This window comes from Christiangramia gaetbulicola, from assembly GCF_003054225.1.
GTDB lineage: Bacteria > Bacteroidota > Bacteroidia > Flavobacteriales > Flavobacteriaceae > Christiangramia > Christiangramia gaetbulicola.
The window spans coordinates 173,015-403,700 of the sequence record NZ_QBKQ01000001.1; the positions used below are offsets into that span (position 1 = coordinate 173,015).

Sequence of the window (230,686 nt, forward strand, 5' to 3'; positions counted from 1 at the left end):
TGTAACTGGCGAATCCTCTGGGCTTTGATAAATATCTGGTCGGTGAGTGACGGCAACCTTAAAATTCTCCAGGCACAGCCATAATCTTTCATTTTATTTAGAAACAAACTGCGGCAACTCGCGATCACCGCGTCGTATTGTTTTGAGGTATCCTGCATGAAGTAGATGTAATTTGCGTAAATTTCGGGCAAATATTTCAGATAGTCAAAGTTAATTTCCCGGCTATCAAAAAACCTAAATTACAATATGTTTATCAACTGCAAAGGAAATCTTATTGATCTCGCTCAGCCAAAAGTCATGGGCATTATTAATATCACCCCAGATTCCTTTTACAGCGGAAGCCGTTCTAATACCGAAAAGGAGATCCTTACCAATGCTGAAAAATTGCTTCAGGAAGGAGCCACTTTTCTCGATCTTGGAGCCTATAGTTCCAGACCGGGAGCAGATGATATTTCGATTGAAGAGGAGCTCGGAAGAATGATGCCCGCCATCGAGATGATCCTGAAGGAATTTCCGGAAGCTGTTCTTTCGATCGATACTTTCAGATCTGAAGTTGCCGAAAAAAGCATTCAGGCTGGCGCTGCAATTATCAATGATATTTCCGCAGGGAAACTGGATGAAAAAATGATGCCGGTAATTGCCAGATACCAGGTTCCTTATATTATGATGCACATGAAGGGAACTCCGCAGACCATGAAAGAACTTAATCAATATGATGATCTTACCGCTGATGTTCTTTTTTATTTTTCAGAAAGAATCAGGGCGGCAAGGAAGCTTGGCATCAATGACCTTATTGTGGATCCGGGTTTCGGTTTTGCGAAAAACATAGCTCAGAATTTTGATCTGTTATCTAAACTGGAACTCTTTAAAAACCTTGAACTTCCTTTACTGGTTGGAGTTTCCAGGAAAAGCATGATCTGGAAATCACTAGACATTACTGCCAGTGAAGCCCTGAATGGCACCACTGTTCTTAACACTGCTGCCCTGCTGAAAGGTGCAGACATATTGCGAGTTCATGATGTTAAGGAAGCCATGGAATGCATCAAATTAACCCGTGAATTGATAAACTAATTTTAGTTTTTCTATTTTTACATAAAACCCCCGCAATTTGGACATCATAGATCTTCGAATTCTCGATATCCTGGATATTGTTTTTGTAGCCCTGCTACTTTACTATGTTTATAAACTTGTTCGCGGTACCGCGGCAGTGAATATTTTCATCGGTATTGTGGTCATCTACCTCGCCTGGCTGCTTACCCAGTTATTGCAAATGGAATTACTAAGCAGTGTGCTTGGTGAGTTTATCGGGGTTGGAGTTTTCGCGCTCATCGTAGTTTTCCAACAGGAGATCAGGAAATTCCTATTGATGATAGGATCTACTAATTTCACTCAAAAGGGAAGATTTTTCAGAAGTTTTAAATTCAGCAGGGATGATTTTGAAACCAAGATAGATATAGATGCGATCATCAATGCTTGCGAAGCTATGGGCAAGACCTATACGGGAGCCTTAATGGTTATACAAAAGAACAATAAACTGGATTTTGTAAAGAATACCGGGGATAAAATGAAAATTGAGCTAAACCAGCCCATAATAGAGTCTATCTTCTTTAAGAACAGTCCGCTTCACGATGGGGCGATGATCATTGAAGAAAATAAGATCACCGCAACTAGGGTAATTTTACCGGTTTCCAATGATCGCTCCATCCCTTTAAGATTCGGATTAAGACATAGAGCAGCAGTAGGTATTACTGAAAAAACTGATGCCCTGGCACTAATCGTAAGTGAGGAGACCGGGCAGACATCTTATGTTAGGGATGGCCAGTTCGTAATGTTCGAAACTCTTGACGAGTTAAAAGAAAAATTAAAAGAAGATCTTAGCTAAGTTCCTTTATAAAGCCTCTTCAGCCTTAAACTGCACTTCATATAGCTTTCTGTAATAACCATCGGTCTTTTTGAGGAGTTCCTTATGGTTACCAATCTCAACGATCTGCCCCTGATCCATCACAATAATCTTATCGGCCTTTTTGATGGTAGCAAGTCTGTGCGCGATCACAATAGAAGTACGCCCCTCGGTGATCTTATCTGTAGCATCCTGTATCAACTGCTCGCTGTACGAGTCTACCGAAGAAGTAGCCTCATCCAGAACAAGAATACTCGGGTTGCTTACAAAAGCTCTCAGGAATGAGATCAATTGTCGCTGGCCAGAGGATAACATCGCGCCCCTTTCTTTCACATTATAATAATAACCATTAGGCAATGTACTTATGAATTCATGTATCCCGATACGTTTTGCTGCCGCGATCACGTCTTCATCGGTAATATCTGGATTATCCAGTGTAATATTATTCATGATGGTATCGGCAAAAAGAAAGACATTCTGCAACACCACCGCTATCTGAGCCCGTAGAGATCTAAGTTTTATATCCTTAATATCGGTTCCATCAACCAGAATAGAGCCGATGTCTATCTCATAAAACCTACTTAGAAGATTGATGATCGTGGATTTACCGGCACCGGTAGCCCCAACGATCGCGACGGTTTCCCCTTCCTGAACTTTAAAGGAAATTCCTTTTAAAACCTCTTCATCATCTACGTAACTAAAGCGAACGTCTTTAAATTCGATCTCACCTTTTAGATTGTCGATTTCAATGGTTCCTTTATCTTCTATACTGGCTTCGGTATCAAGAATTCCAAATACCCTGTTTGCAGCAACCATACCCATTTGCAGAGTGTTGAATTTATCTGCGATCTGCCTCAATGGCCTGAAAAGCATTTGAGAAAGCTCAATAAAAGCTACAATAATACCAAGAGACATCTCGTCACCGGCAACCACTCTAAGACCACCAAACCAAACGATAAGACCAATAGTTATGGAAGTAGACATTTCAGCGATCGGGAAAAATATAGAGTTATACCAAACCGTTTTCACCCATGCTTTACGGTGCTTATCGTTAATATCCTTAAAATTGGCATATTCGGTCTTCTCCCTGGTAAAAAGCTGAACGATCTTCATCCCGGTAATTCTCTCCTGCACGAAAGTGTTCAGATTTGCCACCTGTGTTCTCACCTCTTCAAAGGCAAGCTTCATTTTCTTCTGAAAAACACGCGTAGCATAGAGAATGAATGGAAGTACGGTTAAGACCAGCAGGGTCAATTCCCAGCTTTTATAGAACATTACCCCTAATACCACCAGCATCTTAAGCAGGTCGCTAATGATCATGAACAAGCCCTGACTAAAAATACTTGATATAGTTTCGATATCACTTACCGCCCGGGTTACCAATCTTCCCACAGCAGACTTGTCATAATACTTCATTTTGAAGCCAAGCATATGCTCGAACAGTTTTACCCGTATATCGCGCACAACGCCTAAACCAAGCCAGTTTGCATAATAAATAAAGCAGAACTGAAAAACCACTTCTAGAACGAGCACCCCAAGCATGAGGCTTACGTAATAAATAAGGCTTTCAAAATCTGAATTCATTAGAGCCTTGTCTATGGTTTCCTGCAACAGGATAGGCCTAAGTACAGCAAACAGTGAGACAAGTATAGCCGCAATACCAACGAAATAAAAGATTCGCTTATAAGGATTGGTATATTTAAGCAATCGCTTAAACAGATCCATATCGAACGCATTTCCCGTCTTTGTTGCCATTTAATCTATTCTGATGTTATCAGGATATTCTATCCTGGTTAAATATAATCCGTGAGCCGGCACCGAAGTTCCCGCCATTCCCCTATCCTTACTTTCTATAACTTCATGAATATGGGATACAGGATATTTATTCTGTCCTATTTCTACAAGTGTTCCAACTACCGCCCGAACCATATTCCTTAGAAATCTGTCGGCAGTAATATGAAAAACCAACTTATTATCTTCTACTTTCCAAACGGCATGATCTATTCTACAATTGTATGTTTTCACATCTGTCCTGCTCTTGGAGAAACTTTTAAAGTTGGTATATTTTTTTAAAATAGCGGCCGCTTCGTTCATTTTTTCAACATCCAGTTCATACTTTAGAAACCAGGCAAAATCCCTGCTAAAGGCATCTTTCTCCTGAACTATATGATATTCATAACTCCTGGAGGTCGCATCAAACCTGGCATGCGAATCTTCCCTAACTAGAAATATCTCTGAGATCGCCACATCTTTTGGAAGCATAGAATTAAGTTTATACTTCAATAATGCCGTATCCACTTCTGAATTATCAAAATGCGCGAACATTTGTTTGGCATGCACCCCGGCATCTGTTCGCCCGGCACCAACGATATCGATCTTAGAACGAAGAACCTTACTAAGGTTTTCTTCCAGAACCTCCTGTACACTTATAGAATCAGGTTGATTTTGCCAACCATGATAAGCTTTTCCAAAATATGAGAGTTCTATAAAATACCTCAAGCTCCGCTTTATTTTTATATTAGCGAAATGCAAAGATAAGGCAATTATAACAAGGAGAAAGGCTTTGCGAAGCCATCCTTTGTTAAACGAATTTTAAATCTGAATCCAATTTTGAAAAAGATACTTCTCCTTAGTGACACTCATGGACATATGGATGACCGCATCCTGCATTATGCAAAAGAAGCAGATGAATTATGGCATGCCGGGGACATTGGCAGCCTTGAGGTTACCGATAAACTTGAAGCTGTAAAACCTTTGAAGGCAGTTTATGGAAATATAGATAATGCTGAAATAAGAAAAGAATTTCCGCTGAACAATAGATTTATGTGCGAAGAAATCGATGTCTGGATCACTCATATTGGTGGATACCCGGGAAGATATTCTCCGGCAGTAAAGGAAGAAATAAGGAAGAATCCACCAAAAATTTTCATCTCTGGGCATTCCCATATTCTAAAGGTGATGAACGATAAAAACCTGAACCTTTTGCACATGAATCCGGGCGCTGCCGGCAAACAGGGTTTTCATAAGAAAAGGACCATGCTAAGATTCAAAATAGATGGCAAGAACATAAGTGATCTTGAGGTAATTGAACTGGAATAGTTCTTTTGATTAAGCTTAACCGATAGTTTTTATAATTTAAAGCTAATCTTCAACATTTGCTTTATTTGAAGAATTAAAAAACCCGAAGCTTTCACTTCGGGTTTTTCACGCACTAATACTACTAAGATGATAGGCTTATCGTAATCGGTCAACAGATTTTACGAGATCTTCGTCCTTTTTGATGGCTTTATTCGCCAAAACAATAAAAACGATAGAAATAATAGGAAGAAACATCCCAATACCCTTCTCTGAAATATCCATCTCTCCAGGTAAAGTTAGAGACCAATAAACAAACACTCCTAGTAAAAAAAGGTTCAATATTATATTTAGACGCCCCAGTACGAACTGGAGTTTTCTATTTTTAAACATAAAGATACTCACCAGTGAAATTGCCGCCGATGCTATGTACATTCCAAAAGCGATCAATACATCAATAGCATATACAGACTCACCGGCATTATTTTCCCAAAGTGGAAATACAAATATAAGGCCTGCAGCGATAATCGCAGCTATAAGTAGGTAAACAGTTTGTATTCTTTGAAGCATATTTCTTACTGTTGCGGCACAAAAATAAAAGATTCTTTTTAGAATTACAGTCTAAAAGTTTAAAATAAAGTTGTATTATTGCAATAACATTTCGTAACCCATTCAACGTTGGTTACTTAAGTCTCCAAACTTTTTGTTCTTCCTCGAGAAGTTTTTTAAATCAATCCAAACAAAAATTATTTTAACGCATACATGTTTGAAATTTCAGAATTAAAAGCTAAAAAGCTTCCTGAACTTAAGGAAATCGCTGAAACGCTGAATGTTCCTAAGTACAAGACTTTAAAAAAACTAGATTTGGTGTATCAGATTCTGGACTACCAGGCATCGAATCCTAACAAAGTGAAAGAAGTTCTCACAGAGGACAACAACCAGGAACAGGCGAAACCAAAGCCAGCCAAAAAAGTAGGTAGCGAAAAAAGACCTCCAAGATCTTCTGCTTCCGAAAAAACCCCTCAATCTAAGCCTTCAGGAAAAGACTCCAGTCATTCTTCAAAAAAAGATGACTCCAGGAAATCTCCTGCACCTAAAGGAAATAGCAAGGATAGAAACCAGGGCAACAAAAAAGATACTCGCAGTCGCAACGATAACAGAAATGATAATCGTAACGACAATAGAAATGATAATCGCAACGACAACAGGAACGACAATCGCAACGATAACAGAAATGATAATCGTAACGATAACCGTAATGACAATCGTAACGACAACAAAAAGAATAATGGAAACCGCGATAACAGGAATCGTTACCGCGAGCCAGATTACGAATTCGACGCGATCATAGAAAGTGAAGGAGTTCTTGACATCATGCAGGATAACTATGGTTTCCTGAGATCATCAGACTACAACTACCTTACTTCTCCAGATGATATTTATGTATCCCAGTCACAAATAAGACTTTTTGGACTTAAGACCGGAGATACTGTACAGGGACAAATTAGACCTCCTAAAGAAGGAGAGAAATATTTCCCACTTATTAAGATCAATAAGATCAATGGTCTGGACCCACAAGTGGTAAGAGACCGTGTTTCTTTTGAACACCTAACTCCATTGTTCCCTAAAGATAAATTCACTCTAGCCGAAAAGCAGAGCTCTATCTCTACAAGGGTAATGGATCTATTCGCACCTATTGGTAAAGGACAACGTGGAATGATCGTTTCCCAGCCAAAGACAGGTAAGACCATGCTGCTTAAGGATATCGCCAATGCAATTGCGGCGAACCATCCTGAGGTTTATCAGATCGTGCTACTTATCGATGAAAGACCTGAAGAGGTTACCGATATGCAGCGTAATGTAAAAGGTGAAGTTGTTGCTTCAACCTTCGACAAAGAAGCACACGAGCACGTAAGAGTTGCGAATATAGTATTAGAAAAAGCTAAACGTTTGGTAGAATGCGGTCACGATGTAGTAATACTTCTTGACTCTATCACCAGGCTTGCGAGAGCCTACAACACTGTTCAACCTGCCAGCGGTAAGGTATTGAGTGGTGGTGTGGATGCTAACGCTTTACATAAACCAAAAAGATTCTTTGGTGCTGCCCGTAATATCGAAAACGGAGGTTCGTTATCTATTATAGCGACTGCGCTTACTGAAACCGGTTCTAAAATGGATGAAGTGATCTTCGAAGAATTTAAAGGTACCGGTAACATGGAGCTTCAATTAGACAGAAGAATCTCTAATAGAAGAATATTCCCTGCGATAGACCTTGTTTCTTCAAGCACACGTAGAGATGACCTTCTTTTAGATGATACAACGATACAGCGTATGTGGGTACTAAGAAAGTATCTTGCAGACATGAATCCTGTAGAAGCTATGGAATTCATTAACGAAAAAATCAAAAGCACCAGGAATAACGAAGAGTTTTTAATCTCTATGAACGGTTAAAATATTTAGATCCCTACTTATAAAAAGCCGGTTGCAATTTGCTACGGGCTTTTTTATTGAATCATTTTAAATTCCTCAAAATTAAAAACCTAAAAAAAGCTCCATCATTCGATGAAGCTTTTAGAGCGGGAGACCGGGCACCCTTCGACTTCGCTCAGGACAGGCTTCTCACCCTCTATTCTTCTCCACTAAACTTCAGACATAAAAAAAAGCTCCATCTTTCGATGAAGCTTTTAGAGCGGGAGACCGGGTTCCCTTCGACTTCGCTCAGGACAGGCTTCTCACCCTCTATTCTTCTCAACACTAAACTTCAGACATAAAAAAAAGCTCCATCTTTCGATGAAGCTTTTAGAGCGGGAGACCGGGTTCGAACCGGCGACATTCAGCTTGGAAGGCTGACGCTCTACCAACTGAGCTACTCCCGCCTTTCGCTGCAAATATAATCTGAAACGATTTCAAAATCCAAAAAAAATCACAGCTTTTTTAAAAAATGATATCCTCGAATTACGTATCCCAGGTTCATATAAAATTTATGAGAAGCGAAATTTTCAACATAAGAATTCAATTCCATTGTCTCACAGTCTTTTGACCTCGCATATTCATGTATGAACTCCATTAATGACTTTCCAATTCCCTTCCCCTGGAATTCATCTTCAATATAAATATGATCGGCTTCACAAGACCTGCCTGCATAATGACGGGTCATAAACCAGAGACCAAAAACTCCAATGAGCTTATTTTGATGATAAATACCGAAACATTCGTAATTCTGATCGAACATTTCCAGCAGGCGCTGCCTCAATAATTCCTCTGATGGTGGCTGCTTATGTAGTTTCTTGAGATAGGGTAAAACTTTGGCAGAATCTTCTTTTAAAATCTTGTTAAATGCCACTTCCATCGTTCTGTTTTCTGCTAAAATAGTCATATTTTTAGCTTCGACTTACAAACCGAAAATACTCTTAAACATATTTCATGAAAAATAAAACCGGAAAGATCCAGGACTTAATAGATATAAAATTATTAGAAGAAAGAAAGATCTACATGTGGGGAGAAGTGAGTGACAAATCTGCCAAATATGTGATCGACAGGCTGGAATACCTTGACCTTGAAGGTGAAGGTGAAATTCAGTTATTCATCAATAGCCCAGGTGGATATGTAACCGATGGATTTGCGATTTATGATACTATAATGAGCTTAACTTCACCAGTTTCTACTATCTGTACTGGTCTGGCGGCTTCTATGGGATCTATTTTACTATCAGCAGGTAAAAAAGGAAGAAGATTTATTCAACCTCATGCAAAAGTAATGATCCACCAGCCTAGTGGTGGTGCCAGAGGTCAGGCTTCGAATATCGAGATCGCAGCCAACGAGATCCTAAAAACAAAACATCTTAGTGCCGAGATCCTTGCTGAGAACTGCGGCCAGACCGTGGAAAAAGTTCTTAAGGACTTTAACCGCGATTACTGGATGGACGCAAAAGAATCTATGGATTATGGTATCGTAGACGGTATCTATAAGAGATAAGCATGGAAATCAAACATAAGGAGAATAACAGCCGCGGAATGTTCTATATCGAAAACGAAAAAGGACTTATCGGTGAGCTGACCTATCATAAAAGCGGAGATAACATTCTCACTATAGACCATACCGAGGTTAAACGTGAGATGGAAAACCAAGGTATAGGCTCTAAACTTATTGCCAAAAGTGTGGAATACGCGAGGGAAAACAATTTAAAGATCGATCCCCTCTGCCCTTTCGCCGAAGTGAAATTCGACCAGAATGAGTCTTACTCAGATGTGAGAGTTTCTTAGTATTACTTCACCACAAGAACTAAATTTAAACATGCGCTGCCCCTCTTTATTATTTACACTATGTTTTCTGCTATTGTTTAGCAGTTGTAAGAATGATAAAGAGGAGCCGGGCATTGAAGAGCGCAATGAGGTTGAAGAAATTGCGCAACTTACCGATGCAGATGAAATTGAAGATTTCTTTGACGACATCCAGGAAGAACCTGCAGTCATTTATCATCCCAAAGAGATCCTGGAATTCTACCAGGAAAATGATTTTGAACCCGTTTGGACCAACCGTGAATTAAGAGAAGACCTTTTCAGAAATATTGAAAGTATTGAAGATGAAGGCCTGTTCTTTGAAGATTATCATGGAGAAAAGATCCAAGAGCTACTTTCTTCCCTTAATAGCAATTCTGAAGAAGAAAACAACCTACTAGAAATTCTGCTTACCGATGCTTTTTTCCAGTTGTCTAATCACCTTGCTACCGGTAAACTTAACCCCAAGGAGATCTATGAGATCTGGGGCACTCCTTTAAATGAAATAAATCTAAAAGAGTCTTTAAGATCTGCCATTGCTAATGAAGATATAAGTGAAGCTCTGGAAGCTTTAAAGCCTAAGCATATTGTTTATCAGGGTTTAAAAAATGCCTTGAGAGAGTTTAAAAAAACAGACTGGAGAAATGCTCCGGCAACCAGAATAAGCACCGGGAAGTTGATAAAACCAGGAGAATCTGATGACCGCATGTTCTCCATCACAAAAAGACTGTCTGAACTTGGCCACTATCAAGGCCAAATTGATTCCACGAACACGAAGTACAATGAGAGTATTCAGAATGCCTTAAAGGAATTCCAGAAGGAACATGACTTGCAGATCGATGGATTACTTGGAAATACAACTATCAAAAACTTAAATTATACCAAGGAAGACAGGTTACACCAGATCCTTATAAATCTTGAAAGATGGCGCTGGTATCCAAGAGATCTTGGAGAACATTATATCATTGTAAATATTCCAAATTACGAACTTACCGTAGTTAAGGATGGAGATACCATCAGAACCCACAAGACCATGGTGGGAACTGAAGTTAGAAAAACACCAGTATTTTCTGATGAAATAGGCTACATCATTTACAATCCAACCTGGACCATTCCACCAACCATTAAAAAGAATGATGTGATCCCGGGAGCATCCAGGGATATTAATTATTTAAAAAAGAAAAACATCAAGATCTATGATGGTTCGGGAAAAGTTGTAGATCCTTCAGAGGTAGACTGGAATTCATCCAAGGTAAAATCTTATACCTATCGTCAGCCGGCAGGTCCAACAAATCCGCTAGGGGTTGTTAAGATCATCTATCCTAACGAATATATGATCTATTTACATGATACTCCTTCAAAAAAATTATTTGAAAATAATGCGAGGGCTCAAAGTTCGGGATGTGTGAGGGTTGAAGATGCTCTTGGCCTGGCCGGGTATTTATTGAGCGATCAGGACAAGTATGATCAAGATAAGATCGATGAAATATTAAAGTCTGGTAAAACCACAGAAATCAAGGTCACCCAGAACGTGAAAGTTCATCATTTTTACTGGACCGCATTCCAAAAAAAAGATACCATCAAATATATTGATGATATCTATGATCTTGATCAAAAGCTCTGGAATCTTCTAAAACCGGAAGCTTAATTTATACGCTTAAATAATCTGAATTCTCAAGGTAGTTCTTGTCATTCTTGTGAATGTAGACTACAGACTTTCCTTTAATCTTATGAATAAGTTCCTTGGCGATCTTATTTGGAACCGCAGGACAACCATAACTTCTTCCAAGCCTACCTACTCTTTTAATAAAATCTGGTTCAGCATAATCTGCTCCATGAATCACTACATAGCGCTCTCGGGCATTGGAATTGAAACCTTTTTCCATACCATCTATAAAAAGTGACAACCCATTTTTCCCGTAATAAGTTTCACCGGTAACATAAAAACCTAAAGAACTTTTATGGGAATTCTGTTTATTAGAAAAATTTTCAGCAAACTCTCCACCGGTATTCTGACCATGTGCCACATAGGTATTAAAGATCACTTCCTGGGTTTCCATATTCAGGATCCACATTCTTTTTTTGGTTGAGGAAAGATTAAAATCGATTACTGTTAGCAGGGGATTTGAAATTCTTCCGGCATCATCGAGCTTCATATAACCACTAATGGCCTTTTCAAAAACAGGCAATTGGGGCATTGTGGAATTTTTCAGGGAAAATGTTTCATATAATTCTACAACTTTCGCCTCAAAGGATTTCTCAACTTCAAGTTCAGAAGAAAGCTCTTCATTTATTCCGGAACCTTTAGAGTTGTTGATCTCAGCGGTGCTACTAAAAGCAAATGAGAAAATTAAAACTCCAACAACAGTAAGGATTCTATACTTCATATAAATTATGTTTTTTAAGTTCTGTTAATAAAAACCAAAAGCCCTGCCAACATACAAAATTTCAAAACTAATCTGCAAAAAAGCCAAAATTTAACATTCATGAGCCTTATTATACTCAAAATGAGCTCTATAATAAAGTTTTCAGGCGTGATATGTAAACGCAGAAAAGCAGATATTATTCTTTGATTTTAAAATTTATATGTTAAAAATTTAAGTCATCAGTGATTTCGATTACAGAATGTAATGTTAAAACCCCTGAAAGAGTGAAGAGTAGTGTATTTCAACGCTATACAAAAAATCTGGATCTGGAAGTAGACCAGCATCGATTTCGTAAAATACTTTCACAATAATCAAACATTATAAGTGTGTATTAAATGGATCGCATTCAAGAAAAATCATTCTAGAGAGAATGATTGTTATAGATCAATATGAATAGATTTAATAAAACATTATACCGTGTTGCTCTGGCATTACATTCAATTGTTTTTATCTTTAACACCAAATTATTTTAACAGATGAACAAGAAAGTCCTTTTAATGATATTGGATGGTTGGGGAATCACTCAAAATGAAGAAGTTTCGGCAATTGCAAAGGCCAAAACACCCTTTATGGACTCCCTGCCAAAGAAGTTTCCTCATGCTACTTTGAGAACCGACGGTATGAATGTTGGTCTTCCTGAAGGGCAGATGGGAAATTCTGAAGTTGGACATATGAATCTTGGCGCTGGCCGTATAGTTTATCAGGACCTGGTGAAGATCAATATGGCGGTGGAAAAAGACACCCTTATTGACGAGCCGGTGCTGGAAGAAGCATTCAGCTATGCTGTAAAAAATAATAAGCCAGTCCATTTCATGGGACTATTAAGTGATGGTGGCGTTCATTCCCATATTAAACATTTGAAAGGCTTGCTTTCTGCAGCCGAAAAATTAGGCGTAAAACAAAAATATGTACACGCCTTTACCGATGGTCGTGATGTAGATCCACATTCTGGAAAGGGATTTATTGAAGACCTTTTACCGCATCTTGAGAAAACAAATTCTAAACTTGCTTCGGTAATTGGAAGGTATTATGCCATGGACCGTGACAAACGCTGGGAAAGAGTAAAACTGGCCTATGACCTTATCGTAAAAGGTAAGGGAAAAGAAACTACAGATGCCCTGGCTTCTATCCAGGAGAGCTATGATAAAAATGTAAGTGACGAATTCATCAAACCAATTGTATTAACCGGTGATGATGGTAAACCTGTGGCTACATTGAATGAAAAAGATGTGGTCATTTATTTCAATTTCAGAACAGACAGAGGGAGACAACTTACCCAGGCTTTATCCCAGGATGATTTCCCTGAGTATGACATGAAGAAATTAGCGCTGTACTATGTAACAATGACCAAGTATGACGACAGGTTCGAAAATATAAATGTGATATTCAAAAAATCTAATATCAAAGCCACCCTTGGCGAGGTATTGGAATATGAAGGAAAAAAACAAATCAGGATCGCTGAGACCGAAAAGTATCCTCATGTTACCTTTTTCTTTTCAGGAGGCCGTGAAGAACCTTTTGATGGAGAGAAAAGGATCATGTGCAATTCCCCTAAAGTTGCCACTTATGACCTTCAGCCCGAAATGAGTGCTTTTGAAATAAAGGATAAGATCGTTCATGAAATCGATAAGGAATCTGCAGATTTCATCTGTTTGAATTTCGCAAATCCAGACATGGTTGGTCATACCGGAGATTTTGATGCGGCGGTTAAGGCATGCGAGACCGTAGACACCTGCGCCAAAGCAGTAGCTGAAAAAGCTTATGACCATGGATACTCCGTCATAATTATTGCCGACCATGGTAATAGTGAAGTCATGAAAAATCCTGATGGCAGCCCGAATACAGCACATACAACCAATCCGGTACCATTGATCCTTATGGATAAGGATGTAAAAAGTATTAAAGATGGTAAGTTAGGAAACATTGCTCCGACAGTTTTAAAACTTATGGGTATTACCCAACCAGATTTAATGACCGAAGACCCATTAATCTAAATGCTATGAATAAATTTTTGATCGTACTGGCAGCTTTAACCATAAGCTGCGGAAATACTGTAAGAAAAACGAACATCGAAAAATCTTCAACAGACCAGATTGAAGAAGCAGATCTTCAAAAAGATATACTCTTAGGGAATTTTGAAAAGAAAGATCTACAGCAGAAACCATTTTCACAATGGTTTGAACCGAGATATGACAAATTTTCTCCACAAACTGCAGAGATGGAAACCATCAAAGAGAACATTGGGGATTATGAAATAAAAGTTCTTATGGGTACCTGGTGTGGAGATAGCAAAAGAGAAGTACCAAAATTGATCAAAATACTGGACCAGGCAGATTATAATTACAACAATGTAGAGATGGTTGCGGTAGACTATGATAAAAAGACTCCTTCTAAGATCGAAGAAGAATTGAATGTCCACAGGGTGCCAACCATTATTTTCTATAAAGATGGTAAGGAAGTGAACAGATTTGTAGAGTATTCTCAAGGGGAGAGTATAGAAGAGGATATCGCTAAAATAGTTAGTGGGAAAAAGTACAAAGATTCCTACACAGACTAACTTATAGCCGAGCTTAATACATAAATTAGAAAATATTAACTAATTTCGCATATGCCCAATTCTCTAACCTTAGCAGTTGATTTTGACGGGACTATAGTAGAGAACAGATTTCCTGAAATAGGAAAACCTATACTTTTTGCTTTTGAGTCCCTTAAAAAATTACAGGATGAAGGTCACCGAATTATTTTATGGACCTATCGTCATGGTGAACGACTTGAAGAAGCTATAAAATTCTGTGAAAAGAACGGATTACATTTTTACGCTGTAAATAAAAGCTACCCAGAAGAAGAGTTCGATGGGACAATTAGTAGAAAGATTCTCGCAGATATTTTTATTGATGACCGTAATCTTGGAGGAATGAAAGGCTGGGGAGAAATTTTCCAGAGCCTGAGCAACGAGAGACCAGGCAGAGAAAAAAAGAAAAAAAGATCCGGTTTATTCGGAAGATTGAAATAAAATATGATAATACCTAAATCCAGAGAAGAGATAGAATTAATGCGTGAAAGCGCACTGATAGTTTCAAAAACTTTAGGCATGCTTGCTCCTGAGATCAAACCGGGAGTAACCACTTTGCAACTGGATAAATTAGCCGAAGAGTTTATTAGAGATCACGACGCTGTACCAGGATTCCTGGGACTGTATGATTTCCCTAATTCTCTTTGTATGAGCCCAAATGCCCAGGTAGTTCATGGAATACCTAATGACACCCCTTTAAAGGAAGGTGATATTATTTCTATAGACTGCGGGGCCATAAAAAATGGTTTCTATGGTGACCACGCGTACACCTTTGAGGTTGGAGAGGTCGCGCCAGAAGTTAAAAAGCTTCTGGATGTTACTAAAGAATCACTTTATGTGGGTATCAGAGAATTTAAGGCAGGTAACCGTGTGGGTGATGTTGGCTATGCCATACAGAAATACACCGAAGATCATGGTTATGGTGTGGTAAGAGAGCTTGTAGGCCATGGCCTTGGCAGAACCATGCATGAAGATCCTGAAATGCCTAATTATGGTAAAAGAGGTCGGGGAAAGAAATTTGTTGAAGGGATGGTCGTTGCTATAGAACCCATGATCAATATGGGAACTAAAAGAATCAAGCAATTACCTGACGGATGGACAATACTTACTGCCGATAATAAGCCAAGTGCACATTTTGAACATAATGTAGCCCTTGTTGACGGCAAACCCGAATTACTATCTACGTTTAAATACATTTATGAATCCTTAAATATTAAATCCAAAGAAGAAGACGAATTTAGAGCAAAAGTTTATGATTAAAAGTTACAGACAGGAAACATGGAAAACCCTACACTATGATTCCTGGGAAGACCGCTTTGTCTACAAGGTCTCAAATTTCGGAAGAATGATCAGTTATCTGAAAAATCCCGAAGGAGACTTAATGAAAGGCGGAAAAGTAGGTGGATATTTAAACTTCGCGGTAAAATTGAAGAATGGAAAACATAAGACGTATTACATTCATCGCATTATTGCTGAAATGTTTTTAGAGAAAAAAGAAGGCGATCAGTACGTGATCCACAAAAACTTTGTGAAGAACGACAACCGCGTTTCTAATTTGGCATGGGCCACCAAAGACGAATGGGTCCAACATCAATACGACAGTCCTAAGGTAAAGGAGAACAAAAAGAAGAGGAAGCTTAGAAAAGTCACTTCTTACTCCAAGTTAACTTACGCACAGGCTGTTATTCTTAAGAAAAAACTTTTAGATCCTGAAAGAAAAACCCGTATCAGGGTACTTGCAAAGCAGTTCGGAGTTTCCGAAATGCAATTGTACCGTATCAAATCGGGTGAGAACTGGGGAGATATCGAAGTATAGAGAATGAGTAATCTTTTTAAACTGGCCTTAAATTCAATTCCCAGGCCTGTTCTTATTAGAATGAGTTACCTGGTAAGGCCGTTTTTAAAGATTTATCTTAAAGGCTCAAGATATACCGATCCTATTGATGGGAGCGGTTTCAGGAAGTTTTTACCTTATGGTTACGAAAATCAGCGGGAAAATGTTCTTTCCCCCTCTACCCTTTCGTTAGAAAGGCATAGACTTCTATGGCTTTATCTGAAAAATGAAACCGAATTCTTCAATAAGAAATTAAAGGTTCTACACTTTGCCCCGGAACAGGCTTTCTATAAGCGTTTCAGGAAACTTTCAAATCTTGATTATACAACTACAGATCTCAATTCTCCCTTAGCAGATGTTAAGGCTGATATTTGTGATCTGCCCTTTGAAAGTGAAAGTTTCGATTTTATTTTATGCAATCACGTGCTGGAACATATTCCTGATGACAAAAAGGCCATGCAGGAATTATACAGGATCTTAAAGCCGGGTGGGACGGCTATCCTGCAAATACCACAGGAATTAGACAGAGCCGAGACTTTCCAGGACGATTCTATTACAGATCCTAAAGAGCGGGCTAAGATTTTTGGGCAGTATGATCACGTGCGGGTTTACGGAAGGGACTACTTCGATAAATTACGCACTATAGGGTTTGAAGTTGAAGAAGTAGATTACACTTCAAATTTACCCCAGACCGAAATTGATAAATACAGGCTCGCTAAGGGAGAGATCATCCCGGTTTGCCATAAGTAGTTATTCGAGGATATTCTTTTTAAAACCTGTTGACTGGAAAACTTCCATTTCACCATCTTCAGAAGAATACATGATATAAACCTCTACGCCCTTAAGTTCGTTAAGAACCTCCTGAGTTCTTTCCAGACCTAAGGCCATAAATGCAGTGGCATAACCATCAGCCAGCATACAATTCTCTGCTATAACCGAGGCGCTTAACAAATTACTTCTTTCAGCCTTTCCTGTTTTAGGGTTAATGGTATGAACGTATTTCTGTCCCGTAATGGAATCTACCCGGAATTTCCTATAATTCCCAGAAGTGGCCATCGCGGCATTGGACAATTTCACCTTAGCCTGAAGTTTCCTATTTCCCTCCTGCTGGTTTGGATCGTCGATACCTACCACCCATTCAGCATCATTTTCCAGATTTTTACCCCTGGCTCTTAATTCACCACCAAGTTCTATGAGGTAATTTTCAATATTATTGGATTCCAGATATTCACCAATTACGTCTATAGTATAACCCTTGGCAATGGCATTAAAATCAAGATAAACTGCAGGATCTTCTTTCCTTATCTTATTATCATCGGTTAATCTTACTTTATCGAAACCCACCAGGTTTCTTAAAGAATCAAGTGTTTCCGGCTCAAGCTTATTAAGCGGTTTTCCAGGACCAAATCCATAAGCATTCACAAGAACACCCACGGTAGGATCGAAAAAGCCATCGGTCTCCTTATAGATCTTGTTAGAGGCATTGAACACCGCCTCAAAGTTCTCATCAACCTTTACCGTAGTATCCCCGCGGTTTATTCGTGAAATATCAGACTTGGTGATATAAGTACTCATGGAAGAATTGATCTCATCCATGATGCTATCCAATGATTTTTCAAACTGGAGTTCGTTATTAGAAAAGTAACGAACCATGTATGTTGTACCTAAGGCTTCCCCGGTATATTCATGACTGCTCACCTCTGTAGATTGGGTGCATGAAATTAAAGTAAGGGTAAATAAAAGTAATAGGGAGATCTTTTTCATTATCTAAAATTCTTTCCAACCAGAGTAATTCACAATATAATCTTCATCACTCGTGATAGGTTTTTCATAATCGCTTGAATTGGCAAGGCCAACCCCGGCATAAAAGGTTCTGGCGTTGAACTTTTGAGCATGCTCTTTTATTTCCTTCATAAAGGCCGGATCAAAGGCAGCGGGATCATCTGGATACTCAATTGCCCGCACGATCACGAAATGAAGCTTAGACTCCTTTAAAGCGACGAATTGTGGGTTTCTTTTGAGTTTACTATTAACTCCTAGAAACTCATAACCATTATCCTCAAGGTCCTTCCCCACGATATTCATGGCGAGATTATGCAATTCCTGTTTATTTAATTTCGGCATGAGATAAAGATAAAAATAAGATGTCTAAAATAGATTATCGTTAGGCTGAATCTGTTTCAGCCATTCAAATTAAAACGATTGAGATCCTGAAATACTCCCGAATCCTCGGGCCAGGATGCCTTATTTTATATTTTAAGATTAAAGCAAAAAAAATCCCGCCGAAGCGGGATTGTTATTATTATCCTCCAAAGTCATCAAATCTGATATTCTCTGGCGGAATTCCGAAGTCCTCGCCCATTTTCTGAACGGCTTTGTTCATCAATGGAGGTCCACAGAAGTATAATTCAATTTCTTCCGGTTCTTCGTGATGTGATAAATAGTTATCTATTACCACCTGGTGAATGAATCCTACGAATCCATCCCCTTCATCATCAAGACTGGATTTCACTTTCCAGTTATCTTCTTCCATCGGCTCAGAAAGTGCCAGATAGAATTTGAAGTTAGGGAAATCTCTTTCTAATGCTCTAAAGTGTTCTGTATAGAAAAGCTCACGCTTAGATCTACCACCATACCAGTAAGTTACTTTTCTACCGGTTTTTAATGTTCTGAACAGATGATATAGGTGAGATCTCATTGGTGCCATTCCGGCTCCACCTCCAACGTAAAGCATTTCTGCATCACTTTCGTTGATAAAGAATTCACCATAAGGTCCTGAAATCACTACTTTATCTCCTTTTTTCAGACTGAAGATGTAAGAAGAAGCAACCCCTGGGTTTACGTCCATCCATCCGTCTTTAGCTCTATCCCATGGCGGAGTAGCGATACGTACGTTCAGCATGATCTCTCGCCCTTCTGCAGGGTAAGAAGCCATAGAGTAAGCTCTTTCTACAGTCTCCGGGTTTTTCATAACCAAAGGCCATAATTTGAACTTATCCCACTCTGCCTGGAACTTATCTGGAGTTTCATGTTCTTCCGGGTGAGCAGTGATATCCATATCTTCGAATTTCACCTCACACTTAGGAACTTCAATCTGAATATAACCTCCAGCTTTATAGTCCATATCTTCAGGAATCTCAACTACGAATTCCTTAATAAAAGAAGCTACGTTGTAATTTCTAACAACCGTGGCATCCCATTTTTTAATTCCGAAGACTTCTTCAGGAATGGTGATCTTCATATCCTGCTTAACCTTCACCTGGCAACCAAGTCTCCATCCGTCTGCGATCTCTTTTCTGGTAAAGTGAGGCTCTTCTGTTGGAAGAATCGCTCCACCACCTTCCTGGACGATACACTTACACTGGATACAGGTTCCACCTCCACCACAGGCAGAAGGAAGGAAAAGTTTATTGTCTCCTAGAGTTGAAAGTAAAGTTCCACCAGAACCTACTTCGATATCTTTTTCATTATTAACATTAATAGTCACTGGTCCTGATGGGGACAATTTCGCCTTGGCTCCTAAAAGGATAGAAACCAATAACAAAATAAGAACTAAGAATACTACTACACTCGCTATTATAACTGTCATAATCTTTTTTTTCGATTATAATTTAATTCCCATGAAACTCATAAATCCTAGTGCCATTAAGCCGGTAATGATAAAGGTAATACCAAGACCTTTTAATGGAGCCGGAACGTTTGAGTATGCAATTTTTTCTCTAATGGCCGCAATTGCAAGAATTGCAAGGAACCATCCTACTCCACTTCCTAAACCGTAGGTAATAGCTTCAGTTATTCCACCAAAATCCTTTTGCTGCATAAACAGTGAACCACCAAGGATGGCACAGTTTACCGCGATAAGAGGAAGGAAGATACCCAAAGCACCATAAAGTGCAGGAGCGAATTTCTCAACGATCATTTCAACAAGCTGAACCATAGAAGCAATAACAGCGATGAACATGATAAAACTTAGGAAACTAAGGTCTATCTCTGCATACTCTGCTCCTAACCAACTAAGAGCTCCCGGTTTCAACAGGTAATTATCAAGTAAAAAGTTAATTGGTACAGTGATCGCCAATACAAAGATCACGGCAGCACCTAAACCAACAGCTGTTTTTACAGTTTTTGATACCGCCAGGTAGGAACACATTCCCAAAAAGTAGGCGAATATCATATTTTCAATGAAAATACTTCTTACAAATAGATTAACTAATTCCATTTTTTATACTTTTTTGCTGTTCAGCTATTAGTTTTCTTCGATTAGTTTACGATTTCTTGCGCGTTGTACCCAGATAATAACTCCTACCACGATAAGAGCCATAGGGGATAACAACATAAGACCGTTGTTTTCATAACCAAACGCATATAGTCCGGTTGATTCTGCAAGCGTAGCACCTTTATGACCAAGAACTTCAAATCCGAATAATTTACCCGAACCTAAAAGCTCTCTAAAGAAAGCAACGATGATAAGGATCAAACCATATCCTGCCGCGTTCCCGATACCATCAAGGAAAGATTTGTAAACTCCGTTACCTAAGGCAAAAGCTTCCAGACGTCCCATCACGATACAGTTGGTAATAATAAGACCAACGAATACCGATAATTGTTTACTAACATCAAAAGCATAAGCTTTTAGAACCTCACTTACCAGAATTACAAGTGAAGCTACTACCACTAACTGCACGATAATACGAATACGGCTAGGGATAAGGTTACGCAACATAGAAATGATCATGTTACTAAAAGCCATTACCACCATTACCGCGATCGCCATTACGATTGCCGGTTCTAGCTGAACTGTAATCGCCAATGCAGAACAGATACCTAGTACCTGTACCGTAATCGGGTTGTTATCATCTAAAGGATCTGATAATAATTTTCTATTCCCTTTGGAAAGAAAATGCTCTTTTTCTTCAGAATCTGAAAGAAAAAGGATCATTTCCTGTTTCTTCTCTTCCTCTTTTGCAGAGTTGAATTTTTTCTCTTTAGCCATAATTATTTTATTGCTACTTTAAAATCTTTTTGCTGCTCGAAATAAGGCAGGTAACGCTTCAGTCTTTCTGAGATCATATCTGAAACACCGTCACCGGTGATCGTCGCTCCCGAAATCGCATCCACTTTATTATCATCCTTATCTGACACGTCTATGTTTCCTTTTACAACTGAAACACCTACAAGGTTCCCGTTCTCATCGAAGATCTTTTCATCTTCAAACTTCTTTCTGAACCATTCTTTAGTGATCTCTGCTCCAAGACCAGGAGTTTCACCAAGGTGGTCAAAAGTTGCACCTTTAATAGTATTCACGTCGTCTTTAAGGGAAATATATCCGAAGATCGCATTCCAAAGTCCGTTACCTCTTAAAGGAACGATATAATATTTAGAACCTTCAACTTCTGCAACGTAAAGTGGAAATACCTGCTCTTCTACAGGCTTCTTTAACTCTTTAGCAAGGTCTACCTTAAATGCATCTACAGATTCATCTATAGTACCATCTTCTCTAATAGCAACCTCTTCAACGATATATTGATCGTAAAGCTCTTTTGCGCCATCTCTATCGGTAGTAATACCAACCGTAGAAAGGATATTTTGCATTTTCTCCTTACGGATGTTCTCTTGCTGAGTTGGTTGAAGCGAAGTAGCAGCAAATGCCAGCACCGCAGCAACTACAACTACCATGATCACGGCAAACATAAATGTATAACCGTTGCTATTTGTTTTATTTACTGATTTCTCTTCCATATCTATGCTGTTTCTACCTGAGGATTAGCATTCTTAAGTCTTTTCTTTCTTCTATTGATGTTAGATTGAACCACATAATGATCAATAGTTGGAGCAAAAACGTTCATCAATAGAATTCCTAGCATCACACCTTCTGGATATGCCGGGTTGAATACACGGATCATTACTGACAGGAATCCAACAAGGAATCCATAGATCCACTTACCTTTCATGGTTTGAGCCGCAGATACCGGATCTGTTGCCATAAACACAATACCAAAGGCAAGTCCACCAACGATCAAGTGTAAGTACCATGGGAAGTTCGTTAGATCATTCCCTTCCAGCCCCATTGAAGGAAGCGCGTTAAAGATCATTCCCATAACGGCGGCACCAATAAATGCACTCAGGATAATTCTCCAGCTACCTACTTTGGTTAGTACTAGTATCAAGGCTCCGGCAAGGATACAGATCGCAGAAGTTTCTGCAATAGATCCCGGGATCATCCCGCTAAACATATTCATTGCTGAATAGCCTACTTCATTTCCTGAAGCCAGGGTTCCAAGAATTGTTTCTCCTGAAACTGCATCCACTTCAGCTGCGTTACTTACCCATACTGTATTACCAGACATGTAAGTAGGATACGCGAAGAAAGCAAATGCACGAGCCGTTAGTGCAGGATTCAGAATATTCATTCCTGTACCACCAAAAGCTTCTTTCCCGATAAGAACCGCAAATACTACAGATAATGCCACCATCCATAAAGGAATATCTATTGGCATGATCATAGGAATAAGCAATCCTGTAACCAGGTAACCTTCGTTCACTTCGTGACCTCTAAAGATCGCGAAAGCAAATTCGATCCCAAGACCTACTGCATAAGATACAGCGATCATTGGCACTATCTTAAGAGCACCATGAATAAAGGCATCCAGAAACGGCACACCGTTCGCATATTCGGGCAACTGGTGAAGATACTGGTACCCACCATTCCACATTCCAAAGATAAGCGCTGGTACAAGTGCAAGAACCACGGTGATCATGGTTCTTTTAAGGTCCACCGCATCACGAATGTGAGCTCCTTTTTGAGTTGTATGATTAGGAGTAAAAAGGAAAGTATCCAAGGCATTGATCGCCGGAGCATACTTTTCTAATTTTTGACCCTTATTAAAAGGCTCCCTTATTTTATCTAATCTTTGTCTAATCCATTCCATAGTTCTTCAGCTTTTTAACCTACTTCAGTGATCATTAAATCCAGACCTAATCTAATTACTTCCTGAATCTCTATTTTAGAAGTATTCACGTATTCTACCAGGGCAAAATCTTCAGGTGCTACTTCATAGATCCCAAGATTTTCCATTTTTTCGATATCACCGGCCATACATGCTTTTATAAGCTGCATAGGGTAAATATCCATTGGCAGAACCTCTTCCATTTCTCCGGTAACAACTAAAGCACGCTCTTCACCATTTAAATTGGTAGTTGGCTTATACTTTCTATTAGGGAATAACCAGGATAAAGAAGTATGTGAATTTGAATGAATGTTATTGTAGGTAAAAGGCAACCAACCAAACATTCTGTAATTATTACCTTCAGGAATAAGGGTCACTTCATTTTCGAAGAAACCTACATATTGATTATTAGAAAGTTTAGTACCAGTAAGAACGTCACCAGAGATAATTCTAACGTCATCTGAAGCCAGACCAATTAAGTCCGCCACATTTAAACCAATAGTTCCCTGATAGTACTTTCTATCTTTAGCTTCACTACCAGCTACTGCGATGGTGCGATCTGCATGATACTCTCCGGTTAAGAACACATTCCCAATAATGGCAACATCTTCCACTCCAACGGTCCAAACTTTCTCTCCTCTGTTAATAGGATCGATCTTATGAATTTGAACTCCAACATTACCTGCCGGGTGAGCTCCATTTACGTGATGCAATTCAACTCCTTTAATATTCTTTAAATATTGAGCTGAACTATCATCTACAGAAAGGTGAACTTTTCCAGGAGTTAATTTCTTAAGGGCGTTGATCCCTTCCTGAAACGCTTCAACCTTATCCTTTATAATGAAACCTTTATCGGCTGCAAGAGGCGCAGTAGTAACCGCTGAAATAAAGATAGCTTTTGGAGTGTCTTTAGGATCTGCAACAATATCATAAGGTCGCTGATAAATAAAAGCACCACAACCGCTTTCAAGAATTCTTTCCTTCACATCTTTAGCGTCTGCTTTAGATGCATCCATTTTACCGAATTCACGGTAAGCATCTTGAGAGTCTGCCTCAATGATCACTTCAAGGATTCTTCTTTTATCCCCTCTTTTAATTTCTTTAAGAACACCGCTTACAGGTGTAGTAAAGCGAATTTCGTCTGTATATTTTGAATAGAAAATCTCATCACCGGCAAGAAGCTTCGCTCCTTCTTTTACAACCATTTTAGGTACAACAGTGTGAAAATCTGGCGGTTTGATCGCGTAAGTCTTGGATCTCGGAGCCTTTACAAGCTCTTTTTCCGCCTCCCCTTCTAATCGCAGAGATAATCCTCTTTTAATTCGAATGTCTTTTGACATAGGATGGAGTGTATGTTAAAATTTTTAGTTTAAAGTCGTGCAAATTTATGAATTTTCAGTCCATTTATCCCAACAATTATTAGAATTTTACTTTGGTCAACTGTTAAAATAAATTCCCGCAAAATGCTTATTTCTATTAACTTTGTCTATTATAATTTATATGAGAGCCTTTCTATTTTTTCTAATTCTTGGAGGAATTACTTTCTCAGCCTATTCTCAGCAACAGGAAGAAACCTCCCCACCATCGTTCATAAGAACCATTATTTTCCAGGGCGGAACTCAGGAAAATGAAGGCAATCCCGCCATAAGATTAGGCAGTAGTCTCAGGCTAAGTTTCGACGATATCATTGGAGATGAAGCAGATTATTACTATACCATAGAACATTTTAATTTCGACTGGACTCCAAGCCAGCTTAGCAAAAATGAATACCTGGAGGGCTTTGATAACGTGAGGATCATGAATTTCACTAATGCCCTGAACACCTTACAGCCATATACCCATTACGAGCTTAGTATTCCAAATAATAATGTAAAGCAATTAAAGGTTTCCGGTAATTATATTTTAAGCATTTATAATAGTAACCGTGAACTTGTATTTTCCAGAAAGTTCATGGTTTATGAACCACTAGCGCAGGTTAGCGCTGAGATCAAAAGATCCCGGGACCTTAATTTCATAGACGAGAAGCAGGTGGTCAATTTCAGTATCAATTCACCAGACCTGCTGCTTAAAAATCCGGAACAGAATGTAATGGTAACTGTTGTTCAAAACAACAATTTAAAACTGGCTATTAAAGATCTTAAACCCCAGTATACCATAGCCAACGAGCTAATTTACAGGTATGATTCTGAATCTTCTTTCTGGGGAGGTAACGAATTTCTTCAGTTCGATAATAAGGAATTAAGGGTAACCACTTCAGATATTTCTAGTGTTGAACTTGAGGATCTTTACCATCATTATTTATTCCTGGATTTCACCAGGAAGAATGAACCTTACACCTATAACCCCGATATCAATGGTGGTTTTGTGATAAGAAATATGCAGGCACAGAATTCTGATATCGAAGCCGAATATGTCTGGGTGCATTTTCGATTGAAGAATTATGATTTCGTAGAAAATTCTGAGATCCATCTGTATGGTGGATTCAATAATTTTGAACTGGACAAAAGTACTTTGCTCAACTATAATGAAGTTACGGGCTATTATGAAGGAGCCCGTTTATTTAAGCAGGGTTATTATAATTACAAATATGTTTTGCTCACAGATGACGGTGCTATCGACGACGGATTCATAAGTGGAAATTTTGATGAGACAGAGAATCTATATAGCATTTTTGTCTATTATCGTACGCCCGGAGCCAGGTATGATAGAATGATTGGTGTTGGATATGCAAATTCTCAAAATATTCGAAACTAATACCTTTTCCCAATGCTGGAAAAATACAACAAAAACGATGTCATTTATAAATATCGCGGTGAGCATTGCCTTAACTGTAACCTTCCTTTAGATAAGACCGATCGCTACTGCCCTAATTGTGGACAGCAAAATTCTACCCGGAAGTTAAATTTTAGCGACCTCATCACCGAGTTCTTCTCTGGAATGTTTTCTTACGATTCAAGGTTTCAAAGGACTTTAAGGGTAATGCTTTTTAAACCCGGAAAGATCTCTAAAGATTATATAAACGGAAAAAGAGTAAGGTATGCCAACCCTTTCCGATTTTATTTAAGCGCATCGATCATCTTCTTTCTTATTGCAGGAATTTCAGACCGGTTTGAAGGTGTTAACCTGGCTGAAAGAGATGAAGGTTTCCGGGAAGAAATGGCCGAGATCCAGAAAGATAGCCTGGTAAAGGCCGAATTAGAAGAGATCCCGATCCTAAAAGAAAGGAATATTGAAGTAGATTCTATAATTGGAAAAATATCGGGAGAGAAAAAAGCTGAAACATACAAAGACTTCTATGTCCCTGAAAAGGAAATGGACACGATGGACTTCTTTTCCAAGAACGCACGCAAGCTGGAAATCTTCTATAAATACTATAAAGAAAAAAAGGTCGCCAATTCAGAAGAAGCATTGCAGGAACTGGAATACGAAAATACAGGATGGAACACCTGGCTTTACCATAAGGCCATGAGGTTTGATCTTTTCTACAATAACCCCAAGTTATTTGCAGATTACTTTATTAATAAGCTGCCCTTTATCATCTTTTTCTACCTGCCGGTATTTGCCCTTTTCATCTGGCTTATCTACCTGAGGCGCCCGTTCAACTATATGGAGCATCTAATTTTTGCGTTTCATGTACAAACCACTTTGTTCGTGCTTTACATTATAGGCTATTCTATAGATTATATTATAAAGTCTGACTGGGGGTTCACTTTAGCGAATACCATCTTTGTTTTTTACCTGTATAAATCCATGCGTAATTTTTATGGTCAGGGCCGTGTTAAAACGATTTTAAAGTTTATCATACTGAACATAATATTTTTTATTTTAGCTGCAATCGCGACAATTATCGCTGTAATTGTTTCGTTCTCAATTTTTTAAAATGACCCAGCAGATAACAAAAGGCATCAAAATTTCTGTCGAAACCCATTTCGAAGGAATGTTTTATAAGAACTATAAGATGCATTATGCTTTTGGGTACCAGATAACCATAGAGAACCAAAGCAATGATTCTGTTCAGTTGAAATCACGATTCTGGGAGATCAAAGATGCGCTTAACGATACCGAAATAGTAAAAGGTAAAGGTGTAATTGGCCAGCAACCCGTTCTAAAACCTGGCGAAAGCCATACTTATCAAAGTGGCTGTCTTTTAACCGGTCCCTTTGGAGCCATGACAGGCTATTATAACATGATCAATTTTTCCAATTCCAGAAGCTTTAAGGTAAGAATACCATCGTTTAAACTTAGTGCTCCTTACGCGCTAAACTGAAAATACTCTTCGGTAAGATCCCTGGTTCTAAGATTTTCATAAGTAAACTTTAATTCATTCGAGTTATTGAAAACCTGGCTTATACTTTGAGTTCTCAAAAATCCACGATCAATGATCAAATCATATTCTTTGCTTCCTTCTCCTGCATTATGATGAAAATCTAAAAGTGCTTCAGATGAAAGTCCTTTGGTTTCTTTCAATTCATTGAACCATTTTTTCCTCATTCCCTTCATAGATTCAGTATACAAAGGAGAAGATGACCAGATATGCTCTTGCATCGGCAATTTTTTTATCCTTCGCTCTTCTCCATCCCATAACAATTCATAGAAAATGAGCCCGTTGTGCCAGTCGACTATGATCATAGTGAACGGCTCTATTCCATCCAGCTTATAATCTTTCAAAACCTTTTTCAGCTTTTTTCGGCTTAGGAAATCTTTTACGACCACTCCCCTGCTTTTTCTGTATTCCGGTTTTCTTACGTGCGGTTTATCGGCGCCATTCATCAGGCAGATACAGCGAAGATGTTCACTTACCCCCAGCCAAGTACCACCGGCCTCTTTATCTTTGGGAAAATAGAGCTTTGTCTCCTTATAAACTTCCGTCTGTGGAGCGAGTGTATCCCTGCTTACAGCTTCATCTCGGTTTGAGGTAAGAATAAAACCATTCATCGAATCTGGATGCGGAACTAAAGTGACGGTACACATAAGTGAATTTCAAAATTTTAAGGAAAATTACAAAAAAAGTTAAGCTTTCGTGAACGGTGCTTACTTGTTCTTCTAAACCGCTTTATTTTTTTACCTTTAGCCGAATTAAAATTACAATCGAAAAAAGCAAAATAATATTATGGGAAAAGGATTTTTTCACGTTCCTGTGGCTGTAAATGAGCCAGTTAAGAGCTACGCACCAGGAACTCCCGAAAGAGAGGAAGTTTTACTTACTTACAAGGATCTATGGAACGCTAATACCGAGGTTCCGCTTTATATAGGATCTGAAGAAATAAAAACAGGTGATACTAAAACCATAAACCCTCCACACGACCACAAACACGTAGTTGGAACCTATCATCTGGCTAAGAAAAAACATGTAGAAAAAGCGATCGCTGAATCTTTGGAAGCCAGAAAAAAATGGTCTAAACTAGAGTGGGAACAACGTGCTGCTATTTTCCTTAAAGCTGCAGATCTTATTTCTGGTCCTTACAGACAGAGAATAAATGCTGCTACAATGATAGGACAGTCAAAAAATATCTACCAGGCTGAAATAGATTCTGCCGCAGAGATCTGTGACTTCCTTAGATTTAATGTAGAGTTCATGGCTGAACTTTATAATGAGCAACCAATTTCTTCTGACGGAAACTGGAACCGTGTAGAGTACAGACCTCTTGAAGGATTTGTTTACGCGATCACTCCATTTAATTTTACGGCAATTGCAGGTAACCTTCCGTCAAGTGCAGCCCTTATGGGTAATGTTGCTGTATGGAAGCCAAGTGATAGCCAGATGCTATCTGCTCAGGTGCTTATGGAAGTATTCAAAGAAGCCGGAGTTCCAGATGGTGTGATCAATATGATCAACGGTGATCCAGAAATGATCACCGATACAGTACTTGCAAGTCCAGATTTTGCCGGAATCCACTTTACCGGAAGTACAGATGTATTTAAGGGAATCTGGGAGAAAATTGGTAAGAACATCCGTAAATACAAATCATACCCAAGAATCGTTGGGGAAACTGGAGGAAAAGATTTTATTCTTGCACATCCTACGGCAAAAGCAAAACAGGTTGCCACCGCAATCTCAAGAGGAGCTTTTGAATACCAGGGTCAGAAATGTAGTGCTGCTTCCAGAGTTTACCTTCCAAAAAGCCTTTGGCCAGAGATCAAGGATTTTGTTGTAGAAGATGTGAAATCTTTTAAAATGGGATCTCCGGAAGATATGACCAACTTTATCAATGCCGTAATTCACGAAGCTTCCTTCGATAAACTGGCAAGCTATATTGATAAAGCCAAGAAAGATAAAAATGCAGAGATCGTAGTTGGTGGTAATTATGATAAATCTAAAGGTTACTTTATTGAACCAACCGTTATCCTAACCACCGATCCTCATTATACTACTATGGAAACCGAATTATTTGGTCCGGTTGTTACCATTTACCTGTATGATGATAAAAACTTCAATGAGAAGAAATGGGCAGATATCTGCGAAGTTGTAGACAACACCAGTATTTATGCCTTAACAGGAGCTATTTTATCTGGAGACCGTTATGCGGCTGCTCAAGCGACAGATCTGCTACAGAATGCGGCTGGTAATTTCTATATCAATGACAAGCCAACAGGAGCTGTCGTAGGTCAGCAGCCATTTGGTGGTGCTAGATCCAGTGGTACTAACGACAAGGCAGGTTCCAAGATGAACCTGATGAGATGGATCTCGGTGAGATTGATCAAGGAAACATTTGTACCAGCTACAGATTACAGATATCCATTTATGGGAGAATAATTCCTGGGAACATATCAATTATATTTAAAGGCCGCTTCTTAGAGCGGCCTTTTTTATTTGTAATTGACTATCAGTTACTTATAATTTTATTCAGAAAAAATTACTAATTTCATCGACAATCAACGTTTTTTAGCGAAAATTTATGATTATTTAATAAATTTCGTTTACATTTATCTGCTATTTCACTTGCCCTCAACAAATTATGTGATGTAGCGAACTAATGCTGCCCCGCATTATTTTACCCCATTTTATTATACCCTACGTAACTGATTATTGTAATAAAACCTTGTACTTATGGGTAAAAAATTACACGGGAATTTCTTATTATTCTTACTTTTCCTCCCAATTCTAACCTGGGGGCAATGTCCTTCATCTGTAACTATTTCGGCAGATCCAAGCAATACTATTTGTGAGGGGACTACCGTGGAGTTTACGGCGAATCATTCTGACGGAGAAAATCTTCAGTACCAATGGCAGGTAAACGGAGTAAATGTTTCAGGAAAAACAGATAAAACCTCTCCATTAAGTAATTTAAAAAATGGCGACCAGATAAGAGTTGTTATTAAAAGCAGTTCCGATACTGATTGCACTTTCACCAGTGATTTCTATACTATCAATGTAAACGCCTTATCTACGGTAGATGCTGGAGGAGCAATCACAGCTATTTGCCAGGGTGCGACAACTGTTGCACTTGGCGGCAGTTTTGGCGGAGGTGCTACAGCAGCTGTTTGGTCAGATGGCGGTGCAGGTGGAACTTTTATAAATAATTCAGGAAGCAATCCAGGCAATACAACTTACACTGCTTCAGCTGCTGCAAATGGAAATATTACGCTAACACTCACAACTTCTGGTGGATCATGTGGAAGTGTTACCGCTTCGAAAACTTTGACCGTAAATCCAAATCCTACGGTTAATGCAGGTGGAGCCCTTACAGCCATTTGCCAGGGGGCGACAACCATAGCACTTGGAGGATCTTTTGGAGGAGGAGCAACAGGAGCTGTTTGGTCTGATGGCGGTGCAGGTGGTACCTTTACAAACAATTCAGGAAATAATCCTGGCAGTACAACTTATACAGCTGCCGCAAATGCACCCGCGACGGTAACTCTAACTCTTACGACCTCGGGAGGATCTTGTGGAACTTTAAGCGCTTCTAAAACTTTAACTGTAAATCCAAATCCAACTGTTAATGCAGGTGGTGCCGTACCAGCCATATGCCAGGGTGGAACAACCGCAGCCCTTGGTGGATCTTTTGGCGGAGGAGCAACCTCTGCAATTTGGACTGATGGTGGTGCCGGTGGTACATTTAGTAATCCCAATAACCCAAATTCAACATATACAGCAGCTGCTAACGCACCTTCAACTGTAACTTTAACACTTACAACTTCTGGTGGATCATGTGGAAGTGTTAGCGCTTCGAAAACTTTGACCGTAAATCCTAATCCTACGGTTAATGCAGGTGGAGCCCTTACAGCCATTTGCCAGGGGGGGACAACCGCCTCTCTTGGTGGATCTTTTGGAGGAGGAGCAACTTCAGCAATTTGGTCTGATGGTGGTGCAGGTGGAACATTTACTAATAATTCCGGAAACAACCCTGGAAATACAACCTATACGGCTGCGGCCAACGCACCCGCAACGGTTACCCTTACCCTTACCACTTCGGGAGGATCCTGTGGAAATGTAAGCGCTTCTAAAACTTTAACTGTAAATCAAAATCCAACTGTTAATGCAGGTGGTTCCGTACCAGCCATTTGCCAGGGTGGAACTACCATTGCACTTGGAGGAAGTTTTGGCGGAGGTGCTACTTCCGCAACCTGGTCTGATGGCAGTGCAGGTGGTACTTTTAGTAATCCCAATAACCCAAATTCAACATATACAGCAGCTGCTAACGCACCCGCAACGATTACCCTTACCCTTACCACTTCAGGAGGATTTTGTGGAACTTTAAGCGCTTCTAAAACTATAAATGTCACCCCTACAGTAATTCCTTCTGTATCCATAAGCGCATCTAACGATAATATCTGTTCCAGTAATGGCCAGCCGGTTACCTTTACTGCTACGCCTGTAAATGGAGGATCCAATCCAACCTATCAATGGTTTAGAAACAGTACACCTATATCCGGTGCTACGGGATCAACCTATACTGCTACTTCGGCTCAGACGGGCAATACTATTAGTGTAAGAATGACTTCGAATGCCCCTTGCGCAGCTCCGAATCCAGTTAATAGTAATGGAATTCAATTAAAAGTTTTTCCACAGGCCCCTGAGAACTGGACCGGGAATAATGGAAAAATTACTCTCCCAGCGTCTGTTTGTCCGCCAGCTAACGAAATAGATATTTCGATACCCGCTGTAGCCAATGCTGAATATTATCAATGGACCTTACCCCCGGGCTTTAGTATTGTTCCGGGCTATGAAGGTAAAAATGTTATTAAAGTTAAAGTTGATGCAACGGCTAACGTTGGAAAAAACCAGACGGTCACGGTACAGGCATTTAATCCTTGCGGGAGCAATGGAAGCAAATCTGCTAGTCTAAATATTGACAATTTCACAGGTGTTACGGTTCCTTCTCCTACTGCAACAGTATGTGCCGGTAACTCTATCACGGTGGTTGGAACCCTAAGAGGGAATGCAGCCTTCGGAACCTGGACTGCATCTACGGGAAATTTCACTAATGTGGTGACCTCCGGAACTAATCCTACAACCGTAACAGCTACATACACCCCATCAATCACCGAGGGAACTGTTGATCTTACTATCACCACGAATGCGCCTACCGGGAATGGCTGCTCTAATAGTCCAGGTACTGCAAAGATTACCTTAACGGTTAATGCACCACCAAGCATAACTACCCAACCAATAGCCTCACAAACTCTATGTTCAGGTAACACAGCTACTTTTAATGTTGCCGCCACCGGTACAGGGCTAACCTATCAATGGCAGAAAAATGGGACTAATATTTCAGGAGCAAACGGAGCCAGTTTTAACTTAAACAATATCACAACGGCAGATGCCGGAAACTATCAGGTGGTTATTACAGGAAAAAACCCTTGCACTTCAGTAACTTCGAATGTTTCTGAATTAATAGTCAATGAGGCCGTGGCTATAACAAATCAACCTGTTGAGCAAACTATCTGTTCTGGGAATACTGCAGAATTCAGTGTATCTGCCACAGGCACGGGATTAACCTATCAGTGGCAAAAGGATGGCATTGATATTACGAATGCAACGAATGCCACTTTCTCAATACCCAATGCAACCCCGGGTAACAACGGAAAATATAAGGTGATCGTTTCGGGTGCTAATCCTTGCCAAGCGGTTACTTCCAACGAGGTAGATTTGGTTGTCAATGAAATTGTCGCAATTACCACACAGCCCGTTCCATCTCAGACTTTATGCTCAGGAAGTACAGCGGAATTCAGTGTGGAAGCCACCGGAACCGGATTGGCCTATCAATGGCAATTAGATGGAGAGGATATTGAGAATGCTACAGGTGCTTCACTTTCAATTTCAGAAATAGCAGCAAATGATGCGGGCACCTATACTGTGATCATATCAGGAACTGACCCGTGCGAAACCCTTACATCAGAAGAATCAGTCCTAACAGTTAATGAAATTGTAGAAATTAATACTCAACCTGCCTCACAGGTTTTATGTTCAGGAAGTACAGCGGAATTCAGTGTGGAGGCTACCGGAACCGGATTGGCCTATCAATGGCAATTAGACGGGGAGGATATTGAGAATGCTACAGAGTCAACTCTTTCAATCGCTAATATCACTGATGCTAATGCAGGAGATTATACGGTGATCGTTTCAGGAACAGACCCCTGTGAAGCGGTTACTTCAGAAACGGCAAATCTTACTGTTAATGATATAGTTGTAATTGACACCCAACCAGTATCTCAGGAAATATGCTCTGGAAGCGATGTAATATTCGGCATGGAAGCTAGCGGAACCGGATTAACTTATCAATGGCAAAAGAACGGCAACGACATTAGTGGAGCTCAAGACGCTTCCCTTTCAATTACTGGCGCAACACCTGCTGATGCGGGTGAATACACCGTAGTGGTGACAGGCACAGATCCCTGTGAACCAGTAACCTCGGAAATAGCAAATCTCATTGTTAACGAGCCAGTTTTGATTACTTCTGAACCTGAACCCAGCCAGAGCGTATGTGCAGGTTTCCCGGTAAGTCTTAGCGTAGAAGCTACCGGCACGGGGTTAACTTATGAATGGTTGAAAGATGGAACTTCTACCGGTATTACAACTTCAACTCTCACCATCGATCAGGCATCCATTGAAGACAATGGGATTTATACAGTTAAAGTCTACGGAACTGATCCATGTTCTTCTCAGACCTCTACTTCGGCCGAAATCATAGTAAACCAGGATATCATTATTGACAGCCAGCCACAGCCAGAAGTGATCACTTGCGAAGGAGAAAGCTCTATTGTCCTAAGTGTTTCTGTAACAGGAGATATATCCAACTATTTGTGGAGAAAAGATGGAATTCCAATTTCAGATCCTGCAAAATATGCAGGTGAGGAAACCGCTCAATTAACAATCTCTAATATAAGTACCGAAGATGCGGGAAATTATGATGTGGTGATTAGCAGTCCGGATGGATCATGTTCGCAGATCATTTCAAATCCAGGTGTATTAATCGTAAGCGAACTACCTGAAATAGAAGCTATAGGAGCTTATTACGAGGCATGTTTCGACGGTTCTACTCCTATAAATATAACTACAGGAGCCCTAGTGGATGAAAGCAAGGCCATCATAGAATGGTCTGTTCCTTCAGGCACTGGAACAATCTCAAACCCTAATTCTCTTACCGGAGCCACCTTTACACCAGATGAAAACTTTGATGAATCTAACCCGGTAATTATTACTCTCAAAGCATTCGGCATCAATGGATGTTCTGCTGAAGAAGTTTCAGCAACCAAAGAGCTTACTTTTTCCAGACAACCAGTACTCAATAGCTTTAGTTATACAGCTTCAGAATTTTGTGCATCCATTAATAGTGGTCAGAACCCAAACCTTACTGGGGAGAATAATTTCCAGGGAGGAACTTTTTCGGCGGTATATAATGATGGAGGATCAGGAACATTAAATATTGACAGTAATACAGGAGTTATTACACCTGCAGGTAGTACGGTGGGATCGTACACGGTCACTTATACAACTCCTGATGACGGAATATGTAACCCCGTTTCATCAAGTTTTGATGTTACAATTGGTCCATTACCAATTGCTGACTTTTCCTATCCAGATTCCCCTTTTTGTAGTAACTCAGAAAATCCTTTACCAACTATGGCAACTGGAGCTGAAAAAGGTGTTTTCAGCTCTACAACAGGTTTAGCCTTTGTAGATACAAGCACAGGTGAAATCGATCTGGCATCCAGTGAACCGGGCACATACACCATAACTAATACCATTGCTCCAGCAGGTGGGTGTGAAGAAGTGACCGCTACCACAGATATAACGATCACCAAACTTCCTGTTGCCATTTTTTCCTACCAGGATACTCCTTATTGCTCGAATGATCCTAACCCAATAGTAACATTAGGCAGCGATGCCCAACATGGTGAATATACTTCCACCGAAGGTCTCGTTTTTGCTAATAGTAATACAGGGGAGATAGATATGGCTGCAAGCACGCCGGGCGCCTATACTGTAACCAATACTATCGTTGCAGCGAATGGCTGTGAAGAGGTGACTGCTACAGCAAACATTACGATAACCAAATTACCAGTAGCGGATTTCAGTTACGCCAATCTTAATGAGGAAAATGCAGTTTGTATTTCTGAAATGGTTTTAAGTATAGGTGAAGAGCCTGATCCAAATGGAACTTATTCAAGTACTACTCTGGATTCATTTTTAGATGTAAACACAGGAGAAATTAATTGGGGGGTAATTTCACAAATTCCTGTGGGAGAGCATACCATAACTTATACAATACCAGAGTCAGAGGGATGCCCCGAAGTAAGTCATTCTGAAACTATTAGGGTGGACGCTTTACCCGAGGGAGGCGCTCTGGCATGGGATAATGATGAGAGAATCTTCTTAACCTGTGAAGTTCAAACCAACACCTTAAATGAAGTTCTATCCCTTTCAGGCCAATCAGGACAGATTATGGAATGGCAGTACCGAACAGTATCTAGTGGGGTGTGGCAAACCTACGACTCTCAGAATCCAAGCATAAACAGAGATGATTTTGAATCCATTCTGGGAAATTCAGTTGAAAGTACAGTTTTTAGAGTCCGGATTGCTAATGGGGCTTGTGATGATCCTGATAATCCAGTTTATAGTCAAACAGCCATATTAAGCGTTATTCCAGATGACATAAAACCATCACCAGTAGAATCTGATCCGGATGTACTCTGCTATAATGAACTGGTTACACTTAGTTCTGAAACTGGGTACGGAAGCGAAGCCGGTAAGTTTGAAGGAGGTGCATTCGATCAGGCTGGTTTAGACAATAATGGTTCTGGTTGGAATTTCACGAATCCAGATGGCTCTCCTTTTAATTTTGAAGGTAGTGTAAATAACGGAAGATCGAGCACATGGGGAAGAATGAATCCACATGGAAGCGATCCGGCGAATGAAAAAGTTTATAATGCAAACATTCCAAACCCCGAGTTAGAGGGAACCATGGTAAATTATAGAACTTACAGTGGGAATGCAGGAAATAAAGGTTTTGCCCTGGTTACAGGAGATAATGATTCTCATATGGAAACGCCTGTATTTTCGCTCACCGGACTAGATGAAGCTATTTTAACCTGGGACCAAGCATATAATCTTACTGAAAATGCAGTCATAATGGTAGAAATTTCTAGAAACGGTGGTAATAGTTATCCTTTAGGATATCCGATTCCAGAACTAGAAGACATCAATTTCAGTCATCAGGATATTATTTATTTTAAGGTAGGAGATGGAACTATAAGCACCGGTAGCAGTGGAAATTTCGATCATTTTGGGGAGGGAGATCCTGGTATAAACCAGATGTCCATTGATCTTGGTGATTATTTAGGGGAAACAAATTTAAGAGTTAGATTTACTTTTATTGGAACTATAGATGGAGATGTTTGGGCGGTTGACAACATTAAAGTTCCAGATGGCCCTCAAAAAGTTCAGCTTATCTGGTATTATGACCATAGCCCTGAAACTGGTTCTTTTGATCCTAATGATCCAGACCTGGAACAAATAGGAGAGGTAAATCAAACCACTGTTAGTTATCCACAAAACGGCAATGACTGGCCTACTTTGGGTTGGAATGACTTTGAGGTAAGAACAGCCTTAATTCTTGACAGTAATGGTGATCCTTGTGAAAGCATCAACAATTTTGAAACCATTCAGGTTTTTGTATTTGACAAATATACTTCTACCGTAACTGCGGAAGCTGGAGAATGTGGAAATACTCGTGTACAACTTAGTGCAACGGTAACCGGAGATTTCCAGGGAGATGTTACATCAGAATTGATTCCTTTGTCTGAAAATGAAGATCCGCCAACTACCGTAGATGGATATAAAGGAGTTTGGGTAATAACAGGAGAAGGAGAATATACCTTGATAAATCCTGATGGGACTACCACTCCAGATCCTATCAATAATCCAAATGCAATTCTGGAAGCAGAGGGACTTGGGGACTTTTCTTTTTCCTATGAATTAATCCCAACTGCAGTTTATCCGGACAATTATAAGGATGAAACTTTGAGAGGCCAACTTGTAGAGAATTTAGGTTGTCCTCCAGAATCCAATATAGTAGAAGTTCAAATACCAGAATGTACCACGCTCGATTTTGACGGGGTAGATGATTACGTATCCATTGAAGACATATTTGCAGATGCCAGAACCTTCGAAATGTGGATATATCCTGAAGCTTCAACTGGTACCATCATCTCGGGTCCTGGTATAGAAATTCAAATGTCTGACCTGCCAGCTGCTGTAACTCCTAATTCACGCTGGTATCACATATCTTTAATTGGAAGCAAATTATATATAGACGGAATAGATTCTGGCGTAACAATTACTGGGGGAACGGGTACTGGTAACAAGACCTACATTGGAGCCAAATGGAATACTTCTGAAAAGAAAATGGATGAGTTTTTCTCTGGATGGATCGAAGAAGTACGTATCTGGAAAACTCTTTTGGATATAAAGGAAATCAGATTCATGATGAATCAAAGATTAGATCTATCTAGCAAAGGAGAAGGTGAAATTGTCCAAGGAGAAGTTGTTCCGAATCTTTCAATTAATGGAAGCTATTTAACTCAAAATATTAACGGTGAAAATCAAAACCTCCATTTTGATGGCTCAAAAACCGAACCGTTTTATAACGTGAATTGGGATGACTTAATTTCTTATTACAGATTGATATCGGCAGAGCCAGATCCAGATTTAGGTATTATACCAGATACCTATAAGCCTGTGGCTGGGTTCTCACCAAACCTTGCTTTAACCGGAGTAAATGCGAGGTTACATAATATGACCACCCACCAACAGAACACCTCGCCTACTCCTTATTTCTCATTTAGGGATAATCAAACTTGGGAAACAGATAACACCTGGGCGAGACCTAACGTCTGGGATACACCTAATAGCAATGGTATTAAAAACACTCCAATTGAATGGAATATCGCACGTATAAATCATAATATTTTCTCGGGAAATAAGAATATTACAATGCTGGGGCTACTTTCAGAAACTCCAGGAAAAGAATTGAGCGTAGAATCAATTCCAAATGATCATTTCATTAGAATCTCACACTACCTGTTACTTGACGGGAATATGGATTTGGAAGGTGAATCGCAATTATTACAGGATCACGGAAGTATTTTAGACAATAAAAGTTCCGGATGGCTAGAAGCTAATCAGGAAGGAAGAATGAGTTCATTTAACTATAACTACTGGACCAGCCCTGTTAGTAACCAGGGGACTGCTAATAATTCCGGTTTTTCTTTAGATACAGTTCTACTTAATGGGGATAAAGAAAATGATCCAGATGACATTAAATTTTTAGATGGTTATTTTTCTGCAGATGGTCCAAAATCAAATCCTATGATCATAAGTAATGAATGGATTTGGGATTTTAGAGGTGGAGATGCAGATGTCTATGGTAAATGGTTACATCTGGGATCTGATTATTTAGAAATTGTTGGAGCAGGCTACTCTATGAAAGGAACAACGGGATCGGCGGGCCTTAATGACAAACAAAAGTACACTTTTAGAGGTAAACCTAATAATGGTAATATTCCATATGATTCTTTAAAATTAGGAAATAATCAGAACTATCTAGTAGGAAATCCATATCCATCTGCTATCGATGCTCATGAGTTCCTAAAAGATAATCTTAATGATCTACCAGGAAACGATGGAACAAATGCAAAAAACGAAAACGTATTTAACGGAACACTTTATTACTGGGATCATTTTGATGGTTATACTCACATTTTAGAAGAGTATATTGGAGGATATGCTGTTTACAGCTTGGCTGGGAATATTGAAGCTGCTTCTTCAATTGATTCTAGAATAAATGATAACCAGCAAGATAGTCCTAATGGAAAACCTCAGAGGTATATTCCTGTAGCTCAAGGATTTTTTCTAAACAGTACTTCATTGACCGTATTTGGTCAAACGTATAATTTCTCAGGCAATATAATTTTCAAGAATACTCAAAGAGTTTTCGAAACTATTTCAGGAGGAAACACAACTTTCAAAAACCAAGAAGGTCAAAATATCAAAGGCCAGCGAAATAAAACTAATGAAGACAATAGAACGAAGATTAGAGTGAAATTTGAATCACCTAAAGGTTTTCATCGTCAAATTCTAGTAACCAAGGATGAAAAAACTTCAAATGGTTTTGATATTGGTTACGACGCGCCACTCATTGAAAATAATATCGAGGATATGTACTGGTGGTTGGGGGGACATGGTTTTGTAATACAAGGAGTTCCAGATTTTGAGAAAGAACAGATATTACCTTTGGCTATAAAAACCAAGGAAGGTGGTGAATTTAAAATAAAGATCGATGCTACCGAAAACTGGCCTGAAGGAAAAGAACTTTATTTGAAAGATAAAACGATAGATACTATCCATGACATCCTAAAAGAAGATTATATTGGAAAAATTGAAGATGCCGGAGAGATCACAGACCGTTTCGAACTTATTTTCTTTAAAGAGAAGGCCTTGGATCCAGACGATATTATAAATCCCGATCTTCCAATTTTAGACGGTATCGTGGGTATAAGTTATAGCCGTTTCGACAAACAGGTTAAGATTAGTAATTTCGATCTTCTAGAAGTAGATAAAGTCATGATATTTGATCTGGGTGGAAAATTGATCCAACAATTCGATGAATTGCCTACTGAAAAAGAGATCCGTTTAGGTATGAGGCCCGTTAGATCTGGAGTTTATATAGTGAAAGTATACTGTGAAAATGGTATTTGCAACAAAAAGATCATTATAGAATAAATAATCATTTAGTAAATAGTTCATAAGAAAGGATCTATTTAATTGATTCAAAGCGGCTTATTATAATATTTTTTTAACAAAAATATGCCGTTTATCCAATTTATATGTATTTTTACCGATGAAAATCTAGATCGGTAGCCTATGTATAAAACTACTTTTGGACCCCGAATCCAATATGTACTGACCTTTGCGCTCGTTTTTCTTACACTTTCCTCTTGGACAAGTGGGAATTTATTTGCGCAGGAAATTTCTATTACCGCAAATACAGTTTTTCCAAGTTGCTCTAATAATTCTGATGGCTCGATAGATATTAGCGTATCTGGAGGGACCACCCCATACTCCTATTCCTGGAGTGGACCGGGAGTAAATAGTTCAACAAGCCAGGACCTGAATAATTTAGGCGAAGGTGATTATACAGTAACTGTAACCGATGCTAATTCTAACTCCTCCAATAAAACCATTATCCTTAATTTTGTAGATAATATTGATCCACAGGTCGTAACAAAAAATATTACAGTTCAGTTAGATGCCACAGGTAATGCAACAATCGCTGAAGACGCTGTAAACAATGGATCATCAGACGCCTGCGGCGGACTTACCTACGATACAGACATCACAAGTTTTGATTGTTCTGACGTAGGAGCCAATTCCGTGCAATTAACCGTAACAGATGGGAATGGAAACTCAGCAACTGCAAGTGCCACGGTAACTGTAGAGGATAAGGTTGCTCCAGAAGTAATTACAAAAAATATAACGGTTCAGTTAGACGCCTCCGGAAATGCAACAATTGCTGAGGATGCTGTAAATAACGGCTCTTCAGATGCCTGTAATGGTTTAACCTACGATACAGACATCACAAGTTTTGATTGTTCTGACGTAGGAGCCAATTCCGTGCAATTAACCGTTACAGATGGGAATGGAAATTCAACAACTGCAAGTGCTACGGTTACTGTAGAGGATAAGGTTGCTCCAGAAGTAATTACAAAAAATATAACGGTTCAGTTAGATGCCACCGGAAATGTAACAATTGCTGAGGATGCTGTAAATAATGGCTCTTCAGATGCCTGTAACGGACTAACCTACGATACAGACAAGACAAGTTTTGACTGTTCCGATGTGGGAGCTAATACCGTACAGTTAACCGTAACAGATGGGAATGGAAATTCAGCAACTGTAAGTGCCACGGTTACAGTTGAAGATAAGTTTGCACCTGAAGTAATCACAAGAAATATAACGGTTCAGTTAGATGCAACCGGTAATGCAAGCATTGCTGAAGATGCTGTGAACGATGGTTCTTCAGATGCCTGCGACGGACTTACTTTCGATACAGACATCACAAGTTTTGACTGTTCCAATGTGGGAGCTAATACCGTGCAGTTGACCGTAACAGATGGGAATGGAAATTCAGCAACTGCAAGTGCTACGGTTACTGTAGAGGATAAGGTTGCTCCAGAAGTAATTACAAAAAATATAACGGTTCAGTTAGATGCCACCGGAAATGTAACAATTGCTGAGAATGCTGTAAATAATGGCTCTTCAGATGCCTGTAACGGACTAACCTACGATACAGACAAGACAAGTTTTGACTGTTCCGATGTGGGAGCTAATACCGTACAGTTAACCGTAACAGATGGGAATGGAAATTCAGCAACTGCAAGTGCTACGGTTACTGTGGAGGATAATTTAATTCCAGTTTTAACCGCAGGCGATAATATTAACACGACCAACGACACTGGAATTTGTGAGGCAGGTTTAAGTATAGCCCCGGCAACAGCAACAGATAATTGTAATGTAGGCTCTCCAATTGGAACAAGAGATGATGGTCTTGGCCTGGATGAACCATATCCGGTTGGTGTTACCACAATATCGTGGTCAGTTACAGATGCTAACGGTAACGCGGCAGATGAGGTTATTCAAACAGTAACTGTCCAAGATAATGAGGCTCCGGCACCTCCGGTTATTGAAGATATAACATGGGGTTGTGAATATACGGTTGAAGCCCCGGTTGCGATCGATAATTGCTCTGGTCAAATTACAGGAACTACTTCAGATCCAACTACCTACTCTACGGCAGGAACCTACTCCATAACCTGGACATTCACTGATGGTGCAGGGAACTCTTCTATAGCCTCTCAAGAAATTACCATTGATCCGGTAATTGTTAATACAACAAAAGTTGATGTTCTATGTAATGGTTTTGCTACAGGAGAAGTTGAAGCTACCGCTACCGGAGGTATCGCTCCACTTACTTATGACTGGGGGTCGCTGGGTACTGGCGCTAAAAAAACCGACCTGCCGGCTGGAACCTATACGGTTACCGTAACCGATTCCAATGGATGCGAATCTGATCCTGTTTCTGTTACCGTGGAAGAGCCGGATACCTTCATTGAAATTACAAATGTTCAAACTACTTCGGGTTGCTTTGGTGAGAATAATGGAACTGCCACTATAACTGCAGAGGGAGGAACTGGAGCATATACTTATCTTTGGGATAATGGTCAAACCACACAAACCGCTACCGGTCTTGCTCCCGGCAATCATTTGGTAATAATAACTGATGAAAACGGATGTTCTAAAGAAAGAACAGTAACCGTTTCTCAACCAACTGAATTAAAGATAACTGGTTTCTTAACAACAGAAACTACCTCCTTCGGCTCTGCAACCGGTACCGCTACCGCTCAGGTTTCCGGTGGAACTCCAAGTTATTCTTTTGCCTGGACAGGAGGCCCTACCAGCATTAACAAAACTGGTCAAACAGCCAGGGACCTTCCAGCAGGAACTTATACTGTTACAGTTACAGATTCCAATGGGTGTACCGCAACAGAACAGGTAGTAATTGTCGATGCACTTTCCGCGAATATTGTACCTATTTCTCTCTGCAAGGAAGGTGATTTAATAAGAACTTCAACTTTTTCAGTAGAAAATGGAACTGCTATTGGAGGTACCGCTCCATATACCTATTCATGGGATTTTGGGGAAAGGGCTAATCCAGCCACTGGTTCTGGTGTAGGACCAACAGATGTCACTTATGACAATATTGGAGATAAATTGATCATTTTAACCGTAACAGATTCTGAAGGAAGAGAATTTGAACAGCGAATTATCCAATATGTTGGCGGCTGTTTTGCCGATGATTGTGGTTCTAATGATTTAGGATTAGATAACTATTTCATTGGTGATAGCTCCAAAAATGAGATCACTTCAGCTAATTGTGATACGGTCGATGAAAAGTTTATATATATCAATTTTCCTACTGAAGCTACTAGATATTCGCTACAGATAGAGTTAATATATTCTGTAGAAGATATTGAAACTGGGGAAATCAATAATTATAAAGTGACTGATTGTTTCTTCAACAAACAGGACATACCTAAGGTAGCTCAAACTTTTTCTATAGATTATGACTGTGGCGATATCGTAAAAGTTGAAGGTATTTATTTAACTTTTCAGAATAATGATAATAGAGCTTGTGGTACAACACAAGGGAACGGAAATAACCCAAAATGTTTTTCTACGAACAATGAGGCGACAGTTAGCTCTCCTCTATTTGCTGTGGCATTTGCTAACGAACTACTTTGTAACGGAGCTTCCAACGGGACGGTGACTTATAGAGCATCAGGTGGTTCTGGAAATTATTCTTTTGACCTAATCGATTCTTCAGGAAATAGTGTAGAGGCAACTGCTTTAGATGGTGTTTTTACCGAAGTATCTGCAGGAAAATACAGGGTGAAAGTAACAGATTCAGATACTGGTGAAGTCTACACTACTAAAGAGGTGGAAATAACAGAACCAAGCAATCCCTTAGAAGTTTTGTCTTCTTCACAATCAGATGTGACTTGCTTTGGAGGTTCTGATGGTAGTGCAACTGTTGAAGCTACCGGTGGTACTCCAGACTATATCTATGTATGGGAGGACGGTCAAACTGGTCAAACTGCGACTAATTTAGCAGCTGGAACATACGAAGTCAGGATTATTGATGCTAATGGATGTGAAATAGCAACCAGCTTTACAATAGAACAGCCAGAAGAATTAATAGCCAATGCCGGTCCAGATCAAGTTCTCGGCTGTGGTTTTAGTTCAACCCCTTTAAATGCATCAGAAAACCTGGATGAAAACGGAGATGCAATATCTGGACAATGGGCCATAGTAAATGGACCTTCCGGTGGAAGTTTTGCCGATGACACCGATCCAAAAACTACATTCACTGGCGGTCAAGGTACATACACCCTAAGGTGGAGTGTGGATTGTGGAAAATCTGACGATGTTAAAGTAAGCTTTACCAGCTGTAGCACTCTTGATTTTGACGGAGTGGATGACCACGTGAATTTTGCAGACAATTATGGTTTCGATAGCGGTTCTTTTACTTTCGAAGCCTGGATAAAACCAAAATCTACTGATGGCATAAGAACCATTTTATCCAAAAGAGATTATTCAAATCCTGGTACTGGATATGAATTGATCCTTGAAAATGGAGTTCCTAAAATTAATGGTATTGGAGCAACTTCTTTCACAGACAAAAATGTGAGCACCAACAGATGGTATCATGTCGCTATTTCATTTGATGGCACCACAGCCAATCTTTATGTTGATGGAATCTTACTTGGAACAAAATCTGGTGCAAGCAGCCCTCAATTAACTACTGCTCCGTTTTTATTAGGTGCAGTTTACGATTCCAGTTCTCCAAATAATCCTAAAAATCTATTTCACGGCTGGATGGAAGAAGTCCGTTTATGGGGTAAATCCCTTGAAAAGGAACAAATAAGACTTCTAATGAATCAGAGGATTACTGAGAATGCTGGAAAAGTGCGAGGAGAAATTATTCCAATAGATGCTACAGGTATTACCTGGACAGATCTTAAGGGATATTACAGATTACAACCTGGAGAAATTACCGGAGGTTATACCGCAGACAGAGCGACAAACAAGGTAAATGGTAGAATGATAAATATTACCACTACCCAGGAAACTACGGCCCCGTTACCATACATATCAGCGAAGAATGGATTATGGTTTGATAAGACAAGTTGGAAAAGACCACAGGTTTGGGATGCTCCAAATTCAGTCGGAATTAATGATGAAAAAATAAACTGGAATATCGCAGTAACCTCTCACACCTTAAAATCAGATTATAAGGATATCACTCTCTTAGGTTTGCTTTCAGAGTCAAATTCAGCGAGTAAATTAGATATGCAGGGATCGGTGAACAATGAAACGGGAAATTCACTATTCATTAGTCATTACTTGAAATTGAATGGCGTAATCGACCTGAATGGGGAATCTCAGTTGGTACAACCTGAAAACAGCACTCTAGAGGAATCCAGTTCAGGATACCTAGATCGCGATCAACAAGGAACTGCCAATAGTTTTAATTATAATTACTGGACCTCTCCTGTATCTCTTAAGGGAACTTCAAATAATTCTGGTTTCAAAATTAAAGAAGTCCTATTGGACGGGACAGATCCAACGACCCCTAAAGAAATTATTTTTAATTACTTTTTTCGTTGGGCCGATGGTTTTTATTCCGGCGCTAAAAGAATTAGTACCTATTGGCTATATACCTTCGGTACACCTGAAGATGGTTTTAATGGTACTGCCGATGATTATTCTGAATGGCATCAATTTGGAGAAACTGATTTACTTCCACCGGGTATAGGATATTCCATGAAGGGAACGCAAGGCTATTTGCCATTATATTATCGCCAAAATTACACTTTTAGAGGCAAACCGAACAATGGAAACATTACAGTAAATGTGGGAGCTGGACAGAATCTGTTGATAGGTAATCCTTATCCTTCTGCAATAGACAGTCATCTGCTAATTCAGGATAACCTGAATGATTTCAATGGCAGTATATACTATTGGGATCATTTTGGTGAAGAAAACACTCATTTTCTTTCAGAATACATAGGAGGCTATGCGGTATACAATTTATCAGGAGGAGTTGCTTCAGCCTCTTCAGTAGATTCACGAATCAACTCCAATGGAGATAAAAGTGATCAATATCCACCTGGAAAATATATCCCTGTAGGACAGGCTTTCTTTATTAGTACTATTGGAGTTTCCAATCCGAGCTCTATAACTTTTAAAAACAAGCACAGAGCATTTGTTCTAGAGTCAACTTCAGATTCACATTTCCATGCGCAGGAAGATTTAAAATCGAAAAAAGAACAGGAGCAAAATACTTATAAAAAAGACAGCAGATATAAGATAAGACTCAAGTTTGAATCCCCTAAAGGTTATCACAGGCAAATACTGGCTACTGCAGATGCCAACACGACAGATGGATTTGATCTTGGATATGACGCTCCACTTATTGAGAATAATGTAGAAGATATGTACTGGATCGTTGATGAAACCGAATTTGTGATACAAGCAGTTCCAGATTTCAATCTCGATCAGGTTTTAAAATTAGGGATCAAAATAGCAGAGCCCGGAGAGTACACCATAAAAATAGATGAACTAGAAAACATCTATCCAGGTTTCAATATTTATCTGAAAGATCTTTCTACTGAAGAATACTACAATTTATCCAAAGAGGATTTTACTACAAATGCTGAAGAATCCGGATATTTTGATGATCTTTATGAAATAGTTTTCAGAAAACCCCACGCTGAAGAACCAGAAAAAGAAACACCTGGAATTGATCTGGAGGATTCTTTACTTGACTTGCAATACCTGAAAAAAACAGATGAAATTTCGCTACTTAACCCAGAACTGATGCAGGTAGATTTTGTAGAACTTTACAGCCTGTCAGGTCAAAAGATCAAAACCTATGGGGAAATACCTACCGAACAACTAGTTTTATTAAGCATAGACCAGAACCTAAGTTCTGCTGTATACATATTTAAAGTATATTCTGACGAGAGAATCTATTCAAAAAAGGTGATTATTACAAAATAGATCAACCTTTGTATTTCATTGGAAGGTAAACCACCTTCTTGGTATCGAAAAAATCTTCTTCAAAGAAATTAGAAAGCTCAAAGATTTCCGCAGTCCGGTAATCTTTGAGTTCTTCAGATAGGTCTCCTCCTTTTAAATACAGAATTCCATTCCTTCTGTCATGCTGGCTATCCTTCGCTATCTTACCCTTTACCCATCTTACGAATGTTGGCATTATCGCTACTGCTCTGCTAACAATAAAATCATAGTTCCCTGATAGTTCTTCGACTCTCTGATTAAAGGTTTTTATATTTTCCAATCCTAAACCTTCGCTTACTTCTTCAACCACCTTAATCTTTTTTCCAATAGAATCTACCAGATGAAAAGTAGTTTCAGGAAACAAAATAGCCAACGGAATACCAGGAAAACCTCCACCGGTACCAACATCCAAAATCTTCGAACCTGGTTTGAATTCCTGAACCTTAGCAATCCCCAGGGAATGAAGGACGTGTCTCAAATAAATCTCATCGATATCTTTTCTAGAGACTACATTAATTTTCAGGTTCCAATCTTTATAAAGTTCCTCCAGTTTCTCAAATTTCGAAATTTGATCATCAGATAAATCGGGAAAGTATTTTCTAATTAATTCCAAAGCCTAATATTTTGTGCAAAAGTAGTTATTTTTTATTGCTAATTTTCCACCAATTCTGAACAGCACAAATTATAAAATTTTAACTTTGAAGCTGTCTCCTTTGAAATTTAAGGACACGCGAAAAAAATCAGTAGCCTAAGACATTAAAAAAATCATATTATGCAGGAAAAATTATCGAATCGCATTAACTCAATGGCAACTTCTCAAACGCTCGCTATGGCAGCGAAGGCGCGTGAATTAAAGGCTGAAGGAAAAGACATTATTGGCCTTAGTTTGGGAGAGCCCGATTTTAATACTCCAGACTTCATTAAGGAAGCAGCGATTACGGCGATCAATGAAAATTATAATTCTTACACTCCTGTAGACGGCTACGTAGAATTGAAGGATGCTATCATCAACAAATTCAAAAGAGACAACAATCTTACCTATGATAGATCTCAGATAGTGGTTTCTACCGGTGCCAAGCAATCTTTGGCCAACGTTGCTATGGTTATACTTAATCCGGGAGATGAAGTACTTCTACCCTGCCCTTACTGGGTTAGTTATGCTGAAATTGTAAAGCTAGCTGAAGGTGTTCCTGTAGAAGTCCCTACCTCTGTAGAAACAGATTTCAAGATCACACCAGAACAACTGGAAGCTGCAATTACTCCTAAGACCAAAATGATCTGGTACAGCTCTCCGTGTAACCCTAGCGGAATGGTCTACAGCAAAAAGGAGCTTAGGGCACTAGCAGATGTTCTAAAAAAATATCCTGATATTATTATTGTAAGTGACGAGATATACGAACATATAAATTTTGTAGGTGATCATGCCTCCATGGCCGAATTTGAAGACATGTATGATCGTACCGTAACTGTAAATGGCGTCTCTAAAGCTTTTGCCATGACCGGTTGGAGAATTGGATATATTGGCGCTCCTACTTATATCGCCAGGGCCTGTAATAAAATGCAGGGACAAATTACCAGTGGTGCTAATTGTATAGCCCAGAGAGCGGTTATAACTGCCCTGGAAGCACCAGTTAGTAAGATCAGTCATATGATCGACACCTTCAAGAATAGAAGAAAGTTGATCATTGATCTTATGAATGAAATAGATGGTTTTGTGACTACAGAGCCTGAAGGTGCATTCTATGTGTTCCCTAATGTTTCTTCCTTCTTCGGAAAAACTATCAAAGGGCATAAAATACTGAATGCAACAGATTTTAGTTTATTCTTATTGGAAGAAGCAAATGTGGCTACCGTTACAGGAGATGCATTCGGAAACCCAGAATGTATAAGAATTTCTTACGCTGCTAGCGAAGACCAGATCACAGAAGCGATGAAGAGAATTAAGAAAGCTCTATCCTAAGTTATATTTTCAAAAAGATTGAAATAAAAAAACCGGCTCATCGCCGGTTTTTTTATTTATCTGTTTCTCCAGAAGAAAGGAGTTAATATTATTAATACCGTAAATAGTTCAAGTCTCCCTATTAGCATTAAGAATGTTGTCCACCATTTCCCGAAATCTGGAAGCATATCAAAGTTATTTACCGGGCTCAAGCCACCAAAAGCAGGACCTATATTCCCTAAAGATGAAGCAGCGCCACCAATGGCAGTTTCAAAATCAAGTCCAAGAGACGCTAATACCACGGCTCCAATTATAAAAGAAAGCATGTATAGTATGAAGAAGCCTAGAATATTAAAAACGATCTCTTTACTAATAGATTTTCCATTGAATCTAACCGGTAGGATCGCATTTGGATGAAGGGTTCTTTTAAATTCTATAATACCATTCTTGATCATAATAATATGACGCATTACCTTAACACCACCCGCAGTTGAGCCTGCAGAACCACCAAGGAAAAAGAGTCCAAAATACAAAATGGTTAGGAATGGAGTCCACATCGTATAGTCAGCAGAAACGAATCCTGTAGTCGTTATCACGGTTAGCACCTGGAATAAGGAATGCCTGAAAGCGCTCTCTCCTTCTCCCCAAACCATAGGATGGTCTATGGAAGAGATACTTACATCTGCCTGCAAATAAACTATTAGGGAGGAGATCGCCGTGAATCCAGCGATAAAAATGATATACCATTTGAATTCATCATCATGAAGAATCTTACTGATCTTACCTTTAAAGGCGAAATAACTTAATACGAAGTTACTTCCCGCCAATAACATAAAGATGATGACGATATATTGGATTATGGGATTATCATTCCAGTAGGCCAGACTGGCATTTTTAGTCGAAAATCCGCCAGTTGACAAGGTACTGAAAGCATGATTTATAGCATCAAAAAAAGTCATTCCGGCTACCCAAAGCAAAATTGTTTCGGCAAGAGTATATGATACATAAATAAGCCAAAGCCTCTTGGCTGTATCCCTGATTCTGGGCTTCAACTTGTCTGCACTCGGCCCTGGTGATTCCGCCGAAAACAACTGCATCCCCCCAATTCCCAATAATGGCAGAATGGCTATGGCAAGTACGATAATCCCCATTCCCCCTATCCAGTGGGTAAGGCTCCTCCAGAATAAAATCCCTTTTGGAATTGATTCAATATCATTTAAAATGGAAGCACCAGTCGTGGTATACCCAGACATGGTTTCAAAAAAAGCATTTGTAAAACCGGGAATAGACTCACTTATCACATAAGGCAGGGACCCACTCAAGGCCATAAATATCCATCCAAAAGTCACAATGATATAACCTTCCCGTACTTTTACTTCTTTACTATGTCCCCTAGTTGTGAACATGAAAAGGGTACCAATAAATAAGGTAATTAGTGCCGCAGTTGATATTTCTAGGGTTACACCATCCTGATAAAACCAGCTTACCAAGGTTGCAAGTAACATAAAGCCTCCGTTGCAAAGCAACAGCAAGCCCATTACATGTAGAATTATTTGATAATTCAGTTTGGGCATTACAAGAAAAGTTTTTCTACTTTATTGATAGATCGAGGCAAACAACAAACAACTATCCTGTCTCCCGGCTTAATGAGAAAATCCCCGAGAGCGATTAAACCTTTGCCATTTCTTATAATCCCACCAATGATCGCTGATCTTGGAAAATCGAGGTCTTTGATCTTTTTATTGCTTACCTGTGATTTGGGTTTTACAATAAATTCTAGTAATTCGGCATTCATATTATTCAGCTTGGTCATTGCTACAACCTCGCCTTTTCTCACATACCGGAAAATATTATTAGCGGCAAGTAATTTTTTGTTGATAAGTGTATCAATTCCTATGGAATGGCTTAACTGAAAATAATCCATATTTTCCACCAGGGAAATAGTCTTCTTTACGCTTTTAGATTTAGCAACCAGACAGGACATGATATTTGTTTCCGAGTTTCCTGTCACCGCAATGAAAGCATCCATATCGTGGATATTTTCTTCCTCGAGCAGTTCAACATTGCGTCCATCTCCATTTATGATAAGGGTTTCGGGCAATTCATCGGCTAACTCATAAGCCTTTTCACGATCTTTTTCGACTAGCTTTACATTAAAGTTATTTCTACAAAGGTCCTGCGCCGTTTTTCTTCCAATCTTACTTCCGCCCAGGATCATTACATTCTTGATATCCTGTTTGATCTTTCCGGTAAGCTTATATAGTTCCTCTACACCATTTTTCAAGGTCACAAAATAAACCTGGTCTCCATCTTTAAATTGAGTATCTCCTCTCGGAATCAAAGTATATTGGGTTCCAAAACGCTGAATTGCAATTGGAACAAAATTGAGCTCCGGGAATATTTTCGCCGCTTCCTTAACTGTTTTGCCAACAAAAGTCGCCGTTCTGGAAAGACTAACTCCTATCATTGTAAGAGCTCCTTCTTCGAATTCATAACTATCGTTGAACGCTGACTGATTTAGCAACAATTCGATCTCCCTGGACGCCAAAGCCTCAGGTGAGATCAGCTCATCTATACCGAAACGAGTAAAGCCAAGTTCTCCCTGATTCTCAAGAAATTCTGTATTGGAAATCCTGGCAATGGTCCTTTTGGCCCCCAATTGCTTAGCTAAAACACAAACGGTAATATTTGTAGCCTCGCTTGAGGTTACACTAATAACCATATCGGTATATTTTACCTGAGCTTCTTTAAGAATTTTTATAGAACTTGCATCACCCTTAATAGTTCTTATGTCCAAGTGAGTATCTGCATATGCAAGATTATCTCTATTGGGGTCAATTAGCGTGATATCCTGAGATTCGAAGGAAAGTAATTTAGCTAAATGAAATCCTACTTCACCTGCACCGGCGATAATTATTTTCATATATAAGCTTCAAATTGAGAGAGCAAAGTTAAGTTATTTTACAGAAACGAAAAATCACTGCCACAAAGATAAATATTTATTGAATGTCAATGATTTTTAAGCATATCGGTTATCTTTGACCCAAATTTTCACTATGAGTAAGAAGGTAAACCCTTATAAGGATTCCAAACTCACTAAAAAGGAACAAGTTGAGCAAATGTTTGATAATATTTCAGGCAATTACGACGGCTTGAACCGTGTGATCTCTTTGGGTACTGATGTAAAATGGAGAAAAAAAGTGGTTGCTGCAGTTGAGGCAACTAATCCGAAAAGTATTCTTGACATTGCTACCGGGACCGGCGATCTGGCGATCCAAATGGTAAATACAAGTGCAACCCGCATTGTTGGCCTTGATCTTTCAGAAGGAATGCTGAATGTTGGTAGAAAAAAAATCGCAAAGAAGAACCTAGATACTCGCATCGAAATGGTACAGGGAGACTCTGAAAATCTTCCTTTTGAAGCAAATTCATTTGATGCGATCACTGTCGCATTTGGAGTAAGAAATTTTGAAAATCTTGAAAAAGGTCTTGCAGAAATATATCGGGTTTTGAAACCCGGAGGTATTTTCGTAGTATTGGAAACTTCGGTACCTACAAAATTTCCCTACAAGCAAGGCTACCGTTTATACTCAAATTTAATTTTACCCGCAGTTGGAAAAATATTTTCAAAGGACAAGGATGCTTATTCTTATTTAAGTGAGAGCGCAGCTAATTTCCCTTATGGAAAAACCTTCAACAATATTTTAGACAAAATCGGGTTTATAGATGTAGTAGATTTACCACAAACATTTGGCGTATCAACGATATATACTGCCTCAAAGTAGTAATATGAAGAAACTTCTTGTATTTGCCCTTTTTTCTCTATGTATAAATACAGCCCAGGCTCAAATTTTTTCAGGAGAGAGGGTTTTAAATCAACAGAATTTTGATCAGCAGCGTTGGTCCTGGGGATATTTTCTCGGACTAAACAGTTATGATTTTAATTTCGACTATAAAAATTACAATCCAAGTCCCTTGACTGGGCAAGACTTCGCAGTGGAGACACGTACCGGTTTCAATGTTGGATTGGTAGGAAACTTAAGATTAAATAATAATTTCGACCTTCGCCTTGAACCAGGTGTAAACTTTAACACCAGAGGATTCCAGGCTCTAAGAGCTGACGCAAATACCTATAGAGAAATCAGTTCCACCTACGTCCATATTCCACTTCTGGTAAAATTTAATGCCAATAGACTAAATAACTTCAGACCATTTGTAGTCGGTGGAGTTTCTACATCTATAAATTTAAGTAGTAATGAGAATAATCCAGACGATAACAGTGCAGGCCAATTCAGAATGACCACGAATTCTTATTATTACGAAATTGGTTTTGGTCTTGATCTCTATCTATACTACTTCAAGCTTTCTCCATCGATAAGGGGAGTTTTCGCGATCAATGATGAATTAGTTAGAGATGCAGACCCAAATAGTCTTTACACTGGAAATGTAGAAAAAATGTCTTCCAGAGCTATTTTCATCAATTTCACTTTTCAGTAGTGGAATTTCTTCGGAATTCACTTAAAATAATAGCTGTTGCCGTGGCTACATTTAAGCTTTCAGTTTCCTGAACTTTTCCAAATTGCGGAATGGTAATTTTTCCATCCAGAAGTGAACCTATTTCTTCTGAAATCCCATTTGCCTCATTCCCCAGAACAACAATGGCTGGATTTGGTAAAATTGAGTTATAAACATTCTCACCCTCTAGCCTAGTTCCCAATACCGGAATCTCAGTTTGTCCTACCAGAAACTCCTTAAGATCTAAATATTTAATATTGACTCGAGTAAGGGATCCCATGCTCGCCTGGACTACTTTAGGATTATAACAGTCTGCGGTATCCTTTGAACAAATTAAAGTTTCTATCCCGAACCAGTCACATAACCTGATGATAGTACCCAGATTTCCGGGATCGCGTACACCGTCCAAAGCAACTATTATACCCCCAAGTTCTATTTCTTTACTCTCTGGAATTTTAAATACCGCAAGAGCTTTTTGAGGGGTTTTTAAAGAACTTATCTTTTTAAGTTCCCGTTCATCGATCAGGTTTAAAAGATCTTTCTGTACTTTGAATCTCTCACCGGTAGAATAAATTGAAAACAATTCAAAATCAGAATTTAAGAACTCCCTAACCCCTTTGATCCCTTCGACCACAAAGAGTCCGTGAGTATTTCTGAACTTTTTTTGAGAAAGACTTTTTATTAACTTGATCTGGCTTTTGCTAAGCATTAAAAAAATGTATTTTTGAGCCTATAAACGCTACTGTTTGAAACGGCTTTTCGCAAAAATATTATTATTTTTTTTAACCCTTGTCTTAATAATTAGCTGTAACGCCGTAAAAAGACTCGAACCAGATCAAAATCTATTGGTGAAAAATGAGATTTTCAGCAATGGAGAAAAAGTGAAGGATCCCAGGATTTATAGCCGCCTGTACCAGGAACCCAATACCAGGATCCTGGGTTTTCCATTGCGCCTGCATGTTTATAATCTCGCCCGCCCCAACATAGATAGCATTCTAAGCGTAAAATATCTGCAAGACGAAAAAAAGAAAAATAAGCTAATCGATATTCTTTCTAAAAAGCAGTTTGAAAAATATTTGAATTCAAGGGTAGAATTCAATCAATGGATTAAGCGAACTGGTGAAGCCCCTGTCTTGGTTAGTTCAGAGGAAACAAAAAAGTCTGAAAACAGATTACAGTCATGGTATTGGAATAATGGATGGTTTAATGTTGAAACCGACTATAAAATTATTCCGCTTGAAGATAAAGAAAAACGTGCGAAAGTTGAATACTACGTTACCCCACACGAACCATATATAGTAGATTCTATAAAAACAGAGATCTCATCCAAAGCTTTAGATTCTCTTTATGAATTGAATAAATCTGAAAGTGAAATAAAATCGGGCATACAGTATAACACGTTAGATTTTAATGAAGAAAGGGATAGGCTATCTCAGCTTTTCCGGAATAACGGAGTTTATAATTTCGATCAGGAATATATAAGTTTTGATGCTGATACAGTGAACACTAACCACAAGGTTAATACTACCTTGATCATTAAGAATCAAAGAAATAATGTAGGTGACAGTATTTCCAGAGTTCCTTTCAAAATTCATAAGATAAGCAAGGTTAATATTTTTACAGATTATGCATATTCGCAAAGAAATATGCCTATTGCGGACAGTGCTCAGCATGAAGGCTATACTTTATATAGCTTCGAAAAGAGCCGCTACAAGCCGGAAGCAATTAGTGATGCTATCTTTATAAAACCCGGAACAATTTACAAGGATACCGACAGAACCCGTACTTATAACCGGTTGAATTCACTAAGAGTTTTTAAATATCCAGATATTCAGTACACCCTGGATGCAGCTGACACTACCAGAACAGACCTGGTAACCAATATTTTTCTAACTCCTCTTCCCAAATATTCCTTAGGTTTTGATTTTGATGTTTCTCAAAGTAACATTCAGAAGTTTGGAATTGGATTTGGTGGATCTTTTCTTATAAGGAACATTTTTGGTGGGCTGGAAAACCTCGAGTTTTCCGGAAGGGGAAGTATCGCTTCTTCTACAGATGCCGCGGCGAGCCGAGATGAAAATCGCTTTTTTGACATAACCGAAGTTGGTGCAGACATGAAATTAAGTCTACCAAGAATTTTTCTGCCTATAAATACTGAAAAGATAATTCCGAAATACATGTCCCCCTTCACAAATATGAGTTTAGGGTTTAGCACTCAACGGAATATTGGCCTGGATAAACAAACTTTTTCAGGAATCTTAAATTACGCCTGGAAACCTTCCAAGAGACTCTCAAACAGTCTGGATTTTCTAAACATTCAATATGTTAGAAACTTAAATACCGAAAACTATTTTAATGTATATAGAAATTCATTTGAAGAACTTAACAACATAGCACAGGACAGTAATTTTGAGTTTGCAGATCCTACTGAGGATCCTCCTGTTCTGGGAATACCAGACGAGGCAGATCAATTCATAGATTATGTGATCTCAGATGAATTCCCGAATACCGGTCTCGATGAAGAGGATTTTTTTAATGTTCTTGATATATATGAAAGAAAACTGAGGTTAACGGAGAACAACCTCATATTTGCCACTAATTACACCTATCTCTGGAACACCCGGGAAAGCCTATACGATAAAGAATTCTCACGATTCAGGTTTAAAATTGAAACTGCTGGCAATGTTCTTTCTCTTTTATCCGGTGTCTTTAATTATGAGCAAAACGAACAGGGTAATGATAAGGTGATTGGCGTAGCTTATTCTCAATATGCTAAAACAGAGATCGACTTCATTAAACACTGGGATATTGGGCAAGATCAGATTATTGCAGCCAGAGCCTTTGGAGGGATCGCTATTCCCTATGGGAATTCTAATAGTATCCCAATCACCAAAACCTTTTTCGCTGGTGGACCAAACGACAACAGGGCTTGGCAGGCATATGATCTAGGTCCCGGGAGTAGCGGAAGTCTTTTAGAATTCAATGAAGCTAATTTAAAACTAGCTTTTAATGCTGAATACCGATTTGGCATTATTGATGAATTTAAAGGCGCGCTATTCGTTGATGTGGGGAACATCTGGAATGTTTTAGATTCGAATACCAATGAAGCCTTTGTTTTCGAAGGCCTTGAGGACCTCAAAGAATTGGCGGTAGGTAGCGGCTTCGGATTAAGATATGATTTTAACTTTTTCGTTCTGAGATTCGATATTGGCTTCAAAACCCATGATCCTGCCCAGCCTATAGGAAATCGTTGGTTCAGGGACTACAATTTCTCCAATGCCGTATTTAATGTAGGAATCAATTATCCTTTTTAAGCCAGTTTATTTTCTTATTTTTGTAAGCCTAATCAACAAAAGTTATGAGTCACAATATTAAACCAGGCGTTGCCACAGGAAAAGAAGTTCAGGAAATATTTAATTATGCCAAGGAAAAGGGATTTGCTCTTCCTGCAGTGAACGTGATAGGTTCAAGTAGCGTGAATGCTGTATTAGAAACAGCGGCAGAATTAAATTCCCCTGTTATCATTCAGTTTTCGAATGGTGGAGCGCAGTTTAATGCCGGAAAAGGACTTTCCAATGAAAATGAAAAGGCTGCTATCGCAGGTGGCGTTGCCGGTGCGAAGCACGTACATGAAATGGCTAAGTTATATGGAGTTCCGGTAATCATGCATACAGACCACTGTGCTAAGAAATTATTACCGTGGATCGACGGATTATTAGATGCAAGTGAAAAGCATTATGAGCAATTTGGAAAGCCATTATATAGTTCACACATGATCGATCTTTCAGAAGAACCACTGGAAGAGAACATGGAGATCTGCAAAAAATACCTTGAGCGTATGTCTAAAATGGGGATGACCCTGGAGATCGAACTTGGTATTACCGGAGGTGAAGAAGATGGAGTTGACAATACAGATGTTGATTCTTCAAAATTATATACTCAACCAGAAGAAGTAGCTTACGCCTATGAAGAACTTAGCAAAGTAAGCGACCAGTTTACAATTGCAGCTGCATTTGGTAACGTACACGGTGTTTATAAGCCTGGAAACGTAAAACTAACTCCAACGATCCTGAAAGATTCTCAGGAATATATTACCAAAAAATACAACGTAGAAAAAAATCATATTGATTTCGTATTTCACGGAGGAAGTGGTTCTACGGTTGAAGAAATTCGTGAAGCAATTGGATACGGAGTTATAAAAATGAATATTGACACAGACCTTCAATATGCATATATGGAAGGTGTTCGTGATTATATGGCCAAGAACAAAGATTTTCTGGCTACTCAAATTGGAAATCCTGAAGGGGATGATGTTCCAAATAAAAAATATTATGATCCTAGAAAATGGGTTCGCGAAGGAGAGTTAACCTTTAAAGCAAGGTTAAAAAAGGCATTTGAAGATTTAAATAACGTAAATACATTATAATAAAACGACAGTCTTTCTTCTGGAAAGGCTGTTTTTTATTGCCATAAAGTTGATCATCGAAAGATAAAAATTGGAAGTAAATGGCTTGGTTTAAAAGAACACAAAAAGGAATACAGACACCTACAGAAGAGAAAAAAGATGTTCCAAAGGGTTTATGGTATAAATCCCCTACCGGAAAAATAGTTGATGCCGAACAGCTGGAAAGCAATTTTTATGTGAGCCCGGAAGATGGTTATCATGTTAGAATAGGTAGTAACGAATATTTCAAGATTCTTTTTGATGATAACAAGTATAAGGAACTTGATAAAGGTATGACCTCTAAAGATCCTTTGAACTTTGAGGACACTAAGAAATATACCGATAGACTGAAAGCTGCACAGGACAAAACCGGATTAAAAGATGCGGTTCGTTGTGCGGTAGGCAAATCTAAAGGTAAAGACCTCGTGATCGCATGTATGGATTTTAAATTCATTGGTGGAAGTATGGGTTCTGTAGTTGGTGAAAAAATCTCCCGCGCTGCAGATTATGCTTTGCAGAATAGAATACCATTCATGATCATTTCTAAATCTGGAGGTGCCAGAATGCAGGAAGCTGCACTTTCTCTAATGCAGCTTGCCAAAACATCGGTTAGATTAGCACAGCTTGCAGATGCAAGAATACCTTACATTTCTTTGGCTACAGATCCAACCACCGGAGGAACTACTGCTTCTTTTGCTATGTTAGGAGATATCAATATCTCTGAGCCAGGAGCCTTGATAGGATTTGCGGGACCACGTGTGGTAAAAGACACGACCGGAAAGGATCTTCCAAAAGACTTTCAAACTTCAGAATTCTTAAAAGAAAAAGGCTTTTTAGATTTTATTACCAAGAGGTCTGAATTGAAGAATAAAGTAAACCTTTACCTGGATCTTATTCAGAATCAACCGGTAAGAGCTTAATAATCATAGAATAAAAAATACGGTTTAGATAGGTAATTTTTAAATTAATAGTATCTTTGCCGCCTGACAGAAAAACTGTCAATACATAAAAATCATTTAAATAATATTGGAATGTATTTAGCAAAAGAGAAAAAAGAAGAGATCTTCGAAAAGCACGGTAAAGGAAAGAATGATACCGGTTCAGCTGAAGGACAGATCGCATTGTTCACTTACAGAATTGCTCACCTTTCTGAGCACCTGAAGAAAAACCGTAAGGATTTTAACTCAGAGCGTTCACTAGTAAGACTGGTTGGTAAAAGAAGAAGTCTTCTAGACTACTTGATGAAGAAGGATATCATGAGGTATCGTGCCATCGTTAAGGAACTAGGATTAAGAAAATAATTTTCAGGGGCGCATTAGCGCCCCTTTTTTTATATATTAGATTGTCCTGGAACAATTTCCAGGTTTTCAAAAATTGTCGCCCAGAGGGGTAGTTTTTCATTGGTCAGCTTACAACTACACACAACACACAACCCGGCCGTCCGGATGGCGGAGACCTTTGTTTAACAAAATGATCTGGTTGAAGTTATTCAGATCAAGAATTCGAAATTATTATGATTCCAAAAACATTTAAGGAGGTTATCGATCTAGGAGATGGCAGAACCATTTCTCTCGAAACCGGTAAATTGGCAAAGCAGGCTCACGGGTCGGTTGTTGTTCAAATGGGTAATGCCATGTTACTTTGTACGGTAGTGTCATCTTACACTCCAACTACAATGGATTTCTTTCCATTAACATTGGATTACCGCGAAAAATTTGCTGCGGCAGGTCTTTTCCCTGGAGGTTACTTCAAGCGAGAAGCAAGACCAAGCAGTGAAGAAATTTTAGTAATGCGTTTAGTAGACCGTGTTTTGCGTCCACTATTCCCTAAAGATTACAAATTCGAAACTCAGGTAATGATCCAGTTAATGTCTCATGACGATGAAGTTATGCCAGACGCATTAGCAGGATTAGCAGCATCTGCAGCTATACAGTTATCTGATATTCCTTTTGAAACTCCTATTTCTGAAGCTCGTGTAGCCAGAATTAATGGAGAGTTCGTGCTTAACCCAAGCAGAGAAAAACTAGCTGAAGCAGACATGGATATCATGGTTGGTGCATCTGCAGATTCTGTAATGATGGTTGAAGGACAATTTGACGAATGTTCTGAAGAAGAAATGGCCGAGGCTATTAAATTCGCTCATGAAGCGATCAAAGTTCAGTGTGAAGCACAGGTAAGACTTGCTGAAGCATTCGGAAAAAAAGAACCTCGTGAGTATGAAGTAGCTGCAACAGATGAGGAGATCGAAAAGAAGATCCTTGATGCTACTTATCAGAAAGCATATGACATCGCGAAAAGCGGTACTAGCAAAAAAGAAAGAAGCCAGGCTTTTTCTGATCTAAAAGAAGAAGTAAAGGCCATGTTCTCTGAAGAGGAACTTGAAGAAAAAGGGAAAATGATCTCTGGATACTTCAATGATGCTCAAAAGAAAGCGGTTCGTGATCTAACCCTTAAGGAAGGAATTAGACTTGACGGTAGAAAGACAGACGAAATTCGTCCTATCTGGTGTGAAGTAGATTACTTACCGTCAACTCACGGTTCAGCAATCTTTACCAGAGGGGAAACTCAGGCACTGGCAACAGTTACTTTAGGTACTTCCAGAGAAGCAAACCAGGTAGACCTTCCAACCCAACAAGGAGAAGAAACCTTCTACCTGCATTATAACTTCCCTCCTTTCTCTACCGGAGAAGCTTACCCAATTAGAGGTACTTCCAGAAGAGAGATAGGACACGGAAACCTGGCACAACGCGCTTTAAAAGGTATGATCCCAGCTGATTGTCCTTATACAGTACGTGTAGTATCTGAAGTTTTAGAATCTAATGGTTCTTCTTCTATGGCTACTGTTTGTGCAGGAACCATGTCTTTAATGGATGCCGGAGTTCAGCTTAAAAAACCAGTTTCTGGTATCGCTATGGGATTAATTTCTGATGGAGAGAACTACGCTGTACTTTCTGATATTCTTGGAGACGAAGATCACCTTGGTGATATGGACTTTAAAGTTACAGGAACTGAAGATGGTATTACTGCCTGCCAGATGGATATCAAGATCAAAGGTCTTTCTTATGAGATCCTTGTGAATGCATTAAAACAAGCTAGAGCAGGAAGACTTCACATTCTTGAGAAGTTAACTGAAACCATTCCAGCTCCAAACCAGAATGTGAAAGCTCATTCTCCTAAGATCATTACCAGAAGAATTCCTAACGAATTCATTGGTGCATTGATTGGACCTGGAGGAAAAGTTATTCAGGAACTTCAGAAAGAAACTAAAACAGAGATCGTGATAAATGAAGATCCGGTAACTGAAGAAGGTATCGTTGAAATTCTTGGAACTCAACAGGAAGGAATTGACAAAGTATTAGCTAAGATAGATTCTATCACTTTCAAACCAGAAAAAGGTAGCGTTTACGAAGTTAAGGTGGTTAAGATCCTTGATTTTGGTGCAGTTGTAGAATATGTAGATGCTCCGGGTAACGAGGTATTACTTCATATTTCTGAACTTGCTTGGGAACGCACTAACGATGTGAACGATGTTCTTAAGTTAGGTGATGTGATCGATGTGAAATACTTTGGTCTTGATCCTAAAACAAGAAAAGATAAAGTTTCCAGGAAGGCATTACTTGAAAAACCTGAAGGTTACAAGGAAAGAGCTCCTAGAGACGACAAAAGAGACAATAGAGGCTCTAGAGATAATCGCGGTTCTCGTGACAACCGAGGTCGTGATGACAGAAAGCCAAGAGAAAAAAGAGATTAATTTTTTCTCCTTATTATCTAAAAGCCCGTGCTACAGCGCGGGCTTTTTTTATTTCATTTTTTTTTTAAGATCACCTGAAATTTTAGGAACTATCTACCGACTACCTGCATGCTGAACAAAAAATTTGATCTTTTTTTGGTGCGGAATTGCAGCGTTAGGGATTGCAGCGGAAAGCCCGCAGCGACTGCAAGGAGCGAGGACTTGGAGCGAAAAGCTCGGCACGAAGTGCAATGCCCTAAAAAAAATTAAATTCAAATTTTGTAACATTAAGAGTACTTCTTACGTATAAACATATACAAGAGCTATGCACAATTAAAATCCAAGTAGAAGATAGATGAGACAACTTAAAATTACGAAGCAGGTAACTAATCGTGAAACCGCTTCGTTAGACAAGTATTTGCAAGAAATTGGAAAAGTAGACCTGATCACCGCTGATGAAGAGGTAGAACTGGCACAAAGAATTAAAGCAGGTGATAACCGTGCCTTAGAGAAACTAACCAAAGCGAACCTTCGTTTTGTGGTTTCGGTAGCAAAACAGTACCAAAACCAGGGATTAACCCTTCCCGACCTTATTAATGAAGGAAATTTAGGGCTTATTAAAGCTGCGAAACGTTTCGATGAAACTCGTGGTTTTAAATTTATATCATATGCTGTATGGTGGATTAGACAGTCTATCCTGCAGGCATTAGCAGAACAATCGAGAATTGTTCGTTTACCATTGAACAAAATTGGTTCAATTAATAAAATAAACAAGACTTTTGCTTTCCTAGAGCAGTCACATGAGCGTCCGCCAAGTGCCGAGGAGATTGCGAAAGAGCTTGATATGACAATTAATGACGTTAAGGAATCTATGAAGAATTCCGGGCGTCACGTATCTATGGATGCTCCTTTAGTGGAAGGTGAAGATTCTAACCTTTATGACGTATTACGTTCTGGTGAATCTCCAAACCCAGATAAGGAACTATTGCATGAATCTCTAAGAACTGAGATAGAACGTGCTTTAGAGACTCTTACTCCTCGTGAGGCTGATGTGATCAGACTTTATTTTGGACTGGGAGATCAACATCCTATGACATTAGAAGAGATTGGCGAGACTTTTGATCTAACCAGAGAAAGAGTACGTCAAATTAAAGAAAAAGCTATTAGAAGACTTAAGCATACGTCTAGAAGTAAAATTTTAAAAACGTATCTTGGTTAAAATATTTAAAGTGACAACAGTTTAGTGACGGGAGTGATGACCCGTTATGAAAATAACTGTTCGTTTTTTGATTGATGAATGACCCCGGAGTGATGACCGGGGTTTTTTCTTGCCCTATTTTTAGCATCTCTATCAATACTAATAATAAAGGCATACTTCCCATTTATAGAGAAAGGAACAGGTAAACCTTTTTTTCTTCATATTTTTGCGATATAACAACAATACAACAATGAATAAAACACTTATTGCCCCTTCAGTGCTTGCATCAGATTTCGGAAACCTTCAACGTGATGTTGAAATGATAAACAACAGCGAAGCAGACTGGTTTCATATAGATATTATGGATGGTGTATTTGTACCGAATATTTCTTTTGGTATGCCCGTGCTAAAAGCTATCTCTGAGCATGCGAAAAAAACAATCGATGTTCATTTAATGATCATAGATCCCGACCGTTATATTAAAGAATTCGCAAAATTGGGCGCTAATATCCTTACCGTACATTACGAGGCCTGTACCCATTTACACAGAACCTTGCAGGCCATCAAAGCTGAAGGTATGAAAGCAGGTGTGGCTATAAATCCTCATACAAGCGTAGATCTTTTAAAAGATGTGATCAAAGATATCGACCTGGTTTGCATCATGAGCGTTAACCCAGGTTTTGGCGGACAGAGTTTTATTGAAAACACCTATCATAAAGTTCAGCGATTAAAAGAGATCATCTCTATGAACAATGCTGAAACTTTAATAGAGATTGACGGTGGGGTTACCGATAAAAATGCGGCAGAATTATCTAAAGCCGGTGCAGATGTGCTGGTAGCGGGAAGTTTTGTTTTTAAAGCTGACGACCAGCCTCAAACTATCAAAAACCTTAAGCAAATTGCAAACTCCTAATAATAAATATGAAGTCGTAATAATTGGCGGTGGACCTATTGGTATTGCCTGTGCTCTGGAAGCAGAGAAAAAGGGACTTTCTTATGTTATCCTGGAAAAAGGCTGCCTGGTAAATTCGCTTTACCACTACCCTACCAATATGACCTTCTTTTCTACTTCAGAAAAGCTGGAACTGGATAATATTCCTTTTATCAGCAATAATCCCAAGCCAGGGAAAAGAGAAGCGCTGGAATATTACCGCAGGATTGCCACTATCAATAAAGTGAATATTCATTTATTTGAAAAAGTTACTTCGGTTGAAACTAATCCAGACCAAACCCACAGTGTAAAAACAACTTCTGCGGAATATTTAGCAGAAAATGTGATCGTCGCTACCGGGTTCTACGATATCCCTAATTACCTGGGTATTCCTGGCGAAGATCTACCTAAAGTTTCTCACTATTATAACGACCCACATTATTATGCCACTCAGAAAACAGTGGTGGTAGGAGCTAGTAACTCGGCCGTAGATGCTGCTTTGGAGATTTACAGAAAAGGTGGTGAAGTAACCATGGTAGTAAGAAAACCTGAAATTGGCGAAAGAGTAAAATATTGGGTTAGACCAGATATCATTAATAGGATCGAAGAAGGAAGCATAAAGGTATATTTTGAATCTTCACTTAAAGAGATAAAAAATAAAGAAGTAATTATTGAAACACCCGAGGGAGAAGTAACTATAGAGAACGACTTCGCTCTTTTACTTACGGGATACAGACCTAACTTTGGATTTCTACAGAACATGGGAATTAAACTATCTGATGATGGTAAAAAGATCCCACAGTATAACGAGGAGACCATGGAAACCAATGTTCCTGGTATTTTCCTTGCTGGCGTAATTTGCGGCGGTGTGGAAACCCATAAATGGTTCATCGAAAATTCCAGGGTACATGCCAAGATGATCATGGAGCATATAGGTAGTAAGACCAGGGTTTAAAATTTTAGATATAATTAAAAGAAGCAGCTTCTGATTTTTAGAAGCTGCTTTTTTATTATAAGCTTTCCTGAGATTTCAATTTGACATATTAAAAATTTCGATCGAACTTCTATATTTAGAATTGTAGTATATTGATAATGAATTAATCATCAGTATTCTACTTATAAAATATATGGATATGAAGAGTATTTTAAGGCTTTTATTATTAGCCATTATTGCATTAGGCTTTCAAAATTGTTCCAGTGTAAAAGTTCTTAATTCATGGAAAGCAGATCAGGAAGCTTTAGATGATTTTAAAGACAATAAGATCCTTGTGATATCAAGAACTGCTGATAAATCTTCGCGTATTGCTTTCGAACAGGCCATTGCAGATAAATTACGAGAAAAAGGACTTAATGCGACAGAGAGTTTTTCAAGAGTCCCCGTAATGCATATGGAAAAAGAAATGACCGAAGAAAGAAGGAATTTGATTCGCTCTCTAATGGAAAGCGAAGGTTATAATGGAGTTATAATTACTGCTATAAAACAAAATGAAAAGCATACAAAAACGACTCATAGTGGAGTTTATGCTACTGGAGGATATTCAAATTATTATCCAGGATATTATGGTAATTTCTTTGATTATTATAATTATCCATATGCTGTAGGTCCTTACTATTCAGCATTTGGAGGTTATGTGCCAATGTCTACCTCCACAAGAAGCTACTCGAACTATATTTTAGAGACAGTAGCTTTCGATCTGGATTCTAAAGATGAAGATCAACTGATTTCGGTTGTTAAGACCCAAATAAATGATCCAAAAGATGCCTATAAAACTGCTGAAAAATTTATGGATGCTATTTCTAAAAGTCTGAACCTTTAAAATTTTTAAACAGCTTCCTATATTTCAGCTACAAAAACTTTGTTTTACCGGAGTAAGAATAACAATATTCCAAGTATCACCATAGAACATTATCTATTGCGATTATGGAAATGTGACTAATCCATTAGAATAACAGAGTTCGATCCAATTCCTTTTCTTCTCCCTATAAGTTTACCATAGAACTCAAGGTCCTCATGGTTATTTTTGAAGGAGTGATCTACTTTTTTCCCTATATCTTCCAGGGGAAATTTATAAACTTCGATTTCTGGATAGCCCTGAAATTTATCTGAAGAACTAATTCCAATTTCAATGCAATCTTCAGCCTTATTGTAGACTACAAAATCTGCAAGAAAATTGTGCTTTAAAAGATCCATACAATCCTGAGATAATACTTCGCATTCTTTACATTCAGTTATATACATTTTTGCTAATTCCTGTAAAGAGGATCTCAATTGGTTAGAGTTGAAATAAGCTGCCATAGGTGTAATATTTTATTCTTTAAAAAAACGAATTTACCCGATACCCATGCTATACAAAACTATTTATACAACATTTAACGCTGAGGCTTAAAAAATTCAAAAAAACACAATACTGAATTTCCGGTCTCAAAAATTTGATTCCAACAAAAATAAAATTGTACTATCTGTAGGGAAGATAGATCAAGTTAAATACTTGAAAACTATAAACACTGCTAGGACCACACTGAGTGCTAGAATAATATTCCGATAAATATTATTATAATCCTGAATCATTATAAGTTGATTTTATTGGTGAGATTAAATTAAAGAGGAAAGGAGCATCAAAACATAAGGGAATTCCCCTATTATGCCCCATATTCTTATTTTCGGCAAAACTAATATTATTTCCACGGCAGCCATAGAAATAACGATGAATTTCAAATTTTAGATCAAATCTGAAGATCGTAAAATCATGTGCCCCTCTACACTATTATGAACGAAATCAATGTCAGGGTTCCTAAAAATTATATCGGAGGATTACGGAATTCCGTAATTGGTATTGAATAAGATGCTTAGTTTTGATTAAAGAATAAGACATTGATTTAATGATCAATGATCTCAAAATAAATGTCAGGCCAATGAGGGAAAGTAAATTGAGTAGGGTCGGTTTGCTTTAACTGGTCTGGCATTTTATTTTTACCCAAGCGCATCCTGTAAAGCTCTGCTTTGAAAATAGTTATAAAAGAAAAAACACTCAAGCGAGCTTGGCGTTTTTCTTTCTTGTTCAGGATTCGCGCTGCGCATCCAATAAAGCTCCGCTTTGAAAATCAAAAAGTCACAAAATCAAAAAAGCAAGCTTTATGATTTCGATTGCTTTTTGATTTATTCGTGACCCAGACAGAACAAAAACAATTTAAATTATTCTCAGAGGAAAACCCCAAGCATAAAGAATTGATGAAAGTGGTAGATCAACTAAACTTTCGGGAAAATGGGAAGGTAAAATTCGGTGTTCAGGATCTAGGTCGTATCTGGAAGATAAAACAAGAAAGGTTATCTAAAAGGTATAGTACTAGATTAAATGAAATAATAACAGTAAAAACTTAAATCAAGACCGTACAATAAGCGTTGGGTAAAAAGGAAAATGATTAACTAGGCTAACAAACCAAAACTAAGCCGACAAATCCGCGTCCCTTACTCCGCCAACTGGCGATAACCGAGACCGTTGGCAGTCATTAAAAAAACTGGAATGCAACAATAAAAACTATGGTTTGATTTAACTCACCATAGTTTTCATAGAAAGGAAAATAAATTTTCTAAAAACCTAATAGATTATTGTACCCCATCCATCATTCGAAAAGGTTCCAGAGACGGGTTGTCCTGTCGTCTCATCCAATTCTTCAACTATAAGGGTCTCATTACTTCTAAAAGAACCAGTTGCATCAGAAAATCTTCCTGTACCACCTACAAAATCGAAAACTCCACCAGCAAATAGTCCGAATTCATCGAAGAAAACTTCAACAGATTCCCAATAAAGTTCATCTCCATTTGCTGCGATGTATTTGCCAGAAAGATAAAATTGTTCATTTGGTATGGTACATATTACACCTTCAACATCAATTATTCCCAAATGAATCGCCTTTCCATTTCCTTTTATAGAAAATTGTAGTAATCCATTACAGTTTGTGGATTCTGTGAAAAACCAATTCCCAGAAGCTTTAGATTTAAAGGGACGATTAACAACCTTAGCCTTTAATTCAACTTCGCTAGTTTTAATACCAGAGGAATCTTTCAAAAAATCCTCTTGCTCATCAATACTGCACCCAATAAAAAGGAGAGTACAAAATGCCAATTGAAAAATAAATTTTAGTTTCATATCATATAGTTTTTAATTTATATTCAATAACATGTAAGGAGTTAACTATAAATTTATAATGCTCTATCTAGCGAAACAATGATATATATCAAATTTATATATTATAATACCCGAATTATCCTTAACTAACTTAATTATGGTGATACTTATTTAAAACTATTTTAATTGAAATAACGACTGCCAACAAAGAACTAAGGTAAAATCCAAGTACTTCTAAGCTAATTTCGATATATAATTTTCCTGGTAAGAAGTTCCTGATTTAGCTATGGCAAATGCCTGTTTCAGGAGCTTATTGCACACAGCTATGAGTGCCAGTTTCTTACTCTTCCCCTTCTCAACTATTCGCTCATAAATTTCCCTGCAAGCTTTATTAGTTTTGCAATCAGTGAAACTACACATGAATAGTAAATTCCGAAGCTTTCGATTGCCTACTTTACTAATTCGACTGCGTCCTCTTACACTGGTTCCGGATTGCCTGATCGTTGGAGTGATCCCAGTAAAACAGCAAAGCTGCCTGGCATTCTCAAAACTGGTAAATCCGTCTGTAAGCACAATTAATAACATCGCTGTCTTCTTACCCATCCCTGGAATACTTGTTAATTGCTCCAGTTGATCTTCCTGGGTTTGCCTGACTAAGGATTCCAGCTTGGTTTCAATCTGATCTAATTCCTTCTCTAATTGCTTTAGCGTTCGAACGAGTGATCTACTAACAGTCTTTGAAGGTGTACCGAGAGCTTTCTCTCCGTGTATCTTATTCTTCACCGCAGTGCGTTGTTTCAAATAAAGATCCTGAAGACTTAGTAGCTGCAAACACTCTGCCTGCACGGCGTTTCTGGCTGTGTACAAAGGAACTTTTGTAGCCTGTGCATATTCACAGATCGCTTTGGCATCACTCTTATCGGTCTTGATCTTGGAGAGTTTCATCTGAATAAAACGCTTCACCGAAAGTGGATTCACAACCGATACCGTTATACCTTTCTCATATAAATACTGAGCTAATCTGTAATGATAATAACCAGTAGCTTCCATAACTACCAGGCTGTCATTCTTAATAAACTTCAGCAAGCCTTTAAAGCCTTTTACATCATTAGAGAACTGGTCATGCTTTCCATTTTGATCAACCACATCAAAGAATGATTTACTAATGTCTACTCCGTAAAAATGTTTAATTTTATCCATATAAGAATGATTGGAAAGAACAGCTACTTTGGTTTTCATCGACTTAAAAACGAGATCCAGGTCTCACAGAACTAAACGAAATTAAAGTAGAAAAGAGAGGGGATTATCATTGTTGACGGAATCTCTAGTTCCCACGGTTTATATAATCTTATTCCTCTCTTTGGTTCTTTCTGATTAACTATCAAAATTTAGAGAAATTAAACTTAAGACGGTTAATCGCCAATAGTCGGCACCGTTAGAAAGAAAATAATTAACTTGACCAACTAACCAATACTAAGCCGATCCCCGATGCATCGGGACCGTGTCCCCTACTTCGTCAACTTGCGTTATCCGAAAAATTCTACTACTAATTCATCGAAGTTATTTTCAACTTTAGCGTCAAATTAGATTAAGTGATAAAGATAAAATAGAAGCCAATCTCTATAAAGTGAATAAGAAATAATTAAAATACAAAAAACTACGGCCGCACATTGGGCGGTACAAACTAAAATAAAAAACCCGCAAAAAGCTTATTTTTAGCTATTTGCGGATCAACCCTGTGACCCCGGCAGGATTCAAACCTGCAACCCTCAGAGCCGAAATCTGATGCGCTATTCAGTTGCGCCACGGGGCCTTATTTCACACTTTGCCTTGGCATCAATGTGATACTGACTTTTTAAGCCAGTTTCTTTCTTACAATCATAGAAATAGTCTTCCCGTCTGCCTTTCCAGCCAATTCTCCGGTAGCCATTCCCATTACTTTCCCCATATCCTGCATACCAGAAGCTCCGGTTTTTGCAATGATCTCATCAACCTTTGCTTCGATCTCTGCTTCGCTCATTTGCTCAGGAAGGAATTGCTCAATAACTTCAGCCTGCGCCAGTTCTGGTTCGGCAAGATCTTCTCTCCCCTGTTCCTTATATATCTGGGCACTGTCCTTACGTTGCTTTACGAGTTTCTGCAAAAGCTTCATTTCTTCTTCCTCGGATAGTCCATCTTTAGAAGAAGATTCAGTATTTGCCAGTAAAATAGCTCCTTTTACAGCTCTTAAAGCCTCAAGTTTTAAACTGTCTTTAGCTCTCATTGCAGCCTTCATTTCGGCCATTACCTGTTCCTGTAAACTCATAATCTAAAATTATAGGTGCGAAGATAAAATTTTCTACCTGAAATTACCACTTATTTATCCCTTCAAAATTAAGTATATTCAAAGTTCTAAATTTTATTGAATCCATGAAACAGCTCATCTTTTTCATACTTATTCTTTTTTCTCTACAAGTCGTTGAAGCTCAGGAAAAATACCTGGACAGTCTTTATAAGGTAGAACCCGTTAATACTGAAGTTTATGCTGAAAAAGAAGGTGAAAAACTGGTGATTGACCTATACCGACCTGCCGGAGTTCAAGAAAAAACTCCTCTTATAGTATTTATGCACGGGGGTGGATTCTCTGGTGGAAGTCCCAAAAATCCTCAGGAAGTAAAATTTGCCAAAATTGCCGCCTCTAAAGGTTACACCGTCGGGCTAATATCTTATCGTCTGAAAAGGAAAGAAACCGGTTTTGGTTGTGATTATATTGCTTCTGGTAAGATCGAAACTTTCCAGATGGCCGCCGAAGATTTTATGGATGCTGTAAACTTTATGCATAAGAATGCTGAAAAATTCAAGATCGATAAAGACAAAATTATTGTTGGAGGAAGCAGTGCTGGTGCAGAAGCTGTCCTGAATGCGGTATATAATCCAGATCTAATGTTCGATAATTCCGAAAAATATTCAGATATCGAAATCTCCGCGGTATTCTCACTAGCGGGTGCTATCGTGGATGCCCGGTATCTAGGAAAGGAACAGGCCGTTCCCGGTATTTTCTTTCACGGGACAGATGACAACCTGGTTCCTTATGCTACCGCACCTCATCATTATTGTGAAAACTCCAAGCCCGGATACCTCATCCTCGACGGCTCGAAAACCATAGTTGAAAAGCTTAAGGAGCTGGATAGTTCTTTCCTGTTTTACAGTTTTAAAGACGCAAGGCACGAGATCTCAGGAATGCCATTTGAGGATTTACCTGAGGTTTTCAGTTTCATGAAAAGGGTGATTTTCGAAAAAAATAAAATCCAATCAGTAGTATACAAATGAGAAAGATTTTAATCATTGCAATATTGATGTTTTCCCTTTTCTGCGGAAGTACACTTTATGCTCAGGAAAGTAAATGGTATAAAGGAAACCTGCATACTCATTCCTACTGGAGTGATGGTGATGAGTTCCCGGAAATGATCATGCAGTGGTATAAGGACCGTGAATACCAGTTCGTGGCCTTATCAGACCATAATATTATCGCAGAGGGTATAAAAGCGATAAAAGTGCCTAACGAACCGCTTTACTTGAAAGCATTTGAAGAATACCTCGAAAAATATGGTGAAGACTGGATGAATTACCGCAGGCTCGAAGATGGCGTGCAGGTTCAGCTTAAAACCCTGGAGGAATTCAGGCCTCTCTTTGAAGAGCAAGAGAAGTTCATGATCTTCAAGGCTGAAGAAGTGACTTCTTATTTAGACAATAAGGCCATACATATGGGCGCGATCAATATCGATACCGTCATCAAACCCAGGAAAGGAAATACTGTTGTGGAACTAATCCAGAATAACCTTAATGCTATTAGGGAGCATGGAGAAGAAAACGGGAAAACCGTTCTGCAGCATCTTAACCATCCAAATTTCACCTACGCTATTACGGCCAATGATATAAAACAGATCGATGGTGAAAGGTTTTTTGAAGTATTTAATGGTCATCCTTATGTCAACAATTATGGCGACAGCATTCACGACAGTACCGAGCAGATGTGGGACCAGGTTAATATCGCCTACCACGCCATGAATAAACCATTACTGCTGGGTATTGCCACAGATGACAGCCATCACTATCATAAATTTGGATCTAAATGGAGCAATGCCGGCCGCGGCTGGGTGGAAGTCCGAGCTAAAGAACTTGAACCAGAAAGTATATTGAAAGCCATGTATGCCGGTGATTTCTATGCCAGTACCGGGGTGGAACTATCTGAACTGAATTTCAATGGAACCCAACTCAGCATTGCCGTGAAAGATTCGAAAAATGTGAATTACGAGATACAGTTCATAGGGGTTAAGAAAGGCGCTACCGAAAGTGAGGTCCTGAAATCTGTAAATGGATCCCAGGCCACATTCGAGATCCCTGAAGATGTACTCTTCGTCCGGGCTAAGATCATTTCAGATAAATTGAAGAAAAACCCTTATCAGGAAGGCGATGTTGAAGTTGCCTGGACCCAACCTGTTACCAGAAAATAAAATAACTTAAATGAAACCTATAAAATACCTCCTGATCCTGTTCTTAGCGATCGGTCCCTATTTGCATGCACAGAGACTGGTTAAAACCGTGAATTCTGCATGGGAATTCCAGCTAGGGAATTCGAACTCCAGGAAAACTGTAAATATTCCTCATACCTGGAATGCCGAAGATGCTTTTACCGATGGTCAGTACTTCAGAGGCAAAGGAATTTATCATAAAGAAATTTTTATCCCGGAAAGCTGGAGCGAGCAAGCGGTATTTTTAAAATTTGAAGCAGCAAATCAGCTAACCAAGGTATTCGTAAATGATAAACTGGTTGGTGAACATATTGGAGGGTATACCGCTTTTGTATTTGAAGTCACTGAAGCCCTGAATTTCGGCTCGGCAAATGAGATCAGGATCGAAGTGGATAATTCACATAGTGCAGATATTCCTCCCCTGGAAGCAGATTTCAATTTCTACGGCGGAATTTATCGTGATATCGAAATGATCGTTACCGGGAAAAGTCATTTTCAATTGGAAGGCGAAGCAGCCGGAAACCTGCTCATTAAAACACCCGAGGTTAACGAAAATATGGCCCGAGTTGTTTTTGAAGGAAAGGTTGTAAATCCCAATGAGAATTTAAAACTGCAGCTTAAGATTTGGGATCCATCAGGTAAAATAGTTTCTGAGCTTAACCAGCCAGTGAACACCGGAGATCTTTCCGTTGATCTCACAATCGATGATCCAAAATTATGGTCCCCGGAGAATCCTCAACTTTATTCTCTTCAGGCAGATCTTATTGATATAAGGACAGGAAAAACCATAGATTCTTTCTTTTCGAAATTCGGCTGTCGCTGGTTTAAAGCAGATCCTGAAAAAGGTTTTTTTCTAAACGGCAAACCTTTAAAGCTCATTGGAGCCAATCGCCATCAGGATTTTCAAAATATGGGTAACGCGGTTCCCAATTCCATTCACCGGAAAGATTATGAAATGATCAAGGATATGGGTGCCAATTTTATAAGAACCGCACATTATCCCCAGGATCCGGAGGTTTATAGAATTTGTGATGAACTTGGACTACTTGTCTGGACCGAAGTTCCCGTGATCAATGATGTGACTGACACTGAAGCTTATCACCAGAATGCCATAAACATGCAGCGTGAACAGATCCTTCAGCTTTATAATCATCCCTCTATTGTTTACTGGGGATATATGAACGAGATCTTCATCAGGCTCGTGTTTACCCGGGATATGCAAGAGGAAGCGAAAACCGCTAAGATCAAAACAAGTGTAGAACTGGCTAAAAAACTCGAGGCCGAAACCAAAAAACTGGACACCAGCAGGCTTAGTGTAATGGCACTTCATGGAAGTGATATTTACAATACTTCGGGCATAGCAGATATTCCAGATGTTATTGGCTGGAACCTGTATTTTGGCTGGTATAGCCCGGGTCTGGAAAACCTAGGAAAATTTCTTGATGAGCAACATAAAAAATACCCGGAAAGACCGATCTTAATTTCAGAATATGGTCCCGGTAGCGATTCCCGGATACAGACCAATGATCCAAAACCATGGGATTATAGCGAAGCTTACCAGTTAAAAAGTCATGTAAGTTATCTGAACCAGGTTATTGAAAGAGATTATATGCTGGGAATGGCCGCCTGGAACTTTGCCGATTTCGGTTCCTCTGGCCGGCAGGATAGCAGACCCTTCATTAACCAGAAAGGTCTGGTAAATTTTGATCGTGAACCCAAGGACGTTTATTATTACTACAAAGCAAGACTTACCAAGGAACCTTTTGTATATATCGCCGGCAAAAATCAAGAGACCAGATATATCTCTAAAGACAGCCTGGTAAAACTGAAAGTATTTTCTAATTCAGACCAGGTACAACTTGAAATAGATGGCAGCGAAAAGAAAGAAGCACAGGTAAAAGATAATATCGCAGAGTTCAGCTTAGAACTTTCAGAAGGTGAACATAGGGTAACTGCTATTTCAGGAAAAGCAAAATATCACAGAAACATCAAGGTCTTTTTCAAGGAAAATCTTCTGGAAAATATTGAGAATGGTCCCCTGCTCATCAATATTGGTAGCCACAGCGATTTTATTGACGAGGAAACCGGTGAGATCTGGATCAGTGACCAGGGATTTTCTGGTGATTTTGGTTATGTAGGTGGCGATACCTATCAAAAATCCAAAGACAAATTCCAGGGTATAGCCGCAAATATTAAGGGGACAGATAGAGAACCGCTATTTCAAACCATGAGAGAAGGAATCGATTCCTATAAATTTGAGGTACCAGAAGGAAAATATCGCGTTTCGTTATTGTTCACAGAACCCAATCGCGGAGCTTCAACGCAAAATATCTATAACCTTACCTCAGATGAAATACAATCTGAAAAGGGTTTAAGAGAATTTGATATTCTAATCAACGGGAATAAAGTTGAGAAAAACCTGAATCTCGCACGGGAGTATGGAATCCTTCAGGCAGTGGAGATCAGCTATGAAGTAATTACTGAAGACGGAATAAATATCGAATTCAAACCGGAGAAAGGCAAGACTATTATTTCGGGAATCAGGTTAGAGAAACTATAAAAAAAGCCCCGATGAAAATTTCTCACCGGGGCTCCACAAACTAAAACTAAAGGGATTTAATTTTTCAGAGTTATTTGATAGACCTCACAGGTTTTGAAAACCTGTGAGGTCTATGCGGAATATCCTAATCTAATGAGATGCTGAAACAAGTTCAGCATGACGCCATTCCCTTTGAACCAATCGTCACCCTGAATTTATTTCAGGGTCTCAGATTGTTTTAAAATTTTATAAGGTTCTGAAATAAGTTCAGAATGACATTCTTTATCATTTTAAGAAGTATAAACATTAAATTATTTCTTCAGATTGAATGAACCATTAAAGTCAGCATCTGAACTTCCCGCAATGAAAAATTCAAATTCGCCAGGTTCAAAAACATATTCAAGTTGAGAATTATAGAATTTTAAATCTTCCGCAGTAACTTTAAAATTCACCTTTTTAGATTCTCCTTTTTTCAATGCGATCTTTTGGAATCCTTTAAGTTCTTTTCCAGGAGGAGTTACGCTTCTCACCTTATCATGAATATAAAGTTGAACAACCTCTTCTCCATCATAATCACCGGTATTAGTAACAGTTGCGCTCAGCTCGATAGAACCGTTAGCATTAAGACTTCCCGAACTTGCCTTAACATCGGTATATTCAAAAGTGGTGTAACTCAGACCATATCCAAATGGCAATAATGGCGAATTCGGAGAATCCAGATAATTAGACTTGAACTTCTGGAACTCTCCAGATTCTGGTCCTGGTCTACCCGTGGTTTTCATTCTGTAATGAATTGGGATCTGCCCTACATTTCTTGGCCAGCTGTTGGTTAACTTCCCTGAAGGATTATAATCCCCGAAAAGAACATCGGCTACAGCATTTCCTGCTTCCACTCCTGGATGCCATACCTGAAGTATATTAACCGGAAGAGACATTTCTTCTGATATATCCAGGGGTCTACCGCTCATTAATACCAGAACAACGGGCTTTCCGGTTTTAGCTAGTTCATTGATCAATTTCTTCTGGCTATCTGGGATCGTGATGTCTGTACGGCTGGCTGCCTCACCACTCATTTCTGTAGCTTCACCAACTACGGCAACAATAACATCAGAATTCTTAGCCAGATCCAGAGCCTCCTTAAGTAGGGCTTCAGGAGACTCATCTGCGATCTGAACTCTTGGACCAAAAACATTCACTTTTTTAGCGAATGATGTATCATTAGAAATATTAGCTCCCTTAGCATATTGTATATTGGCCTTAGGTGCTACATTTTTAATTCCTTCTAAAATAGGAACCGATAATTCCGGATTCCCAGTTGGTGCCCAGGTACCCAACATATTATTTTTATTATTAGCTAAAGGTCCCACTAAAGCGATCTTTGCGCTTTTTGCTAAAGGCAGGGTATTATCATGTTTTTTAAGCAGAACGAAAGACCTGGTCGCTGCTTTTCTGGCTAGTTGACGGTTCTCTGCGGTCAATATATCCTTCTCTGGTCTGCTTTCATCTGAATACAAATACGGATCTTTAAGCAAGCCTAATTTATGCTTCGCCTCCAGGATTCTTCTGGTTGCCTTAGTGATCTGCTCTTCTGAAACCTTTCCTTCTTCTACAGATTTTTTCAATGTGGTTAGAAAACCTTCCCCAACCATGTCCATATCCAATCCTGCATTGATAGCCATTGCTGAAACAGCCTGAAGATCACCCATACCATGTGCGATCATTTCGTTCACAGAAGTATAGTCTGAAACTACAAATCCACCGAATCCCCATCTCTCACGCAGAAGGTCTGTAAGCAACCATTTATTACCTGAAGCTGGAATACCATCTATATCGTTAAAAGAGGTCATTACGCTCCCTACACCGGCATCTACGGCCGCTTTATATGGAGGTAAGTATTCGTTGAACATCTTGAGTCGGCTCATATCGACAGAATTATAATCTCTACCCGCTTCGGGAGCACCATATAAGGCCATATGTTTTACAGTTGCCATCATCGTTGCTGGCAGGGTAAGATCTTCACCCTGGTACCCTTCTACCATTGCCTTAGCAATCTGAGATCCTAAATACGGGTCTTCCCCTGCTCCTTCAGCAATTCGACCCCAACGAGGATCACGGGCAATATCCACCATGGGTGAAAAATTCCAGTTGATCCCATCTGCCGTGGCTTCTTTAGCTGCCATTTGAGCGCCTTGTTTGATCAATTCCATATCCCAGCTGGAAGAAAGTCCCAGAGGAATTGGATAAGTTGTCTTATACCCATGTATAATATCTGAACCTATTAATAATGGAATTCCTAATCTTGAGGATTTAACAGCGATCTCCTGCGCCTGTCTTACCTTTTCGGGGCTGGAAACACCAAATACTCCTCCAACATTTCCGGCTTTTATCTTCGCTTCAACGTCTTCACTCACCACAGATCCGGTAGCTACCCCACCACCTGGTGTTAGAAGATTAAGCTGACCTATCTTTTCCTCGAGGGTCATCTTTGAAAGCAGTTCTTCAACTTCGGGAATTCTCTCCTGAGCCTTCAGGACAGATACTCCCAAACATAATATGAGGGTGATTGAAACATAGATTTTTCTCATTTTCCTATTCTTTTTGTTTGCTATTTGGTTTTTTACTTACTCTACTTCTATTATCTCTGATCTCTCAGAAATACCATTTTCGCTGAATGCTTCTATACTGAAATAGTATTTAGTATCCCGATCAAGGCTGCGCATAAAATGGTCGTTTTTATCATAGACCAGCCAGGACTGATATAATTTATCCGGAGCAATTCCCCAGCGGATATTATAACCCTGGGCTCCTTTTACCGGCTTCCAGTCCAGAGAAATATTTCTTCTGTCTTCTTCCCTTGAAATCATGAAGCCTTTCACTTTTTCAGGTTTTTTACCCAATCCTTTTCCAAAAACCCTTATTTCAGATAATGCAAGATTCTTACCTGGGACCTCAACATTGTTATATCGAACGTATTTTGCTTTTACTGGTTTATTCAGCGATATATAGGCATTTGGAGCATCTTCGTAACTATTACTTCTATCTACTGCGGTTTTCCAGTTCTTTCCATCTTCTGAAACTTTCAGGGTAAACCGGTGCCTTAATCCTTCAGTTCGGGTATATATTCCTGATTCCTCATCATGAAAATTCAATTGAAAAGCATAGATATTTCCGGGAGCAAGCATTTCAATCTCGATCCATTGTTTATCATCATTAGCTTCAGCAACCCAGAATGATTTCGGGCTCTCGTCTGTTAACACCTTCGAAATAACTTCTCCATCGTCATTTTTTTCCAAGGGCATTTCGGTAATATCATAGTCACCATCTGTGGCTGTACTTTTTTTGATCTGCTTTTCTGAAGAAGAAACCGTAGCCTTTCCTTTATAAGAAAGCAACATCCAGCCACTATGCTGACCTGCTTTTGTTGGATGACCTGGGCCGAATAAGGGATAATCTCCATAACTGGTATCTGTATACATTAATCCCACCTCATCGAAATAGGTAGGAAACATGCACAAACGGCGTTCCCAGTGAGAATTTGAAGCCAGGGCCATCGTAGCAAAATGCCAGTACTGCCCGTTGGTTTGTTTTACCGTGATCCCATGACCGGCACCATTGGTAAAGCCACCCGGTTTAAAACTCATGGGGTTATTCTTCATATACTTAAAAGGGCCTAACGGTGTTTCTCCTACATAAGCGGCATCTGCATATACATTAAATTGCGTACCCGGCGCGGCATATTGCAAATAATATTTACCATCGTGCTTGGTCATAGAAGCGCCTTCCATATATCCTTCTTTTAGGGTCGGATGATAATTGTTCTCTCCAAAGCGCTCCCAACCGTGTTCTTCTTCCACCAGGTTGATCAATTCTTTCTGAACTCCGGTTTCCAGGAAACGATCATCTTTATCCAGCATTTTTACTTTAATAGGATGCACATTGGAAGATCCCCAGTAGAGATAGGTTTTGCCATCATCATCTATGAATAATTCTGAATCCTGAATATTATTGGAAATCGAAGCTGTAGGCGTCCACTTGCCACTTTTTGGATCATCGGTGTATAAAATACTTCCGTAACCTGCAGGATCACCAGCAAAATAGACCAGGGAATCTTTATAATTGAAGGCGGTGGGAGCATTGGAGCCTTCAAAATACCATTGTTCAGGTTTTATGAATTCCCAGTTAATTAGATCTGTGGAATGCCAGTAGCCGAATGATCGCGTAACGAACATATAATATTCCCCACGGTATTCGATTACTGCAGGATCTGCACCCGAACGATAGGAAATATTATTACTTGAATTATAGACCATATAAGTATAATCAATATCCAGCGGATTAATATATGTTTCCGGAACTACTTCCTGGGCATTGACCAGGATTGAGACCATTAAGGAGACAGACGTAAATATTTTATTTAAACTCTTCATTAATTAGAACTGAAACGATCTTTTAATTTTTATTCTTTAGTTCGTTCTTTTGAAAACAACCACGGCAATAAATATGGTTCTGAAAATGCAGAGTCCCAGCTGTTGTGATTATCATTTGGATACAGGGATAGTTTAGCGTTCCCACCTTTATGATTTATAACCCTGGCCATTTCCTTAGATAATCTTGGTGGTACCACGTCATCTTTTTCACCATGAAAGATCCAGATGTTGAAACCTTCAGAATAAGAATCAGCAATTTCAGGATTAGCGCCACCGCAAATTGCAAATGCCGCGGCAAACATTTCAGGCTTTTTGTATATGATCTCATAAGTACCCATTCCGCCCATGGAAAGACCACCTACATATACTTTTTGATCATTGACGAATTCCTGTTCCACTACCGAATCCATCAACCTCATTACCATATTCAGAGATTTAGTAGGTGCTTCAGTATTCTTAAAATCGAATTGGAAAGGCATGGTATCTCTCTTAACTTCAACTTTCGCCCAATAATCTTCTTTAGGAGCCTGTGGAAATATCACGATCGCCGGAAAGTTCTTCCTGGTTTCGGCTTTAAGAAAAAGATCACTCCCATGCACTAATTGAGCTTCATTATCGTCCCCTCTTTCCCCTGCACCGTGTAATACCAGAACTACCGGGTATTTCTCGTCTTCAGAAAAATTATCCGGAAAAAGCACCCTGTAATTAAGGGTATCATTTTCAGAAATGAATTTTTCTCTTTTAAAATCTTCTTTAGTCTGTGCGTTTATACCAAAAGGCATCAATAATAGAATCGCACTTAAAGCGATCAGCAAATATTTGAATTTATTTTTCATAAGTAAAACCTAGTTTTTTTAATCCGTTTTGTACTTCTGGAGCTCCCATAAAAAGATCCCAGATAAGGCCTGAACGGTAATTCTCTATCATCACTACCATTGGTCCCTGATCTATGGCCAGGTATTTATCTGCTACCCATGGCTCACCCTCAAGACTGTACGCATCATAAAATCCTGCCGGTCCCCAAAGTAGATCATTAAGATCTGTAAAGAAATATCGCATCGCCGCAAGAGACTTTTCAGGGGTATATGGAATTGAGCTGATAGCAGCCGTAGGAGAAACCACTCCTTTATCGCTATCTGGGGAGTGAGCAGCATATCCTAATCCACCATCTTTATTTTTGCTATAACTGGCAGTTAAACCCCATGAATTTGGTCCATAGGTCTTGAAATTGTTTGGGTTTTCCTGGGCATACTCATAATTGATCAGGCTATGGTTCACATTAAGATCCCAGTAATTGGCATATTTGTCTGAAAGTCCTTTAGGATTAAGACCCAGGTATGAGTAATGTGCCCAGAATAAAGGTCCGCCTTTGTCTCCGCGGGTATTATGCTTTAATATTAAAGGTAAACCATAAGCTTCCTTATCTGTAGTTATATTTCCACTTCTGGCCCAGCCATCATGATAGGCTTTGGCGTCTATGGCGTAATCTGGAGAAGAAGCTGCCATCACATAAGTGATAAGGCATTCATTATAACCTTCGATCATAAAATCCATTTCCCATTCATATACCGGAGACCAGTGCCAGTAAATTCCATCCTTGTTGTTGGTATACCAGTTCCATTCGATACCTCTCCAAAGCTCATCATATTTTTTAGCCACGGCTTTTTCCTTTTCTGAACCATTTTTAAGGTATTCCCTCACTACGATGAATCCCTGTGCTAAAAAAGAGGTTTCCACGATGTCCCCTCCATTGTCTTTTTCACCAAAAGCCTGAACCTTACCAGTCTCACCGTTAAGCCAGTGTGACCATGCTCCATGAAACCGTGGTGCTTGCGCAAGAAAATTTGCGATCTTATCAAGTCTTGCTATAGCAGAATCCTGCGGAATAAATCCTCGTTCCATTCCCGAGACTATTCCCATAAGTCCGAAACCTGAACCACCCGTAGTAACGACGTGAGAGTCATTCCTTGGGTAATCTCCATCTGGATGAAATCGTTCCCTGGCCATACCACTATTTGGCTCAGCGTAATCCCAGAAATATTTAAGGGTTTGTTTTTGAACAGTATCAAGAAGTGCTTCTTCAGAAAGTTCCGGCTGCTGTTCAGTGTTTTCCGCTTTCGCCAGATTACCTTCCTGGTTATTCCCATTTTTACAGGAAGTAAAAAGGAGTCCGCCAAAAATTGTTATCAGTAAATATCTTTTGAACATTTTAGTCGTAGGGTTTTTAATGATCCTTATTATTTTCCAAAGCCTGAATTTCATTCAAGGCTTGTTTTATTTCTTTATTTTTCATGAACAGATCCCATAATAATCCTGTTCGATAATTTTCTATCATAATGGTCATGGGTGCCTGATTAAGTCCCATATAGATATTGGCCACCCAATCTTCTGAAAGATTAAATGCATCCCTGAACCCATATTCTCCCCATAGAAATTGCCCCTTTTCCCTATAAAAATTTTTCAGGGCAGCCATAGATTTCACTGGGGTATAAGGAAACGAAGCGATAGCACCGGTAGGAGCGATGGTTCCATCGTCCTGAGAAGGTTTAGCTTCTCTGGCCTTATATCCTTCAGGGCCATCACTAGCGGTAAGTCCCCAGCTATTTTTTCCGTAGCCCTCATATCCTCCAGGATTTTCACAGCTGTATCTATAATTGATAAGTACGATATCCTTATTATTTTCAAAATAATTCACATATCGATCTTCCATTTTATGAGGATCTAAACCTAAAAATGAATAATGAGTAAAAAATAGAGGACCTCCAACTCCCACACCTACCTTTAAAGGAATTCCTAAATATGTCTCTTTGTTTTCATATTTTGAACCAGCCCTGGTTTCTCCCCAATTTGAACGGTATTCCTGTGCTTTTTCTTCCTGACTTGCCCAACCGCTGTAATACATTGCTGGATCTACGCCATGGGTTGGTGAAGCAATAGCCATGAAATAAGTTATCATGGTCTCATTCCAACCAATAAGTTGATGATCTATCACCCATTCCTGATCTGGAGACCAGTGCCAGGTTAAGTATTTACTGTCTTCCTCCTTTTTGAACCAATCCCACTCTACCTCTTCCCAGATTGTAGTGATCCTTTTTCGCAAATCATTTTCCTTGATATTTTCTTCAGAAAGATATTGCCTCACTGTAAGTAAACCCTGCATTAAAAAGGATGTTTCAACAAGGTCGGCTCCATTATCCCGATTTCCGAAGAAAGGAACAACATTGCCAGAAGGTCCGTCGTTGAAATGCGAGTAAGCACCATGAAATCTATCGGCTTTTTCAAGAAAATTGAGAATCTTCTCCATTCTCGAAACGAAATGATCCCTTTCAATGAAACCTCTTTCTGCTCCCACAACTAAAGCCATTAGACCGAAACCGGAAGCACCGGAAGCCACCATATTTTTACGCCCTGGAATATTTTCTAGCGCCAGACCACTAAATTCTTCAGCTCCATCCCAATAATACCTGAAAGACACTTCCTGAACCATTGTTAGTAATTCTTCATCGGTCATTTTCTTTGTGGAGACCTGGATGGGTTCAGACAATTTGGATTCAGAATAATCCTGGCCAACTGCACTTATTTTATAGCTATATTTCTGATTGGTCTTGCCTGTAAAATCTGTATATCTTGATAGGTACTGAGTATTTTGAATACCCACAGCCTGATAATTAGTACCATCCTGAGACCTGTAAATTTTCACATATTTTACCCTGGCAGGATCTACCTCTTTCCAGGTGAGATCCACATGCATTTCATATGCTTTTGCTGAATTTATTTCTATTCCCGATACAGGTAATTTGCTTATTTCAGAGTTTATTAATTCTAGCTGATCAATAAGAATTTCATGGTCACCGGAAGAATCATTTGCCTGAGAAAACTGAATAGCAGATATAGCGGAAACATCTAAAGTATCCAGTCCAAATTCCTTTAATGGAATTCTTACCTGTATCCAGGTGTCTTTTTGAAAATTCTGAATGTAATCTGCAATACTTTCAAAATCTGAAAGGGAATTCTCTGTTTTTATGGCGAGTTCCGGAAGGTCTTTTAGTTCTGTTTTCGATTTTACGTAGATCCAAATACTTAATTGATCTGCAGCTCTAAAAATATCCTTTCCTCTCCATTCAGGAAATAAAAGGTCTACATTCCATTTACCTTCAGATGAAGAGCGGTAATTTAAAGTAAGACTGTTAACTGGAGTAAATGATTCGTCCTGATTTACAGGTAATTTTTTCTCAATATTAAATACAAATGAGGGTGATTCATAATTCACTTCACTATAATACCAACTTTCTGTCATCAAACTATTTTCGAAAAACACCTTGTTATAGGGTGTTTCCTGAGAATAGAGAAACATTGGCAGAAGCAGGAAAAATATGTAAAGCTTAAGTACCTTCATCTGTTTAATAACTAAAACCTAGTTTATCTAATCCTGATTTTATCTCTTCATTTGCCATAAAAAGATTCCAGGGCAATTGCGTCCTGTAGTTCTCAATCATGGCAACTATAGGCCCCTGATCTATCGCCAGGTATCCATCGGCGTACCAGTTATATTCTTCAGAAAATGCATCATAAAATCCCATTTCACCCCAAAGCTTATCTCCCTGTTCTTCATAGAAATACCTGAGAGCAGCCATAGATTCATCGGGTGTATAAGGAAAAGAGGATAATGCGGCGGTAGGAGTTATTACTCCCACGTCATTGGTAGGGCTATGTGCCGCATATCCTTCTCTACTATCTGATGCGGTTAAACCCCATGAATTTTCACCATAACCCTCGAAATTCTTCGGGTTAGTAACACAGTAATTATAATTTATCAAGCTGTGCGCTTCATTCTGTTTCCAGTAATTGGCATACTGATCCTGCAAATTTCTTGGATCCAGGCCTATAAAGGAATAATGACTAAAGAACAATGGTCCGCCAAAACTTGGCCCCATTGGTAAATTAATATTGTAATGGTTCCTATTGGTTATTATTGCCCCATTAGAGGCCCATCCTTCGTTATAAACCTCTTCAGAAATTGAATAGGTAGGCGAAGAAGCTGCCAGAACATAAACAATCAATGACTCGTTCCAGCCTTTAATCTTAAGATCTATGGCGAACTGGTTGTAAGGTGACCAGTGCCAGTAAAGTACATTTTCTCCCTGAGTATACCAGGTCCATTCTACATTTTCCCAGATGCTGGTGATCCTTGAGTTGATCTCATTCTCTTTTTCTGAACCATTATTAAAATATTCCCGGCAGATCAATAATCCCTGGATCAGGAAGGCCGTTTCCACAAGATCACCGCCATCATCCAGGTCACTAAAAGGCCTGGTTTGACCTGTACTTCCCAAATACCAATGAGAAAATGCCCCATGATATTTAGGCGCTTCTTCCAGAAAATTTAAAATTTTCACCAACCTGTCTGTAGCTTCCTCACGACTAACCCAGCCACGTTCTACAGCTGTTGGGAAAGAAGCAAGGCCAAAACCTGTCCCTCCAGTGGTGACGATATCATCTCCCTGACCGCCGTAAGCCTCATCCTGAGATCTTTCTCTGGCCATGCCGCTATTTGATTCTGCGAAATCCCAGAAATATTTAAAGGTTTGTTCCTGCACGAGATCCAGCAGTTCGGTATCGGTTAGGCTTTCTTCTACCGGGCCGTCATCTGTAAGACCATCGTCTGAGGTATCTGGAATATAGGGTGGCTGATAACCAGGACCAGAATCATCTGAACAGGATATCAAAAATAAAAATCCCGCAAAAAACAATAGTTTAGAAAGGTCGATTTTGAACATAGTTAGCTGTTTCTCCACGCCATTATTTTAAAAAATAAGGGGGCAGAAATTAATATACTTTCGGAAAATCCAAGATTAAATAAAAGCTCCGGGCCACAAGCCCGGAGCTCTATTATTAGGTCTTATTGAGCCATAGCCATGTTGGCTTCAATTTCTTCTTTAGTAAGAACTTTATTATAAAAAGTAAGTTCATCCATATAGCTGGAATCTGAAAGGTGTCCCCATTGCGTAAAGCGTGGAGCTCCAGACATGATCGAAACCAGGTCTGTACCCGTCCAGTCTATTCCTGAAAATGCAGATTCTTTCACAACCTCTCCATTGATGTACACCGTGGCGGCTGAGGAAGATATGGTGAATGCGATATGCACCCATCCGGCGTCGTTAGCTACATCTGCCGCAGTTCCACCATCAACCCAGGTATCTGCAGTACCGTCGCCTACATTCAATTTAAATCGCTGAAATCCTTCAGCACCATTTTCTCTGAAAAATCTAAATCCGGAAGTTCTATTATTCTGTTCGTTAGGATTATCGGTGTCTTCTGGCCCTATCACAATAATACCAGCACGGTCTGGACTGGCATTTACTTTATACCAGAAGGTCGCGCTAAAAGTTGGACTTAATAATCCTTCAGAAGGCATGGTTAAATAGGAACCTTCAGCACCCGCGTAGGCATTTGAACCTTCAACAGATTCACCTGCGAATCCAGGATTACCTACTACAGTAACCTCACGGTTAGACGCAGCATCCTGGTATGATCCATCAAATGAAAGTTTTAAAGTTTCAGATGAAGCATTGATCAATCCTTGAATTTCCTCCTGAGAAAGAGCAGCATCAAATATTCTCAATTCATCAATATCACTGCTATCATATTTGTGATCCCAGTAGCTAAAAGTTTCACCACCTGAACCAATAGTTAAACTCTCAACTCCGGTCCAGTCTATAGAAGAACCGGCCATATTTCCTGTATTCACAGGGTTACCATCAAGATAGATCACCGTTTCTTCAGAAGTGACTGTAAACGCAACGTGTACCCATTCGTCTTTTTCTGGATCCAGGGTTCCACCATCGTTCCATACTTCTCCGGTACCGGTTCCAACATTCAGCTTAAGTCTTTGCTCAGCTGCACTTCCTTCGCGGAATAATCTGAATCCCTGAGTACGGTTTTGATCTGCTCCTGCTACCAGTATCCCGGCACGGCTAGGATCTCCACTAACCTTATACCAGAAGGAAGCAGTAAATTCTGAACCTACAGATCCATCAAATGGAATGTTGATATAAGAATCTGGAGAACCAGTGTAGGCATTAGAACCTAAGAAAGATTCCCCGGCAAAACTAAGATCACCTGTAACTTCTGCACTTCTCAAGGTCATTAGGTCTACATAATCCCCATCGAAAGGCATATATAAATATTCATTATCGAATTTTGGAGTATATGGAGGCTCCTTGCTGAAATTCACCGTTTTGGTGGTCACATTCCCTTCAAGGTCGGTTGCCTTTACGGTAACCGTATGGTCACCGTTAGCGATATTATCATAGACTAACTCCTCGATCACGATTCGGTAATCCTTGAAATCGCTCATAGTGGCGATCACATTACCATCTACCATCACCTCGATGTTAGCAACCTCGATATCATCTTCTACTTTGAATTTAATATCAATGCTAGAAACCTCTTCCAGTACTTTAATCGTATTTCCTTCTAAAGGCGCATTAATAGTAACTTCTGGAGCGCCCTGATCTGGACCCGGGTCTACCTCGGTTATAGGATCTATCCCATCATACTCACAAGCAATGAAAAGCAGGGCAAATGAGAATAAACTTAAAAGCTTTATATTAAAATATTTCATATCTAATTAGTTTAATTGTCGCAATACATTGTTCATTGCCGTATTTCGATCTACAGGTGTAGCATTTAAAGGCAAGGCATCAACCTGAGCCTGTGGATAAGGCAGGTATTGGTCTCCAGATGAAAATGATCTTCCATCGTAGCTTAATTCTTCAGTTTTACCTAAACGAACCATATCATAATAGCGAATTCCCCATTCCATGGCTAATTCAGCAAATTTCTCATCCAGTACATCTTGCTGAGTAACACCAGAAATTGTAGAAAGATCTGCTCTTTCTCTTACCAGGTTTACGGCAGCATCGGCAGAAATTGCAGTAGCGCTAGCTCCCTGAGTTACTGCTTCAGCATACATTAAAAGAATTTCGGCATATCTTATCACGATCATGTTCTTACCTGCTCCATAATCATTTCTACCATCGGTTAATTGAACAGATGGTAAATAATGCTTACCACTTGCAAATAATGCTCTTGCATAATCGTTGATGACATCTCCGGAAGGAGTAGTATTGCTTACAAATGAAGGCATGGTATAACCATCGTCTTCGATCTCAGCAATACCTCGGTCTGTAAATAAAACTGAAGTTTCTAAACGCACAGTTTCATTACGGTCTATCATGAACTTAATAAACTTCATACTAGGCTCGTAAAATCCCCATCCACTGCTGGCGTTCTCTCTTTCTGGTGTCCAGTTTTGAGGCCCGAATGGAGCGTATAAATGGTAAACGGCATCACCTGTGGCAGATCCAAAATCTGAATACTGCATTTCTAGCAAGCTTTCATCACTAAGTTCTCCAGGTTTCTTGAACAACTGGTAGAAATCTGGATATAGTGAGAATTTACCTGAATTAATGATCGCACCGGCAGCATCTGCAACTCCCTGGTAATTTTCTAATTCCTGGTAAGCAAGGGCTTTTAAAGCATAAGCGGTATACCTGGTAACTCCACCAGGGATATCTGTACGTTCATTAGGTCTTGCATCTGGCAAATTAGGGATTGCCATATCCATTTGATCTATAATGAACTGCATCACTTCCTCTTTGCTAGCCACACCATTTTCAACTTCAGTGCTTGGCTGGTTTGATGTGATAATAAATACATCCTCCCAAACACGGGCCAGGTTCAGATGGAACCACGCTCTCAGAACACTAATTTCAGCGATATATTGATCTGCTCTCGCGATATCATCCCCTTCAGCAAACTCTTTAAAGTTTTCTACCTGAAGAATGGCCGTATTCATATTCACGATATCATTATAATGTACATTCCATAAAGAATTATACATCCAGTAATCTTTATTGTATATGAATCTATCGGTATCTGCGAAAGGCTGCTGATCTCCTTCTCCACCGGCATTCACGTCATCACCTCTTACTCCCAGTAAAAGTGGTTCTTCCCAACCTCTGGTAGCAAATTCATGGTAAGCACCAATAACAGGATCGATCATATCGTCTGTATTAGTGTAATCAAGATCACCTGTATTCAGCTGACCCTCCTGCGTATCCAGCTTGTCGCTACAAGAAATAGTGGTAGCCAAGGCAAGTATGGTGAATACGCTTAGAATAATTGATTTTTCAATTCTTTTCATATCGCGTTTTTTTAAATTTTAATATTTAGTCCTATAGTATACACAGATGGGATAGGATAGGTTTGTCTATCTACACCATTTGGTACTTCAGGGTCAAAACCATTATAGTCAAAGAATGTAAATGGTCGTTCTGCGGTGAAATATAACCTGGTTTGCGGAAGAGCTTCAGATTGAATAGTATATCCTACCTGAATATTCTGAATTCTGAAGAAATCTCCATCCTCAACCCAGAAATTACTTAAACGCTGGTTCCAGGCCTTACGCAATCCGGCTGAAGAAGGGTAGGAATTACTTGTTCCTTCACCATGCCATCTGTTGATCGCAAGATCTGCATCTATATTAGTATCCTGTGTAAAGATGATCTCTCCTCTTTTACGGTTCAGGATCTTATTCCCGGTTTGACCATAAAAACTCATGGTCATATCAAAGGCCTTGTAGTTCACGCCAATGTTTCCTCCAAATGTGAAATCTGGCAAGAATGATCCCAGGATCACCCTGTCTGAATCATCTATAACGCCATCTCCATTCTGATCCCTGTAAATAAGGTCTCCAGGAGCAAGGTTATTTTCTACCGCAATTGGATCTGCATCTACCTGAGCCTGATTCTGGTAAACTCCTACCCTTTCATACCCATAGAATGCAAAAAGCGGACCACCCTCCTGTGTTCTCTGACGGAATTCAGCACTACCCGAATCTATATAACCTCTTTCATCTTCGATAGATAAAGCCTCATTTTCCAAAGTGGTGAAGTTCGCGCCAATCGAATAGCTGAAATCATCTGAAACCTGCTGGTTCCAGTTTACATTCAGTTCTAATCCCTGGTTACGAATAACACCTGAATTCTGGTTTACACTTCTGTTGATAATAGGAATAAACACAGGTAGGATCGCATCTTCTGTATCTCTGATATAATAATCGGCATCAATAGACAGCTTATTTTCAAACATTTCCATATTCATACCAAAGTTCACCTCTTCAATAACCTCCCAGGTATTATCTGAAAATATACTGGTAGAAGTAATACCATTTCTAGGTTGATCACCTAAAGCTGCAGTAATTACGTTGATCGTATTAGAACCATCACTGGCTGCTACGTTATCGTTACCTAATTTACCCCAGCTGGCTCTTAATTTAAGGAAATCGAAAACTCCGTTATCTTCCATAAAGTTTTCTTCACTAATTACCCATCCGGCACCTACTGAAGGGAAATAACCCCATGGATCTTTGGTAAACTTCGAAGATCCATCTGCTCTGATTGTACCGTATAGGAGATACTTATCTTTGAAGTTATAAGCTACCCTACCAAAATAAGAAATACCATAATATCTTCTTCCTCTTTCAGAAACTCTATTATTGAATGATTCCGGGTCTGCAAAGTCAAGGAACCAGCTAGATTCCAATTGAATACCAGCTATATCCTGTCCTGTCGCCGCAAATTCATTGGAAGCCTCATCTCTATAAGAATGTCCTGCTAGTACAGTAAGGTCGTGATCCCCGAATTGATCATTATAAGTTAAGGTATTATCCCAGTACTGGTTTGAAAAGGTATTGTTTTCTCTCCTTATACTTGATCTTCTTTCTACGTTATTTCCTAATAAATAGGGAAGGTCCACATATCTCTCTTCTAAAGCAGAAAAATTATGACTATAGGTAGTCTTAAATTCAAGCTTTTCCGGAATTATTTCATATTGAAAATAAATAGTAGCCAGCATTTTTCTGATCTTCAGACGGTCCTCGTTATAAGTTATGTCTGTAAATGGATTCTGAGTACCACGATATCCAAGTATCTGGGCATTAGAATATTGAATCGGAGAAGCCTCTGTATTTAAAGGATCTATTACCGGCATGATTGGAACCGCAAAATAAGATTTGAACCAGGCCGCATTTTCAGGGGCATATTTAGTAGCATTACTAAAAATGGCATTCACTCCAGATTTAAAGCGATCTGAAATATCTATATCTACCTTGGAACGCATGTTAAATCGCTCATATTCATTCTTCATATCCAGGATACCTTCCTGGGCAAAATAGTTAGTACCTATAGAATAGGTGACTTTTTCCGCACCTCCAGAAACTCCAATACTATGGTTCTGAATGATCCCATCTCTTAGTACCTCTTCATACCAGTCTGTATTAACATCTGGAATATTAGGATTTATACGACTTCTTCCGTATCGCTGAATGGCATTATTCACAAACTGCGCATCTGCAGATGAACCAGATTCAAGCGCCATCGTAACAAACTGCTCGGCATTAGCCATTTTCACAACATTCTGTGCTCTTTGAATACCGGTATAACCATCGTATTCAATTTGAGGTTTCTGGTTCTTGCGCCCAGATTTAGTTTCGATGATCACAACCCCGTTGGCGGCACGTACACCATAAATAGCAGAAGACGAAGCATCTTTAAGTACGTTTACAGATTTGATATCCTTAGTGTTCAGGAAATCTATATTGTCATATAAGGTACCGTCTACTACATATAATACATTGGTTGCATCCTGGAAGGTTCCCAATCCCCTGATTCGTACCGTAGGTGAATCACCTGGAGAACCTGCGCTTACGATCTGCACACCAGAAACTTTTCCCTGTAATGATTGCATTACGTTAGCGGTTGGTGTCTTTTCTAGCTCTTCTGAATCTAATGAAGCTATGGCCCCGGTTAGATCTCTTTTCTTTTGAGTACCGTAACCAACTACAACTACTTCATCTAATTGTCCCGCATCTTCTTCCAGAACAACAGAATAATCTGAACTAGTGGTAACTTCTATTTCCTTGTCTTTAAATCCAAGAAAGGTTACCGTAAATACATCTCCAACTTCAACGTCTTCTAAAGTGAAGTTTCCGTCGAAATCGGTCACGTCAAAGATATCCTTACCGTTAACTTTAACTTCTGCTCCCGGTAGGGGTACCTCATTGGCACTAATAACAGTACCACTAATAGTTTTGGTTTGCTGTGCATAAGATAATCCTGAGAAGACCAGGAAAAATACACTAGCCAAGAATAGTTTTACTTTCATACTAGTAAGGTGTTTTGCTTAATTTGTAAGTGAAAGATACGCTCATATAGCCTCATTTACGCAAACGTTGTAGTACACAACTGCTACTTCAACTCAAAATACATTATAAACACTTAAAAAACAAGTGTTTAGAAGATTATTGAAGTAGCTTTTTAAGTAAATTTTTAGAGGGTGATGTAGTAATGTAGTAGTGTTTTTTTGATAATTTTTGACAGTATTATTAAGAATTTAGAAATTCTTGATCAAAAATTTTGTCAAATTCACATCGCTATCCAGTTCCATCTTTTTTCTTAATCTATATCGATGTACCTCTACCCCTCTTACTGAAATTCCCATTAAAGGAGCAATCTCCTTAGAGGATAAATTCATTTTAAGGTAGGAGCAAAGTTTAAGGTCCTTACTGGTAAGCTTCGGATATTTTTCCAATACATCCTTGAAAAAATCTTCGTGTACTTCATTGAAATTCGTTTCAAACACTTTCCACTCATCTTTATTCTTAACAGCATTGTTGATCTTGGTCATTATATGTTTAACCCGAAACTGATTTGAGAATTTATTCTTGTCCTTGTTCAATTCTCCCTGAATTTCCATTAATACTTCATTCTTTTTTGCAGCCATCATGGTGGTATTGGCCAGCTCTTTTCGCTTCAGGTCTATTTCATGCATCAACCGATCCTTTTCTATCTTGTTCAACCTTTCGGCATGCTCCTTCTCAAATTTCGCTTCCAGCTGTAATTGATGCTTTTTCAGCTTTTGTTTGTTTAACCAGTAAATAAGGAATATAACTGAAAGAAAAATGAGAACATAAACAAGCTTCATAGGAAGGCTTAGATACCAGGGCGGGGCTATGGTGAAATTATAACTCGCTGTAGAAACTTCATCAATCCCATTACCCCAGGCACTTAGTTTTAAGCTATAGTCTCCATGTACAAGATTTCTGAAAGTAAGTACCCCAGAATTAATACTACCGGTAATAGTTTCTTCTCCTTCTAAGGTATAGGTAAGCCTGGATGTGCTTGAAACCGGCAAACCAACCTTTACTTTTATATTTTTAGAACTGTTATAGGGAATCACCGGTGTACCCGTTAGTGAATAATTTTCTTTCTCATCTGCAAATTCCTTTAGAAAAGGCGTACTCATCCACCTATCTCCATTGATATCCCGAAGTTTATTCAAGTTTATCCTGGCAAAGCCATCATTTAAGGTCACATAAAAAATAGAATCATTTTCCCTTATAAAGTTCTCGTTCGACTTAACCATTCTCTGGTCGAGATCTTCGGGGGCGATCCTGATCTTTTCATCATGCAGATCTGTAATAATAAGGTTCCCACTGTCTGTTTCTATAAATACATAATAATTTGAACCTTTATATATCAATTTTGAACCATCGTATTCTTTGAGGTCATCAAAGCTTTCAAAATCATCCTGGAATGGATTATATTGATACCAGCTCCCATTGACATAGGCCACGACCTGATTATTCAACTTGTAGATCTTCGGATTATAATTTTCTTTCTGCCCTAGAGAACGAATCTTTTCAACTTTAAGATTGGTGAAATTTTCGTGAGAGATCTTATAGATACCTTCATATGGATGTGCCGCCCAGAAGGTATTGTCATTTTCGAATACAACCTGTTTAACAGGAAAATTGATTCCCTCCAATTCGCTGATCTCACCGGTTTTCTGGTCATATAAACTAATACCGGTATAATGCGAGATCAATAATTTATCGCTTAGACCATCTATCTCATCTATAGAAAAACTTCCGGTGCGGGTATCTATTGGAACAAATTTACCATTAGATATTTCGTAGATCCCGGTATTATGATTGGCATAAAGCCTGCCATTAATCTCCTCCAGATTCCAGGTATGATCTTTAGCATTCTCGATTAACCTAAGCTCTGAATTTGTAAAATTGTAAATCCCGGTATTACTCGCCAGGTAATAGTTACCATTATAATTATGGAGATCATATACTGCTCCAAGCTCACCCGAATTATCTGTGTAAAAGTTCACAGGAGCTTTAAGCTCAATCATATCCACTCCTTTATCTAAAGCGAGCCACAGCTTTTCATCAAAATAATCTATCCCCAGAATTGTATTGTTCTGTAGTCCGGCAGTACGATTATAGGTCTGAAAGCTTTTATCCCTAAAATCATAATGTACGATACCGTCCTTTATAGTTCCTAAAATGATCTCATTGGAGCTTATGGGAATAATATGATTTAGCTCAGATCTGCTAAGAAGTTCATTCAGCCTTACATCATTTATTTTCCGAACCTTTCCATCAAAATATACATACAACGATTCTTTCCCCGCAATAAATAGAGAATCACCCTGTGCTTCAATATCAATGATATTAACCCCCTCCAATACATCAAGATCTCCATCCAATGGCTTGCTGTTTCCATTTTCATCCAGATAAGCCAGTCCCTGCATTCTTGGAGCATAGACCATTTTACCCTTAAAAGTTCCCAGGGCAGTACTCACCAGGTCCTCGACCTTAGTAATCTCAGCGCCATCATATTTATAGACTGCACCAAAAGACCTGAAGTAAATGGTATCCTTATATGCGAGGATCTCCCAGAATTCATCGCTTTGCATATTAAAATCTTCCATTAAAGGTGAAAGAGAGGTATACTTCATCTTACCGATGGAATCTCTTTTCCAAAATCCAAACTCTTCATAAGATCCCGTGTAAATTCTGTCTTTATGGGGATATACCGACCGGATGATAGATTGGCTCTCTAAAGGAAATAGCTCCCAGTTGATTCCGTCGAAAACTAGCAATCCCTGATTATTGGCGGTATAAACCACCCCGCGATCATCTACTGCAATATCCCAGTTCTGGCTGGCCGCAGAATATTCTGATGGCGAAAAGTTTTGTATAGGTGGCACAAGCTCTTGAGAATAGGTTGTATAAACCATCAAACCCATTAAAATCAAACATTTAAGAGCTTTATTAATCATAATGTATATCGGTTTGTGCAGTCATTGAGCAGGTGAAAATTAATAATTTTGAACGAAAACTTTCGTAATTTTCATTTTTAAAATTTAATCCATGCATATATACTCCCTTCCCAAAACATTCCTTATTATCTTTTTATTACCCCTATTAGCGATCATTGGTTGCGAAAATAACAAGGAGGCGAAAAATTCAGAAAACGCTGAAAAGTTACAGAAACCGAATATTGTTTTTATCATGACCGATGATCACGCGGCTCAGGCCATTAGTGCATACGGTCACCCGGTGAGCCAATTGGCGCCCACGCCTAATATTGACCGGATCGCAAATAACGGGGCTAAATTCCTAAATAATTTCTGCACGAATTCAATCTGCGGGCCAAGCCGTGCGGTTATTCTAACGGGAAAGTTCAGCCATATAAATGGGTTTAGAATGAATGGGGAAGTTTTTGACGGTTCCCAACCCACCCTGCCAAAATTTCTAAAGGAAGCGGGATACCAGACTGCCATCGTTGGAAAATGGCATCTGCATGGCAGGCCACAGGGTTTTGATTACTGGAATATTTTAAATGATCAGGGGAATTATTACAATCCGGAATTCATTCATCAAAATGATACGACCATCGTCAATGGGTATGCGACAGACATCATTACCGATATGGGTATAGACTGGATGGAAACCAAACGAAAAAAGGATGAGCCATTTTTTTTAATGGTGCATCATAAAGCACCTCATAGAAACTGGATGCCTCCAATTAGGCATATTAACACTTACGATTCCATTACTTTCCCTTTACCTGATTCTTATCTTTCCAAACATGAAGGTCAAGTAGCGGCACAGCAACAGCTGCAAACTATTTACGAAGACATGTATGAAGGTCACGATCTAAAAATGACGGTCTCCAAGGGAAGTGATTCCTTGAGACATAATCCATGGACCTCAGATTTCGACAGAATGACCAAGGAACAAAGACAGGCATGGAATAATGCTTACAGGCCTAAGAATGATGCATTTCATGATGCCAACCTTCAGGGCCGTGAGCTTGCAAAATGGAAAGGTCAGAGATACCTTCGAGATTACATGGGTACCGTTAAGGCCGTAGATGAGGGCGTTGGTAAAATTCTTGATTACCTGGAAAAAAATAATCTTACTGAAAATACCTTAATAGTTTACACTACAGACCAGGGATTCTACCTGGGAGAGAAAGGATTCTTTGATAAGCGCTTTATGTATGAAGAATCACTGGCGATGCCTTTATTAATGCAATACCCCAAGGCTATAGAAAAAGGGATCACTATAGATGCCCTGACCCAGAATCTCGATTTCGCTCCAACATTTCTTGATTTCGCCGGAGCGGAAATACCAGACTCCATGCAAGGAAAATCTCTTAGACCCTTACTTAATAATAAAACCAATGCAGGAGGATTCAGAGATGCGGTTTATTACCATTATTATGATTTTCCTGCCTTCCATATGGTAAAAAGACATTATGGGATTAGAACAGAAAGATATAAGCTTATACATTTCTATGATGATATAGACACCTGGGAACTTTATGATCTTAAAAAAGATCCGAAAGAAGAAAATAACCTCTATGGTGATCCTGCTTATGCTGAAATTCAGCAAAAACTGCATTTGGAACTGAAGCAACTTCAGGAAAAGTATGAAGTTACCGAAAAAGAATTCCAAACCACTCCGAAGGAAAAAGTTGACCAGGCCTATAGAAACTTCGCTCGTTTAGCAGGTGAAGATCCGGAAACCTACCCTGAGAAGAAATCGATCGAGGTGGATTAAGTTCTTTTTCAGGCAAAAAGAGTTCATTCTATCCTCAAAATAATTATTCATTAATTGGAATTTTTCCTAATTTTGGAAAAATTCCAATTTTATGGATTTCGACCGAATCAAAGAAAAGCTTAATATTCTTGCAGATGCAGCTAAGTATGATGTATCCTGCTCAAGTAGTGGTAGCAAGAGAAAGAACACCAATAAAGGTCTTGGAGATTCTTCAGGGATGGGAATATGCCACTCCTATACCCAGGATGGCCGCTGTGTTTCTCTGTTGAAGATCTTACTCACCAATCACTGTATCTTCGATTGCGCCTATTGCGTTACCCGGAAAAGCAATGATATTAAAAGGGCTGCTTTTAAGGTCCAGGAAGTCGTAGATCTTACCATTAGTTTTTATAGGCGAAATTATATTGAAGGGCTTTTTCTAAGTTCAGGAATTTTTAAAAGCCCAGATCATACCATGGAACGCTTGATAAGTGTCGCGAAAAAACTCAGGCTGGAGGAAAATTTCAATGGATATATTCATCTTAAAAGTATTCCTGGTGCCAGCGATGAACTCATGCGTGAAGCAGGACTCTATGCAGACCGCCTGAGCGTTAATATCGAGATCCCCACCAAATCTGGCTTAAAACTATTGGCTCCAGATAAAAAACATGAGGATTTCATGAAACCAATGAAAAAGGTCAAAGATGAGATCATTCAATATAAGGAGGAATCCAGGTTAATTAAAAGTACTCCAAAATATGCCCCCGCGGGACAGAGCACACAAATGATCGTGGGAGCAACCGGGGAAAGTGATCGCGACATTATGTATTCCTCGGCCTTCTTTTATAAGAAATACAATATGAAAAGGGTCTATTATTCAGGTTATGTACCTATAAGTAATGACCCCAGGCTTCCGGCAATAGGATCTCAGGTTCCTATGCTCAGAGAGAATCGACTCTACCAGACAGATTGGCTCATGAGATTCTATGGATTTGATATCAGGGAACTTCTAAATGATGATTTTCTTCACCTGGATATGGAGATCGACCCAAAACTTAGCTGGGCCCTTCGCAATAGACATTTGTTTCCTCTTGACATTAATAGGGTTGAGAAGCAGCTTCTACTCAGGGTTCCCGGGATAGGGCTTAAATCTGTAAATAAGATCATCCAATCAAGGAAGTACCGGAAACTCAACTGGGAGCATCTTCAAAAGATCGGCATCGCCACCAACAAGGCGAAATATTTTATCACCTGCGATTCAAGAGAAAAGGAACTAAAGGATCTTTCCAGCGAAAGCCTAAAACAGATCATTTTAAAGAATTCACATAGCAAATACATTAAAGATCTCAGTCCGCAATTAAGTCTATTCTAATGCCAGATACAGTTCTAAAATATGATGGTAGTTTTATGGGTTTCCTAACCTGTATCTTCATGGCCTATGAGCAGAAATTGAACATCGTTGAAATAGTGCCTGCCGGCGAGGATCAAAATCAGTTATTCGCCGAAACTTTGGAGGCTATAACAGATGAGCAAAAAGCATTGCGGGTTATTAAGGGCCTGAAAGCTAAAGTTTCCAGAAACGGAATGCTCAGATTAAAATGGGCCTTTCTTAGTGAAGCGCCGGGGATAGAGATGAAGTTATATGATATGTGTAAATATATCTTTTCAAGTAAGCAAAAGGTAGATACAGACTATTCCCATCCTTCAGTTTTATATATCACAAATATTGCGAAACAGGTAGGCCGGGAAAAGCATAGAATGGAAGCTTTTGTAAGGTTCAGATTAACCAAGGATGATATCTATTTTGCGATCATTGAGCCCGATTTTAATGTATTGCCCATTATCATTAAACATTTCAAAAGCAGGTACGCAGATCAAAAATGGCTAATCTATGACATAAAGAGAAAATATGGTGCTTATTACGACCTTAATAAAACTGAATTTGTATCGATGGAACTACCCGAGGATATAGGTATTTCTGGCGGAAATCTGGAATATTTTGATCCGGGTGAAATCTATTTTCAGAAATTATGGAAGGAATATTTTGATTCCACGAATATCAAAAGCCGAGTAAACATGAGGCTTCACGTGCAACATGTCCCTAAACGTTACTGGAAATATTTAAGTGAAAAGAGTGTTTTTACATAATTAAAAATTGTTTAACTTTGGCGCTTCAACTAATTAAACAATTTTACAATGAAAAAATTATTCGTACTATTTGCTGTTGCAACAATGTCTCTTTCTATCTACTCTTGTAGAGAAACAACTGAGGAAAAAACCGAAGATGCTGTAGAATCTATGGGTGAGGATATGGAAAACGCTGCTGAAGAAGCTGGTAATGAGATGGAAGAAGCTGGTGAGGAAGTAGAAGCTGCTGCTGAAAATGCAGAAAATGAAATGGAACAAGAAGTAGAAGAAGAAGTTAACGAAACTGACGATAACGCTTAATCATCTTCTTTCTAATAAGATTAAAGGTCATTCCTCAAGGGATGGCCTTTTTTTAATTAACCCTAAATTTTAGAATTATGAAAAGATCAGCAATTTTGATTATGGCTGCAATTTTCAGCCTTTCAATTTATTCATGCAGAGAAACTACCCAGCAAAAAACTGAGGAAGCTGCAGAAGCTATTGGTGAAGACATCGAGGCTGGAGCTAAAAAAGCCGGAGAAAAAATTAAAGAAGGTGCCGAAAAGGTGGAGCAGGAAATCGATGAGGAGATCCATGAAACAGATGATGTAAATGGTGAAGAAGCAAACGATGATGCTGCTTAACTAATAATGTCACAGTACATGCAAAGCGAAGTAGAACTTCGCTTTTTTTATTTTTTACGCTCTATTACATAATTTACCATGAGTTCCAGGCTATCACGGTATTCAGACCTGGGATAATCTTCAAGGATTAGCAGAGCCTCTTTCTGGAATTCTTTCATACGCTTCACGGCATAATCTAGTCCGCCGTTGTTTCGAACAAATTCAATCACCTCCTTCACCCTGGCCCGGTCCTTATTATGGTTCTTAACTGAATTGATTACCCAGTCCCTTTCTTTTTTAGAAACCTTGTTCAGCGTATAGATCAAAGGCAGGGTCATCTTTTGCTCCTTGATATCTATACCGGTTGGCTTTCCTATCTTTTCGGTTCCATAATCAAAAAGATCATCCTTGATCTGAAAGGCCATCCCGATAAGCTCTCCGAATTTTCTCATTTTCGTGACCTCATCACTATCAGGTTTTACAGAGGCAGCTCCAAGGCTACAACAGGCTGCAATAAGTGTTGCTGTTTTCTGCCGGATGATATCGTAGTAAATATCTTCGGTAATATCTAACCTTCGAGCTTTTTCTATCTGAAGCAATTCCCCTTCGCTCATTTCTTTAACCGCAACCGATATGATCTTTAAAAGATCAAAATCATTATTATCTATAGACAATAAAAGCCCCTTGGAAAGCAGATAATCACCTACCAGGACCGCGATCTTATTTTTCCATAAAGCGTTTATACTAAAGAAACCTCTTCTGCGATTAGAATCGTCCACAACATCATCATGCACAAGAGTTGCAGTATGAATAAGCTCAATAACTGAAGCTCCCCTATAGGTCCTCTCGTTCACGTTACCATTAGAAACCATCTTGGCCACCAGGAATACGAACATGGGACGCATCTGCTTACCCTTTCGGTTAACTATATAGTGGGTGATTCTATTAAGAAGCGCAACTTTGGAAGACATGGATTCGAAGAACTTTTTCTCGAAAAGTTCCATCTCCTTCTGCACGGGAAGTTTTATTTGGGAAATAACCTTCATAAAGGCCGTAAATATACATATTTATACCGAAGGTTTCCCCGATAAATTAGTTATGAAATCAGGCAGATTTATTGGCCAGCTGCCCACAAGCTGCATCTATATCTTTTCCTCTGGAACGCCTTACGGTAACGGTAATTCCATTACGCTCCAGCATATCCTGGTACATATTGGTAGCCTCTGAAGCTGCCTGCTGGAAATTCCCGTCATCGATAGGATTGTATTCAATTAAATTCACTTTACAGGGCACATATTTACAGAACCTAACCAAAGCCTGTGCATCCTCACGGGTATCATTTATGTCTTTCCAAACGATATATTCATAGGTGATCCTACTTTTAGTTTTGGAATACCAATATTCTAAAGCCTCTTTTAGATCTTCCAGCGGAAAGGTCTCGTTAAAAGGCATGATCTTCGTTCTTACCTCATTTCTGGCGGAATGCAATGAAACCGCTAATTTGATCTTAGCCTCATCGTCTGCCAGCTTCTTGATCATCTTAGGCACTCCTGAAGTTGATATGGTAATACGCTTTGGAGACATCCCGAGCCCTTCTGGTGAAGTGATCTTTTCTACCGCCTTCATCACGTTATTGTAATTCATCAATGGCTCGCCCATTCCCATAAAAACGATATTAGAAAGCGGACGGTCAAAATACAATCTGCTTTCGTTATCTATGGCCACAACCTGATCATATATCTCGTCAGGATTAAGGTTACGCATACGCTTAAGCTTAGCGGTGGCACAGAACTGGCAATCCAGACTGCATCCAACCTGTGAAGAAACACAGGCGGTTGTTCTGGTCTTGGTTGGGATCAATACAGACTCAACCGTTAAGGCATCGTGAAGTTTAACGGCATTTTTAATAGTGCCATCACTACTTCTCTGCATCCGGTCTACACGAATGTGATTGATCACGAAGTTGTCCTTCAGCATTTGCCTGGTCTCTTTCGAGATATTCGTCATATCATCAAAAGAGTGTGCAGCCTTATTCCATAACCATTCATAAACCTGAGTTCCCCTAAAGGATTTATCCCCTTCAGAAACAAAAAATTTCTGAAGTTGCTCCTTGGTTAATGCCCGTATATCTTTCTTCTTATCCTTCACGCTGCTAAATTACAAAGTTAAAACTGAATGCTTCAGTCTTTTAAATATCAATAGCTTACAAAAAAGGCCATAAACCGAAGATCAGCTTATGGCCTTTAATTATTTTAGATGTTGATTATAAGATCAACATTGCATCTCCATAAGTATAGAATCTATATTTCTCCTTTACAGCTTCCTCGTAAGCCTTCTTCATGAAATCATGACCTGCAAATGCAGAAACCATCATCAATAAAGTAGACTTTGGTGTATGGAAGTTAGTGATCATACAGTTAGCGATATTGAAATCGTAAGGAGGAAAGATGAACTTATTGGTCCAACCACCAAACTCATTCAGGGTTTGATCTGAAGATACTGCACTTTCCAGAACTCTCATTACCGTAGTTCCTACAGCACAAACTCTTCTTCTCTCAGTTTTCGCTTTATTAATAACTTCTGTAGCATCCTTAGTAATATATGCCTCTTCACTATCCATCTTATGTTTAGAAAGATCTTCTACCTCTACCGGGCTAAAAGTTCCTAAACCAACGTGAAGGGTTACCTCAGCAAAATCAACTCCCTTGATCTCCAACCTCTTAAGCAAATGCTTTGAAAAGTGTAATCCGGCAGTTGGCGCTGCTACTGCACCTTCGTTCTTAGCGTAGATAGTTTGATATCTCTCTTCATCTTCTGGCTCAACTTCTCTTTTAATATACTTTGGAAGCGGAGTTTGTCCCAGTTCTTTTAATTTCTTTCTGAAATCTGTATATGAACCATCATATAAGAATCTCAGGGTTCTTCCTCTGGAAGTAGTATTATCAATTACTTCAGCCACAAGACTTTCGTCTTCACCAAAGTAAAGTTTATTTCCAATCCTAATCTTTCTGGCAGGATCTACAAGAACATCCCATAATTTAGTTTCTGGATTCAATTCTCTTAGCAAGAAAACTTCAATTCTGGCACCAGTTTTTTCCTTGTTACCATAAAGCCTGGCAGGAAAAACTTTAGTGTTATTAAGAACCATCACATCTTCCGGCTCAAAATAATCTATTAAATCCTTGAATTTTTTATGTTCAATCGTCTGCTCTTTACGGTTAAGTACCATTAGCCTTGCCTCATCCCTGTTTTCAGATGGATACTCAGCCAAAAGTTCCTTAGGCAGTTCAAAATTGAAATTTGAAAGTTTCATTCCCATAGTTCCTGTTTTAAAGGCTGCAAATATACAATCTCAACATAGGGGTTGTCAAGTAAATGAAGGTTTATTTGGAAATTAAATATTTTATTGTGTCTGGAAGTCTAATTTTTTGAGATCTTCCCAAAAATCGGGGTAAGATTTTGAAACAACATTGGCATCTTCTATGGAAAGCGGAATTTTTAAAGCGAGCGGAGCGAAAGACATCGCCATTCTATGATCATTATAGGTCTCTACCAATACTTCCTCATTTAACGAATCACAAGGTGCGAGGTGTAAACAATCCTCAGTGATCTTTACCCTTGCTCCAAACTTTTGCATTTCGTTCTTTAATGCCTGCAGCCTGTCGGTTTCTTTGATCTTTAGGGTATGTAAACCTTCCAGCTTACACTCCATTCCCAACGCCAGGCAGGTCACGGCAATGGTTTGGGCAATATCTGGAGAATTCCGCAGGTCTTCATTGATACGCAGAGAACGTTTCGTTTTTTCCTTTTTCAAAATGATCGAGTTTTCCTCGAAAATGGTATGAACTCCAAAATGCTTATAGATCTCTGCCAGGCAGCTATCGCCCTGTTTGCTGCTCTTCCTATAATTTGAAAGTCTTATTTCTGCCGATGCTGAGATACCCGCGATACTATAAAAATATGAAGCTGAACTCCAGTCTGATTCTACCGGGATGGTTACCGGCTCCAGCTTTTGAGTAGGTTCAATAAAGATCCGGTCTTTTTCAAAATTACCTTTTATTCCAACCTGCTGCAATAACTCCAGGGTCATAAGAATATAAGGGGTTGAAGTGATCTGACCTTCCAGAATTATTTCCAGACCTGAAGGCAGTGAGGCACCAATGAGCATTAATGCTGATATATACTGACTGCTTACATTTGCCTTAAGCCTTACCGAATCTACATGAAGTTTTTTTCCTTTTATGATCAAAGGAGGATACCCTACCTGGTCCTTATATTGGATATCTGCGCCCATTCTTTGCAAAGCATCTACCAGCAACCTGATAGGCCTTTCCTTCATCCTTTTACTTCCTGTAATTTCCACTTCACATCCTTCCTTGGTAGCAAAATAAGCGGTTAAAAATCGCATGGCTGTACCAGCATGATGAATATCTATGAGGCCATTACCTTTTTCCAGGGCTTTCTTCAGAACGGTAGTATCATCACTATTAGAAAGGTTCTCTATTTGTATATTGGGATATAAGGCTTGCAGGATCAATAATCTATTGGATTCACTTTTGGATCCGGTGATCTTAAGATCTGCCTTAATTTCGGATTGCTTATTTGATAGGGATAAGTTCATTTGACGAGGTAAAAGGATAAAACACTAAATTAATCTTTCTTTTGCTTACCCCGAAACTGACCGAAGGCTAAAATAAACCCATAAAGAAATGAGGCCAGCAATTGCCCGATTATAAACCTGACCAATTTTCCATCGGCAGTTCTTTCTTTAAAAAAGGTTAGAAAAGCAAATTCACCGTATTCAAAGAAAATGGTGATGACATTGTATAAAACCAGGAAAGAAAGTCCCAGCCATAAAACCGATTTCCAAAAAGATCTTTGAGAAACTATAGCTTTGAAATTCATTACTTCAGTTTTTCGTTGTTCTTATGCCTGTCTTTATCTCTTTTGGTCTTTATATCCAGTTTCCTGTCAAAAGCCTCCTGGAGATCCACTCCTGTTTGATTGGCAAGACATAGCACCACGAACATCACATCTGCAAGTTCCTCCCCCAGATCTTTATCCTTATCGCTTTCTTTTTCACTCTGTTCGCCGTAACGACGAGCAATGATTCTGGCTACTTCCCCTACTTCTTCAGTAAGTTGCGCCATATTTGTAAGTTCATTGAAGTAACGAACTCCATGTTCCTTGATCCAGTTATCTACCGCTTTCTGTGCGTTCGCTATTTGCATGTTCTATAGTTTTCTCCAAAACTATAGCTTCGCTGTGTTTTTTAATAATATTAGCATAAAACTTTTTCAAGAAATCATATTCCGTAGGTAAAAAAGCTGTCTTTTTAAAAGTGATCATGGACGAAAGTCGAATAACATTTCCGTTTGCATTTACTATGAATTTGAATTGACCATCATCTTCTCCAAGTTTTACCAACGTGCTTTCAGGAAGGGAAACAACGTTATAACCATCTGGAATCATAATATTTATGGAATAAGACTTTACCTCTGGATAATCTAAGTAAACCGGATAATGTCTTTCCTCTTCTTTATATGGATTCTCCAGCATGCCATCAAATAACAATGGCTTCAAATAAACCTTACCGCCAATATTTTCTGAAGCAGAAGCTAATTTAAAATTAAATTTTTCCAGAATTTCTGCTCCCAGTTTATCCTTGTTCTCTATTTCGTAATCGCTAATCTGAATATTTGAAACCGTACTCAACCTATTTTCAATATCGTTGTTCTGCTCTGGAACTGAATGATCCTGTCTGAATTTCTTAGCTATAAGTCCCGAATAGGATTTCCAGTTCATTCCTTCTACCCCAGAACCATCAAACTTGTAATTCATCTTAATAGAATTCTCAGAAATATAGTTTGGCATTAGGTCAATCCACGAAGATTTATCTTTTTCTTTAAGTAATCTTCCCCGCCAGTTCCTAGCTCTTTTAGGAAGTTCTCCTATGGCTGCTTTTGGGTCTGTAGCATCCATCAGCACAATTTCTCCATCTAATTCCAATCCTGCGATCACATAATTGAAACCGTCCCTGGTAGGATATAACGGTACGCCATTGGAAGGGGTGCTTAAAAGAACCGGATGGGCGTCCAATCTTGCGTACCTCAACATGGAGATCAATAAAAGGTTAATATCTCCAGTATTACCGGAGCCTTCCTTAAAGGCCTTTTTTGTGCCATTCTCAGGGTAAAAACCCAGGTAATCATTCCATTTCACCCTCTGCTTTACGAAATCAAGTATTGCTTCTGCCTTCATTTTTGGATCAGAAAGTCCAGAGATTAATACATCTAATTCGTCATCATAATAGTTATCTTTATTTAGCTCATCTGCTATGCCCAGGTCATTGTATATAGATTTGGCAACGCTCTCCCAGGTCTCTGAGTAATTTTCAACCATAGAATTCGGAAACTTCGTGAACATCAATTCCCAGTCTATAAAAGCGGCATAAGTATGTAGGTTCTCTACGTGAGGCTCCTTCTTCAAGGCCGGAATATTTTCACGTTTAACACTGTAAACATTTAATAAATAATTTACAGAATTATGTGAAGCTGTACTACTCACTACTTTATTCCCGCTACGTGAGGTACTGGTATAATTATAGCTGAAATTTTCTTTTGTTTGCTCAACATCAAAATTAATTAGAGATCTCAAATTCATGTATTTGCTGAAAGTGAAAAACTCCGGGATCAAAACCTCCAGTTCCAGTTTGTCCAAAGGAATTAGATATTGTAATGGGGTTCTGCCAATAGAACCTAAAAAAGGTGATTTTATTTTATAGGTGAGTTCAATGACACTACCTTCGGTCACTGCTGGCATGGTGAATTTAGTTGATTCATTATACTTCGAAGTTACCTCTTCAAAGATCTCGTCATTTCTCAATTTCTCTTCTTCCAGTTTCCCATCAATGATATTATACGTATATCCTTTTAACTGGACCAGGTCTTCTTTTTTTGAACTACCTGTATATTTTCTTATTTCCTTTGTTGCCCAGTCAAATCCTTCTTTATTGTAGATCTTGATCCTTTCATGAATTTCGGTAATTAGGGTAAATCCTTCATGTCGATTAAAATCATAAAAAATCTTTTGTTTTCTGTATAACACGGCTGCATTCGCATCTTTTTGTAAAGGATGTTCTTTTTGTAAAACCTCTTGCTTAGAGACTTTACCAAATTTGTAGTTCTGGCTGTTAAGCTGAAAACTGCATAAGGATAGAACGAATAAAATTAAGGGGATCTGGCGCATAAGATTAAGCTTTACTGGTTGGTACAATCACTGCTTTTTGATTGTTGAGTTTATGAATCTGATTAATAAATTTTCTGAAATCTTCGAATTTCTCCGGCGACCACTCCCCTTCCTCTATCCTCAGGTATCTTTCTACGATTATATATTTCCTATCTTCACTTTCCTCTACCGAAATTTTTAAGGATAACTTTCCGAAATCCGTTTCAAGGTCCTGGTTGTCAGGAATGGCTTCAACCATAAATCCTTCTGGTAATTCATACCTGAAATGATCCTGGAATGTCTTTCCTCTTTCAAGTTTTATTTTATTCTTCCTGTTTTTGTCCTTATCGATCTTCATATCGAAGGCGCTAACAAAATTAAGAGGTACTAGAAGCCTGTCTCCGGCTATACTGCAAAACCTGTCTGCCTTGAAATGCAGGTCTTCTATAAATTCGATCTTTCTTTTATCGTTTCTGAATTTTATAGAATCAAAACTCATATTATGAAACTGCGACCAGTTCTCATTGTAGAAATTCTTTTGTACTTCTTGCTTTTGTAATTCAATGAGGTAAATATCTCCGTATGGAACTCCAAAGCTTGATCTTTCAAATTGGGCATTAAAACCACCATTCTCGTTAATGCTGACATTGGCCTTCATCTTCTGTAAATTATCTCCGGCAGAATATTTCCTGGTTCTAACGATCTCGCCACCAGCTGGTTTCAGTTTTAAAACCCATCTGTCATCGGTAAAATCACCTAAGTAATTAAAGGGAGCATCCTGGCTGGTGCATTCAAGCCATATATCCTCTTTGCCTTCTTGCGGAATACTTAAAATAACATGGTTTCCCTGTATGTTGGTGAAATCTGGATCGATATCTCTTTTTGGACCTCCGTATACAATGGTATAATCTGCCTCGATCCCTTGAGATTTTAACAACGCCCGGGTATAATTGGTTAGCCCTTTACAATCTCCATAACCAAGCCGGTCAACTTCCTGAGCGCTGTAAGGTTTCCACCCGCCTATACCCAGCGTAACTGCGATATAACGGGTATTTTCCTGAACATATTTATAAATGATCCTGGCTTTTTCTTCCTCGGTCTGTGCATCTCTGGTAAGCGCGGTGATCTTACTAACGATTTCCTCTGTCAAAATTCCTTGCCCATCTACCAGGTTCTTATATTGCCAGGCTCCGAAATCCTGCCAATCATTGGATTCTCCTTCTATTCCCTCCAGAAAATACTTTTGCAAAGCCACCTTTAATCTTGGTGCTGTTTCTTCAAAGGAGGGACTTAGCTTTTCATAGCTTTTAGCCATCAACCCCGAGACAGAATAATCCAGGTTGAAATCTGATCGATTCACCTTCACATCGAGGCTATCAAGGTTTCTTTCAGAATACCTGATAGGTATCTCGGTATTATTTACGATCTCATATTTTGATTTTTCCACACTTACTTTGTATCCCTCAATAGGCCTCCAGTCTGGCAGGAATACCGAATTCTTTGTGCTTATTTTTGAAGTGTATTTTACAGTGTAAGGATAATCTCTGGGAGTATATTGCAGGTAACTAACCTGATTGTCTGAAAAAAGTACGAAATCCTGGAAATTACTTCGTGTTTTGAAATCACGCTTTTTAAATTTCCTTATCTCTTTCCCGGTCTTATCAAGAATTATAGCTTCCTGTTGCTCTATTGAAAGGCCTTCATCGAAATTCTCGTATGCCTGTATATAGGCTTTTCCCGCTTCATTAAGGACGGTTACTATCCTGTTCGTAGAAATTTCAACATCATCGATATCTTTTATTTCTATACGGGTGTTATGCTCACGAATTACCGCGTTAGCGTTGATAAGCATCTTGAGGTTAATATCACTAACCTTGTAGTTTTCCTGGCATTGTAGGGTAGAAAATAGGCCAAGGAAACCTACAATTAAAAAATTGCGCATTCCGGGGGGCTGACTTATATATTTAGCGCAATATATAAAAAATTAACGTTTTTTAACGTTTATCTTTAGAATCCAGTAAAATTGTTACTGGTCCGTCATTTAAAAGAGAAACTTTCATGTCTGCCCCAAAACGACCTACGCCAACATTCTTACCAAATTCTTTCTCAAACTTTGCTACGAATTTCTCATACATAGGTTCGGCAATCTCAGGTTTTGCAGCTTTCATATAGCTTGGCCGGTTTCCCTTTTTGGTGCTGGCATGCAAGGTGAACTGGCTCACAATTATAGCATCTCCGTCTACACTTTTTAAAGATTCATTCATCACCTCATCTTCATCATTAAAGATCCGCATATTGATGATCTTGCGGCAAAGCCAGTCAATATCTTCATCATTATCTTCATCTTCGACTCCAAGAAGGATCAATAATCCCTGATGCATTACTGCGCAAACTTTATGATCTACGGTTACTGAAGCTTCTGAAACTCTTTGTATAACTGCTCTCATCTATTTTTGATATTGATCTATTCGGTAATTATCGTCTTCACCTTCCATGATCTGCAAATAGCTTTTATAACGGGACCAAGCGATCTCTCCAGCTTCCAAAGCTTGTTTTACAGCGCATTTAGGCTCTTCCAGATGCAGGCAGTTATGAAATTTGCAATCCTGTTTTCTCTCGAAGAACTCTGGGAAATAATCCCCGATCTCTTCCCGATCCATATCTACCACGCCGAAACCTTTAATTCCCGGAGTATCTATGATCCTCGCATCGAAGCTGAGATCGAACATTTCGGCAAAGGTAGTGGTATGCTGACCCTGGCTATGTTGTTTGGAAATTTCAGAAGTTTTAAGAGCCAGACTGGGCTCTATCGCATTGATTAACGTAGATTTTCCGGTACCACTATGACCTGAGATCATACTGGTCTTCCGGATCATCTTTTCCTTAACTTTATCAACGTTCTTACCCTCTTTTGCTGAAATTCCTATGCATTCATATCCCGCAGAACGATATAATTCTGCCAGGTATTTAACTTCAGCAAGTTCCTCGATAGAATAGGTATCCACTTTATTGAAAAGCAATACCGCAGTAATATCATAAGCTTCGGCAGTCACCAGGAAACGATCTATAAAAGTAGTAAGCGTAGGTGGGTTATTCAGGGTGATAAGAAGAAAGACCTGATCGATATTAGAAGCAATGATATGTGTTTGCTTCGATAGATTCACCGATTTCCTGATAATATAATTATCGCGCTCGGTGATCTTTTTGATCACCCCGGTCTTCTCTTCTACCCCTTCTTCCAGGTCAAAAGACACCTTATCTCCCACCGCAACGGGATTGGTACTTTTTATCCCCTGGATCCTGAATTTTCCTTTTATCCTGCATTCATAAAATTCACCGTTCTCAGCTTTTACCTGATACCAGCTACCTGTAGACTTATAAACCGTTCCCTGCATTTATGATAAATTATTCATATCCCGAATACTATATTTTATTGAATGCAAATTTATAGGAATAATTTCACAAGACCACCTTAGATGCATTTAGGTTTCAAATTACCTGATCCCGTCCAAAATCTTTTGCTGATGGTTGATGGATTCCTGGTGAATGGCTTTGAACATTCTGAGTACAAATTCTTCGCTAAGTCCTTTCTCTTCTCCTTCAAGCACCATTTTCCCAAGGATCTCATTCCATCTTTTGGTTTGAAGGATGGCAACGTTCTGCTCCTTCTTCACCTGACCGATCTCCTCGGCAATTTTCATTCTTTTGGAAAGGATCTCCAGGATCTGGCTGTCGGTGATGTCGATCTTGGATCTTAAGGTGGTTAGTTTATTCTGAAATTCTTCACTGGCCGAAATTTCCTTTCTTACTTTTAAATCCTGCATGATTTTAATAAGTGTTTCAGGGGTTATTTGCTGAGCTGCATCACTCCAGGCTTTGTCTGGCGTATGGTGAGTTTCTACCATTAGTCCGTCGTAGTTAAGGTCCAAAGCGGTCTGACAAAGATCAAAAATGATATCTCTTCTTCCCGCGATATGCGAAGGATCAAGAATTAATGGAAGATCAGGGAATTTATTCTGAAGCTCTATCGGGATCTGCCATTCCGGGTTATTTCTGTATTTAGTCTTTTCATAAGCTGAAAAACCTCTGTGAATTACTCCGAGTTTATTTATATCTGCAGTGTGTAATCTCTCCACTGCTCCTAACCATAAAGAAAGGTCTGGGTTCACCGGGTTTTTCACCAATACGATCTTATCTGTACCCTTTAAGGCATCTGCGATCTCCTGCACGATAAATGGAGAAACCGTGGTTCTGGCTCCGATCCATAGAATATCAACATCATGTTTTAAAGCCAGGTCAACGTGGTTAGGGTTCGCCACTTCGGTAGTAGTAAGCATTCCGGTTTCCTCTTTCGCCTTCTGAAGCCATTTCAAACCAAGAGCACCAACTCCTTCAAAATTTCCAGGTCTTGTTCTTGGTTTCCAGATTCCCGCTCTTAGTACGGTTGCATCGCTATCCTTTAACTGGTGTGCGATCGTTAAAACCTGTTCTTCTGTTTCGGCACTGCAAGGTCCTGCAATTACCAATGGATGTGACAATCCGAAATCATCCAACCATGTTCTGAGTTCTTTTTTATTTTCCATTTTCCTGTAGTTTAATTTCTTCGTTTTGATTTATTCCGTTTAGTACTTCTCTTATATGGTTTGTTCGCTCCATTTCACTGAAAACCTCTTCAAAATTATCGTCTTCCATTAGTTTCCTGAAATGTTTCAGATTGGAGATATATTCATCCAAAGTCTCCATTACATTCTTTTTATTCTGATTGAAAATAGGGGTCCACATGGCCGGTGAACTTTTCGCCAGTCTCACTGTAGAGGCGAATCCACTTCCCGCCAGGTCGAAAATATCCCTTTCGTTCTTCTCCTTTTCCAGGACAGTTTTCCCCAACATAAATGAACTTATATGCGATAGATGAGAGACATATGCGATATGCCGATCATGAGAAACAGGATCCATATATCTTATCCTCATCCCGATGGCCTGGAAAACTTCCAGCGCTCTTTCCTGAAGTTTAAAAGCTGTCTTTTCAACCTCGCAAATGATGTTGGTCTTGTTCTTAAAAAGCCCATGTAACGCTGCCGTAGGTCCAGAAAATTCGGTTCCCGAAATTGGATGGCCCGCCAAATAATTTCTTCTTTTTGGATGTTCTGACACTTTTTTGCAAAGATGTTCCTTGGTTGAACCGGCATCGGTCACCACGCAATTATCATTCACGATATCAAGTATCTTTGGCAATACTTCCAGTGAGGCATCTACCGGGATGGCCAGGTATACCAGGTCGGCATCTTTAAGATCTTCTAAATTGGCTTTATGATCTATCAATCCAAGATCCAAAGCTTTTTCAAGGTGATCATCATTTTCATCTATCCCGTAGATCTCGACCTTCTTCATTACAGATTTAAGATCTAAAGCAAAAGATCCACCAATCAGGCCTATTCCTATTACAAAAACTTTCATCCTTTTATTCTTTTTAAAGCTTCATCTATTACCTCTTCGTTGGCACATAGAGAAAAACGTATATAACCTTCACCCTGGGAACCAAAAATAAATCCTGGCGTGATGAAAATATCTTTATCATAAAGCAGGTCATCAACAATATCTTCGGAAGTCTTCCCTTCCGGAGTCTTAGCCCAAACAAAAAGGCCCACCTGGTCATCCCTAACCTCACAGTCCAGATTTGAGATCAATTCCAGCACCTTTTTCTTTCTTCTGGCATAGATCTTATTCTGATCCTCGAACCACGAACCCGACAACTTTAATGCTTCCACGGCTCCGGCCTGCACTGGATAGAACATTCCGCTGTCCATATTCGATTTTACTTTTAGTACCGAATTGATATTCTTCTGGCTTCCCGCAAGCATTCCTACTCTCCATCCAGCCATATTGAAGCTTTTACTCAACGAATTCAATTCCATGACGTAATCGCTTAAACCATCTTTTTGCAAGATGCTTCTGGGATCGTCATTCTGAATAAAGCTATATGGATTATCATTCACCACCAGGATCTTATGAGTTTCAGCAAATTCGGTAAGCTGATTAAAGAAATCTTCCTGCGCAACTGAACCGGTGGGCATATGCGGATAATTCACCCACATCAATTTCACTTTGCTAAGATCCTGCTGAGCCAGTTCTTTAAGATCTGGCAGCCAGTCATTCTCTGCTTTCAGCTCATAATTTCTTTCTTTAGCCTGCAGCAATTTCGAAACAGAACTATAGGTTGGATAACCGGGATTTGGCAATAGAACCTCATCACCTGGATCCAGAAAGGCCATGGAAATATGCATGATCCCTTCCTTGCTACCCATAAGTGGTAAGATTTCAGATTCCGGGTCCAGATCGCGATCATAGAACTTTTTATAGAAACCGGCGATCGCATTCCTTAATTCGGTAATGCCTTTGTAAGGTTGATATTGATGGGCTCCATTAGAAGAAAGAGCCTTATTCAAAGCTTCCACTACCTGAGGCGGTGGCGCAAGATCGGGGCTTCCAATTCCCAGGTTGATAATAGGTTTTCCCTCCGCTCGCAGTTCTGCCACTTCACGAAGTTTCTTCGAGAAATAGTATTCCTGAACTGTATCAAGTCTTTTTGCGGTTATCATACTAGATTATTTTTATAAATACCTAAAACTTTTAATTCTTCGGTCATTAATTTTAATACGTCTATCGCCTTTTCCAGGTCTTCAAATCTTTCGAAGATCACATCCACGAAAAAAGAATATTTCCAGGGCTCGTCAATTATTGGCAGCGATTGGATCTTGGTCATATCCAGGTAGCAATCCCTAATGATATTAAGTACAGACACCAGGCTCCCTCTTTCGCTTTTCAGGTCAAACTTTAGAGATGCTTTGTCAAGTTTTTCTCCATTAGGCTTTTGTCTTTCTGTTCCTAAAACCAGGAATCGGGTAGCATTGCTTTTAATAGTGTGAATTTCTTTCGCCAGAATTTCCAGTCCGTACATATCTGCAGCAGCAGGGCTTGCTACGGCAGCGACCTTCAACTTGCCTTCTTCTGAAATTCTTCTGGCAGCTTCAGCAGTATCAGCGTCTTCGATCAGTTTAATATGCGGATGTTTTTTAAAGAACTCTTTACACTGCAGCAAAGCCATTGGATGAGAAAATACCTTTTTAATATCTTCGATCTTCTGTCCTTCAACAGCCATCAAATTCATATTTACCGGGGTGTAATGCTCCCCAATCACGCTAAGATTATACTCATCCATTAGCGCATAATTTGGAAGGATCGAGCCAGCAATACTATTTTCGATAGCCATAACCGCTACATCGGTTTCTTTCGCGGCCAACTTCTGGGCAAGTTCATGAAAGGACATATGCTCCATCACCTCAACATCTTTGTGATAATAATCCATCGCCACCAAATGATGGAAAGAACCTTTAATTCCCTGAATTCCGACTTTTTTATTCATATAGCTACCAATAAAAAAAGTCCCGATCTTAGATCGAGACTTTTATATAATTTCATGTTTTAATTAATCATATAGCATTCCCGATCCTATCTCTGGTATAGAAATAAAAATAATAGAATGCGTTCCAGTTAATTAAAGTTGTCATTTCGAATATTTACGAATGACTAAAGTAGCGCAATAATTTTATATTCAAAATCTTTTCTGATTAAAATTTTCAGTTTTTAAGTATTCGGAATATTGTTGATGTTTTGATATTAATAACAATTTATACATCCTGATTTTCGTTGAAACTTTGAAAAATTTTCAGCGGTATCCCTGATTAATTATTCCTAATTTTGAATTTGAAAGCTATGTCTATAACTGTAAATAACATATCGAAACATTTTGGTAGCCAGAAAGCGCTGAATAAGGTGAATTTCGAAATTACTAAAGGAGAGATCGTTGGATTCCTTGGACCAAATGGTGCTGGAAAATCCACATTGATGAAAATTCTTACCGGTTACCTAACTCCAGATGATGGCAATGCTATTATCGATGGGCTTGAACTAAAAGATAATATAGCCGAAATTCAAAAACGCATTGGTTATTTACCGGAGCACAATCCTTTATATACCGAGATGTTTGTTCGGGAATATTTGAGGTTCAATGCTTCCGTCTATAAAATAGACAAAGCTCGCGTGGAAGAAGTAATTAAGCTAACCGGTCTCACTCCTGAAGCGAACAAAAAGATCGACCAGCTATCCAAAGGATATAGACAACGTGTGGGACTGGCTGCAGCACTGCTCCATGATCCTGAAGTGTTGATCCTGGATGAACCAACCACCGGGCTGGATCCAAATCAGCTTGTAGAAATAAGATCGCTGATCAAGAACATAGGTAAAAAAGCATCGGAAGAAAATTCAGGAAAGACCGTTTTTCTGTCCACTCACATCATGCAGGAAGTAGAAGCCATTTGCGACCGGGTCATTATTATAAATAAAGGAGAGATCGTAGCCGATAAAAAACTGAAAGACCTGCGCGATGAAAAAGAACAGATAATTGCCGTGGAATTCGATTATCGTATAGAAGAAGTGGCGCTACAAGAACTTCCCAATCTCATTTCAGCAAAGAATGTTGGTGGCTTCCATTATGAATTAATATTCGATACCAATAAAGATATGAGACCGGCGGTTTTTGATTTTGCCCATGATAACGGACTCAAAACCCTTCAGCTAAACCAGAAAACGAAAAACCTGGAAAGCCTGTTTGCTGAATTAACGGCTTCCTAAAATTGTGAAGAAAACCTAACTCATTATCTGAAAATCGAAATTCAAAAAGTCCCCATTTTGTAGGGATTTAGGGAGCTTCGAAAATCAGCCTGCCTCTAAAATGCTCTTCAACATCTACTACTGGAGGACGATTTACTGAAATTATATCTCCATAACTATAGATATCACCTTTTAAGCTCTGCTGTGGATTCACAATTAGTTTATTGGTCCCGCGATGAAAAAGTTCATAATGCTGCACCTTAAGATCCCGGGCTTCCAGCCTGCTATCACCCGCAGCGAAGAATCCGTCAAATCTTTCAACAGATCCAGTGAGAAAGAAATGCGAATAATTATCACTGGTGATACGCAGATCTCTCACCTTTAGGTCCAGGATGAAATTTCCGTTTGTAAGTATCTCCGGGTCTAATTCCTGGTTTGCAGAATACAGCCAAAGTTTTTCAAATTCCAAGGTACCGATACTTTCTAAAGGAATATTCCCGGCATGGCGTAAATAGGTTAAATCTGGCACTGTCACAAAGACCTTCGTTATTCCATAATCCCTAACCAGGTTACACCTGTTCTCATTCCTTAAAGTAAGACGGCCTTCTTCAACTTCTGCAAATACTTCGTTCAGTAGGTTTTCCCCGCTTTCGATGATTATTTTTTGTTGCGGCCCCTGTTCAATAAAAAGCTTGATCTTGTCATAGACCATTATTTCGTTGAACTCGGCTACTTCAATTTCTTTCTGTACAATGCTGCCGGCCTTTTGGAAGCAATCGTCGGTATCTTCAGAATCACAACCGGAAAAGGCAATTATTATAATAAGGAGGAATAACTTTTTCATAATCTGTATCCAATTGAAAATTCAACAGCTTCAGCATTTGCACCATGGGAACGAACGGTCACCGATGCCCACCAGTCTTCAGTAATTTCTCTTTGCAATCCTACCCTGTTATAGACCTGCTCCACGTAATCTGTATATGGGTAGTAGGCATAAACACCTAAATGAGTGATCAGGGACATTTTATTGAAGGTGAGTTTATGTCCCAGAAATACTCCAACTCTTTTCGCATCTTCATCCCCGGTAGTTCCTTTCTGAGGAAAAGCAACCGCCTGGTAATTAATAAATTCCTCAAGAGATCTGGAAAAGAATAACTCGGCTCCTCCCTGCAAAGTACTTTTATGATTCAGTACTTTATCGGCATAGACAGAGAAGGTCAAAAAAGGCAGTGTAGGCGAGCCCACAACCCCGGAAGTGTTGACCCCGCTGCGCACCGCGAAATTGTAATGAAATGGCTCCGTATATTTTTCTTCCTCTCCTCGCGGGATATAATCGGGATGATTTTCATGATCCAGCAGATAATTCAACCCCACGTTAAAAGTAAAAGTATTGGTACTATGATTTGGTGAGCCCGTATCGGCATTAGAGTAATGAATAATAGTAACTCCGGCATTTAAACCTAGTCCGCCAACGATGTTCTCCTTATGAATATTTCCCACGAGATAAGTAGAGCTCAGAAACCTGGTTCCGTAGGCATTATTGAGATAATTCGTATCAGGGTCATAAGGATTGGTGGTGTAAGCAACCCCCTGCCCTATCCGGAACATTAGCAATCTCTTTAAGGCATAGAAACTAAAATGACCATATAAGGAGTAATTCTCACCAAGATTGGGATTCTTCATATCCTGATAAATAAAAGAATACCCAAAATCTGGATAATTATACCTGCGTTCCCACTTTTCCAGGCCATAGGTTTTCCTGTTGAAGCTCAGGAAAAATCCATTTGGATGATCGGTGATCAAATGAGCGATATCAGGATTATGCTCAATTATAGAACCGTAAAAATAACTGGCATCTAGAGAAAAATACTTTTCAGGCTTTTCTTCCTGGGCCAGGGATATAAAACTGCATAGAAAGAGCAGGAACGGGGCAATTCTTTTCATACGAAAGCAAATCTAACATATTTACGAAAAAAACTGCCTTTTAGTTGAGAGCATAAAATCCTAAAAAATCGCGGTGGCAATTTTCTGAATATTCGTGCTTTTTCCCATAGAATAATAATGTAACACCGGGACTCCGCCGGCAATAAGTTCCTTGCTTTGCTGTATGCACCATTCTATCCCTACTTGTCTAACCGCAGCATTATCCTTACACTTTTCAACTTCCCTGATCAAACAGTCTGGCATATCCACATGAAATCTATGCGGAATAACGCTTAACTGTTTTTTGGTGGCAATGGGTTTTAAACCGGGAATAATAGGAACATCAATTCCGCTCTCCCTGCATTTTTCAACGAAATCGAAATACCTGTCATTCTCAAAGAACATCTGGGTAACCACGTATTCTGCACCGGCCTCGATCTTTTCTTTTAACCGCTGAATGTCCTTATCTATACTTGGTGCTTCCATATGTTTCTCGGGATAACCGGCAACACCCACGCAGAAATCGGTATTATGACCTTTTTCAATGACCTCATCAAGGTATTTCCCAGCATTAAGATCGTAGATCTGGTCTACCAGGTCCTTGGCGAAGCAATTCCCATTCTTCTCGGGTTTAAAATAGGTTTCACTTTTTACCGCATCACCGCGCAATGCCATCACATTTTTTATTCCCAAGAAATCCAGATCGATCAGGAAGTTTTCAGTATCCTCCTTAGAGAATCCTCCACACAGGATATGCGGCACTGCATCAACTCCATATTTGCTCTGGATAGCCGCGCAGATGCCCACGGTTCCGGGACGTTTTCTCACGATCTTCTTTTCCAGCAGTCCGTTCTCCTTTTCCGAATACACGTATTCTTCACGGTGATAGGTCACATCAATAAACGGCGGATTAAATTCCATCAACGGGTCTATGCTCTCGTAGATAGAATTAATGTTTTGTCCCTTCAGTGGCGGGAGTATCTCAAATGAGAATAAGGTTTTATCCTTCGCTGCCTGTAAATGTTCTGTGATTTTCATTGAAATTCTTTTCTTTTATTATCTGGGCGTTGCCCTTAGGGCCGGGCTTTTCGCTGTATCCCCGATCAAGATCGGGGGATGCCGCTGCAATCCCTAACGCGGTTTAATCGGTTTTCAGCTCTTAGCGATAAGTTTTAAGCCAAGCTATTTTTTCTTGTTTTCCACAGACCTCAAAGGTTTTAAAAACCTGTGAGGTCTTTACTATTCTAATTTCTTAATACTAACTACTCATTACTAATCCGCAATATTTGGGTTTAGCCATTTTTCCGCCTTCTTATATTCTATTCCTTTTCTATTGGCAAAATCCCTTACCTGGTCTTCCTTGATTTTGCCCAGTCCAAAATATCGGGCTTCAGGATGGGCGAAGTAGTAACCACTTACACTGGCTGCCGGCCACATGGCCAGGCTTTCGGTAAGTTCTACCCCAATCCTTTCCTTAACCTGCAAAACTTCCCAGATAGTTAGTTTCTCCAAATGATCTGGACAGGCAGGATAACCCGGTGCGGGACGAATTCCTTTATAAGCTTCTTTGATCAGCTCTTCATTGCTCAGACTTTCGTCTGAAGCATAACCCCAATGTTGCGTTCTCACCTCCTTATGCAAGTATTCCGCAAATGCTTCGGCCAGACGATCGGCCAGGGCTTTGATCATGATTGAATTATAATCGTCATGTTCCTTTTCAAATTGAGCAGCAAGTTCCTGGGTTCCAAAACCGGTAGTCACGCAAAAACAGCCCATATAATCCTGAACCCCGGTTCCTTTTGGCGCAATAAAATCTGCCAGGGCGAAATTCGGCTGATCCCCGTGTTTCTTTAATTGCTGCCTGAGCGTTCTGAAAATTGCAGTTTTCTCATCAGAATCCTGCTGAAATTTCACTTCGATATCGTCGTGATTGATCGTATTTGCTTCAAACAAACCAAAGATGGCTTTCGCCTTCAGTAACTTTTCATCAAGAATTCGTTGAAGCAAAACCTTGGCATCATCGAATAAATTTTGCGCTTGCTCACCCACGATCTCATCCTTTAGAATATCCGGATATCTGCCATGCAGATCCCAGCTTCTAAAAAACGGACTCCAGTCTATATAATCAACCAGTTTATGCAGATCAAAATCCTCAATCACCTGGATTCCTAATTCAGCAGGCTTGGTTATTTGTGTGTTATCCCAATCGATCTGGAATTTGTTTTCTCTGGCTTCTTCAATACTCAGAAAGGACTTGACCTTACTCCTTTTACTGAAATTCTTTCTGAATTCGTCATACTGAACTTTCAGGTCGTTCTTATATTTCTCACGTGTACTATCCTTTAGCAGATCTCCGACTACGGTCACCGCACGGGATGCATCATTTACATGAGCCACCGCGTGTTTATATTGCGGATCTATTTTCACCGCAGTATGGGCTTTGGATGTGGTTGCCCCACCAATTAAAAGCGGAACAGAAAAATCCTGACGCTCCATTTCCTTTGCCAGGAAAACCATCTCATCCAGAGACGGAGTAATGAGTCCGCTAAGACCTATCACATCTACATTCTCTTTTTTCGCTGTTTCAATGATCTTTTCCGGTGGCACCATGACGCCAAGATCAATGATCTCATAATTATTACAACTCAATACCACGCTCACGATATTTTTACCAATATCATGTACATCGCCTTTTACCGTCGCCATTAAAATTCGACCAGCCGATTGTCGTTTGTTTGATTTATCTGCTTCAATATACGGCAGCAAATGCGCTACTGCTTTTTTCATCACCCTTGCCGATTTCACCACCTGTGGCAGGAACATTTTCCCGCTTCCGAAAAGATCCCCAACCACGTTCATTCCTATCATCAACGGACCTTCAATAACATCCAGAGGCTTTTTAGCTTCAATACGTGCCTGTTCAATATCTTCAAGAATATAAGCATCAACTCCTTTAACCAGGGCATGAGTGATCCTGTCCTGTAGTGGCTTTTCCCGCCAGGAAAGATCGATTTTATTCTCTTTTTTCCGTCCTACCACATTTTCAGCGAAATCGAGAAGTCTCTCGGTCGCATCATCTCTTCGGTCTAGAATCACATCTTCTACATGCTCCAGAAGATCTTTAGGGATCTCGTCATAAACCTCGAGCATGGATGGGTTTACGATACCTATATTCATTCCGGCTTTGATAGCATGGTATAGTAATACCGAATGCATCGCCTCCCGCACCGGATTATTTCCGCGGAAAGAAAATGACACATTACTAACTCCACCGCTAACACTGCAGTGTGGAAGGTTCCCTTTTACCCAACGTGTGCCTTCAATAAAATCTATAGCATTTCTCTTATGCTCGTCCATTCCTGTCCCAACCGGGAAAATATTAAGATCAAAAATGATGTCTTCCGGAGGGAATTTCACCTTGTTCACCAGGATATCATAGGAACGTTTCGCGATCTCAATTCTTCTCTCATAATTATCGGCCTGGCCAACTTCATCAAATGCCATAACGATCACCGCGGCTCCATAACGCCTGATCTTCTTTGCATTTTCAATAAATTCTTCTTCGCCCTCCTTTAAACTAATAGAATTCACCACACATTTTCCCTGTACCACTTGCAGGCCGGCTTCGATAATTTCCCATTTAGAACTATCTATCATGATAGGAACCCTGGAAATATCAGGTTCTGCCACTACCAGGTTCAGGAATTTAACCATAGCTCCCTTGCCTTCAATAAGGCCGTCATCCATATTCACATCGATGATCTGTGCTCCATTTTCTACCTGTTCCCGGGCAACTTCAAGTGCTTCATCATATTTCTCCTCCTTGATAAGTCTCAAAAATTTACGCGAGCCAGCCACGTTGGTTCGTTCCCCAACATTTATAAAATTGCTCTCCGGAGTTATCACCAGAGGTTCCAGTCCGGATAATTTTAAGGGTCTAATTTCTGACATTCTTAAATACTTTGAGTTTGAAGAGTTCTTTTAAGTTTTCTTGGCTGGTAATTCTTGGCAATTTCCGCGATCGCTTGAATATGGGCAGGTGTGGTTCCGCAGCAACCGCCCAGAATATTTACCAGGCCTTTTTCCAGGTATTCTCTGATCTGATTTGCCATTTCCTGCGCATCCTGGTCGTACTCTCCAAAGGCATTCGGCAGTCCGGCATTGGGATAAGCTGAAACACCAAATTCGGTATTCCTGGCAACCGCTTCCAGGTGAGGTGTAAGTTGTTTGGCTCCTAAAGCGCAGTTAAAACCTATACTTAAAAGCGGAATATGAGAAATAGAGATCAGAAATGCTTCGGCAGTCTGGCCTGACAATGTTCTTCCGGAAGCATCGGTGATCGTTCCGCTTACCATTACCGGAATATCCACATTCAGTTCTTCCTTTAATTCGTCTATTGCAAAAAGAGCTGCCTTGGCATTCAGGGTATCAAAAACTGTTTCAACCAAAAGCACATCTACTCCACCATCTATCAATGCTTTCGCCTGCTGTTTGTAAGCCACTTTCAGTTCTTTAAAAGAAATGGCACGGAAACCTGGATCGTTCACATCAGGACTCATACTGGCCGTTTTATTGGTGGGCCCCATTGCTCCAGCGACAAATCTTGGTTTTTCAGGATTTTCAGCAGTGACTTCTTCAGCAACTTTTTTGGCAACCCTGGCCGACTCATAATTAAGCTCATAGACCAGCTCTTCCATTTGATAATCGGCCATGGCGATGGTAGTTCCGGAGAAGGTATTGGTTTCAACAATATCGGCTCCGGCTTCGAAGTATTTACGATGAATAGTGGCAATGGCTTCAGGCTGCGTAATAGACAGCAGGTCGTTGTTTCCTTTCAGAGAAACAGGCCAGTCGGCAAAACGTTTTTCGCGGAAATCCTCTTCAGAAAATTTATATTCCTGAAGCATGGTCCCCATGGCACCATCAAGTATTAATATTTTTTGTGAGAGTAACTCTTCTATTTTCGACATGTTCTATAATATGAACGTTATCAAAAAAAGAAGACAGAAAAGAATTCTTGTTTGTTATCTATCCGAGACTGAACTCAGTAGAATGTAGCACCTTCTCCAAAGGAGGGTTGCTAAGGTTTCACAGGGTCTATTCCCTCAACCTTTCTTGATAACGATTGTTAGTAAACAATGAACTTACAGGGCAAATATACATTTATAATAAACCCAAAAGCAAGGAATTAAGAAAATTTTCTATAAGACCTTTTCACCATTCAGGGTGATAGAGTAACTGATCTCAGCTGCTTTTTCCAGCATTTTCGAAACGGAACAATACTTATCCATCGATAATTTTACCGCTCTTTCCACCTTGGCCGGAGGAACATCACCTTTTAAGATAAAATCCAAATGGATTTTTTTGAAAACATTTGGAATAGCACCATCCTCACGATAACCATCAACTTCTACCCTAAGGTCTTCCAGTTCATGATTCTGCTTTCTCAGGATCATCACTACATCGATGCTGCTGCAACCGGCGATACCACGAAGGATAAGATCCATCGGACTTGATCCTTTTGGCTCCTCGTCAGATTTATTGTCTAAAAGAACAATATTTCCGCGTTCGTTTACAGTTTCAAATAGGTAATTATCGTTGATTCGTTTTAAGCTGATCTTCATGGTTTCGAATTTTCATCAAAGATAGGAATTCTGCTTTTTCCCGCGGGTAACATTGGTTACCATAATTTGGTTTTGCAAAATCAATAAGAAGAGCTTTCGACTGCGCTCAAGCTGACGCTACCAAAGTTGATTAAACACTGATGCTCTGAACGACTTCTCTTTTAGCTTCTTTCTTTGAACCATCAAATCCTTCTACTCCGCCAACAGTGGTGTACTTTAAAACATATTTTTTATCCGGATAAATTCGTTGATAAGCACTCTGGCACATGATGGCGGCTTCATGAAAACCAGAAAGGATAAGCTTCAATTTCCCTTTATAGGTATTTACATCGCCAATCGCATAAACCCCGGGAATGTTCGTCTGATAATCATAGGAATTATCAACCTTAATGGCATTCTTTTCAATCTCCAATCCCCAGCTTCCAATAGGTCCTAATTTTGGCGATAATCCAAATAGCGGAATAAAATCATCTACCTCCCTGAACTCTTCTCCGCGGGCCTTGTCCTTATGACGAATTACCACCTGCTCCAGTTCATCTTCTCCTTTTAATCCAACAACTTCGGCATTCGTGATCATTTCAATTTTTCCAAGTTTTGCCAGTTCTGAAACCCTTTCTACGGAATCCAGTGCTCCCCGGAATTCTTCCCTTCGGTGAACCAAGGCAACTTCTGAAGCAACATCTGCTAAATAAATAGCCCAATCTAAAGCGGAATCTCCACCACCGGAAATCACCACTTTTCTGTCACAATACACTTCTGGATCTTTGATAAAATATGAAACTCCTTTATCTTCAAAATCAGAAATATTAGCAATAGGTGGTTTTCTGGGCTCAAAAGAACCAAGCCCGCCGGCAATTGCGACTACAGGTGCATGATGCTGGGTTCCTTTATTGGTGGTCACGATAAAAGTTCCATCATCAAGTTTTTCCAGAGTTTCGGCACGCTCACCAAGAGTGAATCCGGGTTCGAAGGGCTTAATCTGTTCCATGAGATTTTTCACCAGATCTCCCGCCAGGATCTCCGGAAAAGCCGGAATATCATAGATGGGTTTTTTTGGGTAAATTTCTGAACATTGCCCACCAGGTTGCGGAAGCGCATCTATCAAATGCGTTTTCAGCTTTAATAATCCCGCTTCAAAAACGGTAAACAATCCGGTTGGTCCGGCCCCGATTATCAGGATATCTGTTTTAATCATCACTCTCTTTTTTTACGATTAAGGATTCTGTTATTGTATTCATCTGTTCCACTTTGGCTTCAAAATCACCTTTAATGGACTTTCTATATTCATTTAAATTTTCGACCATCTGGTTCACATTCTCAGGGATCACCTCCTCGAAAAACTGCCGTAACCGCTTTGCCGTGGTTGGCGACTTCCCGTTGGTTGAAATCGCGATTTTCACATGGCCTTTATTCACAATTCCGCCCATATAGAAATCACAGAGTTCGGGGGTGTCGGCGATATTTGCCAGTAAAAATCTCTTTTTCGCGTGGCGGTGAACCCGTTTATTGAGTTTCGCATCGTTGGTCGCCGCGATCACGAAATGTTTTTTCTTCAGGTATTTCTTCTTATACCTGCCTTTGATCAATTTTGCACCGTGTTTCTTTGCCAGTTCTTCCGTTTCTGGTAAAAACCATTTTGCTACGATCTCAACCTGTGCATTCGGGCTTGATTTGAACAGAAAATGAAGTTTTTCATGTCCTACATTTCCTCCTCCAACCACAAGGATATTCAGTTTATTGACCTTTAGAAAAACCGGGTATAGTTCGTTTCTTTCTTCCATTTTTCATTTTTTAAGGTCTCGACTCCGCTCGACCTGACCATTGTATTTTGTCATCCTGTCCCGAAGCCTCGGGAGTTTCAGGATCTCAAATAGAGAAGCTGAAACAAGTTCAGCTTGACATGGTTTTATTTAAGCTGCTCCTGCATTTATAAAATTCGATTGCTTCGGAATGCTTTTCACATTCTGAAAAACTTTCTGTAAAGCATTCGCTTCATTTACCACTTCACCAATTACTATAATTGCTGGAGCTCCCAGTTGTTTTTCTGAAACGACCTTTTCAATAGATTCGATCGTTCCAAAACCTGATCTTTCATTCACTGTGGTTCCATTCTGAATAATTCCCACCGGAATATCCTGTTTTCCGAAGCCTTTAAAAACCTCAACAATTTCAGGGAGTTTTCCCATTCCCATTAATATCACAACCGTTGCTGTAGATTGAGCCGCCAGACGAACGTCATTTGATAAATTTTTCTGAGACGTGGTTCCCGTAATCACCCAGAAACTCTCCGAAGTTCCTCTTTGGGTAAGCGGGATGCCGACATTTGCCGGTACCGCAATTGAAGAAGTGATCCCTGAAACGACTGCTGTTTCAAGTCCGTTCTTCCTTGCAAAATTGATCTCTTCAGATCCTCTTCCAAATATAAATGGGTCACCACCCTTGAGTCTTACTACGTGGCCGCGTTCCAGAGCATATTTTACAATAAGTTCATTGATCTCATCCTGCGAAAAACGATGTTTGTCCTTTCGTTTTCCCACAAAAATATGTTCCGCTTGTGGCGCATATTCCAGTAGATCCCGATTGATCAAGGCGTCGTAAAGAATTACACTTGCCGACTTCAATGTATTCAAAGCTTTTACGGTGATCAATTCCGGATCTCCAGGTCCCGCTCCAACGACGGTTAGTTTTGGTGAATTATACATTTTGTACCTCCTTTGTTCTAAATGCATCCACCCTCTTCAGGAACAAATGCGCGTCCTCTAAATATTTATTTGCAAAAGCCTCTGTTGGCTCGTTTTCGTTCAATTGATAGGTGAATTCCTTGAAAGTTGTAGATAATTCTATCTTTCCGGTTTCTACAAAAAGCTCATCAAATTGTGCAATAATGCCAGCCTGAGTATTGGTTTTCACATCTTCAGCCAGCAATAAGGCCTTAGCGGAATTCACAATCGAAGTATAGGAATGATAAATGCTATCTGACCAATCCTTTCTCTCCAGTGCAGATCTTGCATTATCGATCTTTTCTTCACTTTCGAATAATAGCGTCGCAATCAAATCGATCACCACTCCTGCACATTCGCCTACACCAACTGCTTTGATATATGGCGATTCATGGCCCCAGTCCACAAAATCATTCTCGCTGAGATTGGAAGTATCTGCCAGGTCTTTCAGCAGATCATAGAAATAAGTTTTTTCCTTGCGGTCGTAATATTCCGCGAATTTTTCATCTACTTCTGAATTCGCTTCAAAATCGTTCAGTAAAACCCTTAGGGCTTCAGGTCCTCTTTTACTTGGGACCTTTACCACTTTATCTGCGAATCTTCCCTGGCCGTTTCCAATTGTTCCGCCACCAAGCAATACCTGAAGTGCCGGAGCCACAGTTTTTCCAACTTTGATAGACATTCCCTGGAAGCCAATTTCAGCCATATTATGCTGGCCGCAGGCATTCATACATCCGCTTATCTTTATGGTAATATCCTTACCGTTGATGAATTGAGGATATTCTTCTTTTAAAACATCTTCCAGCACATCTGCAATTCCAGTACTGCTCGCAATTCCAAGATTACAAGTATCGGTTCCCGGGCAGGCGGTGATATCGACTGTTTTGTTATAACCGGTTTCAGCATAACCCAGTTTCTTCAATTCCGAATAAAAGAATGGCAGAAATTCTTCGCGCACATGACGGACCAAAATATCCTGTCTTAAGGTCAACCTTAGCTCATTACCGGCATATTTTTTAACCAGATCTGCCAGTTTCCTGGCGCCACCGGTATAAAAATCACCTAACGGAACCCGGATTCCAATAGCGTATAATCCTTCCTGCTTCTGTTCGAAAACATTGGTGCTTTTCCATGTTTCGAATTCTTTCTGGTTTTCAATATTTACCAAAGGAACTTCTGCATCCTGCAAAGGTGGAGCAGCTTCAAATTTCTCAATTTCGAATTTTGGTTGTTTTTGAGATAAAGCCGTTTTCTGTGCTTCCACCAATTCCATAAAGGCTTCTTTCCCAATATCCTTGATCAGGAATTTCATTCTTGCTTTTAATCGCTTTGCACGTTCGCCATGACGATCAAAAACGCGAAGCACACCTTCAATTAGCGGAATGATCTCCTCCGCCGGAAGAAAATCGTAAAGCTCATCAGCATGTCTTGGCTGAGAACCGAGTCCGCCACCAAGCATTACTTTAAAACCGCGTTTTCCATCTTTCAGTTTCGCAATAAACCCGAGATCATGGATATAACTTAAGGCTGTATCCTCATCTGAAGAGGAGAAAGACATTTTGAATTTCCTTCCCATTTCCTGGCAGATAGGGTTTCGAAGAAAGAATTGAAATGCAGCATGCGCATATGGCGAAACATCAAATGGTTCATTTGGATCTATCCCCGCGGTTGGAGAAGCTGTAATATTTCTTACCGTATTTCCACAGGCCTCTCTAAGGGTAACATCATCTTTTTCGAGTTGAGCCCAGAGTTCAGGAGTCCGGTCCAGACTGACGTAATGGATCTGTATATCCTGTCGGGTAGTTATATGCAAACGCCCTTTGGAATATTCATCGGAAACATCGGCGATTCGATGTAACTGTTCTGAGGTGACTCTCCCAAACGGCAGTTTTATACGAACCATTTGAACACCCGATTGTCTCTGCCCGTAAACTCCACGTGCAAGACGCAGGCTTCGGAATTTCTCTTCATCAGCCTTTCCTTCCCGGAAGAGCCTAATCTTCTTTTCTAAATCCAGAATGTCCTGTTCGACAATGGGATTTTCAATTTCGGTTCTAAAACTTTGCATAATTCTTACTATTTAAATTCTTCTCCTTTAATATCTAATCTGCTTCCGAGGAGATGCTGAAACAAGTTCAGCATGACGGCTTTTTTTTAATCGTCACCCTGTCCCGAAGCATCGGGAGTTTCAGGGTCTTTTCACTAATCGATTTCATCGAGCTGAGATGCTGAAACAAGTTCAGCATGACGCTACTTTTTTTGAACACCTTTTTAAATGCAAAAAGTCCTTTTAGGTTTTTACTTAAAAGGACTTTTTATAATTCAGTTTATAAAATAGACTTCTAAGTGTGAGGCGAATAGCACATACACATATTAGACATAATGTTCATAATGAATAGTTTCACTGTTTCTTGATTTTTATTTTATAAAGCCAACTCCTGCGGTTGTATTAGTTAGAGTATCAACTAAAATAAACCTTCCATTTGCCCTATTTTCATGATAGCTATCTGCAAAAATTGGTTTGCTTAATCTGATCTTTACGCTACCAATATCATTTAAAGCTAAAAATGAAACTTTTTCTTCCGCTCCAAAATTGTTATCAACGTGACCTTCCACTTTATCGATCTTAGCCAGTATACCATTTGTATTGTGCTGTAGCACATATTTAGTTCCCGGAACCAGGGCCTTATTGTCCATCCAGCAGACCATCGCATCGAGGACTTTCGTTTCTGCTGGAACTTCATTAGATTTTACCAACATATCACCTCTTGCAACATTAATATCGTCTGCAAGGCTTATAGTAACTGAACTACCTGCGGGAGCTTCATTAAAAGATTCAGTAAAAAATTGAATATCCTTAATGGTAGAAGTAGTTAAAGATGGAAGTACTGTTATCTCATCACCAACTTTCAGGCTGTTACCACTAATTTTACCGGCATATCCACGATAGTCATGAAATTCATCGGTTTTTGGCCTGATCACCGTTTGAACTGAAAATCTGGCCTGACTCTGTTCTTCAAAATCTTCAGCTTTTAGTGCTTCCAAATGTTCCAGAATTGTTTGACCATTATACCATGACATCGCAGTGGATTTCTCAGCAATATTTTCACCCCATAAAGCACTTACCGGTATAAAAGTTAGTTTTTGATCCTTAAAATCACTTTTTGCCCTTAGCTCCTCAAAATCCTGGATGATATCATTAAATACTTCTTCTGAATAATTAACAAGATCCATCTTATTAACTGCTACTATTACCTCTTTAACTCTCAATAAATTATTTATAAAGAAATGTCTGTAAGTCTGCTCGATCACACCTTTCCTGGCATCAATAAGAATGATCGATGTCTGAGAAGTTGATGCGCCTGTAACCATATTTCGGGTGTATTCAATATGGCCGGGAGTATCAGCAATAATGTAACTTTTCTTAGGTGTCGAAAAATAAATATGGGCTACGTCTATGGTTATTCCTTGCTCTCTTTCGGCTACAAGGCCATCTGTGGCAAGTGAAAAATCAAGATAATCAAGACCATTCTTCTTACTCACTCTGTCAATTGCCTCAATTTTATCTGAAGTAAGCGACTTTGTATCGTAAAGCAACCTTCCTATAAGGGTACTTTTACCATCGTCTACACTGCCTGCTGTTGCTATTTTTAAAACTTCCATTTTATTCTTTTTAGAAATACCCCTGCTGTTTTCTTGTTTCCATCGCGGCTTCCGACCTTTTATCGTCGATCCTGGCTCCTCTTTCTGAAATTGCTGAATCTCTTACTTCCTGTATGATCTTTTGAACTGTATCAGCATCAGACTCTACGGCCGCTGTACAGGTTATATCACCAACAGTTCTGAATCTCACACGTTTTGTTTGTGTGGTTTCGTGATCTTCTTTGTATACGTATTCTGAAGCGGTCCAGATCAAACCATCTCTTTCAAATATTTCCCTGTCATGAGCAAAATATATAGATGGAATTTCAATGTTTTCCGATTCTATATAACTCCATACATCCAATTCAGTCCAGTTTGAAATTGGAAACACTCTAACGTTCTGGCCAATATCAATTCTTCCATTAAGCATGTCAAAAACTTCAGGACGCTGGTTCTTTTCATCCCACTCTCCAAAATCATTTCTAACTGAAAAAATCCTTTCTTTGGCTCTTGCCTTTTCCTCATCCCTGCGAGCTCCGCCAATACAAGCATCAAATTTGAATTCTTCGATCGCATTCAAGAGCGTATTGGTTTGAAGGGAATTCCGACTGGAATATTTTCCTTTTTCCTCAATAGAAATTCCTTTATCAATATCGTCCTGAACTCTTCTTACGATCAGATTCAATCCAAGTTCTTCAACAAGGCGATCTCTAAATTCTATAGTTTCCGGAAAATTATGTCCTGTATCTATATGCATTAACGGAAAGGGAATTTTTGCCGGGTAGAAGGCTTTTTGCGCAAGTCTAACCAGCGTTATAGAATCTTTTCCTCCTGAAAATAAGAGTACCGGATTTTCAAATTGCGCTACCACTTCCCTGAAAATGTAAATAGCCTCGCTTTCTAGTGTATTTTGATTTAAAATTGAACTCATTTATATCTTTTTACGCGTGTAAACCACATTCTCTGTTATCTAATACTTTAGTTGGATCAAAATATTTGAATTCGTTCGGCAATTCATTTTCCTTTAAATATTCATCAAGTTGGTTATCTGAATAATGATAAAATGGACTCACCTTTAATACTCCATCTTTACTGTAACTCAAAATATCTATACTGTCCCTGAAAGCAGTCTGACCTTTTCTCAAATTCGTGAACCAAACATCCGGTTCATGTTCTGCCATTGCTCTTTGAAAAGGCTCCAGCTTCACCTGTTTTGTAAATTCAGCATGAAAAGGACTATCTACAGATGGAATACCTCCATTTATTGCATCTCTATAAGCCGCAGTTTCTACAGGCGTATAAAGGGAAATATTGAGTTTTAAAGAATCTATTAATTCCTTTGCATGTTTATAGGTTTGGGGCGTGTTGTAACCGGTATCACACCAGATCACATTAATACCTGGTTTTACCGCATTGCAGGCATAAATTATCGCAGCCTCATAAGGACGAAAATTAGTTGTCACCACCGGAGATTCTCCTTCCTTAATCGCCCACCTGATAATTTCTGGAGGATTTTCTTCTTTGAATTTCTTATTAAGCTCTTTTAGCTCTGTATCACTTAGCCTTTTCATAACTATTCTTTTCCGTACGGTATTAAATTCCAAATTCTTTCATGCCCGAAATACAGGATCATTTTTGTTACCAGTTCTACTGAACCAATAGCCAGGGCAGTCTCTATCTGCCCGGTAAGGATCCATGATATGATTATAGTATCTATAGTTCCAACTATCCTCCAACTAATCGTTTTCAAAATACTTCGAACAGGGCGTTCAGTTATTTTATCCTTCTTATATGTGCTTTTTGCGTTTGTATGATTCAGTAACATCAACATATTCTCTTCATTAAAAACTATAACCCTATCGGTTTACTAGGTTTTAAGCAAAACTAGACTTCACTCTTTTAAACACCAATTATTTTCTAAATAAAAATCTTATTTTAACACTTCTTCTTACTGCGAGATCGCAATATCTTCTAAAGTGTTTTCGCCAAGTACATTCAGTGAAGCGTCCCGAACCTGTATCATCAGCTTATGAACTGAACAGGTATTTTCATCTGGGCAATCATCACATTTTTCGTAATAATTAAGACTAACACAAGGAACCATCGCGATGGGTCCTTCGAGTACCCTGATCACTGCGGTCATCCTGATCTCGTTAGGTTCCTTGATGAGGTAATAGCCACCGCCTTTACCTTTTTTAGAACCTAGAAAACCCGATTTTCTCAATTCGAGCATGATACTCTCAAGAAACTTCTGTGAAATATTCTCACTTTCTGAAATTTCTGAAGCCTGGACTGGTTTCCTGTCCTTTTTCCTGGCGATATACGCCAGTGCCTTAATTCCGTACTTGGTCTTTTTGGAAAGCATGGGACGAATATAAAAATATTTTCCCTTTGCTTTCTCTAATTCTTCAATGCGTTTTTTAAATCATTAATTATATCATCTATATGTTCCAGTCCAACCGAGATCCTTACTAGTCCGTCGCTGATTCCTGCATCAAGACGTTCATTTTCGCTCAGTTTACTGTGGGTGGTCGAAGCAGGATGCGTCACTATGGTCCGGGTATCCCCCAGGTTTGCAGAGCGTGTACAAAGCTGAAGTTTATCAATAAACCTTCGGCCCGCCTCTATTCCTCCTTTGATCTCAAAAGCCACCACATTCCCGCCCAATCTCATTTGTTTTTTTGCCACTTCATACTGCGGATGCGATTTTAGAAAAGGATATTTCACGTTTTCAGTCTGGTCTCTTTCTTCCAGAAACTTGGCTACTTTTAAGGCATTTTCACAATGCTTCTCTAACCTTACTGATAAAGTTTCCAGACTTTTTGAAAGTATCCAGGCATTAAATGGTGAAAGCGCCGGCCCGGTATTTCTACTGAATAAATAGATCTCTCTAATAAGATCTTCCCGTCCTACGGTAACTCCGCCTAGAACTCTACCCTGACCGTCGATCAATTTTGTAGCCGAATGTATCACCAGGTCAGCTCCAAATTTAATCGGGTTCTGAATATAGGGTGTGGCAAAGCAGTTATCTATGATCAAAATGAGGTCATGCTTTTTCGCAATCTTACCCAGGTTTTCAAGATCCAGAATATCCACGCCGGGATTAGTTGGAGACTCTGCAAACAAGATTTTAGTTTCCGGTTTAATGAAACTTTCAATTGTTTCTGGCTTATTCACATCGAAATAGGAATGCGAAATATTCCATTTGGGGAAGTACTTGGTAAACAATCCATGAGTGGAGCCAAACACAGATCTTGCCGCGACTATATGATCTCCGCTATTCAGCAAGGCAGCCAGAGTGGAAAATACCGCGGACATTCCCGTGGCAAAAGCATAACCGGCTTCCGCAGATTCCATTTTCACTATTTTCTCTACAAACTCCGAGGTATTCGGGTTGGTAAACCTACTGTATATATTACGCTCCTTCTCTTCCGAAAAACTCGCGCGCATATCTTCTGAATCCTCAAAGACATAACTTGAAGTTAGATAGAGCGGCACAGAATGCTCCTGAAATTGCGTCCTTTCACTTTGAGTACGTACAGCAATGGTCTCAAAATGTTCCTCATGATGACCATTAAGTCTGTTCTTCCCAGTTTCTATAGCTTGTAGGTTTTCCATTTTGTTCTAATTTAATCGTTCAGATATTTTCAAAATATCTCCAAATACTCCTCTTGCGGTAACCTCAGCCCCCGCTCCCGCTCCACGAATCACTAAAGGCTGATCTTTATAAGATTCGGTATAGATCTCGAAAATATTGTCAGCGCCTTCTATCTGTCCTAAAACAGAAGTCTTAGGTTCACTGATCAATTTAGCTTCCAGGGTTCCGGAGGCGACATTTAATTCTCCGACATATCTTAAAACCTCATCTTTCAGTTGTTTTGATTTATACCCCTGAAAATGTTCATCCAGTTCAGTAATCCTGGAATTAAATTCTTTTAGGCTGGTGTTTCCATTCAATTGAGTTGGAATAAGAGATTCAATTTTCACCTCTTCAAATTCCTTTTTCAGTTTAAGTTCCCTGGCCAGGATCAATAATTTTCTTCCCACATCTTTTCCGCTTAGGTCAATACGCGCATCTGGTTCAGTATAACCCAGTATTCCGGCTTCCTCAAGTACTTTCGAAAACTCCTTATCCTCCTTAGAATAGGTGTTGAAAATGTAACTCAGCGAACCTGAAAATACTCCTCTTATCCTGGTGATCTTTTCTCCTGATAAATGAAGCGTTCTCAAAGTTTCAACTATCGGAAGTCCGGCGCCCACATTGGTTTCATAGATAAAATTCTTGTTGTTCTTTTTCAATTCTCTCCTTAACTCATCATAAAATTCTGAAGACAATGTATTCGCTACTTTATTCGCCGCGATGATATGACTCCCTGCATTCACCAGGTTGAAATATTTATGCGGGAAATCATCACTGGCCGTGGTATCTATGGATACCAAATTTGCAAATTCATGTTTTTTAAAATATTCCTCGATCTCACTGAAAGAATATTTCTTTGAGTATTTTTTGAAACCATTATCCCAGTCAGACTTTATTCCATTTGGGTTTAAAAGCGCATGCGTGGAGTCGGCCACCAGGATCAACTTCACAGTGATGCCTGAAGAATTCTTCAAATGTTCTTCAGAATTAGAGAGCTGCTCCAGCAACTTCCTGCCTACCTTACCCGGCCCAAACAGTGCGAGATGTATCGTTTTCATTTTTTGGTGTCTTTGTTTGAAATATTGGTTTTAAAAATCGGTTTAACTGATCGGTTTCGATCAGGAAAGCATCATGGCCATGGATAGATCTTATCTCGTGAATACTGATATTTCCTTTCAGCAGGGAAAGCTCCACATAAGAATTCCAGTTCTCTTCAGCCAGAAAAAACAGGTCTGAATTCACCGTTACTATATGAATATCACCCTTGATCCTGCTCGCCGCCTCGAGGTAATTTCCGGAACCGTCACTTATATCTATGGTGGTAAGCAGATGGTTCATCAGTTTATATGAAGGAAGGGTAAACCTGTTCTTAAGCTTTTCACCATGATGAAGAAGCCAGTTCTCTACTTCATAAGCCTGGTTTTCCTTATTCCTTTTGCCTTCAAATTTTTGAGCCAGCGACTGTGGCGTGCGGTAAAAGGTCATTGCATGCATCCTCGCATCATGTACTGGATCTGAAGAATTATTAAGGATATGATCCTGGATCCTGCAATTTGCCACCAGCCAATCTGTAGACTTATAATCACTTGCGATCGGGATTACATGCTCTGCCAGTTCGGGTTTAAGAACAGCCAGTTCCCAGGCTAGAGCTCCACCGATACTTCCACCGATAATGGCAAAAAGTTTAGTTATATCTAGTTTTTCCAAAGCCTGAGCCTGTATCTCGGCAATATCTCTTAATCTGAATTCCTTATAATTTTCAAAGAACTGATCTTCATGGCCTTTAAAACCGTTTCCCGGAATATTAAAAGCCAGCACACAAAACCTTTCAATATCGATACATCTATTCTTGCCAATAAGATCTTTCCACCAGCCTTTACTGCCAGTTACCAGTGAGTTCCCGGTAAGCGCATGATTCACGAGAATAATGGGGGCTTCCGTTGGTTTTTTTCCGAAAAACTGATAACTCAGGTAGATATCCTGAACTGTTCCCGCGGAATTTTTAAAGTTTTCTATTTTAATCTCTTGAAGCATCTAAGTAAATATGTTTTTGTCATTGTGAACAAAGGGAGGAATCTCTTGGAATAATAAAATTTTTAGAGATTCTTCGCTCCATTTCATTTCGCTCTGAATGACAATATTCTTTCCTGTCATTCCGAACGAAGTGAGGGATCTCCTGATAAAAAAATCTAGGATTCTTCGCTCCACTTCGTTTCGCTCTGAATGACTTTCATTAAACCAATGATCTCTTTTTAATTTGAGCGAAGGCCTCTTTAAGATCAGACTTAAGGTCTTCCACATCTTCCAGACCAACAGATAACCTGATAAGATCTGGAGTTACACCCGTAGATGCCTGCTCCTCTTCGGTTAATTGCTGATGCGTGGTACTCGCCGGATGAATAATAAGCGATTTTGTATCTCCAATATTTGCAAGCAATGAGAATACCTTAGCTTCGTCTACCACAGTTTTTGCAGCTTCAAATCCACCTTTTACTCCGAAGGTTACAAGTCCACTTTGTCCTTCTGGCAGGTATTCCTTAGCCAGTTTATAATATTTGCTGTTTTCAAGTCCTGGATAATTAACCCATTCCACTCCTTCCTGCTCCTGAAGCCATTTCGCAAGTTCCAGGGCATTTTTACTATGTTCTTTAATTCTGATTTTTAATGTTTCAAGCCCCTGAATGATCTGGAAAGCGTTGAACGGACTCAAGGCCGCACCGTGATCCCTTAATCCTTCAATTCTAACCTTGGCGATGAATGCTGCTTCCTCAAGAGCTTCATGGTAAACCAGTCCGTGATATCCTGGAGAAGGCTCGGTGAATTCAGGGAATTTGCCATTTGCCCAGTCAAAATTCCCGGCATCGATGATCGCTCCACCCAGGGCAGTTCCGTTACCGTTGATATATTTAGTGAGTGAATGCAGCACGATATCTGCACCATGCTCTATTGGGTTCAACAGATAAGGAGTCGCCACCGTGTTATCTACGATGAAAGGAACTTTGAAGGCTTTTGCTTCTTTTGAAATTCCTTTTAGATCCAATACATCCAATTTTGGATTTCCCACAGATTCAGCAAAGAACACTCTGGTATTTTCTTTTGCTGCTTTGGTAAAGTTTTCAGGGTCTGTAGGATCTACGAAGGTGGTGGTGATTCCGAGTCGGGGTAAGGTATTCTTGAAGAGATTGTAAGTTCCGCCGTAAAGACTATTCGAAGAAACTATGTGATCACCAGCTTTTAAGAGGGTTAGTAATGCCGTACTGGTTGCTGCTGTTCCCGAGGCGGTGACTACCGCGGCGATACCGCCTTCCAGTGCTGCCAGTCGCTGCTCCAGAATATCCAGGGTTGGGTTGTTGATCCTGGTGTAAATAAATCCTGGTTCGGCTAATGAAAAAAGGTTAGCAGCATGGTCTGAATTATTGAAGACGTAAGAAGTTGTTTGATAAATTGGAACTGCTCTGGTTCCTCCGTTTTGTGTAACATCGTGTCCTGCGTGTAAAGCCTTGGTTGAAAAATTTTTAGTACTCATGATATATGTTTTTAATTGTTATTGTTTCTGAAATAAAAAAGTCCCCCTGATTTGCTATTACCAGGGGGACTTTTTGAATTGAACTTTATAACTAATCTAAATTCTCAAGTTTTGGCAATAGCGTTCCATGTGACACATACACATCACGTCCATACACATCATCATATTTGCTATTACTCTATTTTTCATTTTTACACTTTTACTGCCCTTCGACTGCGCTCAGGGTGACGTTTAGTTTTTCGTCAAGCTGAACTCGTTTCAGCTTCTAATTAGATCCTGAAACAAGTTCAGGATGACAATTTATTATTTCAATTTTAATTTCGGGTACAAAAAAAGCCGCTGCGGTCGGCAGCGGCTTTTTGCAATTATATCTTTTCAGTTTTATGCAATAGAGTGCGCTGCGGAGGTTTCCGGCATCATACACATCATATTACAAATTCTACTGATCATTTTTTCGTTTTCTGAATTACAAAGATATGCACGGAAATTTTTAATATCCAAGCCTTTAGTAAAAAATAAATTGAAAAAGTTTTAAAACCTCTTGTTTTACTGGTGTTTTGAAAGCATAATTTTTTTCGACCTGATTTTACTGAAATTGGATACCGCGTTAGGGATTGAGCGGTTGTTTGAGCTCTTCCGATTTTTCATCGGAAAGCGAGCCGCGAAAGCCCGGCGCAAGCCATTAGGCGCAGCGCAACGCCCAGATCGAACCTATAAATAGAATCTGAACACTTAAACAAATCATATTTAAAATTCAAATTGGATAAAATGACGTTAAATCCATTTGCCATGATATGAATTTTTATACATTTGTACCCAACATATTGAAAGGGATAGATTTGACTGATTGCAACCCTATGATACTTTGAAAAAAGTATTTGAAAATGCTAAAGCAGAATGTTTACTACACTCCACTTAGCCCTTCACGTCAAATTTTTCCATTCTTATAAATTAAAAAAGGAATTGAATGGCTTATTTATTTACTTCGGAAAGTGTTTCTGAAGGGCACCCGGATAAAATTGCAGATCAGATTAGTGATACTTTATTAGATAATTTCCTTGCCTTCGACGAGGAGTCTAAAGTTGCCTGCGAAACCCTGGTAACTACAGGGCAGGTTGTGCTTGCAGGTGAAGTAAGAAGTAATACATATTTAGATGTACAGAATATCGCCAGGGATGTTATCAATGATATTGGTTATACCAAAGGCGCTTATAAATTCAGTGGTGATTCCTGTGGGGTGATCTCTTTGATCCATGAACAATCTCAGGACATCTACCAGGGAGTAGACCGCGGAAATAAAGAAGAACAAGGCGCCGGTGACCAGGGAATGATGTTTGGTTACGCAACCAATGAGACTGAAAATTATATGCCGCTGGCCCTGGATATTTCGCACAAGATCCTGATCGAATTGGCGAAGCTTAGACGTGAAGGAAAAGAAATCGAATACCTGAGACCTGATTCTAAAAGCCAGGTGACCATAGAATACAGCGACGAAAACGTGCCGCAGCGAATTGTTGCTATTGTAGTTTCTACCCAGCATGATGATTTTGATGCCGATGATGAAAAAATGCTGGCCAAGATCAAGAAAGATATTATCGATATCCTGATCCCAAGGGTAAAGGAACAGCTGCCGGAATATGTTCAGAAATTGTTCAATGACGATATCGTTTACCATATCAACCCAACCGGGAAATTCGTGATCGGTGGGCCACATGGTGATGCCGGGCTAACCGGAAGAAAGATCATCGTAGATACTTATGGTGGAAAAGGTGCTCATGGTGGTGGTGCATTTTCAGGGAAAGATCCTTCGAAAGTAGACCGTTCTGCAGCATATGCCTCAAGACACATCGCAAAAAATTTAGTAGCCGCAGGCGTGGCTCCTGAAATTCTTGTCCAGGTATCTTACGCGATTGGAGTGGTTGAACCAACTTCGATCTCGGTATATACTTACGGAAAGAAAAATGTAGAGCTTAGTGACGGGCAAATTGCTGAAAAGGTAAAAGCGATCTTCGACATGCGACCTTCAGCGATTGAAAACCGATTGAAACTTAGAAATCCTATTTATAGAGAAACTGCTGCTTACGGGCATATGGGGAAAGAACCAAGAACGGTTACCAAAATTTTCAACAGTCCGTACAAAGGTAAGATCACCAAAGAGGTGGAATTATTTACCTGGGAGAAACTGGATTTTGTAGATAAAGTGAAAGAGGAGTTTGGGTTGAATTAATTCTCAAACAGACCTTTTTCGAGTAACAGAAAAAGTACATCCTATATATTATAAAAAAAGCCGCTTTTTAAGCGGCTTTTTTATTTTCCAGAGGCAAGCCCAGTTTTATCATTTCTTCGGAAAACCTTAACAGCAGCGAGCTCTAATAATTCCTACTTTTAAGATTCACCAAGAGATTTTCCTATGTCTTTATTTAAAAAAGTAAGAAACACGATCAACCTGCTAAAGTCGGTTGACATGGATCAGTTAGCCAAGATCAATCAAAAGATCGATCTGGCAGATGCAATGAAAACTTTAGGAAAATTAGACGACCGTCAATTGGCCGGATTGATGAAAATGTTAAAAACAAAACGCAAAAAAGGCCAGCATGACCTCCCTCCCATCGATGGTGATTTTTATAATCTGGATCTCAAATTAACCGAAAAGCAAAGGGAAATTCAGTTAAAAGTGCGCAATTTCATGGAGAATGAAATTAAGCCTTTAGTAAATGAATACTGGAAAAAAGACCAGTTCCCATTTGAGGTTATTGAGAAATTCCGGGATCTGAATATCGTTGGGGTTCCTTATGAAGGTTACGGCTGCCCGAATCTTCCTTTTTTGATGGAGGGTATCATCGCGCAGGAAATAGCAAGAGTAGACGTTTCCATTTCCACGTTTTTTGGAGTACATAGTGGATTGGCCATGGGATCGATTTATTTATGCGGAAGCGAGGAACAGAAACAAGAGTGGCTTCCCCAGATGCAGAAAATGGAAAAGATAGGTGCCTTTGGCCTTACCGAACCTAATGTAGGATCTGGAGTTGCCGGCGGATTAGAAACTACCTGTAAGTTTGATGGTGAGAACTGGATTCTGAACGGTCAGAAAAAATGGATCGGGAACGCCACATTTTCAGATGTTACTATCATCTGGGCCAGAGATCTTGATTCCAACCAGGTGAAGGGGTTTTTAGTTAGAAAAGAAAATCCTGGTTTTAAAACCGAAAAGATAAAGGATAAGATGGCGCTAAGAATCGTACAAAACGCCATTATCACCCTTACCGATTGTAAAATTCCCGAAAGCGACAGGCTTCAAAACGCAAATTCCTTTAAAGACACTGCCAATGTTCTAAGAATGACCAGGGCCGGAGTGGCCTGGCAGGCGGTTGGATGTGCCAGAGGAGCCTATGAAAGCGCGTTGAAATACACCAAAAAGAGAGAACAATTTGGAAGACCTATTGCTTCTTTCCAGTTGATCCAGAATCACCTCGTAGAAATGCTTTCCAATCTCACCTCCATGCAAACATTGTGTTTCAGACTTTCTGAAATGCAGGATCAGGAACTACTAACAGATGAACACGCCAGCCTGGCTAAAGTTTACTGTAGTATGAGAATGCGGGATGTGGTAAGCCGGGCCAGGGAAGTTCTTGGTGGGAACGGAATTTTACTCGAATATGACGTAGCCCGTTTCGTGGCAGATGCCGAAGCGATCTATAGTTATGAAGGAACAAAAGAAATTAATTCACTAATTGTTGGGCGCGCCATAACAGGCTATAGCGCTTTTGTAAGTTAAAAAAGAAAAAGAAAGATTTATGTCAGTATTGATTGTATGTCCGGGGAAGGATCCGGAAAATTGGGAAAAAGCATTAAAGAATCAGCACCCGGGGATGAACGTTTATGTTTATCCCGAAGATCATGATAAGGAAGAAGTCGAGTTTGCGCTCACCTGGAACCACCCACGAGGATTGTTCAAAAACTATCCTAATCTTAAGGTCATCGCCAGCATGGGAGCAGGAGTAGATCATATTTTAAGCGATGATGCCTTGCCAGAAGGAATCCAGATCACCAAGGTGGTAGATGATACCCTTACCGAAGATATGGGTGATTTCGTACTAAGCCAGGTAATGAATCATATTAGAGGCCTGCACCATTATGTAAAAGCCCAGAAAGAAAAGAAATGGGAGAAATTTCAATATAAAAGACCTCAGGACACGAAAGTTGGAATTATGGGACTAGGAGTTTTGGGGAATGAAGTAGCAGATAAGCTTCATAAAAACTTTTTCCAGGTCTATGGATGGTCCAGAACCGAGAAATCCTGTGACCATGTAACCAGTTTTCATGGGAAAGACCAACTCGAAGAATTCCTTAATAATTCAGAAATTCTGGTTTGTTTATTACCTTTAACTGAAGAAACTGAAAATATCCTGAATGCAGACCTGTTCGATATGCTGCCAGAAGGAGCTTATGTGATCAATGTTGCCCGGGGAGAACACCTGGTAGAACATGATCTTATGGAAATGATCGATAACGGTCATCTTTCCGGAGCTTCTTTAGATGTTTTCAGAGAAGAACCATTACCGGAAGAGCACCCGTTTTGGGATCATGAGAAGATCAACATTACCCCCCATATTGCCAGTTTAACCAAACCTGAATCTGTTGCCGGCCAGATCGCCGAAAATTATGACAGAATGAAGGATGAGGAACCTCTTAAAAACAAGGTGGAACAGGAGAAAGGTTATTGATAATTAAATCTTTTACAGATGGATAATTTAAAGAATATCATGGTAGCTGTCGATTTTAATGACAGCATTGGGGAACTGATGGTCTATGCCGACAACCTTGCCGAAAAATTCGGCTCTAAAGTCTGGGTTTTGCACGTTGCAGATCCAGAGCCCGACTTTGTGGGGTATGAACCCGGGCCACAATATATTCGTGATATAAAAGCAGATGAGTATCGTGAAGAGCATCGAAATCTGCAGGAGGTCTGCAAAAATTTCCTAAGTGAAGATACTGTAAAAGAAGCATTATTAATCCAGGGGTCTACGGTAGAAACGGTTGTTGAGGAAGCAAAAAAACTGAATATAGATCTGCTTATTGTCGGAACTCATAAACATAGTTTTCTCCATAACCTCTTACAGGAAAGTGTATCTATGGAATTGATCAAAAAAGCTGAAATTCCGATACTTACCATTCCTATAGACGAATAAAAGCAAATTAATTCCCCGTTCTCACGGGGAATTTTTATTTTCATTCAAAATTATTTGATCTTGAAAACAGGAAAGGCGCAGCTCGAAAAAGTATCTAAACTAATTCAACCACATATACATCGCACCCCGGTGCTCACCTCTCATTTAATTAATGAGATCGCCGGCGCAGATCTTTATTTTAAATGTGAGAATTTTCAAAGAATGGGAGCATTCAAAATGCGTGGAGCTACCAATGCTATCCTAAATCTTTCTGAAGAGCAAAAAGCAAAAGGTGTAGTAACCCATTCTTCAGGTAATTTTGCCCAGGCACTTTCCCTAGCTGCAAAAAGCCTGGAAGTCCCAGCCTATATCGTCATGCCTGATAGCGCCCCGGAAGTTAAAAAGGCGGCAGTGCGGACTTACGGTGGTGAAATTACTGAATGTCCCTCTACCCTACCGGATCGTGAAAGAACAGCAGATGAAATTCAGCAAAGAACAGGGGCTACTTTTATTCATCCTTCTAACGATCTGGATGTGATCCTGGGACAGGGAACCGCTGCCCTGGAATTACTGGAAGATGAACCAGATCTTGATATCATTTTCTGCCCCGTTGGCGGCGGCGGACTCATAGCCGGCACGGCTTTAGCGGTTAAACATTTCGGTAATAACTGCAAATGCATGGGTGGTGAACCGCTTGAAGCAGACGATGCCTGGCGTTCCCTGCAAAGTGGCAAGATCGAGACCAATGAAACGGCCAATACCGTAGCAGATGGTTTAAAAACTCAGTTGGGAGACATCAATTTTCCTATTATCCTGGAACATGTAGATGAAATTGTGCGAGTTTCAGAAGATGAAATAAAAACTGCTTTAAGGCTTATCTGGGAACGCATGAAGATCATCGTAGAACCATCGAGTGCCGTTGCACTGGCAGCCGTGATCAAGGAAAAAGAACGCTTCAAAAACAAAAAGATAGGAATTATAATTTCTGGTGGAAATGTAGATCTCGCCAAACTTCCATTTTAAATTGCTCCGGCTTTAACTACCAGAATTGATACAAGCATTTGTCCAATATGCCTTTGAGAATATTCTACGGCAGGAAACCGAATGCCTATTAATGTAGATTCAATCCTTTTTCTACAAATTTCAACCTTACGCATTATTATCAAGCATTTTTAGTGCATTCTACTGAATTTTAGTTTTTTATATCATTAAATAAAAGAAATACTATCTTTAAATAAGCCAAAATTTAAAACTAACCAACAGGTTGCTAAATGGAATTGTATCTAACGGTCGCGATCATCATAATAGGAATCATCCTGTTCGTGCGCGATTATTTTTCGATAGATACGACCTCCATTATCATCATGGCCTTGTTTATCGTATCTGGGGTCTTAAGCCCGGAAGAAGGTTTTTCCGGATTCAACCATCCTGCCACCATAACACTTGGCTGTATGTTCGTGGTGAGCGCGGCAGTCTTTAAATCTGGTATTATTGACGGCCTCAGTGCGAAATTGATTAAGATCGCCAAGATCAATTATTTTCTCGCTCTCGTATCTTTAAGTACAACCGCAGCAGTTCTTTCGGCATTCATAAATGATTCTGCCGTGGTGGCTATCCTGATCCCGGTTGCGCTTCTGGTTTGCCGTGAAGCTAATATTAGTCCGGCGAGGTTACTTATTCCAATTTCATTTTCAGCCTTATTTGGAGGCACCTGTACGTTGATCGGTACTTCCACCAACATCCTTGTAAGCAGTTATGCTGAAAAGCTTGGTTCTGAAGCCTTCGGAATGTTCGAATTTTCTCTGGCGGCTTTATGCCTGCTGAGTATCGGGATGGCCTATATCTTCATCATGGGGCCTATACTTCTACCAAAAAGGGGGCTTCCGGAGGATACAGGTTTCAAAAAAGAAGCTGAAAAATACATGGCAGAGATCGAGTTGCATAAGGATTATGATGATGTAGACCGGTCTATTTCAGAATCGAAACTGGTAAATGATTATAAGGTACAGATCCTGCGCATTAAAAGAAAACATTACCGGGTATATGAAATTAATGGCGAAACGGTCTTAAGGGAAGATGACCTCATCAGGATCCTGGTTGACCCCGTGAACCTGGCTAAATTAAAAGTAAAAAAAGGGCTCTCTATTAGAGGAGAAAAAGAGAATGTCGGTGATATTAAACCGAATGATAAAATAGACCCTAAAAATACTCCTTTAAACGAGGAGAAAAAGATCTACGAAGTGATGATTCCCTATGGCTCTGAAATTGCCGGAAGATCTATCAAACAACTCAACTTCAGGAGTACTTATTATGCTTCGGTTCTGGCCATAAGACACCGAAAGGAAACCATCACTGAAGACGTCTCTCATGTGGTTTTAAAGGAAGGAGATATGATGTTGCTCTTTGCTTCTGAAAAAGCCATTTCGCTTTTAACTTCAGAAAAACTGATCGTAACTCTTTCTGAATACCAAGGACGAAGGGTTGATTATAAGAAAGCGATTCCAGCACTGCTCATCGTGATAGGAGTGGTTGGAGCGGCAGCATTTAACCTGACTTCTATTCTTATTAGCGCCATGATAGGTAGTCTCCTGCTGGTAACCTTAACCATTTTGAAACCCCAGGAAGCTTATGAGGCCATTGAATGGAAAGTGATCTTTATGATCGCCGGGGTGCTCTCTATGGGTAAAGCCCTGGAAAAGACCGGTGGTTCAGAGATCATCTCACAATATATTTATGAATCCCTGGGCGGGCTGGATCCCCGGTGGACGCTGAGTTTGATATTCCTGTTTACCTTTTTATCCACGAACGTACTCTCCAGCAAGGCTGCGGCCGCTTTAATGACCCCTATTGTTATTAGTCTTGCTGCCGCAATGCAGGTAAGCGAAAAGCCTTTTTTAATTGGAGTAATGTTCGCGTGTTCCCTTACCTTCATGACCCCGGTAAGTTATCCCGTGAACACCATGGTGTATGCGCCGGGAAATTATAGGTTCCGAGATTTTTTAAAGTTCGGTACACCCCTTAACTTTATCATCTGGATCGCAGCATCATTTGTGATCCCAATATTTTTTCCTTTTTGAATATGAGACGAGTAAAACTCCACAATCCGTTTAAGACAAGAATAATTGATGAAAAGCTCGTGCGGGAACATCTGGCGCTGGAAAGGACCAAACTTGCTAACGAAAGAACTTTACTCTCTTACATCAGGGCTTCGATCTATCTTTTAATTAGCGGGCTGGCATTATTACAGATCAAGGAATACCAGGGAATAAGCCTTATGTGGGTGGGTTACCTCTCTTTATTAATTTGTGTACTGTTTCTCATCGTTGGATTTTCGAGATATATTGCCCTGGAAAGAAAACTGAATAAATTATTACAGCCCGATGAAGACACCAATGAGAACCAGGAAAATCACCGATAAAAGAAATTAACCTCTCTTGCAGCAAATAGTTCACTATTCCTTACACTTCCTCGCCATCGGCCTGATTGCTTATTTATACGATAAGGAAAACTGGCTTAAATACTGGGCCATTCTCGCCGCGACAATGATGGTGGACCTGGACCATTTACTGGCAACTCCCTTGTTTGATCCCGATCGCTGCAGTATAGGTTGTCATCCTTTGCATTCAGAAATTGCCATTACCGCCTACGTTCTGGGAATGATCTTTATTAAGCATAAAGTGATAAGGTTGATCTGTATAGGCTTGTTCTTCCATATGTTCACCGATCTTATAGACTGCATCTGGACCTATGCTAAATGTGCGACCTGCCTGCAGGATGTTTTTTAATTACCCGCTGCAGTTCTGGCAATTTTAGCCAATGCTTTGGCCATCTTATCCAGCAATTCCTTTTTATTTTCTACGGAAGGCCTTTTCGCGATATAATATGGATCATTATAGGATACATAAACTTCTTCTTCGGAATTTTCCCAAACCAGCATTTTCTGCGGAAGATCAAGAGAAATACTTTGCTTTTCCTGCATGAGTGGTGTGCCTAAATTGGGATTTCCAAATATTATGATCCTGGTGGGGTTTAATTGCATGCCAACTCTTGCTGCATTCTTTTGATGATCCAGTTCAGCCATTATTCTTATCCGGGGATTGGCTTCAATGATATTCTTAAGGCTTGTGTAAGTATCTTCAAAGTTTCTATTACTTTTTTCAGTTATTATGCCCTCTTTAAATCTAGCCTTAGAATTTTCTACTTGGAGAACTTCACTTTTAGTTGCATCCCTAACCAGGCCTTCCAGGGCATTCGAAATTTTATTTAAAGTCAAAACTCCTTCCAGATCATGACGAGATCTCAAATAATCCACGCTGTTATATAGTACCATGTTTTTCTTTTCAGGATCCTCGTAGAACAATATTTTCTGAGGAAGATCTAGACCGGCAAGTTGATTTTTCTGCATCAAAGGAGTTCCCAGTTTTGGATTTCCGAAGAAGATTATTCGATTAAAATTCAATGCCTCATTTATAGACCGGGCATTCGCTGCGTGATCTACTTCAGCAATGATGCTAATGGCAGGATTATTATCCAGCTTTTGCTTTAGATGATCATAAGCTTCAGAAATGTTCACTTTAGAAAATGCATAGTTCACTCCAATGGGAAGACTTGTCTGTAATTTTTCAGCATATTGATCCATATCCTGTTCCATACTGACCGTTTTATCTTCAATTTGATTTTGAGAAAATGAAACTGAAAGAAAGATGATTGCCGCTAAGAGAATAATTGCCTTCATATGTATTAATTGCACTAATAAAGTAAGCTCATAAAAACTTTATTTTCAATTAATTAATATTTTTTAACTCCCAACCAATATGCCGTCCAAAAAAATATTGACGCAAAAGATGCTATCCCTCCCATTTTAATTCAATTATTTTATCTTTACCATCCTTAATTCAGCCTAAGAAATCAAATTATGCATGTAGCCATCGCCGGAAATATTGGTGCAGGAAAAACCACGCTTACCAGATTACTCGCAAAACATTATAAATGGGAACCACAGTTTGAAGATGTACTCGAGAATCCCTACCTGGAAGACTTCTACAACAAAATGGAGCGTTGGTCGTTTAACCTGCAGATCTATTTTTTAAATAGCAGGTTCAGGCAAATATTGCAGATTAGGGAAAGCGGTAAAAAGATCATTCAGGATAGAACGATCTATGAAGATGCCTATATTTTTGCGCCAAACCTTCACGCCATGGGTTTGATGACAAACAGGGATTTTGAGAATTATAAATCACTTTTCGATCTCATGGAAAGTGTGGTACAGGGACCAGATCTTCTTATTTATCTTAGAAGTAGTATCCCTAACCTGGTGGCTCAAATTCACAGCCGCGGAAGAGATTATGAAAACACGATCTCCATCGATTATTTAAGCCGACTAAATGAGCGTTATGAAGCCTGGGTGCATAATTATGACAAGGGTAATTTGCTGATAATTGATGTGGATAATATTAACTTTGTAGACAATCCTGAAGACCTCGGAGATATCATTAACAGGATCGACGGAGAGCTACACGGACTTTTTTAACAGAATTACAATATGGAATCAACTAAATTAAAAAGACCTAAACATAAGGGTTCACCAAAGTTGTTCGACAACCCTATTTTAGAGAAATTAACGCATACGCACATATCTATTCCGCTTATTATATTTGGAATAATTGCCACGGCACTAGTCTATTACGGGATCATTGAAAAAGGATTTGAAGCTCCGGCCATGATCGGGTTATTCCTGGCAGGTCTTTTCTTCTTTACGTTCATTGAATATGTGATGCACAGGTATTTATATCATATTCCTGCAACCACGCCTAGAAAACAGAAGTTATCTTATACCATGCATGGGGTACATCACGATTATCCAAAAGATAAATCGAGACTGGCGATGCCTCCGGTTCTAAGCCTGGTCATCTCTACAGTATTATTTATTATTTACCGTGCAGTGCTTGGTGATTATGTTTTTGGATTCCTTGCCGGCTTCTTAATTGGGTACGCAGGATATCTTGCGGTACATTATTCTGTACACGCCTTTAAAGTGCCTAATAATATCCTGAAGATCTTATGGCATCACCATAGTATCCACCACTATAGAGAGCCAGACAGAGCTTTTGGAGTGTCTTCTCCTCTATGGGATGTATTATTTGGAACAATGCCAAGAAAAGCACCTAAGAGTCAGCGTGCTGCGGTTGGAACCAGCATCGATCCGAGCTAGTTCAATATATCATATATAAAACAAAAGATCCCGGAAATTCCGGGATCTTTTGTTTTAAGTAAATCGACATATAATACTACTGAATAAATCCATTCTCTCGGGCGTGAATCTCAGCTTCCTTAGAATTATCTGCCATTAAAACCGGTACGCTATCAAAATTATCAACCAAACTCCGTACCCGCTCCATCTGCTTTTTGTGTTTTACGCTTCTTAGATAGATCGCCAGGATCCTGTCTGAATACTGAGCGGCAATATCGGTATATATACTCGCATCATGCTCACCACTATCCCCAATGAGAATGAACTTCATATCTGGATAGGTCTTTAAAATATTGGTGATCTCCTTCTGCTTATGGGGCTTTTCCGGTTTTAAAGTGCGGTCGAAGGGAGTTACAAAATCTCTTAATAGAATAGGCCCTTTGGGAAATTCATTATAGTCCAGAAATAATTTTAAATACTCATATAGGTTCCATGGACTATTACTCAGGTAAAAAATGGGATTTTTGGATTCGCCCGATTTACCTTCATGCATCTTTTTATAAAGACCAGGAGCGCCCTTAAAAGGAATCCTTGCATAGGCGTTCGTAAGCAGGGAATTTTTGAGTAATCTCAACTTTAGAAAAGAGGTAACACCGGTTTGTAAAATCGTATCATCAATATCACTTATAACTCCGTATTCCGCATCTACTTGGGGCACCAGGAACTCTCCCTCGGCTGGATCATCTATTAACTCGGTCTTTTGAGAAAGTTCTTCTTTATAAAAGACCTGGTAGTTGAGCCAACCTTCTTTGTTAGCGTGTTCCGAAAGATTTTCTTCTATGGTCTTATCAAAAAGGAAATAACCTTCGTCATTAGTAGTTCCGGTGAGATCTACCTTATCCCTGATCTTCAATTGTACCTTGGCATTAGGAATCTCGAAACTGTCGAATTGCTTCCAGGTATTCTTAATTGTTTTCCAGATGGATTGATCCTTGACGATATGCAAAGGTTCATTATCCAGGAGCCGGCCTTTTACATATAAATGGGAATAAGTACCATAACTTCTATAGGGCAAAACATAGACCTGATCTAGATTTTTGTACCGGCCTAAAAATTTCTTGAAACGTTTTCGCATTAAAACTATTGGTTTGTTCCAATTTAGGTTTTATTCCTAAAAACGTTTATTTCAGGCCCAAGATTTATAAAAGATTTAGTATCCGTAAGTGAATTAGTGATTTCTAAGGGCCTTTATGAGTTGGTCCTTGGACATTTCACTTCTACCCTCAATACCCAGCTCTTTTGCTTTCTCGTATAATTCCTCTTTTGTTCTATCCTCGTATTTTTCTGCTTTACCTCCTTTTTCCCCGGAATTAGGGTCATTGGCGATTCTAGCCGCCTTTTCTTTGCTCATTCCTTGATCCCGTAATTCTTCGTATTGTTCGTCATTTTTAATTTGAGGCCCGTGATCTTCTGCCATGGTTGAAATCTTTATTGGTTATATGTTAAAATTACAATTTCAGTTGAGAACCCAAAAAATCCAGATTCTGATTAACTAGAGTTTAACGCCAAATTTTAACAACCTTAAACATTTTTTAAGAAAATGTGAAAATTCATCCTCCTCAAAATCCTTGTTTTCCCTCAAGTCTTTAAAACTGGTATCTCTCAAAAATCGCCTTAACTATAAAATTACGTTAAATTGGTTAAATGATTGGCTATAAGATCCATCAAAAAGTACATTTACTTAGTAACTAAATTCTATAATTATAAGGATAAATCAATTAGTTAAAGGAGAGAGAGCTATGCACAGATTGGAGAAGAAAAAGACCATTGAATTACTGGAAAAACAACGTGTATTTAATAAAAAAAGCAGCTATTTATATAAAATAGCGGCAGATAAAGAGAAACGGCTAGTATTGAGAAACTTTTATTACCAGCTGTATAACCAGAAATTGGAATTTCTGGATGAGATCGAAGAAAAGATCGAGCAGCTGAAAAGAGAGATCTCACCTACCAAGGATCCAAAAATGCTTTCATTTTATAAAAGGAAAAAGTGCGAACTATCCAGTCATTTTTTAAAATATAAAATGTTCCAGCGCTATGCCGATATCCATGAAAGGGAATCCAAAAGCCTGAATAAGTATGCTAAGTTTCTTTCTAAAACCAGCCACGCCTGTGTACGGGAACTTTTTCTAAAACACAGACATCAGGTAAAGGAGAACCTGAAAAAGATGAACAATATGACGCTCACTAAATTTCCCATAGCATAAAAAAAAGCCTCCACATTTCTGCGGAGGCTTTTTATATTGCAGTGAAACGAAACCTACTTGATCTCGTCTACTTTACTTCTTACTTCTAATTCTGCACCTTCAAATTCGAAGGTTTCAGTTACCTCTTCTCCGTTGTCAGATCTTGTTACTACCACATAAGCTGTCACAAAATCATCTTCGGTCTTCTTCTCCATTTTCACTTCTTTAGAGATCAATTTTGAATCTGCACCTTCAGAAACCATCACCGTTTCATCCATGTTTGGTATATCTCCCTCAGTATGCCCTCCAAGAATTGGAGCGATCACCAAACCTATAAGACAGGTAAGCTTGATCAAGATGTTCATAGATGGCCCTGAAGTATCTTTAAAGGGATCTCCAACAGTATCACCGGTAACTGCTGCTTTATGCGCGTCTGACCCCTTATAGGTCATTTCACCGTTGATCATTACCCCTGCTTCGAAAGACTTCTTGGCATTATCCCAGGCACCACCGGCATTATTTTGAAATATAGCCCATAATACACCACTAACCGTTACACCGGCCATATAACCTCCAAGCATTTCTGCGATAAGCATATTCTCATAACCAAATATTCTTGGTAAAAAGGCGATCACAATAGGGAATCCAATGGTGATCACTCCCGGTAAGAGCATTTCTTTAAGCGCAGCTTCCGTGGAAATAGCCACACATTTATCGTATTCAGGTTTCCCGGTCCCTTCCATAATTCCAGGAATTTCCTTAAACTGTCGTCTTACTTCACGCACCATCTGCATGGCTGCTTTCCCTACCGAGCTCATGGCAAGAGCAGAAAAAACTACCGGCACCATACCTCCTACAAAAAGCATAGCTAATACCGGCGCTTTGAAAATATTGATACCATCTATTCCCGTAAAGGTCACGTAAGCAGCAAATAAAGCCAGGGAAGTAAGTGCGGCCGAAGCGATCGCAAAACCTTTACCTGTTGCTGCGGTTGTATTTCCTACGGAATCCAGAATATCTGTACGTTCTCTAACTATTGGTTCCTGCTCGCTCATTTCAGCAATACCACCTGCGTTATCAGCAATAGGTCCAAAAGCATCGATCGCTAACTGCATAGCGGTTGTCGCCATCATCGCTGAAGCTGCCAGGGCAACTCCATAAAAACCTGCAAAAGCATAGGATGCCCAGATCGCTACGGCAAATAATAGAATCGAATAAAATGTGGAGATCATACCGGTAGAAAGTCCGGCGATTATATTGGTCGCCGCCCCGGTGCTGGAGTTCTGCACGATACTCATCACTGGTTTTTTACCCAGACCGGTATAATATTCGGTTACCGCAGAAATTACTCCTCCTACGATAATACCCACAAGAGAAGCGTAAAATACGTTTAATGAACTTATGGTTTTCATTTCAAAACCTTCCTCTCCACCCACAAAGAATCCCATTGTCATGGAATTAGCAGGTAGCATCCAGGTTACCAAAAAGTAACTTGCTACGGCCACCAGGATAATAGATACCCAGTTTCCTATATTCAAGGCCTTCTGTACCTCAGCTTCCTTGGCGTCGTTAGATTTTATTCTTACCAGTAAGGTTCCTATAATAGAAATTATGATCCCGGCACCGGCGATTGCCATTGGTAAAAGTATAGGTCCTATCCCACCGAAACCTTCAGAGGTGATATCTCCACCCATATCTTTGATGATATAATTTCCAAGTACCATGGCAGCAAGAACAGTCGCAACGTAACTACCAAAAAGGTCGGCTCCCATCCCGGCTACATCCCCAACGTTATCTCCCACGTTATCTGCAATGGTGGCAGGGTTTCGAGGATCATCTTCAGGAATACCAGCTTCAACCTTACCTACAAGATCTGCTCCCACATCGGCAGCTTTGGTATAGATACCTCCACCAACACGGGCAAATAGTGCAATAGATTCAGCACCCAGTGAGAATCCAGCAAGGGTTTCCAGAACTATGGTCATCTGTTCTGTATTGGTCCATTCTCCTCCCATGAAATAATTGAAGAAAAGAATAAAAAAACCGGTAAGACCTAAAACAGCCAGACCGGCAACACCAAGACCCATAACGGTTCCTCCTCCAAAAGAAACATTCAATGCTTTTGGCAGACTGGTTCTGGCAGCCTGGGTGGTTCTTACGTTGGTCTGGGTAGCGATCTTCATTCCCATATTCCCGGCAAGGGCAGAGAAAAATGCTCCAAAAATAAATGCTACGATAATTAAATAATGGGTAGTGGGTACAAAGTAAGCGATGGCAGCCAAAGCGACACTGGCACCGATCACGAAAAGAGTCAATAATTTATATTCTGCTTTTAAAAAGGCGAGAGCACCTTCATAGATGTGATCTGAAATCTCTTTCATTTTACCGTCACCGGCGTCCTGTTTCATCACCCAGGATCTTTTGACCCACATATAAATGAGTCCGATTATTGCCAGCGCAGCAGGCATATAAATCATTATTGCTTCCATATTTTAGCTAGGTTAATTTGTTAATTATTTATTAATGCCAGCTAATGTAGTAAATTCAGCAATAATTAAAAAAGCAATAACTTTTTAAGGTTATTGCTTTTAATATGTCAATATTTCTTAGAAATATTTAGGATTATATACCGAAGCGGGATTTATCACCTTCATAATTCTCAAATCTTTCTACACATTGTCTAATGATCTCTCTTGCTTCATTAGCATCTCCAAAATCACCAGTATCAACCTTTTTCTTCTCAAGATCCTTATAAACTTTAAAGAAATGCTCGATCTCCTTGATCATATGACCGTTCAGTTCTTTAAGATCGTTAAGTCTGTTCCAGATAGGATCTGAAACTGGTACACAGATGATCTTCTCATCCGGTCCTTTTTCATCGGCCATATGGAAAACACCAATTGGTTTCACTTCCATAACAATTCCCGGGAACGTAGGCTCTGTAACTAATACAAGCACATCTAGCGGATCTTCATCCAGGGCTAAAGTATTGGGAATAAACCCATAATCTGCAGGATACATCATCGAAGAGAAGATCATCCTGTCGTAACGAACTTTTTTCAGTTCAAAATCATATTCATATTTGTTTCTACTCCCTTTTGGGATCTCGATCAATACATCAAAAGTATCAGACATTTTTCTTTGTTTTCTTCATTAAAATTAAGGGCTGCAAATATAGTTATTTCTGATATCTAAATCATTAACTAAAAGTGAAATCCGAAGTCAATTGTAAAAGCCATGGATCTGGCATCGGGATTATCGAAATAATTACCTCTAAAATGCACATCAAAACGCAGGACCTTAAAGATATTTCCTATCCCGAAACTATATTCATAGAAAGGATCGGAGTCTGGAGCGATAAGCGGTAAACCGGAAGCATCTATCCTTTTACTTTCTTCTGAAATATTACCATAAACCGCTCTGAATCCTACTAATTCCCTCAGATTCAATTCCCGCAGAAGCGGAATCCTCGAAAAGATCCTACCGTTAAAATTATGGTCCAGATGAACGGCCGCATAACCATCGGTCACAAATTCATAAAAATCGAGGGTTGGGAAAGTATTATATAATGCAAAATAGGTCTGGTTACCGGGCACCACACTTAGGAGTCCAAGTGGTACGGCGCCAAAGGTCTTACCGGCTTCAACACTTACATTAGATCTCCCCAAGCCACCTACCAGCAATGGCTGGTTATAGAAAAACTGCAGCTTCTTATAATCAAAATCACTATTAAATATATCCTTAACCCCTAGACTATAGTTTAGGAATAAAGTAGGGAAATCCTCTTCGTTCACCACGTTCCTTTCCACTCCATAACCCGAAACCTTTCTTCCCGGCATCCAGGTAAGTATGGTTGAAAACTCGGTTTGGTTGATCTCTGAATCTATGATCGTCCTTTCCTCATCTACATAATAATCCAGGCTGAATTGTGGTGAAGCAGGTTTCAATTCCCTGTAATTTGCACCAACCCTTACGGTGAAGTTTTTTAACGGTTCCATCTCAATAGCGAAAACGCTGAGGTTTATGGAACTTAATTTATCATTATCTCCAACATTCAGAAGCGCAGATGAAGCAAGACTTCTTCCCAGAACATCTGTAGAATTGGTAAGACTCGTACCCAACTGTTCAACATCGCGCCTGTTACCACCTCCAATGATCAATCTTGATTTGGGATTCAGCAGAACCTTTCCAGCAATCCCATATTTGAATTTATTATCTCTAAAACCATAGGCTCCATAGGCTTCTATTCTCCAGGGATCATTCTGGCCAAAATAGGTTCTGCCTCCAAATCTTGTTCTAATACCTTCCACCTCGTTGAAACCAAAAGTTGAATAAACCGGACCATAATCCCAACCATCAAATTCAACATACCCCGATTGAATTACAGTTGCTACATCATAAAGCCTTTTAAAAGCCCTGGTTTTGGTAAGGCTATCCAGCATTACATAAACTCCCTCTTCATCTTTATTCAGCTCTTCCAGTCGATTCTCAGACCAGAATTCCTCGCTTCGGTTATAGGCTACAGATTGCGGATTATATACCGGCTGCTGGTAAAACGAATTAGGTTTCTCATTATTGAACTCGTATTCATCATATAGAAGTGTTCTCTTTGCATAGATCCCCCGGGAACTTTTCTTTTTATTCAACCCGAAATCGGCCATAAAGAAATCCTTGGTGATCAAAAAGATAGAATCATTCAAAACCTTAAAATCCTGTTCTATATACACCTGTTTGATCCAGTTGATATTTACATCTTTTGTGGTCTCAAGGTTAATATTCTTAACTGCCCAGGTAGTATCATTCACCCAGAAATCACCTTTAAAGGTCAACTCGTTTTCTCGTCTTGGGTAGTAGACAATATTGTAGCACCATTTATTATCGATATAGGCACTGTCTGACAATACATAATTATAGGTATCGATCCCGGTCGTTGAAATTGGGCTCACAAAACTCTTATCGAAGAATTTGATGTAGTTCTTATAAATGTCATAATCGTCATAAATATCCTTTACATAATCTATAAGATTTCTGTTCTGGCTGAAACCGGAGTTCTTATTCCCCAACAAGACCTCCTTTTTCTCATTTATGACATTATCTCCATAAACCTCGCTCACAGATTCGTTGATGAACATTGGCAGGTAGGTCTTTCCGGTTACCTTATTAGTATCGGCATAATCGAAAATGAATTCCATACCATTAAAGACCCTACTTTTTATAAGTGAGCTATCTATGGTATTAATATCGAATTCCAGTTTTTCATATTCCTTATATGAATATTGATCAAAAGCTCGCACCCCATTACTTCTTCTGTTTGCCCATACCTTCTTAAGTATATCTATTGCAGGGTTATTCTTCTTAGAGGTTTTGCCCCGGTAGATCACTACTTCATCCAGGCTGGCAGCCTCCTCCTCTAAAGTGATCTTCATGTTTAAATTCACCGCAGATTTAAGGGGAACCTTTAAGGTCTTGTAGCCAATAAAAGAAACCACAATAGTATCAAAGTTCTCATCGGTTTGAAGATAGAACTCTCCATCTTCATTGGTAGTGGTACCGCTACTAGAATTCGCAAAGACCACATTGGCAAAGGGCACTGTTTTTCCAGAGTTATCGTTCACCACACCACCAACTTTGGTCTGGGCAAAAGTGAAGTTAAAACTGAAGAGTATAAATAGAAGTAAGTAAGCTTGTTTGTTCATTATCGGGTAAAAAAAAACTCCATCCTGCGGATGAAGTTTCAAATATAGGTTGATTAAGGTTACTTATACATTACCTTTTTCACAGCTTTAACAACATCGTCGCTGTTAGGCAACCATTCCTGTAAAAGACCTGGTGAATAAGGAGCCGGTGTATCGGCAGTATTAAGTTTTACAATCGGAGCATCTAAATAATCAAATGCTTTCGACTGCACCTGGTAAGTAATTTCTGTAGCAACGTTTCCAAATGGCCATGCTTCTTCAAGGATCACCAAACGATTGGTTTTCTTAACAGACTCAAGAATGGTATCGTGATCCATAGGACGAACTGTTCTAAGGTCGATGATCTCGCAGGAGATATCTTCTTTTTCAAGTTCTTCAGCTGCTTTGTAAGCTTCTTTGATGATCTTTCCGAAAGAAACGATAGTCACATCTGTACCTTCTCGCTTAATATCGGCTTTACCAATCTCGATAACGTATTCCTCTTCCGGCACTTCTCCTTTGTCCCCATACATCTGCTCACTTTCCATAAAGATCACTGGATCGTCATCGCGAATAGCAGCTTTAAGAAGTCCTTTAGCATCATAAGGGTTAGAAGGGACAATAACCTTTAGCCCGGGAGTATTTGCATACCAGCTTTCGAAAGCCTGGGAGTGAGTTGCTCCCAACTGACCTGCAGAACCCGTTGGCCCACGAAATACGATTGGTATATTAAACTGTCCACCGCTCATCTGTCTCATTTTAGCGGCGTTATTAATGATCTGGTCAATTCCAACAAGAGAAAAGTTGAAGGTCATGAATTCAATGATAGGCCTGTTACCATTCATCGCCGATCCTACTCCAATTCCTGCAAAACCAAGCTCTGCAATAGGAGTATCTATTACTCTATCAGGACCAAATTCGTCTAGCATTCCTTTAGAAGCTTTATAAGCTCCATTATATTCAGCAACTTCCTCTCCCATTAAATAGATGCTGTCGTCCAGACGCATTTCCTCGCTCATCGCCTCGGCAACGGCTTCTCTAAATTGAATTGTCCTCATTATATAAAATCTTATTTTTTATTCCTGCACAGCAAAAATAGTAATTCATTAAGGTATATACCATATTTGAAGATTAAAATTTTACCATCTGCCCCATTATTGAAAGTTCCAGAAACGGCATTAACAATATTCTCAGTTTTTGATAGGTAATTATGAACGATAGCAGATAATATGTCCAAAACTTTAAATATTACTTAAAATTCAACCCAATTTTTTAACCAAATTTATTATGCATGCATAGCAATTTTTGGATAAAAATACTTACCTTCGTCTCCGAAAACGTTTTATTAAAAAAATAAACTTATATATGAAAATCTTAGTATGTATTAGTCACGTGCCTGACACTACATCAAAAATCAATTTCACTGAAGGAGATACTAAATTTGACACCAACGGTGTTCAATTCGTTATTAACCCTAATGATGAATTTGGTCTAACGAGGGCAATGTGGTTTAAAGAAAAGCAAGGCGCAAGCGTAGATGTTGTGAATGTTGGAGGAGCTGAAACCGAGCCTACTCTAAGAAAAGCCCTGGCTATTGGTGCAGATAGCGCAATTCGCGTGAATACTCCAGCTACAGACGGTTACCAGGTGGCTAAAGAATTAGCTAAAGTGGTAAAAGATGGTGAATATGACTTAGTGATCGCTGGAAGAGAATCTATCGATTATAACGGAGGAATGGTACCAGGAATGTTAGCTCAATTGATAAAAGCTAATTTCGTGAATAACTGTATCAGTCTTGAAGTTGATGGTGATAAAGCTAAAGCCATTCGTGAAATAGATGGTGGTAAAGAAACTTTAACCGCTTCCCTACCACTTGTAATTGGTGGCCAGAAAGGTCTTGTAGAAGAAAGTGATCTACGTATACCTAATATGAGAGGGATCATGCAGGCTCGTAAAAAACCATTGAACGTGGTTGAACCAGCTGAAACCGCTACCAAGACCGAGGCTGTAAAATTTGAAAAACCTGCTCCTAAGGGAGATGTAAAACTTATTGATCCGGAAAATCTTGATGAATTGATCGATCTGCTTCACAACGAAGCTAAAGCGATCTAATTTCAGGACAGAAAAGGTCAAAAAGAATTTCAAAATTTAAAAAAGAAGAAAATGTCAGTTTTAGTATATATAGAATCAGAAGAAGGAAAATTTAAAAAAGCTTCGTTCGAGGTTGCTTCTTATGCCAAGGAAGTTGCGGGAATGATGGGAACATCTGTTACTGCAATTACTTTTAACGCTGAAGACGTTTCAGAACTTGGCACCTATGGTGTAGACAAGGTCCTGAAAGTAAGCAACGATAAATTAAAGAATTTCAATGCCGAAGCTTATTCTGATGCCATTAAACAGGCAGCAGAAAAAGAAGGAAGCAAGGTTGTGGTATTAAGCCAGAGCGCGAACAGTAAATATCTTGCTCCATTATTGGCAGTACAATTAGAGGCAGGTTATGCATCTAATGTTGTTGCTGTACCAGAAAGTACAGATCCTTTTACAGTTAAAAGAACTGCTTTCACTAACAAGGCTTTCAATTTTACTAAGATCGAGACCGAGGTTAAGGTATTAGGACTTTCTAAGAACGCTTTCGGAATTAAAGAAGCTCAGGGAGATGCTGCTGCTGAAGATTTCAGCCCAAGCCTTTCTGAAGAAGATTTTTCAGTAAATGTAGAATCTGTAGATAAAGCAACCAATAAGGTAACTATCGCCGATGCCGAAGTAGTGGTATCTGGAGGTCGTGGTCTTAAAGGACCAGAGAACTGGGGTATGATCGAAGAGATGGCAGACATCCTTGGTGCAGCTACAGCATGCTCTAAGCCTGTAAGTGATATGGGATGGAGACCACACAGTGAACACGTGGGACAAACTGGTAAGCCGGTTGCATCTAATCTTTATATCGCTGTTGGTATCTCTGGAGCCATTCAGCATTTAGCCGGAATTAACGCTGCGAAAACTAAAGTGGTGATCAACAATGATCCGGAAGCACCATTTTTCAAGGCTGCAGACTACGGAATTGTTGGTGATGCCTTCGAAGTAGTACCAAAGCTAAATGAAAAATTGAAGGAATTTAAAGAGAAAAACGCATAATTTTCATAAATTGCGACCCATAAAGGGGCTGTCTAAATATGGTAAATGTCCTTATTTTAGACAGCCTTTTTAATTTACTTAAGTATGAGTTTAGTGCGACTGAATATTAAGGGAATATCTTATAGTCAAACACAAAACGGAGCTTACGCATTGATCCTCAATGAAGTTGGGGGCGAGCGTAAATTGCCTATTGTGATAGGGGCATTTGAGGCACAATCAATTGCCATAGCTCTTGAAAAAGAAATAAAACCTCCCAGACCTCTTACCCACGACCTTTTCAAGAACTTTTCAGATAGATTTGGAATTGTGGTAAAACAGGTCATCATTCATAAACTGGTAGATGGTGTTTTTTACTCCAGTCTCATCTGCGAGCGAGACGGTATCGAAGAGATCATAGACGCGCGTACCAGTGATGCGATCGCCCTGGCTTTAAGATTCGACGCGCCAATATTCACCTATAAAAATATTCTTGACAAGGCCGGTATTTATTTGAAGGCCGATGAGAAGCAGCGTGAAAAAGAAGAGAAAGAAGAAGAGATCATTGAAGAAGAACTTCTTAACGAAGAGATAGAATTGCCGTCTGAAGACACTTCAGATTATAAGAAAATGTCTTTGGAAGAACTCAATGAATTACTTTCTCAAGCTGTAAATCAAGAAGATTACGAAAAAGCGGCCCGCATCAGGGACGAAATTTCCAAAAGAAAATAACCTGAAATGAACAAAATCTGGTGTTGCCTGCTCCTGATTGTATTTTCCATTACGTCAGCTACCGCTCAAACTATTTCCAAAAACTGGCAACTAGACTCAGCTCAGGATGTTTCATCTCAGAAACAAACCTTTGGAGAAGCTACAGAATTAAATTTTAAGGAAGGAAGGTTCGAATTTTTAGATGCCTCTGGTAAAGACACTCTTGCTTCCGGTGATTATCTATACCAGAACAAGCTTCTCGTTTTATTCTATAACACTCCTAAAGACACGATACAAAATCTCAGGGTTTCAGCACTTACAGATTCTACCATGGCCATTACATCCAATGGCTCTGTATTTAATCTGAAAGCTAAAAATCAAACAGCCAAAGAGGTAATTCCGGCAAAAACCGCCAAGGAAATGATCCCAAGTCAGGGAATCAGCACTTCCAGCCTAATCCGCGGTATCATAGGAATGCTAACGCTGATCATCATAGCCTTTCTTTTCAGCAGTAACAGGAAAGCGGTGAACTGGAAAACAGTAGGTCTTGGCCTGGCTGCACAATTGATCCTTGCCATTGGAGTTTTAAAGATCACCATCGTACAGAAGGTATTCGAATTTGTAGGGAATATATTTGTACTTATTCTTGATTTTACCGCTGCAGGTAGTGAATTCCTGCTTGGTGGAATGATGGATGTAGATAGCTTTGGTTTTATCTTCCTATTCCAGGTATTACCAACGATCATATTCTTTTCAGCCTTAACCTCGGTTCTTTTCTATTTAGGAGTGATCCAGATCGTGGTTAAAGGAATGGCCTGGATACTAACAAAATTACTGGGTATCTCGGGACCTGAAAGTTTAAGTGTTGCAGGAAATATCTTTTTAGGGCAAACAGAAGCTCCGCTAATGATCAAGGCCTACCTGGAAAGGATGACCAGGTCTGAAATTCTGCTAGTAATGGTTGGAGGTATGGCTACCGTAGCCGGTGGTGTACTTGCCGCTTATATCGGCTTTCTTGGAGGAGATGATCCAGAACTAAGACTGCAATTTGCGAAACACCTTCTGGCAGCCTCTGTAATGGCAGCTCCGGGAGCGATCGTCATTTCAAAAATATTATACCCACAGCAGGAAGCAGTAAACACAGATGTGGAAGTATCTTCAGAAAAAATAGGTTCTAACATCCTTGATGCTATTGCAAATGGGACCACTGAAGGTTTAAAACTAGCGGCCAATGTGGCGGCAATGCTTCTGGTATTTATCGCTTTTATCGCCATGATCAACTATATCCTGGGATATATTGGTGGACTCACTACTTTAAACAGTGTAATGGCAGAGTATACGCCTTACTCAAAATTCTCTCTTGAATCTATTCTTGGGATCATTTTCGCGCCTTTAATGTGGGTTATTGGAGTAGCCAAAGAAGACATGATGCTTATGGGACAGTTACTGGGAATTAAACTCGCAGCGAGTGAATTCGTAGGTTATGTTCAATTGGCAGACCTTAAAAACCCTGCGAACGCTCTTAGCCTTAATTACGAGAAATCGGTTATTATGGCCACTTACATGCTTTGCGGATTTGCAAATTTTGCCTCGATCGGTATTCAGATCGGTGGGATTGGATCCCTGGCTCCGGGCCAGAGAAAGACCTTGTCTGAATTTGGTATGAAAGCGCTAATTGGTGGTACTTTGGCCTCGTTACTTTCGGCTACTATCGCCGGAATGATCATTGGATAATACCCTTTGCAAACTCAAGTTTTTAGAAAACTTTCTAATTTGATCTTCTTTAAGATAGCAGATAAACTCTAAATTGCTAATTGGCTTTTTTCAATTTGAAAAAGGTTCAGCATACCTGAAGTTTTGATTTCTTAAAGATGACCAACAAAAATAAAAAGTCTGTTTACCGTGGCGAAGAAGCTCAATGGCCTCATCATATCCCCTTAAAAGGCTGGATAGATATAGGCAAACGAGTATGGCATGAAATGAAAATAGATCATGTCCAGATCGTATCGGCCGGGGTAGGCTTTTATTTTTTCCTATCAATTTTTCCAACCATCGTCGCGGCCATTTCTATTTACAGCCTTGTTTTAGAACCCTCCCAGATCCAGGAACAGATTTCAAGACTAAATATTATAATGCCAGACCAGGCTTTTGGGATGATCACAGATTTTTTAAAACCAATCCTGGAGCAATCAAGAAAAGAAATAGGTTGGGGACTGGTTATAAGTATACTGGTTAGTATCTGGAGTGCCAACAAGGGTACAAGTGCTCTTTTTCAAGGCATCAACATAGCTTATGATGAGGTCGACAATCGAGGATTCTTTAAAAAAAATGTGTTAACGCTTATTTTTACTCTGGCAGGGCTGGTAATTGGACTATTAAGCCTACTAATTGTAATATTTTTTCCCATCATAATAGATGACATTGGCCTTCCTGCACAGTTAGAAAAAATGTTGACCTGGTTACGTTGGGTGATATTAGGATTCATTCTAATATTCAGCCTGAGTGTGGTGTATAAGATCGCGCCAAACCGAAGAAGCCCCCGTTTTAGGTGGGTTAGCTGGGGAGCGATCCTGGGAACCATATTGTGGCTGGGCGGCTCCATGCTTTTCTCCTGGTATGTTAGCAATTTTGGGAGCTATGCAGACCTTTATGGTAGTTTTGCCGCTGTTGCGATATTATTACTATGGCTTTTCCTAACGGCATTTATCATCCTCATAGGTGCCGAAATAAATTCTGAAATGGAACATCAAACCAGGTATGACACGACCATAGGAGTAGAAAGACCCATGGGCGAACGTAATGCCTGGCATGCAGATCATTGCGCAATAGATGAGGACAAGGATTAGTTGATACAAAGTTGATAACTATTCCCGATTCCATTCAAAATTAGACCTCAGGTTTTAGCTGTTTTGTTATTTTTATTGGAATTAAAAATGAAGCTATCCCAGAATAAAAGTTCCCAGAAATGAAACAGTATCACGACCTTCTTAAACATGTATTAGAGAACGGAGCTCAAAAAGGCGACCGTACCGGAACCGGCACTAAGAGTGTCTTTGGCTACCAGATGCGTTTTGACCTGAGTGAAGGTTTCCCTATGGTGACCACCAAAAAATTACATTTAAAATCCATTATTTATGAACTGTTGTGGTTTCTAAAAGGTGATACCAACATAGAATACCTTAAAGAAAATGGTGTACGTATCTGGAATGAATGGGCAGATGAAAATGGAGATCTGGGACCGGTCTACGGCCATCAATGGAGAAACTGGAATAGTGAAGAAATAGACCAGATAAAAGAGATCGTGGAAACTTTGAAGACCAATCCGAATAGCCGACGAATGCTCGTTTCTGCCTGGAATCCTTCAGTTTTACCAGACACTTCGGTTTCATTTTCAGAAAATGTAGCGAATGGCAAGGCTGCTTTGCCTCCATGTCACGCATTTTTTCAATTCTATGTAGCCGATGGTAAATTATCCTGCCAGCTATACCAGAGAAGTGCCGATATCTTTTTAGGAGTGCCCTTCAATATCGCTTCTTACGCTTTGCTTACCATGATGATGGCACAGGTTTGTGGATATGAAGCAGGAGACTTCGTGCATACCTTTGGAGATGCCCATATTTACAGCAACCATATGGAGCAGGTAGAACTGCAGTTGAGCAGGGAACCAAGGTCATTACCAACCATGAAATTGAATCCTGAGATCAAAGATATTTTTGATTTTAAGTTTGAAGATTTTATTTTAGAGGATTACAATCCGTACCCTGGAATAAAAGCCAAGGTGGCGGTTTAACCTTAAAACAACATTTATCACTATGAAAAAATTATTGATTATTGCGTTAATGCTTACCGGAATGAGCAGTTTTGCCCAGGAAGATGTAAGCGTAAAAGGCAACAAAGTAACAATGAAAGAAACCGCTCCTGTATGGAAAGGTTGTGAAGATAGCAGCGATAAAAAAGCTTGTTTTAATAAAATGCTATCGCAGCACATTAAAGAAAATATCAAGTATTCCAAGAACGACAAAGGCGAGTACATTAGAGGAAAAGCTACCGTTTCTATGGAAGTAAATGAAGAAGGAAAAGTGGTGGTTAACGAGGTAAAAGGGAAATCTCCGGTTCTTAACAAGGAAGCTAAAAGATTGATGGAATCCATCCCGCCTATGACCCCGGGAAAACTTGGAGGAAAACCGAGAGCAATTAAATATACTATACCGCTTACCTTCTAACAGCGGATATTTAACTCCACCTTAACGACTGATAATCCAAGTCGTTTTCAAAAAATTGTAAATTTGAGTGATACCCAAAAGTGTCACTCTTTTTTTATGCTTTCACAAGACCATTTACTACAACTTTTTAAGGAAACCAGGGCAGATTCAGAAATGATCTGTTCCTTTTTAGAAACTGAAGATTATGTGGTTCAGCCCATAGTAGATGTTTCACCACCAAAATGGCATTTAGGCCACACTACCTGGTTCTTTGAAGAGTTTGTTCTAAAGGAGTATTCTAAAGATCATAAATTGTTCGACCAGAATACGGCTTATGTTTTTAATAGCTATTATGAAAGCGTAGGCGACAAAGTAATACGCACCAATCGCGGAAACCTGTCCAGGCCAACCGTAGCCTGGATCTATGAGTTCAGGAGGTATGTAACCAATAAGATCATAGACCTTCTCACCAACGAAAAGCTGAGCAACAAAGCGCTGGAAGTAGTTGAAATTGGCTGTCACCATGAAAAACAGCACCAGGAACTGCTTTATACAGATATTAAATATATCCTGGGGAACAATCCATTATTCCCGAAATACAATAATGAATTCGAAGAAAATCCGGTTCAGGATTTCGAGAGAAAATGGATAGATATTACTGAAGGGATCTATGAAATTGGGCATAAATCTGATGACTTCTGCTATGACAATGAAAAGGGAGTACACAAAACTTATCTGTGTGATTTCAGCATTTCCAATAAACTGGTTACCAATAAAGAGTATATAGAGTTTATAAACGCAGGAGGTTATGAAGATGTGCTTTTATGGCATGCCGAAGCCTGGGACTGGGTGAATGAAAATAAAATTGACAAACCTAGCTACTGGCATAAAATAGATGGTGAATGGTATCAATATACCCTTCAAGGATTGGTGAAGTTAGACCCTGAAGCTCCTGTAACCCATATTTCATATTACGAAGCTTTCGCCTATGCCCAATGGAAGGGAATGAGACTACCCACTGAAGAAGAATGGGAAACCGCCCAGGATAAATTTGAATGGGGAAGTCGCTGGGAATGGACAGAAAGTGCTTATTCCCCCTACCCTAACTACCATAAACCCGATGGCGCATTAGGAGAATACAATGGTAAGTTCATGGTGAATCAAAAGGTTCTTAGAGGGGCTTCCGTAGCCACATCCCGTGATCATACCAGACCAACATATAGAAATTTCTTTCATCCACAGCTCAGATGGCAATTCACCGGCTTCAGACTGGTAAAATAATTAGTAGATTTAAATGAAAAATCAACCGGAAATCATGTTTGAATCGGCCTTTGCTGAGGACACCTTTAAAGGGTTAACCAGCAACCCTAAATATCTCCTGTCTAAATATATCTATGATAAGAATGGCGATAAGCTTTTCCAGCAGATCATGGATATGCCAGAATATTACTTAACCAGCAGTGAATTCAATATACTGGAATTAAATGCTGAAGATATTGTAGTTTCATTTACCAGCAGCAACGGTATAGACCTGATAGAGCTTGGTGCAGGCGATGGTAAAAAGACCAAGATCCTCCTTAAAAAACTAGTTGAAAAAGGACATACCTTCGATTACTTACCTATAGACATCAGTCAGAATGTGCTCGATGAACTGAAGCTATCTCTTGAGAAGGAAATTCCAGAGGCTAAGGTCAGGGTGCAGCAGGGAACTTATTTTAAAACACTGGAAAAACTTTCAGAATATAATTCCAGAAAAAAAGTGATCCTGGTCCTGGGCAGTAATATCGGTAACCTCTCCCATAAAGAAGCGGTAGATTTTCTGGAACATATCGCCCGAGCAATGAGTAAGGAAGATATGTTGTTCATGGGATTCGATCAAAAGAAACATCCCCAGAAAATTCTGGACGCTTATAACGATCCGGCGGGGATCACCGAAAAATTCAATAAGAATCTTCTGGTAAGAATAAATTCTGAACTACAGGGTAATTTTGATCCCAATAAATTTCTGCACTGGGAAACCTATGATCCTGAAACCGGCACAGCTAAAAGCTTCCTGGTAAGCAAAGAGGAACAAAAGGTAAATATCGAAAAACTAGACCTGAAAATATCTTTTGAAGCCTGGGAAACGATACATACAGAGATCTCTCAGAAATATGATGATTCGGTAGTGGAATGGCTTGCCGATGAAGCCGGTCTAATTGTGGAGAAGTCTTTCGCAGACAAGGAAAACTCCTATAAAAATTATATATTTAGAAGAAAGTAACTTCTAAATAAAAATTGCATGAAAGCTATCTGGAAAGATAAAATTATCGCTGAAAGTTCCAACACCAAGGTGGTTGAGAACAATCATTATTTCCCGCGCGAAGACATAAAAGAAGAATTCTTTAAACCCAGTGACTCACATACCCGTTGCCCCTGGAAAGGCAAGGCTTCGTATTTTCATATCGAAGTTGATGGAGAGCTCAATAAGGATGCGGCCTGGTATTACCCGGAAGCAAGCCATGCTGCAAAGCCCATAGAAAATCACGTTGCCTTCTGGAATGGCGTGAAAGTCACTGAGTAAATTCTATTCTAATATAATTTTAGCTAGACTGAAGTAGAATTATACTTCCAGGACGCTGTTCTCTGCGGCTGCGAAATCATTCCACTGGTATCCGTCTGCTTCAACTTCATTTTCCCACTTCCCGTCAATAATATATTTGAACTCGTATTTATGGTCTACAGGCAGATTTAACTGAGCCTTGAAATTACCGTTCTTATATTTTTTCAATGCTTCTGAATTCCAATCATTAAAATCACCGGCAACTTCAACTTTGCTGGCATCTTTTGCAGGTACACAGAATGTGATCTTACATTCCGGTTTAGATTTTAGGTACTGTTTTGTAATTGGCATGACTACTATTTTTTTAATAATTCATGCTTCAAATTAAAATAATAAAACCCTATAAAACAATAACAATCAGAATGTTATGCTTATTTTTTCGAATATCAAAAGGATAAGATGGTTTCTTAGATAAATTGAAAATACGAAAACGATTTTCTAAATATTATTAGTATTTTTATAAGAGGAATTACCTTTCAAAAAGCTGCTACATTTAGATATTCAGTGCTTTAAAAAGCCTGTTAAGATCCTTTTCGGTATTAAAATAATGCATGCTTACCCTGATTCCTTCACCGCGAAGTGAGGTAATGATACCTTCACCTTTTAATCTATTGAAGAGTTTTTCATCTCCTTTAATATTGAATAAAGATGCATAATCTTCACGTTCCAGGGTCCAGTCCTCCAGTAAGCCGGCACTGGCAAATCTTTTCCTGGCTATGCTTTTAAGCGTATTTATTCTTTCAGAAATAACATCGATCCCTATTTGCTGAATGAGATCTATAGCAACCTTCAAACTGCCAAAGTTGAGCGTATCATAATGCCCCGGTTCGAATTTCCCAATGAAGTTACCTTCATGCGCTTTGTATTTACCCTGTAAGGATCCAAATCCAACATTCTTAGGAGATATCTTTCCCTGTACACTTTCATTAAAAAGAATAAAGCCATTACCGTAACCTGCATTCATCCACTTATAACAACTGCTTACCGCGATGTCTATTCCCGATGCATCAAAATCGAAAGCTTCGGTTCCAAAATACTGCGTCCCGTCGGCAATTAGAATAAGCTCAGGAAATTTCTCCTTGAGCTTTTTCAGGAATTCTACATTTATTTTCACTCCGTTGATCCACTGCACCAGGCTGAAAGCAAAAAAATGCGGCTGCTCCTTTTCGATCTGGGCAATAATATTCTCTTCCAGGTTTTCATCTATAGTAGCAAAGACCACATTAAAATCCCTGGATTCCACGGCCCAGTTTATAGATGGATAATCATTTTCCAGTAGCAGAACCTTACTGGGCTTATCTATGCTTTCAAGTACATTATTAAAGCCATAGGAGAAATTAGGTACCAGGGCCACGCGGTTAGGCGCACAATGAAAGAAGTTCCCTATGCTTTCCCTAACCCCGGTTAACATGTCTCCCATTTTTTCCTTTAGAACACTGGCCTTTAGAAAGAAATCGAGATCATGATCCTGCCGGAATTCCCATACTTTTTCTGGTAATAAGCCAGAAGCTGCGGTATTCAAATAGGTATATTGTTCCAGTACGGGAAAGCCTTTTCTTAAATTATCCATAAGCGTTGGGGAGTTCTTTTGATAAAAATGTAAATTTGATACTACACTAATGTAATTGTTATTATGTTTTCTAAAAAGAAAAACACTTCTAAAATAGATTACGAACAACGTGAATTATACGAAAACGCAAGGAAAAGGGCTAAGCAGAAAAAGAGGCTTTTTCAGCATTTCGTTTTTTTCCTGATCGGCGCCGTACTGCTCATAATCTTGAATGTAGTTATTGGTTATAAGGTCGAGTTCAAGCCTTTTGGCCAGAACTGGTTTGTCTGGGCCGTACTTTTATGGGGAACTATATTCCTTATTCATTTCTTAAATGTTATGGTCGTAGACAGCTTTATGGGTAAGGACTGGGAGGCCAAACAGGTTGACCGGCTTGTAAAAAAACAAAAAGAAAAGATCGCGCGTTTGCAGGAAAAAATCGAAAAAGAGCATCCTGCTCCAAGGGAAAATGAATACATAGAACCTGATCACCCGCCAAAAAGGATCAGCCCTGAAAATCCTGATGAACCTATAAATAGTTAATATTTCATGATTACAATGATTGCTGCCGCGGCAGAAAATAATGCCCTGGGAAAAGATAATGACCTTGTCTGGCACCTGCCAGATGATTTTAAAAGATTTAAAAGGCTTACCTCAGGACATCATATTATCATGGGTCGCAAGACTTTTGAGTCTTTTCCGAAATTATTACCAGACCGCACCCACGTTATCATAACCCGCAAGGACGATTATAATCCTAAGGGAACCATCGTGGTAAATTCCCTGGAAGAGGCCATAAGAGTATCTAAGCTGGATGAACAGCCTTTTATCATAGGAGGTGGTGAGATCTATAAAATGGGTATGGATAAGGCTGAAAGAATTGAGCTTACCCGTGTTCATGGCGAATTTGATGCCGATACCTACTTCCCCGAGATTAACGAGGAAGAATGGAAGCTGGTTGACGAGAAGTTTCATGATAAAGACGAAAAACACGATTACTCCTTCACCTATTTAACCTATGAGCGCAGGTAGGTTTCAAAGTATAATTGAAAATATTTCAGAAGACTTTGGAATAAATCTTACCGAAGCCTCTCCGCTTAGCGGTGGAGATATTAACGAGGTTTTTCTTTTAGAGACAGCAACCGAAAAGTTCGTATTGAAACTTAATAATACGAGTAGATTTCCGGGAATGTTCGATGCTGAAAAACTTGCACTGGAGAAATTAATTGATCCGGGGGTTATAGATGTACCCAAACCTATAAAGACAGGAACCGAAGATCAATATTCCTACCTAATCCTGGAACACAAGGAGCCGGCATCAAAAACACCGGACTTCTGGGAGATATTCGGGGAGCAGTTAGCAAAATTACACCGGGAAACCAGGGATACGTTCGGCCTTGAGAAAGACAATTATATAGGCAGCCTTCCGCAGTATAATGAAAAACGCGACTCGGCTGCAGAGTTTTATATTGAAATGCGCCTGCAACCACAGCTCGAAATTGCTTCAGATAAAGGATTTCAACTAAACGTGACAGATAATTTCTTTAAAAACTGTGAGGCTCTCATCCCAAATGAACCACCGGCACTGGTACATGGTGACCTTTGGAACGGCAATTACATAGTGAACGAAAAAGGTAAACCCTGTCTAATAGATCCCGCGGTTGCTTTTGCACCGCGCGAAATGGACCTGGGAATGATGAAATTATTTGGAGGTTTCAATGAAAAGCTTTTCAGCATTTATGATCATACCTTTCCGCTTGAAGAAGGCTGGAAAGAAAGAATAGAATTGTGGCAGTTATATTATTTGCTGGTTCATCTAAATATTTTTGGTGCCGGATACAAATCGCAGGTGACCAATATAATTCGCAAGTACAGCTGATTTTACACTTCTTAACATCGGCATTTCTTTTTTTAGCAGTTCCTTAGCGCAATAGCCATCTCATCTAAAGTATCTTCATATCAAATAAAAAATAACTATGAGTACTAAAAATTTATATGACGATAAGGCTAGAGAAAAGATCAAAGAACTTGCAGAAGATATCGATTTTTGCATGCTGGTAACCAACATGGACCAGAAGCCTTTAAGCGCGATTCCAATGTCTACAAAACAGGTGGACGAACACGGTGCCGTTTGGTTCTTAAGTAAGAGTACCAGCGAGCACAATAAGAATATTGAGAAAGACAGCGATGTACAATTACTTTATAGTGGAACTTCAGATATGGAATTCCTAAGTATCTATGGTGAAGCATTCATTGAAACTAACCGTGAAGTGATTCATGAGCTATATTCTAAAGCCGATAATGCCTGGTTCGATGGGAAAGACGACCCAAGCATTACCGCTATAAAGGTAAACCCGAAAGAAGCATATTACTGGGACAATAAAGACAATAAGCTAGTCACCCTTTTTAAACTTGGAATGGCTGCCGTAAGTGGCGAAAACCAGGATATTGGAGAAAAAGGAAAATTAGAGTTATAAAGACTTGTATTTGTCGGAAGAGACCTCATAGCAGCTCATTTGTTATGAGGTCTTTTATTTTATGCCTAATTTTGCGAAGCTAAAAATTAGAATTTATGAAAGCATATATATTTCCGGGTCAGGGAGCACAGTTCACAGGAATGGGACTTGACCTTTACGAAAAATCGGCTGAGGCCAAAGAACTTTTTCACAAGGCAAATGATATTCTTGGATTTTCTATAACCGATATCATGTTCGAAGGATCGGCTGAAGACCTGAAACAAACCAAGGTTACCCAACCCGCAATTTTTCTTCATTCGGTAATTTTAAGCAAAGTGCTTGGGGATGATTTTAAACCAGATATGGTTGCTGGCCACTCTCTTGGAGAATTCTCGGCCCTGGTCGCGAACAACACCCTTAGTTTTGAGGACGGTTTAAAACTTGTATCTCAAAGAGCACAGGCGATGCAGAAGGCATGTGAATTAGAACCTTCTACTATGGCCGCAGTTCTGGGACTGGAAGATGAAATGGTGGAAGCCGTTTGTGCTGAAACCGAAGGTATCGTGGTAGCTGCGAATTATAACTGCCCAGGACAGCTCGTAATTTCAGGAGCTTATGAGGCAGTAGAGAGAGCTTGTGAAAACCTGAAAGAAAAAGGAGCAAGAAGAGCAATGATCCTTCCTGTAGGTGGAGCCTTCCATTCTCCCCTTATGGAACCGGCAAGAAAAGACCTGGCAGCTGCTATCGAGAACACAACTTTCAGCAATCCTTCCTGCCCGGTATACCAAAACGTTAGTACGTTTGCGGTAACCGATAAAGAAGAGATCAAGAAAAATTTAGTATTCCAGTTGACCGCTCCGGTTAAATGGACGCAGTCTGTACAAAATATGATCAAGGATGGTGCTTCAGAATTTATTGAAGTAGGTCCTGGAAAAGTATTACAGGGACTGGTTAAGAAAATAGACAGAAGCGCGGAGACCGCTTCAGCAGTGATCCAATAACATTTACTTCCCTTATAAGAGAAGCCCGGTCCTACGACCGGGCTTTTTTATTTATAGTTTATTCCCAGCCTGAATTCTCTTAAAACGACAATTAAATTTCTCCTTTATTAATCATTTATATATCTTTCTACCTTCAGGTAAATTTATTGCCAGTTTAATAACAGTGATCATTCTGCCCTACCTATAGGTCACTGAAATCTTAACCATATCATTCTTATGCTCAAAATTACCCCATTAATTTTGCTAATATTATTTAGCTTTTCCGTAAAAACATCTGCTCAGGAAGAACAGGATGTAAAGCTTCAGGAGGATTATACCAATTACTTTTCTAACCAGGATAAGTCGGTATATCTGCATCTGAATAAAACCACCTTTTTACCCAAAGAAGAACTCTGGTTTGCAGCTTATACCTATCAACCTTTTTCGAATATACCCGATCTAAAAACTACCAATCTCCAGGTGGCTTTGTTCGATGAAAGGAATAGAAAGATCATTTCCAAGGTAATCCTCGCCAATGGAGGAAAAGGCACAGGTTTCCTGAATCTTAAAAAGCTGAGACCGGGCACCTATAACCTGGTAGCCAGCCAGGATGGAAATACAAGCAACTTTTTTCAGCAACCAATTAGAATAATATCAGGAAAATCGAAAAGTACCGGACCACGAAATTTTGATCTGCAGCTTTTACCCGAAGGAGGTCACCTGCTTGCTGATACCGAAAATTCGGTTGGATTTAAAGTTCTCGACTCCAATGGAGAGGCCAAAGAAATAGAAGGTTTTTTACTTGACGAAGCTGGAGATACTTTAAAGGCGATCAATTCAAATCAATTTGGAATGGGTAAATTCCAAATCGTTCCAAAATCAGGAAAAAGCTATCGGGTCGTTACCATGATAGACTCTATCCAAATTTCGACCATGTTACCTGATGCTAAAACTACAGGGATCAATCTTTCTATAGAAAGACTCGGGAACGATTATATGGCTCGCCTTAACACCAATAAGCAAAGCCTGGACAAGATCGATGATGAAAATTTTAAGATGGTCATACATAATGGTTCTGAAATAAAAAAGCTTGCTTTCAAATTTGAAAAAGATGAGCTTAGAAAGATCCTTCCTCTAAAGAATGAGATCCTCTTTAACGGGATCAATATAGTAACTGTTTTTGATGAAGATTTTAATCCTCTAGTTGAAAGGATGATCTATAAGGATATAGCAGACCAAAGGGTTCCTGTTTCTGCTAATTTCGTAAAAAGCCAAAATGACAGCCTGGTTCTAAACGTGAGTACAACCCTAGATTCTCTTGCTGCCAATAGTTTGAGCATCTCGGTATTACCGGCTGAAAATAAGTCTTACCACCCAAAACATAACCTCATTTCACATTTTGAATTGAAACCCTATGTAAAGGGCAATATCGAACATCCGGAATATTATTTCGCCAGCGAGGTCAACCTAAGGCGAAGGCTTTATGATCTTGATCTTTTATTGCTAAATCAAGGCTGGAGCAAATATGAATGGCCTGAAATTTTTGAGGCAGATAAAACAAGTTCATCTTTAAAAAATGGATTTACATTACAGGGAACCGTTAATAACGATAGAACAGAGCCTGGAGATAAAGTCTTCCTTAAATCTGACGAAATTGGATTGTTCGAGATCGTTGACCTGGATGAGAATAAAAGCTTCGAATTATCAAGGTTATTTATCCTGGACAGTACTAACATTAGTATTGGGGTCACCCAGGGAAAGAAGCAAAAGATCATAAAACCAAAATTATACGTTAAAGTCCTTCCGCCAAATGATCATTTCAGTAATCTCAGGCTCTCAGAAGAAGATAAACAGGCAATTTTCGACAATGATAGAGCAACATATCAACTTGGGGATTACAGAAACTTTATACGCACCGGGGAGTCTTTAGATACTATTACCGTGACTGCGTCCAGGAAAAAAGAGATGGGTATAGAAAATAATGGTTTCGGGGATAAAGTTGAGATGAATGAAGAGACTAAAAAACAATACTTATTTGTCACCAGCTATATTTCAATGAATGGTTTTAAAGTTAGAAGAGATAATATGAATGGGCAGGTTTATATTTACAACAGGCGTTTTGGCCGATTGTTCGAACCGGTGATCCAACTGGATGGTGTAACCCTAGTTGATTATTCCATTCTTTATAATCTTCAAACATCAGACGTAGAGTCGATTTACATCAATCAAAATGGTGGGGCCGTAATGGGAAAGACCAGCTTTGGAGGTATTATTAGAATCAATACTCTATCAGGACAAAAGAGAGCAAACAATAGCGGAGACTACTCTCCCAATACCTATGAATTTCTCTCGAATACCGGTTTTGCAAGGGATAAAGAATTCTATACCCCACAATATCGTTCGTATACCGATGATCTTTTTAATAATTATGGCGTTATAGACTGGAAAAATAATATCAGTCTTAACGAAGATGGAAAATCAAGTTTTAAGATCCTGAATACGCTTCAGAATAAAGTAGATCTTTTCATTGAAGGTATGACGGTCGACGGTAAATTAATTTCCGAAAAAATCACCCTCGAATTAAATTAACATTGAAAAAGCCCGGTCAAACGACCGGGCTTTTTTTTATTATTCTTTCGGATCTATCTGAACCTGGTTAAATTCTCTATATGAGACCCTGAAATCAATTCAGGATTACACCATGGATCTTAGAAGATCGATTCTATTTATTTTTATAAACGACTCCTTCTTTCATTACGAACTTTACGTCTTCAAGAGTTTTGATATTTTTAGTTGGATCTTCATCCACGGCAATGATATCTGCATAGAATCCTTTGGCCAGCTGACCACTTTCGTTTTCGACCTTTAGAATTTTAGCTGGCACTATGGTAGCAACCTGTATCGCTTCCATTGCAGGCATTCCCGCTTCTACCATATAACCAAATTCCCTGGCATTCTCTCCATGTTTGAACACTCCGGCATCGGTTCCAAAAACGATCGGCACTCCCCTTTTATAAGCTTTTGAAAACGTATTCTGAATCTGCGGACCAATTTCCCTGGCTTTTGGAACTACCAGCTCCGGGTAATAATTTTCGATCTCCGCTTTTTCAGTTACTTCCTTACCGGCTGTGATCGTAGGCACGAGGTAAGAATTATATTCCTTCATAAGGTCCATGGTCTCTTCGCTCATCAGAGTTCCATGCTCTATGGTCTTTACCCCAGCTTTCACAGCTCTCTGCATTCCTTCATCACCGTGTGCGTGCGCAGCCACATGAAATCCATAATCATTGGCAGTTTTTACGATCTCCTCGATCTCTTCCTCAAAGAACTGTGGATTCGAACTACTTTTTGCCACACTCAAAACTCCCCCGGTAGCAGTGATCTTGATAAGGTCTGCCCCATTCTTATAGCGCTGTCTTACAGCTTTCCTGGCATCTTCCACGCTGTTAACCACCCCATCTTTAGGCCCCGGATCTCCAACCATGTCCCTCTTCATTCCGTTCGTTGGGTCGGCATGTCCTCCTGTGGTAGCTAATGATTTACCTGCGGTAAAAATTCTTGGCCCGGCAACTTTACCTTTATTGATAGCATCTCTCAACGCGATGTTCACCCCGGTTCCTCCCAGGTCTCTAACGGTTGTAAAACCAGCCATTAACGTCTCTTCAGCAAAGCCTACAGAATTAAAGGCATCATCTGCCGGGTTGTTGGTAAATCGCTGTAAATATTTACTGGGATTGGTTTCATTCTCAATATGCACGTGCATATCGGTTAATCCCGGCAACAAAGTTTTATTTTTTAGATCTATAACCTGATTTTCTGAAGAATCTGGATCTATATAACCTTTTTCAATACTTTTTATCCTGTCTCCAGATACAATAATCGTTTGTTCATTTAGAACCTTCCCGTTCTTAGTATCGACTAATTTTCCCGCATGGATGTAAGTATCCTGCGCCATTAAATTTGAGGAAATAAAAATGGCGGCTAAAATTGTGATCAGTTTTTTCATATGAAATTAGGTTTAGTTCTAAATGAGGCTTATTCCAGATCCTTTCAAAAAATTCAGTATTGCTTACAAGCAAACTTTTATTGATCCAGAAAATCTATAATGGTTTTAGTGATATGATGTATTTGCTCGTCCTCCAGTTCGGTATGCATAGGGAGAGAAATTACTTCCTCGACCAGTTTATTGGTCACGGTAAAATCTTTTTCATTGTACCTTTCGTCTACATAAGCTTTCTGGCGGTGCAATGGTATTGGATAATAAACACCAAAAGGAATCCCTTTTTCCTGCAAATGCTTCGCTAGAGCATCTCTTTTCCCATTCCTGATCTTCAAAGTATATTGATGGTATACATGTGTATCACAATCTCCGGATCTCACCGGAGTGACAATATCCTTATGGTCCTGTAGTGCTTCGGTATATTTAATTGCAGCCTCTTTTCGGGCTTCATTATAAAGATCAAGATTTTTCAACTTAGCTCTTAGTACCGCCGCCTGGAAACTGTCCAGCCTGGAGTTCACTCCCACCACATCGTGATGATAACGTTCGTACATCCCGTGATTCACGATACCTCGAATGGTATGCGCCAGCTCATCATTATTGGTAAAGATCGCTCCACCGTCCCCATAACATCCCAGGTTTTTAGATGGGAAGAAAGAAGTTGCCGCAATATCGCCAATGGTTCCAGCCTTACTGGTTCCATTCTTTGAGTGATAATTAGACCCTATGGCCTGGGCATTATCCTCGATCACATAAAGATCATGTTCCTTTGCGATCTCCATGATCGCATCCATATCTGCGGTTTGCCCGAAAAGATGCACAGGAACTATCGCTTTTGTTTTTGGGGTGATCGCTTTTTTGATCTCTTCCGGATCTATATTAAAAGTTTCCGGGTCTACATCTACCAATACCGGGGTAAGTTGAAGCAAGGCGATCACTTCTACCGTAGCAGCAAAAGTAAAATCGGCTGTGATCACTTCATCACCAGGTTTTAGCCCCAGTCCCATCATGGCGATCTGTAAAGCATCTGTCCCGTTAGCACAAGGGATTACGTGTTTTACACCGAGATATTCTTCAAGTTCTTTTTGGAATCCATGTACGTGAGGCCCGTTGATAAAGGAAGTTTCTTCCAGAATTTCCTGTATCCCCTGATTCACCTCGTTCTTTATACCTTCATATTGACCCTTTAGGTCAACCATTTGAATCTTTTTCATTTGCAAAATTTTTCAGCGATACGAAAATACGAAATATAGGCCCTTCTGGCAATCCATTTATTGGGAAAGGCCTATTTTAGCAGTCTTAAGTTTTTAGTGTGCAGAGAATTTACAACGTATTGGTAAAACTAAGCGGAGTCGTTCTTAAATCGGCCGGAAAATTTAGTCCCAAACTCAAGGATTTTACCGAAGGCAGGAAAGACCTTTTTTCAAAACTGGAGCAAAACATCGATCCAGAAGCAGAGCATATCTGGATACATGCTGCTTCCCTGGGAGAATTCGAAATGGCAGTCCCGGTTTTAATGATGCTGAAAGAAAAATATCCCAGGACAAAAACGCTAGTTAGCTTCTTCTCCCCTTCTGGATATAACAATAAAAAGAAACATCCGCTGGTAGATCACTTTACTTATCTGCCATTGGACACAAAGGAAAATGCGCAAAAATTCCTGGAGATCATTCAGCCGAAAATGGCCTTCTTTATAAAATATGATTTCTGGCCTAATTTTCTAAATGAATTGAAGGAGAGACAAATTAGGACTTTCCTTGTTTCAGGAGTTTTCAGAAAAGACCAGGCCTTTTTTAAACCTTACGGTAAGTGGATGAAAAAGTCCCTGCAGGCTTTTGAACATTTCTTTGTTCAGAATGAAGAGTCCAGGTATCTTTTGAATTCCATCGGCTTTGATAATGTGACCGTAAGCGGTGATACCAGATTTGATCGCGTAGCCGCGCAACTGGAAGCCGATAACCGTATAGACTTTATCGATGATTTCAAACAGGATAAATTACTGATAGTTTGCGGCAGTACCTGGCCTGAAGATGAGGATCTCATGGTGAAATTCATCAATAGTTCGGTAAATATAAAATTCATCATTGCTCCCCATGAGATTAAGACTGAAAAAGTCGAGAAACTCAGGTCTAAACTTAAGATACCCACAGTTAATTACTCTGAAAAAGAGGGTGTAGATCTTAAAGACTATTCGGTACTTATCCTGGATACTATAGGATTACTGGGCCGGGCCTATAGCTATGCCGATATCGCTTATGTAGGTGGAGCGGCGGGAACTACCGGACTACACAATATCCTGGAACCGGCAACCTTCGGGATACCTATCGTAATTGGCGAGAACTTCAGCAAGTTCCCGGAAGCAGAAAAATTACGGCAGCTTGCCGGTCTGTATTCTGTTAAAAATTCAGATGAATTTTCAGCCATCATGACCAAGTTTTATACAAATTCAGAATTCAGGCAAAAAACAGGAATGATAGCCGGGCACTTCATTAACAGCAATACCGGCGCTATCAGGATGCTGCAGGAGTATTTATAAATACAATTCCGTGGTATTTTAACATTCTTTGCTAAAAAAGTTTAAAAATAGATCATTGAACAGCTTTTAGTTGTAATTTCGATGAACTTAACCTTTAAACTATTTAAAAATGAAACGTTTATCAATTCTTGCCAGTGCTCTGCTATTGACCTCGGCAGTTTTAACTTCATGTAGAGATACTTCTGAAAAAGAAGTTATTGTAAGAGAGGTTGAAGTGGAGAAAAAAGTTGAAGCTCCTGAAGAGGAAAAAGAAGGTATTCTTGAAAGAACCGCTAAAAAAGTAGATAAAGAAGTAAACAAGGAGATCGATGAAGAGATCGAAAAAATAGGAGATGATAATTAAAAAGTTAAGATAAAGCTTTAAATTATGGTCGGCTTAAAGTCACTTATTGTACTAACTCCAAAAAACTAAAAAAATGAAAAGACCAATTTTAGTAGTTGCATTAATGCTCTCCATGGGGATCGTCTTTACCTCATGCCGGGACACCGCAAAGGAAAAAGAATCTGAGGAGATGGAAATGTCTGATGACATGGAAGATGCCATGGATGATGTGGAAGACGAAATGGAAGACATGGAAGATGAAATGGATGACGTTAATGACAACAACAATACGGTTAGAGACGACCTGGATCAGGCTGCTAGCGATGTAGAAGATGCAGTGAACGAAGCTGCTCGTGAAACCAGCTCCGGAGCAAAGAAAGCTGCTAATGAAGCCGAAGAAGGCATCAAAAAAGCAGCAGATGAAGCAAAATCTGGTGTAAACCAGGCCGCTAAAGAAACCGGAGATGCTTTAAAAAAGGCTGGTGATGAGATAAAAGGAGAGTTTAAAAAGTCTGACGATAATTAATTGCAGATCATAACTAAAATCAAAAGCCTTTTCCAATGGAAAAGGCTTTTTTCTGTTTCAATTTGACCTCTTATAACCGGAAGATCAAAAAATTCCTGCGAGGTCCTGAATTATTATATTGTTAGCTTTTGAATGATTTCAGTTCCCTTTTTAACTCCTCCATGGATTGCTGAAGTTCCTGAAAAAGACCACTATTCGATGGGTTATCCAGGTTGAAGGTAAGTTTGGAATTTACCTGCCATATTTCCTGAATATCATGTACATTAATTTCTAAAGGCAGATATTCTTCATTCAAAGAAATAAGTAAGACCTTGGAAGGATCGGGCATTTTCTGGAGCTTTTTCACCAATACCGAATCATACATTACAATAACATATACCCTGTTATTGCTGGCTTCCTCAATACTGGAAACAGCCTTTCCCATCACCCACTCACCCGGACGGTAATCTGGCAACATACTATCTCCTTCGATCTGGAAACCACGGTAAGTAGCATTTCTGAATTCTGGCAAGGGAATATCGAATGCAGGTAACTGGCTATACCACTCCACATCCTGTACATTATGGGGATATCCGGCAGCGGCTTTTTGGTTTACAAGTACGATATTCTCATTATCGGCATTGTCTACCGTAACTACTTTCGGGCTTACATCTCCTTTAGAGATCTTCAGGTATTTTTGCCCACTTGCGCCGAACAGCCAAAGAGGGTTAATTGCAAATTGCCTAAGCAACTCGGCAACGATCTTTCCAGAAAGTTTGGTACGGCCCCGCTCTATATCTGCTGTGGAATTCTTAATGCCCAGAAGGGCTGCAAATTCTGTTTGCGTATAATTATTCTCTTCACGCACTTCCTTAAAGTGCTTGATTTCAATAGATCCAGGTGTACCCATAATTTAATAGATTAGGAATATTTCCAAAATTTACTCAAAAATATTGGATTTAATCCTATTTAACTAAAAAAGCTGAGAAAATTTATACAGAACTATATTTATCCTTGAATCCTAATAATCTTAAAGCATTTAATACAACCACAATGGTAGAGCCTTCATGGAAGACCACCGCGATACCGATATTGGCCCAACCAAAGATGGTTGCCGGCAGCAACAGGGCGACCACTCCCAGGCTTATCCATAAATTCTGTTTTACGATCTGTTGTGCTTTCCGGCTTAAGGCAATAGCAAAGGGTAGTATCTCTAATTTATCGGCCATCAGGGCAATATCTGCCGTTTCTAAAGCTACATCGCTACCGGCCGCACCCATGGCGATACCCACGGTACTGTTAGCCATAGCCGGAGCATCATTTACCCCATCCCCTATCATGGCGATCTTATGTTCTTCCTTTTCCAGTTGCTTGATACGTTCTACCTTTTCTTCAGGTAATAAACTTCCATAAGCGTCGGTAAGCCCTATTTCTGCAGCCACCGCATCTGCAACCTCCTGGTTATCCCCGGTAAGCATGATCATTTTCCTGATCCCAATTTTCTTCAATTTGGCCAGGGTAGATTTGGCAGCTTTCCTGGGAGTATCCATTAAGCCAAGTATTCCGCTGAATTCCTCATTATTCCTTACCAGCATCACGGTCTTACCTTCCCGCTCAAGCTTTTTTACTTTCTCCTTTACCTCTACAGGCACTCCGCCAGATTCCTCATAAAGTTCAAGGTTCCCGATTCTCACTAAATCTCCATCAACTTTTCCTTTGATACCTTTTCCCTGAATAGCTTCAGAATTCATAGCTTCAGGAATTCCATTTAACTGGTTCATTCGCTTTTTACCATCACGGACTACCGCTTTAGCCAGAGGGTGATTACTGGAACTTTCCAGGGCAATAACTTTCAGCAGAAATTCATCATTAGAAAGTCCGTTAAGCAAGACGATATCGGTAAGTTCGGGTTTGCCTTCGGTAAGGGTACCAGTCTTATCAAAAGCCAGGGCACGCAGGGTTCCCAGGTCTTCCAGGGGTTTACCTCCTTTAATGAGCACTCCTCCCTTGGCTGCACGGGCGATTCCGCTTAAAACTGCTGAAGGAGTTGAGATCGCCAGCGCACATGGACTTGCCGCCACCAGCGCCGCCATGGAGCGGTAAAAACTATCCTGCCAGCTTTCATCCACCACCAGGAAAGCGAAATTCAAAATTATAATAAGTATGAGTACCGCCGGGACGTAATACTTTTCGAATTTATCTGCCAGCAACTGGGTTGGTGATTTCTTTTCCTGGGCTTCCTGCACCATAGTGATCAACCGGTTAAGCGTAGAATCCTGAGATTCTTTTATAACCTTCACTTCTATACTGCTGTCGCCATTGATGGTACCTGCATAGACCCTGTTCCTTGCCGGGATATCTGCTACCGAATTATATTTTTTATCGGGATCTCCTACAGGTTCTTTATCTACAGGAATACTTTCACCCGTTATAGGCGCCTGGTTAATACTCGTTTTCCCGCTAATAAGTAAGCCATCGGCACTCACCGCCGAGTTAGGCTTTATCCTGATAATATCCCCTACTTTAAGATCCTCTATCCTTACTTCTACGAAATCGCCATTCTGCTTGCGCAAAGCGATCTTGGGAGATAATTTAGTAAGTGATTCAATAGATTTCGTAGCCTTATCCATAGCCAGGTGTTCCAGAGCATGTCCCAGACTAAAAAGAAATAACAATAAAGCACCTTCAGCCCATTTATCGAGCAGGGCAGCACCAATAGCGGCCACGAGCATTAAAAAATCTATTTGAAAACGAGCATGGGAGATCTCTTCAATAGCTTCTTTCAAGGTATAATAGCCTCCAAAACCATAAGAAATAAGATATGGTATCACGATATAGATAAAGGAAAGATCACTGAAGGTATCCAGCAGGAATCCGGTTAAAAGGAAAACACCACTTAAGACAGCGAATATAAGCTCTGTTCTTTCACCAAAAATACCGTCATTATGAGCCTTGCAACAGCCATGATTATTACCAGACATTGAATATCAAATTTTTAAATTAAGAAAGGATCATATCTCTATGATCTCAAGGACTAAGATAGGCCGAAAAACATGCAACTTAAGTGCATTATTTCTTTTCACTGCATTTATCACAAATTCCCTTGATCACCAGGTTCATGTCCTTACTCACAAAGCCTTTAGGTAAACTTATGTGCGGGATCTTATGATCTGTTAGGCAGATCGTTTCATTACATTTCTCACAATGAAAATGCAAATGCAGATCCTGTGACTGGTTCTCCCCTGTACCCTTTTCATCCAGGGCATATTTGGCGATACCAGTGCCATCGTCTATTTGATGAACGAGTCCCTTTTTCTCAAAGGTCTTTATGGTTCTATACAGTGTGGTACGTTCAGACTTATCAAAACCCGACTCAATATCATTCAAGGTAACGGCAATATCCCGTTCACTTAAGAACTTATACATTAAAAGTCTTATTGCGGTAGGCCTTATATGATGTTCTTTAAGAACTAACTCTATATCTCCCATAAGTAAAAGAAGTTAAGCAAAGTTAGTATGAAATGCTGAAAAAAAAGAAAACCGTCACTAAGAAAGTAACGGTCTCGAAACAAGTTCTAACAATTATAAACTTAGAAATTATTCTTTGCAGCACGCACAGATCCTGACTTTTGTTAGCTGCAATTTCTCCTTTGCAGAGCTTATAGCCAGATTCGCATTTGGGAATATACCCAGATATATTCTTTCCAGAACTACCGGGAGATCTTTGCATCGATCTGCATGAACCTGAATTACACCTCTTGCATCCGGGTTCTTACGGGTATAATAATATTGCATGCGGCAATTTATAGCCATCTGTAAAAATGCAATATTCTAAAAAAATATTTTTTTAATGTTTTTAGTGATAGATCATTAATTCAAAACTGAATTTCTTCCTAAAAACAGAAAATTAAAAAGCAATCAGATAATATTCTAAAATCCTTTTAACTGAAGTACCCAGAATCCTATGATTAAAACCAGTGAAACAAACATTCCTCCGAAGATCATGAATAAACCGCGGTTTTCAACACGCACATTTTGCAGCTCTTCTTCAAGAAATTGTTTTTCGGCCGTTTCCAGTCTTAAGTAATTCTTCACTCCAAGTTTAGAAGCTATTCTACCTTTTTCGGTGAGACGTATCTGGCCTGCATTGGTGATCCTGATTAATTCGTTCTCGCGTAGGGTATTAATAAATCCTATGGAAGTCATTTCTCTTAAGTCTGACACCATCATTCCTTCTGAAAATTGAGCAGTCGCTCTTTCTAGTGTTTCCATATTAACATTTAATTAACTTTGAACTAACTCTAATTAACAAAATATTTTGAATTAATTTTAGTTAAATTTTAAATGTAATATCAACATTTTATCAACCGTTGTTAATAAAATGCAGAATCCCAGATCTTAAGGCCAATTATTCAAGCACTCTTTTAAATATATAACGAGTAATAAAAATTCCATTTTCGTCCTCACTCCCGCTATAACTCTCCACACCGCTATTCACAAAGGCCAGTTCCCAGCCTTCGGCGGCAAGCGAATTGATCTTAGAAGTCACTACGGCATCATTGGCCGCAATGTTCTGGAAGCGTATTCCGCCAACATTAAAGAAGTTCAATAATTTGGTCTCGTCAAAGTTTTTTACCCTGATCTCCCCACGGTCAGATTTATTTCTTTCATTATCCTGCTCGGTTCTTCTCGTGGTAAATTCTTTAAAATCACGATCTTCTTCGGCACTAATCATCCTGGACCTTCCAATCCCGCTTGGGATTATAGATTCAATGACCGTAACCGTTTTATACTCCCAGGTTTGTCCCATCACAGTACTTCCACAGATCACAAGAAATACTAAGGTAAGTATGAATTTATTCATGATTAGATGTTTAAAAATGTAGATCAAAATAAGCTAAAAACTAAATTCATAATATTTTTATTATGAAATAATTAACCAATAGAATCCTAGGTATATGGATGATGTGGACCTGGTGCAGTTTATATAGGCAAAAAAAAGAGCTCCCTGGGGAAGCTCCTTTTTTGTCTGTTTATAGTTGTAATTATGCCTCGTTCAAAATGGCGTCATCTATCCTGGCAATAAGGTCATCCCAGTGATATCTGGTAAGATCGTGATTTGTTCTGTTCTTACGTCTGCTAATATCAGATTTCAGCTTTATCAATTCACCACGCATCAAAGCCATAATATCAGATTTAAGGATCTCGTCGTTCTCCCTTTCATCCAGTTCTTTCACGTAAGACGCCGCAAGATCAACATAGGATCTTTGCAGGTTCCTTTTATAGCTATTGGTTTTAGCTGAATTATATAATTCGCTGAAAATCCCTTTTCTAAGATCGTTCATCATCTCGATAACCGAATACGCTTTAATCCCTTCAGTTTCTTCAGCGGCGATCATTCGCACCAACCTGTCTTTTTCCAGTAAATTTTCGAGTGCCCTGGTTTGTAAAGATTGAATTCTATCTACCGCTTTCGTAGATTCTATTCTGCTTAAAAGATCCTGGTCCAGCATCCATTGCGGAGTGGTGAAGGCTTCTTTATTCAGAAACTCAACGGCTTCTTCCTGGATTTTTGCAGGAACAGGTTCGTAGATAGCTCCAGATTGATCTGATGTCTTACGGGTCTCATATACACCACCAACGTTGGTCACCACATGAGAAATATAACCTCTCCACATATAACTCAGTTCACGGTATACCTCATCAAGGTCTTCATAACCTTCCCCCTCTTTAGAGGTCCACGCCACTAAATTAGGCACCACCTTCTTTAAATTTGCTATACCATATGCACTGGCCTTTACCTGATCATCGCCCAGGCTTTCCCTTTGAGATTGCGGGTCGGCACCGCTATAACCGTTACCGAATTCGTAGATCGGGTCACCGGCCTTAGCCAGGATCCACTCATCCAGCGTCTCTTTTTCATCCTGAGCAGAATTCGCTTCAGGCAGATACCTGTATCCCCAGTTGATAGCATACAGATCGTAAGGCCCCATCATCCTGATGTATCTTACATCCTCGTCACCAGGTTGAGCTACATAATTTACCCGGGCATAATCCATGATAGAAGGAGTAAGCCCATATTTCTTAGTGAATTCTGCAGACCTCAGCGAATCTGTAGGATAAGCGGAACTTGCTTTCATATTATGCGGTAAACCCAAAGCATGTCCCACCTCATGGGCGATGACCATGCGCATCATTTCCCCAATTTCTTCTTCAGGAGTATTCAAAGTTCTTGCCTTAGGATTTTGTGCCCCGGCTTCTATCATAAACCTGTTTCGATAAGATCTAAGGTGGTTATGATACCAGATAATATCGCTTTCTATAATCTCCCCGGTACGAGGATCGGTCACAGAAGGCCCCACGGCATTACGAGTAGTGCTTGCAACATATCGAACTACCGAGTAGCGTACATCTTCCGGACTGAATTCCGGATCCTCTTCTTTAGACGGCGGATCTTTAGCGATGATCGCGTTCTTGAATCCCGCTTCCTCGAAAGCCACATTCCAGTCTTCTATACCCTGCTTAAAATAAGGCCTCCATTTTTCAGGAGTAGCCGGGTCCAGGTAATAAACAATTGGATCTACCGGTTCTACCAGTTCTCCCCTTTTATATGCTTCGATATCTTTAGGTACCAGTTTCCAGCGACGAATGATCTCATAATCATCGGCTTTAAGCTCTTCCGAATTATAATCATACTTATCTATAGTAAACCAACCCACGCGATAATCGGCAAGGCGGGGCTGCATTTTATTTTCTGGTAACAGGATCATGGATTGATTAAGAAGCATGGAAATAGTACCGGCCTGGTCTCTCTCTGGTGGTTCTTCTGCCTCGTAGGTCATCACATGTTTTACCTCGATATTTTTAGGATAGGAATGGGCAGACTCAATATACGACCTGCTTTTATCCAGCTTTTTCACTTTATACCTTTTCCTAAGTCTTGAAGAAATCCCGTTAATGGCATCCACTTCATTTTCGAACAGGCCGCTGGCATCTATAACCACGCTGGTAGAATCTGCATTCATCGCTTCAATCTTCGCGCTAAAAAGGATCGGGAAAAAGTTATTCGCCTGCACCGACTTATAGATCGGGGATTCTTCTTCGCTCTGGTTTTCGAAACTGATGACCTTCATATCCACATTTCCGTTCCTTTTCACCCATCTCACCACCTGCTCATTCACCTTGGAACCTGCATTTACATAGCCTCCGCCAAATCCTGATGGCACGCCGGCGATGCGGCTTACCAACAGCATATCCTTTTCAAAAAGAGATACCGGGATCTCGAAATAGAGTTTATCGTCAACAAAATGCGTAGTAAAAAGACCTTCGTCACTTTTAGCATCAGAGGTGATCACCTCGTCATAATTCTTGAGATCTGATTTCTTTTTTGGTTTTTCCGGAGCTGCTTCGGCAACCGGCTGGGAAGTCTTGCAACCAACACTTAGAACTGCCAGCGAACCGAATAGTAATATTTTTTTGATCATTGAAATTAATTTTGCTTCCGAAGATAATGAAAGCAAGGCAAAAGCTAAAAACCAAATCCCTGATCAAAACTGCCTTACAGAAAACATGACTTTTCAATTTGTATGGTTACATGATATACATCATTTTTTTGAAGCGAAACACCCGCTAATTTTGTAGTTGAATTATTAGATCATTGAAGGGTATTAATTCTTTTTAAGCTATAAAATCATGAAAAATATCTTAATAGCAACCGATTTTTCCAAAGAGGCCTATTGTGCTCTTTATTACGCGACCCGCCTGTTTCAGGAGGAGAACACGACCTTCTATATCGCGAATTTCTTTGGAGAAAAAATACATGCTTCAGTTTACAGTTTAGTTAACGAGGAACAATTCAGTAAAATTCCCAGGCTTAAACAGGATTCAGAAATAGCCTGCCATGAAATCTTTCATCATATTGTAAGGGATACAGGCCTTAAAGGTGATAAGTTTCAGCTAATAAGTTCTGAACAGAAATTAGTAGATGGTTTACAGGACGTTATTGATAGCAAGGATATCGATGTGGTGGTAATGGGAACCAAAGATCATAAGGGAACTTTAAGCAGTATAGCCGGAACCAATACCACCAGGGTTATTAACAAAGCTCTGAATGTACCCGTATTGATCGTTCCTAGAGAGCTTGAATTTATTCCTCCTAAACATATTGCCTTCGCCAGTGAACTCATCTTCGAATTTAATTTCGAGGCAATGAATATTCTTAAAAAAATAGCGCAAAGTTTTAGGTCTGAAATTACAGTGATCCATGACGGGGAGGAAACCCAGACCACAAAGAGACAGTGGCATAATTATAATGCCTTTAAGGAATATATGGACGGGGTTCCTGTCTCACTGGAATTTTCTTCCAGCCATATCGAGGTTTCCAGGTCTATAGCTGAATTTATTAAGCATAATAAGATCGATATGCTATGTATGGAATACTTCAAACATTCAGCGCCAGGAAAAATATTCCGGGAACCGGTAGTTGAAAAAATAGACCGGCATTTATCATTCCCATTCCTTATACTTCCGGCAAAATCCTGATAGGCCAAAAAGCCGGAATTATTCAAATCTTCCCGAAACCAATTCGGGAAGATTTTTTTCTTTTACAGAAACCTGGTCTATTTTAAAATAAGGATATTGTGAAATGAAATTTTAAAATCTGGAAAACCGAAGTGTGAATGAAATATTTAGGAGTAGATGGTTGTAAAGGAGGCTGGATCTCTGCATGCTATGGATCTGGAGAGATTTTAATTTTCAGGAACATAGAGGAACTGGTTTCTCATTACCAGGATGAGTTCTTAATGTTCGTAGATATCCCAATTGGCCTGGCGAGTGCAAAAAATAAAAAACGCAATTGCGAAAAAGAAGCCAGGAAATTACTTTCAGCCAAAAGAAAGTCCAGCATATTTCCCGTACCCTGTTGGGAAAGCCTGGAAGGGCAGAATTATGAAGACGCTAAAGGCATCAACCGAAAAGTTCTTGGTTGCGGGATCTCCAAACAAACATGGTTCATCATGCCTAAGATCAAAGAGGTAAACAGTTTATTGATCGATAATAGATCGCTGCAGTCGGTAATAAAGGAGTCCCACCCGGAGATCTCTTTTAAGTATTTAAATTTGGGTATTCCTTTGGGGCATTCTAAAAAGACAGAGAAAGGAATTATAGAAAGGTTAGAAATCCTGACGAAGTATAAACAAAGCTCTCCGGCTATATTTCATAAGGCACTGCAAACCTATAGAAAAAAAGAGGTAGCGAAAGACGATATCCTGGATGCACTTTGCCTTTCTGTTACTGCTGAACTTTCTGAAAAATATGGTCGTAGCGTTCCCCTTCGCCCTATGACCGACGAATTCGGAATTGAGATGGCTATAAATTATGCTACCGGGTTGTAACAGCTTAAAGCGATTACAAAAAAATACCCGGTATCTTTTTAATGATACCGGGCATTTAAATTATGGTTAGATGAAGTTATCTACTCGTCTTTAACGTCGTATCTATCCAGCATCATCACTTTATCCCATGCTTTCACAAAATCCTTTACAAAACGCTCTTTTCCGTCTTCAGCTCCATACACCTCGGCGATATTGCGCAATTGTGCGTTAGAACCAAAAATAAGATCACAACGGGTTGCGGTAAATCTTGTATTGCCGGTCTCACGATCTTTAATATTGAAAAGCATTTTTTTGTCATCCTGCGGAACCCACTCATAGTCCATACTCAATAGTACTTTAAAGAAATCATTGGTTAAAGTTCCCGGGCGATTGGTGAAAACTCCATGTTTAGAATGATCAAAATTCTGATCCAGTACTCTAAGACCACCAGTAAGAACGGTCCATTCTGGCGCACTTAGCGTAAGCAACTGTGCCCGGTCCAGGAAAATTCTTTCGGGAGGTATATGATATCCCACTTTATCATTGTGGTAATTCTTAAATCCGTCAGACACTGGTTTCAGCCAGTCAAAGCTTTCCACATCTGTCTGTTCCTGGGTTGCATCTGTACGGCCCGGAGTAAAAGGCACATTCACGTTGAAACCAGCATCTTTAGCTGCTTTTTCAATCGCGACACAACCTCCAAGAACCACAAGGTCTGCCAGGGAAACTTTTTTGTTACCAGATTGTTTTCCGTTGAAATCCTCTTTAATTGTTTTCAGGCTATGCAGAACTTTATTCAGTTCTTCCGGCCGGTTAAGATCCCAGTTATTCTGAGGCTCCAGGGCGATACGCGCACCATTGGCACCACCACGCTTATCTGAATGACGGTAAATAGCCGCGGAAGACCAGGCTGCGGAAACCAAAGCAGAAACCGAAAGGTCGGTGTCAAGGATACTTTGTTTCAGGCCAGCGATATCGGCTTCCCCGATAAGCTCACCTTCTCTTTTTGGAACAGGATCCTGCCAGATAAGATCTTCTTCCGGCACTTCCGGTCCTAAATACCGATCTTTTGGTCCCATATCCCTGTGCGTTAATTTGTACCAGGCTTTAGCAAAGGCATCGGTGAAATAATCGAAATCATTCAAAAATTTCTCGCATACTTCGCGGTAAGCCGGATCCTGCTTTAAAGCGATATCTGAGGTCATCATCATTAGATCGTTCATCTTTCCTTCCTCGTGAGCATCGGGTGTTTTTGGAGCGTTTGGATCTACTGGAGTCCACTGAATTGCGCCAGCAGGACTTTCCGTCTTTTTCCATTCAAATTTGAAAAGGTTGATCAGGTAATTATTATCCCAATTTGTAGGATCTGGCGTCCAGGAACCTTCAATACCATTGGTCATGGTATATTTTCCAAAACCTGTTCCTTTGGGATTCTGCCAGCCCATGCCCATTGCTTCCAAAGGCGCAGCTTCCGGGGCAGGGCCAATTTCTTCTGCACTTACCATTCCGTGGCTTTTTCCGAAGGCATGTCCACCAGCGATCAATGCTACCGTCTCTTCATCGTTCATCGCCATGCGCTTAAAAGATTCGCGTATAGCCTTAGCGGAATCCAGAGGTTCACCATTCCCTCCCGGACCTTCAGGGTTCACATAGATCAAAGCCTGGTGAGTCGCTGCTAAGGGATTTTCCAGGTCACGGTTGGGATCTGAAGGTTCTCCTTTCCAACGCAGAGTCTGGGTTACCATTTCTTCCGGATGACCGTCGTAATATTCTCCAACATTAGATTCTTTAAAAGGCTTACCATTCCAGAATTCCGGTCCCCAGTAAGTACTGCGATCTGGTTCCCAGGCATCGCGACGCCCGCCACCAAAACCAAAAGTTGGGAAATTCATGATCTCCAGAGCACAATTCCCGGTAAGCACAATAAGGTCTGCCCAGGAAAGAGAAGCTCCATATTTTTGTTTTATAGGCCAGATAAGTCTTCGGGATTTATCGATATTCCCGTTATCCCACCATGAATTAAGCGGGGCAAAACGCTGCATGGCCTGTCCTGCACCTCCACGACCATCGGCGATACGGTAAGTACCGGCTGAGTGCCAGGCCATACGAATCATTTGCGGACCGTAATTGTTATAATCTGCCGGCCACCAGTCTTTAGAATCTACCAGTAATGCCTTTATTTCTTTTTTAAGTTCCTGAAGATCGATCTTATTGAAAGCCTCCTTATAATTTACATCGCTCAAAGGGTTAGATGCCGGATGTTCCTGATGCAGTAATTCTACCTGTAAACGGTTAGGCCACCAGTCGTCTATTTGCGGTGAAGTTCCAATTGCCCCGCCTACCCTGGTGCCTCTAAAAGGACACTGGGCCAGGTTTTCTGGATTATCCATGTTTTTCATAATAATAAGATATTGTTGGGTTAAAAAATGAGTTTAATGTTGCCTGGCTAGTATTTTTCCAGGTTAAAAAATTTCAGAAATAAGTCTGAAAAACCAGCCTGATGATTCCAATATCGAAGAGAAGTATGGATACTTTATTTAACGGATATTGAAATTAAAGAAGAAAAATATAGTCGTTGGTTAAAAATTAATTTTGAATGCAGAATTTAGGAAGATACTGCTGAATAATCGGTGAACTCTCGTTAAACTTTCTTTAAAATATGATGAAAGCTCCCTCTCCCATTCGGTTTTTTATGAATTTGAATATTTAAAGCTGGTCGTAAACCAGTTTAATAAAGTAGCCATTCAGAAACTACTCGGTATCTATTTTACTTCGCAGGATCACTGCTTTGGCTGAACCTGCAATAAGAATCATCGAAAATGATCCCGCCTTCAGAATTAAGAGAACAATACTTCTGCTTTTCCAGAAAAAATAAATTGGGTTAATGATTACTGCTAAGCATTAACCCAATCTACTTCAGCTTCAAAATTTCAATTCTATTTTACCGAATGGCTTATTCCATATTATTTGAAAAAAACTCCAGAGCTCTCGCTAATCTTTCAAACATATGAGTGTGATGTCCACCTTCATAAGTTTCAAAAGTATAATCTACATTATAATAATCCATTTTTGCCAGTACCGGTTGATGCGCAAGGTTTGTACCTAGTTCATCATAAATACCTACATCCAGGTAAATACCGTCTAGTGATTTGAAATCTGCATTATAATAGTCTAATAAATTAAACACATCATTCTGGTACCATAGCGCGATAACTTCTGGAACCGGATATAAATTCCCATCTTCTCCAAACTCTAAAGGCAGATCTACATAAAAAGGCGGATTGTGTAGGTTTGGTGACCAGGCTGCGCTAAAAGCATACAGAGCACTGGTGAAAAATTTAGCAGGATCAGGTCCATTAAAACCATCCGGATTTTCCTGTTTAATAACATCAGACAGGGAGAACAAAGCATCTACGAATAATAATCCGCTATGGCTGGCCACGGTTCCAAAGACATCTGGGTGTAACATACCAAACTTAAAAGCGGCGTATCCACCCTGGGAATGACCAATAACGGCACGACCTGATGGGTCTGCTATGGTATTGTAATGTGAGTCCATATACTCAACCAGGTCATTAACAATAAAGTCTTCAAAATTTCCATTAAGAGTAGAATTCGAATACATACTAAAACCATATGGCTCTGTGGCCGCATTAGGCATCACTATGATCATGGGCTCTATAATACCATCGTTAATGAGACCGTCTATCCAAAGCCTGAATCCTTCTTCTGGGAAATCTGGTACTTGAGTCCAGAGAGGATGTGGACTTATAAAATCAATGAACAGTTGTTTATCTATGAACGCTTTTTCTGAAAAAGGCTCCCCATGTAACAGGTAGACTACAGGATATTGCTGATCTCCATTTTTCGCATATCCCGGAGGAGTATATATCTGCAGCTTTCTTGTAAAGGTATTGCCTATAAAATTACCTTTGAGAGCACCGCTATTAACTACTTTGTTTTGCAGTTTGCTCTCAACAAATCCTTCACTATCCTCAACTCTATTATAGTTGAGTTCTACAGCTTCCTGGTTGATCCACTCTTCTTCTACGGGATCCTTTTCACATGCCGTGAAAATCAATAAAAACCAGAAGCTCAACAATACTAATCTTGAAATTTTCATTACCTAAAATTTTAATTTATAATTTCAGTTAAAAAATTCCGTAGCACCGAGTTAAGCCCTGGCAATTATGATTTAGTAACCTCTAAAAATAATATACACAGGTATCTTTTTCAATGACATATATCATACTCTCAAAGAAAAAATAGTAGAAGATTTTTTATAAATGATACTTAAGTGAGACTATAATTATAAATCCACATCTCCATAGACCGGCTTTATAAAATAACCTTTTAAGAATTTTTCGGTTTCGATCTTAGATTGCAGGATCACACCTTTAGCTGAATCTTCAAGTAAAATCAGGGCCGATTGCAGCAAGGGAGCTGCGGTAGTGGTTTGAATAGCGCGAAGCCTGTACTTACCTATCTTTTGCGGCAGTATTCTTTTAGAGACTTCCAGTTTACGCCGGATCCCCTGATGATCCATACCCTCGGCAGAAGCATATAAGATGATCTGGTCCTCTTCGATATGCGGGATCGTCGCCTCCATTTTTTCCTGTAAGGCGTTTATATTATCGGGAACATCGCCAATCACTTTTAATTGCGCATCCACCCAGGCATAGTGTCCCGGAAACCTCAGCGTTTTATAATCCAGCGACCTTACTTTTCCCGTCAAATTTTGGGGCAGGTCTGCGGCCCCACCAGAAGTGAGATCCTCTTCATAGGTCTTTCCGTTAATGATAATACTCGCTCTTTCTGAAAGGGAAGCCAGGGAAGTTTCCTTAAAATTCCGGATCACCACGGCATCTTTCAGATATTCTGTAGCTACTCCCACTGGACTCCAGGTGAACCCGTAATAATGTGGAGCCACGGCGTGTTTGGTAAGCGCACCTACTTTAAGCGCAATAGCATCTACCTTATCCACATTGAATTTTTCACAGAATTTTTGAAAAAGATGATTTCCCAGGACATCGATATAACCGGGAGCCAAACCAGTTTGTAATAAAAATCCTGTCCCGGCATCTGCCGCCAGTTTCTTTATGGTTTCGGTTTCTGAAACATATTCGGTAAGATTGGCATAATGCATTTGAAAGTCCTTCGCCAATTGAGCCATTTCTGGCGCCAGGCTTCCCGGAAGACAATCCAGAAGGATATCTCCTTTTTTCAGGGCTTTCTTTAAGTCGGTTTCGATTTTGTTTTCCGGAAGTTCAAAACACTCGATCTGAATACTTCGGGAAGATCCTTTTTTGATCCATTCTGCCATCTCCCGGGCATTGGCCAGGTTTCGGTTTAGAATAAAGATCCTGGGAATAACCTCGCTGAATTCTGCCAGCATGAGTGCAGCGGCCCGGGCGATACCCCCGGCGCCAGCAATGAATATATGATACTGCCTGTCCATATTTAAAGTTAAGTATTTTTCGGGCTGTATTGACTGAGGAAAAAACAAATTAATAAAGGCGCCATTATTTGTCGGACCCTCTTTGTTTATTTGTTATGAACTTCTAAATTCACAGGATGAACATATTATATCTCCACGGACTCAAAAGCAAACTAAGCCCTGAAAAAAGAAAAGTACTGGAAGAATATGGAAAGGTATTTGCGCCAGACATCAATTATGAAAATTCAAATATTCAACCTGTTGAAATTCTAAAGCAACATCGTGACACTCACTTCAATGTTGTAATTGGTAGCAGTATGGGGGCTTTAAACGCCTTTATTATTTCTGAAAATATAGGCAGACCTGCCCTGCTATTTAATCCACCCTTGAAAAAATACAGTCAGATAAAATTTGCATCTTATCATACTAAAGGCTTACACCCAAAGCATATTTTCCTGGGAGGAAGCGATGACATTGTAGATCCTGCCGATACCTTAAAATTCCTGGCAACCTATAAAGCTGCAGATCTTAGCATAAACTTAGACCAAAAAAATGGACATCGAATTCCTATCCATATTTTCGAGGAACAGGTTGCCCGTTTCTTTTCCAGTATTTGTCATTAAAACTAAATGATGTCTGTACGCCAAAGTTTAAAACGATCTATAAAAATCAATTCCCTTCCGCTGCAATATTCGATACGATCCTGATCCCGTTTTTTTCATAAGCTTTCTGGGATTACAGTCAAAGCAAATATCCCGATGAAGTTTTTATGCTAAATTTGGCGCTACTAAATAGAGTATGAAAAGAACTTTAGTAAGATATAGGAATACAGCATTTGGAAGGTTTGTTTTTCGCCATCAAAAGTACGCTCCCATTCTATTTTTTATGGGTGGTTTCATCTTTGATACCCTGACCTTAGGGCGAATAGATCGTGTTTATGATACAGTGGTACTTTGCTCGCATATGACCTTATTATCCATAACGCTTTATTTATTTAATACCGTGGATGAAGACAAGTGGGAGGGTACTTTTATCGAACGTTATTCCGAATATTTACCCCTAGCCATACAGTTCTTCTTTGGCGCACTTTCAAGTGCTTTTGTCATCTATTTTTTCAGAAGTGTGTCCATGTCTAAAACCATGTTTTTTTTCATACTGCTGGTGCTGCTCTTATTTGCGAACGAGTTTCTGAAAAAGAAGATCTCCAACAAATACCTTCAGTTCAGTGTTTATTTTTTTATCAGTTTTACCTTTTTCGCCTTTATTATTCCCACGCTGATCAAGGAAATGAATACCTTTATTTTTATCATTTCGGGGCTTATAAGTTTGGGGTTCACGCTAGCTCTCATCATGTTTATTTACAGTTCAAGTCCAGGCACAAGAGCGGAGATAAGTCTGAAAAAACTGATCGGTCTTATTCTTTCCATCTATATAGCGATCAATGTTTTTTACTATTTCAATCTTATTCCGCCAGTGCCGCTGGCTATGGATACCGGGCTGGTGGCTCATGATGTGCGAAAAATAAATAACGAATACATCGTTACTTACGAGAAGAATCCATGGTATATATTCTGGCGTAAACATGACACCAATTTTCATCTCCAGGCAGGTGAAAGGGTTTATGTGTTCACTTCTGTTTTTGCACCAACAGCTTTAAAAAAGTCCATTTTTCACAGGTGGAAATGGTACAATCCTAAAACCAGAAAATGGGAAGTTACCGATGACATTGATTTTGAAGTTGCCGGTGGGCGTGATCGTGGTTTCCGCGGGTATACCTTTAAAAATAATCTTAAGGAAGGCCAGTGGAAAGTTGAAGTAATTACAGAAGAGGAACTAATACTTGGGATTGTGGATTTTGAGATCAAAAACACTGCTGAACCTCATAAAGCAGGAATGGTAAAGAAAACATTTTAATGCCAGTTTAAAGCGGGATTTTGTAAGGAGGGGGCAGACATTATTATTTAAATAAGCGATTTCATAAAATTATTATTCGAGCTTTTAATAGTCCTTTTTTTCAGGAATAACTCCTCTAACCCCGCCTCGAGGATTCTTAACATCATTATCATACCGAGGAATTATATGAATATGGCAGTGATCTACCGTTTGACCTGCAGATTTATTGATATTTATTCCGACATTAAATCCTGATGGAGAAAGATCAATAACCAAATCTTCTTTGACCAAATTTACCAAATACCAGCAAGCAGACTGTTCTTGAAAACTCAACTCAAAGTAACTGGAAACCTTTCTTTTAGGAATAATTAGGGTATGACCATTCGAAACCGGAAATTTATCCTCTATGGCAAAAACCGTGGCTAGTTCCCCTCTTTGTTTTTTATTCTCGTTGTCAGAGAAAAAAGGCGAAATATTTTCATCTCCTATATGTAAAAACACATAATGTTGATATTCATAAATCTCTACGAACTCATTTTCAAATAATGATTCAAATGGAAGTATTACATTACACTGGTAGGTTTCCTTTTTGTGAATTTTATGCATTCTAAAGCCTGGTCGGTCTATATCACGACGTACAGCAAAATACGCTGTGCCTCCAAATTTCAGCAACTTTGAAATGTCATTGATGACTTTAGCTTGATCCTGAGGCAAAAGGACATTCAGAACGTAAAAGCATATTATAGTGTCAAACTTGCTATTAGGATAGCTGTTGAAATAAAATGGATCGTAGCCTACAATATCTACATTCTGTTTTTTAAGAACTTCAACATCTTTACCAAAACCACAACCAAAATCTAATACCTGTCCTTTAAAAAGCCCTTTTTCTTTGAGTATTTTTCCTGGAAAAGAGATGGTGTCTCTTTCTTTTGCCGTACAATGACTAAAGGAATTTTTCATTGTTCTAAAAAATCAAAGCCATTATTGTGGGCGGTTGTGACTAATGGTGACAATGTGTCGAAAAACCTTTCCTGTGTAAAATCTTCTTCCGTCTTTAATCTGGGAAATATTGTGTGGTATTCCTCTTCAAATTTTTTGTTTGGTTTGAGTCTCCTAATACTGAAAAAGGCATCCTTTTGATAATCGAAAAAACGTTGAAAATACAATTCGAGATTAGGTAGTTTACTATTTTTTGAAGAATTAAAATTTGGATCAACGGGTATTAGATTCCAAATTAAATCATGAGAAACAAATGCATATGGTATAAAATGATCAAGAGAATAATTATCAGGATCAATCAAATTTCCAGTGAAAATACAGCGCACATCTTTTTTCTGCCTGATATAAATTGTCCAAAAATTATTTCGCTGTCGAGTTAAAGAATTTCGTTTTGCCGGTTTAATTAGCTTGTTTGGAATATCAGGAACATTTGGATTTCTTACTTGTAAGAATATTGAAAGGTTCCAATAGCAGAAATCCTTTAATAGCTTTGCATGAACTTGAAAATAATCAAACCAATCCTCATCTATGATGATTTTATGATCGTATAGTGCATAGGGTGGTTTATTTCTAAATTCCTGAGACGAAAGATAAATTACTTCTTTCTTTTTTTCTTTATACCATGGACTAAGAAACCAATGTGGAACATTCTTATCGAAATGATATAGCTTTCTTTGAACCTCTTTTGATTGTGAGGTTTTTAATTTTGTTTCTATTTCGGTTTTCGAAAATGTTATAGGGAGATTTTCTCTTCTCTGAACGAAATTAATAGTGGACTGAATTTTATCCTGGCTACCAAATGATAATTTGAAATAATTCACAGTATACCATGGAATAGAGATCATTTTGGCAAATAGATCAATCTTATCAACTTCACTCTTACCTTTTTCGACACAATCGAGAATTCCTAAAAACCAATAAAACTTGTAGGTCGCAGACGTATTATTAAATATCTGGGCCAACTTTTGTATCTCAAGACCTTTATACATTGGTAACGCGTGGAGACCTATTGGCTTTCTCATTTAAAATTAAAATTTGGCTGATTAAATGTAGGGAAGAAACAAAATCTTAAGATTTCTAATATAGGAAAATAATTCAAGCTACATAGAAATCCTTAAAAACTCCTAGGTTTAGAAGTTCGTTGAATTTCAAAATGGGTTGTAAGATTGCATTATTACGAAATGATATATGGATTAAAAATTAAGCATAAAAAAAGCCTTGAAAATCAACAGATTAACAAGGCTTAAAGTACTCGGGACGGGACTTGAACCCGTACGACCATAATGGTCATTGGATTTTAAGTCCAACGTGTCTACCAATTCCACCACCCGAGCGTGGTATTTTATATGAGCGAAAAACGGGATTCGAACCCGCGACCTCCACCTTGGCAAGGTGGCGCTCTACCAACTGAGCTATTTTCGCGATTTTTAAGAACATTGCAATACCGGCGATGCCTTTATTGCGGAGGCAAATTTAAGACAAATCTTATAATGGCAAAGAATTTTTTAAGAAAAAAACACGGCTAAAACTATATACTCTCAGCCTTAAGGTTTTAGTACTACACCTTTCGATTGGGAATAACTTGTTATGGGTTCAGGCTTAAAGAAATATGAAGGAGAAAGTAGGAACTAAAGAGAAATTTATACTAACGTCTACAGATCATTGACTAGCGACTAAAGTGAGATTGCTTTGCTTCGCTCGCAAAGACAACACACCAGAAAAACTCAAAACTCCGAACTACGAACTAGGAACTGCAAACTGAGATAAGATTGCTTCGCTACGCTCGCAAAGACAACACACAAGAAATAACTCAAAACACCGAACTACAAACTACGAACTACAAACTCAGATAAGATTGCTTCGCTTCACTCGCAATGACAACACTCAAGAAAAACTCAAAACCCCGAACTCAGATGAGATTGCTTCGCTTCGCTCGCAAAGACAACAGACTACAATAATCAATAAACAATGAGCAATGATTACTGTTTATTGTTAATTGCCAACATGCGTTTGATCTCGTTTAGCTTCATTAAAGCTTCTACCGGAGTAAGCGTGTCTATATCTATGCCCAGTAATTCCTGTTTAAGATCTTCCAGTAATGGATCATCCAGGTTAAAGAAACTAAGCTGCATCTCGTCTTCCGCAGATTGTTTTAATACCGCCCCGGAATCTTCCATAGAGTGCGATGCCTCCAGCTTTGCGAGTATCTTGTTGGCTCTATGCAGCACCATTTGAGGCATTCCGGCCATCTTGGCTACATGTATCCCAAAACTATGCTCACTCCCTCCAGGCACAAGCTTACGCAGGAACAAGACATTATCCTTCAACTCCTTTACCGAAACATTAAAATTCTTGATGCGGTCAAAGGTTTCGCACATCTCATTCAGTTCGTGATAATGTGTGGCGAATAAGGTCTTAGGTTTTGAAGGATGTTCGTGCAAATATTCGCTAATAGCCCAGGCAATGGAGATCCCATCATAGGTACTGGTTCCACGGCCAATTTCATCCAGCAACACCAGGCTGCGGTCTGAAATATTATTCAGGATGCTGGCGGTTTCATTCATCTCTACCATAAAAGTAGATTCACCCATAGAAATATTATCGCTGGCCCCTACCCTGGTAAAGATCTTATCTACCAGGCCAATCTCGGCCGATCTCGCCGGAACAAAACTTCCCATTTGCGCCATAAGTACGATGAGGGCGGTCTGTCTTAAAATAGCCGACTTACCACTCATATTAGGCCCCGTGATCATAATGATCTGCTGCTCTTCCCTGTCCAGGTGCAGGTTATTGGTCACATAAACTTCTCCCGGGGGTAATTGCTTTTCGATCACCGGATGGCGTCCTTCTTCTATATCCAATCCGTAAGAATCTGTGATCTCGGGTTTGGAATAATTTTCGGCCTGTGCCTGCTGGGCAAACGAACATAAACAATCCAGTCTGGCTATCAATCTAGCGTTTTGTTGTACTGGATCTATATATTCAGCCATCCAGGAAACAAGTTTCCCGAATAATTGCTGCTCCAACTGTAAGATCTTTTCTTCGGCACCAAGAATTTTCGATTCATATTCCTTAAGCTCCTCGGTGATATACCTCTCCGCATTCACCAGGGTTTGCTTACGTATCCAGGTTTCGGGAACCTTATCCTTATGAGTATTCCGAACTTCTATATAATAACCGTAAACATTATTGCTCCCGATCTTCAGAGAAGAAATGCCCGTGGCTTCGGTCTCTCTCTGGATCATATTGTCCAGGTAATCCTTTCCGGAAAATGCGATATCTCTAAGCTCATCCAGCTCTTTGGAAAAACCTCTGGCGATCACATTTCCTTTCTGCACATTTACCGGTGCCTCCTCGCTTATACTTTCCGTGATCTTTTCCCGAAGCAGGTCGCAGGAATGTAAATTATCCCCAATGATCTTCAGGGCTTCGTTATTGCATTTCAAGGCCAGCTCCTTTACCGGAATGATGGAGTTCAGGGAATTCCTAAGCTGATTCACTTCCCGCGGACTAATTCTTTGCGTAGCCACTTTGGAGATCAAACGTTCCAGGTCGCTTATCTCACGAATCTGATCCTGGACATCTCCCAGGGTTTCCGGATTTTTGATAAGAAAATCAACTACCTGCAGCCTCTTTTCGATCATTTCAGCATCCTTAAGAGGCAGGGCCAGCCAGCGCTTTAAAAGTCGGCCACCCATAGGCGAGATCGTCTTATCTATAACATCTAAAAGGGTAACCGCATTGGCTGCTGTAGAATGATATAATTCCAGGTTTCGGATGGTAAACCTGTCCATCCAGACATATTGCTCTTCAGCGATACGGTTTATAGAACTTATATGCTGAAGCCGGTGATGCCTGGTTTCTGCCAGGTAATACAACACGGCTCCGGAAGCTATGATGCCTTCCTCCAAATGATCTATCCCAAATCCTTTAAGCGACTTGGTCTGAAAATGCCCGTTCAGGGTTTCTTCAGCATAATCTATTTTAAAGATCCAGTCGTCCAGGTAAAAACAATGCATGTCTTTCCCGAAACTCTCGTTGAATTCTTTCTTGTACTTCTTCTGAACCAGGATCTCACTAGGCCCGAAGTTCTGAAGTAATTTATCTATATATTCCCTGTTTCCCTGGGCACATAAAAATTCCCCGGTAGAAACATCTAAAAAGGAAACTCCCAGGTTCTTTTTTCCGAAGTGAACGGCACAAAGAAAGTTATTGGATTTGCTGCTAAGAATATCGTCATTCATCGCCACCCCGGGTGTCACCAGTTCGGTCACCCCACGTTTTACGATGGTCTTGGTCATCTTAGGATCTTCCAGCTGATCACAGATCGCCACCCGTTGACCTGCTTTTACCAGTTTTGGCAAATATGTGTTCAGCGAATGATGCGGAAAGCCGGCAAGCTCGGTTCTCTCTCCTCCATTATTTCGATTGGTAAGAACGATATTCAGGATACGGGCGGCCTTAACGGCATCTTCCCCGAAGGTTTCATAAAAATCCCCGACTCTAAACAGTAACATGGCATCAGGATATTTAAGCTTGATGCTATTATACTGCTGCATTAACGGGGTTACCTTCTGAGATTTCTTTGCTGCCAATTTTCCGGGATTTTAGGATTGCTAAAGTAAAGATTAGGCGGTTTGCTTAAAAATTATAATCCGAAATTTTAAGGATAAGACTCCCTAAAAATAAAATGGACCAGAAGAAGGTGCGCCACCAGTTCTTTTTAACCAGGCTGGTGGTGATCTCCTCGCAGGATTCACCGGGATTAATGGAATTGTGCAAGGGAACGAAGATCAAAAAAGTTAGTATCCAGGTAATTAGAACAATGACAATGCTCCCCCAGGTATATAAATTCTGTGCCTGCATTAATTGCATTAACGTGACTACAAGCTGCGCGATCATCAAGGGACCTACGATCACGCCAATGCGCTGGGTATAGATCTTATGCCATTTCCCCAGGTCTTCATTTTTATAATAGCAAAGCCCAGGATAGATCACCAGTTGTACTATCCAGATCAAAACCATCAAACCAAAATCTAGTAAAAGCCTTATAAATAGAAGATCCACACTTTAAAATTTGGTGTAAAAATAAAGATCCATTTATTGATAACCAGCCGCCTGCAGGTTAAAAAGTTCGGCGTAGAGCTTATCGTTTGCCATTAACTCCTGATGCGTTCCTATCTCCAGCACAGATCCATCCTTGAGAACCATGATCCTGTCTGCAATTCTTACCGTGCTGAACCTGTGCGAAATGATCACCGCGGTCTTGCCCTCGGTAAGCTTGATAAACCTCTGAAAAGCTTCGGTTTCTGCCCGGGCATCCAGGGCTGAAGTTGGTTCATCCAGGATCAACACTTCAGAATCTTTCATATAAGCCCTGGCGATGGCGATCTTTTGCCACTGCCCACCTGATAGGTCTTTACCATGCTTGAACCTTTTCCCAAGAGGTTGTTCATAACCTAAAGGCAGATCTTTCACCACCTCCCGGGCGAGACTTTTTTCGGCTGCGCCATCTATGCGCAATTGATTAGAAATTTCACCGATCTCTCCCATGGCGATATTCTCGCGAAGAGTTAACTCGAACTTCACAAAATCCTGGAAGATCACTCCAAAATACTGCTGATAGGCCGCCTGATCATATTTTTTAATGGGGATTCCATCAAGCAGGATCTTCCCTTCGGTTGGTTCATAGAACTGAAGCAGAAGCTTGATAAGCGTGGTTTTCCCGGCGCCATTCTCACCCACAAAGGCAAGTTTCTCCCCCGCCCTGAGTTCAAAATTGATATTTCGAACCACCCATTTTTCAGATTTGGGATATTTAAAGCCCACATTTATAAATTCAAATCCTTTCTCGATCTTTTCGGGCAGATCCAGTTTTCCATCTGTAGCGCTTTCAGCATAGGTAAGATCCAGAAATTCAAAGTAATCCTGAAGATATAGCGCACTTTCAGTAATGGCCGTAAACCTGGTAAAAAATCCCTGCAGTTTAGACCTTAACCTGTTGAAGGATCCAGAAAGGAAAGTAAGATCACCCAGGCTGAAAATTCCGGCAACGGTCCTGAAGATTATAAAAATATAAGCGCCATAATAAGCAGCAGTTCCTATAACATTAAAGATGGAACCCCAGCCAGCACGTTGTTTTGCCAGTCTCTTGCTTTGTAAATAATATTTATCTGAAAGTCCTTTGAAACGGTCTGCCAGGTAATTCGATAGTCCGAATAATTTCACCTCCTTGGCGGTCACATCGCTGGCCCCGGCATATCTCAAATAATCCAGTTCCCGGCGTTCCTGGGTCCAGCTGCGAGCCAGTGAATAGCTGGTTCCACTGAATTTGATCTCATTGATGATAGTCGGGATTATAGAGACCACCAGTAAAATGATAAGCCAGGGTTCGAATGTCACCACTCCGGCTAGTAAAGTAATAATTACAATTACATCTTCGCCCTGGGTAAGTATATTAGACATAAGTCCTACCCTACCTGTAGTTTGTTGGCGCGCCCTTTCCAGTTTATCATAGAATTCTGAATCTTCCAGTTGGGCCAGGTTCAATTCTGAAGTCTTTTTAATGATCTTTACGGAAGTATCTATGGAATACTGGTCACCTAAAAGTGCATCGCTAAGACTGATACCTCTACTAAGAAGATCTGATAGAATAGCAAGACCGAATTCCGCAGCAACCAGGATCCATAATCTATCCAGATCTTTCACCTCTGCCCCGATCTGCACCACTACCTCATCGATGATCAATTTTCCCAGCCAGAGCATGATCACGGGAAGTACGGCATTTAAAATCCTCCCCAGCACGTTGGTATAAAAAAGCAGGGGATTCACTTTCCTGATCTCCTTGAAAAAACGAGGTACGAATTTTAAAGAAGCAAAGCTCTCCCGGAAATTGATATTATTGGTTTCGAATGATTTTTTAGGTCTGGGCACTTGCTTATAATTCTTTGTTGCAAGTTAATAAGCTTCAGGCGCTTTTATGGAATTCGATGCTCTAAATTACACAGAAGTATCTAGATTTATGGAATAGCAGCCAAAAAAAGACGGCATAAATATCGCCTGAACTTTTTTATTGATTTGGTGGTACCCGGTACCTAGTTCGTCGCACTATATAAGATATAATTCCGCTATTGGACTTGTAACATTCTTTCCATTCCTTTAGTCCTTCCGTGAAATTCACCCGATGACCTTCTTTACCGTTAACTCCATAATATACCTTATAGGTGGTTCATTTTCCTGACTCCAAACAGCGAATGGAATCATGCATAGTAAAAGCAGTAATCTTCTCATAATTGAGAGGATAGGCTAATTCTGAAAAAATAAATTTTATAAATTGTCCTGAAAAGCCAATCTGATAAATATGAACAAATTTCTACTGCCCGCACTTTTACTTTTAACTATACTTTTTTCCTGTAACAATCAAAAAGCACAGGAGGACATGTCTTCAGAAACAAGAGAAAATACTGGAAATACAATTTCCTGGGGTAAAAATCCCTGGCCCGAAATTAGAAAACAGCGAATAAACAAATTACTCCCAAAGGCTTTAAAAGCCGCCGAAGTAGATTGCTGGCTGGTAATTTGCCGTGAAAATAACAATGATCCCATTGCCCACCATATTGGCGGGGAAAATGCCGGGGGTACCGCTGCTTTTCTTTTTTACAACGACGAAAATGGTTTCCACTCCCTGGTGTTTTCGCCTTCAGGAGAATCAAAAGCGCTGGATGATCTGAATATTCATGATTCGGTGGCAAGTGTAGAACGAAACGAATCGGCCATGAAGCAGGCTGCCACTTTTATTCAGGAAAAAGATTTTAAGACCATTGCTGTAAACTCTTCCCAAACCAATTCCATGGCAGATGGTTTGTCTTACACTCAGCGACAGGAACTTGAAGCCTACCTGGGTGATCACGCAAAAAGGCTAACACCTTCTACCGAGATGGTCTACGAATGGCTGGCCATAAAACTCCCGGAAGAGGTGGAAATCCTAAAAAAAGCGGCTACCCTTACTGCTGAGTGGCAGGTCGAAGCCTATCAACAAGTGGTTCCGGGCGAATCTACCGATGCCGATATCGCCAGGTTCCTGAAAAAGAAAATGGCTGAAAATGGCGTGACCGATGGATGGGCAGCAGACCAGAATCCCAATGTGAATTCGGGACCAGATCGAGGGCATTCTCATGCGACAGATAAGGTGATCATGCCCGGAGATGTGATCCAGATAGATTTTGGCATCAAGGTATACGACAGGTGGGTAAGCGATATCCAAAGATTTGCTTATGTCTTAAAAGATGGCGAAAAAGAGGCTCCGAAGGATATAAAACATTACTGGGAAAGTGCAAAGACTGGTAACCGTGCTGCACTGGCCGCCATGAAACCCGGTACTAAAGGAGTTGAGGTAGACAGGGCTCAACGTGTACTAATGAAAGAGGCAGGATCTGAATACGTGATGTGGAGTACCGGGCATCCGGTGGGGTATGTCGCTCATGATGTTGGTCCTAACCTTGGCGGATCACAGGCTTCACATGTTAGACCGGCGGCTGAAAAAGAATTAAAGCCTGGGATGACCTTCGCATTTGACGGTTTCCACGCATGGAAACTTCCGGATGGAAATTTGAAGACCATTTCAGTAGAAGAAATGGCCGTGGTCACCCAGGATGGCGCCGAATACCTTATAGAGCCACAGGAAGAGTTGGTACTCATCAAAGGCCGGAAATAGAACCTTATTCCCTTATGCCGCTTTATGAATACCTGATTGATAATTACAATCGTTTCTAATATCTATATAGTTTTTGCTTAAACTTGAAAATGGACATTCAGGAGGCCCATTTTTTTATGCCTGGTTTTCTTATTTCAGAAATTTAGATGATTGATCACAAAGATTTCCTAGTATGCCTCAATAAAAGCTTACCGGACTTCATTAGGATTCCCGCTTATTCCAAAACTTCAAAAATAGTTACCGGTTGCACTTTATTCTTCAAATTAAATTTCCCTAATTCCCGGCATTTGAAATATTCCTTTATTTTCTCATAGCAGGATTCCCCAATGATGATCTGGTTCTCCTTGGCGATATCCTGGAACCGTGCAGCTGTATTCACCGTATCACCAATCACGGTGTAATCCAGTCGCTTTAAACTTTCAGAACCTATATTTCCGGAGGTCATCTCCCCGCTTTTGATCCCTATGGAAACCTTGGGTTTAAAATCTGAATTCTCATCTGGAGGATCCAGGGCACTAATTTTATTTCTTACGGCAAGTGCTGCATCTATAGCCCGGTCCAGATGATAATCACCCCGGAAAACAGCCATTACGGCATCTCCTATGAATTTATCTATAAAACCTTTCTGGGCTATGATCTCCTTCGCCATAATATCAAAATAGGTATTGATCATTTTCACTACGGTATTGGGAGGAGCAGTTTCGCTTATCCTGGTAAAACCTACCATGTCGATAAAAACAACGCTGCCTTCTATGGTTTCATTTTCCATTAAGGACGACTCATATTCCCTACTATTCATGAATTTAAGAACATTTTCATCCACGTACATTTTAAGGATATCATTCTCTTTAATGGCAATCAGGGTATCTTTTAATTGCCTCGCATGCTGAATCGTTTTTTCAACGGTGATAGAAAGATCTTCAAAATTTATAGGTTTGGTTATAAAGTCGAATGCACCACGATTCATGGCGGTACGGATATTTTCCATATCCCCATAGGCTGAAACGATCACCGCCTTGATCAGAGGATTCTTCTCGTTCAACTTAGTTAGTAAAGTTAGGCCGTCCATTTCTGGCATATTGATATCGCTCAAAACAATATCTGTATCGGGTTCTTCCGAAATTTTCTCTAGCGCATCACGGCCGTTCAGGGCAAAACGGAAATCATACTCATTTTCCCGGATCTTCTTCCTGAACTTCTGCTTGATCAAAATCTCAAGATCAGCTTCGTCATCGACTACCAGTATTTTGACCATTTTTAGAGATTTATTTGTTTAGTTTAAAGCACCAAGTTTTCTTAACTCATTCCTCAAAGACTCAAAATCGATTGGTTTGGTGAAAAATTCCTTGGCTCCAGAATTTATAGCCTTGTTATAATTCTCTGAATCGCCATAAGCCGAGATCATACTTACCGGGATCTTAGGGAACTGCTTTTTTATTTTTTCAAGGAGCTCCAGGCCCGTCATTCCAGGCATATTGATATCAGAAAAAACATAAACCACTTCTGGCGGATCTTTTCTTTTAAGGATCTCCAAAGCTTCTTTACCCGAAAATGCAAATTCTATTTCCAGGTCATCGTTCTTGATCTCCTTTCTGAACTTCTGCCGGAAAAGATCTTCTACATCTTTTTCATCATCTACAATTAGTATTTTCATTGTCTTAATTTCTTTAATTGAACAATAAACCTGGAATAGGTTTTATTATCTGTTTTAGATTCTACTTTTAATTCTCCCCCGTGAGCTTTAATGATGTCATTGGTAATAGACAGCCCAAGTCCGGTTCCCTCTGTTCCCTTTTTTGTGGTAAAAAAAGGCTGAAGGATCTTAGATCTATATTCATCAGATATACCCGGGCCATTATCTTCAATTTCAAGCATAATTTTATCGCCCTCACGATACGTACGGATGCTAAGTTTTGGGGAGTATTCGCATTCAGCTTTAGTCATATTGAGCTTTTCATGCATGGCATCGAAGGCATTATTACATAGGTTTAAAATGACCCTGCTAAAGTCTTCATGGATAATAGAAACCTCATCTATCTCCTCATCCAACTGATAATCTATACTCACATTTATTGGCTTTTTACCTGCTCTCATCCCATGAAAGGCTAGATTAACATACTCCTTTATAAGCCCATTGAAATCTACTTTTTCAGCTTTGCCATTGCCACCGCGACTGTGTTGTAGCATTGATTTTACAATACTATCTGCTCGTGATCCATGCTGTTTTATCTTTTCCAGGTTAGACTTTACATCTTCCAGAATTTCCCTGGCCTCGCTTAGGGCAGCTGAGCTCTCTAATTTATTGAGTTCTTCAAAGGTCTCCTCGATCAGCTCCACGTTCAGGTCTGAAAAATTATTAACGAAATTGAGCGGATTTTTGATCTCGTGAGCGATCCCGGCAGTTAATTCTCCAAGGCTGGCCATTTTTTCTGAATGAATAAGTTGTTCCTGGGTAGCCCTTAAACGGTTTAAAGATTCTTCGAGCTGGGAAGTTCTTTTCTTAACTTCCTCTTTTAATTCTTCATTCTTCTTTTTAAGATGCTCTATTCCAAAAGTATCTACTTCGCTATCCACAAATTCAGGTTTAGATCCATGGAAATGAACAAGCAACCACTTCTCTCCTGAATACTCATAAACACCGGTATACCTCATATACATTTCGATCTTCTCCCTATTGGCTGTTGGAGAGAAAAATTTCACATCATCACAAAGAACCGCCACGGTATCGTTAGCCAGCATCCTGTATGAAAAAGGCTCTGAATTCCATTCCAAACGATAATTCTCCAGTTGATTCCGGGTATTTTCCAGGATCCAGAGGTAATCTTTCTTCGAGAGAATTTTTTCATCCCAGGTTGTTCCAAAACCACTTATTTCCTCATCGATAAATTTTACGGCTTCCTTCTCAGATAATTTCCCGGAAAAGATTATCTCGAAAATTCTTTGATGAGTTTGATGAAGTAAATCTTTCTTTGTATCCATCATAAAATCAGAGTGTTAAACAGGTAATAAGATAGTAAATATTGTTCCTTCTCCCTCTTTGGTATCTATTTTTAATTCCCCACCGTGTACCTGAATGATCTCATAACTCAGGTAAAGTCCAAGTCCGGTACCCTGCCCGCTGGGCTTGGTAGTAAAAAATGGCTGGAATACCTTATCCAGGATATTCTGGGAAATTCCAATGCCATTATCCTTTACCTGTATACAAACCTGATCAAGTTTTTTCCTGGTTAGAATTTCGACTTTCGGGACATATTCCGGGTCGTTGGTATGGCATTTTTTCTGTTGCACAGCATAAAAGGCATTAGTGAGTAAGTTCAGGATCACCCTTCCAATCTCCTGCGCCATGATATTGATCTTCTCCACCCCTGGATCAAAATCCTTTTCCAGATGAGCATTAAATGTTTTATCCTTTGCACGCAATCCATGATATGCTAAACGCAAATATTCATCACACAGAACATTTAGATCTGTAGGTTCTTTTTCAGAATTTTCTTTTCTGCTATGCTGCAGCATTCCTTTTACGATCGCATCTGCACGCTTACCATGATGATTTATTTTATTAAGGTTATTCCTGATATCATTTAAAATTACTCTCACCTCATCATGGTTTCCTTTTTCAATTTCTTCGCTAACTTCATCGAGCAATTCATTATTTACTTCAGAAAAATTATTCACAAAATTCAACGGATTCTGGATCTCATGGGCGATTCCAGCAGTAAGCTCTCCCAGGCTTGCCATCTTTTCAGACTGGATTAGTTGGGATTGGGTAGCCTTGAGCTGATCTAAAGTCTGCTCTATCTTCTTTTTTTGCCTTTTTAATTGAGCATTGGCTTTTTGCTTGTTCTTATTGTTGCGGTATAAAATTATGGCAAGGACAACCACTGAGATCAAGACAATTAAGACACTTATAATAAGCCAGCGCTGAAAAATACTTTCCTTTTCTTTTTCTAATTTTTCTCTTTCTAAAAGATTTATGGTCTTTTCGCTTTCATCTAAAATAGAGCGAATCTCAGCATCAGCTATTCTGTTTATTTCTTCAGATTTTTCTTTTTCTGACCTTAACAATTGATAGTCTTTTAAATACTGATAAGCCATTGCGGGATTATCAAGCTCCTCATGGATCTGGGATAAAAGAAGAGTAGCCTTTTCAGTAGCCTGGGCGTTACTATCCAGATTCAGGGATTGGGTGGCATATTGTAAAGCCTGGTCAAAATTTTCGATTTGAAAATTACATTCTGCCAGGTATAAATTCATAAATGCAAGAGCCCACTCAACTCCCTCTATTTTTCTGAAACCCTGTTCAGCTTTCTGAAAATAGGGTATAGCTTCCTTATATCTCCCCTGGCTTTTTAATATCTGGCCCTGGGCGTCGTTATATCTTGCAATGGCCCAGTCTTTACTTCTTACGGTATCTTTGAGAGAAAGCTGCATATATTTTTTGGCCTCCTCATATTTTTCTATCGCAATAAGGGGAAATACAATGGTCCCATAGGCTATACGTAATCGTAAGGAATCCTTTTCCTTTTCTAATTCTTCAATTGCAATGCGATAGTTATCTGCAGCCCTGCTGTCCATACCATAATTTTCATAAGCTATAGCCAGGTTATACTGATCTATTATCCTTAATTCCCGATCTTCGACAGGATCTAATAACTCCAGGGTTTTCAGGTAATATTCAATCGCAAGTGACCACCTGCCCTGCATCCTGTAACCATTTGCCATAGCGCTATGAATAAGTGCCAGATTATTTTTATCCTGTTCTGCAGACATTAATTTGATCAATTCCAGCTCTATTTTTTTGGCCTCTTCTTCCTTTTCTAAATAGACCAGGGTTCCCATTTTAATGGTCGATAAATGAAATGCAGGATAGATCTCACCTATTTCTGAGAATAAGTTTATAGCTTCTGTTAGCTTCGTTAATGCTGTTTCCGGGCTCTCGAGGCGATAATAGGTTCCGGCGATAGCGTATAAAAGATTCGCCTGTATCTCTTTGTTATCTGATAATTCATCCCTGGCGAGTGTCTTATTAAATTGATCCTGAAACAGTTCTACATCTAAATTTGAATCAGCCCTCATTATATCTGTAAAATTGCTATTATCATCACGCGCTTCTTCTAAGTAATTGGAGATCTGCTGAGCCTTTTTTCTATAATAAATACTAATGGGATTGTCACGATCATAATAGAAATAGGATAAGGTTAAATAGTACATGGCTTCCCCTTCAGCATAATCCAATTTATCAGAAAGTGCTTTTGCTTCTTGTAGAGCCAGGAAACCATCTTCAAATTCAGGAATTAAAAAACACAAACGCGCGAATTCATTCTTTAATCTTATAATTCTTGTTTCGTCCCCGGAAGATTTGTCTATAAGTTGTTTTACACTATCCTTCTTAAATTTATAATCCTCTATATCACGGCTAGTCTGGCCTAAACTATTTAGACCTACCGCTAAGAAAAGGAGACATAATAGGTGATTGATTTTCATCGGTTTGTTTTTATTATGATTGTGAAGGTTGTTCCTTTGCCTTTTTGAGTTTCTACTTCCAGGACACCTCCATGGGCCTTTACAATATCGTAGCTTAGACTAAGTCCCAAACCAGTTCCCTGCCCGGTTGGCTTGGTGGTAAAAAATGGCTGAAAGATCTTATCCAGGTTCTTTTTTGGAATTCCACAACCGTTATCTTTAACACGAATAAGCACCTGGTTCGCTTCCTTATGAGTTGAAATGCTGACTTTTGGTTCATATAAAGGATCATTGGTATTTTTTCTTTTCTGCAATACGGCATAAAAGGCGTTGGTAAGTAAGTTGAGGATAACCCTTCCAATCTCCTGGGCCATCACAGCGACATTTCCCAGGTCTGGATCAAAATCTGTTTCCAGATCAGCATTAAATGATTTATCCTTAGCCCGTAAGCCATGATAAGCCAAACGCAGATATTCATCACACAGGACATTAATATCTGTAGGTTCTATTTCTGAATTACCTTTCCTGCTATGCTGCAGCATCCCTTTTACAATAGCATCTGCGCGCTTGCCATGATGGTTTATTTTATTAAGATTATTCCTGATATCCTTTAAAATTTCTCTTACCTCCTCCAGATCTCCTTTTTCAATTTCTTCAGCTATTTCATCGAGCAATTCATTGCTTACTTCAGAAAAGTTATTCACGAAATTCAACGGATTCTGGATCTCATGGGCTATTCCTGCAGTGAGTTCTCCCAGACTTGCCATTTTCTCAGATTGAATTAATTGTTTCTGGGTTTGCTGAAGTTCTGTAAGTGCTCTTTCTGCATTTTCCCTGGCTGCCTTTATTTCTTTAAGATCCTGCCTGGCTTTGATGGCATTCGCTTCAGCAACTTTCAGATCTTTAAAACGGATATAGGTAAGGTTAAATACTGCCGCAAAACGTTCCAGCAATTCAAGTGCATCTTCGTCCTGTTCCTCTCCGGAAGCTAAACCAATAAGACCACCAGAAAAATAGGCCATATACTGTATCCTCCTTTTTTGTTCAAGACCACCCTGGAATGGGATCTTCAATTCCTCATTTAGATACCTGAAATAATTCTGCAATTCCCTGCCTTCCATATCTATTATCTGAGAGGTCTTTCCCTGCTTCCAGCCGTCTAACATCCGGGCAATAGATCTATTTTTTGAAGCCTCTAACTTAAAGTGATTTGCAAGCCTGGTGCCGTCTTCATTGGTCGCCCAGGCATCTATGGTGTCCAGGTCACTATCAATTAAACCAATAAATAATCTATTTGGAGAAATACCCAATTCCAGTAGCTGCTCAAAAACGACCATGGAGGTTTCAGTAAATTCCTGGCTATACTCCATAGCCAGCGTACGGCTTCTCACTTTTTCCAAAGCCGTTTCAACCCTGGCTTCCCTTGCCCGCTGTTCTGCCTTTTGCAAATCGAGGAAACGGGTATAGGACTGTTCAAAAACCCTGGCGAATCTTTTAAAGATCTCGTAAGATTCCGGGACCGATTCATAGGTGATAAAAAGGAGATATCCATATTTAAAAAAAGCAACATGATCTATCTGGGAGGTTGGGAAAGAAATTCCCTGTGCTTTCATTTGCAATAATTGATCACCAACTCCCGGCAGAGTACATAAATATTTGTAATGGGCAGGACACTCGTCTTCACCTATTTCGTTAACCAGCAAGCTTTGGCCTTGCTGTCCCGCTTCATAATATTTAAGAAAAACCCCTTCTCTTGGTGTTCTGTATTTAGGGAATACACCCTGGCCATTGCTACCCCATTCCAAAGACCCCTTTTCTTCATCGTCATAAATATTGAAGGCACAAAACCAGGTGGACACTCCCAGTTCCTGAACCTGTTTTACCAGTTCCAGTGAAAGATCTGCCAGATCTTCGCTCTTCTGCATACCTATAGATCTGCTACGGATCCTTTCCAGAGCAGCTTCAACCTGTGCTTCCCTGGCCTGAAGTTCTGCTTTTTTAAGATCCAGATACCTGGTGTAAGCCTGTTCAAAGACCTTAGCAAAACGAGGAAGAATATGGGCTTCCTCAAAAACCTGCAAAGCAGAAACCAGTATATATCCATTTTTAAAGGATGCTCCATAGTCAATTTCCCAGGGAGGTGCCCCGGGCATAGGAGTATCATTTTCTTCCAGATCTTTAAGCACTTTTTGAGCAGAAGGAAGATTGAAAATATCCTGAAAATGTTGTTCAATAAAATCCCCCGGTATCTCTATAGAGAATAACTTTTCTCCCTTTTTCCACTGGTTATATCTGTATTCATGAATATAGTCCAGGTCTTTTGGAACAATAAAAGGACTCATCATACCAGCCCCTGGAATACTATGCCACTGCTCCACATGATCTTTGTGCTTATCACAAAAAACAATTCCGGTGGCAAATAGATCGCCTCCAAAATTTCGTAGTTGATTAAACATTTCGGTAGTGACAGAGCTAAAATCCTTGCTATTTTGCATTCCCATAGACCTGCTACGAACTCTCTCCAGCGCCGCTTCAATTTGAGCCTGTTTGGTTTGAGCTTCGGCATTTTCCAGGTCACGAAACCGGGTATAAGTTTGCTGAAATACCTTACCGAACCTTAGAAGGGTTTTATTTTCTTCTTCAGAAAAGGGCTCACCTTCAAAATTCTCTATATAAAGCCCCACATCATCCATTAAAACTGTAGATATGGCCAGCCCTTTACAGTTTTGATAATAGCTTTTTGTTTCTTCTGCTACACCCGGAATAATTTCGAACAACTCCCGATAAAATTTATTTTTTTCTTCAAAAGTGTACAGGTTGCTGAAAAAATTATCACCGTTCTTTTTAGCCTTTAAAAAACTGTTCCAGTTAGGCGTATCGATATAGGGAACCGTTACTTCAGCAGGAATACTATTTTTATCGGTAAGCCAGATATGCATATCATCATTCTCTTTGTAGTCTATGATAAACCCGGTGTGTTCTATATTAAAATTCAGATGTACCAGTTGATCAAAAACGACCTTTATAACCTCCTCCAGTTCTGAACTTTTTTGCATCCCCATAGTCCTACTACGCACCCTTTCCAGAGCTGCCTCGATCTGAGCCTCCCTGGCCTGATTTTCGGCTTTTTGAAGATCCAGAAAACGGGTGTAGGTAAGGCTGAAACTTCTGGCAAAGCGTTTGCAGATTTCAGCATATTCCAGGGTTAGTGGTTCATCAAGGAATACGAACAGGACCCCATCCTTAAAGGGAAAACTGAAGTGAAAGACAATTTCAGATAAAGTATCCAGATCTATATTCACCGGGTAATCCCTGACCGTATTTAACCTATCGAAATATTTGTATTTATCCTTTCCTTTTAATTCATAGGAAAAAGCCGAATCGCCATTTTCCCAGGCCATTTTCACACCTTCCAGCAAAGGATGAAGGCTCATATCTAAAGTTCCCGTAGTAAGTTTTGCCTGGTGTCCTTTTTTAGTAGAGGCCGTATATAATTGCATGTGTTCAGACTGACTGAGAATTCCAATTCCACATCTGGTAGATTTCTGAAGTCCCAATCCGCGTAGTTCCTTAAAGAAAGTGATTACGGTGTTTCCTATCTCATCGGTATTATGCATTGCCATCGTCGCGGCCCTGATACGCTCCAAAGCAAGGTTGATTTCAGCTTCCCTGGCCTGTTTTTCAGCTTTCTGAAGGTCTAGAAAACGAGTATAGGTCTGATCAAAAACTTTGGCAAACCTGGTGAAAATCTCATGTTCTTCTGTGGCAGGTTCAAGAGTATTGAACATGAGATAACCATGCGTAAAAAAGGCGCAATGCATGATCTGAAAGACAGGCGGAGATTGTCCTTTTTCTTCCAGCTGATTCAGGATCCTATTAAAAACAGGGATAGAGGCCATATAATCATAATGAGCTTTTAATTCTTCCCCTTTTTGTTCTTCTACGTACAATTTATCGCCGCGTTTCATCGCTTCATAAATTCGAAGAAAAATGTCTTTGGAGCTCGAGGTTTGAAATGCAGGTTGAAATCTATCCATACCGCTCATCCAGGCAGTGGCTTCAGATCTATCATTATTCCATATATTAAAACCACAGCCCATAACATTTATTCCCAGGGCTTGTATTTGATCGAACAAAAGTGCTGCGGTCTCCTGTAATTCTGAACTATGCTGCATACCCATGGTTCGACTTCTAACACGTTCTAAAGCTGCCTCGATCTGAGCCTCCCTGGCCTGGGCTTCGGCTTTTTGAAGATCCAGAAAGCGTGTATAGGCCTGTTCGAAGACTCTCCCGAAGCGCTCCAGTATTTCCAGGTCATTTTCAGAAATAGGTTCTTCACTTACTGTCTGGAGTCCGCTATATTCAAAAAAAGTAAAGCCTGCTACATATCTTTCAAGAGCCTTATTGGCTTCCTGAACATGCTCAGGGAATCGTCTGAATTCAGTTTCTGAATAGAGATATTCATCATATATTTTTTTCTCTTCACCTTCCAGGGTATATATAAATCGCTTTTTCTGAGCTTTCCAGGCATCCCACATGGCGTGATGAAAGGGATAATTTTCAAATTTCATATAATAGGATTCTGCATCCTTTCCTGTTTCGGGATTTGCAGCCCATACGGTATTGCTCCTATCCTTTTCATTAATAAGATTGATAATGCAGAATGTGAGGGTGAATTCCAGATCTGTAAACTCCTTAAGAAGCTTATCTACCACAGAGGACAACTCAGAGGAATGATGCATGGCCAGACTGGTTGATCTTACTCTTTCCAGGGCTGCCTCTATCTGAGCCTCCCGGGCCTGGGCTTCAGCCTTTTTAAGATCCAGAAAACGGGTATAGGTTTGCTCAAATACTTTCCCGAAACGTTTAAAAATCTCATGAGCTTCGGGAACTTCCTCATAGGTGATAAAAAGTAAAAACCCTTTATTGAACCTCACCAGGTGATTGAACTGTCGTGTGGGTAGATCTAATCCTGCCTCCTGGAATTGCTCAAAGGTCTTTTTTAGTTCCGGCAGAGATGCCAAATAATCATAATGCGCGACCAGATCCTCACCTTCCTGACCATAAATAAAAAAATCACGGTTTTTAATAATCGTTTCATGCCAGGGAAGCAGACTTTCATGCTCTGTTAAAGGCAACACAAAAGGCTCCTGCATTTCCCCTTCGCTACTCATGATACAGGTACTGGATCTTTTATCTTCTGAAAGAATATTATATCCTGCACTCCATGCTGGAATTCCCAACTTTTGGATTTCCAGAAAAAGTATATTGGCAGCTTCAGGTAACTCCTTAGAATGCTGCATAGCCATGGTTCGACTTCTTACCCGTTCTAAAGCTGTTTCGATCTGGGCTTCCCTGGTTTGAGCTTCCGCTTTTTTAAGATCCAGGAAACGGGTATAGGCCTGTTCAAACACACTCCCAAATCGTTTTAAAACATTGTTCTCATGCTCGGTGAATATCCTGCCATGATGATTAATTATAAATATCGAGGTGTTCTTAAAAACGGCACATGAACGGGTATATCCACCTTCGCGTGAAAAGACTTCTTTTTTATGCGACTCATCGGCATTTAAATATGGAGGGAATTTAAAAAGGTGTTCAAAAAATTCAATTTTCTCCGCCTGGCTGAATTCTTCCGTGAAAAATCCCGGGCCCTTCTTTATTCCATTAATAAGATTTTTGTAGATAGGTTTATCGATAGGGGGTACATGAACCTTTTGTACATATTCTGCCGTACCGCCTGCACCCCAGCACCATAGCTCATCCTTTATATCTGAATTGATCGTGATAAAAGCACCTCCGGATAAGGAGAGTTGTAAATTAAGAAGTTCCCGGTGAACCGTGTTGATGACATCCTGAAGCTCATTAGTATGTTGCATCTCCAAAGACCTCGCTCTTACCTTTTCTAATCCCATCTCGATTTGTAGTTCCCGGGACTTTTCCTCAAGTTCTTTAGTGCGTCTTTGAATGGCCTCTCTCAATTGTAAATTTTCAGCGCTAATCTGGTCAAAGCCTATGGTCTCTCCTTCTTCTGCCTTGGCATCTGGAATTGAAAAATGCTGATAAATAAATTTCCAGCCATCCTTAGTTTCATGAAGAGCGTTAGAAAACCTGAACCTGCCATAATACGTCCAATCTCCTTCATCCATGAACCAGGCATCAAAGAGGTGGGTTAAAAAAATGACGTCCCCGAATTTTTCAATGGTGGTAATATTGTTTCTCAGGTCAGTTTTCCCGGCAAATTGATCGGTGGTTTTTCTAAAAAATTCAGTGGTATCCTTTCGGTTTAGAAACTCTTCATTGTTTGTAGAACCAATGAAATGGTAATTATCATCAAAATAGGAATCGTAGGTATCTATATCACCATTCAAATAACTATCAAGCCACTTTTGATAAATATTCAGAATCTCATTTTTCTGTTTTTGAGTTATGCTCATATTAAATAAGTTTCTGGAATTGAAGGGATGAACATTGGTTTCAGATATTAATTCCTTACCGCTACAACCAGGAAATAGAATTTTAATTAAAACTATTTGTTATTCAGCGGAAATCTCTTAGTTAATATACTCTATTTCAATAAATTAAATTAACAAACAAGATGAAAAGCCTGAAAAACCATATCAGTTGCAACAATTTTTTAATGGTTTCTATTTAATAAGAGAAAGAAGGGAGTTCAACCTGGGAACTTTTAGCTAAAAAATTTTGTTTCGAAAAGGCTTAAAAGCGCTTTGTTTGCTGAAAATCACTAACTTAGACGAACTAACTATTACATCAACCTAAAAATTACAACTATGATTTATTTAAAAAAACTACCAATATTTTTCATATTGGCGAGCATTTTAATGGTTGCTTCCTGTAAGGATTCCAGCAAGGAAAGCGCAGAAGCTGAATTAGAAGATGATTCTTCTAACGTTGAACTACCTGTAAACACAGACTCTGACGAGGCTTTACAAGCTTTTGAAGAGGGACTGGAATATTTTGATGAAGGTAATTCGAGAAAGGCGCGAGCCAAGTTTGATGAGGCACTTAAATATGATCCAGATTTCGTATCTGCTCAGATGTACCGAAGCTATTCTGCAAATTCCGCGAAAGACTGGGCCACCAACCGGGATAAATTCCTGGCATTGCGCGATAAAGCCAACGAAGCAGAGGTAATGATGATAGACATGACCGAAGCCAACATGAAAAGTGATTTGGATAAAGAATTGGAGATGAGTAAAAAAATGGTGGAGAAGTATCCTAAATCTGCCAGGGCCATGGACAATCTTGCAGTTTATTATAACAATAACGATCAGGAAGAAAAGGCAAGAGAGCACTGGAAGAAAGCTCTTGAGTTAAATCCCGATTTTGTACCTGCCATGGCTAGCCTTGGTAGTTCGTACCTATTCGATTCTCCGCGCGATAAGGACCAGGCTAAAAAATATTTTGAAAGGCTGGTTAAAACGGCTCCTAACAGTCCGCGGTCGCATATCTTAATGGGAGATTATTATAGAGACCAGGATAATCTGGACCAGGCCCTGGCCAGTTACGAAAAAGCCGCTTCCCTGGATCCTGAAGATGATGTAGCCCTGGCGAAATCTGGACATGCCAATTCTATTTTGGGTAATTATGAAGAGGCTCGCAAAAATTTCAAAGATGCCCGTGAAGCAAGTGAATTTGGGACAAATCTTTCTGGCGAAGCAAATACCTATGTATACGAAGGCAATTCCAAAGAGGCTTTAAAATTCCTGGAAGATGGTATGAATTCTTTCGATTCAATGGATATTCCTGAGAGCAATAAAAATATCGCGAAATATCAGGCAGCCTATTCTGCAGCACATATCGCCATGCATGATGGAAATGCTAAAAAGCTTGAGGAGATAGTAAATAAAATGAAGCCAATTTCAAAGCAATTGGTCAACGATGCGAACAGTCCTGTAGTAACCGCGAACCAGGAGGCAATTTTACATTACTGGGATGCCATGGTTCTTGCCAGCAATAAAAAGTACAAGGAAGCCATGAATGAGGCTGAGAAAATCAAAGAGGCGGTTAGTTCTATTAATAGTCCAGATAAGTTAGTGCCCTACCATAGAGCGGTGGCCGTGATAAATTATCACATGGGTAATACAGAGCAGGCTATGGAACATATCAAGCAAACGGAGAAAGATTATATCCATGATAAATACTGGATGGCTAAAATCAACGAAAAGACTGGTAATACCGAGGAAGCGATGAAATTATATGAAGAGATCGCAGAGGAAAGATTTAACTCGGTTGAATTTGCGTTAATCCGAGATGAAGTGAATAAGAAAGTAGAAAAAAATACGGCTAGTTAAAGCCCGACCTTATTTTCACAGCAAGTATATAACCCTTCAATTTCGATTGGAGGGTTATTTATTTTCTAAATGTTGCAGTCAAAATTTACCAGGAATTCACCTGTCATATTTCCACGAAAAGATCTGGAATAGAATTATAGAATTCTGGCTACACCGTAAATCGATAGATTTAGAATCGAGCCTGTTTCCGGGTCCTTCTGAAATTATTGTTGTTATGATTAGTTCAAATTACTAGGAGACCTGCAACTATCCTATCCATACAGAGGATATCAAACCCTTAAATTTTAGCATAAAAAAATGACACCTAAAAGGTGCCATCTTCTCTTCAAATAATTAAACTAAACTATTGTGATTGATTACTAAGATCTTCATTTAATTTATACATATAAGCCCACGAATCATCTAAAGCTTCCCTGAACTTATCTCTCATTTTGGTCATTTTCTCTTTCCCATGTTTTTGCTCATAAACATCCCATGGTCCATCCCACTCGGCATCCAGGCCGGCAAAATTCTTATAAGGCAGGCTTACCATATAATCTGGATCATCCTGGCCTCCACCGGCAAAGTCATACCAGTAACCCAGTGGTTCCCCTTTAGCTTCTTTGTAAGTAGAAGAAACATCTTTGATCACCTCATTGAAAACCGTTGAATTATTGGTCCTGAAAAAGGTCACCCAAACCACTTTGTTTCCAGAAGTTGGAGATTTACTGTAATCGGGCATGGTAGAAGCAATATTATGATTCATGCTTTCTACATAGGGAAAAACTTCAGACTGAAAAATAGACTGGCAGGCATTATCGGCTTCCTGTGGACCTTCGTCCATTTCAGCCCATTTATCCATGAAATAGGTAACGGCAACGACTCCGCCTTCACCCTGTACACGATTCCAGACATTCCAGGTATCGGTTCCGCTATTTTCAAGATAGCAGTCTTTCCATTTTTTCATTCCCTCCTGGAACTTTTGTCCCTGGTTCATTTTAATTTTTAATTCGAACATGTGCAGAATTCTGCTTTCTTGCTGAGCTATTCCCATTAAAGGAAATAACAGAAGAAATAAGATCATTTTTTTCATAATTGGTTGAATTAGTAGTTAACAGAATGTTAATTTACTCATTTCCAATAAACTATAGCCATCAAGTTCAAAAAAAGTGCATATATCCACTAAAATTAATTGACTGAATATCAAAATCTTAGGTTATAACTGAATTTTTGAAGTTCTAGAAGTAATTAAGAATTGATCTGGAAACCGGGATCATCCAATTGGTGATTCCGGAACAATCGCTGGTTCCGCAGCCTTTCTTCTTAATACATGGTTCTTTTTATAGCTAAGATTTCTCCAAACCCACTCCAATGGACCAAAATAGAAATACCTCAACCATATTGGACTTACAATTAGCTGAAATATCCAGATGCCAAATACTATAAAAAGAAGTTCGTATCGCTGAAATGCTCCAAAAAGCCCAAAGCCTACGCCGGTAAAAATGAACATGCAAATGACCGAATGCATCACATAATTGGTAAGCGCCATTTTCCCTACCGCAGACAATGAGTTCTGCAGCCATTTTAGTACCGGTAGTTTACAAAAGATCATAATAAGTCCTACATGTCCCATCGCCACAAAAAGTCTTCCCAGGTCATAGGTAATTCCGGCTTTAGAGATAGCCTGGAAGGAAAAATTTCCGGCAATAATACTTTTCACCTCGTAATAGTTTACGCTCAAACCAATTGCGTAACAAACCAGAACGGCAAGCCCGTAAAATTGATAGCTTTTCCCGGCACTTAAAATATTCCATTTAAAGAGCGCTATCCCCAGGAGCATCATGGAGAGTATGTCCCATACATCATACCTGTAGAACCAGCTTGTATCTGTTTCCATATTTTTTGGCGCCAGGAATGCTACTACAGAGAAATAATCTTTCCGCATGTTCTGGGTGGTTTCCATTACCGTTTCTGGAGACCTGCTTTTTTCAATTTCTGCCCAACTCGCTGTTGCTTCCTCCATTTCAGAAGTAAGCGGTTTGCCCGTAGCTTTATATTCATTAGCTAATTCCACCTGTTCCAGCATTTCCATGTTCTGCTTATATTCAAAATAATTCCATACCGTGCCTATGGAGAATAGCAGAAGAGCGCTCAGCAACAAGGTTTTCGCTTTTAAATTTCGGAAAGAAAAAACCAGGAACCCCATCAGGGCATAATCGTAAAGGATCTCCCCGGTCCATAAAAGCAAATACCCGTGAATAAGACCAAATATCAGAAGCCATAGTAATCTCCTGAAGTAAATATCGGCAGCTTTTATCCCGGCTCCCTTTTGTTCCAGTCGGCTAAGCAGAATGAACATTCCAACACCAAAAAGAAGGGAGAAAAGGGCCCGCATCGTACCTTCAAAGAACATATTGGTTCCAATCCAGGTGTAGAGATTCCAGCCCGTAGCTCCCCCTGAAACCGTTGGGTCGCCATAGGCGCCGGCGAGGCCAAAACCGTTGATGTTCATTAGTAAAATTCCGAATAGTACGATTCCCCTCATGATGTCCAGGGAATGAATTCGTTTTGTAGCCCTTATCGGGGTAAGGGAGGTTGGTTTAGCTTCCATACTGTCTTGTTTTTTGATTTTAGAAAATGAATATTTCTAATGAGACAGCCTGGGCATTCCCTTAGAACAATTACCGTTAATTAAGAGCACTGGTCGTTCAAGACCGGACTTAAGCCACAGATAATTAAAACTAAGAATGATCGTATTTCGGGGCGAAAATTAAAAAAGCCTAATCTACTGAATATTAATTATTTAAACTCTAAAAAATCAAATAAAGTGATCTATACTATTTCATTTCATACTATAAATAACTCAGCCACCATTTATTCTTGTTCCGAAGTTTATATTCCATATACTTCTTACAGGGAAAATAAAGCAGGAAAACGATAATGATCCATATGACGTAGACCACTACCAAAGGATAGCCGTAACCTTCAAGATCGTTATTACTAAATATGTTTTCGGTAATGATCATTTTGGTCCAATCTTCTCCAGAAATAAGCAATACCAATAGTGCGGCCAGATGTATCAAAAATATATGGAGCAAATAGTAAAAGAAGGGCACCCTGCCGAAAACAAGGAAAAAAGAGGTAATGTTGTTTTTTATATTTTCGGTGAGGTACAAAAACAACATTGCCGGGCCCAGGGTGATCAATAAAAAGGAAAGCGATGGCGGGTATTTGGTTACCTTCAATATAGAAAGCATCGTAAAAACGGCTGAATCCTGTTTCTCCCAGGGCGAAGGATCTCCATATAGATTAGGAATTCGGAGCAATAGAAATAAGGCAATACTGCCCAGGCCTAAAAACAATAACCACTTTTTTCTTTTACCACTCGGGTACTCCCAGGCATAAAGGCGACCGAAGATATAACCCGCAGCCATTACTCCAACCCATGGAATAATAGGATACATAAACCGGATAAGATGATTTGGCAGCCTTATCTGGGCTCTCTGATGGATAATATACCAGAGGATCGAGCTAAATTCCTTACCCTCAGCGGTAATCCCATCCAGCAGGTTATGCCCGAAGATCATTAAAAGAGCCACGGCCAGAATGGCCTTATTTGGCAGATAAATAAGTAAGGAAAGAAATACCATGCTTATACCAATCGCCCAGATCACCTGTAAATTGATAAACCCATAGGTAGGATCGAACCACCACAAGAGGCTCATGATCGCGATTTCAACGAATATCAGCCACAAACCACGGCTTAATAAAAAATTAAATAGTTCCTTCCGGGTCTTTTTCTGTGCATATAGAAACGCGGAAGTACCTGCCAGGAACACAAAGATAGGAGCACAAAAATGGGTTATAAAACGAGTAAAAAACAACTCTGGCGTAGTCGTTTCCAGGTTGGTGGGATTATTAAAAAAGAAAGCGTTTATATGGAAATAATCTCTCACATGATCCAATGCCATGATCACCATGACCAGCCCTCTAAGGAGATCTATGGACTCAACCCGCTTAATAATTATCTGCTCCATAAACCTCTATTTAAATTTGAATTATTAAGACTAAAAGGTTGAAAATGGGGCTGGAAATTTCACATCTGACGGTAAACCCTCATCATCATAAAAAAGTGGCTACGATATAATAAATTACAATCACCAGCAGTAGCACGAATTGGATAGCTAAAAACTTGAGGGCACGCTGTACATTCTGGAATTTAAGGTTGGCGATCTTGGCATTTATAAAAATTTGCTGCCCTAACTGATCGAACAACTGTTCCTCATCCAGACTTATATTAAAAAAGGTTCGAGAAAATTGCTTGATATCCCCGAACTTGGAGATCACATCCCCGAAGAAAAATATGTTCTTGTCATATTTAGATTCGATACGCGGCATAAAACACCTGATGCTGTAATAAATAGAGACCACGGCACACGAGAACCAGACCGCCAGCAAAATGAAAATGATCGTATCATCATCGAAATGGTCCAGAACCAGGCTAATGTTCTGGTAGACGAAATTCAGCAGGATTCCGTAAAAGGAAAGTATTAAACCGGCCTTGATCTCTGAGGCCTTGATCAAACTGGAAACATAGCTAATGCTGCCCCAGTAATGGTCAATAAGATCATCTGTATGTTTATTCTTTAAATGCGGAAAGGTTTTGTTTTCAGATTCTTCCATAGATGTTTCCGGAGTTAGAGCGTTTTAAAATACTGGAACACAGAAAATTTGAATTTTATAAAAAATAAACCCTGCCGGAAAAATCAGCTTAACGCTTACCGGCTGAAACTACTTATGAGTAATAGGTTCGTTCTTAATAAAGTATATTATCCAGGATCTTATCCAGGGTATTTTCCATCATGCTGAACTTTTTATCAGAAAAGAAGACCTCAAACATTTCTTTTCTTAACTGTGTAAGCTCTTTATGGGAATATTCATGCATCACCAGGTTATCCTGAATTTTCTCCAGACTCTCCTCCTCAGTGTCCCCCTTAAACTCCTCGTACATTTTATCGAAGGTCTTCTTATCTGTTTTAGATTTTATCAATTCAAGCTCCTCCTCGGTCACATTCGAATCGGCATTCGCGCATAACATCAAGATATAGATCTGAAGTTCGGTTTTGGTCCAGTGTTGCTGTTGGTCACTCATAACTATATACTTTTGATTGATTTGAAATGAATTTCCAGTTAAGCATCAACTATCCTCTGCTGAAAAACAGCAGAGAACATCTTTTTACATTTAACTGAAATATCACTTCTAATCTAGTAAATAATTAGCTAACAAACACTTATAGACCTCAGGATATTTTCAATTGATTAAAAAGTCAGCCTCCTTCCCGATGATTATTGAACAGGAATGAGGCTGACTTTAATTTTTGTGAGAGATCTAATTATTGCCTCGAATTGGATAATCTGGTCTTTCCATTTTTTTAGGCGGATTTTCTTTCAGCTGTTTCATCACCACTTCAATGGCCTTTTGCAATTGAGGATCATTTCCCTGTATCACTTCTTTAGGAAGTTGTTCTACCTCGATATCTGGCGGTACTCCCTCATTTTCTACCCTGAAACCTTCTTCAGTATAAAAAGCGACATTTGGTGCGGTGACTATTCCACCGTCTATGAATTCGGGATAACCAAGAACGCCCACAAGACCACCCCAGGTTCTTTTCCCTATGATCGTCCCTAAATTGAATTTTCTGAACATCCAGGGTAAATAATCTCCACCAGAACCAGCGGTCTCATCGATAAGCATCACTTTCGGCCCCTGTATGGAGGCACTCGGAGATTTTAAATCATCGCCATATCTGAAATTCCAGTAGGCCTGTTGAGGCTTTTTCAGCATGTCTATATAATAATCTGCTAACTGGCCGCCTCCGTTAAAACGTTCATCAATAATGACGGCTTTTTTATCGGCTTGTGGATAGAAATACCTTTTGAAATATTCATGGCCGGCATCTGCCGTATTTGGCACATATACATAAGCAACCTGGCCGTTGGTCGCCTCATTCACTTTTTTGATATTGCCCTCGATCCAGTCTCGATTTCTTAGATCCCATTCATTTTCTACAGGGATCACCTTTTCCTTGCGGGAATCCTTCATATCCGGGCTCGAGCTCACGGTAAGGGTTACGATCTTATTGGCGGTATTTTCAAAATATTTGAACAGGTTATCGCTGGCAGTAACTTCTTTACCATCAACGGCCAGTATATAATCTCCTTCTTTAATGTTCACCCCAGGCTCAGTTAAAGGGGAACGCATATTAGGATTCCAGTTTAGCCCACCATAAATTTTACTGATCCTGTAGCGGTTATTTGCTACTTCATAATCTGCACCCAGCAGTCCGCCCTTTATATTTTCTGAAGTTTCAAATTCATCGCCCCTGTGGGAGAAACGATGGTGCCCTACGCCCAATTCACTGAACATCCACTCCATAACCTCGTAGAGGTCGCTTCTAGTGGTTACATGAGGTAAAAACTGACTGTATTTTTCTTTCATTTGCTTCCAGTCTGCTCCATGCATATTGGGATCATAAAAATAATCACGGTTTACTCTCCAGGCTTCATTGAATATATTCTTCCATTCTTCCCGGGGATCTATTTTAATCTGAAAGCTTCCCAGATCCAGCGCTGGTTTCTCTGGTTTTTTTCCTAATTCAGCAATTCCTGTTTTCCCGTTTTTTCTGTAAAGAATCTTTTCAGCATTGGCCGAAATCTCGAATTCTGAAGCAGACATGATAAGCGTATCCTTCTTTTCTTTCAGATCATATTTCCTTAATTCACCAGGGCCATCTTCATGCTGGGAGAACTTTAAATAATACAACTCGCCCTCCTTAGGAGCTTCCAGACTTTGATAAACCCCAGCAGGAACCGGAACATCGACGATCCTGTTTTCCAGGTTCTCAAAATCTATTTTCAAGGGAGGAGTATCGGGCTTCTTATTTTCCTCTTCAGCCTTTTTCTTCTTCTCTTCCTCTTCTTCCTTTTTCTGAATCACTTCAACATCATTTTCTTTAAAAAATGGCGAAACCACATCCTTCTGAAGGGTAACCAGGTAGATAGAACTACTCATCTCCATATCCTGATTGGATTGATCGAACCAGTTTACCACCGGCCCGGCATCTGTTGAAGCCAGCATATAAAGGTATTTTCCGCTGGGATCAAATTCAGGAGACATCACGTTAGAATAACCATCTGAAATCGGGTAAGATTTATTTTCATCCAGGGAATAGACAAAGGCCTGTTCAAAATTGGTCCCAGTAATAATGGTATAAGTGATCCATTTTGAATCATGAGACCAGTCACCGAACAATTCCCGGAAAACCCCTGGTGTATAAAGTACATCTGAGGCGACCTTTTTTACAGAATTCTTATCCAAATTATATACATACAGACTTCTACTATTGTCTACAAAAGCTATTTTCTTACTATCTGGAGACCAGTGCAGATAAGCATAAAAACCTGCTCCATCCAGCTCTACCTTTTTTAGCGGGGAATTTTCATTCTGATCGTATAGGTGCAAGGCGTACTCTCCAGATTCATCTGAAAAATAAGCTATGGTTTTGCCGTCGGGTGACCAGGAAGGATCCTGCTCATGAACCCCTGGAGTGGAGGTAATATTTTTAGGATCGCCTTTTTCTGCAGGAAAGGTAACAATGTCACCTCTGCAGTCCATAACTACTCTTACCGCAGTTGGCGATACTCCTACGCCCCTAACGTATTCATCTCCCTGCACATAACGCGGTCTTAATTCCAGCAGGTCTGTGGCAATACCCACTTTTATTTTACTGGTATTACCGGTATTTGGATCTAAAGTATGCAGGTAACCCGCCTGTTCAAAAATGATCTGATCCTTATTCGCATAAAGGTCCATCACCGGAAAATCTTCAAAATTTGTATGTTTGGTAACCTCTTTCATTCCGGGTTCATAACTATAGATATTAAATTCCCCATCCCGGTCACTTCTGAAAAACACTTTATTATTTAACCATTGTGGATTGGAATCGTTACTTCCACCTGCCGGTTTTGGAATTTCTGAAACTTCGTATGTTTTTGTATCATAGATCCAGATCCAGGTAGCGGTTCCTCCACGGTAGTTCTTCCACTGTTCAAAACGGTCACTTATGGGAGTATACGCTATAAAACTGCCATCAGAATTATAAGCGGCCCAATTAGCATTCGGGATCTCTAAAGGTTCCACATTTCCCTGCTCTATATCTACCTTGAAAAGGCTGGCGTAGCGGTTTGTGAACACTTTACGCTGAGAAAGAAATAATACATTTTTACCATCTGGAGTAAAATCCCGAACGATATCTGCATAAGGATGCCAGGTGAGTCTTTTTGGTATACCACCTTCTGTAGGCACTATAAACACATCGGTATTTCCGTCATATTCCGCACTAAATGCGATGCTTTTTCCATCTGGTGAGAATACGGGGTTTCGCTCTACTCCTTCATCTACGGTGAGTCTTTTAGGATTTGACCCATCTTTATTGGCTACCCATAGGTCTTCAGCGTATATAAAAGCAATTTTCGAATCGCTTATGGCCGGTTGAGATAAAAGACGTGTGTCTTCCTTATTGATTCCCCCGTTCTGGGCGCTACAAATTATTCCAAAAAAAATGCTTAATAATCCGGAGAGTGTTATTTGTTTCATTGCACTAATTACTTTTTTAATGATTCTAGCTGTGAATTGGTATACTTCGGCTTACCTGGCAAACCTAATCCCTGTACTTTTCAAACCAGGCCAGCACGCTTGCGATCTTGGCGATAAGATTACTTGGCTTATTGGCAATTCCATGGGAAGCTCCCGGTATTCTCACCATAGCCGTTTCAACTCCTTCCAGTTTCAAGGCAGTATAGAATTGTTCAGATTCAACAATGGGCGTTCTGTAATCTTCCTCTCCCGTTAACAACATGGTTGGAGTGGAAACATTGCCAACATAAGAAATTGGCGATCTCTTTAAATACGGCTCCGGATCTTCCCAGGGCTTATTTGGAAACCAGTATTTACTGAAAAATCCCGGTCCGTCTGCATACAAAACAAAACTGTACCAGTTGATCACTGGCTTCGCTACCACCGCTGCACCAAAACGATCTGTCTTTCCTACAATCCAGGCTGTAAGCACTCCGCCACCACTACCGCCGGTCACGAACAAATTATCTTCATCTATAAATCCTTTGGCAATGGCCGCATCCACTCCAGACATCAGATCTTCATAATCATGGTTGGGATAATCGTGGTGAATAAGGTTTCCGAATTCCTTTCCATACCCACTGCTCCCTCTAGGGTTTGAATATAATACCACATATCCCGCAGCAGCATAAGCCTGGATTTCTGCGGAATATACACTACCATAACTGGCAAAAGGCCCACCGTGAATTTCCAGGATGAATGGATATTTTTTTGAAGGATCAAAGTCTGGCGGAGTCACCAGCCATCCTTGAATCTCTCGCTCATCAAAAGATGATTTCCAGGTCATTTCTTCCACGTTACCAAGCTTTCGGAAAGCGAAAAGGTCTTCATTCAGATTGGTTAGCCTTTTCATTTTCTTTCCATCAAGTATGGCCAAATCAGCCGGATTTTGAGTGGTACCATAGGTAAAAGCCAGGTCACCGTTATCTGAAACAGAAAAGGCAGCCGCATTATAAGGCCGGCCCAGAGAAAGTCCGCCCAGGTCACTTGTGATCTCCCTGGTATTCCCTTTTAGATCTGCATATCCTATTTTCGTTTTACCGTGGTCGTTATATTGAAAATAAAGGCCCTTACCTTTACCATCCCATTTTAAATTCTCAATATCCCGGTCAAAATCACCGGTTATTAATTTAGATTCAGAACCGTTAGCATCCTTTATATAAATATCACTGATCTGGTATCCCAGATATTCATCCACGAATCCTAAATAGGCAATGGTATTATCATTTGGAGAAACTACCGGGTTTAAGGCCGGCCCCTGCTGACTCGTAACTGCATTAACTTTACCGCTAACTATTTCAAGCTCGTAGATCTCAGAATTCATAGGATCCAGGTCTGCATCCTCATGCAGGTTGGCCGAGAAGTATAATTTTCGATCGTCTGCAGACCAGACCGGCGTCCCATGATCGAATTCTGAATTTGTTAATTGTCTCGGAGTACCGCCATTAGTAGAAATGATAAAAATCTGGTCGTTACCATCTTTTACATAGCCTTCACCATCTCCGCGATAATTCAGCTTATCAATGTATTTTGGAGCGTCGTTCCATTTTGCACCTTCAGGTTTGGCTGGCAGTTTTACTATAGATTCAGATTTAGTGGGTACGAACATGGTAAATGCAAGCTGCTTCCCATCATTAGACCAACTAGCCTCGCCCGGACTTTGAGTGGAATTTGTTAATGGAAAATATTCTTTCGAGTCCACCCACATAAGGAAAAGCTTCATTTTATCATCCTGCATATTCGACTTAAAAACCAGTCGCTTTCCGTCACTGGACCAGCGAGGACTCATATCATTTTGATTACCGGTAGTAAGAGGACGATTCTGGGAACCGTCTGAATTTATGATCCACAAATTAGAAAGATTCTTATCTGTCATCACATCTTTGAAATTCCGCACGTAAACGATCTTTTCACCATTTGGTGATATCTGCGGATCTGAGACAAATTCATAATTGAAAATATCAAGTAGTTCTAATTCAGATTTTTCCTGGGAAATAAGCGGTAAGCATGAGATAAGGAACAGGGTGATAATAAGTAGTTTTTTCATAGAGTATTTATAAATAAAAAGATGGGACATAAAATCCCATCTAAGTTATCATTTTTTAATTTATCGCTTATTCTTTCCTGGCCAGCGTATTGTCCCAGGTGTCTACATAAGACATGAATTCCTCAAGCTTGGCCATGGCCTTATCCTGCCCTCCAGCAATCTTGCCCATGGACTTCATCCATTTAACATCATCTGGGGTAGTTTTCCAGTTCAATGTTTCTATGCCGTCTTTCATCTCCCAGATCACCATCATATCATAATCACCATAGGCTAAATGATATGCGGTTGGCGCGTCTATGCCGGCATCCTGGTCTGCTTTCGCAAAATAGTTCGCGATAATACCCATTGCAGGTTCCTTTTTCATAGGCTTGAACTTGATATAGGCAATATTTACCCATTCCGGATTTTCATATTTTTCAGCTTTCATTTCCTGGGCAAAGCCGAAGCTGCTAACAAGTAAAAAAATAAGGATTGCGATAGTTGTTTTGTAAATTTTCATGATCATTTAGTTTTAGTTAGAAAATAAAACCATCACAAAAACAGGAAGTTCAGAAGGATTAGGGGGATTAAGATGCTATTAAATTTAATAAAATTAAATAACTCTGATTAACAGGAAGTTGAAAAATTAAATATCAAGCTTCAAATTTCTATTTTTGCGGCATGGAAAAGAGAAAACTTCGCAACAGCGAACTGGACAGAAAGAGCATCAACGAATTTAAGGAAGCTGAAAAGACACCTATTATCGTTATCCTGGATAATGTTAGAAGTTTGAACAATATAGGTTCTGTTTTTCGCACCGCCGATGCTTTCCTTATCCAGAAGGTCTATCTCTGCGGAATTACCGCCCAACCACCACATAAAGACATTCAGAAAACGGCCCTGGGAGCTACTGAAACAGTTAGCTGGGAATATGTAGAAGACAGCCTGGAGTTAGTTCAAAAGTTGAAGAATGAAGGCATCAAAGTTTATTCTATAGAACAGGCAGAAGGCGCAACCATGCTAAATGATTTCCAGCCGGAAAGCGGGAAAACGATCGCCGTGGTCTTTGGGAATGAGGTTAAAGGAGTACAGCAAAAAGTAGTCTCGGCCAGTGACGGAGTTATCGAGATACCTCAACTAGGAAGCAAACATTCCCTGAATATTTCGGTAAGTACCGGAGTAGTTCTTTGGGACCTGTTTTCTAAATTACAGTTGGAAAAGGCTTAATGAACCGCTTTATCGATTTCAGAAAGTAACCACAAATAATCTTTCCTGTTCGAGACAAAATCGAGCCCGGAAATATCTATCACCTGCACTTTCATA

184 protein-coding genes, 4 tRNA genes and 1 riboswitch (2 of these 189 cut by a window edge) are annotated in these 230,686 nt (G+C 39.6%); of the genes, 78 read left to right on the forward strand and 110 right to left on the reverse strand.

Annotation, left to right across the window (positions count from 1 at the left end):
• Positions 1-158, reverse strand: partial view of a DUF1599 domain-containing protein gene (locus C8P64_RS00845; protein ID WP_108170169.1) — the beginning only. 406 nt of this gene lie to the left of the window's left edge; only the first 158 of its 564 coding nucleotides appear in the window; its start codon is at positions 156-158; its stop codon lies off the left edge, out of view.
• Between the two features lie 88 nt (positions 159-246).
• Here C8P64_RS00845 and folP point away from each other — a divergent pair, with 88 nt between their 5' ends.
• Both folP and cdaA read left to right on the forward strand, forming a co-directional pair.
• Positions 247-1,071, forward strand: coding sequence for a dihydropteroate synthase (gene folP, locus C8P64_RS00850; RefSeq protein ID WP_108170170.1), 825 nt, complete (start codon positions 247-249; stop codon positions 1,069-1,071).
• Positions 1,072-1,108: 37 nt separating this feature from the next.
• Complete coding sequence (gene cdaA, locus C8P64_RS00855; RefSeq protein WP_108170171.1) at positions 1,109-1,882, forward strand: diadenylate cyclase CdaA; 774 nt, start codon at positions 1,109-1,111, stop codon at positions 1,880-1,882.
• A gap of 6 nt (positions 1,883-1,888) precedes the next feature.
• Here the strand turns inward: cdaA and C8P64_RS00860 are convergent, their stop codons facing one another.
• Both C8P64_RS00860 and truA read right to left on the reverse strand, forming a co-directional pair.
• Positions 1,889-3,655 (reverse strand): ABC transporter ATP-binding protein, encoded by a 1,767-nt coding sequence (locus tag C8P64_RS00860; protein ID WP_108170172.1) that lies wholly within the window; start codon positions 3,653-3,655, stop codon positions 1,889-1,891.
• Complete coding sequence (truA, locus tag C8P64_RS00865; RefSeq protein ID WP_170106616.1) at positions 3,656-4,399, reverse strand: tRNA pseudouridine(38-40) synthase TruA; 744 nt, start codon at positions 4,397-4,399, stop codon at positions 3,656-3,658.
• Between the two features lie 111 nt (positions 4,400-4,510).
• On the opposite strand from truA, the gene C8P64_RS00870 reads away from it, so the two are divergent.
• The gene (locus tag C8P64_RS00870) at positions 4,511-4,999 is read left to right on the forward strand and encodes a metallophosphoesterase family protein (RefSeq protein WP_108170174.1); all 489 of its coding nucleotides are present in this window, start codon (positions 4,511-4,513) and stop codon (positions 4,997-4,999) included.
• Positions 5,000-5,134: 135 nt separating this feature from the next.
• Here C8P64_RS00870 and C8P64_RS00875 read toward each other — a convergent pair whose 3' ends face one another.
• A complete protein-coding gene (locus C8P64_RS00875; protein ID WP_108170175.1) occupies positions 5,135-5,545 on the reverse strand; it encodes a DUF4293 domain-containing protein in 411 nt (136 codons plus the stop codon).
• Between the two features lie 192 nt (positions 5,546-5,737).
• Between C8P64_RS00875 and rho the strand changes: the two genes are divergently transcribed.
• On the forward strand, positions 5,738-7,426 hold the full coding sequence (gene rho / locus C8P64_RS00880) for a transcription termination factor Rho (RefSeq protein ID WP_108170176.1): 1,689 nt from the start codon (positions 5,738-5,740) through the stop codon (positions 7,424-7,426).
• A 352-nt stretch (positions 7,427-7,778) separates the two neighbouring features.
• Here rho and C8P64_RS00890 read toward each other — a convergent pair.
• Both C8P64_RS00890 and C8P64_RS00895 read right to left on the reverse strand, forming a co-directional pair.
• Positions 7,779-7,851: transfer RNA gene (locus C8P64_RS00890), tRNA-Gly, on the reverse strand.
• Positions 7,852-7,898: 47 nt separating this feature from the next.
• On the reverse strand, positions 7,899-8,351 hold the full coding sequence (locus C8P64_RS00895) for a GNAT family N-acetyltransferase (RefSeq protein WP_108170178.1): 453 nt from the start codon (positions 8,349-8,351) through the stop codon (positions 7,899-7,901).
• A 47-nt stretch (positions 8,352-8,398) separates the two neighbouring features.
• Between C8P64_RS00895 and C8P64_RS00900 the strand changes: the two genes are divergently transcribed.
• From C8P64_RS00900 to C8P64_RS00910, 3 genes are read left to right on the forward strand one after another with little or no spacing between them, the layout of a single operon-like run.
• Positions 8,399-8,950 (forward strand): ClpP family protease, encoded by a 552-nt coding sequence (locus C8P64_RS00900; protein ID WP_108170179.1) that lies wholly within the window; start codon positions 8,399-8,401, stop codon positions 8,948-8,950.
• A 2-nt stretch (positions 8,951-8,952) separates the two neighbouring features.
• Entirely contained in the window at positions 8,953-9,237 is a 285-nt protein-coding gene (locus tag C8P64_RS00905) for a GNAT family N-acetyltransferase (protein ID WP_108170180.1), read from the forward strand.
• A gap of 31 nt (positions 9,238-9,268) precedes the next feature.
• Entirely contained in the window at positions 9,269-10,900 is a 1,632-nt protein-coding gene (locus C8P64_RS00910) for a L,D-transpeptidase family protein (protein WP_108170181.1), read from the forward strand.
• A gap of 1 nt (position 10,901) precedes the next feature.
• Here C8P64_RS00910 and C8P64_RS00915 read toward each other — a convergent pair whose 3' ends face one another.
• Entirely contained in the window at positions 10,902-11,639 is a 738-nt protein-coding gene (locus C8P64_RS00915; protein ID WP_108170182.1) for a murein L,D-transpeptidase catalytic domain family protein, read from the reverse strand.
• Between the two features lie 515 nt (positions 11,640-12,154).
• Here C8P64_RS00915 and gpmI point away from each other — a divergent pair.
• The 6 genes from gpmI to C8P64_RS00945 are packed head-to-tail and all read left to right on the forward strand — an operon-like array spanning position 12,155 to position 16,834.
• The gene (gpmI, locus tag C8P64_RS00920; RefSeq protein ID WP_108170183.1) at positions 12,155-13,672 is read left to right on the forward strand and encodes a 2,3-bisphosphoglycerate-independent phosphoglycerate mutase; all 1,518 of its coding nucleotides are present in this window, start codon (positions 12,155-12,157) and stop codon (positions 13,670-13,672) included.
• Positions 13,673-13,677: 5 nt separating this feature from the next.
• Complete coding sequence (locus C8P64_RS00925; RefSeq protein ID WP_108170184.1) at positions 13,678-14,235, forward strand: TlpA family protein disulfide reductase; 558 nt, start codon at positions 13,678-13,680, stop codon at positions 14,233-14,235.
• A gap of 51 nt (positions 14,236-14,286) precedes the next feature.
• A complete protein-coding gene (locus C8P64_RS00930) occupies positions 14,287-14,691 on the forward strand; it encodes a BT0820 family HAD-type phosphatase (protein ID WP_108170185.1) in 405 nt (134 codons plus the stop codon).
• A gap of 3 nt (positions 14,692-14,694) precedes the next feature.
• Positions 14,695-15,510 (forward strand): type I methionyl aminopeptidase, encoded by an 816-nt coding sequence (map, locus tag C8P64_RS00935; protein ID WP_108170186.1) that lies wholly within the window; start codon positions 14,695-14,697, stop codon positions 15,508-15,510.
• On the forward strand, positions 15,503-16,066 hold the full coding sequence (locus C8P64_RS00940) for an HNH endonuclease (protein WP_108170187.1): 564 nt from the start codon (positions 15,503-15,505) through the stop codon (positions 16,064-16,066). The genes map and C8P64_RS00940 overlap by 8 nt, the downstream gene beginning before the upstream one ends.
• 3 nt (positions 16,067-16,069) lie before the next feature.
• Positions 16,070-16,834 (forward strand): class I SAM-dependent methyltransferase, encoded by a 765-nt coding sequence (locus C8P64_RS00945; protein ID WP_108170188.1) that lies wholly within the window; start codon positions 16,070-16,072, stop codon positions 16,832-16,834.
• On the opposite strand, the gene C8P64_RS00950 is transcribed toward C8P64_RS00945, so the two are convergent.
• From C8P64_RS00950 to C8P64_RS00985, 8 genes are all read right to left on the reverse strand, one after another.
• A complete protein-coding gene (locus C8P64_RS00950; protein ID WP_108170189.1) occupies positions 16,835-17,848 on the reverse strand; it encodes an FAD:protein FMN transferase in 1,014 nt (337 codons plus the stop codon).
• A 3-nt stretch (positions 17,849-17,851) separates the two neighbouring features.
• On the reverse strand, positions 17,852-18,208 hold the full coding sequence (locus C8P64_RS00955) for a Na(+)-translocating NADH-quinone reductase subunit F (protein WP_108170190.1): 357 nt from the start codon (positions 18,206-18,208) through the stop codon (positions 17,852-17,854).
• A gap of 178 nt (positions 18,209-18,386) precedes the next feature.
• Complete coding sequence (gene nqrF, locus C8P64_RS00960) at positions 18,387-19,673, reverse strand: NADH:ubiquinone reductase (Na(+)-transporting) subunit F (RefSeq protein ID WP_108170191.1); 1,287 nt, start codon at positions 19,671-19,673, stop codon at positions 18,387-18,389.
• A 15-nt stretch (positions 19,674-19,688) separates the two neighbouring features.
• Positions 19,689-20,303, reverse strand: coding sequence for an NADH:ubiquinone reductase (Na(+)-transporting) subunit E (gene nqrE, locus C8P64_RS00965; RefSeq protein ID WP_108170192.1), 615 nt, complete (start codon positions 20,301-20,303; stop codon positions 19,689-19,691).
• A 27-nt stretch (positions 20,304-20,330) separates the two neighbouring features.
• Positions 20,331-21,077, reverse strand: a complete 747-nt coding sequence (locus C8P64_RS00970) for an NADH:ubiquinone reductase (Na(+)-transporting) subunit D (protein WP_108170193.1) — start codon at positions 21,075-21,077, stop codon at positions 20,331-20,333.
• A gap of 2 nt (positions 21,078-21,079) precedes the next feature.
• Positions 21,080-21,823, reverse strand: coding sequence for a Na(+)-translocating NADH-quinone reductase subunit C (locus C8P64_RS00975; RefSeq protein WP_108170194.1), 744 nt, complete (start codon positions 21,821-21,823; stop codon positions 21,080-21,082).
• A gap of 2 nt (positions 21,824-21,825) precedes the next feature.
• On the reverse strand, positions 21,826-23,013 hold the full coding sequence (locus tag C8P64_RS00980; RefSeq protein WP_108170195.1) for an NADH:ubiquinone reductase (Na(+)-transporting) subunit B: 1,188 nt from the start codon (positions 23,011-23,013) through the stop codon (positions 21,826-21,828).
• A 14-nt stretch (positions 23,014-23,027) separates the two neighbouring features.
• Positions 23,028-24,371, reverse strand: coding sequence for a Na(+)-translocating NADH-quinone reductase subunit A (locus tag C8P64_RS00985; RefSeq protein WP_108170196.1), 1,344 nt, complete (start codon positions 24,369-24,371; stop codon positions 23,028-23,030).
• Between the two features lie 160 nt (positions 24,372-24,531).
• Here C8P64_RS00985 and C8P64_RS00990 point away from each other — a divergent pair, with 160 nt between their 5' ends.
• The 3 genes from C8P64_RS00990 to apaG are packed head-to-tail and all read left to right on the forward strand — an operon-like array spanning position 24,532 to position 27,298.
• Complete coding sequence (locus tag C8P64_RS00990) at positions 24,532-25,785, forward strand: type IX secretion system plug protein (RefSeq protein WP_108170197.1); 1,254 nt, start codon at positions 24,532-24,534, stop codon at positions 25,783-25,785.
• Positions 25,786-25,797: 12 nt separating this feature from the next.
• The gene (locus C8P64_RS00995; protein ID WP_108170198.1) at positions 25,798-26,910 is read left to right on the forward strand and encodes a DUF3667 domain-containing protein; all 1,113 of its coding nucleotides are present in this window, start codon (positions 25,798-25,800) and stop codon (positions 26,908-26,910) included.
• Between the two features lies 1 nt (position 26,911).
• Entirely contained in the window at positions 26,912-27,298 is a 387-nt protein-coding gene (gene apaG / locus C8P64_RS01000; RefSeq protein ID WP_108170199.1) for a Co2+/Mg2+ efflux protein ApaG, read from the forward strand.
• Here the strand turns inward: apaG and C8P64_RS01005 are convergent.
• Entirely contained in the window at positions 27,283-28,002 is a 720-nt protein-coding gene (locus C8P64_RS01005) for an NRDE family protein (RefSeq protein ID WP_108170200.1), read from the reverse strand. The two genes, apaG and C8P64_RS01005, sit on opposite strands and share 16 nt — an antisense overlap.
• A gap of 139 nt (positions 28,003-28,141) precedes the next feature.
• Between C8P64_RS01005 and pruA the strand changes: the two genes are divergently transcribed.
• From pruA to C8P64_RS01020, 3 genes are all read left to right on the forward strand, one after another.
• Positions 28,142-29,785 (forward strand): L-glutamate gamma-semialdehyde dehydrogenase, encoded by a 1,644-nt coding sequence (gene pruA, locus C8P64_RS01010; protein ID WP_108170201.1) that lies wholly within the window; start codon positions 28,142-28,144, stop codon positions 29,783-29,785.
• Positions 29,786-30,079: 294 nt separating this feature from the next.
• Positions 30,080-40,255: an immunoglobulin domain-containing protein gene (locus C8P64_RS01015; RefSeq protein ID WP_108170202.1), complete on the forward strand. Its 10,176-nt coding sequence runs from the start codon at positions 30,080-30,082 to the stop codon at positions 40,253-40,255.
• Positions 40,256-40,396: 141 nt separating this feature from the next.
• Positions 40,397-47,155 (forward strand): LamG-like jellyroll fold domain-containing protein, encoded by a 6,759-nt coding sequence (locus tag C8P64_RS01020; RefSeq protein WP_108170203.1) that lies wholly within the window; start codon positions 40,397-40,399, stop codon positions 47,153-47,155.
• Between the two features lies 1 nt (position 47,156).
• On the opposite strand, the gene rsmG is transcribed toward C8P64_RS01020, so the two are convergent.
• Positions 47,157-47,786 carry a 16S rRNA (guanine(527)-N(7))-methyltransferase RsmG gene (gene rsmG, locus C8P64_RS01025; protein ID WP_108170204.1) on the reverse strand — a complete coding sequence of 210 codons (630 nt, stop codon included), beginning with the start codon at positions 47,784-47,786 and terminating at the stop codon, positions 47,157-47,159.
• 159 nt (positions 47,787-47,945) lie between these two features.
• On the opposite strand from rsmG, the gene C8P64_RS01030 reads away from it, so the two are divergent.
• Entirely contained in the window at positions 47,946-49,133 is a 1,188-nt protein-coding gene (locus tag C8P64_RS01030; RefSeq protein ID WP_108170205.1) for a pyridoxal phosphate-dependent aminotransferase, read from the forward strand.
• A gap of 56 nt (positions 49,134-49,189) precedes the next feature.
• Here the strand turns inward: C8P64_RS01030 and C8P64_RS01035 are convergent, their stop codons facing one another.
• A complete protein-coding gene (locus C8P64_RS01035; protein WP_108170206.1) occupies positions 49,190-50,686 on the reverse strand; it encodes a TrkH family potassium uptake protein in 1,497 nt (498 codons plus the stop codon).
• On the reverse strand, positions 50,686-52,035 hold the full coding sequence (gene trkA, locus C8P64_RS01040; RefSeq protein ID WP_108170207.1) for a Trk system potassium transporter TrkA: 1,350 nt from the start codon (positions 52,033-52,035) through the stop codon (positions 50,686-50,688). The genes C8P64_RS01035 and trkA overlap by 1 nt, the downstream gene beginning before the upstream one ends.
• Before the next feature lie 133 nt (positions 52,036-52,168).
• Here trkA and ubiE point away from each other — a divergent pair, with 133 nt between their 5' ends.
• Together ubiE and porT are read left to right on the forward strand one after the other, a co-directional pair.
• Positions 52,169-52,897 (forward strand): bifunctional demethylmenaquinone methyltransferase/2-methoxy-6-polyprenyl-1,4-benzoquinol methylase UbiE, encoded by a 729-nt coding sequence (gene ubiE / locus C8P64_RS01045; protein ID WP_108170208.1) that lies wholly within the window; start codon positions 52,169-52,171, stop codon positions 52,895-52,897.
• Positions 52,898-52,901: 4 nt separating this feature from the next.
• Positions 52,902-53,609, forward strand: coding sequence for a type IX secretion/gliding motility protein PorT/SprT (porT, locus tag C8P64_RS01050; RefSeq protein ID WP_108170209.1), 708 nt, complete (start codon positions 52,902-52,904; stop codon positions 53,607-53,609).
• On the opposite strand, the gene C8P64_RS01055 is transcribed toward porT, so the two are convergent.
• Positions 53,596-54,336, reverse strand: a complete 741-nt coding sequence (locus C8P64_RS01055; protein WP_108170210.1) for a TrmH family RNA methyltransferase — start codon at positions 54,334-54,336, stop codon at positions 53,596-53,598. The two genes, porT and C8P64_RS01055, sit on opposite strands and share 14 nt — an antisense overlap.
• Before the next feature lie 37 nt (positions 54,337-54,373).
• On the opposite strand from C8P64_RS01055, the gene tamL reads away from it, so the two are divergent.
• From tamL to C8P64_RS01100, 9 genes are all read left to right on the forward strand, one after another.
• Positions 54,374-56,941: a translocation and assembly module lipoprotein TamL gene (gene tamL, locus C8P64_RS01060; protein ID WP_108170211.1), complete on the forward strand. Its 2,568-nt coding sequence runs from the start codon at positions 54,374-54,376 to the stop codon at positions 56,939-56,941.
• Positions 56,942-56,985: 44 nt separating this feature from the next.
• The gene (fbaA, locus tag C8P64_RS01065; RefSeq protein WP_108170212.1) at positions 56,986-58,053 is read left to right on the forward strand and encodes a class II fructose-bisphosphate aldolase; all 1,068 of its coding nucleotides are present in this window, start codon (positions 56,986-56,988) and stop codon (positions 58,051-58,053) included.
• Between the two features lie 80 nt (positions 58,054-58,133).
• Positions 58,134-58,991: an acetyl-CoA carboxylase, carboxyltransferase subunit beta gene (accD, locus tag C8P64_RS01070; protein ID WP_108170213.1), complete on the forward strand. Its 858-nt coding sequence runs from the start codon at positions 58,134-58,136 to the stop codon at positions 58,989-58,991.
• Between the two features lie 111 nt (positions 58,992-59,102).
• Positions 59,103-59,372, forward strand: a complete 270-nt coding sequence (gene rpsO, locus C8P64_RS01075; RefSeq protein WP_108170214.1) for a 30S ribosomal protein S15 — start codon at positions 59,103-59,105, stop codon at positions 59,370-59,372.
• A 212-nt stretch (positions 59,373-59,584) separates the two neighbouring features.
• Positions 59,585-61,822, forward strand: coding sequence for a polyribonucleotide nucleotidyltransferase (locus C8P64_RS01080; protein ID WP_108170215.1), 2,238 nt, complete (start codon positions 59,585-59,587; stop codon positions 61,820-61,822).
• 334 nt (positions 61,823-62,156) lie between these two features.
• On the forward strand, positions 62,157-63,020 hold the full coding sequence (locus tag C8P64_RS01085) for a sigma-70 family RNA polymerase sigma factor (RefSeq protein ID WP_072552879.1): 864 nt from the start codon (positions 62,157-62,159) through the stop codon (positions 63,018-63,020).
• 229 nt (positions 63,021-63,249) lie between these two features.
• Complete coding sequence (rpe, locus tag C8P64_RS01090) at positions 63,250-63,912, forward strand: ribulose-phosphate 3-epimerase (RefSeq protein WP_108170216.1); 663 nt, start codon at positions 63,250-63,252, stop codon at positions 63,910-63,912.
• Positions 63,899-64,885, forward strand: coding sequence for a YpdA family putative bacillithiol disulfide reductase (locus tag C8P64_RS01095; protein WP_108170217.1), 987 nt, complete (start codon positions 63,899-63,901; stop codon positions 64,883-64,885). The genes rpe and C8P64_RS01095 overlap by 14 nt, the downstream gene beginning before the upstream one ends.
• A gap of 178 nt (positions 64,886-65,063) precedes the next feature.
• A complete protein-coding gene (locus C8P64_RS01100) occupies positions 65,064-65,747 on the forward strand; it encodes a hypothetical protein (RefSeq protein WP_146167161.1) in 684 nt (227 codons plus the stop codon).
• A gap of 116 nt (positions 65,748-65,863) precedes the next feature.
• Here C8P64_RS01100 and C8P64_RS01105 read toward each other — a convergent pair whose 3' ends face one another.
• Positions 65,864-66,226: a hypothetical protein gene (locus tag C8P64_RS01105; protein ID WP_108170219.1), complete on the reverse strand. Its 363-nt coding sequence runs from the start codon at positions 66,224-66,226 to the stop codon at positions 65,864-65,866.
• Between the two features lie 933 nt (positions 66,227-67,159).
• Here C8P64_RS01105 and C8P64_RS01110 point away from each other — a divergent pair.
• A complete protein-coding gene (locus tag C8P64_RS01110; protein WP_108171234.1) occupies positions 67,160-67,309 on the forward strand; it encodes a DUF4113 domain-containing protein in 150 nt (49 codons plus the stop codon).
• Between the two features lie 217 nt (positions 67,310-67,526).
• On the opposite strand, the gene C8P64_RS01115 is transcribed toward C8P64_RS01110, so the two are convergent.
• The 4 genes from C8P64_RS01115 to C8P64_RS01130 all read right to left on the reverse strand — a co-directional run bounded on the left by C8P64_RS01115 (position 67,527) and on the right by C8P64_RS01130 (position 70,362).
• Entirely contained in the window at positions 67,527-68,078 is a 552-nt protein-coding gene (locus C8P64_RS01115; protein WP_108170220.1) for a hypothetical protein, read from the reverse strand.
• Positions 68,079-68,291: 213 nt separating this feature from the next.
• A complete protein-coding gene (locus tag C8P64_RS01120) occupies positions 68,292-69,257 on the reverse strand; it encodes an IS110 family RNA-guided transposase (protein ID WP_108171235.1) in 966 nt (321 codons plus the stop codon).
• A 539-nt stretch (positions 69,258-69,796) separates the two neighbouring features.
• A tRNA-Arg gene (locus C8P64_RS01125) sits at positions 69,797-69,870 on the reverse strand.
• A 42-nt stretch (positions 69,871-69,912) separates the two neighbouring features.
• Positions 69,913-70,362, reverse strand: a complete 450-nt coding sequence (locus tag C8P64_RS01130; protein WP_108170221.1) for a GatB/YqeY domain-containing protein — start codon at positions 70,360-70,362, stop codon at positions 69,913-69,915.
• Between the two features lie 104 nt (positions 70,363-70,466).
• Between C8P64_RS01130 and C8P64_RS01135 the strand changes: the two genes are divergently transcribed.
• Genes C8P64_RS01135 through C8P64_RS01145 form a run of 3 tightly spaced genes read left to right on the forward strand, consistent with a single transcriptional unit; the run spans position 70,467 to position 75,128 of the window.
• On the forward strand, positions 70,467-71,366 hold the full coding sequence (locus C8P64_RS01135; protein ID WP_108170222.1) for an alpha/beta hydrolase: 900 nt from the start codon (positions 70,467-70,469) through the stop codon (positions 71,364-71,366).
• Positions 71,363-72,550, forward strand: a complete 1,188-nt coding sequence (locus C8P64_RS01140; protein ID WP_108170223.1) for a CehA/McbA family metallohydrolase domain-containing protein — start codon at positions 71,363-71,365, stop codon at positions 72,548-72,550. The genes C8P64_RS01135 and C8P64_RS01140 overlap by 4 nt, the downstream gene beginning before the upstream one ends.
• A 10-nt stretch (positions 72,551-72,560) precedes the next feature.
• Positions 72,561-75,128, forward strand: coding sequence for a glycoside hydrolase family 2 TIM barrel-domain containing protein (locus tag C8P64_RS01145; protein WP_108170224.1), 2,568 nt, complete (start codon positions 72,561-72,563; stop codon positions 75,126-75,128).
• A 290-nt stretch (positions 75,129-75,418) separates the two neighbouring features.
• On the opposite strand, the gene bglX is transcribed toward C8P64_RS01145, so the two are convergent.
• The 10 genes from bglX to C8P64_RS01195 all read right to left on the reverse strand — a co-directional run bounded on the left by bglX (position 75,419) and on the right by C8P64_RS01195 (position 94,732).
• Positions 75,419-77,692, reverse strand: a complete 2,274-nt coding sequence (gene bglX, locus C8P64_RS01150) for a beta-glucosidase BglX (RefSeq protein WP_108170225.1) — start codon at positions 77,690-77,692, stop codon at positions 75,419-75,421.
• Between the two features lie 36 nt (positions 77,693-77,728).
• Positions 77,729-79,534 carry a family 43 glycosylhydrolase gene (locus tag C8P64_RS01155; protein WP_108170226.1) on the reverse strand — a complete coding sequence of 602 codons (1,806 nt, stop codon included), beginning with the start codon at positions 79,532-79,534 and terminating at the stop codon, positions 77,729-77,731.
• A gap of 29 nt (positions 79,535-79,563) precedes the next feature.
• Positions 79,564-80,370 (reverse strand): carboxylesterase family protein, encoded by an 807-nt coding sequence (locus tag C8P64_RS01160; RefSeq protein WP_108170227.1) that lies wholly within the window; start codon positions 80,368-80,370, stop codon positions 79,564-79,566.
• On the reverse strand, positions 80,360-81,742 hold the full coding sequence (locus tag C8P64_RS01165) for a glucoamylase family protein (RefSeq protein WP_108171236.1): 1,383 nt from the start codon (positions 81,740-81,742) through the stop codon (positions 80,360-80,362). Before C8P64_RS01165 ends, C8P64_RS01160 begins: the two co-directional genes overlap by 11 nt.
• 16 nt (positions 81,743-81,758) lie before the next feature.
• Positions 81,759-83,930, reverse strand: coding sequence for a glucoamylase family protein (locus tag C8P64_RS01170; RefSeq protein ID WP_108170228.1), 2,172 nt, complete (start codon positions 83,928-83,930; stop codon positions 81,759-81,761).
• Between the two features lie 4 nt (positions 83,931-83,934).
• Positions 83,935-85,311 (reverse strand): glucoamylase family protein, encoded by a 1,377-nt coding sequence (locus C8P64_RS01175; protein WP_108170229.1) that lies wholly within the window; start codon positions 85,309-85,311, stop codon positions 83,935-83,937.
• Between the two features lie 122 nt (positions 85,312-85,433).
• Positions 85,434-87,158, reverse strand: a complete 1,725-nt coding sequence (locus C8P64_RS01180) for a LamG-like jellyroll fold domain-containing protein (RefSeq protein ID WP_108170230.1) — start codon at positions 87,156-87,158, stop codon at positions 85,434-85,436.
• Between the two features lie 6 nt (positions 87,159-87,164).
• On the reverse strand, positions 87,165-88,742 hold the full coding sequence (locus tag C8P64_RS01185) for a RagB/SusD family nutrient uptake outer membrane protein (RefSeq protein ID WP_108170231.1): 1,578 nt from the start codon (positions 88,740-88,742) through the stop codon (positions 87,165-87,167).
• An 11-nt stretch (positions 88,743-88,753) separates the two neighbouring features.
• On the reverse strand, positions 88,754-91,762 hold the full coding sequence (locus C8P64_RS01190; RefSeq protein ID WP_108170232.1) for a SusC/RagA family TonB-linked outer membrane protein: 3,009 nt from the start codon (positions 91,760-91,762) through the stop codon (positions 88,754-88,756).
• Positions 91,763-91,990: 228 nt separating this feature from the next.
• Positions 91,991-94,732, reverse strand: a complete 2,742-nt coding sequence (locus C8P64_RS01195; protein WP_108170233.1) for a helix-turn-helix and ligand-binding sensor domain-containing protein — start codon at positions 94,730-94,732, stop codon at positions 91,991-91,993.
• A gap of 91 nt (positions 94,733-94,823) precedes the next feature.
• Between C8P64_RS01195 and C8P64_RS01200 the strand changes: the two genes are divergently transcribed.
• The 5 genes from C8P64_RS01200 to C8P64_RS01220 all read left to right on the forward strand — a co-directional run bounded on the left by C8P64_RS01200 (position 94,824) and on the right by C8P64_RS01220 (position 99,271).
• Positions 94,824-96,521: a sulfatase family protein gene (locus C8P64_RS01200; RefSeq protein WP_108170234.1), complete on the forward strand. Its 1,698-nt coding sequence runs from the start codon at positions 94,824-94,826 to the stop codon at positions 96,519-96,521.
• Positions 96,522-96,612: 91 nt separating this feature from the next.
• Positions 96,613-97,872: a putative DNA modification/repair radical SAM protein gene (locus C8P64_RS01205; RefSeq protein ID WP_108170235.1), complete on the forward strand. Its 1,260-nt coding sequence runs from the start codon at positions 96,613-96,615 to the stop codon at positions 97,870-97,872.
• A complete protein-coding gene (locus C8P64_RS01210) occupies positions 97,872-98,648 on the forward strand; it encodes a TIGR03915 family putative DNA repair protein (RefSeq protein WP_108170236.1) in 777 nt (258 codons plus the stop codon). Before C8P64_RS01205 ends, C8P64_RS01210 begins: the two co-directional genes overlap by 1 nt.
• 48 nt (positions 98,649-98,696) lie before the next feature.
• Positions 98,697-98,948, forward strand: coding sequence for a hypothetical protein (locus C8P64_RS01215; RefSeq protein WP_108170237.1), 252 nt, complete (start codon positions 98,697-98,699; stop codon positions 98,946-98,948).
• Between the two features lie 77 nt (positions 98,949-99,025).
• Entirely contained in the window at positions 99,026-99,271 is a 246-nt protein-coding gene (locus tag C8P64_RS01220) for a hypothetical protein (RefSeq protein WP_108170238.1), read from the forward strand.
• A 47-nt stretch (positions 99,272-99,318) separates the two neighbouring features.
• Here the strand turns inward: C8P64_RS01220 and C8P64_RS01225 are convergent, their stop codons facing one another.
• The 14 genes from C8P64_RS01225 to C8P64_RS01290 all read right to left on the reverse strand — a co-directional run bounded on the left by C8P64_RS01225 (position 99,319) and on the right by C8P64_RS01290 (position 113,900).
• Entirely contained in the window at positions 99,319-100,296 is a 978-nt protein-coding gene (locus C8P64_RS01225; RefSeq protein WP_108170239.1) for a polyprenyl synthetase family protein, read from the reverse strand.
• A gap of 58 nt (positions 100,297-100,354) precedes the next feature.
• Complete coding sequence (rlmN, locus tag C8P64_RS01230; protein ID WP_108170240.1) at positions 100,355-101,398, reverse strand: dual-specificity RNA methyltransferase RlmN; 1,044 nt, start codon at positions 101,396-101,398, stop codon at positions 100,355-100,357.
• 115 nt (positions 101,399-101,513) lie between these two features.
• Positions 101,514-102,563, reverse strand: a complete 1,050-nt coding sequence (queA, locus tag C8P64_RS01235) for a tRNA preQ1(34) S-adenosylmethionine ribosyltransferase-isomerase QueA (RefSeq protein WP_108171237.1) — start codon at positions 102,561-102,563, stop codon at positions 101,514-101,516.
• 90 nt (positions 102,564-102,653) lie between these two features.
• Positions 102,654-103,871, reverse strand: a complete 1,218-nt coding sequence (gene aroA, locus C8P64_RS01240) for a 3-phosphoshikimate 1-carboxyvinyltransferase (protein WP_108170241.1) — start codon at positions 103,869-103,871, stop codon at positions 102,654-102,656.
• A 29-nt stretch (positions 103,872-103,900) separates the two neighbouring features.
• A complete protein-coding gene (locus C8P64_RS01245; RefSeq protein WP_108170242.1) occupies positions 103,901-104,155 on the reverse strand; it encodes a hypothetical protein in 255 nt (84 codons plus the stop codon).
• Entirely contained in the window at positions 104,155-104,481 is a 327-nt protein-coding gene (locus C8P64_RS01250) for a nucleotide pyrophosphohydrolase (protein WP_108170243.1), read from the reverse strand. The genes C8P64_RS01245 and C8P64_RS01250 overlap by 1 nt, the downstream gene beginning before the upstream one ends.
• Entirely contained in the window at positions 104,447-106,525 is a 2,079-nt protein-coding gene (locus tag C8P64_RS01255) for a transglutaminase family protein (RefSeq protein WP_146167162.1), read from the reverse strand. The genes C8P64_RS01250 and C8P64_RS01255 overlap by 35 nt, the downstream gene beginning before the upstream one ends.
• Positions 106,503-108,419: a DUF3857 domain-containing protein gene (locus tag C8P64_RS01260; RefSeq protein WP_108170245.1), complete on the reverse strand. Its 1,917-nt coding sequence runs from the start codon at positions 108,417-108,419 to the stop codon at positions 106,503-106,505. The genes C8P64_RS01255 and C8P64_RS01260 overlap by 23 nt, the downstream gene beginning before the upstream one ends.
• Before the next feature lie 52 nt (positions 108,420-108,471).
• On the reverse strand, positions 108,472-108,924 hold the full coding sequence (gene dtd / locus C8P64_RS01265; RefSeq protein WP_108170246.1) for a D-aminoacyl-tRNA deacylase: 453 nt from the start codon (positions 108,922-108,924) through the stop codon (positions 108,472-108,474).
• Positions 108,925-109,872 carry a ribosome small subunit-dependent GTPase A gene (gene rsgA, locus C8P64_RS01270; protein ID WP_108170247.1) on the reverse strand — a complete coding sequence of 316 codons (948 nt, stop codon included), beginning with the start codon at positions 109,870-109,872 and terminating at the stop codon, positions 108,925-108,927.
• 99 nt (positions 109,873-109,971) lie between these two features.
• On the reverse strand, positions 109,972-111,060 hold the full coding sequence (locus C8P64_RS01275) for a bifunctional 3-deoxy-7-phosphoheptulonate synthase/chorismate mutase type II (RefSeq protein ID WP_108170248.1): 1,089 nt from the start codon (positions 111,058-111,060) through the stop codon (positions 109,972-109,974).
• Complete coding sequence (locus C8P64_RS01280; RefSeq protein ID WP_108170249.1) at positions 111,050-111,934, reverse strand: prephenate dehydrogenase; 885 nt, start codon at positions 111,932-111,934, stop codon at positions 111,050-111,052. Before C8P64_RS01280 ends, C8P64_RS01275 begins: the two co-directional genes overlap by 11 nt.
• Positions 111,931-113,076: a pyridoxal phosphate-dependent aminotransferase gene (locus tag C8P64_RS01285; RefSeq protein WP_108170250.1), complete on the reverse strand. Its 1,146-nt coding sequence runs from the start codon at positions 113,074-113,076 to the stop codon at positions 111,931-111,933. The genes C8P64_RS01280 and C8P64_RS01285 overlap by 4 nt, the downstream gene beginning before the upstream one ends.
• Positions 113,073-113,900, reverse strand: coding sequence for a prephenate dehydratase (locus C8P64_RS01290; RefSeq protein ID WP_108170251.1), 828 nt, complete (start codon positions 113,898-113,900; stop codon positions 113,073-113,075). The genes C8P64_RS01285 and C8P64_RS01290 overlap by 4 nt, the downstream gene beginning before the upstream one ends.
• A 350-nt stretch (positions 113,901-114,250) precedes the next feature.
• On the opposite strand from C8P64_RS01290, the gene gldA reads away from it, so the two are divergent.
• Positions 114,251-115,168, forward strand: a complete 918-nt coding sequence (gene gldA, locus C8P64_RS01295) for a gliding motility-associated ABC transporter ATP-binding subunit GldA (RefSeq protein WP_108170252.1) — start codon at positions 114,251-114,253, stop codon at positions 115,166-115,168.
• Between the two features lie 67 nt (positions 115,169-115,235).
• Here the strand turns inward: gldA and C8P64_RS01300 are convergent, their stop codons facing one another.
• The 19 genes from C8P64_RS01300 to C8P64_RS01390 all read right to left on the reverse strand — a co-directional run bounded on the left by C8P64_RS01300 (position 115,236) and on the right by C8P64_RS01390 (position 136,222).
• Positions 115,236-115,991, reverse strand: a complete 756-nt coding sequence (locus C8P64_RS01300; RefSeq protein WP_108170253.1) for a head GIN domain-containing protein — start codon at positions 115,989-115,991, stop codon at positions 115,236-115,238.
• Positions 115,988-117,091 (reverse strand): acyloxyacyl hydrolase, encoded by a 1,104-nt coding sequence (locus tag C8P64_RS01305; protein ID WP_108170254.1) that lies wholly within the window; start codon positions 117,089-117,091, stop codon positions 115,988-115,990. Before C8P64_RS01305 ends, C8P64_RS01300 begins: the two co-directional genes overlap by 4 nt.
• Before the next feature lie 60 nt (positions 117,092-117,151).
• Positions 117,152-118,108, reverse strand: a complete 957-nt coding sequence (gene metF / locus C8P64_RS01310; RefSeq protein ID WP_108170255.1) for a methylenetetrahydrofolate reductase [NAD(P)H] — start codon at positions 118,106-118,108, stop codon at positions 117,152-117,154.
• Between the two features lie 234 nt (positions 118,109-118,342).
• Positions 118,343-121,021, reverse strand: a complete 2,679-nt coding sequence (gene metH, locus C8P64_RS01315; RefSeq protein WP_108170256.1) for a methionine synthase — start codon at positions 121,019-121,021, stop codon at positions 118,343-118,345.
• Positions 121,022-121,023: 2 nt separating this feature from the next.
• A complete protein-coding gene (locus tag C8P64_RS01320; RefSeq protein WP_108170257.1) occupies positions 121,024-122,040 on the reverse strand; it encodes a homocysteine S-methyltransferase family protein in 1,017 nt (338 codons plus the stop codon).
• A gap of 51 nt (positions 122,041-122,091) precedes the next feature.
• A riboswitch (SAM riboswitch) is annotated at positions 122,092-122,195 on the reverse strand.
• 76 nt (positions 122,196-122,271) lie between these two features.
• Positions 122,272-122,694, reverse strand: a complete 423-nt coding sequence (locus C8P64_RS01325; protein ID WP_108170258.1) for an OsmC family protein — start codon at positions 122,692-122,694, stop codon at positions 122,272-122,274.
• Positions 122,695-122,824: 130 nt separating this feature from the next.
• A complete protein-coding gene (locus C8P64_RS01330; protein ID WP_108170259.1) occupies positions 122,825-123,889 on the reverse strand; it encodes an NAD(P)/FAD-dependent oxidoreductase in 1,065 nt (354 codons plus the stop codon).
• A complete protein-coding gene (locus C8P64_RS01335; protein ID WP_108170260.1) occupies positions 123,882-124,475 on the reverse strand; it encodes a precorrin-2 dehydrogenase/sirohydrochlorin ferrochelatase family protein in 594 nt (197 codons plus the stop codon). The genes C8P64_RS01330 and C8P64_RS01335 overlap by 8 nt, the downstream gene beginning before the upstream one ends.
• Before the next feature lie 129 nt (positions 124,476-124,604).
• Entirely contained in the window at positions 124,605-125,396 is a 792-nt protein-coding gene (gene cobA / locus C8P64_RS01340; protein ID WP_108170261.1) for a uroporphyrinogen-III C-methyltransferase, read from the reverse strand.
• Positions 125,389-127,482 carry a HEPN domain-containing protein gene (locus C8P64_RS01345; RefSeq protein ID WP_108170262.1) on the reverse strand — a complete coding sequence of 698 codons (2,094 nt, stop codon included), beginning with the start codon at positions 127,480-127,482 and terminating at the stop codon, positions 125,389-125,391. Before C8P64_RS01345 ends, cobA begins: the two co-directional genes overlap by 8 nt.
• 350 nt (positions 127,483-127,832) lie before the next feature.
• Positions 127,833-129,077, reverse strand: coding sequence for a sulfate adenylyltransferase subunit 1 (locus C8P64_RS01350; protein ID WP_108170263.1), 1,245 nt, complete (start codon positions 129,075-129,077; stop codon positions 127,833-127,835).
• Between the two features lie 10 nt (positions 129,078-129,087).
• On the reverse strand, positions 129,088-129,987 hold the full coding sequence (gene cysD, locus C8P64_RS01355; RefSeq protein ID WP_108170264.1) for a sulfate adenylyltransferase subunit CysD: 900 nt from the start codon (positions 129,985-129,987) through the stop codon (positions 129,088-129,090).
• A gap of 10 nt (positions 129,988-129,997) precedes the next feature.
• Positions 129,998-130,627: a phosphoadenosine phosphosulfate reductase domain-containing protein gene (locus tag C8P64_RS01360; protein ID WP_108170265.1), complete on the reverse strand. Its 630-nt coding sequence runs from the start codon at positions 130,625-130,627 to the stop codon at positions 129,998-130,000.
• A 2-nt stretch (positions 130,628-130,629) separates the two neighbouring features.
• Positions 130,630-130,806, reverse strand: a complete 177-nt coding sequence (locus C8P64_RS01365; RefSeq protein ID WP_341476478.1) for a DUF2061 domain-containing protein — start codon at positions 130,804-130,806, stop codon at positions 130,630-130,632.
• Between the two features lie 198 nt (positions 130,807-131,004).
• The gene (locus tag C8P64_RS01370; RefSeq protein WP_108170267.1) at positions 131,005-131,421 is read right to left on the reverse strand and encodes an RrF2 family transcriptional regulator; all 417 of its coding nucleotides are present in this window, start codon (positions 131,419-131,421) and stop codon (positions 131,005-131,007) included.
• Positions 131,422-131,456: 35 nt separating this feature from the next.
• Positions 131,457-132,674, reverse strand: a complete 1,218-nt coding sequence (locus C8P64_RS01375; RefSeq protein WP_108170268.1) for a trans-sulfuration enzyme family protein — start codon at positions 132,672-132,674, stop codon at positions 131,457-131,459.
• A gap of 6 nt (positions 132,675-132,680) precedes the next feature.
• Entirely contained in the window at positions 132,681-133,754 is a 1,074-nt protein-coding gene (locus C8P64_RS16680; RefSeq protein ID WP_108170269.1) for a homoserine dehydrogenase family protein, read from the reverse strand.
• A complete protein-coding gene (locus tag C8P64_RS16685) occupies positions 133,717-134,730 on the reverse strand; it encodes an alpha/beta fold hydrolase (RefSeq protein ID WP_108170270.1) in 1,014 nt (337 codons plus the stop codon). Before C8P64_RS16685 ends, C8P64_RS16680 begins: the two co-directional genes overlap by 38 nt.
• Positions 134,731-134,929: 199 nt before the next feature.
• On the reverse strand, positions 134,930-136,222 hold the full coding sequence (locus tag C8P64_RS01390; protein WP_108170271.1) for an O-acetylhomoserine aminocarboxypropyltransferase/cysteine synthase family protein: 1,293 nt from the start codon (positions 136,220-136,222) through the stop codon (positions 134,930-134,932).
• 967 nt (positions 136,223-137,189) lie between these two features.
• Between C8P64_RS01390 and metK the strand changes: the two genes are divergently transcribed.
• The 8 genes from metK (at position 137,190) to C8P64_RS01430 (ending at position 145,175) form a co-directional block, all read left to right on the forward strand.
• Positions 137,190-138,449, forward strand: coding sequence for a methionine adenosyltransferase (gene metK, locus C8P64_RS01395; RefSeq protein ID WP_108170272.1), 1,260 nt, complete (start codon positions 137,190-137,192; stop codon positions 138,447-138,449).
• Positions 138,450-138,632: 183 nt separating this feature from the next.
• Complete coding sequence (locus C8P64_RS01400; protein WP_108170273.1) at positions 138,633-139,997, forward strand: acyl-CoA dehydrogenase family protein; 1,365 nt, start codon at positions 138,633-138,635, stop codon at positions 139,995-139,997.
• A 19-nt stretch (positions 139,998-140,016) separates the two neighbouring features.
• Positions 140,017-140,946 (forward strand): 2-hydroxyacid dehydrogenase, encoded by a 930-nt coding sequence (locus tag C8P64_RS01405; RefSeq protein WP_108170274.1) that lies wholly within the window; start codon positions 140,017-140,019, stop codon positions 140,944-140,946.
• An 18-nt stretch (positions 140,947-140,964) separates the two neighbouring features.
• Positions 140,965-141,411 carry a universal stress protein gene (locus tag C8P64_RS01410; RefSeq protein WP_108170275.1) on the forward strand — a complete coding sequence of 149 codons (447 nt, stop codon included), beginning with the start codon at positions 140,965-140,967 and terminating at the stop codon, positions 141,409-141,411.
• 60 nt (positions 141,412-141,471) lie between these two features.
• Positions 141,472-142,413, forward strand: coding sequence for a threonine ammonia-lyase (locus tag C8P64_RS01415; RefSeq protein WP_108170276.1), 942 nt, complete (start codon positions 141,472-141,474; stop codon positions 142,411-142,413).
• A 248-nt stretch (positions 142,414-142,661) separates the two neighbouring features.
• Positions 142,662-144,467, forward strand: a complete 1,806-nt coding sequence (locus tag C8P64_RS01420; protein WP_108170277.1) for an SLC13 family permease — start codon at positions 142,662-142,664, stop codon at positions 144,465-144,467.
• 2 nt (positions 144,468-144,469) lie between these two features.
• Complete coding sequence (locus tag C8P64_RS01425) at positions 144,470-144,808, forward strand: DUF202 domain-containing protein (RefSeq protein ID WP_108170278.1); 339 nt, start codon at positions 144,470-144,472, stop codon at positions 144,806-144,808.
• A 16-nt stretch (positions 144,809-144,824) separates the two neighbouring features.
• Positions 144,825-145,175: a DUF6122 family protein gene (locus C8P64_RS01430; RefSeq protein WP_108170279.1), complete on the forward strand. Its 351-nt coding sequence runs from the start codon at positions 144,825-144,827 to the stop codon at positions 145,173-145,175.
• Here C8P64_RS01430 and C8P64_RS01435 read toward each other — a convergent pair.
• Entirely contained in the window at positions 145,172-146,125 is a 954-nt protein-coding gene (locus C8P64_RS01435; RefSeq protein ID WP_108170280.1) for a DUF302 domain-containing protein, read from the reverse strand. The two genes, C8P64_RS01430 and C8P64_RS01435, sit on opposite strands and share 4 nt — an antisense overlap.
• Positions 146,126-146,305: 180 nt before the next feature.
• Here C8P64_RS01435 and C8P64_RS01440 point away from each other — a divergent pair, with 180 nt between their 5' ends.
• A complete protein-coding gene (locus C8P64_RS01440; RefSeq protein ID WP_108170281.1) occupies positions 146,306-146,920 on the forward strand; it encodes a deoxynucleoside kinase in 615 nt (204 codons plus the stop codon).
• 12 nt (positions 146,921-146,932) lie between these two features.
• Positions 146,933-147,601 (forward strand): sterol desaturase family protein, encoded by a 669-nt coding sequence (locus C8P64_RS01445; protein WP_108170282.1) that lies wholly within the window; start codon positions 146,933-146,935, stop codon positions 147,599-147,601.
• 76 nt (positions 147,602-147,677) lie between these two features.
• On the opposite strand, the gene C8P64_RS01450 is transcribed toward C8P64_RS01445, so the two are convergent.
• Positions 147,678-148,715, reverse strand: a complete 1,038-nt coding sequence (locus C8P64_RS01450) for an App1 family protein (RefSeq protein WP_108170283.1) — start codon at positions 148,713-148,715, stop codon at positions 147,678-147,680.
• A 93-nt stretch (positions 148,716-148,808) separates the two neighbouring features.
• Positions 148,809-149,057, reverse strand: coding sequence for a DUF7218 family protein (locus C8P64_RS01455; protein WP_108170284.1), 249 nt, complete (start codon positions 149,055-149,057; stop codon positions 148,809-148,811).
• 322 nt (positions 149,058-149,379) lie between these two features.
• On the opposite strand from C8P64_RS01455, the gene C8P64_RS01460 reads away from it, so the two are divergent.
• Complete coding sequence (locus C8P64_RS01460) at positions 149,380-149,847, forward strand: hypothetical protein (protein ID WP_108170285.1); 468 nt, start codon at positions 149,380-149,382, stop codon at positions 149,845-149,847.
• A gap of 53 nt (positions 149,848-149,900) precedes the next feature.
• Here C8P64_RS01460 and C8P64_RS01465 read toward each other — a convergent pair whose 3' ends face one another.
• From C8P64_RS01465 to C8P64_RS01480, 4 genes are all read right to left on the reverse strand, one after another.
• Entirely contained in the window at positions 149,901-152,315 is a 2,415-nt protein-coding gene (locus tag C8P64_RS01465; RefSeq protein ID WP_108170286.1) for a sodium-translocating pyrophosphatase, read from the reverse strand.
• A 133-nt stretch (positions 152,316-152,448) separates the two neighbouring features.
• Positions 152,449-152,961, reverse strand: coding sequence for an inorganic diphosphatase (locus tag C8P64_RS01470; RefSeq protein WP_108170287.1), 513 nt, complete (start codon positions 152,959-152,961; stop codon positions 152,449-152,451).
• A gap of 68 nt (positions 152,962-153,029) precedes the next feature.
• Positions 153,030-155,522 (reverse strand): DUF5686 and carboxypeptidase-like regulatory domain-containing protein, encoded by a 2,493-nt coding sequence (locus C8P64_RS01475; protein ID WP_108170288.1) that lies wholly within the window; start codon positions 155,520-155,522, stop codon positions 153,030-153,032.
• A 59-nt stretch (positions 155,523-155,581) separates the two neighbouring features.
• Positions 155,582-156,559 (reverse strand): pyruvate dehydrogenase complex E1 component subunit beta, encoded by a 978-nt coding sequence (locus C8P64_RS01480; RefSeq protein WP_108170289.1) that lies wholly within the window; start codon positions 156,557-156,559, stop codon positions 155,582-155,584.
• Between the two features lie 307 nt (positions 156,560-156,866).
• Between C8P64_RS01480 and C8P64_RS01485 the strand changes: the two genes are divergently transcribed.
• The 10 genes from C8P64_RS01485 to C8P64_RS01530 all read left to right on the forward strand — a co-directional run bounded on the left by C8P64_RS01485 (position 156,867) and on the right by C8P64_RS01530 (position 166,085).
• On the forward strand, positions 156,867-157,613 hold the full coding sequence (locus C8P64_RS01485; RefSeq protein WP_108170290.1) for an electron transfer flavoprotein subunit beta/FixA family protein: 747 nt from the start codon (positions 156,867-156,869) through the stop codon (positions 157,611-157,613).
• 51 nt (positions 157,614-157,664) lie between these two features.
• On the forward strand, positions 157,665-158,633 hold the full coding sequence (locus C8P64_RS01490) for an electron transfer flavoprotein subunit alpha/FixB family protein (protein WP_108170291.1): 969 nt from the start codon (positions 157,665-157,667) through the stop codon (positions 158,631-158,633).
• Between the two features lie 84 nt (positions 158,634-158,717).
• On the forward strand, positions 158,718-159,341 hold the full coding sequence (locus tag C8P64_RS01495) for a bifunctional nuclease family protein (protein ID WP_108170292.1): 624 nt from the start codon (positions 158,718-158,720) through the stop codon (positions 159,339-159,341).
• A 6-nt stretch (positions 159,342-159,347) separates the two neighbouring features.
• Entirely contained in the window at positions 159,348-161,054 is a 1,707-nt protein-coding gene (locus C8P64_RS01500; protein ID WP_108170293.1) for a NupC/NupG family nucleoside CNT transporter, read from the forward strand.
• A gap of 137 nt (positions 161,055-161,191) precedes the next feature.
• Positions 161,192-162,166 (forward strand): YihY/virulence factor BrkB family protein, encoded by a 975-nt coding sequence (locus C8P64_RS01505; RefSeq protein ID WP_108170294.1) that lies wholly within the window; start codon positions 161,192-161,194, stop codon positions 162,164-162,166.
• 119 nt (positions 162,167-162,285) lie between these two features.
• Entirely contained in the window at positions 162,286-163,110 is an 825-nt protein-coding gene (locus C8P64_RS01510) for a thymidylate synthase (protein WP_108170295.1), read from the forward strand.
• A 22-nt stretch (positions 163,111-163,132) separates the two neighbouring features.
• Complete coding sequence (locus C8P64_RS01515; protein WP_245889634.1) at positions 163,133-163,543, forward strand: energy transducer TonB; 411 nt, start codon at positions 163,133-163,135, stop codon at positions 163,541-163,543.
• Positions 163,544-163,639: 96 nt separating this feature from the next.
• Positions 163,640-164,803 carry an ergothioneine biosynthesis protein EgtB gene (gene egtB, locus C8P64_RS01520; RefSeq protein WP_108170296.1) on the forward strand — a complete coding sequence of 388 codons (1,164 nt, stop codon included), beginning with the start codon at positions 163,640-163,642 and terminating at the stop codon, positions 164,801-164,803.
• Between the two features lie 13 nt (positions 164,804-164,816).
• On the forward strand, positions 164,817-165,785 hold the full coding sequence (locus C8P64_RS01525) for an L-histidine N(alpha)-methyltransferase (protein ID WP_108170297.1): 969 nt from the start codon (positions 164,817-164,819) through the stop codon (positions 165,783-165,785).
• Positions 165,786-165,803: 18 nt separating this feature from the next.
• Positions 165,804-166,085 carry a DUF427 domain-containing protein gene (locus C8P64_RS01530; protein ID WP_108170298.1) on the forward strand — a complete coding sequence of 94 codons (282 nt, stop codon included), beginning with the start codon at positions 165,804-165,806 and terminating at the stop codon, positions 166,083-166,085.
• A gap of 39 nt (positions 166,086-166,124) precedes the next feature.
• On the opposite strand, the gene C8P64_RS01535 is transcribed toward C8P64_RS01530, so the two are convergent.
• Together C8P64_RS01535 and C8P64_RS01540 are read right to left on the reverse strand one after the other, a co-directional pair.
• Entirely contained in the window at positions 166,125-166,415 is a 291-nt protein-coding gene (locus tag C8P64_RS01535) for an isoamylase early set domain-containing protein (protein ID WP_108170299.1), read from the reverse strand.
• 202 nt (positions 166,416-166,617) lie between these two features.
• Positions 166,618-167,694 carry an aminotransferase class V-fold PLP-dependent enzyme gene (locus C8P64_RS01540; RefSeq protein WP_108170300.1) on the reverse strand — a complete coding sequence of 359 codons (1,077 nt, stop codon included), beginning with the start codon at positions 167,692-167,694 and terminating at the stop codon, positions 166,618-166,620.
• A gap of 63 nt (positions 167,695-167,757) precedes the next feature.
• Between C8P64_RS01540 and C8P64_RS01545 the strand changes: the two genes are divergently transcribed.
• From C8P64_RS01545 to C8P64_RS01570, 6 genes are all read left to right on the forward strand, one after another.
• Positions 167,758-168,216: a 2TM domain-containing protein gene (locus tag C8P64_RS01545; protein WP_108170301.1), complete on the forward strand. Its 459-nt coding sequence runs from the start codon at positions 167,758-167,760 to the stop codon at positions 168,214-168,216.
• A 6-nt stretch (positions 168,217-168,222) separates the two neighbouring features.
• Positions 168,223-168,705 carry a dihydrofolate reductase gene (locus C8P64_RS01550; RefSeq protein ID WP_108170302.1) on the forward strand — a complete coding sequence of 161 codons (483 nt, stop codon included), beginning with the start codon at positions 168,223-168,225 and terminating at the stop codon, positions 168,703-168,705.
• On the forward strand, positions 168,692-169,552 hold the full coding sequence (locus C8P64_RS01555; RefSeq protein ID WP_108170303.1) for a fructosamine kinase family protein: 861 nt from the start codon (positions 168,692-168,694) through the stop codon (positions 169,550-169,552). The genes C8P64_RS01550 and C8P64_RS01555 overlap by 14 nt, the downstream gene beginning before the upstream one ends.
• 97 nt (positions 169,553-169,649) lie before the next feature.
• On the forward strand, positions 169,650-170,150 hold the full coding sequence (locus C8P64_RS01560) for a pyridoxamine 5'-phosphate oxidase family protein (RefSeq protein ID WP_108170304.1): 501 nt from the start codon (positions 169,650-169,652) through the stop codon (positions 170,148-170,150).
• A gap of 95 nt (positions 170,151-170,245) precedes the next feature.
• Positions 170,246-171,130 carry an ACP S-malonyltransferase gene (fabD, locus tag C8P64_RS01565; protein ID WP_108170305.1) on the forward strand — a complete coding sequence of 295 codons (885 nt, stop codon included), beginning with the start codon at positions 170,246-170,248 and terminating at the stop codon, positions 171,128-171,130.
• A 216-nt stretch (positions 171,131-171,346) separates the two neighbouring features.
• Entirely contained in the window at positions 171,347-173,698 is a 2,352-nt protein-coding gene (locus C8P64_RS01570) for a peptidase associated/transthyretin-like domain-containing protein (protein ID WP_108170306.1), read from the forward strand.
• A 133-nt stretch (positions 173,699-173,831) separates the two neighbouring features.
• On the opposite strand, the gene C8P64_RS01575 is transcribed toward C8P64_RS01570, so the two are convergent.
• Both C8P64_RS01575 and C8P64_RS01580 read right to left on the reverse strand, forming a co-directional pair.
• Complete coding sequence (locus C8P64_RS01575) at positions 173,832-175,115, reverse strand: metal-dependent hydrolase family protein (RefSeq protein ID WP_108170307.1); 1,284 nt, start codon at positions 175,113-175,115, stop codon at positions 173,832-173,834.
• Positions 175,116-175,192: 77 nt separating this feature from the next.
• On the reverse strand, positions 175,193-176,323 hold the full coding sequence (locus tag C8P64_RS01580; RefSeq protein WP_108170308.1) for a DegT/DnrJ/EryC1/StrS family aminotransferase: 1,131 nt from the start codon (positions 176,321-176,323) through the stop codon (positions 175,193-175,195).
• Between the two features lie 98 nt (positions 176,324-176,421).
• Between C8P64_RS01580 and C8P64_RS01585 the strand changes: the two genes are divergently transcribed.
• From C8P64_RS01585 to C8P64_RS01595, 3 genes are all read left to right on the forward strand, one after another.
• The gene (locus C8P64_RS01585; protein WP_108170309.1) at positions 176,422-177,645 is read left to right on the forward strand and encodes a 3-deoxy-D-manno-octulosonic acid transferase; all 1,224 of its coding nucleotides are present in this window, start codon (positions 176,422-176,424) and stop codon (positions 177,643-177,645) included.
• A gap of 109 nt (positions 177,646-177,754) precedes the next feature.
• Complete coding sequence (locus tag C8P64_RS01590; protein ID WP_108170310.1) at positions 177,755-177,988, forward strand: hypothetical protein; 234 nt, start codon at positions 177,755-177,757, stop codon at positions 177,986-177,988.
• Between the two features lie 73 nt (positions 177,989-178,061).
• Positions 178,062-178,493, forward strand: coding sequence for a hypothetical protein (locus tag C8P64_RS01595; RefSeq protein WP_211307578.1), 432 nt, complete (start codon positions 178,062-178,064; stop codon positions 178,491-178,493).
• A gap of 121 nt (positions 178,494-178,614) precedes the next feature.
• Here C8P64_RS01595 and C8P64_RS01600 read toward each other — a convergent pair whose 3' ends face one another.
• The 7 genes from C8P64_RS01600 to C8P64_RS01630 all read right to left on the reverse strand — a co-directional run bounded on the left by C8P64_RS01600 (position 178,615) and on the right by C8P64_RS01630 (position 185,956).
• Positions 178,615-179,382 (reverse strand): LexA family transcriptional regulator, encoded by a 768-nt coding sequence (locus C8P64_RS01600; protein ID WP_108170311.1) that lies wholly within the window; start codon positions 179,380-179,382, stop codon positions 178,615-178,617.
• Between the two features lie 82 nt (positions 179,383-179,464).
• Entirely contained in the window at positions 179,465-181,453 is a 1,989-nt protein-coding gene (locus C8P64_RS01605) for a heavy metal translocating P-type ATPase (protein ID WP_108170312.1), read from the reverse strand.
• A gap of 88 nt (positions 181,454-181,541) precedes the next feature.
• Positions 181,542-181,961 carry a Fur family transcriptional regulator gene (locus C8P64_RS01610; protein WP_108170313.1) on the reverse strand — a complete coding sequence of 140 codons (420 nt, stop codon included), beginning with the start codon at positions 181,959-181,961 and terminating at the stop codon, positions 181,542-181,544.
• A gap of 108 nt (positions 181,962-182,069) precedes the next feature.
• Positions 182,070-182,267 carry a hypothetical protein gene (locus C8P64_RS01615; protein WP_108170314.1) on the reverse strand — a complete coding sequence of 66 codons (198 nt, stop codon included), beginning with the start codon at positions 182,265-182,267 and terminating at the stop codon, positions 182,070-182,072.
• Between the two features lie 135 nt (positions 182,268-182,402).
• A complete protein-coding gene (locus tag C8P64_RS01620; protein WP_108170315.1) occupies positions 182,403-182,744 on the reverse strand; it encodes a hypothetical protein in 342 nt (113 codons plus the stop codon).
• A 136-nt stretch (positions 182,745-182,880) separates the two neighbouring features.
• Positions 182,881-183,336, reverse strand: a complete 456-nt coding sequence (locus C8P64_RS01625; protein WP_108170316.1) for a hypothetical protein — start codon at positions 183,334-183,336, stop codon at positions 182,881-182,883.
• Between the two features lie 181 nt (positions 183,337-183,517).
• Positions 183,518-185,956, reverse strand: a complete 2,439-nt coding sequence (locus C8P64_RS01630) for a zinc-dependent metalloprotease (protein ID WP_108170317.1) — start codon at positions 185,954-185,956, stop codon at positions 183,518-183,520.
• A gap of 208 nt (positions 185,957-186,164) precedes the next feature.
• Here C8P64_RS01630 and C8P64_RS01635 point away from each other — a divergent pair, with 208 nt between their 5' ends.
• Complete coding sequence (locus C8P64_RS01635; RefSeq protein ID WP_108170318.1) at positions 186,165-187,013, forward strand: universal stress protein; 849 nt, start codon at positions 186,165-186,167, stop codon at positions 187,011-187,013.
• 137 nt (positions 187,014-187,150) lie between these two features.
• Positions 187,151-187,864: a DUF429 domain-containing protein gene (locus C8P64_RS01640; RefSeq protein WP_108170319.1), complete on the forward strand. Its 714-nt coding sequence runs from the start codon at positions 187,151-187,153 to the stop codon at positions 187,862-187,864.
• 80 nt (positions 187,865-187,944) lie between these two features.
• On the opposite strand, the gene katG is transcribed toward C8P64_RS01640, so the two are convergent.
• The 3 genes from katG to C8P64_RS01655 all read right to left on the reverse strand — a co-directional run bounded on the left by katG (position 187,945) and on the right by C8P64_RS01655 (position 193,301).
• Positions 187,945-190,242, reverse strand: a complete 2,298-nt coding sequence (katG, locus tag C8P64_RS01645; RefSeq protein ID WP_108170320.1) for a catalase/peroxidase HPI — start codon at positions 190,240-190,242, stop codon at positions 187,945-187,947.
• A 554-nt stretch (positions 190,243-190,796) separates the two neighbouring features.
• Complete coding sequence (locus C8P64_RS01650; RefSeq protein ID WP_108170321.1) at positions 190,797-191,966, reverse strand: alpha/beta hydrolase; 1,170 nt, start codon at positions 191,964-191,966, stop codon at positions 190,797-190,799.
• Positions 191,967-192,152: 186 nt separating this feature from the next.
• Positions 192,153-193,301 (reverse strand): saccharopine dehydrogenase family protein, encoded by a 1,149-nt coding sequence (locus C8P64_RS01655; RefSeq protein WP_108170322.1) that lies wholly within the window; start codon positions 193,299-193,301, stop codon positions 192,153-192,155.
• A 116-nt stretch (positions 193,302-193,417) separates the two neighbouring features.
• Between C8P64_RS01655 and C8P64_RS01660 the strand changes: the two genes are divergently transcribed.
• Entirely contained in the window at positions 193,418-193,903 is a 486-nt protein-coding gene (locus C8P64_RS01660) for a YqiA/YcfP family alpha/beta fold hydrolase (protein WP_108170323.1), read from the forward strand.
• Positions 193,904-194,078: 175 nt separating this feature from the next.
• Positions 194,079-195,194, forward strand: coding sequence for a DUF2914 domain-containing protein (locus C8P64_RS01665; RefSeq protein WP_108170324.1), 1,116 nt, complete (start codon positions 194,079-194,081; stop codon positions 195,192-195,194).
• An 84-nt stretch (positions 195,195-195,278) separates the two neighbouring features.
• Here the strand turns inward: C8P64_RS01665 and C8P64_RS01670 are convergent, their stop codons facing one another.
• The 7 genes from C8P64_RS01670 to C8P64_RS01700 form a co-directional block, all read right to left on the reverse strand.
• Complete coding sequence (locus tag C8P64_RS01670; protein ID WP_108170325.1) at positions 195,279-196,133, reverse strand: HIT family protein; 855 nt, start codon at positions 196,131-196,133, stop codon at positions 195,279-195,281.
• Complete coding sequence (locus tag C8P64_RS01675; protein WP_245889635.1) at positions 196,130-197,194, reverse strand: HNH endonuclease domain-containing protein; 1,065 nt, start codon at positions 197,192-197,194, stop codon at positions 196,130-196,132. Before C8P64_RS01675 ends, C8P64_RS01670 begins: the two co-directional genes overlap by 4 nt.
• Before the next feature lie 227 nt (positions 197,195-197,421).
• Positions 197,422-197,506, reverse strand: a tRNA-Leu gene (locus tag C8P64_RS01680).
• A 15-nt stretch (positions 197,507-197,521) separates the two neighbouring features.
• A tRNA-Gly gene (locus C8P64_RS01685) sits at positions 197,522-197,594 on the reverse strand.
• Between the two features lie 557 nt (positions 197,595-198,151).
• On the reverse strand, positions 198,152-200,731 hold the full coding sequence (gene mutS, locus C8P64_RS01690) for a DNA mismatch repair protein MutS (RefSeq protein ID WP_108171240.1): 2,580 nt from the start codon (positions 200,729-200,731) through the stop codon (positions 198,152-198,154).
• A gap of 82 nt (positions 200,732-200,813) precedes the next feature.
• A complete protein-coding gene (locus C8P64_RS01695) occupies positions 200,814-201,239 on the reverse strand; it encodes a hypothetical protein (RefSeq protein ID WP_108170326.1) in 426 nt (141 codons plus the stop codon).
• A gap of 33 nt (positions 201,240-201,272) precedes the next feature.
• Complete coding sequence (locus C8P64_RS01700; RefSeq protein WP_108170327.1) at positions 201,273-203,105, reverse strand: ABC transporter ATP-binding protein; 1,833 nt, start codon at positions 203,103-203,105, stop codon at positions 201,273-201,275.
• Positions 203,106-203,532: 427 nt separating this feature from the next.
• On the opposite strand from C8P64_RS01700, the gene C8P64_RS01705 reads away from it, so the two are divergent.
• Positions 203,533-204,885, forward strand: a complete 1,353-nt coding sequence (locus C8P64_RS01705) for a M24 family metallopeptidase (protein WP_245889636.1) — start codon at positions 203,533-203,535, stop codon at positions 204,883-204,885.
• A 214-nt stretch (positions 204,886-205,099) separates the two neighbouring features.
• Here C8P64_RS01705 and C8P64_RS01710 read toward each other — a convergent pair whose 3' ends face one another.
• The 5 genes from C8P64_RS01710 to C8P64_RS01730 are packed head-to-tail and all read right to left on the reverse strand — an operon-like array spanning position 205,100 to position 216,785.
• Positions 205,100-206,140, reverse strand: a complete 1,041-nt coding sequence (locus tag C8P64_RS01710; protein ID WP_108170328.1) for an adenylate/guanylate cyclase domain-containing protein — start codon at positions 206,138-206,140, stop codon at positions 205,100-205,102.
• 18 nt (positions 206,141-206,158) lie between these two features.
• Positions 206,159-206,539: a response regulator gene (locus tag C8P64_RS01715; RefSeq protein ID WP_108170329.1), complete on the reverse strand. Its 381-nt coding sequence runs from the start codon at positions 206,537-206,539 to the stop codon at positions 206,159-206,161.
• Positions 206,536-207,867, reverse strand: coding sequence for an ATP-binding protein (locus C8P64_RS01720; protein ID WP_108170330.1), 1,332 nt, complete (start codon positions 207,865-207,867; stop codon positions 206,536-206,538). The genes C8P64_RS01715 and C8P64_RS01720 overlap by 4 nt, the downstream gene beginning before the upstream one ends.
• A gap of 12 nt (positions 207,868-207,879) precedes the next feature.
• On the reverse strand, positions 207,880-210,369 hold the full coding sequence (locus C8P64_RS16610; RefSeq protein WP_245889637.1) for an ATP-binding protein: 2,490 nt from the start codon (positions 210,367-210,369) through the stop codon (positions 207,880-207,882).
• The gene (locus C8P64_RS01730) at positions 210,366-216,785 is read right to left on the reverse strand and encodes an ATP-binding protein (RefSeq protein WP_108170331.1); all 6,420 of its coding nucleotides are present in this window, start codon (positions 216,783-216,785) and stop codon (positions 210,366-210,368) included. The genes C8P64_RS16610 and C8P64_RS01730 overlap by 4 nt, the downstream gene beginning before the upstream one ends.
• A gap of 354 nt (positions 216,786-217,139) precedes the next feature.
• On the opposite strand from C8P64_RS01730, the gene C8P64_RS01735 reads away from it, so the two are divergent.
• Positions 217,140-218,663, forward strand: coding sequence for a tetratricopeptide repeat protein (locus C8P64_RS01735; protein ID WP_108170332.1), 1,524 nt, complete (start codon positions 217,140-217,142; stop codon positions 218,661-218,663).
• 343 nt (positions 218,664-219,006) lie between these two features.
• On the opposite strand, the gene C8P64_RS01740 is transcribed toward C8P64_RS01735, so the two are convergent.
• The 8 genes from C8P64_RS01740 to C8P64_RS01775 form a co-directional block, all read right to left on the reverse strand.
• Positions 219,007-219,735: a hypothetical protein gene (locus C8P64_RS01740; RefSeq protein WP_108170333.1), complete on the reverse strand. Its 729-nt coding sequence runs from the start codon at positions 219,733-219,735 to the stop codon at positions 219,007-219,009.
• Positions 219,736-219,915: 180 nt separating this feature from the next.
• Entirely contained in the window at positions 219,916-221,253 is a 1,338-nt protein-coding gene (locus C8P64_RS01745) for a DUF418 domain-containing protein (protein ID WP_211307580.1), read from the reverse strand.
• 241 nt (positions 221,254-221,494) lie between these two features.
• The gene (locus tag C8P64_RS01750) at positions 221,495-222,679 is read right to left on the reverse strand and encodes an acetyltransferase domain-containing protein (RefSeq protein WP_108170334.1); all 1,185 of its coding nucleotides are present in this window, start codon (positions 222,677-222,679) and stop codon (positions 221,495-221,497) included.
• An 85-nt stretch (positions 222,680-222,764) separates the two neighbouring features.
• A complete protein-coding gene (locus tag C8P64_RS01755; protein ID WP_108170335.1) occupies positions 222,765-223,325 on the reverse strand; it encodes a Pycsar system effector family protein in 561 nt (186 codons plus the stop codon).
• A 133-nt stretch (positions 223,326-223,458) separates the two neighbouring features.
• Positions 223,459-223,794 carry a hypothetical protein gene (locus tag C8P64_RS01760; RefSeq protein ID WP_108170336.1) on the reverse strand — a complete coding sequence of 112 codons (336 nt, stop codon included), beginning with the start codon at positions 223,792-223,794 and terminating at the stop codon, positions 223,459-223,461.
• A 237-nt stretch (positions 223,795-224,031) separates the two neighbouring features.
• A complete protein-coding gene (locus tag C8P64_RS01765) occupies positions 224,032-227,298 on the reverse strand; it encodes a S41 family peptidase (RefSeq protein WP_108170337.1) in 3,267 nt (1,088 codons plus the stop codon).
• Positions 227,299-227,362: 64 nt separating this feature from the next.
• On the reverse strand, positions 227,363-229,384 hold the full coding sequence (locus tag C8P64_RS01770) for a S9 family peptidase (RefSeq protein WP_108170338.1): 2,022 nt from the start codon (positions 229,382-229,384) through the stop codon (positions 227,363-227,365).
• 67 nt (positions 229,385-229,451) lie between these two features.
• Positions 229,452-229,883: a hypothetical protein gene (locus tag C8P64_RS01775; RefSeq protein WP_146167164.1), complete on the reverse strand. Its 432-nt coding sequence runs from the start codon at positions 229,881-229,883 to the stop codon at positions 229,452-229,454.
• A 161-nt stretch (positions 229,884-230,044) separates the two neighbouring features.
• Here C8P64_RS01775 and C8P64_RS01780 point away from each other — a divergent pair, with 161 nt between their 5' ends.
• Positions 230,045-230,590, forward strand: coding sequence for an RNA methyltransferase (locus C8P64_RS01780; RefSeq protein ID WP_108170340.1), 546 nt, complete (start codon positions 230,045-230,047; stop codon positions 230,588-230,590).
• On the opposite strand, the gene folK is transcribed toward C8P64_RS01780, so the two are convergent.
• On the reverse strand, positions 230,587-230,686 hold the end of the coding sequence (gene folK, locus C8P64_RS01785) for a 2-amino-4-hydroxy-6-hydroxymethyldihydropteridine diphosphokinase (RefSeq protein WP_108170341.1). The gene runs 1,037 nt beyond the window's last position; 100 of the gene's 1,137 nt are visible here — the last part of the coding sequence; its start codon lies beyond the right edge, outside the window; its stop codon occupies positions 230,587-230,589. The two genes, C8P64_RS01780 and folK, sit on opposite strands and share 4 nt — an antisense overlap.

Bases quoted from the DNA above. Each gene is read 5' to 3' on its own strand.
- C8P64_RS00980 (WP_108170195.1), bottom strand. From the start codon at position 23,013: ATGGAATGGATTAGACAAAGATTAGATAAAATAAGGGAGCCTTTTAAT.
- C8P64_RS01490 (WP_108170291.1), top strand. From the start codon at position 157,665: ATGTCAGTTTTAGTATATATAGAATCAGAAGAAGGAAAATTTAAAAAA.
- fbaA (WP_108170212.1), top strand. From the start codon at position 56,986: ATGAGTCACAATATTAAACCAGGCGTTGCCACAGGAAAAGAAGTTCAG.
- C8P64_RS01560 (WP_108170304.1), top strand. From the start codon at position 169,650: ATGAGTACTAAAAATTTATATGACGATAAGGCTAGAGAAAAGATCAAA.
- C8P64_RS01055 (WP_108170210.1), bottom strand. From the start codon at position 54,336: ATGCTTAGCAAAAGCCAGATCAAGTTAATAAAAAGTCTTTCTCAAAAA.
- C8P64_RS01330 (WP_108170259.1), bottom strand. From the start codon at position 123,889: ATGATTAAAACAGATATCCTGATAATCGGGGCCGGACCAACCGGATTG.
- C8P64_RS01555 (WP_108170303.1), top strand. From the start codon at position 168,692: ATGAGCGCAGGTAGGTTTCAAAGTATAATTGAAAATATTTCAGAAGAC.
- C8P64_RS01550 (WP_108170302.1), top strand. From the start codon at position 168,223: ATGATTACAATGATTGCTGCCGCGGCAGAAAATAATGCCCTGGGAAAA.
- rsgA (WP_108170247.1), bottom strand. From the start codon at position 109,872: ATGCAGGGAACGGTTTATAAGTCTACAGGTAGCTGGTATCAGGTAAAA.
- C8P64_RS01570 (WP_108170306.1), top strand. From the start codon at position 171,347: ATGCTCAAAATTACCCCATTAATTTTGCTAATATTATTTAGCTTTTCC.
- C8P64_RS01500 (WP_108170293.1), top strand. From the start codon at position 159,348: ATGAACAAAATCTGGTGTTGCCTGCTCCTGATTGTATTTTCCATTACG.
- C8P64_RS01445 (WP_108170282.1), top strand. From the start codon at position 146,933: ATGGAATCAACTAAATTAAAAAGACCTAAACATAAGGGTTCACCAAAG.
- C8P64_RS01470 (WP_108170287.1), bottom strand. From the start codon at position 152,961: ATGTCTGATACTTTTGATGTATTGATCGAGATCCCAAAAGGGAGTAGA.
- metK (WP_108170272.1), top strand. From the start codon at position 137,190: ATGGCTTATTTATTTACTTCGGAAAGTGTTTCTGAAGGGCACCCGGAT.
- nqrE (WP_108170192.1), bottom strand. From the start codon at position 20,303: ATGGAATTAGTTAATCTATTTGTAAGAAGTATTTTCATTGAAAATATG.
- C8P64_RS01215 (WP_108170237.1), top strand. From the start codon at position 98,697: ATGAAAAAATTATTCGTACTATTTGCTGTTGCAACAATGTCTCTTTCT.
- C8P64_RS01650 (WP_108170321.1), bottom strand. From the start codon at position 191,966: ATGAAAATTTCAAGATTAGTATTGTTGAGCTTCTGGTTTTTATTGATT.
- C8P64_RS01345 (WP_108170262.1), bottom strand. From the start codon at position 127,482: ATGCAAAGTTTTAGAACCGAAATTGAAAATCCCATTGTCGAACAGGAC.
- C8P64_RS16685 (WP_108170270.1), bottom strand. From the start codon at position 134,730: ATGCTTCAAGAGATTAAAATAGAAAACTTTAAAAATTCCGCGGGAACA.
- C8P64_RS01735 (WP_108170332.1), top strand. From the start codon at position 217,140: ATGATTTATTTAAAAAAACTACCAATATTTTTCATATTGGCGAGCATT.
- aroA (WP_108170241.1), bottom strand. From the start codon at position 103,871: ATGAACTTATCCCTATCAAATAAGCAATCCGAAATTAAGGCAGATCTT.
- C8P64_RS01720 (WP_108170330.1), bottom strand. From the start codon at position 207,867: ATGATGGATACAAAGAAAGATTTACTTCATCAAACTCATCAAAGAATT.
- C8P64_RS01465 (WP_108170286.1), bottom strand. From the start codon at position 152,315: ATGGAAGCAATAATGATTTATATGCCTGCTGCGCTGGCAATAATCGGA.
- C8P64_RS01545 (WP_108170301.1), top strand. From the start codon at position 167,758: ATGTTTTCTAAAAAGAAAAACACTTCTAAAATAGATTACGAACAACGT.
- C8P64_RS01425 (WP_108170278.1), top strand. From the start codon at position 144,470: ATGAGACGAGTAAAACTCCACAATCCGTTTAAGACAAGAATAATTGAT.
- C8P64_RS00860 (WP_108170172.1), bottom strand. From the start codon at position 3,655: ATGGCAACAAAGACGGGAAATGCGTTCGATATGGATCTGTTTAAGCGA.
- C8P64_RS01755 (WP_108170335.1), bottom strand. From the start codon at position 223,325: ATGGAAGAATCTGAAAACAAAACCTTTCCGCATTTAAAGAATAAACAT.
- C8P64_RS01475 (WP_108170288.1), bottom strand. From the start codon at position 155,522: ATGAACAAACAAGCTTACTTACTTCTATTTATACTCTTCAGTTTTAAC.
- C8P64_RS01485 (WP_108170290.1), top strand. From the start codon at position 156,867: ATGAAAATCTTAGTATGTATTAGTCACGTGCCTGACACTACATCAAAA.
- C8P64_RS01335 (WP_108170260.1), bottom strand. From the start codon at position 124,475: ATGGAAGAAAGAAACGAACTATACCCGGTTTTTCTAAAGGTCAATAAA.
- C8P64_RS01350 (WP_108170263.1), bottom strand. From the start codon at position 129,077: ATGGAAGTTTTAAAAATAGCAACAGCAGGCAGTGTAGACGATGGTAAA.
- C8P64_RS01575 (WP_108170307.1), bottom strand. From the start codon at position 175,115: ATGAAAAAACTGATCACAATTTTAGCCGCCATTTTTATTTCCTCAAAT.
- C8P64_RS01155 (WP_108170226.1), bottom strand. From the start codon at position 79,534: ATGAAGAGTTTAAATAAAATATTTACGTCTGTCTCCTTAATGGTCTCA.
- C8P64_RS01225 (WP_108170239.1), bottom strand. From the start codon at position 100,296: ATGAAGGTTATTTCCCAAATAAAACTTCCCGTGCAGAAGGAGATGGAA.
- C8P64_RS00930 (WP_108170185.1), top strand. From the start codon at position 14,287: ATGCCCAATTCTCTAACCTTAGCAGTTGATTTTGACGGGACTATAGTA.
- C8P64_RS01220 (WP_108170238.1), top strand. From the start codon at position 99,026: ATGAAAAGATCAGCAATTTTGATTATGGCTGCAATTTTCAGCCTTTCA.
- C8P64_RS01285 (WP_108170250.1), bottom strand. From the start codon at position 113,076: ATGATAACCGCAAAAAGACTTGATACAGTTCAGGAATACTATTTCTCG.
- C8P64_RS01165 (WP_108171236.1), bottom strand. From the start codon at position 81,742: ATGTTCAAAAGATATTTACTGATAACAATTTTTGGCGGACTCCTTTTT.
- C8P64_RS01660 (WP_108170323.1), top strand. From the start codon at position 193,418: ATGAACATATTATATCTCCACGGACTCAAAAGCAAACTAAGCCCTGAA.
- C8P64_RS01275 (WP_108170248.1), bottom strand. From the start codon at position 111,060: ATGGAAAATAAAAAAGAACTCAGAACATGGTTGGATGATTTCGGATTG.
- C8P64_RS01130 (WP_108170221.1), bottom strand. From the start codon at position 70,362: ATGAGTTTACAGGAACAGGTAATGGCCGAAATGAAGGCTGCAATGAGA.
- C8P64_RS01440 (WP_108170281.1), top strand. From the start codon at position 146,306: ATGCATGTAGCCATCGCCGGAAATATTGGTGCAGGAAAAACCACGCTT.
- C8P64_RS01360 (WP_108170265.1), bottom strand. From the start codon at position 130,627: ATGAAAAGGCTAAGTGATACAGAGCTAAAAGAGCTTAATAAGAAATTC.
- C8P64_RS00875 (WP_108170175.1), bottom strand. From the start codon at position 5,545: ATGCTTCAAAGAATACAAACTGTTTACCTACTTATAGCTGCGATTATC.
- C8P64_RS01160 (WP_108170227.1), bottom strand. From the start codon at position 80,370: ATGAAAAATAAATTCAAATATTTGCTGATCGCTTTAAGTGCGATTCTA.
- C8P64_RS01290 (WP_108170251.1), bottom strand. From the start codon at position 113,900: ATGAATAAAAAAGTCGGAATTCAGGGAATTAAAGGTTCTTTCCATCAT.
- C8P64_RS01245 (WP_108170242.1), bottom strand. From the start codon at position 104,155: ATGAATTTCAAAGCTATAGTTTCTCAAAGATCTTTTTGGAAATCGGTT.
- C8P64_RS01745 (WP_211307580.1), bottom strand. From the start codon at position 221,253: ATGGAAGCTAAACCAACCTCCCTTACCCCGATAAGGGCTACAAAACGA.
- nqrF (WP_108170191.1), bottom strand. From the start codon at position 19,673: ATGACAGTTATAATAGCGAGTGTAGTAGTATTCTTAGTTCTTATTTTG.
- C8P64_RS16610 (WP_245889637.1), bottom strand. From the start codon at position 210,369: ATGAAAATCAATCACCTATTATGTCTCCTTTTCTTAGCGGTAGGTCTA.
- C8P64_RS01280 (WP_108170249.1), bottom strand. From the start codon at position 111,934: ATGAAAGTTTTTGTAATAGGAATAGGCCTGATTGGTGGATCTTTTGCT.
- C8P64_RS01190 (WP_108170232.1), bottom strand. From the start codon at position 91,762: ATGAAAGTAAAACTATTCTTGGCTAGTGTATTTTTCCTGGTCTTCTCA.
- C8P64_RS01205 (WP_108170235.1), top strand. From the start codon at position 96,613: ATGGATTTCGACCGAATCAAAGAAAAGCTTAATATTCTTGCAGATGCA.
- C8P64_RS01710 (WP_108170328.1), bottom strand. From the start codon at position 206,140: ATGGTCAAAATACTGGTAGTCGATGACGAAGCTGATCTTGAGATTTTG.
- C8P64_RS00910 (WP_108170181.1), top strand. From the start codon at position 9,269: ATGCGCTGCCCCTCTTTATTATTTACACTATGTTTTCTGCTATTGTTT.
- C8P64_RS00915 (WP_108170182.1), bottom strand. From the start codon at position 11,639: ATGAAGTATAGAATCCTTACTGTTGTTGGAGTTTTAATTTTCTCATTT.
- C8P64_RS01665 (WP_108170324.1), top strand. From the start codon at position 194,079: ATGAAAAGAACTTTAGTAAGATATAGGAATACAGCATTTGGAAGGTTT.
- C8P64_RS01730 (WP_108170331.1), bottom strand. From the start codon at position 216,785: ATGAGCATAACTCAAAAACAGAAAAATGAGATTCTGAATATTTATCAA.
- metH (WP_108170256.1), bottom strand. From the start codon at position 121,021: ATGTCAGAAATTAGACCCTTAAAATTATCCGGACTGGAACCTCTGGTG.
- C8P64_RS01625 (WP_108170316.1), bottom strand. From the start codon at position 183,336: ATGAATAAATTCATACTTACCTTAGTATTTCTTGTGATCTGTGGAAGT.
- C8P64_RS01080 (WP_108170215.1), top strand. From the start codon at position 59,585: ATGATTCCAAAAACATTTAAGGAGGTTATCGATCTAGGAGATGGCAGA.
- C8P64_RS01640 (WP_108170319.1), top strand. From the start codon at position 187,151: ATGAAATATTTAGGAGTAGATGGTTGTAAAGGAGGCTGGATCTCTGCA.
- rpsO (WP_108170214.1), top strand. From the start codon at position 59,103: ATGTATTTAGCAAAAGAGAAAAAAGAAGAGATCTTCGAAAAGCACGGT.
- C8P64_RS01100 (WP_146167161.1), top strand. From the start codon at position 65,064: ATGAAGAGTATTTTAAGGCTTTTATTATTAGCCATTATTGCATTAGGC.
- C8P64_RS00975 (WP_108170194.1), bottom strand. From the start codon at position 21,823: ATGGAAGAGAAATCAGTAAATAAAACAAATAGCAACGGTTATACATTT.
- gpmI (WP_108170183.1), top strand. From the start codon at position 12,155: ATGAACAAGAAAGTCCTTTTAATGATATTGGATGGTTGGGGAATCACT.
- C8P64_RS01655 (WP_108170322.1), bottom strand. From the start codon at position 193,301: ATGGACAGGCAGTATCATATATTCATTGCTGGCGCCGGGGGTATCGCC.
- katG (WP_108170320.1), bottom strand. From the start codon at position 190,242: ATGAAAAACATGGATAATCCAGAAAACCTGGCCCAGTGTCCTTTTAGA.
- C8P64_RS01250 (WP_108170243.1), bottom strand. From the start codon at position 104,481: ATGCAAATAGCGAACGCACAGAAAGCGGTAGATAACTGGATCAAGGAA.
- C8P64_RS01305 (WP_108170254.1), bottom strand. From the start codon at position 117,091: ATGAAAAGAATTGCCCCGTTCCTGCTCTTTCTATGCAGTTTTATATCC.
- C8P64_RS01635 (WP_108170318.1), top strand. From the start codon at position 186,165: ATGAAAAATATCTTAATAGCAACCGATTTTTCCAAAGAGGCCTATTGT.
- C8P64_RS01115 (WP_108170220.1), bottom strand. From the start codon at position 68,078: ATGAAACTAAAATTTATTTTTCAATTGGCATTTTGTACTCTCCTTTTT.
- C8P64_RS01175 (WP_108170229.1), bottom strand. From the start codon at position 85,311: ATGTTCAAAATCGACCTTTCTAAACTATTGTTTTTTGCGGGATTTTTA.
- queA (WP_108171237.1), bottom strand. From the start codon at position 102,563: ATGAAACTTTCAAATTTCAATTTTGAACTGCCTAAGGAACTTTTGGCT.
- C8P64_RS01750 (WP_108170334.1), bottom strand. From the start codon at position 222,679: ATGGAGCAGATAATTATTAAGCGGGTTGAGTCCATAGATCTCCTTAGA.
- apaG (WP_108170199.1), top strand. From the start codon at position 26,912: ATGACCCAGCAGATAACAAAAGGCATCAAAATTTCTGTCGAAACCCAT.
- C8P64_RS01400 (WP_108170273.1), top strand. From the start codon at position 138,633: ATGTCTTTATTTAAAAAAGTAAGAAACACGATCAACCTGCTAAAGTCG.
- C8P64_RS00955 (WP_108170190.1), bottom strand. From the start codon at position 18,208: ATGCCGAAATTAAATAAACAGGAATTGCATAATCTCGCCATGAATATC.
- C8P64_RS00900 (WP_108170179.1), top strand. From the start codon at position 8,399: ATGAAAAATAAAACCGGAAAGATCCAGGACTTAATAGATATAAAATTA.
- C8P64_RS01170 (WP_108170228.1), bottom strand. From the start codon at position 83,930: ATGAAGGTACTTAAGCTTTACATATTTTTCCTGCTTCTGCCAATGTTT.
- C8P64_RS01005 (WP_108170200.1), bottom strand. From the start codon at position 28,002: ATGTGTACCGTCACTTTAGTTCCGCATCCAGATTCGATGAATGGTTTT.
- C8P64_RS16680 (WP_108170269.1), bottom strand. From the start codon at position 133,754: ATGAAAACGATACATCTCGCACTGTTTGGGCCGGGTAAGGTAGGCAGG.
- C8P64_RS01480 (WP_108170289.1), bottom strand. From the start codon at position 156,559: ATGAGGACAATTCAATTTAGAGAAGCCGTTGCCGAGGCGATGAGCGAG.
- C8P64_RS01460 (WP_108170285.1), top strand. From the start codon at position 149,380: ATGCACAGATTGGAGAAGAAAAAGACCATTGAATTACTGGAAAAACAA.
- mutS (WP_108171240.1), bottom strand. From the start codon at position 200,731: ATGCAGCAGTATAATAGCATCAAGCTTAAATATCCTGATGCCATGTTA.
- cysD (WP_108170264.1), bottom strand. From the start codon at position 129,987: ATGAGTTCAATTTTAAATCAAAATACACTAGAAAGCGAGGCTATTTAC.
- C8P64_RS01435 (WP_108170280.1), bottom strand. From the start codon at position 146,125: ATGAAGGCAATTATTCTCTTAGCGGCAATCATCTTTCTTTCAGTTTCA.
- C8P64_RS00905 (WP_108170180.1), top strand. From the start codon at position 8,953: ATGGAAATCAAACATAAGGAGAATAACAGCCGCGGAATGTTCTATATC.
- C8P64_RS01775 (WP_146167164.1), bottom strand. From the start codon at position 229,883: ATGAAAATTTACAAAACAACTATCGCAATCCTTATTTTTTTACTTGTT.
- egtB (WP_108170296.1), top strand. From the start codon at position 163,640: ATGCTTTCACAAGACCATTTACTACAACTTTTTAAGGAAACCAGGGCA.
- C8P64_RS01325 (WP_108170258.1), bottom strand. From the start codon at position 122,694: ATGAAGATCAGCTTAAAACGAATCAACGATAATTACCTATTTGAAACT.
- fabD (WP_108170305.1), top strand. From the start codon at position 170,246: ATGAAAGCATATATATTTCCGGGTCAGGGAGCACAGTTCACAGGAATG.
- C8P64_RS00990 (WP_108170197.1), top strand. From the start codon at position 24,532: ATGAGAGCCTTTCTATTTTTTCTAATTCTTGGAGGAATTACTTTCTCA.
- C8P64_RS01105 (WP_108170219.1), bottom strand. From the start codon at position 66,226: ATGGCAGCTTATTTCAACTCTAACCAATTGAGATCCTCTTTACAGGAA.
- C8P64_RS00945 (WP_108170188.1), top strand. From the start codon at position 16,070: ATGAGTAATCTTTTTAAACTGGCCTTAAATTCAATTCCCAGGCCTGTT.
- C8P64_RS01410 (WP_108170275.1), top strand. From the start codon at position 140,965: ATGGATAATTTAAAGAATATCATGGTAGCTGTCGATTTTAATGACAGC.
- C8P64_RS01210 (WP_108170236.1), top strand. From the start codon at position 97,872: ATGCCAGATACAGTTCTAAAATATGATGGTAGTTTTATGGGTTTCCTA.
- C8P64_RS01300 (WP_108170253.1), bottom strand. From the start codon at position 115,991: ATGAAAAAGTTATTCCTCCTTATTATAATAATTGCCTTTTCCGGTTGT.
- ubiE (WP_108170208.1), top strand. From the start codon at position 52,169: ATGAGTAAGAAGGTAAACCCTTATAAGGATTCCAAACTCACTAAAAAG.
- rpe (WP_108170216.1), top strand. From the start codon at position 63,250: ATGAATAAAACACTTATTGCCCCTTCAGTGCTTGCATCAGATTTCGGA.
- C8P64_RS01740 (WP_108170333.1), bottom strand. From the start codon at position 219,735: ATGAAAAAAATGATCTTATTTCTTCTGTTATTTCCTTTAATGGGAATA.
- C8P64_RS01110 (WP_108171234.1), top strand. From the start codon at position 67,160: ATGAAAGTGGTAGATCAACTAAACTTTCGGGAAAATGGGAAGGTAAAA.
- C8P64_RS01085 (WP_072552879.1), top strand. From the start codon at position 62,157: ATGAGACAACTTAAAATTACGAAGCAGGTAACTAATCGTGAAACCGCT.
- C8P64_RS01595 (WP_211307578.1), top strand. From the start codon at position 178,062: ATGAAAAGACCAATTTTAGTAGTTGCATTAATGCTCTCCATGGGGATC.
- C8P64_RS01140 (WP_108170223.1), top strand. From the start codon at position 71,363: ATGAGAAAGATTTTAATCATTGCAATATTGATGTTTTCCCTTTTCTGC.
- C8P64_RS01180 (WP_108170230.1), bottom strand. From the start codon at position 87,158: ATGAAATATTTTAATATAAAGCTTTTAAGTTTATTCTCATTTGCCCTG.
- C8P64_RS00995 (WP_108170198.1), top strand. From the start codon at position 25,798: ATGCTGGAAAAATACAACAAAAACGATGTCATTTATAAATATCGCGGT.
- C8P64_RS01455 (WP_108170284.1), bottom strand. From the start codon at position 149,057: ATGGCAGAAGATCACGGGCCTCAAATTAAAAATGACGAACAATACGAA.
- C8P64_RS01580 (WP_108170308.1), bottom strand. From the start codon at position 176,323: ATGAAAAAGATTCAAATGGTTGACCTAAAGGGTCAATATGAAGGTATA.
- C8P64_RS01510 (WP_108170295.1), top strand. From the start codon at position 162,286: ATGAAACAGTATCACGACCTTCTTAAACATGTATTAGAGAACGGAGCT.
- pruA (WP_108170201.1), top strand. From the start codon at position 28,142: ATGGGAAAAGGATTTTTTCACGTTCCTGTGGCTGTAAATGAGCCAGTT.
- C8P64_RS01670 (WP_108170325.1), bottom strand. From the start codon at position 196,133: ATGAAAAATTCCTTTAGTCATTGTACGGCAAAAGAAAGAGACACCATC.
- C8P64_RS01620 (WP_108170315.1), bottom strand. From the start codon at position 182,744: ATGGAAACACTAGAAAGAGCGACTGCTCAATTTTCAGAAGGAATGATG.
- C8P64_RS01035 (WP_108170206.1), bottom strand. From the start codon at position 50,686: ATGCCCAAACTGAATTATCAAATAATTCTACATGTAATGGGCTTGCTG.
- C8P64_RS01540 (WP_108170300.1), bottom strand. From the start codon at position 167,694: ATGGATAATTTAAGAAAAGGCTTTCCCGTACTGGAACAATATACCTAT.
- C8P64_RS01495 (WP_108170292.1), top strand. From the start codon at position 158,718: ATGAGTTTAGTGCGACTGAATATTAAGGGAATATCTTATAGTCAAACA.
- metF (WP_108170255.1), bottom strand. From the start codon at position 118,108: ATGAAAATCACAGAACATTTACAGGCAGCGAAGGATAAAACCTTATTC.
- C8P64_RS01600 (WP_108170311.1), bottom strand. From the start codon at position 179,382: ATGGGTACACCTGGATCTATTGAAATCAAGCACTTTAAGGAAGTGCGT.
- accD (WP_108170213.1), top strand. From the start codon at position 58,134: ATGGCTTGGTTTAAAAGAACACAAAAAGGAATACAGACACCTACAGAA.
- C8P64_RS01020 (WP_108170203.1), top strand. From the start codon at position 40,397: ATGTATAAAACTACTTTTGGACCCCGAATCCAATATGTACTGACCTTT.
- C8P64_RS01530 (WP_108170298.1), top strand. From the start codon at position 165,804: ATGAAAGCTATCTGGAAAGATAAAATTATCGCTGAAAGTTCCAACACC.
- C8P64_RS01145 (WP_108170224.1), top strand. From the start codon at position 72,561: ATGAAACCTATAAAATACCTCCTGATCCTGTTCTTAGCGATCGGTCCC.
- C8P64_RS01370 (WP_108170267.1), bottom strand. From the start codon at position 131,421: ATGCTTTCCAAAAAGACCAAGTACGGAATTAAGGCACTGGCGTATATC.
- folP (WP_108170170.1), top strand. From the start codon at position 247: ATGTTTATCAACTGCAAAGGAAATCTTATTGATCTCGCTCAGCCAAAA.
- porT (WP_108170209.1), top strand. From the start codon at position 52,902: ATGAAGAAACTTCTTGTATTTGCCCTTTTTTCTCTATGTATAAATACA.
- C8P64_RS01390 (WP_108170271.1), bottom strand. From the start codon at position 136,222: ATGAGTACTAAAAATTTTTCAACCAAGGCTTTACACGCAGGACACGAT.
- C8P64_RS00925 (WP_108170184.1), top strand. From the start codon at position 13,678: ATGAATAAATTTTTGATCGTACTGGCAGCTTTAACCATAAGCTGCGGA.
- bglX (WP_108170225.1), bottom strand. From the start codon at position 77,692: ATGAGAAAAATCTATGTTTCAATCACCCTCATATTATGTTTGGGAGTA.
- C8P64_RS00895 (WP_108170178.1), bottom strand. From the start codon at position 8,351: ATGACTATTTTAGCAGAAAACAGAACGATGGAAGTGGCATTTAACAAG.
- C8P64_RS01135 (WP_108170222.1), top strand. From the start codon at position 70,467: ATGAAACAGCTCATCTTTTTCATACTTATTCTTTTTTCTCTACAAGTC.
- C8P64_RS01320 (WP_108170257.1), bottom strand. From the start codon at position 122,040: ATGTCGAAAATAGAAGAGTTACTCTCACAAAAAATATTAATACTTGAT.
- C8P64_RS01615 (WP_108170314.1), bottom strand. From the start codon at position 182,267: ATGCAATATTATTATACCCGTAAGAACCCGGATGCAAGAGGTGTAATT.
- trkA (WP_108170207.1), bottom strand. From the start codon at position 52,035: ATGAAAATAATTATCGCCGGTGCAGGTGAAGTAGGATTTCATTTAGCT.
- C8P64_RS00940 (WP_108170187.1), top strand. From the start codon at position 15,503: ATGATTAAAAGTTACAGACAGGAAACATGGAAAACCCTACACTATGAT.
- C8P64_RS01195 (WP_108170233.1), bottom strand. From the start codon at position 94,732: ATGATTAATAAAGCTCTTAAATGTTTGATTTTAATGGGTTTGATGGTT.
- C8P64_RS01375 (WP_108170268.1), bottom strand. From the start codon at position 132,674: ATGGAAAACCTACAAGCTATAGAAACTGGGAAGAACAGACTTAATGGT.
- C8P64_RS01505 (WP_108170294.1), top strand. From the start codon at position 161,192: ATGACCAACAAAAATAAAAAGTCTGTTTACCGTGGCGAAGAAGCTCAA.
- C8P64_RS00950 (WP_108170189.1), bottom strand. From the start codon at position 17,848: ATGAAAAAGATCTCCCTATTACTTTTATTTACCCTTACTTTAATTTCA.
- C8P64_RS01450 (WP_108170283.1), bottom strand. From the start codon at position 148,715: ATGCGAAAACGTTTCAAGAAATTTTTAGGCCGGTACAAAAATCTAGAT.
- C8P64_RS01760 (WP_108170336.1), bottom strand. From the start codon at position 223,794: ATGAGTGACCAACAGCAACACTGGACCAAAACCGAACTTCAGATCTAT.
- C8P64_RS01705 (WP_245889636.1), top strand. From the start codon at position 203,533: ATGAACAAATTTCTACTGCCCGCACTTTTACTTTTAACTATACTTTTT.
- C8P64_RS01420 (WP_108170277.1), top strand. From the start codon at position 142,662: ATGGAATTGTATCTAACGGTCGCGATCATCATAATAGGAATCATCCTG.
- map (WP_108170186.1), top strand. From the start codon at position 14,695: ATGATAATACCTAAATCCAGAGAAGAGATAGAATTAATGCGTGAAAGC.
- C8P64_RS01675 (WP_245889635.1), bottom strand. From the start codon at position 197,194: ATGAGAAAGCCAATAGGTCTCCACGCGTTACCAATGTATAAAGGTCTT.
- rho (WP_108170176.1), top strand. From the start codon at position 5,738: ATGTTTGAAATTTCAGAATTAAAAGCTAAAAAGCTTCCTGAACTTAAG.
- C8P64_RS00970 (WP_108170193.1), bottom strand. From the start codon at position 21,077: ATGGCTAAAGAGAAAAAATTCAACTCTGCAAAAGAGGAAGAGAAGAAA.
- C8P64_RS01765 (WP_108170337.1), bottom strand. From the start codon at position 227,298: ATGAAACAAATAACACTCTCCGGATTATTAAGCATTTTTTTTGGAATA.
- C8P64_RS01185 (WP_108170231.1), bottom strand. From the start codon at position 88,742: ATGAAAAGAATTGAAAAATCAATTATTCTAAGCGTATTCACCATACTT.
- C8P64_RS01605 (WP_108170312.1), bottom strand. From the start codon at position 181,453: ATGTCTGGTAATAATCATGGCTGTTGCAAGGCTCATAATGACGGTATT.
- C8P64_RS01260 (WP_108170245.1), bottom strand. From the start codon at position 108,419: ATGCGCAATTTTTTAATTGTAGGTTTCCTTGGCCTATTTTCTACCCTA.
- C8P64_RS00985 (WP_108170196.1), bottom strand. From the start codon at position 24,371: ATGTCAAAAGACATTCGAATTAAAAGAGGATTATCTCTGCGATTAGAA.
- C8P64_RS01715 (WP_108170329.1), bottom strand. From the start codon at position 206,539: ATGAAAATACTAATTGTAGATGATGAAAAAGATGTAGAAGATCTTTTC.
- C8P64_RS01405 (WP_108170274.1), top strand. From the start codon at position 140,017: ATGTCAGTATTGATTGTATGTCCGGGGAAGGATCCGGAAAATTGGGAA.
- gldA (WP_108170252.1), top strand. From the start codon at position 114,251: ATGTCTATAACTGTAAATAACATATCGAAACATTTTGGTAGCCAGAAA.
- C8P64_RS01630 (WP_108170317.1), bottom strand. From the start codon at position 185,956: ATGATCAAAAAAATATTACTATTCGGTTCGCTGGCAGTTCTAAGTGTT.
- C8P64_RS01535 (WP_108170299.1), bottom strand. From the start codon at position 166,415: ATGCCAATTACAAAACAGTACCTAAAATCTAAACCGGAATGTAAGATC.
- C8P64_RS01525 (WP_108170297.1), top strand. From the start codon at position 164,817: ATGAAAAATCAACCGGAAATCATGTTTGAATCGGCCTTTGCTGAGGAC.
- cobA (WP_108170261.1), bottom strand. From the start codon at position 125,396: ATGTATAATTCACCAAAACTAACCGTCGTTGGAGCGGGACCTGGAGAT.
- C8P64_RS01200 (WP_108170234.1), top strand. From the start codon at position 94,824: ATGCATATATACTCCCTTCCCAAAACATTCCTTATTATCTTTTTATTA.
- C8P64_RS01030 (WP_108170205.1), top strand. From the start codon at position 47,946: ATGCAGGAAAAATTATCGAATCGCATTAACTCAATGGCAACTTCTCAA.
- C8P64_RS01780 (WP_108170340.1), top strand. From the start codon at position 230,045: ATGGAAAAGAGAAAACTTCGCAACAGCGAACTGGACAGAAAGAGCATC.
- C8P64_RS01590 (WP_108170310.1), top strand. From the start codon at position 177,755: ATGAAACGTTTATCAATTCTTGCCAGTGCTCTGCTATTGACCTCGGCA.
- C8P64_RS01120 (WP_108171235.1), bottom strand. From the start codon at position 69,257: ATGGATAAAATTAAACATTTTTACGGAGTAGACATTAGTAAATCATTC.
- C8P64_RS01610 (WP_108170313.1), bottom strand. From the start codon at position 181,961: ATGGGAGATATAGAGTTAGTTCTTAAAGAACATCATATAAGGCCTACC.
- C8P64_RS01015 (WP_108170202.1), top strand. From the start codon at position 30,080: ATGGGTAAAAAATTACACGGGAATTTCTTATTATTCTTACTTTTCCTC.
- C8P64_RS01770 (WP_108170338.1), bottom strand. From the start codon at position 229,384: ATGAAAAAACTACTTATTATCACCCTGTTCCTTATCTCATGCTTACCG.
- C8P64_RS01515 (WP_245889634.1), top strand. From the start codon at position 163,133: ATGAAAAAATTATTGATTATTGCGTTAATGCTTACCGGAATGAGCAGT.
- dtd (WP_108170246.1), bottom strand. From the start codon at position 108,924: ATGAGAGCAGTTATACAAAGAGTTTCAGAAGCTTCAGTAACCGTAGAT.